We start from the raw sequence: 230,686 nt of genomic DNA, 5'->3' as shown, positions 1-230,686 counted from the left end.
GGCTTGCGGCTAACCTGCTAATAATTCCGCAACTGCTACAAGCCTTACCGTTATAAGCCATTTTAAAAAAACCGACATAGCTTGAATGACCAAACTTTTAAAGACTTTCTTTCCAACATTATTGGGAGTTTTAACAATTTGGGGACTGCTGAAAATTGAATCTATTTTTCATACACGACAATTCGGACCCGACGAAGATGTCCAAATAGATAGCGACCTAATATTAATTCTGCCTGTGACAATAATTGCACTGATTATTCAATATATTTTGACCATTCCCGTCTGGAATAAATTCAAAAGGAACAAGGTAGTTCTTGGCTTAGCAATACGACCATTTTTTATAGTGCTATGCATTGTCGGCGGACTAATTTTTGGCTTGCTATTTTGGCATCAGCAATTGGGAATTAAGGATTTAGTCATATCGAGCTTTTTAGGAATAATAGCACTTGCAATTTATTGGACAATTAACTTATTGACCCTAAAGAAAATCGACATATGGTTGACGAAATAAGAAAAACGGCTTATAACATCAGGTTTGCATTATGCCCTGGTGACGTAGTTCTTGTTCTGTTCTGCTATTTAATTACTTTAGTACTCGGGCGACAAAGAAGTGCTTTCTATTCGGGCACAACGCAAACTCTAACCGTTAGCTGTAATTCTCCCTATTAGAAATTCCAATTAATTTCCTGAGCTAACGTGGAAGCGTACTAAATTCAATCGGCCTTTAGGAAGACCGGTTTTTAAAATGGTATCTCTGTTAGTCTTGTGCTGACAAGTCCCAGTGTCATTCGGGTATGGGATGTAAAAAGCCTCAAGTTTCGGGCTTGAGGCAGTTGAAAATTTCAATGGTGGTCGTCTGGCGGACGAACCCCGATCAGAATAATATTCAAAGGTAAATATACATCCTCTTAAGGCCTTTTTTTATCATCAAATCTAAAATGAAAAAGAAGGAAGTATCTATGAAGATCATCAATGCCCATTGCGCAGGTATTGATGTCGGAAGCCGTTCTCACTATGTTGCAATTGGTCAGCAAGACAAAGATGTCCGGGAGTTTGGTGTATATGCTGAAGATTTAAAGGAGCTCTGCAAGTGGCTTAAGGACCACGGTATTACCTCTGCAGCTCTTGAATCAACCGGCACATACTGGCAAAACCTGTATGTTGAACTAATTAACTCAGACATTGAGGTGGTACTGACCAGCGGCAGGTTCACCAAGAGCATGAACCGGAAAAAGACCGATGTAAGAGACTGCCAGTGGATACAGAAACTACATTCACTAGGCTTATTGCCCTCAAGCTTTCTACCGGATGATACGACCGAAAAATTAAGGACGCTTTGCCGTCACCGGGCTAATATGATTGATCAGAAAGCAGATGCCTGCCACAAGATGCAAAAGTTCCTCAAGCTGCTGAATTTCAGGCTGGATATAGTAGTCCGGGACGTAACAGGACTTACCGGCCTTAAGATCATTGAAAAGATATGCAAGGGCGTAACTGATCCAAAAGAGCTGGCTCGTCACCGTCATTATAATTGCCGGAAGTCGGAGGAGGAAATAGCTAAAGCACTAGTGTCCAATCAGCGGGAGGATTACCTGTTCGGCTTGCAGCAGGAATATGAGCGGCATGTCTTTTATCTGAGCCAAATCCAGAAATGTGATGCCCGAAAAGCCCCAGTTCCTGCAGGAGTTAGTAAAGACATCACAGGTAGCAGAACCGGCAGCTAAACCTTTTAAACGAGTTAATAAAAATTCGATAGAAGGCGTTGATTTAAACCGTATCTCCTATCAGTATTTTCACGGTGTAGACATTTATGAGATCCCCGGAGTAAGCCATTCGAGGGTATTAATTCTGATGAGTGAAATGGACCCGAAGGGTTAAAAAGTTTCCTACAGCTAAGCATTTCTCCTCCTGGCTCAGGCTGGCTCCAAACAATAAGATAAGTGGCGGTAAAACGCTCTCCAATCATATCCACAAAGGAAGCAACAGGTTAAAAATAGTCTTACGAAATGCCGCCAATGCAGTTGGAAACCTTAAAGAATCAGACCTGGGAAGATTCTTCAAACGGATAGCTTTCAAAAAGGAAGGCAAGCAGCAATTACGGCTACCGCAAGAAAGATTGCAGTTATACTCTATCATATGATCACCAAAGGAGAAGCTTACAAACCAAAGAACGCCTATGTTTTTCTTGACGAAAGGCGGAAGCACCTGGCAGCAATCCGAAAGAAAATTGCTAAACTTGGAATAGATCCCAATGAACTTGGTATATTTTCCGAGAAAAGATACCGGCAAAAGTGGGAAGAAAAACAGCTTAATAGTCAAATGATTAAGTAAGGTTAGTCAGAATTGTAAAATGAACCGACTTCTAACAATCATCATTCTTGTCTTAACTTTTAACAACGTTCTATACGGTCAGACTCATTTTTGCGATGCCAAGAAAATCAATTACAAGAAAATTGCCTTGACTATTGGACAGGATGAAAAAGACTCAACGTTTACAGCAAAATTACACCTACCCGCTTTCAATGGAATTGAGGACCTTCAGGTTACATTCACTGAGAGAAAATCATCTGAGTCGTCTGTTATCAATGTTTATCGAAACGGCAAGTTAGCGAAGAGCCGCGAATTGTCAATTAGAATGTGGACTATGGACGACAGGGTTAAAATGGCTGATATCGATGGAAATGGACTGCATGACTTAAAATTTTTGGTCTATAATTTCGGTAGCGGTCTTGCTGGGAGCCAATCGACCAAGGTCTATCTTTTTACTTTTAAAGATGAAATGAAAATCGTTTCATTCTTTGACTTTGCTTATGAAGATGAATATGACATAGACTCGGATGGAGAGTTCGAAATTTTAAGTTTGAATCATAAATTTAGAAACAATCACAGCTATTGGGTTTATAATGCTTATAACCTTACTGGAACAGCGTTGAGAAACGTTTCAAAGAAATTCAAATATCCATTATGGACAAGACATCTATATCGAACAGACCGTGTAATTGCGAAGGATATCACTTACCTTGAAAGACTCAAAGAGTACCGAGAGCAACCTGATGAATGTGTTGTAGAATAAAAACAACCTTTATGATACTAAGAAGTCTAACCATTTTTATATTGACTTTTGTTTCCATTTCCGTTTTCGGCCAAGAGAACAAGTCAGAAGCAGGCGGGCCACCTACACTTTCTGAATTGATCGGCTTTTGGAAAAAAGTAGAATTACCTAATGAGGAAACGATAAACAAGACAAATCCTTGGCCCCAAAAACACCAATGGTTTGCGTTCTACGAAAATGGCAAAGTATATTCAATGATGTCTGATAAAGATTATGATTATCTGGCTAAGGAATTAAAAGAAATTTTCGGTGCTTTATCTGCCGACAGAACGCCCGATTACAAGTTAAGTGGACAATTTGTTTCTATTGTCAATAAAGACATTAAAGGTTATCAAGAAATATGGGGCGTAAATCTATTTGCAATTGATGTTAATGAACTTTTAAAAAAGGGGAATTTAATGATGACATTGGACGATGGAAAAGGAAATATTATTTATTACAGATTATTAAAACGAATAGATTAAAAAAACTGAAACGGCAATTGCAAACGACTAGGCGAACTAAAGAACATCCGCAACTAACACAGGCTATTGCAAAAATGGCGGGTGATGTTATTCTCGAAAACTTATACATTTAACTAGTTTTTTCCTGGGCGACAATGAAGTGCTTTCTATTCGCCATCTTCGCAAACACTTAACGTTACCTGCAATTTTAGATGCCAGAAACTACTGCCACAAACGAGCCCGACAATTATCCACGAACCCATGCTGCACTGCATATGACGAAACACTATACTTTTATTTTCTTGACACTGCTTCTTTCGGCATGCGGTATGAATAGGTATTACCTTGACGATACCAAGCAAGACCGAACATTCCTCTTTCAAAAAATCCAAGAACTTTCAAAAAAAGGATTGATTTCTGAACGACCAATTTTGGTGATTGATGGAATTGAATATGTGAATCCGAAAAAGATTAATTTGAAGAGCATGAAGCTCTCCAAGAGCGACATAAAAAATATCGAACTTCTAAAAAAGGAAAAAGGGGTGAAGATTTTTGGAAATGCTGGAGAACGGGGCGTCTTATTGATTACGACAAAGGCCAACAGCAAAAGTAATAGTAACTGAGATGAACCTCCGATAATTAATTCGATGGGAGAAAAATTGCAGGTAACATTGGGCATCAGTTATGCCCGGGTGATGTGAATCTCGTTCCTTTCTTCTTTTTAATTATTCTAGTACAGGGGTGACAGGTGGCCACCTTTCAATTGGGCACAACTCAAACCCTTAACCGTTATTAGCAACCTTAAAAAGACATAGCAATTGACGACCCGACTAGGACTTTATATAATTCTGCTACCCTTTTTACTATTGGCCTTTGCTTGCAAACCGAGCATGAGTAGTAAGTTATCTTGCTTCAAGTCTTCGCTAGAGTCGTTAAAAGGACAGGAAATTTATAGCGAGATCCAAACTGCTGCATTCAAGGTTATACCGAGTTTAAAAAATGCCGACAACCGCTCCGTTATCGCAGATACTTCCTTCATTAAAAAATGGAAAATTGATGATGCCGTTTTTCTAAACTCTAAGAGAGACAAATGCTTATTACTCTTGTTGGAACAAACAAGTTCGGATATGAAATTGGACCGAATTGAAATAATCCAAGGCACTTTGATAAACATAGCCTGGTGTTTCTCTTTTGGCCGACTTCCTGAGATTCCGGAAATCACCTATACAGTGACCAAAGAAATCAAGGATGGAAAGAATCTTAACAATTCATTCGACGCTTTGTCGGAGAAAGGAAGAGCATTCGTACTCTCAGCTGGAACCATCAAAACGACTGGATGTTTTTTAGACGATAATTACTGGTTCAATAATGAGAAAGGCAGCTTATAACATGAGCTTTGCAAAAATGGCGGGTGACGTTGTTCAGAAAATTTTCTACATTTAACTAAGTTTTGTGCCGCATAGCAATGAAGTACTTTCTATCCGCCATCTTCGCAAAGCCCAAACCGACATAAGCCATTTGACAAAACCCGACATGGAGCCAAGCTTAGACCAACTACGAAAAAACTACGAAAGATTTGACGACAATAAGTTAACCCGAATTGCGACTGAAGAGGCAGCGGGACTTAGACCTGAAGCAGTCGACCTTCTTAAGCAAGTTATTAAGGAACGCGGGCTTTCGGGATCGATTATCAAAGGAATCGATGCACAGCTTCAAGAAGTTGACGACCGGATATTATCAGAATATGCTGAACTTCTAAGAGGGCTTCCATGTCCACTCTGTAAATCGACTGACGAGAAGTTAAATGCCACTATGACTGGAAGCGTGATTAGTTTCATCATAATGACTAATTATCAAAAAGAATTAAAAGTTGCTTGCCCTAATTGTCTGGACAAAGCCAATGATAGGGCGATGATTAAGTCTGCATTGTTTGGTTGGTGGGGTTTTCCGTGGGGCATTATAAGAACTCCGCAAGCTTTGCTTTTGAATAATAAAATGAAAAAACAAAACCGGCTTTCAGAACCCAATGACCTATTTAACGCTTTTGTACTTGGAAAAATTGGTCGTTTAGAGGCGAATAGAAACAATCCGACTGAACTTCAAGAAATTATCGAACATATTCGCTAAAAAGAAAAACAGCTTATAACAAATGGTTTGCGCTATCGTCCTGCTTACATGGGCGTCACTCACAGCGTAAACTATAATCGTTACTTGCTATTTCAAAAGACAGTTCTAATCAAACTATCAGAAATGTATATATCCAACCTGAACTTAATGACAGACAAGACTGAGATTATTGATTTTATGAAAAGATTCAGTTTTGCGACCATCATAAGTGCCAAAGATAATTTTCCCATTGCGACTCATTTGCCTTTCATTGTTTCCGCAAGAAATGAGAACATAGTATTGACTTCTCATTTTGCCCAAGCAAATGAACAATGGAAAGACTTGGAAAACAACATTGTTTTAGTGATTTTTAGTGAACCTCATGCTTACATATCACCCAAACATTATGAAAAAGAGTTAAATGTTCCAACATGGAATTATATATCTATTCATGCTTACGGACAGGCGACCTTGATAACTCAAACAGAAGATGTCTTTGATGTCCTTGCGAATACAATTGACAATTATGAAAGCTCATATATGAGGCAATGGAATAGTTTACCTCAAGATTTTAAATCAAAAATGATAAAAGGCATTGTAAGCTTTGAGATTGTTGTTACTGATCTTCAGGCAAAAAAGAAGTTAAGTCAAAACCGGACGGAGAATGAGAGAAGAAAAATTATTAATGCACTTTCAAATAGCGCGGACACAAATGAAAAGCTTATCTCGGACTTTATGAAAAAAGAACTATAAAAACGGCAAGTAACATCGGCTCTGTTGCAATTGCGGGCGACTTGGCTTATGTTATTTCAGTGCTTGCTACTACACTAGTGCTTGCTTGAAAGTGACGTGCAATCAATGCCGCAACAGTGGCAATACAACGACAAATGAACAATGAGTACAAAATTCTATGTATCGACTGACAAAAGTAAGTTAGATCTTGACTTAATAACCGACTTTCTCAATAATAAATCATACTGGGCCAAAACTAGGAACAAATCAACTGTAGAAAAATCAATAGCAAATTCATTTTGCTTTGGCGTATTTAACAAAGAGAACCAGCAAATTGGCTTTGCACGGGTCATCACTGATTTTGCTGTCTTTGCCTGGTTACTCGATGTATTCATACTAGAAGAGTATCAAGGTAAAGGTATCGGGAAAATGCTAATGCAGGAAATAATGTCTAACGAAGAATTACAGGGAATACGTAGATGGGGATTAGGGACTAATGATGCACATGGCTTATATAAGAAGTTTGGCTTTTTACCTTTATCAAGTCCTAATGACATGATGGAGAAAATAAACAAATAAAAATGTACTGCCACTAACATCGGGTCTAAATTATGCTCGGCCGAGCGAGTATTTCACGTTCCTTTTCTACATTTATAATTACTTCAGTGCGAGGAAATAGGTGACTGCCATTTAATCGGACACAACTCAAACCCTTAACCGTTACACAAAAGCGCAAAAAAAACCGACCAAATGCTTTTAGTCAGCAACGCTCTATGCTTTTATTTACTCCAGTGCTGGTAACGGTGGTTGTGCAATTAATTCGGCGCTGTTCGACATGTTTTGGAAGGCATGTCGAATTATGAGATAAAGAGGGATTTGCAATCCCGATAATGATCCTGGACATACAGGTTAGCAAGCAAAAGGATGAGAAGTAGGAGATTTGAAATCTCCTTCATCTGAGAGTTCGACATGCCCTTTGGAACATATCGAACAGCAAAGGTCTCGAATGAATGAGATCGTTATTTTTTTTTACTTTCTTCGTTGAATATTAAGTCTGCTAAAGCCAACACTATATTCTTTGGATATGCATTATGAGTGTTAGTTAAAATGATAATAGCTGACTTACTATCTATAAACCGAAAGTAACTACTAGTAAAACCAGGGAGTGTACCGTCATGGTGGACGGTCCGCAAATTCTTATATTCATTGACATCCCAACCATATCCATAATATTCGTATGGACCTAGGTTAGAGTTGGAAGTCTTTACCTTGTCATTCCACATTGTATCCCAGTTTTTCTTGTGCAGTATCTGGTTGTTTTGAATTAACATTTCCCATTTAACTAAGTCGCTTACTGAAGACAAAAAAGCCCCGCTTGGACGCAAGGACAGGTAATCTTTCGCATTATAAATACTATCAGAACTCTTATAAATGTAGCCTGAAGCTCGATTTTTAACGATTTCTGCAAATGATGTTGTTCTTGTACTATAGAGATTATATTTCTTAAAAATCTCTTTGTGCATAAAATCCTCGAAAGATTGACGAGACAATTGACGAATTATATCCGCTAACATGAAATATCCGAGATTGCAATACCTCCAATTCGTCCCAGGCTCAAATAATAACTTGCTTTTATACGAACCTTCGATTAACACGGAATCTGGCTGTTGTTTTATATTATCCAAAAGCGGAGAATCGCGAGGTAAGCCAGAAGTATGGTTTAGCAGATGGCGTATAGTGATTTTATTCCAAGATTCAGGTGCGTTTTTAAAAAACTTTGGCAAAGAATCAGATAATTCTAGTTTACCCTCCTGCATTAATAGCATAATAGCGGCTGCAACCATCTGCTTACTTACCGAACCTATTTTATATACAGTCTCCTCAGAGGCGGAAATATTATTTTCGATATCTGCTAACCCATAACCTTTTGCCATTAACAACTTGCCGTTCTTTACAATCGCTAAGGATAGTCCAAATATATGCTGCTTATCCATCTCTTTTTTGACCAAGTTGTCGATATGAATGGTGCTTTTTAAAGCTTTACCATCGTCAATGCTAGCCTGAGAATAAGCTGTCGAGAAGCAGCAGAAAAGCGGAAGAATCAGCGGTAATAAGTATAGGTTTTTCATGACCGGGGTAGGATTATGATCTATAAACGATTTATTTCCTAAATATAAAAGTAAAAATCTACTGTCAAAGATATGGCGACCTTTCTTAGGCTTGTCGCTAATTTCGGCCCTGCTTCCTAGCATTAAATAGACTTGTCTATTGGTTGCCCCCTTTCTGGTCTAAGAGTTCAGCGCAGCGCTCTTAACTCATGGAGAACACTTAGGGCTCTGTCCGGCTTTAAGAGCAGAAAAATAAAAAGACAATATCCACAAAAAAAAGCGCTCCAAGGCGCCTTTTTTATTCGTATTCAGATTCTACCAGGACTATTTTTACCGTCACTTCTCCTCCCGGTCGATTAATTACAGTTGTACCGTCGGAACTCTGCAATTCTATCACTAGTTGGCCGGGTCTGGTTACGTAGCTATAGGACACCCCATTATACACCTGAGGTAATTGCTCATAGGTGCGGTCGCCAAATGAAACGTACGCGAGGACTCCTCCTCTTTCATTAAAATCATCAGTAATTTCAGGCATGTCGATCTCGGCTGTATAATTCCTTCCTCCATTCGAGGCTATCCAGCGGTTAGGTCCCAAGTCGACGATTATAGTTCTATTTGGTATGATGTATTGATTCTTCTGACAAGAAGCCAGCAACACCATTAATGGTAGCAGCAGTGCAAAAATTTTCTTCATGATTGTTCGGTTTCTAATAATGACGTTCTAAGCAAAGGATAGGTAACAGATTAATTAAAATCTTGGAAGCTTTCCCGGGTGTATACGCCAGGCATAGCATGATCGCCTTCCTCAAATTTAAATGCTACTGCCTTGACACCTCTCGCCTCCGTTAACGAAAAAGTTGCTTCTGCCAGGTAAGCTTCTGCCCCTGCTGAGCCCATCTCGCGAGATAAAGCCGTTGCATCTGTGATCGTAACAGCCAGCGTATCCCCGTGCATTCCCAGCATCTGCAAGGGAATTTGAGGGTACTTTTTATTTAAAGAGGACACAATGTCTTCTACAGGAATATCCTCCCTATCCGGATAATGCTGCCGTAGCTCAAGTTCCTGCTTTTGTTCATTGAACTCCGCCGTCCAGGGAGGCGAAGCCAAAGGCGCTGTTTGCTCCTCCGTTTTGCTGGGCTGAGCTTCTGTTTCCCTGCTTGCACCGGTGTTTTTGTTATCACCCTGGCAAGCCGCAAACAAGAGCGCAAGAACGAGTACGAAAATCGATTGTCTTTCCATAATTAAGGAGTTGTGACGGCCACGGGAAGCACTTTACCATTGAAAAACTTATGGCCGGTTAACGCAAAGTCGGCAATATATTTTCCCATTTCAAACGCCATAACGGGAGACTGATATCCCGGGAAGGCCTGTTCCAGCATCTCGGTCTGTGCCGAGCCCAGGGCCAGGCAGTTAAATTTTATATTTTCTGAAGCGTATTCCTGTGCCAGGCATTCCGTCAAGGTATGCAAAGCTGCTTTACTAGCGGAATACGCCGCCAGGCCTGCAAATTTTGCACTCCCATTGAAGCCACCCATACTTCCTATATTAACGACATGAGCTCCTTCATTCAGTAATGGCAACATATGCTGAATCATTTTTACATGTCCCAGCAAATTACTTTGCAGCATTTCTGCAAAGTCTAGTTGCGATGTCTCTGCAAAGGGTTTGTTGATGAGTGCTCCCGCATTGTTGATTAACACATCTACTCCCCCAATCCGATCCTTGACAAAAGATACAAGGGAAGAATAATCATCGTGAACGATATCAAATTTTGCGGGGTACAACTTACATTCAGGGTTTAGACCCGTTGCAATCTCATAGAGTTTTCTTAACTTATCTTCAGATCGAGCAAGAGCGATAACTTCATGTTTGTTGCTTAATATCAAATCAAGCACCGCTTCAAAACCAACACCGCTGCTTGCACCCGTTATTATAATCTTCATATTTGGAACTTTAGGGAGCGCAAATTAAAAAATTAATACCTGACGCGATTTACCTACTACATTTAAAAGATCAAAGTTTACGCCATATTTTACGGTTTGGTGAACTTGAGCCTGATGGATCAAAAATTAAAACTGTAATTTTACGCCCTTATTCAATTTTCAATGAAACACGTTCTGGTTACAGGAGGCGCGGGATTTATCGGCAGCAATTTAGTTAAGGCCCTTTTGGCAAAAGATTACAAAGTAACTGTCATCGATAATTTCGACACTTTTTACCCGAGGCAACAAAAGGAGTCAAACTTATCCGAATTTAGGGGGCGGGCAGAATTTGCACTGATAGAGGGAGACATCCGGCAAATGGCCGACCTTGAAAAAGCCGAGGGCGTAGACGTGATCATCCATCTGGCGGCAAAAGCGGGCGTCAGACCAAGTATCAAAAATCCCATTTTATACCAGGACGTAAACGTAAGCGGAACACAGAACTTGCTGGAGTTTGCCAGAACAAGAGGGATCAAGCAGTTTGTTTTCGCGTCTTCGAGCAGTGTGTACGGAGTAAACGAAAACGTGCCCTGGCATGAAGAGGAAAAACTGCTTCCCATTAGTCCCTATGCATCCACCAAGCTGTCGGGGGAAATGCTGGGACATGTGTACAGCCACCTTTACGGGATTCGTTTTTTAGCACTACGCTTTTTTACTGTTTACGGTCCCGGACAACGGCCCGACCTCGCGATCCATAAATTCTTCAAGTCCATACTCCGCAATGAAGCGATCCCTGTTTATGGCGATGGCTCTACTAGTCGTGACTATACCTTTGTGCAGGATACCGTAAAAGGAATTTTAGCAGCTGTAGAATACGAAGAAACGAATTTCGAAATCATTAATCTGGGAAATCACAAAACGGTGACGCTGGCGGAGCTGATTAGTGCAATAGAGCAGACCTGTAACAAGTCGGCTATCATTGACCGCCAACATGAGCAGCCGGGGGACGTTCCCCGCACTTATGCCAATATTTCGAAAGCGCAAAGACTTTTGGGATATAACCCATCCACAGAATTGATGGAAGGACTGGACGCTTTTTATCAGTGGTTTAAGGAGAAGGAGACTGTTCTTCTATAGCCTTATCCGCCTCTTCCTCAAATTGCTCTGCTTCTTCTTCGGTTGGCGCCGGTTCAAACTCTTTGGATTGGTACACAAAGTATACGCCTGAGAGAGAAATGAAGGTGGAGATAAAAGAAAAGGTGAGCGTGACATAAACAGCCAAAGCTTGCCGCATCTCAAAAACGCTGGAAGCGTGTGTCATCACATATTCTCTCGTTCCAAAACCGAAGGCCCCTATCGGGATAATTGCCGCTACTGAAGAGACCAAAAAACTAAACAGGTACGGAGAGAACTTGCCCGTGAAATCCTGCGAAAGCAGTATAAAAATAACGCTTAACAGCTGTAATGACTGAACTGCTACTGCTTTGGCATGTGCTTTTAAAAAGTTGTTATTATAGATGCTGAAGAACTTTTGCAGCACAAAATAGTAGGCCGCTGTACCTGCCAGAAGCACAAATAACACCAGCGGGATCGGAATATTCAGTCGTGGGATTAGAAGGATCAGAATAACGGATATAAAACCGAGGGCCCATAGGCCGCTTACCCTGTCGAGCAAAAGTGCGAAGAAAATGCGCTTGGTAGGTTGTTGGAAGCGCTTCCGAAGAAGGTAAATTTTGTACCCATCGCCTCCTATTCCTCCATAGATGTTATAGAACATACCCAGCATGTACAGTCTGAAGTTGTACCAAAAGCTGACGTTGATGCCGATCGACTTTAAGAAACTTAACAAGCGCCAGGACGAGATGAACTGGGAAGATAAGAAGGAAAGCAGCGCCAGGAAAATGAAAAACAGGTTACTGGTAAGGTAGAGTCTTTTCAGATCCCTTACATCGATTTTCTGGAACACGTAATAAATAAGAGCGCAGGTGACCCCGATTTTAAGAGGGGTTTTAATAGTGTTCCAGAGTTTTTTCTTCCTGTCCATTAAAAATTCTTCTAACCTGATACGTTTTACGGTTGGTTCCCTCGAAGTAGGTCCGAATGCTTATTTCTGCTAAAATCCCGATGGTGATTAGTTGTATTCCTCCAAGTAACAAAATAAGTCCCAAAATCAAAAGCGGTTTCCCCCAGATATCCTGTCCAAGTACTTTCAGAACCAGTAAGTAAAAGTTGATCAGTATGCCGATTGCCAATGAGATAAAACCTAGTGTTCCGAAAAGGTGCATTGGTTTTTGAATGTACTTCCGGAAGAACACCATCGTGATCAGGTCGGCCATTACTTTGAAGGTACGGTTTAATCCATATTTGGATTTACCGAACATCCGGGCATGATGTTTTACATCTACCTGAGTGATATTAGCGCCTTGTAACTTGGCAAGCACGGGAATAAAACGGTGAAGTTCTCCGTAAATACCCAAATCCTCCGCAATCTCTTTTTTGAAAACTTTCAGCGTACAGCCATAATCTTTGATGTATACACCGGTCATGCGCCGGATAATTGCATTGGCAATTTTAGAAGGAATTTTCCGCAGGAACATCCCGTCCTGGCGATTTTTACGATTGCCGGCCACCACATCCCAATCCTCATCTTTCAGTTTTTGAAGCATGAAGGGAATGTCAGAAGGATCGTTCTGCAGATCGCCGTCGAGCAGGGCCACATATTTACCACTTGCATGATCAATACCAGCGGTCATTGCCGTACTCTGACCGTAGTTTTTCCTTAACTCAACCAGTACTATCCTATCGGTTGCGTGTTTACGTATTTCCTTTTGCGTACCGTCAGAAGAACCGTCATCCACAAAAATCACTTCGTAATCAATATTTAGCAAAGCTTTCCCCAAAGCTTCAATCATCGGAGCAATGTTCTCCCGCTCGTTTAGGACTGTAATAACTACTGAAAGTTCCCTCATTCTACTTTAAATAATTTCAGATTGCTTTCATAGGTCTTCAGCAATACTGCTTTAGGATTTTTCAAATCGCGGTCAAAGGTAAGATAATAACCTGGCATAGCATCACTTTCAGTGAATTTTACCTTCGTCATGCGTGTCCGTTCGATATAAAAAATCAGCCGATCATGAAAAGGAATATTCAACACTGCCGGATGGTACTGATAAAAATAAAAGCTGGCGTTTTGACTCATTTTTCCCATTTCCATAGCCGCCGACTTATAGTAATTCCCCGTATCATGGGTAGCACGGTGAGGCAATACAAACCAACTAAAGCCGAGACGTACGATGAGTAAAAAAGCGATAAAGGGAATTAACTTATGCTGTTTGAAACGCCAGATGAACCAGGTGAACAGGGCACATCCGAAAAAGACGAGCGCAATCTTTAAAGGCAAATACGCTACGTAGCCCTGCAGGTCCGATAAGAAGGCCAGAGGTACAGAAAGCGTCACTAAAATTCCCAGTACGAGCAGCACCACATTGAAGATTTTATTCATGACGGGGAGCGATTCCCGATAAGTATAATAGGCATGCGCCCAGATGATAAACAACAAGGGGTATAACATCAAGAGATACCGCGGTCTGGTTTCAGGCGAAAGCCAGTACACCCAGATATTTGCGAGAAAGATCAAAGCGATGTACTTCAAAAAGGCATTCCGTTTCAGTCCCTGAATAAAGCCTTTATGCAGACAAAAGAGAACGAGCAGACTGGCAGGGAAAAGATGTCCCAGATGCTCGAACGGAAATGAAAGAACGTGCAGTAGGCTTTTACCCAGTCCTACCCTTCCGGCTGTCCGCTGGCTACTTTGATCCCAAATCGTACTTAAATAGCCATCCAGATTGGGATTGAACCTCGAATAGTTATAGAAATAAGCCCCTATAATAGTAAGACAGATCAAGCCCGACAAAATGTGCTGCCAGCTGAAAAACCTTTTGAAGTTACGCGTATAAATTAACAGGGTAAGAATGGTAAATCCCTGGAAGACAATGGAGGGCATTCCCTTGCTTAGAAAGGTGACCGCCGTAATGAGGTAGGACGTTAGAAAAAGCCAAAACCACTGTTGCCTTTCGTAGAAGTAGAAAGTGCACATGAACGAAATGAAGGTGAGCCAGGAGTAGAAGATGTCGATATGCCCGAGCATCGAGTCGTAGATCAACATCCGGCCATTGACCATAAAAAAAATCGCACTGACCAGCGCAATCCTTCTATCCTTTAGGAAATGATTGACAGCAATATAAATGGTGATGGCGAAGCCGAACATCGGGATGATGGCCGGTAAGCGGGTCACAAACTCGGAATAACTGCCAAGCGACAAATAAAAAAAGGCTAAAATCCAATTGTAGACCGGTGGCTTGTTGTAGTAGTACTCCCCCCCGATTGTTGGAACTGAATAATTGCCGCTAAGAATCATCTCGAGGGCGACATTCGCCCGGGTAGGCTCGTCCGCGAATAAAGGTAAGAGACCGAGATTCACAAAGAAACAGGGGATAGCCAGCAGTAACAGGAAGCAGAAAGCGTATCCCGGGTTTCTCTCAATAAAGTTTTCGATTTGCCGCATAGAGCCGCAAAGATAGGAAAGGAATTCTTAACGAGTCGGCTCTGTTAATAGCGATAGCTTAGCCCGCCATAAACGTTCAGTGGAGCCGCAGCATTAAAATATCTTCCGCCAAAAGCATTGAGATCATTACCCAAACTGTACCGCTGGTTCAGCAAATTATTTATCCCAAGGAAAAATTCAACCTTGCTTCTCCTGATATTTCTCCCATAGCTAGCTTTGAGATCGATGAGATGATAAGCCTCGGCGTAAACGGAATTCGCATCGTTAAGAGGCAGTTTCGAAGTATAATTATGTTGCGCAAAGAGGCTAATAGCCGACGGCAGCCCAAGCTCGACGGAAGTCACTATTACATGCCTGGGAACTCCTGTTAACCAGTTGCGGGAAAAATCATCGGTGCCCTGCTGGTAGTTGTCAAACTTAAAATGACTATACGTATAGCTGTTGCGAAGCTGGACATCCTGAATAAAGGACGTGGGGCGAAAGGGTAAGAGGCTCCAGACCAGTTCAGACTCAAGTCCCCGCTGCTTAGTACCGCCGGCATTCCGATAAAAGGTGTTATCATTAGCTTCCACTCCACGAACGATAGCATCCTGCAAGTTGTAGTAAAAGACAACCGCATCCCAGTAAAGCCGATTGTTGAAGAGCGACAAGCGATAGCCGAGCTCCCGGTTCCAGCCCTTCTCTGCCTGTAAGTCTGTGTTAACGGTTGTTGGAGATGGATTGATTTCTTCCAAAGTAGGAGCCGAATATCCCCGGCTTATGGATGCTCGTAGAGCGAAAGCACTGTTGACGAGGTAAGACAGGGCGAAACGTGGCATCCATTCCAGGTCGAAGCGCCTTTCCGTCGCAGCTAACACCGCTGGAAAAGAACTGGAAAACCGGTACTGATACTTGTTAACACTGAGTGCCGATTCCAGAAGTAAGTTTTTTACGGGCGATAGCGACAGGTGCGTAAAGAGGAAGCCCTGGCTAGCTTTCAGGTCATCCGCTTTTTGCATTGATCCCCGCTCGCCCCCATTATTATCAAACCTGTTGATGCCGGTATAAGAACTTTGCAGCTCCCCTCCCACCTGAATACTTAATTGAGATGCCCTGGTATTTTTATACTCCACATAGCTTCTTACTCCTGCACTTCCTTCGTCGCGTACCTCAAAGTTGGTAATAAAGGGATTTTTAAAATCGGTTCGGGAAGTGGTGAGCGCAATCACGTGACGGAAGTTTTCAGAGAAATTGTATTGATGTGATAGTCCGCCAAGGAGCGTTTGATTAAAGATCTGTGCTTGTTGTTCAATGGCTCCCGGAGAGTTTCCAGCCCTGGGGCGTGCCCGTTCGGGATTTTGTTCGTACTGCTGCAGTGTTAGACCACCTGGAGTTTGATAGTTAAGGTCGGAAAATAAGGCCAGCGCCCTTACTCTCCCTTTTGCTGAATAATGCCATTCTGGTGCAACTTGCACATATTTGCGATTTAAGGCACTATTTTCCCGATAGCCTTCGGCCCTTTGAAAAGCCTGATGCACGTTCCAACTCAGCTTTTCATTACCGGCGGTCAAACTAAGGCTTTCCCGAAACATTCCGTAGGAGCCGCCCATAAGGCTTGCCGAAAGGGAACCTGAATCAATTCGCCCGGCATTTGTATTGATCACAATCACTCCTCCTGAATTGGCGCCAAAAACACTGCCTTCGGGACCTTTCAGCACTTCAATGCGAGCGGCAGCGGCAGCATCCAACACATTCAAATACGTATTTCCGCCAGCATCCGTAAGGAGAAAATCATTAAGATAAGTCTTTACGTTCCTGATGCCGAAGGGTGAACGAAGCAAACTACCCCGAAGCGACAGTCGGTAGCTTCCGGGAGAGCGTTCTTCCATCCTCAGCCCCGGGACTGTATTAAGTGCCGGCACCAGTGAGCCAGGAGCGTGGTTGGCTAAAGTCGCGGAAGAAACTACACTAATACTGGAAGGAGCTCTTAAAAGGGGCTGATCTGTGAAATAGGCTTTTATAACAACTTCCTTTAGAGAGGAGCTGTCGTGCTTTACTTGCGCTTGGCCGGTGATCGAAAGGAGGAGAGACGATAGAAGGATTGTCCAATAAAATTTCACAGTAAACGATTTCTGCAAAGGTAAATTTTCAAGCACTAAAAGACTGATAGCAGAAAGAATCTTTTCTAAAAATCAAACCCCTTAGCTTCTTAGGCGTTTTGATTTTAAAAACCTGGAAAAACATGGCAATAATTTATCCTGATATGTACAAGAATACGGGTAAAGATCATACCCGTATGCCAAAAAAGAGCACTTATATCAATGTAAAAACTACCGAGAGGATTCTTTCCGTGGCAGGCGGCGCATTTCTGCTGTACAGCGGATTGCGTTCCGTAGGCCGAAATCCCGTCACAGCCATTTCGAAAGCAGTAGGAGGTTTTGCCTTAATTGCGAGAGGGGTGAGCGGACATTGTCCGGTGTACGAACAAATCGGCACAGATGGAGCAAAATCAGAAGCGGTAAATATTAAGCAGTACTTTACAGTCAACAAGCCAAGAGCAGAAGTCTACCAGTTCTGGCGTAAACTGGAGAATCTTCCCTTGTTTATGCGGCACCTGGAATCGGTGGAACAAAAAGACGAGAAATACTCTCATTGGAAAGCAAAGTTCTCGAAGAATACGCCGGCCCTTAGCTGGAACGCCGCAATTGTAAAAGAGCGCGAAAACGAGTTTATCGGTTGGTCATCTGTAGAGGGATCAACTATTAACAATGCCGGGAAGGTAGAGTTCAGAGATGCGCCGGGGGGCCGGGGGACAGAAGTACAGGTGGTATTCAGCTACAATATGGGTGGTGGCGGCCTGGGTTCGGGAGTGGCGAAGCTTTTTACACCCCTGGTAGAAAACATCATCCGCGAAGACGTCAGGAACTTCAAACAATACATCGAAGCAGGTGAAGTCCCTACCATTGCAGGCCAGCCTTCAGGCAGGGACTGACGGGCATCTTAAAGAACCGGAAATCGACATAATTACCCACGTAACCTAAAAACTACCGTATGAAAGCTTTATGCTGGAATGGAATAAAAGATCTGAGAGTAGAAACCGTACCAGACCCGACGATACTAAATCCCCGGGACGCAATCGTGAAGGTGACAATGAGTTCCGTATGCGGCTCAGACCTCCATCTGTATAATGGATTCGTCCCCACCATGCGCGAAGGAGACATCATCGGCCATGAGTTTATGGGCGAAATTGTGGAGACTGGAAAAGATGTCCAAAAGTTAAAAAAGGGCGACAGGGTAGTGATCGTATCTGTGATAGGATGTGGAGAATGCCATTATTGCAACAGCGGAACCTGGTCATTATGCGATAACAGTAACCCGCACGCGATCATGCAGGAGAAAGTATACAACTATTCTACTGCCGGCATCTTCGGTTACTCTCATCTGTTTGGAGGATACGCGGGAAGCCATGCTCAATATATAAGGGTACCTTTTGCGGATAACGGAGCTTTTGTTATTCCGGAAGACATCCCTGATGAAAAAGCAGTCTTTCTATCCGATGCCCTGCCAACGGGTTACATGGCGGCGGAAATGGGCAATATAAAGCCTGGAGACGTAGTGGCTGTCTGGGGAGCTGGCGGCGTTGGACAAATGGCAATGCAAACCGCCTATCTGATGGGTGCCGACAAGGTTATCGCAATCGATAGATTTGATTATCGCCTTCAGGCAGCAGCGAAATATAGCGGCGCTGAGGCACTCGACTATGAAAAAACTGATATCTTGGAAGCGTTGAAAGAGGCGACAGGAGGCCGCGGACCAGATGTTTGTATCGATGCCGTAGGAATGGAAGCTCGCAGCACTGGGATAGAGCAATATTACGACAAAACGAAGCAGGTCCTGCGGATGGAATCTGACCGGCCCGCGGTGCTTAGGCAGGCCATTATGGCTTGCAGAAAGGGAGGAACGATATCTGTAGTTGGGGTGTATGCAGGCCTGATCGACAAATTTCCTATGGGCGTGCTAATGAACAAAGGCCTGAGCATGCGGGGCGGACAAATGCATGGCCAGCGGTATGTCCCGATTTTGATGAACCTGGTACAGGAAGGCAGGCTAGATCCGTCCTTCCTCCTTACCCACCCCATGCCTCTTGAAGCAGGGCCTGATGCTTATGCGATGTTCAACGACAAAGCTGACAGTTGCATGCGAGCGGTCTTTATGCCAAATATGTAAAGCAAGAGAGCCATCGCGCAAAGGATGGCTCTCTTTTCTGTAAAAAGAACCTGACTAGGCGTGCTGGCCCGCATGTACGCCCTCTGCAAATTCCTCACACATCTTTTTATTGAAGGCAGGAAGATCCGCCGGCGTTCTGCTTGTTACCAGGCCCTGATCTGTTACTACTTCGGCATCTGTCCATTGAGCACCGGCATTGGTCAGATCAACGGCAATTGACGGATACGATGTCATTTTTCTGCCGCGAACGACATCCGCTGTGATCAGGGATTGCGGTCCGTGACAAATAGCAGCTACAGGTTTTCCAGCCTCAAAAAAAGCTTTGATGAAGCTGATCGCCTGCTCATCCATACGAAGCTGATCGGGGTTGAAAACGCCGCCAGGTAATACCAATCCATCAAACTGATCCACGCTAACCTCGGAAATGTGGCGGTCTACCGGTAGTTCTATCGACCAATCGTGTTGCTTCATTGCCCGCACGGTAGTTCTCTGAGGTGAAACAATCTGGACTGTTGCACCTGCCTCCTGCAGGGCCTGCATCGGGCTTGTTAGTTCTTCCTCTTCAAAGCCATTTTCAGTGAGAATGGCAATGTTTCGATTACTTAAATTAGGCATAACTCTACATTTTAGTTTCTCAATAGGTAGTTTCAAACCTTAGTACATCCTCAAATTCAATTTGTTTAGAGAGATTTTAAATGTAATATTGGCCTCTTTCAAGAAAATAATATCTTTGGTTGTAAGAAAAAAATATGCACTTAAAGAAACGTATAGCAATTTTCGCCTCTGGATCCGGTTCTAATGCCCAGAAGATTATGGAGCACTTCAAAAAGCATAATGAAGCAGAAGTTGCTCTTGTTTTGACAAACAATCCAGATGCATACGTGCTGCAACGTGCAGATAATTTTGAAATCCCCACCCATATTTTCGACAGGTACGAATTTTACAAAACGGAGTCTGTAGTGAATCTGTTGAAAAGCCTGGAGGTCGACTTAATTGTACTTGCGGGGTTTTTATGGTTAGTCCCAGAAAACCTTCTCAAAGCTTTTCCTAATAAAATCATTAATATCCACCCTGCTTTGCTACCCAAGTATGGGGGCAAAGGCATGTACGGCGACTTTGTTCATAACGCTGTCCTTGCAAATAAAGAAGAAGAATCGGGAATTACCATCCATTTCGTAAACGAGCACTTTGACGAGGGCGAGGTAATACACCAGGCCAAGTTCAGGATAGAAGATGGGGACGATCTGGAGATGATCAAATTTAAAGGCCAGCAGCTGGAGCACCAATACTATCCCAAAGTGATAGAACAACTCCTTAAAAAAATGAAGACGATATAAAAAAAGCTCCTTTCGGAGCTTTTTTTATGAAGAATAGCTATTATTAAAACCCAAAGCCGATAAGAATCCCGGTTCTTATGCCAAAACCATCAATTGACCCTTTCACTTCCGGCTCTTCGCTACCTGCCTCGGCTTTTATTTTCCCTGCATTATAGGCAGGACCAAAGAACAGGTCAAGAGTGAATCCGCTATTGTATACCCACTGTCTTCCTACCAAAAGCCCGCCTCCTATCGAAGAATACGATCCTTTTGCCTCTTCATCCTTCACCGAAAAATTCTGGTAGCGGGCGTAAGGAGCGACATATAGTCCACTTAATGCGTTTCCTTTAGGATAGATACGGTATTCTGGCGTAATAGAAAACCCTGAAAAGCGAGTATCGTCTATCTTTAAGCCGGTAAAAGCCGCGCCAAGCTGAACTGAAGCCTTTTCAGAAACCTTGTGTTCATAAAAAACAGACCCCGTGCGAAAAAGGGCACTCAACGGGTTAATTTTGATCGTGTTGCTAGCTCCCTGAGCAAAGGTTCTTGCTGTTGTAAGGCTGGCCAGGAGAATTGTTAAGAGAAACAATTTTTTCATCATTTTAATTTGTTAATTGTGATTAATACCAGGCTTGACGCTGAATCATTCGGATAAGTGACAATTTCCAACAAAAAAAATATTTTCATTCGAAATTTCTATCTTTGCGCCTTCAAAAAATCACTCAATGAGCCATCCTGTTAAAATAAAAAACGCTTTAATTTCAGTCTATTACAAAGACAATCTGGAACCATTAATCAAACAACTGAATGAGTTTGGAGTAACTTTTTACTCTACAGGGGGAACAGAAAAGTTCATCCGGGATTTAGGTTGTGAGGTTGTTCCGGTAGAAGATTTAACAGGATATCCCTCAATTTTGGGTGGTCGGGTGAAAACGTTACACCCAAAAGTGTTTGGCGGAATTTTGTCCAGAAGAGATCTGGCAGAAGACAAAGCACAGGCGGAGCAATACGAGATCCCGGAAATTGACCTGGTGATTGTAGACTTGTATCCATTTGAAGAGACTGTTAAGGCCGGCCTTGGCGAACAGGAGATCATTGAGAAGATTGACATTGGCGGTATTTCACTAATCAGAGCTGCTGCAAAAAACTTTAAAGACGTTGTAATCATCGCATCTAAGAATGATTACACTGCCCTTTACGAGATTCTGGCGGAAAACCAGGGATCTACCAGTCTTGAACAGCGGAAGGAGTTTGCGAAAAAAGCTTTCAACGTTTCTTCACATTACGACACGGCCATCTTCAACTACTTCAATCAGGAAAGTCCGTTGCATATATTCAAGCAGAGTGAGCAACAATCGCGTGCTTTACGTTACGGAGAAAACCCGCATCAAAAGGGCTATTTCTACGGTGATTTGGAAGCCATGTTTACTCAATTGAACGGAAAAGAGCTATCTTACAACAATTTAGTGGACATTGATGCAGCGGTTGCTTTAATCGACGAATTTGAGGAACCAACCTTCGCGATCCTGAAGCATACCAATGCTTGTGGTGTTGCATCCCGGCCAGATCTTACTCAAGCCTGGAAAGATGCCTTAGCCTGCGATCCGGTATCTGCGTTTGGTGGTGTAATTATCTGCAATGGTGAAGTGAACGGTGCGACAGCTAAAGAAATAAACAATCTGTTTTTTGAGGTCCTAATAGCACCTTCATTCAGCGAAGAAGCTTTACAGACACTTACTGAAAAGAAAAACCGCATCTTGTTGCAGAGAAAGCCGGTTGAGCTTCCGAAAAAATTATTCAAGACCTTACTTAATGGAGTGATTGAGCAAGATAAGGACGCTCAAATTGAGGGTCCTGAGCAAATGAATCCGGTAACAGAGAAAAAACCAACGGAGCAAGAACTAAAAGATCTGTTCTTTGCCAACAAACTGGTTAAACACACTAAATCCAACACCATTATTTTAGCCAAAGACGGACAGTTGCTGGCTAGTGGCGTTGGACAAACATCACGGGTTGACGCACTGAGACAAGCGCTTGAAAAAGCTAAGACATTTGGCTTTGACGTTACCGGAGCTGTTATGACTTCGGACGCTTTCTTCCCCTTCCCTGACTGTGTCGAAATTGCGGCAGAGGCTGGCATTACAGCGGTTCTACAACCTGGAGGCTCTATCAAAGATCAGCTTTCCATTGACAAGGCAAACGAAAAAGGCATTGCCATGGTAATGACCGGAGTACGTCACTTCAAACATTAGAAATAAAAGACAAAAACAAAACATCTTGCGGCAGAAACCGTAAGATGTTTTTGTATTACACCCCTATTGCCAGAGCGCTTTTGGGAAAATAAGCAACATGTAATAGTATTAGAAAAAAGACGTTAACTTTGCGTACTTTTTCAGAACTTATAACATCTCTTAAATGGGTTTATTCAACTGGTTTACACAGGAAATTGCTATTGACCTCGGTACTGCAAATACCTTAATTATACATAACGATAAAGTAGTAGTAGACGAACCTTCAATTGTAGCCTTTGATCGTACCACCAACAAAGTGATTGCGATTGGCAGGCAGGCAATGCAAATGGAAGGAAAAACCCACGAAAATATAAGAACCGTTCGTCCCTTAAAAGATGGTGTTATCGCTGATTTCAATGCTGCCGAGCACATGATCCGTGGGATGATCAAAATGATCAACAACGGAAAAGGATGGTTCTTCCCTTCGCTTCGAATGGTGATCTGTATTCCTTCAGGGATCACTGAAGTGGAAAAACGCGCCGTACGCGACTCTGCGGAGATTGCCGGAGCTAAAGAAGTTTATTTGATACATGAGCCAATGGCAGCCGCGGTTGGTATCGGCATTGACGTGGAAGAGCCGATGGGAAATATGATCATCGACATCGGTGGTGGTACGACGGAGATTGCGGTAATTGCGCTGTCAGGTATTGTATGCGATCAGTCTATCCGTGTTGCCGGAGACAATTTCGACAGCGACATTGTACAATACATCCGTCGTCAGCATAACATTATGATCGGTGAGCGTACTGCTGAAAAAATCAAAATTGAAGTAGGGGCTGCACTTCCTGAACTACAAGATCCGCCCGCAGATTTTGCGGTACAGGGAAGAGATTTGATGACGGGCGTGCCCAAGCAGATCACCGTATCATACACAGAAATTGCACACTGCCTGGATAAGTCAATTTCCAAAATTGAGGAAGCGATATTGAAAGCGCTGGAAATTACTCCTCCGGAGCTTTCAGCCGATATATACCAAACCGGTATTTATTTAACAGGCGGAGGGGCACTTCTCAGAGGCCTTGACAAACGGGTAGCTGCTAAAACGAAACTTCCGGTCCATGTAGCAGAAGACCCTCTTCGTGCTGTTGTTCGCGGAACTGGAACAGCACTAAAAAATATCGGGAACTTCAAATTTTTAATGCAATAACATCGATGCACAGCAGGAGAAGATCTATTAAAGCTCTCCTCCTGCTCACATCCAACCCTAAAAAACATGCGTAACCTATGGCTTTTTATAAGTAAGTACAACGCATTTTTTCTCTTTGTAATCTTCTTTGTTACTTCGTTAGGTCTTTTCGTCACTTACAACTCTTTTCAACGCGCGAGTGTATTAAACTCCTCCAATCAACTAATTGGACAAGCGTACGAAACGATGCATTACCTGCGTAGTTATCTGCACCTGGCGGTGGTGAATGACAGCTTAGCGGCCGAGAACGCCCGCCTGAAAAGTCAGCTACCTAATGCTTTCTACAGCGATAGTGTAGATGTGCGAACAAAGCAGGATACCGTCCTGAAGCAACAATACATCTACATTGTAGCCCAAGTGGTTAATAATTCTATTCACCTCGGGGACAACTTCATTACCATCAACCGAGGCAAAAGACATGGGATAGAAAAAGGGATGGGAGTAATTTCAGCATCAGGAGTTGTGGGGATCGTAAAGGATGTTTCGGCGAACTATGCTACGATACAGTCGCTGCTGCACAGCAATACCAGGATAAGTGCTTCGATTGCTGAGAACAATGCTTTTGGCTCTCTGGTGTGGGGAGAAGAGAATCATGATCCCCGAATGGCTATTCTGAAGGACATCCCGAACCATGTGAAGGTGAAAAGAGGACAACATGTTGTAACTTCCGGTTTTTCTACACTTTTCCCTCGCGGACTTCCCATTGGCAGGATCATGCGTACGGGCGTAAAAGGCGGTGAGAGCTTTCTGGACATCGAAGTACTGTTAAGTACAGACTTTTCTACCTTACAGTACGTATATGTTGTGAAGAATTTTTCGGCTCTGGAGAAACTTCAGTTAGAGGCCCCAAAACCAAGTAAATGATCAGGATACTTTTTACCAATTTAATACGCTTTGTTTTGCTGGTATTTATCCAGGTTTTCCTGTTAAAGAACATCGGGTATTACAACCTGGCAAATCCATTTCTTTACATTCTTTTCATTCTTTTATTGCCTTTTGAAACACCCAACTGGCTGCTGTTTCCGCTTGCGTTTTTAACCGGATTAACTGTTGATGCCTTCTACAACACGTTGGGCGTTAACGCCGCTGCCTGCACTATGCTGGCTTTCGTAAGGACCATCTTTATAGCGCTAACGGTGCAAAAGCAGGGACTGGAAACTGAACCCGAACCAAAATTGGGGATAATGGGTTTCAGGTGGTTTTTCTTTTATGCATCCATTCTTACCCTGTTTCACCATACGACGTTATTCCTGCTCGAGTCTTTTAGTTTTTCCGACATCCGTTATACACTAATTCGGATTATTTTAAGTTCTCTGTTTACAGTACTTTTAATAATCATATCGGAGTTTATCTTCTTCCGTAAGAGAGAACGCTAATGAATAGTTTTTTTCAACGCCGGTTTGTCATCCAGGGAATATTTATAGTAGTTGCTCTGGTACTTCTGCTGCGTCTTTTCTATATCCAGGTAATTGATAAAAGCTATTTTTTATCTGCCAATAACAACGTACTCCGTAAGGTAATTATCTATCCTGCCAGAGGTATCATCCTGGACAGGGAAGGTAAAATACTGGTTCAGAACGAGCCGGTTTACGACCTTCTTGTCACCCCTAATGAAGTAAAGCCTTTTGATACTTTAGAGTTTTGTCGCTTGATAGGAATAGACAAAGCCGGGTTTCACAAGCGATTTGATAAAGCCCGCAACTACTCACCATACAGGTCCTCGGTTTTTGAAAAGCAGATTTCAGCAAGAACCTTTGCAACCTTTCAGGAGCGGCTGTTCGAGTTCCCCGGGTTCTATGTGCAGAACCGTTCTGTACGCAGGTATCCGGATAGCATTGCAGCACAGTTTCTCGGCTATATCGGCGAGGTGAATGATAAGGATATAGAGAAATCCAAGGGTTTTTATCGCCCGGGCGATTATATTGGAAAAACCGGTGTAGAAAAATCATACGAGGAGTTATTGAGGGGACAGCGTGGCGTGCTAAACCTGATGGTTGACGCCTTCAACAGGCCAAAAGGCCACTATGCGGATGGCAAGTACGACACGCTTGCCGTTGCAGGAGATAAACTGATTTCCTCCCTTGACCGAGATCTCCAGAAATTCGGTGAGAAGCTGATGAATAACAAAATCGGCAGCATTGTGGCGATCGAACCAGCTACGGGAGAAATTCTTGCGTTCGTCAGCAGCCCGACTTACGATCCGAATATGATGGTAGGGCGACAACGTTCTAAAAACTCTGTTCAGCTCTACAAAGATCCTCTCAAGCCGATGTTCATCCGGCCTATCCAGGCGGAATACCCTCCCGGGTCTATCTTCAAAGTAATAAATGCATTAATTGCGCAACAATTTGGGCAGGCAAAACCCGAGACGCGCTATTTCTGTGGAGGCGGTTATCGTTTCGGAAGAAGAGGTTTAATGCGCTGTACCCACGTGCACGGTTCGGTGGATTTGGCGCAATCGCTCCAGTACTCCTGTAATACCTATTATGGCTATGTCTATAGCAATATGATCGATCGTTCGGGAATGCGTCCCGTTAATGGATATAAGCGATGGAGAGAAGCGGTAGCTAAATTTAATGTGGGATCAAGGCTCGACATTGACTTACCGAATGAGCGTAAGGGCTTGTTGCCAACCGATGAATTGTACACCAAACGCTGGAAAAGTGACAAATGGGGCTCCGGCTTCAATATCTCCCTTTCGATAGGTCAGGGCGAGCTGGGTATTACCCCGCTTCAGATGGCAAATGTAGCGGCAACCGTAGCTAACCGGGGATTTTTTTACAAGCCGCATCTTATCAAGGCCATCGGTGAGAAAAAGGTTATCAAAAAAGAGTATACCCAGAAGAATCATACGGGGATTGATGCGAAATACTACGACATAGTTGTGGAAGGTATGAGCCGGGCTGTGAATCAACCTGGCGGAACCGCGAATTTTGCAGTCAACATGATACCAGGTATCGAGCTTTGCGGTAAAACGGGAACGGTGCAGAACCCACATGGAAAAGACCATTCTGTATTTTTCGGCTTCGCCCCACGTAATAATCCAAAAATTGCGATCGCGGTGGTGGTGGAAAATGCTGGTTTCGGGTCATCATGGGCGGCACCGATTGCAAGTTTCATGGCCGAGAAATACATCCGGGATACGGTAACAAGACCGCGGGCCGTGGTGGATTACTTCTTAACAAAAAATCTTCTTCCCGGCCAGGATAAGCCCAAGATCAAGATCTCTGCAAAAGCCGATAGTGCAGGAAGTAAAAAGAAGGATACGGTAAGCTCTGCTAATACAAAAGCTAATTAAACTGATGAACAATCAAAGAAGTTTATTCTTCAACGTTGACTGGATAACAATCCTCTTATACCTTCTGCTTTGTATTATTGGTTGGTTTAATATCCATGCAGCTGTTTACGATCCGGCTAATCCAAGTATCCTCGACATGGATACCAACTACGGTAAGCAATTTTTCTTCATACTCAGCGCACTCGTTCTTGGCATTGTTATCCTGCTTATGGATAGCAAGTTTTTCAGTGCTGTATCTCCCGTATTTTACGGCGTTACCCTACTACTACTCATTCTCGTACTGATTGTTGGGCGAAATGTAGGTGGAAATCAGGCCTGGATACCGATAGGGAGTTTCCGGCTGCAGCCCTCTGAATTCGCCAAGTTCTCCACTTGTTTGCTGCTGGCGAAATATCTCAGCTCTATCAACATGAAGCTAAATGATCTGCAAACGCTGGTAGTTTGTGCAATCATTCTGTTAATACCAATGGGACTGATCATGCTGCAACCAGATACCGGTTCGGCGCTTACCTTCACCTCTCTGGTTTTTGTATTATACCGTGAGGGACTTTCAGGCTACTTCCTGGTAATTGGGGCACTGATGATAATCCTGTTTATCTTGTCGCTGTTAATAAACCAGGCTTTGCTGATTGGGCTCGTTCTACTTGTAGCGGGTCTGATATTGTATTTTTCGCGCCGCACAAAAGCACTGATTACCACTCTTGCCATCGGCGTGCTTGTTTCCATTGCATTTATTTTCAGCGTGGATTTTGCCTACAACAGTGTGCTGCAATCGCATCAGCGAAACCGGATCGATGTGATTTTGGGCAAAATTGATGATCCGCGGGGACAGGGGTACAATCTCAACCAGTCAAAAATCGCGATTGGCTCCGGGGGACTTTGGGGTAAAGGATACCTGCAGGGAACGCAGACGAAGTATGATTTCGTTCCCGAACAAAGCACTGACTTTATTTTTTGCACTGTGGGCGAAGAGTGGGGATTTATAGGAAGTTTAGTAGTGATAGGTCTATACTTAACGCTCCTGATCCGGATTGTCAACATCGCCGAAAGGCAACGTTCGCCCTTTTCGAGGATCTATGGGTACGGCGTCGCCTCCATCATCTTCTTTCACTTCTTCATTAATATTGGGATGACGATAGGACTTGTTCCGGTAATTGGTATTCCGCTGCCCTTTTTAAGTTATGGGGGATCTTCATTGTGGAGCTTTACGATTTTGTTGTTCATCCTGCTAAAGTTAGACTCCAACAGGATGGGGATTATTTAGCAAACCTCCGCTGTAACAATTCATAAAACTTGTCGACTGTTTCCTGCTTTGCCGACCAATTATTTTTTACCGCATAATTAGTTTTCAGAAAACTATCGGCCGCAGCAAACGAATCAAAGCGATTTAATAGCTCAAGAGCCTCGCTATAGGCTAGGCTGTAGCCGTTGAACAGGTCCTTTATGAACAACAGCTTGTCGTTTAAACTGATAATAGACTTCAGATCTTTAACCGGTTGCGTATTGAAATTTAAAGCAGAAGAAGACTGTTGGGACCTTTGAGCAGAGATGATGTCATTGAGCGTCGGTGCTGCCGCCTGCGGTGAGGCTGCCACTGGCTTCGGTTCCTCCACCACAATATTGGTTACCTTTTCAGGGATCACCACCTCGTTCACTATAGGTGCTGGAGCAACTGGTTCTGGCTTTTGTTCTGCAACAACCGGCTCGGGTGCCACTTCGATTGGCGCCGACGAACCAGGTTCCGGCTTCTCTTCGTGCTGCACGGGCGAAGACTGCTCCTGTATCTCGGGCAACACTTCCTCCACATACTCTTCAACCCTCTCCGGCTCGGCCAGCGGCCTTGAAATTACCGGCTCTTCTTTAGCTTCCGGGGCAGCTTTATCTACTTGTACCTCCGCTGGTTTCGGGCGTGCTTCCGTCTCCGGTTGAGATGAACTACCTGCCGATGGTGTATCAGCGACAGTACCACGAACCGGCTCCGGAGCCCTTGAAGCCGTTTCAACCGACTGGTTTGAATTCAGCTTTTTCAACACCTTCACATGTTCTGCAAGAAAATCAGAATTAGCAGAGAACAGCTCTAGCTCCAGATCGTTTATCTGATCCAAATTCTCAGACAAGTATTGATACTGCTCTGTAAGCTCTGCTATAATTCCGCCGATTTTTTTAAAAATTTCTTTCTTGTTCATCATGAAATATATAACGGTTAAACCGGGTGTGTGTTGGTAAAAGTGTTATCAAAAGTAGTATTAAATTCTGATATTCGTCCCGAGAAATTGGGGGAGCATGCTATTCAGCGAATTACATTTTCGGTCGTATAATGGCCCGCGGGGCAGTATTGAGGTGGTATGTGGTTCTATGTTTTCGGGGAAAACAGAAGAATTGATCAGACGGTTAAGAAGGGCTCAAATAGCGAAGCTGAACGTAGAAATATTTAAACCTAAAACAGACACCCGTTACGATGAAGTAGCAGTAGTTTCTCACGATGCTAACTCTATCCCCTCTACCCCCATTGAAAATTCGTCAGCTATCTTGTTACTAAGTGGAAATGCCCAGGTAGTTGGAATTGACGAAGCGCAGTTCTTCGATGATGAATTGCCGGAAGTCTGCATTAAATTGGCCAACAAAGGGATCCGGGTAATTGTCGCGGGGCTGGACATGGATTTTAAAGGTCAGCCTTTCGGCCCGATGCCAGCGCTTATGGCAATTGCAGAAGACATCACGAAAGTACATGCCGTATGTGTTCAATGTGGAGCCCCTGCCAGTTTTTCCTATCGCACGGTAGCTACCGATACCAGAGTCTTATTGGGAGAAAAAGAAAGTTACGAGCCTCGCTGCCGTCCCTGTTTCAACAATAAAACTCCTATCTGAAAACACTCACCTTGTGGGTTTTAATTGTATTATTATAGCGCAGGCGAAGAAAGTACATCCCACTGGCAACATCTTTAAGCACAAATGAAGAAGCATATACCCCTTTTGGGAACCGTTCGTCCTTGATCAGATTCTGCACCTTCATCCCTAAAACATTATACAGATCCAGCGAAACTGTCCCCTCTTCCGGAAGCGATAGTACTACCCGCGTGTAGTTGTCGCTTATTGGATTGGGATAACTGCTTATTGCAAGTTCCTTCACATCGGGCATAGGCTGGCCGGGATTTAAGGCATTGTAGACCTGCTGCGCAGTTGTCGCACTTGCCTGCAAATCTTCCAGGTTGTCACCCCCGATAAGGGCAAAAGCGACTTTAACTGAGCCTTTCGCAGGGATGAAGTACGGGCCGTTACCTGACACAAATGAAACGTCAAGGCCGTTCGTAGTGGTATGTCCCAGTCCCGTGGACTCCACACCGCTGGATAGCGTAAGGTATTTTTCTGTTATTGTAAAGTCTTCTTTCAGCGGATCATTAGCCAGCATGTAAGATAGTGGGTAATAAACGGGCGGCCGCTCTTCTGTTAGGATCTTCACGCCAGCGTATGGAAGGCCGCTATCCTTCTTGTCATAGACATAAGCCAGACGCGATGCCGGAATGTATTGAGTGGCATTCGTGGCACCGCCTTCAATATCCCAGTCGGTATACAGGCCCGCAAAGACATTGTTCAGATTGGTATTGTTAGTATTAATAATCTCGTATTCTGTAATCAGGAACTTTTGCTTATCGATGTCGGAAAAAACGTAGGAGCGCTGGCGCACATCTATGTTAAGGGGATTGGGACTTCCGCTATCATTAAAAAGGGACACCGTTTCAAGTCTTCCGTCGACCGAAGTAGCCTGCACCTTTATTTCTTTCACAAAATGATCATCATAACTTTCATCCTCAGAACGGGCATTATTGGAAACACGGGATGCTGAAGTGCCGATCATCAAAGCCCCCTCGTACAATAGTTGGCTGTCCTGATATCTGAAACCCAAAGTTCCATCATCAATTCCTGGGATTAAAAATCCAATCCTGCCGATGCTGGTTATTGTAGACGCGATTTGAGGTGTCCTCAAATTGATAAAATCACGAGCGACGACGAGCAGGAAACTCTCGAAGTCTGTATAGGTGCCGTTATTGGCCAAATACTCCAAGCGAAATTCCACAGTGGTATTGTCCGGCGTCTCAGGTTTGATATAGACTCTAAAGGGGCCTACGTCATCCACAGTCTGCAACTGCCCCAGAGAAGGCACAATGAATTGACTATGGGTAATTTCTACGTAAGGACTTGTGCTGACGAGGCGAACCTGCAGATTAGTAACAGGGTGCAAAAAGTTTTTCAAATCCGCAAGGATGCGTACTGTATCGCCCGCGGGATAAGTCCCATTCCCCTTATCAACGAAGGTCAGGTCCTGACGCCGGATAGAGGGCGGGCTCTCCGTTAAGGCCCGATATACGTTTAGCCGGCCTTTGCCCAAACGACCTGCGTAAAGCTCATTCCGATCATCGATATTGTCAGCCGTACTTCTGAGTTGCTCCCCCACCTGCTGCATTGACAGATGAGGCATGTACGCTTTCACCAGGGCAGCAGCACCGGCAACCAGAGGCGAAGCCATAGAGGTTCCAGTTTTCTGCGTATAGCTATTGTTCACGGTGGTGCTGTAGATATTTGCTCCCGGAGCCGAAATGGAGACGTAATGTCCATAGTTGGAACTGGCCGAACGCTGATCGTTAAGCTCCACGTTAGCAACAGCCAATACTCCTTCGTATCCCGCGGGATATTGTGGTGTTTCTCCTCCGCTGTTTCCGGCCGCAGCTACTATCAAACAGCCCTTGTTAATGGTATAATTCACCACATCCTGCTCATACTGACTCCTGTTTTCGCCCCCCCATGAACAATTGATGATACTCGCACCATGATCGGCAGCGTACTTAATCCCCTCATACCCCCGGTAAATATCAGTTCCCGCATCGTCTGGCGCTACTTTAACAATAAGCAGCCGTGCCGTGTTGAAAGAAACACTTGCCATTCCCCTTGCATTATCAGTGACAGCACCGGCGATACCGCTCACATGCACTCCGTGATCGTTAGCAGCATTGGTCACGTTCGGGTTGTTATCCTCCCTCAAATTTGTGGCGGTAGCTCCCACAAAATCCCATCCCCAGTAGTTATCTGTATAACCATCTGCATCATCGTCTACTCCATTGACAGGGTCGTTAACGTTGTAATAGATATTAGCGGAGAGATCAGGGTGATTTAAATCGGATCCCGAATCAACGATGGCGAGGATCACCGGGGCGGCATTTCTGATCAAATCCCAGGCACGCGGCGCATTAATCCTGGTTAGGGAGTTTTGAAGATTATTAAGAAAGGCGGGGTCATTCGGCGTGTAATAGGTGCGGCGAATGAAGCTGGGTTCAGCGTACTCCACGTTAGGATCCGATAAGAGCTCCTCTATTACCTGCTCTACCGTTGCTCCGGTGAATTTCAACTCATATATCCGACTGAGGCCACTCTTGTCTTCGCGCTGCAGGGTTCGCTTGTCGGATTTTTGACCCTCCGGAAATTTCTGCTCCACTTTTTCTACGCTAGCAGATTTAAGCTGAATATCAGGACCAAGGGATAAGGTTTTAGAGCGCTGGGCTGGACTAGTCTTAAATTTTACGATAACAGTGTTTGGAAGATAATTATCACGACCTAGTGAAGAACTTGCTGTAGAGGACTTTGGCGTAACCGTTTGCGAGAAAACGCTAAAAGCCTGCAATAGAAACAAGGCCGCTAGTAAAATTTCCTTCATTCGTTAATTTAGATAATTTTACTAAAGGTAATCGACTTACTTTAAACTATCTAACACTTTAAAAATCTTTTGCTTGATGGCAGATGTGCTTCCCTCGTAATTGTTGGTAATTATGCTGAAGGTGAGTGGTATTCCCGCCGAACTTTTTTCATAACCGGCGTAGCAGAGGGCATTTCTGATACTGCCGCTCTTCATCTTCATGTTATTATTGGATGGAAGGCTCTCATAAAAGCTGTTGTACCAGGGTTCGTTTCTCGCTGATCGCAAAATCCTCGCAAGCGTCATGGTGGTGATACGATTTTCAGGAGAAAGACCACTGCCGTCGAGGATAGACATACTGGCCTCATCCACGCCTGTTTTTTTGCTGAGATATAACTTCACGGCCTCTACCCCTTCCTGAAAAGAGGCTTTGCGCCCTTGTTTTAAAGCGATAGTTTTTAAAATGTTCTCCGCATACAAGTTTAAACTCTTCTGATTTAGCCAGTAGATCACCTGCGAAAGTGTCGGAGAGGAATACGTGTTCAGGATCTTCGAGGGGGCGGGAATCGCTTTCCCCTCAGCGCTCAGCTTTCTCGTGGTAGTGGCAACACCCGCAACTGTTACCCCCGCCGCCGTCAATTTTCCCTTCAGCTCTTCTGCTAACAGGCTGGCCGGATCAGGAATAGAAAGCATGATGGTTTTGTTCAGGTCGATACCATAGGTACCGCGAACATATATAATATCAGAATAAGGAGAAGAATAAGCGTACACATTGTCGCCGCTACCCGGCCTCCCGGTGCTCACTTCGTTTAAGATCTTCACATTCGAAATGTTTGGCTGAGTGCTGGTCAATTGTGTCGGCTCGCCCACTTTCGCTCCGGCCTTAAAACGTACACCGAATTCATTTTCCCGCCAGCTTGCAGAGGTTGCGCCGGCGCCGTAATAATTACCGATATCCTGCCATATCCAGCCCTGAGGGATCGTTTGTGTCCCAAATAAGAGGTCTTCAACCACCACACGTCCCTCAACTCTTTTGATACCTGCCTGTGTTATTGCCGTCACCCAACGCGTCAACAGCACCTCCGCCTTCGATTGGGCATAACGATCGCTTCCGAGGGTGGGGTCGCCGCCGCCTGTAAGAATGAGGTCACCTTTTAAGGTACCGTTTTCAACAGCTCCGTTGTAGCCGAGAGTAGTTTCCCAAACGTAATCCTTACCCAAAATATTAAAAGCCGCAATGGACGTGACTGTCTTTAATGTAGATGCAGGAGCCAATCCTACCGATCCACTTTTGGAAAAAATAACCTCACCCGTTTCGGCATTAAGTACGGTGAGTGAACTTAGACCGTATTTCAATTGTGGATCGTTTTCAAGAACGGAGTAGGCAACCGCTATTTTTTTCTGAAGCGTTTGCGCCACCAACAGCTGTGAAAATGCGACAAATAGAAGTAGAAGGGTGTGTTTCATTATACCAAGTATAACAGTTTAATAAGGATTTTAGTCTGTGAAGTGACCGTCGGGCAGCGATAAGGCGGAACTTTCCTTCTTGCATTTAAGGGGACATCCTGCTGCTTACACCGGGCTAAACAGGCGTTTCAAAACAAAAAAAGCGACAGATCCTGGAACCTGTCGCTTTTGGTTATTTTTTTAGGACTAACCTAATAGTCCTTGTTTTTGCAAATACTCTGCGATCTGTACTGCGTTGGTAGCAGCTCCTTTGCGCAGATTATCTGCTACGATCCACAAGTTTAATGTGTTTGGCTGAGACTCGTCGCGACGAATACGTCCTACAAATACTTCGTCTTTCTCGTGCGCATCTTTAGGCATTGGATACTTTGCATTTGCAGGGTCGTCTACTACGATCACCCCCTCCTGCTGCTCCAGCAGACTGCGTACCTCAGCAAGGTCAAAGTCGTTTTCAAATTCAATGTTCACTGCTTCCGAGTGACCTCCCATTACCGGGATACGTACAGTGGTAGCTGTAACACGGATAGAATCGTCGCCCATGATCTTGTTAGTTTCCTTGATCATCTTCATCTCCTCTTTGGTGTAGCCATTATCCTGAAATACATCAATTTGAGGGATAACGTTCAGGTCGATAGGGTACGCATAAGCCATTGGCCCTTCGATTCCCTGACGCTCGTTCATCAACTGATCTACCGCTTTTACACCGGTACCAGTTACAGATTGATACGTCGACACGACAACCCTTTTGATTTTGTATTTCTTATGAAGAGGTTTCAAAACCACTACCATTTGAATGGTCGAGCAATTTGGGTTTGCAATAATTTTATCTTCCGCCGTTAGTACATTGGCGTTTACTTCCGGAACTACCAGTTTCTTGGTAGGATCCATACGCCATGCCGAAGAGTTATCAATTACTGTTACACCTGCCTCTGCGAAACGGGGTGCCTGTTCAAGAGATGTACCGCCACCTGCAGAAAACAATGCTACGTCTGGTTTCATTGCAATTGCATCGTCCACGGTAACCACCTTGTACTTCTTTCCCTTGAATTCAACTTCCTTGCCAGCACTTTTTGCTGATGCTACTGGAATCAATTCACTTACCGGGAAATTGCGCTCTGCTAAAACTTTTAACATCACCGAACCTACAAGGCCCGTAGCGCCTACAACTGCGACTTTCATGTTTTCTTTTTGTTCTTAAATATTTGTAATTTAAATTTTTAAATTCCGCAAAGATGAAAAAATGTTTAATTTTTTCCCTCATCTTTTTTGCGAAAGTTGCCTTATCACAAGTAAATGACAATTTTTCAGATGGAGATTTTAAAAGCAACCCGCAATGGTCAGGGAGCAACTCAGAAAACGATTTTACCGTTGTTAACAATCAGCTGCGATCCAATTCCACAAATGCCAACAGCAGCTTTTACCTAAGTACCCCTAACACTCTGGCGAGTGCCTGCGTCTGGGAGTTTTATTGTAATCTTCAATTTGCTACCTCTGGCTCCAACTATGTAGACGTCTACCTGATTGCTGACCAGGGAAATCTGCAATCCGCCAGCATCAATGGTTATTTTGTGAGAATTGGGAATACCAGCGATGAGATAAGCTTGTACAAACGCAGCGGCGCCGCAAGTACAAATGTCAAACTAATTGACGGAACTGACGGAATAGTTGCCAGTACCAGCAACAACCGGATCCGGGTGAGGGTTAGCAGAACCGCATCCAACATGTTTACACTCGAACGCGATGTCACAGGCACAAGCAGTACTTTTGTTTCGGAAGGAACCGCTACAGATGCAAGCTTCACCAGCTCTAAATACTTCGGTCTTTTAGTTCAGCAATCCACCTCAGGCTTCTTTCAGAAGCATTTTTTTGATGATTTTAAAGTCGAGCCACTCCTTACTGATACCGCTCCTCCCAAACTCCTTTCTGCTCTGGTAACCGGAGAAAATACGATCGAAATGCTGTTTGATGAGCCGCTATTGGAAGCCACGGCAAACCTTGCGTCTAGCTACCACCTCGATAAGGGTTACGGCCACCCTGCTTCCGTAACGATAATCGGAGCAGAACGGTACTTGCTTACCTACGCCACCCCGTTTAAGACGGACAATTACACAATTACTGCAACTAACCTATCCGATAAAAACGGCAATGTAATTGCGGGAAATAACCGCATCCAGTTCACCTACGTTCAACCCTACCAGGCTCAAAAAGGAGACCTGGTGATCAATGAACTATTGGCAGATCCTTCCCCTCAGGTGGATTTGCCGGCCCTGGAGTTTGTCGAGCTTTGGAACCACTCCGTACAGGTAATTTCCTTGAAGAACTGGAAGTTTAGTGATGCAACGACCGCTGCCACGCTGCCCGACTACCGGGTGCAGCCGGATGAGTATTTGATTCTCTGTGCAAAGGCTGACACCGCTGAATTCAAAAAATTTGGCAAAGTACTGGGAATAAGTCCCTGGCCCTCGCTGAATAACGCTAGCGATGTGCTCAAGATAGTCAGTTCAGCCGGTAGGACTATCGACTCTCTAGCGTATCGGGATAGCTGGTATCAACACCCGGAAAAGAAGGCAGGTGGTTGGAGCCTGGAGCAAATTGATCCGGAAGGAATTTGCAAAGGAATCCAAAATTGGAGCGCCAGCACTGATGCTACAGGAGGTACGCCGGGCAAGCGAAATTCGATCTATAAAAAAGCGAGCAGTACGGATCCACTGACTTTAGTAGAAGTGGCGATGAAAGATAGTACTACTTTGACAGTCCTCTTTAACCGGACTGTAGACAGCTTACTGAGCACCAGAATAGAAAACTTTCAGGTTAACAACGGACTTGGCTCGCCGGTCGCCCTGCGGATGATTGCTCCCGAGTTCGTAAAAGCCGAGTTAAGCTTTAGCCAAATAGCCAGAGGAAAAACTTATTTGCTTACTACCAGAAACATCAGTGATTGCGCCGGAATACAAATCCAGCCTGGCGAAAACGCCCTGGAGTTCTTCATCCCAAACAAAATTCAGAAAAACGATCTGCAGATCAGCGAGATCCTGTTTAACCCCAGGGCTGAAGGAGTAGATTTTCTGGAGATTTACAACAACTCGGAGGGAGCGTTGGACTTAAAGGAATTATCAATTGCGACCATCAGAAAGGACACCCTGAACAGTATCAGGCCGGTGAGCTCGTCTACCCTCCTGCTAGAACCAGGGAGCTACATTGTGTTAACGACTGATCCCGAAAAGATCCGTACCGAATACCCGGGTGCTAAAGCCGATGCTCTGCTAAAGATGTCCTCGATGCCAGCATTCAATGATGATGCAGGGACAGCGATACTGCTGTCAGGAAAAACGGTGGTTGACCAGCTGAGCTATCACGACAAGATGCATTTCCCCTTAATCAAGGAGCCGGAAGGGGTTTCACTGGAACGGGTAAGCTTCCGAATAGCAGCAAATGAACCAGGAAACTTCCGGTCCGCAGCGGCAAGTGTGGGCTTCGCTACCCCTGGTTATAAAAACTCCCAGGCTGTTCCGGCTACCGCAGCGGATGCTGAGGTATCGCTCCAATCCGAAACCTTCTCCCCAGACAATGATGGGTTTGAAGATGCGCTCCTGATCAACTATAAATTCCCGGAGTCGGGCAAGGTAGCCAATGCGAGCATCTTTAATGACCGGGGAGTATTGGTAAAAAGGCTTGCGAAAAACTCAACCTTGGCACTTGAAGGTTCTCTAATCTGGGATGGAATCAATGAGTCGAATTCAAGAGCAGAGCTAGGAATTTACACCCTTTATCTCGAGGTCTTTGACCTGAACGGCTTTTCGAAAAAGTACCGGAAGAGCTTCGTTCTGGCGGGCAAAATGCAGTAAGAAGCCCGGAGCCTGAAGAAATAAAAAAAGCCCGGCGTTTATGAGAAACATCCGGGCAACCTAAACCTTATCACAATTTCCATCATAAACGGAGACTCACAAGCTCTAGTATGCCCATTTTTTAAAAATTTAAAATTCTTGATTTCCCATCCCGGGATGAACGACGGTTGTGATCAGAACAAAAAAGCCCGGCGTTTATGGGAAACATCCGGGCAACCTAAACCTTATCACAATTTCCATCCTAAACGGTGACTCACAAGCTCTAGTATGCCCGTTTTTAGAAAATATTAAATTCTTGATTTCCCTTCCGGGGGATGAACGACGGTCGCGATCAAAACAAAAAAGCCCGGCGTTTATGAGAAACATCCGGGCAACCTAAACCTTATCACAATTTCCATCCTAAACGGTGACTCACAAGCTCTAGTATGCCCGTTTTTAAAAAATATTAAATCCTTGATTTCCCTTCCGGGGATGAACGACGGTCGCGATCAAAACAAAAAAGCCCGGCGTTTATGAGAAACATCCGGGCAACCTAAACCTTATCACAATTTCTATCATAAACGGCGTGCAGTAAGCTCTAGTATGCCCGTTTTTAAAAAATATTAAATCCTTGATTTCCCTTCTAGGGGATAAACGACAGCGACACGATCAGAACAAAAAAGCCCGGCGTTTATGAGAAACATCCGGGCAACCTAAACCTTATCACAATTTCCATTATTAACGAGGTCGACCAGGCTTTATTATCTCCCAATGGTCGCTCCCGATGCAATGTTTTTGATTCGCCGCTCTTTTAAACACAATCCCAAATTTCCCGTTAGATGTGTATACGATCATTATGCAGGAGAAAATATTGGTTTTTGGAGCCAACGGCCAAATAGGCACTGAACTCGTTGAACAACTTCGGACTATTCATGGAGGAAGTGCCATCATAGCCTGCGATATAAAGGACCCGGATTTCGCCCATCGGCACGATGGCCCTTTCGAACATGGTGACGTACTCCAGGAGGCATCCCTACAAGCACTGTTTAAAAAGCACAAGCCCACACAGGTATTTCATCTCGCTGCCCTGCTATCTGCAGTTGGTGAACAACGGCCGCAAGTAGCCTGGGAACTCAACATGAATGGGCTGCTTCATGTACTGGAGTTAGCTGTCGAATTTAAGACAGCGAAGGTCTTTTGGCCGAGCTCCATTGCGGTATTTGGCCCTGGATCACCCAAGCACAACACCCCTCAGTTTTGTGTTATGGATCCATCTACCGTCTATGGCATCAGCAAGCTGGCGGGAGAACGCTGGTGCGAGTACTACTATTTAAAACACGGTTTGGACGTTCGAAGCATCAGGTATCCCGGATTGATGGGTTGGAAGGCAGAACCGGGGGGCGGAACCACCGACTATGCTGTTCATATTTTTCGCGAAGCAATTAAACGGCGGGAATACGAATGCTTTCTGCGGGCCGACACGCAGATCCCAATGATGTATATGCCGGATGCCATCCGTGCGAGTTTGGAACTGATGGAAGCACCTGCTGAAAAACTGACTACAAGATCAGCGTACAACATTGCCGGCCTCAGCTTTAGTCCCGCCATGCTTGCCCGTGAAATCAGAAAACACATCCCGCAGCTAACAGTCACCTATTTAAAAAACGACCATCGCCAGGCTATTGCGAATAGCTGGCCCAATTCGATAGACGACTCTGTAGCCCGGGAAGACTGGAACTGGCAGGCTCGGTTCAATCTGGAAGACATCTGTGAAGACATGCTTGATAACCTGAGGAAAATAGCGCTTAGATAGAATTATCTCCTTTACTCTTCCTTTTAATTTTTAATTTTGACAAATCATTTTTTTTGATCTTGTTTAACCTTTGTCTTTTGACTGTACTATAAAATATGGGAAGAGCATTCGAATTCCGTAAAGAAAGAAAATTTAAACGCTGGGCTAAAATGGCGGTCCAGTTTACCCGCCTGGGAAAAGAGATCGTGATTGCGGTAAAAGCGGGAGGTCCAAATCCTGAAACAAATTCGCAGCTGCGAACTGCTATACAAAATGCGAAAGCTGTAAACATGCCGAAGGATCGGGTGGATGCAGCGATCAAAAGAGCTTCAAGCAAAGACCAATCAAACTACGAAGAGATTGTCTATGAGGGCTATGCCCCTCATGGTGTTGCCGTCCTTGTCGAGACTGCTACTGACAACACCAACCGTACCGTAGCAAACGTCCGCAGCTATTTCAATAAGGTGGGCGGAACGCTTGGAAAAACCGGTTCCCTGGACTTTATCTTCCAAAGAAAAGCGGTATTCCGCTTTGCTCCCGGAGAGACTGACCTGGAAGAGCTGGAACTGGAACTTATTGATGCCGGCCTGGAAGATCTATTTGTGGAGGAAGATGAGGAAGGAAACGATGTAGCCGTTATTCACACCGCATTTGAGGACTTTGGTAAGATGCAAAAAACACTGGAAGACAAAGGAATCGAATTAAAGAGTGCAAAACTGGAACGCGTCACGTTGTCGACCACTGAAGTTTCTGAAGAGCAAGCTGCAGACGTATTAAAGTTGATCGATAAGCTGGAGGAAGACGACGACGTGCAGGCGGTATATCACAACATGGCTTAAAAATTTAACGTCGGCTAAGACGCCCCATTAAAAAAATAGTTAAAATGACTTTTGAAGAATTTTTCGCAAAAAAAAAGATAGACCTGGTTCAGCTTGAAAAAGCGGAGCCCTCTCTTTTCAGTGAATTCAAGAGTCATTTTAACCTGATGGGAGAAAAAAGCTTTGATCACACAAAGAAGTTTTGGTTCAATAAACTACGGCGCCTGTATCACTTGAGTACTCCGGAAAAGGCGATAACCCAGATGGAAACCAAGATTGCTTCGCAGGCTAAGACCTTGAGCTCTCCCACTATTGATCAAATCACGCAGATTACTTCCGCGGAGACGACGACCGGCTCAGAAGCTCCTCCTGCAACTAATAAGCCTCGATTTACTCCCAGAAATATCCCTGCGAAGAAAGCGGCAGAAACAGAAGCCAAACTTCCGGAGGTGGCCGAAAGTCAAAACAAAGAGGTTAAGAAACCAGGATTTAAACCCCGTAATATCCCAAGTCCTGCATCTGAACATGCAAGTGACGCAGACAACCCAGAAAGCAGGCCTGGTCAATATTCCGCATCTGACACTCCTATCACCAATCCCGGTGCAGTAGAGGAAGCAGAAAAGCAAGGAAACAAGCCAAGGTTTAAAATGAGGAATGTCCCGCGTAATCCGGGAGGAGCCGAAGAACAAACGGGGCACACTACGGAGGAGAAGATAGTTGGAGAGCCGGGGGCAGTCAAACCTGATACTGAAAAGTCTTCCGTTGAAGCCGCGCCCCCTGTGGATGAAACTCCGGCAAAGCCTGCGTACAAACCGAGGTTCAACATGAAAAACGTTCCCAAGCCGGCTCCTGACCAAGGGGAAGAGGAAAAAGGCGCAGGAAAGGAAAGCCAGGACTCTGAGACACCGAAGCCTGCTTACAAACCAAGGTTTAACATGAAGAATCTTCCGGGAAAGAAGGAAGAAAAATCCGCAGAAGAACAAAAATCGCAAGAGCTTTCTGCTGAGAACCCAGCCGAGGAAGAGCCGAATGCCGCGACAAAACCTGCTTATAAGCCGCGCTTCAACATGAAGAATCTACCAAAGCAGGCAGAACAAGAAAGACCGGTTGAGCAGGAAAAAGAAGCTGCGAAAGATCCTGAGCAAACCGATCAAGCAGCCCAGAACCCCGAAAGCCAGCCAAAGCCAGCTTACAAGCCCCGGTTCAACATGAAGAATATTAAACCAAAATCAGAAGAATAAAAAAAGGGATAAACTATTGTCCATCCCTTTCAAATTCATCATTGCGCCGTTACCGGTCGCAGTTCCTCTATAAAATCTGCCCGTCCTTTTTTGTTCACGTTTATCTGCTGCGGCACTTTCACATAGTACCCGGTTCCATCATATTGACGCTTCCGCGGATGCTCCTTACAAACCTCCGAACAGCAACCGTCCATTGCCCAGCCGCAGTCGTCGCACTGGGTAAAATGCTCGTTGCATTCGGGGTTAGCACAGTTAATCATCTTAGCGGTAGTTTTACCGCAGTTGAAGCATTTGGAAATCACGACAGGATTCACCGTATTTACCTCGACAGCCACGCGGTTGTCAAATACGTAGCATTTCCCTTCAAAGTCTTTTCCGCCCGCTTCTTTTCCGTATTTGATAATCCCGCCGTGTAGCTGGTATACTTCTTTAAACCCTTCGTGCAATAAGAGGGCAGAAGCCTTTTCGCACTTAATACCGCCGGTGCAGTAGGTTAGAATTTTCTTATCCTTATACTGCTCCAATTCACTGATTTTTTCCGGGAAATCCCGAAAGTTCTCAATATCCAGCGTCACGGCGTTTTTGAACTTCCCTAATGAATGCTCGTAATTCGACCGAACATCCAGAATCACCACGTCTTCCCGGTCCTTCATCTCCAGGAACTCTTTCGGCTCGAGGTGAATACCGGTACGCTTGGTTGGATCAATGATGTGCGGATCTCTGAGACCGGAATGCACAATTTCGGCTTTGTAGCGACAGTGCATTTTGATAAAAGACGGCTCCTCTACATCATCGATTTTAAACTCTGTCTTGGCAAACCGAGGATCGGCATGAATCGTATCCATATAGGTTTTACATGCTTCTACCGTACCAGAAACAGTTCCGTTTAGACCTTCATCCGCAACAATGATCCGTCCTACCAGCCCTAATGATTTACAGAATTCGAGGTGTGTTGTGGCAAATAGCTCCGCATTCTCTATTGTGGAGTAACAATAGTAAAGTAGTGTTTGATATTTAGTCATAATTCATCGATACTGCTTCAAACAGCGTTAAATGGACCGCAAAGATAATCATAAATTATTTCCTCTGGTATTCAAATATTTAGATGAACACCACTTCTTTAGGAGCTAAGTAGCTCAAACTAAGTAGATCAATTTGACAGGTAATTTTTTTTTTCTATGTTTATAAAAATTATAAATCTCCAATTTTCCATTCATGAATCAGGTCCAACAGAACAAATTGCTAGTTTTAAAAGCAGTAACCAGCTTGTTCCATTCCTTCGATGATGTCTGGAAAACCATCACACCGGTTGTACTTACCTTCGAGGAGTTAAGCAGTTTAATTGCGACGATTGAGAATACGCAGTTTTATGAGGAGCAGCGATTCGATAAAGGACTTGAACTCAAAGAGAGTGTAGAGCGTTACAATGTAATTAACAACGCTTACACGCTGGCCCTGAAACTGGTTGCTTTTGGAAAAGCAGGTGGCCATAAGCAATTGCTAAAGGAGGTAGATTACAGCTTCTCCGAGTTGAAAGCAAGTTCTGAGGCGGTATTGATTCAACGAAGTTCTACCATTCTTGATCGCGCAAAAAAATACAGACCTTTAGGATTTTCTGTCTCTGAAGACACGTTGATAGACCTGGATCTTCTTATTGAGATTTATAAACTGGTTTGCATTAAGCACAATCCGGAGGTCGAGGAACTGAACAGCCTCGACAATAAACTGGATGCACTTTTTAAAGAGGCCGAGCGGTTGTTAGAAGCACTTGACAAAAATGTGTCAGAACTTATTTCAAATAAAGCCTTCCTTAACAAGTACAAGCAGCTGAAAAAAACAAAACAAAGGAAGAACGAACTGGACCAGGTTTAACGCGCACCACGTTCATCGGGAAAACAAAAATAAGAAAGCCCGCTCTCTTTTGAGGCGGGCTTTCTCTTTACAATCAGTCGCTTTAAAAATTCAGCTGCGCCTGCAATCTCAGTAAATTTCCACGCTGAAAATTAACTGGCTTTAACCCATCTTCAAACCTCCGCTGTGACATGGTATACATCGCCACAAATTCGAAGTTTCGAAAGGGCTGCCATTCTGTGCCTATCTCCCACTCCCTTACCAGGTAACTCCTGGCGTCGCGTTCGAACTTCTTACCGCCATCATAATAATGATACCTGCTAAAAGGGAAGAAAAGGTGATTGCCAAATTTCAACTGGTACGTTGCTGTCACGTATCCGCCTGTTAATCCCTGTACCTGAATTGTGTTTGTGGAAGGATTAAACTTTGGCCCTCTTCCAACGTTATACTCCGCCTGGATACCAAAAGGTTGAGGGTATAGAACAAAAGTTGCTGCCACTCGCTCATCAATAAACTCGTTATTAGGCCTATCCGACTTTACCCCGGCGCTTACCGTTTGAATCACGTGTTTTCCTGTATATGCTTGTATAGACGGTTCTATAATTTGCTTTGCTCCCACTTTAACGGGATAGGTTAAACGTGCAACGAAATGCGGCTGCTCATTCGCCTCGTTACGGTTGGCCGTTTGACCGTTAAATACACCCAGTCCGAGAACTCCATAATCTCCCGAGCCCTTTAAGCCTGAACTAACCAGATAGGAGAAAAGCTTCCTTGTTTCTTTGGGCGCCCAGTAAAAGAACACGCCCAGGTCACGTTCATTGCTTAGCGAACTGTTCAAAGCATCATTTCTATCTAAAGGCAAGCGGTTCTGGCTCGACTGCATGTTCTCAAACCCGTATGGAACTTTACTCTGCCCGATGCGGAAGCGGAACTCGTTATTTTTATCCAAACCCAGATCAAAATAAGCATCACGGATCTGGGCAAACTGAAGGTTAGTGCCGTCAGGAGAAGAAGCAAAATCGGGCTGAACGTAGAAATACATTCTTTCACTCAATTGGCCGGAGAAGATGACCCGAATCCGCCGGAGGAAAAAACCACCGTTACCACCCATGGATCGATCACACTGGTCACAGGTTAAATTAGGGTTGGTTTCTAATAATTGATTGTACCGCACCTGTACGTAGCCACGAATGCTAATTTTCTCGTACCATTCAGACTTTTTTTCGGCACTCTTAACGGCATCCGGCTTTTGTAGGGTGTCTCTCTTTGTGGAATCCGGCTGAACTTCCTCCGCGTAAGAGAAAGTAGCTATTGAACTGAGGATCAGTATAGCTACGAATCTAATTTTTGCTCTCATCAACATAATTTGAAGCCGCGAAATTACTATTCGTATTAACTTAAAATAAATTTGAGATGAACAAAAACATAGTTTTAACGAAAGGATCACCTTGGCTTAACAAATTCTTAACATCAAGACAATTTCAGGATAACTTTCAGTACTTTCAGGGTAATTCAGAAAAGGAATCAGACAAAATAGCTATAGAAAATGTCAAAAACCGTAGAACAGGCGATAGGTATGGGTCACCCTGTTTCCCGGTTGCCAGGAAAATCCATAGTCGAACCTGAAAACCAAACGTTGGAAGCCGATATAAGCCTCCTTGTAATCTATTTGTGGCTGGGTAAGATAAGCTCCACCGATAATCTCTTCCAGTTTCAGTTTTCGGATCAAAGGAATCCGCTTCAAAAACATGCCTGAAAAATTATGCTCGTAATGAGCTTCGTAATACCGCTGATCCGTAGCATAAGAGTAATAATCAAGGAAGTGGAAGTTGGGAAAGATGGGGTTATAAACGGCTGTTTGATTTCCGGAGAAGTGTCTGATATCGGGATAGAACAAAGACCTTGTATTTAAAAATTTGCCGGTGGATAAATAAAAGGAGCTATAACCCAACAAACCGGTCTTAATCTTATCCTGATATAAATCCGCAGAAACGAAATCGTAATTCACTACTGACCTGAACGGTCCGGGAATTCCTTTTCGATAGGTTACTTTAAGGGTTGGGAAACGGGGCGCTTCGTAGATCTTGCCATCCGGCCGGCGGGTGTATCGTTGACCGTAGGTATAGGAAAGCTTTGTCTCTACACTGAAAGCGTTGTTCACCGGAAACAACTCGTTGGCAAGGTCTGAGGCAAGGTCCTCATTATACAAATTCCGAATAGCGTTAGCGAATATGGGATTATTGGCACTGTTTCGAAGTGGAAACCGCCGGGCAGCTTCTACTCCGCCCGTAATTAGAAAGCCATCCCACAATTCGGTTTGAGCGCTGAAGGAAGCAAAGTTGGATTTATAGAGCATCAAATAGTTTTTACCCTCAAACAGGGACGTTAGGGTATTGTAAAACAAGTTGATGGTGCCCCGATTATTCAAGTTCAGGAAGTCACTTCCTCCACGTAAAGTAAAACTTTGATGGCGTAACGTGTCGGTACGATAAGTCAGTTCGGCATTCATATTAAGCGATTTCTTCCCGGAACTGTAACGGATATTGGGCTCAAATTCCAACGATCTCTTGTAGCCGTACTGCTTATTGTAATAGGTGCGAAAGTCGAAGCCCCACTTATCATTCGGGTTATAGAAGAGCGTATTGTTAAGGGGATAAAAATACCAGTAACTCTTCTTAGCAAAATTATTAAGCGTATAACCGGTGGTGGCAAATCTGACGGGTTTAAACTTATTCCGCTCTTTCTGCACCGAGTCGAGATAAACTTTCGACTGCGTTTTTTGCTCCAGACTGTCCTTCACCCGGTAGTTCCACTCCTCCTCATCGGTAAGGGGGATTGGACGATTAAGCGACCACCATTCGCTGTCTTTTTGATTTACATCCCGGGGAATTTCCATGATCGCCTGATTAAACAAGCCCTCGGGAAATTTTGGATTTGTATTATAATTACTGTAAAGACCCGTATAGTAACCCGCAAACTCGAATCCTAACACTTTCCCCTTAAACCGAAAGGTGATATCCGAAGGCAGCCAGTGTGTGCTGTCCACTAAACTGAATTGCTGACTTATCTGTAAGGTATCTACAAAATTAATCCGGGCATCTTTCGTCAGGGTGAGATCGACACTGTAAATGCGCCAGTCGTCCCCCACTAAATAAATATAGCCTGTAAAAGCCGGATCAAATCTGGACTTAGGGGTGATTTTGATCTTGTGGATAAGATGGCCGCTAATCGTACTCGAGCCGATGAGTTGGTAAGTATAAAAGCTGAAAGCATTGTCGGCTACCGGCGAAACGAAACTTTGATTGCCCCAGGCCTTCCACTGGATGAGGTTGTGATACAAATTAACCTGCAGATCAAGGGCGCGGTTGAAACTAAACCCCTCCCTGTCGCCCGCCACTTTTGAGGCGAGCATAATCTCCTTCAGCTCGGGGTATTGGAAGTAGAACTGCGATTTTGTTTCTGACTGATAGATAATGCCCCGCCGGTTAGAGTCCAGTTTCAAGGTGCTGGCAACATCTTGTCCTAACATCTTTTTAGGTGCCTTGATCAGCTTTTGCACCCCCTTTGTGTATACATCGCAGGTGTAAGATGGAAACTCTCTCAAATATTTGCGGTTCGTAATAACGTTTCTTATCATCTTGTAAGAAGGGTCTCCCTTCTTCCCGATGTTCACCTCCTTAAGTTCATAGACATCCGGAGCCATTCTGACATCCAGTACGGCACTGGTATCTAGTTGAACCAGTCGCTCCTCCTGCTTATACCCAACGTAACGAAAAGCCAGCGTATGTGTACCTTTGGGCAGCCGGAGGTAATAATACCCGTGTTCATTTGCCATGGTACTTAGGGAACTGTACTTAACATATACAGACGCAAAGGGCACAGCATCCCCCTTCATATCAGAAATTCTCCCTGATACTTCGAAACTCTCCTGCGAAAAAGCGTAAGAAATGGTTAGTAAAAAAACAATTAGGTGTTTGACCATCAAATGCAGTTACCCTAAAAAAGTATTTCTCTATAAAATGTTTTAACGTCAAACAACTATAATGTGTTATAAAGAGTTTTCTATCGAAGCGAGGAAAGTCTGTGGATTCGATAAAAAAGCTTACAGACATCGAAGAAGCTGGATCAATTGAGTGATAACCAACTAATCAGCTTTGGGGGATGATTGTGGTGGGTGGGGAAGAATAGTTCAAAATATTGCAGCGTTCTTGAAGCAGCTTAAAGCATTAGAATAGCCGTAAGTACGGGCAGCATTCCGATCAGGCCCTTAGAACCTCTTGAATGATTGGGTGGAAAGTGGGAGTAATTTAAAGAAGAGGCCAATAATTTTATTAATTGTTCCTAATTTCGCGGAATATTGTCGCGACCTTGACAAGGGATCTAGAAACACAAATATCCATGCAAGAAAAATTATCTCAGTATACTTCAGAAATAAATGCTTTTGAACCTAAAAGTGCTGATGAGCTAGAGGCATTCAGGATTAAGTTCCTGGGCACGAAGGGCATTATTAAAGATCTTTTTGACGAATTCAAAACAGTATCTCCTGAAGAAAAACGGGTATTGGGGAAAGTGCTGAACGAGTTTAAAAAGCTTGCAGAGGAGAAGCATCAATCCTACAAAGAACAATTTGAATCAGGGGCGCAGAACAGCGGTCCGCAGCTGGATCTTACCCTTCCCGGGGAAGGCTTTGAGATCGGTTCAAGACATCCGCTGTCGTTAGTGAGGAAAGAGATTATCGAGATCTTTAAAAAACTGGGCTTTACCGTAGCCGAAGGACCCGAGATCGAAGACGACTGGCATAACTTCTCTGCCCTTAACTTTCCGGAAGAGCATCCGGCAAGAGACATGCAGGATACCTTCTTCATCAAGAAGGATGCAGAAAACGGCGATATCGCTTTACGTACGCACACTTCCTCTGTTCAGGTGCGGATGATGGAAAATGGTAAGCCACCGTTCCGTGCAATTATGCCAGGACGGGTTTACCGGAACGAGGCGATCTCTGCAAGGGCGCATTGCTTCTTCCACCAGGTGGAAGGCTTGTATGTAGATGAAAACGTTTCTTTCGCGGATCTGAAGCAGACCTTATTTTATTTCGTGCAGGAACTCTACGGCGAGGGGACAAAAGTAAGATTCCGTCCTTCCTACTTCCCATTTACAGAACCTTCTGCTGAAATGGATATTTCCTGTTCTATTTGCAAAGGCGCAGGTTGCCAGATGTGTAAAGGTAGCGGTTGGGTGGAGATCTTAGGCTGTGGCATGGTGGATCCGAATGTGTTGGAAAACTGCGGCATCGATAGTAAGAAATACACCGGTTTCGCTTTCGGAATGGGAATAGAACGAATCACCAACTTAAAATATCAGATCAAGGATTTACGTTTATTTTCAGAGAACGACATTCGCTTCTTGAAGCAATTCCAATCTGAATTAATCTGATAATGAAATATATCACACTGCTCTTATTCTCGGTACTCGTATTTTCCGCCTGTAGCAAAGATGACGAGGGAAGAATCCCCGATGTTCCGGTTAATTTCAGCGCTTTTTTGCAGAATCCGAGCCTTAGTGCCCTCAACAGCGCGGGTGGAGCAGTAGTAATTAACGGATATGGGGTAGCAGGTCTCATCCTTTACAAGAGGGCAGACGGAGCCATCGTGGCCTACGACCGTTGCAGCTCTGTAAATCCCGAACAGCGTTGTGCAGTCACCCTGGACAATCCTAACCTGACAGTCACCGATCCATGCAGTGGTGCAAAATTTTCCCTGTTTGACGGAGCACCGGTTAAGGCACCAGCAAAACGACCTTTGAAGCAGTACAGTGTCAGCATCAGTAATAACTCTCAATTGCACGTAACAAACTAGCCTATGGAAGTGGATAAAATAAGAGAGAGTATTATCCGGGCAGCACAGGAGCTTTTCAGAAAGTACGGCTACCATAAAACAAGTGTGAATGAAATCGCCAAAAAAGCGAAAATTGCCAAGGCGACCATTTACAAGTATTTTGATAGCAAGGAGGTACTGCTTCATACAATCCTGATGGATTATATTCGCATCAGTGTTAATGAAATTATCGAAAACACCAACGAGGAAACCAATAAAGAGATTTATCTGAGTAACCTCATCCTGAAAACGAGCCGTCTCTCTTACGCCGTTTGTAATGAGTTCATCGGCTGGGACTTCATCCGCGAAAACACCAATTCGCAGGAGTTCCTTAAGATTCTATCCGACGATCTTGAGGCCTTGCTGATTCAATCCTTTCTGGAGACGCACTTGTACAAGGTCGAGGCTATAAGTATCGACAAGCTAAGCTTCCTCATTAAAGCCAGCAAAAGCATCGTCTTTTCTTTTGCCTTTACTTCCGTGAGCGAATCCGACGTGCGGAAGAACTTCGTGAGCTTCCATAAAGATATCCTACCCTACCTGGTAAAGGCAGCCATCTAGCGTTTTTCTCCTTAAACCCTTATACCAAATAAGTTTTTGGTATAAAATCTGTTATTAAGAGATAAGGAGGAAACCATCATGAACAGAGAACTAGCAGACTTTTCAGACAAAATCGAAGAAACATTCGATTGTATGAACTTCCATATCACTGGTTTTCTTTCTGCCATCCTGCGTTTCTTTTGCTAGCGGAGTGCTCAAGAAAAAGCGGTGGAGAGCAGATTAATCAGACAAAAAACAAAGAATTCTCATTAAAATTTACCTTAATTTTGCCGGCAAATGAAGAGAATTCCGGCAGATAAAAAGCATTTACAGAATATTAGCGTTATCGATATAGCAGAAGAGGGAAAAGGAGTAGGAAAATCAGAAGAGCTGGTGCTTTTCATCGAGAAAGCCGTTCCCGGTGATGTGGTAAATGTTGAACTGCTGCGTAAGAAAAAGAATTTTGCGGAGGCGAAGGTTACGGAGCTGCTGAAGCCTTCGGAGCACCGGACAGAGCCCTTTTGTCCTCATTTTGGTGTTTGTGGTGGCTGTAAGTGGCAGCACATGACTTATGATGCGCAAATGCTTTATAAACAAAAGAGTGTTACTAATGCGCTGGAACGACTGGGGAAAGTAGATACCTCCGGTATAGAGCCGATCTTACCTTCATTTGAAACCAGATATTACCGCAACAAACTTGAATATACATTCTCGAATAAGCGCTGGTTAACCGATCAGGACATGCAGTCTACTGAAGATCATCAGATGAATGCGCTGGGCTTCCACGTGCCACTTCGTTTCGATAAAATCCTGAATATTGAAACCTGCTACCTCCAAAGCAATCCTTCCAACGAGATAAGGAATAGTGTGAGGGATTTTGCCCTCGAGCAAAACATTTCTTTTTACGACCTGCGCGCTCACGAAGGTGCTTTACGAAATCTCATTATTCGGACCAGCACTACCGGCGAACTGATGGTGATCGTCGTGTTTGCTTATCCTGAAGAAGGACAGGTGGAGAAAGTGATGAGATTTATCCAGGAACGCTTCCCGGCGGTTACTTCCCTCCTGTACATTATTAACCAAAAAAAGAACGACACCATTTTTGATCAGGAGATTGAAGTATTTGCGGGCAGGGATTACATCTTTGAAGAGATGGAAGGCCTTACTTTCAAAATTGGTCCCAAATCTTTTTACCAAACGAACTCGCTACAAGCACATGAGTTATACATGATCACCCGGCAGTTTGCAGACTTCAAAGGTGACGAATTGGTCTACGACTTATATACGGGCGCTGGCACCATCGCCAACTTTGTTGCAAAACACGTAAAAGAAGTTGTAGGGGTTGAATACGTGCCGACAGCAATTGAAGATGCTAAAATCAACTCGGGCATAAATAATATTGACAATACGAAGTTTTATGCGGGAGATATGAAAGATATTCTGACTGCCGATTTCGTAAAAGAGCATGGCAAGCCAGATGTGGTGATAACCGATCCGCCGAGGGCAGGTATGCATGCCGATGTGGTAGCCCGTCTGCTGGAGATAGAAGCTCCAAAAATTGTGTACGTAAGTTGTAATGCGGCTACGCAGGCGCGGGATATTGCTCTGCTAAACGAAAAGTACGAGGTAAAAAGAATAAGGCCTGTTGATATGTTCCCGCATACTCAGCACGTTGAGAATGTAGTGTTGCTGGAACTGAAGGATCAAACAGGAACATTAGACGGCGAATAGGGATTTATGGAATTACAAGATCTAATTAATCAATCGGAAGACGGGCAGGATCCTAAAAAAGAGAGCCCGCTTAAGAGTCTTGAAAGAGACCTTAAACTGTACTCGGAGTCTATAAAAGAGGTAGCTACTGAAATTATGGTGGAAGGTTTGTCTGCTTACCCCATTTTCATTGCCCATCAACATCAGGTGGCAATTGGGGAAGTAATCCTGGATCATAAAGACCTCAATACTTCCTGGACAATTCAAGCATCCACTTTCGAGGAATTTGTAGAACGGGGGATTATCCACCAGGAAAAGAAAGAGCGCTTTATCAAGCACTTCAAAAGTCCTGACGACTTTATGTGCCTTTTTGTGGTTGTTCCCCAGGGAGCCAATTTTGTTTTCTTCCCGTATCAATAGATTTTGTATTTCAACTGAAATATCTATTTTCAACCAAAATTAGTTTTAAGGATGCCTGACAGAAAGATACTGATTCTTGATAGAGTGCAAATTCAACAGAAAATAACCCGGATCGCTTATCAGATCTGGGAAGATAATCTCGATGAAGAAAGTATTGTGCTGGCAGGTATCGCCGATTACGGTTTTATATTAGCTGAAAGGTTGAAGCGGGAGATAGAGCAAATCTCAGGAATAAATGTGCTTTTGATGAAGATTGAAATCAACAAGCACGTGTCAAGCTTTCAGGCAAAAACCGACATCAACGTAGATGAATGTACCGGCAAAGTAGTGGTACTGGTAGATGATGTCCTAAACAGCGGGAGAACTTTAGCCTATGGCCTTGGGGTATTTCTTGATATTCCGCTTAAAAAGCTCAGAACGGCGGTGTTGGTAAACCGCAGCCATCGCATCTTCCCCCTCACGCCCGACTTTACCGGCTTGGAGCTGGCCACGGTGATCAAGGAGCATGTAGACGTGTTGCTTGACGGCAACGAAACGGAAGACGCAGTTTATTTGAGATAAGGTTCGACAATCTGCGCCACCTTCTCAGGCGTTTGATTTAGTCCGGCAATCACCAGTTCTGCTTTGTTATAGTAGGCCTCTCGTTCAGCCAGTTTTCCTGCTATGAAATCTTCCAGTTGTTGTCCTTTAAGGCCTTTGATCAGCGGACGCTCTTCTGCTGCTCCTTCCAATCGGCTTGCCAATGCTTTCGGGCTCAGCGAAAGATAGAGGGTTAACCCGTTTTTATTCATCCAATCCATATTGTCAAAGAAACAGGGAGCTCCTCCCCCAGTGGCAATTATAGACTTTTCCGGATAGTCTGTTTGTTGCAGCACTTCACTTTCTTTCCTTCTGAATCCGTCTTCGCCATGAGCGGCAAAATACGCTGCTATTGTTGTCCCCGTCTGGTTCTCAAACTCTTTGTCCACGTCAATAAACGCGTAGTCCATTTTAGATGCTAACTTCTTTCCCAGGGTTGTCTTACCGCAACCCATAAAGCCAATTAAAAATATCTTCAAAGCAGGCCTGTTCTTTTAAAAAATATATAGTCTGTAGTTGGCGGCACTAACCCATTCAAGCGAAATTGAGTGGCTATTTGTCCCCTGTGATAGGTACTATGATTCAAGGCCTGGATCAGCATGTCTTCGACGGTATTAAAAAATGCCTCTCCTTTCGTGTTCCGATATTCGACCTCTCGTGACAGATCCTGATTCATCATTTGGATCAGTCCCTCGGAATTTTCGAGGTGCAGACTTTCAAAGTCGCTTTTTTGCTGCGGCGAGAATGGCTCGTACCTTGGCTGCTGTCCATTTATCCTTGCCAGCCATACATGCTGAGCATTCAAAATGTGCCCGAATAAACATTCAGCCTCGGGAAGAGAGAGTTCAGTTTGCAAAAACGTATCAAGTATTGCTCTGTCGGCAATCCGAGTATAGTTAATCAGCTCTTTTACCATTATTTATCTTTACTAAAATAAGTCTCTTCCAAGTCCTTATAAGTAGGCAATGCCCTTGCCGGCCATTTTCCAACCACCACTCCATCCTTCAACAGCAATAGTCCCGGATTAGATCTCACCATACTTTTCAGGGGAACTGCATCTGCATAAAAAATCTCCATTACCAGACGATTCGCCTTCTGGAACTGACTGGCATTGGCAGGAGAATCTGAAGTGAGCAGCGCAGTACGAATGTTATAGTTTTCGGCAGCATTAATTGCCAGCGCGTTTAAATCGCCTAAAGCGTTTATATTTGTATCCTCCAGACGATAAGCGACAATTAAAAGATTGTAATAGGGATTTTCCATCAGCTCTGCTGTGTAATCTGTACCCTGACTGTCCGCTATTCTAAGGTCTTTTATCTTCGGCTGATAACCTTCCTTAATCAACTTCTTCTCGGGTTCTCCTGTCACCTCCCAGTTTTCATCTTTCCAGATACCGCTGTCGATATATTCCTTATCTGTCATGGTTTTACTTTCACCCGACTTCTTATGTTTTAACACATATACTATCTCATACTCGTCCAGCGGGGCCCCTTCCGGAATTTTCATAGAGACTGGAATATTGGCGCCAACGTGGTAGGGAAGAAAATCAACGACCGGCTGATAGCTGTAGGTATACCAGCCAAATCCAAACGCGAGCACACTGATTACAGTTAGTGCAGCCTTTTGAGCCCCCGGAGATTTGAACAGGGGATGAATACTCTGTCGATTGAAAAAGATAACGAGGATAAGAATTAAGAGTACAATATCTTTCGCAAAGGACTGCCACGGGGTAAGTGGAATGGCATCGCCAAAACAACCGCAAGATTTGACCACATCAAAGGCAGCAGAGTAGAACGTTAAAAACGTAAAGAAGACGATCGTTAGCAGTAATCCCCAGCTTACCTGCACCGCCCGTATTCCAAGTAGTAATGCAGCTCCGAAAATAATTTCTAAAGCACAGATGACAATCGACATCCCCGTAGCAAAGTCATTTAAAAAGCTGATGTGAAAGACCTCAAAATATTCCTGAAGCTTGTAACCAAAACCGAGTGGGTCGTTGGCTTTAATTAGCCCCGAAAAGATAAAGAGTACGCCTACAACCAGGCGGCAAATAAGAATTAGTGCTTTCTTCATGTTATTTAAGACCTAACTTAATTAAGGCAAAAACAGAATAGTTTAGCATATCCTGGTAGTTTGCTTTCACTCCCTCAGAAGCAAGCGTCTTCCCCTGGTTGTCTTCTATCTGCTTTACGCGAAGTATTTTCATCAGGATCAAGTCTGTCAGGGAACTCACCCGCATATCCCTCCAGGCTTCACCGTAGTCGTGGTTTTTTGCAAACATCAGCTCTTTTGTCTCCTTAGCCTTCTCATCGTACCATGCAGCTATTTGTTCTACTGGAATTTCAGCAGGGGCATCCTCTTCGAGTTCCAATTGAATCATTGCGATGATGCAGTAATTAATAATCCCGATGTATTCTGAACTAATGTCCTCTCCCACTAGTGAGACCCCTTTCTCCTCAAGGGTACGAATGCGTTGCGCCTTTATAAAAATCTGATCAGTAATGGAGCTCGGTCTCAATATTCTCCAGGCAGTACCGTAGTCTTTGGTTTTCTTTATGAACAGGTCTCTGCAGACCTTAATTACCGCATCATATTCTTCAGAAGTGTTCGCAGCCAAAACGTATTATTTATTTGATTAAACGATGAATAAACCGGTATTTTGAGGTTTATGACGGATAAAAATACACTTTTTAACGTAAAGAGAACGATTAACTTCAGAGGACGACTTTTGGACTTAGGCACGCCAAGGGTGATGGGCATTCTCAATATAACTCCCGACTCTTTCTATGCAGGCAGCAGAGTCAGCTCGGTAGAACAGGGCTTGAAAACAGCGGAACAAATGCTTCAGGATGGAGCCACGTTCATCGATATTGGCGCCTACTCCTCCCGCCCCGGTGCAGCGGATATCACCGAAGAGGAAGAGCTGGAGCGATTGCTACCGGTAGTTAAGGCTATTGTTAAAGAGTTTCCGGAAAGTATTTTATCAATTGACACATTTCGGTCAGCAGTTGCCAGGGCGGCCATCCTTGAAGGCGCTCATATGGTGAACGATATTTCGGGAGGAGAGCTTGACGCGAAGATGTTTGAGACAGTAGCAGAGCTGCACGTACCTTACATCCTTATGCACATGAAAGGCACACCTCGAACCATGAAGAATCTTTGCCAATATGACGATCTAATCAAAGAGATTCTTATTTATTTTGGCGAAAAGTTGAACCGCTTAAAAGAGCTGGGTGTAACTGATGTGATTGCCGACCCCGGCTTTGGTTTCGCTAAAACGATCGACCAAAACTTTGAACTACTGAATCAGTTCCACTCTCTGAAAATCTTGGGCATTCCCATTCTGGCTGGCCTCTCCAGGAAGTCGATGATCTGGAAAACCTTGAATATACAAAGCGACGAAGCCCTGAATGGCACCACCGTTTTGAACACCGTCGCTCTGCAAAAAGGGGCGAGTATTCTGAGAGTGCACGACGTAAGGGAAGCAGTACAAACGATACGTCTATTTCAAGCTTTGAACGACAGAGGCTAGTTTACCCTGGCAACGCTACTTCCGCAAAAAATTGTTATTTTCAGCGCAATGGAAGGACTCGATCTAAGCTTTCTTGATATACGCTTTCTCGACTTTATAGATATAGTGCTGGTTGCTATCATCATCTACTACGTCTACAATCTGATCCGGGGAACTATTGCTCTGAACATTTTACTGGGTCTGGTCATCATCTACCTGGTATACGTAGTTACCAAGGAACTGCAGATGCGATTGCTTAGCCAGATTTTAGGCGGCTTCGTAAGCGTGGGCGTGCTTGCCCTCATTATCGTTTTCCAGCAGGAAATCAGAAGATTCCTCCTTCTTATCGGCAAAAATGCATCCCTACACAGAAATAGATTGTGGAAGACAGTGTTTGCAAGTAAGAAAGAGGTAGAAAAAAGTGCGGTCATCTCCTTAAAGCCCATCATCGATGCCTGTAAGTATATGCAGGTAACCAGAACCGGCGCCCTGATTGTCTTTGCCAAATACTTTGACGAACAATATTATCAAAACAGCGGGGAACAGATGGACGCTATCATCTCTAAAAGATTATTAGAGAGTATCTTTCAGAAAAACAGTCCGCTGCATGATGGAGCGGTGGTGATTTCAGAGGGGAAAATAAGATGTGCAAGCTGTATTCTGCCCTTGACGGACAATGAAAAACTTCCGCCTCATTTTGGGTTGAGACATCGGGCAGGAATTGGGATTTCAGAAATGAGCGACGCGGTGGCTGTTATCGTTTCGGAAGAAACCGGGAAAATCTCCTATGCAAAACAAGGACGGGTAAAAATGAATGTAAATCCGGACGATTTAGAGCGCCTTCTTGCCTCGCATATCTAGACAGAACTTTTATGAGAGTAGTTTGGGAGTCCTCTGTGAGGTTTGAAAAATTAGACATAAAAAAGTCCGGCCTCTCTGGCCAGACTTAAACATTATTATTTAATCCTGCTTTATTCCAACTAACAGTACTGATCAAAGGCGCCTACCAGATTATCAGCGATCATTTGAGCCGGGCGACCCTCGATTTGGTGACGTTCAATCATATGAACAAGCTTACCATCTTTAAAGAGTGCCATTGACGGTGATGATGGAGGAAAAGGAAGCATATAACTCCTTGCCTTATCAACCGCATCTTTTTCCATTCCTGCGAAAACAGTAACAAGTTTGTCGGGGCGCTTTCCTCCCTGAACTGCAGCACGTGCAGCGGGACGAGCATTTGCAGCCGCACAACCACAAACTGAATTTACAACAACGAACACCGTGCCTTCAGTATTAATAGCTGAATCTACTTCCTCCGGAGTTTTCAACTCCACGAATCCCTCTTTGGTAAGCTCTTCCCGCATTGGGGCAACTAAATATTCTGGATACATATCTTATTTTAATTTAAAGTTCAATTTCAAACCTTCTGCAAAATTAGGCGTATAACGCGAAAGCTGAAAGTAAAGGGCATCAATGATTTGTCACATTTCTCATTGCTAACAGATAATGGAGCTATTGAGTTGATATTCATTTACCAATCAGGTAATTTTGCAGACAAATTTTAAAACAATAACTATGTCATCAGTAGAGACAACTTATGTTCCTTATAAAGTTAAGGACATCTCACTAGCAGAGTGGGGTCGTAAAGAAATTGAACTTGCAGAGGCAGAGATGCCGGGCCTTATGGCTCTTCGTGCTGAATTTGGCGCTTCAAAGCCGCTGAAAGGTGCACGTATTGCAGGCTGTTTACACATGACCATCCAAACTGCGGTATTAATCGAAACCTTAGTAGAACTTGGTGCGGAAGTTACCTGGTCTTCTTGTAACATCTTTTCCACTCAAGATCATGCCGCTGCTGCAATTGCGGCTGCCGGTATTTCTGTTTATGCCTGGAAAGGTATGAATGCAGAAGAGTTCGACTGGTGTATTGAACAAACTTTATACTTCGGTGAGGATCGCAAACCATTAAACATGATTTTGGACGATGGTGGCGACTTAACCAACATGGTATTTGATAAATATCCTGAACTGATCGCGGGTATCAAAGGTTTATCGGAAGAAACAACTACAGGTGTTCACCGCTTGTACGAGCGTATGAAAAATGGCACGCTTCACTTGCCGGCTATCAACGTAAACGATTCTGTAACCAAGTCTAAGTTTGACAACAAATACGGCTGCCGCGAGTCATTAGTAGATGCAATTCGTCGTGCTACTGACGTAATGATGGCGGGTAAAGTAGCTGTGGTTGCAGGTTATGGCGATGTTGGTAAAGGCTCTGCCGATTCACTTCGTAATGCAGGCGTTCGTGTTATCGTGACTGAAATTGACCCGATCTGTGCGTTACAAGCAGCCATGGAAGGTTATGAAGTAAAGAAATTCTCGAATGCAGTTAAGGAAGCGGATATTATTGTGACTGCTACCGGAAATTGTGACATCGTTCGTGGTGAGCACTTCCAATCGATGAAAGACAAAGCTATCGTTTGTAACATTGGTCACTTCGATAACGAGATCGACATGGCCTGGTTAAACGAAAACTACGGTAACACGAAAATTGAGATCAAACCTCAGGTGGATAAATATACTATCAATGGTAAAGATGTGATCGTGTTAGCGGAAGGCCGTCTGGTGAATCTTGGTTGTGCAACTGGTCACCCATCTTTCGTAATGTCAAACTCATTCACTAACCAGACCCTTGCTCAATTGGAGCTTTGGATGAACCCTGGCAAGTATGAGAACAAAGTGTATACGCTTCCAAAACATCTGGATGAGAAAGTAGCTCGTCTGCACCTTGCAAAAATTGGTGTCGAGTTGGATGCACTTGATCCTCACCAGGCCGAATATATCGGTGTAAATGTGGAAGGTCCATTTAAGCCAGAAGCTTACAGATATTAAGAATACCAATCTTATATTGAAAACCTCGACCATCCGTCGGGGTTTTCTTATTTTTGGGCTATGACTAAGCTTTCAGTAAACATCAACAAAATTGCCACTCTTCGTAACTCCCGGGGAGGCAACAATCCAGACTTGGTGAAAGCCGCGCTTGCGTGCGAACACTTTGGAGCCGAAGGGATCACTGTTCACCCCCGTCCCGATGAACGGCATATCCGCTATCAGGATGTATACGACTTAAAAGCCGTTATCAAAACCGAGCTGAACATCGAAGGTAACTGTCAGGAGCAGAAGTTTATTGAGCTGGTATTGGCAAACAAACCGGCTCAGGTTACACTCGTTCCAGACGTGCTGGGACAAATAACTTCAAACCATGGATGGGATACCATCGCTAATCAAGAGTACTTGAAGGATGTGATTCCCCAGTTTAAGGAAGCCGGAATCCGGGTATCGATTTTTGTAGATCCTAACCCGAAAATGGTAGAAGCAGCGGCAACAACAGGCACCGACCGAATTGAGCTCTACACCGAAGCCTATGCGCGGGGGTACCATACAAATAAGGAACAAGCTATCGCCCCGTACATAGAAGCCGCAAAAGTAGCGCAGGAAGTTGGCTTAGGCTTAAATGCAGGTCATGACCTGGATCTTCATAACCTGAAATACTTTGCTGATCATATCCCCGGCCTGCTTGAAATGAGCATTGGACACGCTTTAATTTCGGATGCACTTTACAGTGGTTTGCAGAACACTATTCAGATGTACCTGCGACGCCTGGGCAAATTATAATACTGCCTTAATTTTTTCTGGGATTGTTAAAATAATGACCGCTGTCAATTGAAAATGGGCCGCAAAATAAGTACTTTTGCGGCTTCTTTTTATACCTCATTTTCATGACATTAAACATTGATTTCCAGGAGAAATTTGAAGCAAGACACATTGCTCCAAGTGCAAAAGAGACGGTAGAGATGTTAAAGACAGTTGGAGCAGACTCGCTGGATCAACTGATTGACCAAACCGTACCTCAACAAATACGACTTAAAGCTCCTTTAAATCTTCCGACGCCGAAAAGCGAGTACGATTACCTGAAGTATCTTAAACAGGTTTCCTTAAAAAACAAAGTCTACAAATCCTTCATCGGACAAGGATATTACGATACCATAACACCACCCGTTATTCTGCGGAACATCTTCGAGAATCCGGGATGGTATACCCAGTACACCCCTTATCAGGCAGAGATCTCGCAGGGAAGACTTCAGGCCTTGCTGAACTTCCAGACGATGGTGATTGATCTGACAGGGATGGAGATCGCCAATGCTTCTTTGCTGGATGAAGGAACTGCAGCAGCAGAGGCGATGTTCATGCAGTATTCTCTGCGGAAGAACAAGGAGTCAAATGTGTTCTTCGTTTCCCAGGAGCTATTCCCGCAAACCATCGACATCCTTAAAACCCGTTCAGCCCCTTACGGGATTGAAGTGCAGGTGGGGGATCATCAAACAGTAGCGCTTACAGAGAGGATGTTTGGTGCTATCGTACAGTACCCGGCAGGAAATGGAGTAGTTTACAACTACAAAGATTTTGCCTTAGCAGCACATGAAAAAGGCATCAAGCTAACCGTGGTAGCGGACATCCTCAGCCTTGCTCTGCTTACTCCTCCGGGAGAATGGGGTGCAGACATTGTGGTGGGAAACACGCAGCGGTTTGGTGTGCCGATGGGATTTGGTGGTCCTCATGCCGCTTACTTTGCTACCAAGGAAGAGTACAAGCGCTCCATCCCCGGAAGGATTATCGGGGTAACTATTGATTCTGCCGGCAACTATGCCCTTCGCATGGCACTTCAAACCCGCGAGCAGCATATCCGCAGGGATAAGGCGACTTCCAATATCTGTACAGCCCAGGCACTGCTGGCCATCATGGCTGGTATGTATGCTGCTTACCATGGGCAGGACGGCTTGAAGAAAATTGCAGAGCGGGTGCACGGACTGGCAGTAGTGCTTTCCGATGCGCTGGAAGCTTTAGGCTACAAACAGGAAAACGAACAGTATTTTGATACACTGCGGTTGGATGTGGGCCATCTTGCCGGTCCTATCCATGCCGAAGCGCTAAACAACGACATCAACCTTCATTATCAGGGTTCGGTAGTCACGATCTCACTTGATGAGACAACCAGCCTGGAAGATATCACTACCATCGTTCGCTTTTTTGCAAAAGTAAAGGCTAAAAGCATCAATGATGTAGATTTTGATAGAATCAAAACAGGATTGGCAGCAAGAATTCCTGCAGAGCTGATCAGAACCAGCGACTTTCTCACTCACCCGGTTTTCAACACGCACCACTCTGAGCATGAGATGCTCCGTTATATCAAATCACTGGAGGCGAAAGACCTTTCGCTTTGTCACTCCATGATTCCTTTGGGTTCCTGTACAATGAAGTTGAACGCCACTTCCGAGATGATACCGGTTACCTGGAACCATTTTTCTAAGATCCACCCTTTTGCTCCAACCGACCAGGTGGGAGGCTATATGCAGGTGATCGACGAGCTGAATAACTGGCTGAGCGAAATCACCGGCTTTGCATCCATGAGCTTCCAGCCTAATTCTGGTGCTCAGGGAGAGTACGCGGGGCTGATGGTGATCCGTGCTTACCACATCGACAGGGGTGAAGGACATCGCAACGTAGCGCTGATCCCCTCTTCTGCTCACGGAACCAATCCCGCTTCAGCGGCCATGGCAGGAATGAAGATCGTCGTAGTAAAATGCGACATCAACGGAAACATTGATGTAGCAGATCTGCGGGCAAGAGCTGAAGAACACAAAGAGGATCTTTCCTGTCTGATGGTGACTTATCCTTCCACACACGGAGTTTTTGAAGAGTCAATCATTGAGATCTGCAACATTATCCATGAAAATGGCGGACAGGTTTATATGGACGGCGCGAATATGAACGCACAGGTGGGACTTACCAGTCCTGCAAATATCGGTGCAGACGTTTGTCACCTGAACCTGCACAAAACCTTCTGTATCCCTCACGGAGGAGGCGGTCCAGGTATGGGTCCGATCGGAGTGGCTAAACACCTGGTTCCCTACCTTCCCGGTCACCCGGTGGTAGATATTGAAAGAGGAAAATCCATTCATGCTGTATCAGCAGCGCCTTGGGGATCGGCTTCGATCCTGCTTATCTCCCATGCTTACATCGCTATGATGGGAGCCGAAGGCCTAACAAATGCTACCAAGTACGCTATCCTGAACGCGAACTACATTAAAGCGCGACTGGAGCAACACTATCCAGTGCTTTATGCAGGAGCAAACGGCCGCTGCGCACACGAAATGATCCTGGACTGCCGGGCTTTCAAAAACGCTGATATTGAAGTAACAGATATTGCCAAACGACTGATGGACTATGGCTTCCATGCACCTACCGTCTCTTTCCCGGTAGCCGGAACGTTGATGGTAGAGCCTACAGAGTCAGAGCCCAAACATGAGCTAGACCGCTTCTGTGACGCCATGATTGCTATCCGCCAGGAAATAAGCGAAGTGGAAAGCGGAGGGATGGACAAGGCTAACAATCCTCTTAAAAATGCACCACATACCGTTACTGTTGCTACAGACAGCAACTGGGACAGACCTTACTCAAGAGAGCAGGCGGTATTCCCGCTTCCTTACGTGAGAGAGCACAAATTCTGGCCTTCTATCGGCCGCGTGAATGATACCTACGGGGATCGAACACTTATCTGCTCTTGTCCGCCGCTGGAAGCGTATGAGGAAGAAACAGTATAAAACAAAAAGGGGCGAATAATTCGCCCCCTTTTGTTTTATACCATTATTTTCTCCCGGTTAGTCTAATGTAAATACCTTTCCAAGATTTGCTGTACCACTGCAAGACACTTTCAAATCCTTTACATAACCGGTACCGATATCAACCACCCATCCGTGGATTTCTAAATCCGGCCGTTCTTTCCAGGCATTTTGAACGATAGTGGTTTTACATAAGTTGTAAACCTGTTCGATTACATTCAATTCTACCAAACGGTTTGCCCGGGCTTTCTCGTCTGTTATCAAGTCAAGCTCATGCGCATGAAGACGATACACGTCTTTAATATGACGAAGCCAGTTATCAATAATACCGTATTGTTTACTTCCCATCGCAGCCATAACTCCACCACAGCCATAATGTCCGGCCACAATTACGTGTTTAACTTTCAATACGTTTACGGCGTAGTCGAGCACGCTTAGCATGTTCATATCAGTATGGACACAAACATTCGCGATATTTCTATGCACGAACACCTCACCCGGTTTAGTGCCCGTCAGTTCGTTAGCAGGAACACGGCTATCTGCGCAGCCGATCCATAGTACTTCCGGGCTCTGGCCAGCAGCAAGCTTCTTGAAAAAATCGGGATCATTCTCCAGCTCCGACTCTACAAACCTGCGATTGCCCTCAAGCAACAGCTCATAGGTTGTTTTGGCGATTTCTTCGATTTCCGCGTTCATTGTTGTGATATAGTTTAATTGTTCGCTGGCGCAGCCTCTGTCTCGCGGATTTTCTCGGGCTTAAAAATCAAGTCCTTCAATTGAGGGACGTCATACTTGTGTTTTATGTTAACCAACTGAACTATAATCCCCCGGCTGTAAGCGTTGTGTTTGAAATTGTGAATAATCTCAAGAACATCAGAATCTATATACCGGGAATTTGTACCATCAATAACCACATCTGACTCATCAGGTAAGTGGTTCAGAGTATACTGAATCGCAGCTTTATTAAGAAATGAAACTTCTTCTGCCAGCTTGATATGAATTACTTTTTTATCTCCGTTTCTACCAATTGTATAGAAATATGGGTTGCGCAGATTGTTACGTAATATATAGAATATACCTACAGCCATACCAATACCAACTCCTTTTAACAAGTCAGTAAATACGACAGCTAGCACAGTCACTACGAACGGAATAAACTGGTCTTTCCCTTCTCTCCACATTTTCTGGAACAAAGCAATTCTCGCAAGCTTGTATCCTGTCATTAAGAGTATCGCTGCAAGACAAGCCAGAGGAATACTGTTAATCACTCCCGGGATAAGAAGCAATGAAAGTGTTAGCCAAATGCCGTGAAATATAGCACTTAGCTTCGTTCTTGCTCCTGAGTTCACGTTAGCAGAAGAACGAACGATAACCGCAGTCATCGGAAGTCCCCCTAGTAAACCGCTCGTCATATTTCCAATTCCCTGTGCAAAAAGCTCACGATTTGTAGGGGAAACCCGTTTCAAGGGATCAATCTTATCAACAGCCTCTACACTCAGAAGGGTTTCAAGACTTGCAACAATAGCTAGTGTACCAGCTACTATCCATACATCCGAACGCATTATTTGAGAGAAGTCGGGCGTGATGAAGAGATTGAAAAACTCTTCCGTGCTACCTACTACAGGAACCGTTACAAGGTGGTCCGCCTGGATTTCTAACTCAGAACCTTTAAATACATAGTTAAGAACAACACCAATCACCACAACTACCAGAGCCGCTGGCACACCGGCCAACTTCTTTACTTTCGGCCAGTAGATCAACACAAGAATCGACAATGCGCTGATGATGACCGCGCCATAGCTAAGTCTGCTGAAGGCTGTCGCAATAGCAGTAAAAGTATTTTCATTGTTTCCTGATTTAAAGCTTTCATCCCCTTCGTAGTCAGCGTCATAGCCAACGGCGTGTGGAATCTGCTTTAGAATAAGAATAATACCGATCGCTGCAAGCATCCCCTCAATTACTGCTGAAGGGAAGTAATTAGCGATGGTTCCAGCTTTTATCATCCCCAACACAATCTGCATAATACCTGCAAGAAACACAGCCAGGATAAATGTTTCATAACTTCCCAACTGGCTGATTGCTCCTAAAACAATTACCGTCAATCCGGCGGCAGGACCGCTCACACTTAATTGAGACCCACTAAAAGAAGCGGTGACAATACCGCCAATAATACCTGTTAAAATCCCTGCAAAAAGCGGGGCGCCTGAGGCTAAAGCAATACCTAAACATAACGGTAAAGCCACCAGAAATACCACAATACTTGCTGGTAGGTCTTTCTTTAAATTCTGAGCAGAAAATAGGTTTCTTGGATTTGTTGATGCAGACATACGATTCGCTGCCATAATAAAATAGGTTTTAATTAAAATTTCAATAAAATACTACTGCCCCAATAAAATAGGCAGCTGAGAACACATGAAAAAGTTAATTAAACGTTAGGAGGGGGCGTGGGAACCGACGGATAAAAGGATTGAATGTGCTTTTTGTGATCGGAAGAGATATCCTCGGCTTTTAAAATAAAGGTGAGACTGGGAGAAAACAGCACATGGGCCGCATTAGTAAAATACTCTTTGACTGAAACTTCCTTACTATCGCTCGCCTTTGGGCTATGCTCAATTTCTAGCTGCATAATTACCGCATTTGCAGATTCCCTATCAAAATGCGCGATAACTATTGGTGCGACCGAAATGACCATCTTCACAAAGAAGACAGAAAGAAATACTATGCTGAGTATATGGCTAGCAGCTTCTTTTTTCATAACAGTCGGAGACCTAACACAAAGTTAATTAATTTGAAAGAGCATTCACTCTATATCATTCTTTTTACAGTTTGCAGTCAATTCCTATCTTTTCCAAACCAAGGCTTTAAAATTATATTATAATTTTGATCCTTTCAAACTAAAATGGCGAAAGTAGCAGGAAAAGCTTACGATATTAATCTGTTAAAAAGAATCTTTCATTATGTTAAGCCCTACAAGGCAACGTTTAAATGGTCAATCTTTTTAACAATTGCCCTTGCAGTACTTGCTCCGCTAAGGCCGATTTTAATAGAATATACGTTAGATAAACATATTCTAGGAGGCGACCGCAATGGACTTACTTTGATGGTGGCAGTGATGGTTATTTTATTGCTTGTACAAACCGGGGTACAATACTACCACACCTATCTTACCAACTTTTTAGGGCAGTCCACCATTCGCGATCTTCGGATTGATGTATTTAACCACCTTACCAGGCTGCGGCTTAAATACTTCGACCGAACTCCTATAGGACAATTAATCACCCGAACAGTTTCCGATCTCGAAACGATTGCGAATATATTTTCCGAAGGGCTCATCGTCATCATCGGTGATATCCTGCAGTTGGCGGTGCTGCTCGGCGTGATGTTATACATAGACTGGGAATTAACGCTGGTCGTGTTACTTCCTATGCCGCTTCTGATGCTTGCCACATACGTATTTAAGGAGGCAATAAAATCAGCCTTTCAGGAAGTGCGAACCCAGGTGGGACATCTCAATACTTTTCTCCAGGAGCACATAAGTGGCATGAGCATCATTAAATACTTTGCCCGAGAGAACCAGGAGATGCAAAAATTCGAAGAAATTAATCGTAAGCATCGGGACGCAAATATTAGATCAAACTGGCATTATTCAATTTTTTTTCCTGTTGTCGAAATTATTTCCGCCTTATCCCTGGGATTACTGGTATGGTATGGGTCAAAGCTAATTATTCAACATCAGGTAACGCCAGGTGTTGTTGTCGCCTTTATCATGTACATCAATATGATGTTCCGACCCATCCGCGAGCTGGCGGATAAATTCAATACGCTGCAGATGGGCATGGTTGGAGCTGAGCGTATTTTTGCAGTTTTAGACACGAAGGAAGAAGAAGAAAATACCGGATTTCTAAAGCCTGAGCGGTTAAAAGGCCACATACGGTTTGAGAATGTGTGGTTTGCGTATAACGAAGATAACTGGGTACTGAAAGGTATTAACTTTGAAATAAAAGCTGGAGAAACCCTCGCCCTTGTTGGAGCGACTGGTGCAGGAAAGTCCTCAGTTATCAATATCCTCAACAGATTTTATGCCATTGGCAAGGGAAGCGTAACAATCGACGGCAAGGATATCCAGGAGTACGACCTTGCCTTCCTCCGCTCCAGAATAGCTACGGTGATTCAGGATGTATTTTTATTTTCTGATTCTATCGGCAACAATATATCACTCAACAATCCAGAAATAAAGCGCGAACAACTGGTAGCGGCCGCCAAAGAAGTAGGTGCGCACGAATTTATAGAGCGGTTACCAGGCGGGTATGAATATGACGTGATGGAGCGCGGCTCTACCCTTTCCTCGGGCCAGGCGCAGCTGATTTCCTTCATTCGGGCACTCGTATACAATCCGACCATTCTCGTGCTTGACGAGGCTACCTCTTCGGTTGATACTGAAACGGAGATTTTGATCCAAAAAGCAATTACGAAATTGATGCAGGGTCGAACCTCCATTGTCATTGCCCACCGGCTTTCCACCATCCAAAACGCCGACAAGATTATTGTGCTGGACAAAGGCGAAATTAAAGAGGCCGGATCGCATCAGGAATTACTTAAATTGAACGGCTACTACAAAAGGCTGTACGATTTGCAGTTTAATTCAGCCGGCATTGAAAAAACTTCGGCTACATAGACAAAACAGTTTGGCTTTTTCCCCTATTCTCTTAGTTTTGCAGAACTTAAAATCCGACCAATGAGTGTATTAGTAAACAAAGATTCAAAAGTTATAGTTCAAGGCTTTACCGGCAATGAAGGTACTTATCATGCCTCTCAGATGATTGAGTATGGAACTCAGGTAGTTGGTGGAGTAACTCCAGGAAAAGGCGGGCAAACTCACCTTGATAGACCTGTATTCAACACTGTGAAGGACGCCGTTGAGCAAACTGGTGCTGACGTATCTATCATATTCGTACCTCCTGCATTTGCTGCCGATGCAATCATGGAAGCTGCAGAAGCTGGTATCAAAGTTATTGTTTGTATCACTGAAGGTATCCCAACTAAGGATATGATTCAGGTTAAAGAATATATTCAGGATAAAGACTGCCGCCTGATTGGCCCTAACTGTCCTGGTATTATCACTGCTGACGAAGCAAAGATTGGCATCATGCCTGGCTTCATTTTCAGGAAAGGTAACGTTGGCGTAGTTTCTAAATCAGGAACCCTAACTTACGAAGCTGTTGATCAGGTGGTAAAAGCAGGCTTAGGTATCACTACCGCTATCGGTATCGGTGGAGACCCTATCATTGGAACACCAACTGTTGAAGCTGTAAAATTGTTAATGAACGATCCTGAAACTGCAGGTATCATCATGATCGGCGAGATTGGTGGTGGCATGGAAGCAGAAGCTGCTCGTTGGATTAAAGAAAACGGAACAAAGCCGGTAGTTGGATTCATCGCAGGACAAACAGCGCCTCCGGGACGTCGTATGGGTCATGCTGGTGCGATCGTTGGTGGAGCCGACGACACAGCAGCTGCTAAAATGCGGATCATGCGCGAATGTGGCATTCGTGTAGTAGAGTCTCCTGCTGAAATCGGAGCGGCAATGGCTGAAGAGCTGGCTAAAGTAACTGCCTAGTCTTCCCCATTCAAATAAAAAATCCCGATCTTTAAGAAGGTCGGGATTTTTTATTACCTTCTATTTCCGTCTCTGTCTCTGAAAGCCCGCTTTCTTTTTGCTTACAAGCTGGCGGAGGCATTAGCATCAGGGCCGAAACCGAATCGCCCTTTCCAAGGACGTTTATCTCAGCTTCAAGTCGTGACACTCATTCCTCTTTTAACTCAACTATGACCATCAGACTCGAACAGTCATTAAATAAATAGCCCCGCCTGGTTCTCAGGCGGGGCTATATCTACTAAAGCTGATTAGGCTTGTTGCTTCATCCTGATAATATTTAAAGCAGCCCCTGCTTTAAACCACTCGATCTGTTGCTCATTGTACGTATGATTCACCTGGAAGGAATCCTGAGAACCGTCCGCATGGTGAAGGACCACTGTCAATTGTTTGCCGGGAGCAAAGTCTGTTAGTCCTTTTACGTCAATTGTATCATCCTCCTGAACCTTGTTGTAGTCTGCAGGATCAGCAAAAGTGATCGCCAGCATCCCTTGCTTTTTGAGGTTTGTTTCATGGATACGAGCAAAAGACTTGACGAGTATCACTCTAACACCTAAATGACGAGGTTCCATTGCTGCATGCTCACGGGACGAACCTTCACCGTAATTCTCATCACCAACTACAACCGTTCCGATACCAGCAGCTTTATAAGCTCTTTGGGTAGCTGGAACAGGACCATATTCGCCGGTTAATTGATTCTTAACATTATCCGTCTTATCATTGAAGAAGTTAACAGCTCCGATAAGCATGTTATTAGAGATGTTATCCAAGTGACCGCGGAACTTTAACCATGGACCAGCCATAGAGATGTGGTCTGTAGTACACTTACCTTTCGCTTTAATTAAAAGACGTAATCCGTGAAGATCAGTTCCTTCCCAGGCCGGAAAAGCATCTAATAACTGAAGGCGGCTTGATTGTGGATCTACAAGTACTTGTACCTTGCTTCCATCTTCTGCCGGCGCCTGATATCCTGCATCTTCAACAGCGTAACCTCTGGTTGGTCCTTCTAAACCTTGTGGTTCATCCAATTTTACAGCTTCGCCATTTTCGTTGATTAGCGTATCTGTTAATGGGTTGAAAGTAAGATCTCCCGCAATCGCAAAAGCAGTAACAATCTCCGGCGACGCTACGAACGCGTGCGTATTAGGGTTACCGTCGTTACGCTTAGCAAAGTTCCTGTTGAAAGAAGTAATGATAGAGTTTGGACGAGTAGGATCATCTGTGTGACGAGCCCACTGCCCAATACATGGGCCGCAAGCATTCGCTAATACCACACCCCCTATTTGATCGAAAGTATTCAGAAAGCCGTCACGCTCTACCGTGTAACGAACCAGCTCAGATCCTGGAGTAACAGTATATTCGGATTTAACTTTTAGTTTCTTATCCACGGCCTGCTGAGCAAGGGAAGCCGCACGTGATATATCTTCATATGAAGAGTTAGTACAAGAACCAATCAGCCCCACATCCAGTTTTGCAGGCCAGTTATGCTCCTTCACTGCAGTGGCGAATTTTGACAAAGGCCATGCAAGATCCGGAGTGAAAGGACCGTTGATGTGTGGCTCCAGTTCGGAAAGGTTGATTTCAATCACCTGATCAAAATACTGCTCAGGGTTAGCGTAAACTTCCTCATCACCTGTTAAATGTTCTTTTACCTGATTAGCTAAATCTGCGATATCTTCTCTGGCAGTACCGCGAAGATATGCTTCTGCTTTCTCATCGTACCCAAAAATTGATGTAGTTGCACCAATCTCGGCACCCATATTACAGATAGTAGCTTTACCAGTTGCAGAAAGCGAACGAGCACCTTCACCAAAATATTCAACGATTGCTCCGGTTCCTCCTTTAACGGTTAAGATGCCGGCAACTTTAAGGATAACGTCTTTCGCAGCGGTCCATCCTGAAAGTTTACCTGTTAGTTTCACGCCGATCAGCTTAGGAAACTTTAACTCCCATGCAAAACCAGCCATTACATCACAGGCATCAGCACCACCAACACCAATAGCGATCATACCCAAACCACCTGCGTTTGGAGTGTGTGAATCAGTTCCGATCATCATCCCACCTGGAAATGCATAATTTTCCAAAACAACCTGGTGAATGATACCAGCCCCCGGTTTCCAAAAGCCAATACCGTATTTGTTAGATACAGACGAAAGGAAATCGTACACTTCCTTATTAGTAGTGTTAGCGTGATCCAAATCCTCTTTCGCCCCAACTTTCGCCTGAATCAAGTGGTCACAATGCACTGTCGAAGGAACTGCTACCTGCGGGCGTCCGGCTTGCATAAACTGCAAAAGCGCCATCTGCGCCGTCGCGTCCTGCATCGCTACACGATCTGGTGCGAAGTCGACATACGAAGCTCCCCGCTTATAAGCCTGAGTAGCGTCCCCTTCCCATAAATGAGAATAAAGAATCTTTTCAGTTAGTGTTAGAGGTTTTCCTACAGCTTTTCTAGCAGCTTCGATGCGACCTGCTAAATTACTGTAGACCTTTTGGATCATTTCTATATCAAAAGCCATAAGATACTTGAATATTTAACAAAAGTATTAACTAGTGAGCAAACTTTAAAGCTGCCTTGCCAGAATAGAACGGTATGAGAACAGCATTACTACCGCCCTATTTCCGAAGAAAGGAACAAACAAAAAACCATCCTGTTTTGCAGGATGGTTTCTCAAATCTAAATATCTCTATTTATTTACGCGTCTACCGGCTAACTAATTCATTAGCAGCTTATGAGGAGGAGCAAATTTAGTCAGACTAATGCCGTCCACTGCGGTTTTATATTCAGCTATGGTAGGAGTTCTACCAAGAATTGTAGACAGAACCACAACCGGAGTAGATGAAAGCAAGGATTCTCCCTTCTTACCCTCGGCATCTTCTACAACACGTCCCTGGAAAAGACGAGTAGAAGTCGCCATCACCGTATCTCCTTTTGCTGCTTTTTCCTGGTTACCCATGCACAGGTTACAGCCTGGGCGCTCCAAATACAACATATTCTCGTACTCAGTACGCGGCGCCGACTTTGGTGCATTATCGTCAAACTCGAAGCCAGCGTATTTCTGCAACACATCCCAGTCGCCTTCTGCCTTCAATTCATCTACGATATTATAAGTTGGAGGTGCAACTACAAGCGGAGCCTTAAATTCAACCTTTCCTTGCTGCGCTTCTATGTTCTTAAGCATTTGAGCAAGGATTTTCATATCTCCCTTGTGGACCATACATGAGCCAACAAATCCAAGATCTACCTTTTTCTCTCCACCATAAAAAGAAAGCGGTCTGATGGTGTCGTGGGTATAGCGCTTAGAAACGTCAGCGTTATTTACATCTGGGTCGGCAATCATCGGCTCCGCGATAAGGTCAAGATCAACAACTACTTCAGCGTAATATTTTGCATTTGCATCCGGAGCAAGAGCCGGTTTTTCTCCTGATTTAATCTCGGCAATTCTCTTATCCGCTTTATTAATCAATCCCTGCAGCACCTGTTTCTCGTTGTCCATGCCCTTGTCGATCATGATCTGGATTCTTCCTTTGGCAATCTCTAATGATTCAATCAAGGTATCATCTTCAGAAATACAGATGGAAGCTTTAGCCTTCATCTCTGCAGTCCAGTCAGTAAAGGTGAATGCCTGGTCAGCCGTAAGCGTTCCGATATGCACCTCGATAACTCTGCCCTGGAACACGTTCTCACCACCGAACTTCTGAAGCATCTGCGCCTGCGTAGCGTGAACAACATCGCGGAAATCCATGTAATCCTTCATCTCACCCTTAAAGGTCACTTTCACTGATTCAGGGATTGGCATGGAAGCTTCACCCGTAGCTAGTGCAAGTGCAACTGTTCCTGAGTCGGCACCAAAAGCAACACCTTTAGACATTCTTGTATGAGAGTCACCTCCAATGATGATGGCCCACTCGTCTACAGTGATATCGTTAAGAACCTTGTGGATAACGTCCGTCATTGAATGATATTGGCCTTTCGGGTCACGAGCAGTGATCAGACCAAAGTCGTTCATGAACTTCATCAGCTTTGGAATATTTGCCTGAGCCTTTTTATCCCATACTGATGCAGTGTGACAGCCCGACTGATAGGCACCGTCAACGATAGGAGAAATAACTGTAGCAGCCATCGACTCCAATTCCTGAGCAGTCATAAGCCCTGTCGTGTCCTGCGAACCGACAATGTTAACCTGCACACGAACATCCGAACCAGCGTGTAACACTTTTCCTGAAGTGGTACCCACTGCATTTTTGTTGAATATTTTTTCTACCGCAGTAAGTCCTTGTCCTTCGTGAGAAATCTCTTTCGATGGTGCATATACAAGAGGAATTTCGATTTCAAGAAGTTTCGCTGCAAACGTTTGAAGCTTTTTACCAAATACTACTGCGTATGATCCGCCAGCTTTTATAAATTCCAGCTTTTGCGGAGTGAACGACCTGGAAATATCAATTAACTCCTGGTCGCCTTTATAAAGTTTCTTCGTCTTGGTGTTTATGGTAAGAACAGTGCCAGAAGCAACAGAATATACTTGTTCCAGGACAGGCTCACCATTTTCATCCCGAACAATATTACCGTTGGCATCTAATTTCTTCACCCAATTTTTAAGGTCGATTCCAATACCACCAGTAACATCAACAGTTGTAAGGAAAATTGGAGAAATACCATTTGTACCACCCACAATTGGAGCAATATTTACAAATGGAATGTATGGACTTGCGGGCTTACCAGTCCACAGCGCTACGTTATTTACTCCTGACATTCTTGATGAACCTACGCCCATCGTCCCTTTCTCGGCAATTAACATTACCTGCTTATCAGGATGCAATGCTTGCAAGGCCTTGATTTCCGCCTGAGCCTGCAGAGAGATCATACATTTACCATGAAGTTCACGGTCTGATCTTGAATGTGCCTGGTTACCAGGAGAAAGCAAATCGGTTGAAATATCTCCCTCGCCAGCAATATAGGTCACTACCTTAATTTCTTCAGGAACCTCTGGTAGCTTAGTAAAGAATTCAGCCTGGGCGTAGCTCTCAATAATTTCTTTCGCTATTGAATTGCCATTCTTGAAAGCTTCCTTCAATCGGTCTGTATCCGCATCATAGAGAAAAACTTGTGTTTTAAGGACGTTCGCCGCCTCTTTGGCGATTTCTATATTATCCCCCAGGGCCAAGTCAAGTAGCACTTGAATAGAAGGTCCACCCTTCATGTGTGATAAAAGTTCAAATGCGAAGGCAGGAGTAATCTCTTGGACAACAGATTGGCCAAGAATGATTTCCTTTAAAAACTTAGCCTTTACAGCAGCAGCCGGCGTGGTGCCTGGTAAAGTATTGTAAATAAAAAAATTAAGAGAATCTTCCCGATGTGAATTATTCTCGTCTTTGATTTGAGCAATAATTTCAGTCAGTAATTCCGCACCATCAATTGGCTTAGGATGAAGTCCCTGACTTTTCCGTTCTTCGATCTCGTTAATGTATTCGTAATACGTGTTCATAACAGAAGTGTTTTAACTATTGAAAGCATTATTGTAAAACGAGTCTTGAGTAAGACCACCCTTCTTTACATGCCTGCACACACTCCAAAGGCCCTATGTAAGCTAAACATCCTGACTTGCGACACGGTCAGGGGCACGTCGACATAAGAAGCACACTCAGGTGGGTTGTTTGGCATTTCTTCACCACAGATGATATAAAGAATTATCAGTAAAGCAGTGGCTTACCTCCAGTTTTGCCTGCCGCTACTTGACGACGAACAAGATTACTGTTGGCTTTCTAGACCTTTTCTACATCAAATGCCAATAGTATTGATTTTTATTTGTTAAAACTCCAAAAATCAACCTAATACGGCTGAGTTCAGGCGAAATTACAAAAAAAGCTTAAATGCGCAGACATAGAGTAATGTCATTTTTTATTTTGGACAATTTTAACCCGAAACACCGAGCGCTCAGCTCTATTTTTTATCTAAAGTGTCTCAAACCGATACCCGAGCTTGTGCCAGACAGCCAATGCCCTTGGAAGTACATATTCGAGGCGCTCAAAAGCTTTGATACTATCGTGAAAAACAATAATTGATCCCGGGCAGGCATGTTTAAGAACATTTTTAAGGCATTTTTCCGGAGAGAGATTGACGTCAAAATCCCCGCTTAAAACATCCCACATGATGATCTTTATCCCTGGCTGCTCCTCCTGCAGTTTAGAAACCTGACTTTTTTTTATTCTACCATAGGGTGGGCGAAAGTAATTAGTTTGTACAAGCTCCTGGCAACGTTGAAAATTCTCCAGGTACACATCATCATCTGTATCCCAGCCCCGGAGATGATTGAAGGTGTGATTTCCAATCAAATGACCTCCATCTATAACCGCCTGAAACACTTCAGGATGTTTGCGAATATTGTCGCCGATACAAAAAAAGGTGGCCTTTGCCTGATACTTTTCCAAGGCCTCGAGCACAAACGGCGTCACTTCAGGAATTGGCCCGTCGTCAAAAGTGAGGTAGATAACTTTTGATTCGGTTTTCTTTCTCCAAACCAACGAAGGGTAAATCCATCTTAAAACAAAAGGGGTTTTGACGAGGTACATATATTGAGAGCACAAAAATAAAGGACCAATACTAGGGCTAAACATATCAATATTATTCCTGTTTCCAGCCAGTATAGTAATTCTTTATAAGGCAAATCCGCTCCTGATAAATTTTTGTAAACTTGTGGATATTTTAATATCCGATCGATTTAATGGAGCAAACAGCTAAAATAGGAGTTATTGGTGGAGGCAGTTGGGCTACTGCAATCGTGAAAATGCTTTCCGATAACTTCCAGTCCAAAGACATTTATTGGTGGATGAGAAATAGCGAGACGGTTGAGCACCTGCAGCGATACAAGCACAACCCAAACTACCTCAGCTCGGTTGAAATTAAGGTTGCTCCTGAAAACATCACCAACGACCTTACCTCTGTTCTGGAAAAAGCTGACATGCTCCTTCTGAGCGTTCCGGCCGCATTCTTGAAAGGGGTTTTACAAGAGGTTGACCCGGCCTTATTCAAGGGCAAGAAAATAATTTCGGCGATAAAGGGGATCGTTCCCGATGAGAATATGATCATTGGAGAATTTATGAACGTGAGGTATGGCATTCCGTTGGACGACATTATTGTAATCAGTGGACCTTGTCATGCAGAAGAAGTGGCGCTCGAGAAACTTTCTTACCTGACCATCGCGTCACCCGACCTCGGATTAGCGGACATCTTCGCTAACCTTATCAGCACCCGATATATCAAAACCAACGTGTCGGATGACATCTATGGCACAGAATACGGAGCGGTACTGAAAAACATTTACGCGGTAGCCAGCGGAATCTGTCACGGCGTAGGCTACGGCGACAATTTTCAGGCTGTTCTTATCTCAAATGCAATTCGGGAAATCGAAGCCTTTGTCGCTGCCGTCCATCCTATCGACCGAGACATTAAAGAATCTGCTTATCTCGGGGATTTACTGGTGACAGCTTACTCGCAGTTTAGTAGAAACCGGACCTTTGGAAACATGATTGGAAAGGGTTACACTGTGAAGTCTGCGCAGTTGGAAATGAACATGATTGCAGAAGGCTACTATGCCGTGAACAGCCTGCATCAAATCAACAAGAATTACAAGGTGCACATGCCAATTTGCAGAGCCGTATACGCCATTCTGTATGAGAAGCATTCTCCGCATATCGAAATGCGCCTCCTCTCTGAACAGCTATCTTAATTTGCGAAAACTTCCTTCCAGTGATCTTGTTATTAATTGAAGGATGTAAATACTCTGTTCCTAAGAGCTTTACACCAGAAGCAAAAAGATCAGCTTATGAAGAAAGTAACGATATTAGGTTTAGTTGCCGGAGCAGCTGCGGCAACAGCCATTTTAGCTTATAGAAGAAAGGACGGAACAAGAGTTTCAGACGGACTAATGAGTTCAGCCAGAAATCTTGGAGGCCGATTATCCCAGTACGGGAACCAGTTGAAAGACCGTTTGCTGGGTAATGTGCATGGACCTCACGGGGAGGCGGTATATCTTGACATGTATGATCGTCAGTTCTACGAGGACGAAACCGGAAAGAGAGTGTACCTCGATAATGATTAGTTATACTGAACACCATAAACAAAAATGCCCCGGAAGTTCCGGGGCATTTTTTGTATAGTTCGTAAGATCGGTTACCAGCGCTTCCGGCGTTCGCCGCTTCCATTTCCACTTCTGGAGCTTCCGCTACGCTCTTCACGACGTTTTCCCGAAAAGTCCCGAAATCCTCCGCCACGGTTGCCGTCGCGTCTTCCTCCGCTTCTTTCACGGCTTCCTCCGCTGCGGCCACCACCATCGCGGTCACCTGCTAGCTCAACCCGAACACTTCTACCGTTGAAATCAACATCTTTAAAGTTCTGTTGTATCTGATCGGCTGAAGAATTCTCCACTTCGAAGAACGTATAAACACCCTTCAAATCAATCTTTCCGATAGCCTTGCCGCTGATCTTTCCATTGTTACAGATAAATCCTAACATGTCTCCACGAGTGAAATCGTCTACAGAACCAAGGTTGATGAAGAAACGGGTATAATCGCTTCTCATTCCACCTCTGGCAAACTTGTCAGATCTGTCGCCTCTTTCCTCATGAGCAGGAGCGTTCAAATCTGGTGCATCCTTATAGTATTCGAGGAACCTGTTGAACTCAAGCGAAGCAAAGCGTTTGATCACTTCCTCTTTACTTAAGTCCTTAAACTCATCCATAATACGAGGAATGTACTGCTCGATCTGCTCTTCGTTTACATCCACGTTATGAACTTTGTGAATCAATGCAAAAAGCTGCTTTTCACACACATCAAAGCCGTTAGGAATTTCAGCTTTAACAAACTTCTTACCGATCACCCGCTCAATCTGACGGATCTTTCCAAGCTCTTTTGAGTTTATGATAGAGATAGATACCCCGGTTTTACCAGCCCGTGCAGTACGACCGCTACGGTGGGTATAGTTCTCAATCTCATCAGGAAGGGAATAGTTAATTACGTGCGTAACGTCGTTTACGTCAATACCTCTTGCCGCTACGTCTGTTGCAATAAGAAGCTGTAAACTGCGCTCACGATAACGCTTCATTACCTTATCACGCTGTTGCTGAGACAAGTCGCCGTGCAACGAATCCGCATTGTATCCGTCTTTAATTAAGGCTTCTGCAATTTCCTGTGTTTCGATTTTTGTACGACAAAAAACGATACCGAAAATTTCAGGGTTGAAGTCTACAATACGTTTGAATGCAGCATATTTCTCGCGTGCACGCACCACATAGTACTCGTGGTCGATATTAGCGTTACCAGTATTCTTGGTTCCCACCGTTAATTCAAACGGGTTCTCCATGTATTTTTTGGCTATCCTGCGGACTTCAGCCGGCATCGTAGCAGAAAACAACCAGGTTTTCTTTTCTTCTGGAGTGGTAGAAAGAATCTGATCGATGTCTTCCTGAAAACCCATATTCAGCATCTCATCAGCTTCATCCAATACTACATACTGAACCTTACTAAAGTCGATTGCTTTACGGCCGATGATATCAATCATACGACCAGGAGTAGCCACTACAATTTGCACCCCTCTTTTTATCTGACGCAATTGGTCAGAAATACTTGCGCCGCCATACACGGCTACAATGTTTACATTTTTGATGTTCTTAGAGAAGTTCTTCAGATCGTTGGTAATCTGTAAACACAATTCTCTTGTTGGGCACAATACAAGTGCCTGTGGATAATTTTCTTCAAAGTCTAGTAATTCCAACAAAGGCAGGCCGAATGCTGCCGTTTTACCAGTTCCTGTTTGAGCTAATCCGACAAAATCGTTGCTGCCTGAAAGTAAAACCGGGATTGCTTGTTCCTGGATTGGTGTGGGATTTTCAAATCCCAGATCAGAGATGGCATTAACAATATCATGACGGATACCCAAGTTACTAAATGGGTTCATGATAATAATAAATCGCTTGGCTGTATTGCCGAGCCGGCGCAAAGGTACGCTTTATTTTTTGAATAAAAGTTTCAGCTAAACTATCTGTGCTTTAAAAACACTGATCTGACAATTAGCGTAGCCGATCAGCAGACTTTATCAACCGTTCGTCGTGGCGAATTCCTCTAAGAGCCAGAATTACAAAGAGAATTGCCAGAGAGGGTAAGATAACTCCTATACCATAATTCTGAAACTCTAGTTGCATATCTCCAATCACCGACTTCGCTGTTTGAACCATCCAAAAGCTAAAACCAATAATAGCTACGATCGCAATATAACAAATAGCAATCTGGCGTTTACGCTCTCGGTACATTGCAATAGCTGCCAGGGGAATCAAACCAAGGATCACAGTTGTAATCGTAAGCGCGGTAAAGCCTTGGGTCTGGACTACCTGTCCACCTATATTTTCATACACGCCGGTAACCTTAATGGCTTTTGGCGTTCCTGACGCATTTAATATTTGCAGAAAAGGGAACAGGAATAAACCGAAAATTATTAAGGATGCCAGGAATAGCCAAACAGTTTGTATACGTTGTATCATAATAGCTTGTTAAACATCGCAAATATAGAAAAGTGTTTTACAGCTGCTAAAATTTGCTGTCGATACCTAACTTTGAGCGTGCAACAACAACAAAGGCTTTTTCTGGAACTATCTTACAACGGAACCAACTATCACGGCTGGCAGATCCAACCGAACGCTGTAACAGTTCAGGAAGTGCTAGACAAAGCGCTGTCCACACTTTTCAGGGCAAAAGTAGAAACGGTAGGATGCGGAAGAACGGATACCGGTGTTCATGCTTCTCAATTTTTTGCTCATTTTGACCTTGAAGCAGAAGACTTGCTTGACCAACGCTTTCCGCAATATCTAAATAGTTTAAATGCCTTACTTCCTTTTGACATTGCAGTAAAACGCCTTTTCCGGGTCGCCTCTAATGCTCACGCCCGTTTTGATGCAACTCAGCGGAGCTATGAATATCATATTCATCATCAGAAAAACCCCTTCAAGCACAACTTTTCGTGGTTGATGAAAGACGACCTGGATACTGACGCTATGAACCTTGCCGCTTCCTTACTCTTCCAGTATACGGATTTCAGCTGCTTCAGTAAATCCCATACACAAGTATTCACCAACAATTGTAAGATCACAAGGGCTGAGTGGGTTGTAACTAATGACGGTCTTATTTTTCATGTTTCCGCCGATCGTTTCCTTCGTAATATGGTGCGGGCCATTGTTGGGACTTTAGTGGAGATTGGCAGGGGAAAAGCGGCGGTAGAATCTATCCACCAAATTATCGAAAGCAAAGACCGATCAAATGCAGGTACTTCAGTTCCTGCCTGCGGTTTATATCTTACCAAAATTGAATACCCCTACTTATGATTACGATAAGAATTGTAGAAGCTAGGGAGGTGTGGCCCCTGCGCCATATAGTGATGTATCCAGACATGGAGTTCGAGAGCATTAAGCTTCCTGAGGATGAGAAAGGTTATCACCTTGGTCTGTTTGAACATGAAACGCTGACCTCCGTTGTCTCTCTATTTAGTGATGGAACTGACTTGCAATTCCGGAAATTCGCTACCTATCAGGATTACCAGGGAAAAGGTTATGGCAGCAGCCTTCTTAACTATGTCATCGAGTATGCACAAAAGCAAAACTATTCAAAGATCTGGTGTAATGCTAGGGTAAACGCATCAGCTTTTTATCTGAAGTTCGGGTTTAAAATGACTGACAAAACCTTTTTTAAAGATGGGTTTGATTTCGTCATCATGGAAAAACTGCTTTAATTTATTGCGGGAACTAGGAGTTGAGCAGCCGGAACAGGAATACCACTTAGAGGAAACATTTTTGATTTTTTCGATTTATTGATAGAGGAATTATTACATTTCCCAATTATTAGACTTTATACAAACATTTTTTATGGCTGAAGATAAAGAAGTAAAGCACGTACCGGTAGTGACTCCGGATTCGCTTAAGTTTCTGGAAACTTATATTAACAATCCGTCTCCCACCGGCTACGAATGGGAAGGTCAAAAACTGTGGCTCGACTATATCAAGCCCTATATAGACGAGCACTATGTAGACAACTATGGAACTGCGGTGGGGGTAATAAATCCTGAAGCAGATTACAAGGTAGTGATTGAAGCGCACTCTGATGAGATCTCGTGGTTTGTAAATTACATCACGAAAGACGGTCTGATTTATGTAGTCAGAAATGGGGGATCAGACCATCAGATTGCTCCATCAAAACGAGTAAATATCCACACCGATAAAGGGATTGTAAAAGCAGTGTTTGGCTGGCCGGCGATTCATACCAGAAACGGGGAAAAGGAAGAAGCGCCGACGCTTAAAAACATTTTTCTCGACTGCGGATGTACATCAAAAGAAGAAGTTGAAGCTTTGGGCATTCACGTGGGATGCGTCATCACGTACGAGGACGAATTTATGGTACTAAACGACCGCTATTACGTAGGAAGAGCATTAGATAACCGTGTAGGTGGCTTTATGATTGCGGAAGTCGCACGTTTATTGAAAGAAAACAACAAAACACTTCCCTTCGGTTTGTACATCGTGAATGCGGTGCAGGAAGAGGTGGGTCTTCGGGGAGCAGAAATGATCGCTAATCGTATCAAGCCAAATGTAGCTATCATTACCGACGTGACTCACGATACGCAAACCCCCATGATCAACAAAGTGGTTCAAGGGGATTTGGCTAGTGGAAAAGGACCTGTTGTTTCTTATGCACCTTCCGTCCATACCGCTCTTAACAAACTCCTGATACAAGCAGCAGAGCAGGCAGAGATCCCGTTCCAGCGCCAGGCCTCTTCGCGCTGGACTGGCACCGATACCGATGCCTTTGCCTACTCGAATGATGGCGTAGTATCTGCACTTATTTCACTTCCGCTGCGTTATATGCATACCACTGTCGAAATGGTTCATAAAGAGGATGTGGATAACGTAATTCGTCTTATCTACGAATCACTGCTGAAGATTGAGGCGGGGCAGGACTTCCGATATATCAAATAAAAATTCCATTACAAGGAAATAAAGAGGAGAGCCTCTCGTTTTAATACCATAGGACTCTTAAAAATAAAAAGGCAGCGACATTCCCCTTCCGCTGCCTTTTTGCTTTTTTCAACCTGTTTCCTCCTTGCGCGGACTTCCATTTCTCTACTATCGTTGCCTCGTACTGAAAAGGCAATTTTTGGAACAAAAAATACCTATTCCTTCAAACAATCCCCTGCGTTAATTATTTATAACTAAGTTTATCTTTCATAATTAATAATTAACAATCAGTTTTTTAATTTTACTGCATGAAACCCACCTTACTTATTTTAGCAGCAGGCATGGCTAGCCGTTATGGCAGCATGAAGCAAGTTGATGGCTTCGGTCCCAACGGAGAAACCATTATTGATTACTCAATTTACGACGCAATTCGTGCAGGATTCGGTAAAGTAACATTTATAATCCGCGAGGAATTCCTGGAAAGCTTCAAAGGCATCTTCGCTCCCAAGTTAGAGGGTAAAGTAGAAATCGACTTCGTTTTTCAAAGCTACGACCTGTCGAAATATGGTATCGATAAACAAATCGAGCGCCAAAAACCATGGGGAACCGGGCACGCAGTGCTCGAGGCAGGCAAGCAAGTGAATGAGCCGTTCTGCGTAATTAATGCTGACGACTTCTATGGATATGAGGCATTCCAGAAGATGCACGACTTCCTTACCTCCGAAGTGAGAGACGATTACTACTCGTTGATGGGATATCAAGTAGACAAAACTCTATCAGAGCACGGTTCTGTTTCACGCGGTATCTGTAAGGTGTCCCCTGAAGGGAACTTAGAACAAATCAACGAACGCACAAAAGTATATGAGAAAGACGGCGTAATTGTATATGAGGATGAGGATGGCACCACTACTCCTTTGCATGACGACGCGCGCGCTTCTATGAACTTTTGGGGATTCACTCCAGCTATTTTCAAGCAGGCTGAACCAATGTTTAAGCGCTTTGTGGAAGCAAACGAGAACAACCCAAAAGCCGAGTTCTTCATCCCACTAATGGCAGAAGAGCTGGTACGTACAGGAGAGGCGAATTTCAAAGTGATTCCAACATCATCTAAATGGTTTGGGGTGACTTACAAAGAGGATAAGCCGATCGTACAGCAAAGTCTTTCTGAACTAATCGAAAACGGTACCTACCCAAATAAGCTTTGGTAAAAAAAAACCTGTAGCAGCTTTAACAGCGCTACAGGCTTTTTTATGTAAACCAACTTTCATCTCCAAACCCCTCCTGTCCCGTCATCCGCTCATACTCCACTGGCATTATCCACAGGCCGATATCCGCTTCTACCGGGTTTGTTACAGTACCTTTCTTCCGCTGATTAACCGCTTTAAAAGCGCGTCTCAACGTAAAGTAATTATGCTTCTTATCACACAATCTAGAATCGACCTGTTAGAAACTACAGTCGGAGTACTAAAGCGTCCCGAGAACGAATACAACAGAATCATCAGAAACAAAAAAAGCCCTGCGATTGCAAGGCTCTTTTTTATATACGTTGTAATAATAACTATTACTCTGCTTTATCTTCTGCAGCATCTGCAGCTGGAGCTTCCGGAGCAGCTTCTTCTGCAGCCGCTGGAGCAGCTTCAGCTTTCTTTGCTTTTCCAGAACCACGGCGACGAGTTGCTTTTTTCTCTGGTTGAGCAGTTGCGTCAGCTTTATAAGTAGCATTGTAATCAACAAGTTCAATTAGCGCCATCTCAGCGTTATCGCCTAAACGATTAGGTAACTTGATGATACGAGTATAACCACCTGGGCGATTAGCTACTTTCTCAGCAATGTCGCGGAATAATTCAGCTACAACTTCTTTATTTTGAAGATAGCTGAATACTATACGACGAGAGTGAGTAGTATCGCTTTTTGACTTAGTAATTAAAGGCTCAACGTAAGTACGTAGTGCTTTTGCCTTAGCCAATGTAGTGGTGATACGCTTGTGTTGGATAAGCGAAGAGGCCATGTTAGCCATCATAGCTTTACGGTGGCTATCCGTACGGCCTAAGTGATTAATTTTCTTTCCGTGTCTCATTTTTCTGTTGTTTTACATGCTCATACCGTCTCTTAACGAGGGAATTATGAACATGTCGCTTATTTAAATTCGAATAAGCAACGCCTATTCTTCGTCTAATTTGTATTTTGAAAGGTTCATACCAAAAGACAATCCTTTTGATTTAACCAAATCCTGAATCTCTGTTAATGACTTCTTACCGAAGTTTCTGAACTTCAACATGTCAGCAACGTCATAAGAAACAAGATCAGCAAGCGTGCGGATATCGGCTGCTTTCAAGCAGTTTAGTGCACGTACTGACAGATCCAAATCAACCAGCTCGGTTTTCAAGATCTTACGCATATGTAAGATTTCCTCATCAACCTCTTTAGTCTCTTCTTTCGCCTGTGCTTCTAACATGATGTTTTCGTCAGAGAACAACAAGAAGTGGTGAATAAGGATCTTTGCTGCCTCTTTCAGCGCGTCTTCAGGATGAATTGAGCCATCAGTAGAAATATCTAAAACCAACTTCTCATAGTCAGTCTTTTGCTCTACACGATAGTTCTCAATTGTGTATTTTACGTTTTTAATAGGTGTGTAAATCGAATCGATCGCGATTACACCTACAGGAGCATCGGCATTTTTATTCTCCTCTGCAGGAATATACCCACGACCCTTGCTCACAGTCAGCTCTACTTCAAGAGTAACTGAAGTTTCCATGTTACAAAGAACAAGGTCAGGGTTTAAAACAGTAAAGTTATTAGAAAACTTACTGATGTCACCCGCTTTAAACTGCTCTTGTCCGTTGATGATCACAAATATTTTTTCTGAATCACCTGACTCGCCAGTCTTTTTGAAGCGAACCTGTTTTAGGTTTAGGATGATCTCAGTAACATCTTCTGCTACCCCTTTGATAGTAGAAAACTCATGAGAAACACCTGAAATACGCACCGACGTAATTGCATAACCCTCCAATGAAGACAACAAAATACGACGTAAAGCATTACCTATGGTAACACCGAAACCTGGCTCCAACGGACGAAATTCAAATGTACCGTCGAAATCCGTAGATTTCTGCATGATAACTTTATCAGGTTTCTGGAATGCTAATATTGCCATTTATATTCAGTTAATGTTTTTAAACTGTAATAGCTGCCCCGATAGGAGCAGCTTTATAATCTTACTTAGAGTATAACTCGACGATAAGGTTTTCCTTAATGTTTTCAGGAATCTCGTCGCGGTTAGGATAGTTCAGGAATTTTCCTGTTAAACTGTTAGCATCCCACTCTAACCATGTATGTTTGTTTATTCTTCTGCCGGCAACTGAAGTAGATACAGCTTCAAGAGTCTTAGAACGCTCTCTCACTGCTATCACATCTCCAGCGCGCAGAGAATAAGAAGGAATATTTACAACCTGGCCATTTACAGTAATGTGCTTGTGACCTACCAGCTGACGAGCAGCAGAACGGGTAGGAGCAATACCTAAACGATATACTGTGTTATCCAAACGAGCCTCTAATAATTTCAAAAGGTTCTCACCAGTGATACCTTCTTTAGAAGAAGCAGTATGGAATAAGTTCTCGAACTGACGCTCTAAAACTCCATAAGTATATTTAACTTTTTGTTTCTCCATCAACTGAACAGCATATTCTGACTGCTTTCCACGACGCTTCGAAGCACCGTGCATTCCTGGAGGATAATTTTTTCTTTCTAATGCCTTATCAGGACCAAAAATTGGTTCTCTGAACTTACGGGCAATTTTGCTTTTTGGGCCGGTATATCTTGCCATTTTTGTTCGTTTAAAGTATCTGGTAACCTATAGCTACCGAATCTTATCTTTAATTACTTAATTTCTTTTTTGAAAACTATCAGAAAGCTTCTGGCCTTCTTGAATCTTTTCCAGAGTTATACTCTTCTTCTTTTAGGAGGACGACAACCGTTGTGAGGAAGTGGAGTAATATCTCTGATAGTAGTTACTTCAATTCCTGCTGTCTGTAACGTACGGATTGCTGACTCACGACCAGCACCTGGACCTTTTACAAACACCTCAACTTTACGAAGACCTAAATCAAACGCTACCTTACCGCAGTCTGCAGCGGCTTGAGAAGCAGCATATGGTGTATTCTTTTTAGACCCCTTGAAACCCATCTTTCCAGCAGAAGACCAGGAAATTGCCTGACCTTGGCTGTTTGTTAGAGTTACAATGATATTATTGAAAGTAGCGTTAATATGTGCTTGCCCAACTGGCTCAACAACAACTATGCGCTTTTTGGTTACTTTTTTAGTCTTAGCCATTACTTATCGGGTATTATTTAGTAGCCTTTTTCTTGTTAGCAACTGTTTTACGTTTTCCTTTACGTGTACGTGAATTGTTTTTAGTTCTTTGTCCACGCACTGGCAAGCCTTTACGATGACGTAATCCACGATAACATCCGATATCCATCAAACGCTTAATGTTCAATTGAATTTCTGAACGTAAAGCACCCTCAACCTTAATACGATCATTAATGATTGTACGGATGGCTGCTAACTGATCATCGGTCCAGTCTTGTACTTTCACATCATAACCAATGCCGGCTTCGTCTAATATGCCCTGAGCAGTAGCTCTGCCAACACCGAAGATGTAAGTAAGTCCGATCTCTCCTCTTTTGTTTCTTGGTAAATCAATACCTGCTATCCTTGCCATTTATTATTTCTTGATAGTTTTTACAATAAATATTAACCCTGGCGCTGTTTGTACTTAGGGTTTTTCTTGTTAATTACGTAAAGCTTACCCTTACGGCGGATAATTTTACAATCAGCGCTACGCTTTTTTATGGATGCTCTAACTTTCATCTTATTTATATCTATAAGTAATCCTGCCTTTTGTTAAATCGTAAGGAGACATTTCCAGCTTCACTTTATCACCGGGTAAGATCTTGATGTAGTGCATCCGCATCTTCCCTGAAATGTGAGCGATAATCTCGTGTCCGTTCTCTAACTCAACACGAAACATAGCATTGGACAATGCTTCCTTAATGATACCGTCTTGTTCAATAGAGGCTTGTTTAGCCATATTTTATTGATTTCTATTTATTTAGCTTCCTTATTACGGGGACGCAAAATTAAATAAAAAATTTTAATTTTTATTTTTTTTGTTGTAAAACTTCTTCGATATACTCGAAGGTCGATAAAACGTCTGCTTTTCCTTTTTTAATCGCCACTGTATGTTCAAAGTGAGCCGAGGGTTTCCCATCTACCGAACTTACCGTCCAGCCATCTTTCCAAAACTTTACGCCTGCTCGTCCAAGGTTAATCATCGGTTCAATAGCCAACACAACACCTTCTTCAAGCTTTATTCCGGAACCTCGTTTCCCGTAATTAGGCACTTCGGGCTTTTCGTGAAGCTTGAAGCCAACGCCGTGTCCTACCAGCTCTTTAACCACCCCGTAACCATGGGCTTCGGCGTGTTCCTGCACTGCAAAACTAATATCACCCACCCTGTGTCCAACTACTGCTTTTTCTATAGCCCTTTGCAGGCATTCTTTAGTCACGTCAAGTAGCTCAAGCGTTTCCGACGCCACGTTCCCCACCGCAAAGGTATAGGCGGAATCGCCATAAAACTTATTTAGTACTACACCGCAGTCCACGGAAATAATATCCCCATCTTTCAATTCATACTCCCCGGGGAAGCCATGAACGACTTGATCATTTGGGGAAATACATAAAGAATAGGGGAATCCGTTATAGTTTAGGAAAGCTGGCACTCCCCCATTATCTCTAATAAAGGATTCTGCCAGCTTATCAAGCTCTATAGTCTTAACGCCAGGCTTTATTACTTTGGCAACCTCAGCAAGAGTTTTGGATACCAACAAGGAGCTTTGCCTTATCAGCTCAATCTCTTCAGAAGTCTTATAATAAACTTTGGACATTATTAAAATTAAATTGCAGGACCAGCTGCACCCGCGCCAGTTGTCACAGGCGTACGACCTCTTAACCTACCAGTCTTCATCAATCCATCATAGTGACGCATCAATAAATGACTTTCAATCTGCTGCAGCGTATCTAATACAACACCCACAAGGATCAATAACGAAGTTCCCCCATAGAAGTGTGCAAAGTTACTGTTAACGCCTAGAAGACTTGCGATAGCTGGCAAAATAGCGATGATAGCTAGAAAAACTGCACCCGGTAAAGTAATTTTTGATATTACGTCATCAATATAATTACCAGTAGTTTCTCCTGGCTTAACACCTGGAATAAAGCCGCCATTCTTCTTCATATCGTCAGACATTTGAACAGGGTTAACTGTGATAGCTGTATAGAAGAAGGTAAACGCAATGATCAAAAACGCAAATAGAAGGTTGTACTGCCAGGAAGTGTAATTACTTAACGCTGTAAGGAATGAACCCTGAGCATTAGGGAAGAACTGAACGATTGACAGTGGGATGAACATAATCGCCTGGGCGAAAATGATTGGCATTACACCAGCTGCATTCACCTTCAGAGGTATGTACTGCCTCACCCCGCCATACTGCTTATTTCCCACTATCTTCTTTGCATACTGAACCGGGATTCTACGAACGCCTTGTACAATGAGAATAGTAAATACAACGACAAAGAACAAGGCAATTAACTCTGCTACAATTGCGATAATACCACCGTTTCCACCCATTCTTGCCTGAAACTCTGCAACCAAGCCACCCGGCAACTGTGCGATAATCCCAACCATGATGATCAGGGAAATCCCGTTTCCGATACCTTTATCGGTAATTTTCTCACCTAACCACATTACAAATAAGGTTCCGGCGGTTAGAATTACCATAGAAGAAATTGAGAACAACGGCTCGGCCATGATTCTTGCTTCTGCCGGGATCTGAGTCCGAGCATACGCAGTAGCCTGCAAAAAGGTGATAGCAACAGTAAGGTACCTTGTAATTTGGTTTAATTTCTTCCTTCCACTTTCACCTTCCTTTTGCATCTTCTGAAAATATGGAACTGCAATACCTAATAACTGCACCACAATAGAAGCAGAGATATAAGGCATCACGCCTAATGCAAAAATGGAAGCGCGAGAGAAAGATCCCCCAGCAAACATATTCAATAAACCAAGAAGGCCTTCTCTTTCCTGATTCTCAAGGGCTACAGGATTGACGCCCGGAAGAACAACAAAAGAGCCTATACGGTAAATTAAAAGAAATAAGAGTGTGTTTAAAATACGCACTCTTAAATCTTCTATCTTCCAAATATTTGAAAGGGTAGTGAAAAGCTTCTTCATTAATTATAATTTTACAATTGCACCACCGGCTGCTTCAATTGCTTTTTGTGCAGTAGCTGTGAAAGCATGAGCTGTAACTTCTAATTTAGCTTTTAATTCGCCCCTGCCTAGAATTTTAACAAGGTCGTTTTTTGATACTAATCCATGCTCTTTAAGCGTGGAAAAATCAACAGCTGTCAAATTGAACTTTTCAACAAGCCCTTGCAGAACGTCAAGGTTGATACCTACATACTCTACACGGTTGATGTTCTTGAATCCTACTTTTGGAATACGACGTTGCAAAGGCATCTGACCACCTTCGAAACCTACCTTAGTAGAAGTACCTGAACGAGAACCAGCTCCCTTATGACCACGGGTTGAAGTACCACCACGGCCAGAACCTGTACCACGTCCGATACGTTTTCTATTTTTAGTTGAACCTGCTGCAGGTTTTAAATTACTTAAGTTCATGATTAAATACTTTCTACTGCTACTAAATGATTAACTTTTCTTACCATCCCGATAATCGCCGGGGTAGCTTCAACTTCTACAGACTGGTTGATCTTTTTTAAACCTAAAGCCTGCATGGTTCTTTTCTGGCGCTCGCTTCTGTCGATAACGCTTTTAATTTGAGTTACTTTGATCTTCGCCATGACTCTTATCCGTTAAAAACTTTATTAAGATCAACACCACGTTGTTGAGCTACAGTATAAGCGTCGCGCATCTGAGATAGTGCAGAAACTGTTGCTTTAACCACGTTGTGAGGGTTAGATGAACCTTTTGATTTTGCCAATACGTTGTGAACGCCGGCACTTTCTAATACTGCACGCATCGCACCACCTGCGATTACACCAGTACCGTTTGCTGCTGGTTTAATAAACACAAAACCACCAGAGAATTTACCGTATTGTTCATGAGGTACTGTTCCATTGATTACCGGAACTTTTACCAGGTTCTTTTTGGCATCATCGATACCTTTTGCGATCGCTTCAGTTACCTCTTTAGCCTTACCTAACCCGTAACCTACAACCCCGTTCTCATCGCCTACCACTACGATAGCTGAGAAAGAGAAAGTACGTCCTCCTTTGGTAACTTTTGCAACACGCTGGATGCTAACTAAGCGGTCTTTTAGTTCGATCTCGCTTGATTTTACTCTTTTTATATTGATTGTTGACATCTCCGATTTTATTAAAAGTTAAGACCAGCTTCGCGTGCACCTTCAGCCAGAGACTTAACACGTCCATGGTACAAATAACCATTTCTGTCAAATACTACTGAACTGATACCTGCTGCTAATGCTTTTTCTGCTACAGCTTTACCGACAGCCTTTGATTGTTCCGATTTATTTCCGTTTGCTACAAACTCCTTAGATAAAGAAGATGAAGAAACTAGAGTTTTACCGGTTGTATCATCAATGATTTGAGCGTAAATACCTTTGTTACTTCTGTAAACAGATAAACGTGGACGCTCAGCAGAACCGGTTAATCTTTTTCTGATTCCTTTTTTAATTCGCTCTCTGCGAGATAATTTAATTCCTGCCATGATGATTATTTTTTAGATGCCGATTTACCTGCTTTTCTTCTTAACTCTTCACCAACAAACTTGATACCTTTACCTTTGTAAGGCTCTGGAGCACGTAATGAACGAATCTTCGCTGCTACTTGTCCTAATAATTGTTTGTCGATACTCTCTAAAATGATGGTTGGGTTCTTACCTTTTTCTGCTGTAGTAGCAACCTTAATTTCTTTAGGAAGCTCGAATACATAGTGGTGAGAATAACCAAGCACCAAGTCTAAAGTATTACCAGTATTAGTAGCACGGTAACCTACCCCTACTAATTCCTGCTCTACTTTATAACCCTCAGTAACACCTTTAACCATGTTATTGATTAAAGCACGGTATAATCCATGTAATGCTTTATGGCGTTTTTGTTCTGATGGACGCTGTACTAGAACTTGTCCGTCTTCTTGTGCGATTGTTATATCAGAATCAACTAACTGAGTTAATTCTCCTTTTGGTCCCTTAACAGTTACTAAGTTTTCAGCTGACACTGTAACTGTAACACCTGCAGGGATTGCGATTGGGGCTTTTCCTACTCTTGACATCGTTAATCTCCTTGATTAATAAACGTAACATAAAACTTCGCCACCGATGTTCAAGTTCCGGGCTTCCTTATCAGTCATTACACCTTTAGAAGTGGACAGGATAGCGATCCCTAAACCATTTAATACACGTGGCATACTGTCTACACCTGCATACTTTCTCAAACCAGGCTTACTCACACGTGAAATGGTGCGAATAGCAGGAACTTTAGTTATCGGATGATATTTCAAAGCAATTTTGATAGTGCCTTGAACATTGTTATCGTCAAACTTGTAGTTCGCGATGTAACCTTTGTCAAAAAGAACTTTTGTGATTTCTTTTTTGAGGTTTGATGCAGGAATTTCTACAACCCTATGGTTGGCCTTGATGGCATTCCTTACTCTTGTAAGATAATCTGCTATTGGATCTGTATTCATTATTGTTTGTTATGATGGTGGTTTCCTTCCCTGTCACAGGGACGACCTTCCATCGGTTAAATTTTTTAAAAACGGGATTGCAAAAGTAAAAAAAATTCAAAAACTATCTATTAGACAATTTTTGAATTTTATATTATGACTTTTGACTTAGGGAATGTTACCAGCTCGCTTTCTTTACTCCCGGGATCTTACCAGCAAGAGCCATCTCACGGAAAGTTACACGTGAAATACCAAACTGACGCATATATCCGCGAGGACGACCAGTCAACTTACAACGATTGTGTAAACGAACCGGAGAAGCATTTTTAGGTAATTTATCTAATGCCTCATAATCACCAGCAGCTTTCAAAGCTTCTCTTTTGGCAGCATATTTGGCAACTAATCTTGCACGTTTAACTTCACGCGCTTTTACACCTTCTTTAGCCATTGTTTACTGTTTGATTTTTAAATGGTAAACCAAATTGTTTTAGTAATTCAAGCGCCTCAACATCGTTAGTCGCTGAAGTTACAAAGGTAATATCCATACCCATGATCTTATTGATTTTGTCAATGTTGATCTCAGGGAAAATGATTTGCTCGGAGATACCTAATGTATAGTTTCCATTTCCGTCAAAACCTTTATCGTTGATACCTTTGAAGTCACGAATACGTGGTAAAGCCACAGCGATTAAACGATCTAGAAACTCATACATTGTGTTATCGCGTAAAGTTACACGAACACCAATTGGCATTCCTTTACGTAATTTAAAGTTTGAGATATCTTTCTTTGATTTGGAAGCAACCGCTTGCTGACCTGTAATAGTAGTCAACTCATTAATTGCAGTCTCGATCAATTTTTTATCTGTAGTTGCAGAACCAACACCCTGGTTGATCGCAATTTTCTCCAGTTTAGGAACCTGCATCACACTCTTATATTGGAATTTCTCCTTAAGAGCAGTGCGGATCTCTTCTCTGTATTTAGTTTTTAACCTTGGTACGTAAGTCATTACTTAATTTCCTCCCCAGATTTTTTTGCTACACGAACTGATTTTCCTTCAGCATTCTTTGTTTTACCAACGCGGGTTGGTTTGCCTGTTTTAGCATCAACAACCATAAGGTTAGAAACATGGATAGGAGCTTCCTTTTTAATGATACCACCATTAGGGTTAGCAGCATTAGGTTTAGTATGACGAGATACCTGGTTTGCGCCTTCAACAACAGCTCTGTTTTCCTTTAAAAGTACTTCCAAAACTTTGCCTTGTTTGCCTTTAGAGTCGCCGGCAATTACCTGAACTAAATCTCCTTTACGGATCTTCAATTTAGGTTGAGATTTCTTATTCTTTTCCATGTTACAATACCTCCGGTGCTAATGATACAATTTTCATGAATTGTTTCTCACGCAGTTCTCTTGCAACCGGGCCAAAGATACGAGTACCGCGTGGTTCGTCCTGGTTATTTAATAATACTGCTGCGTTGTCGTCGAAACGAATGTAAGAACCGTCTTTACGTCTTACTTCCTTTTTAGTTCTAACAACTACTGCTTTTGAAACAGTACCTTTTTTTACGTTACCTGATGGAAGTGCACTCTTCACGGTAACAACGATTTTGTCACCCAATGAAGCGTATCTTTTTGCAGTACCGCCAAGGACACGGATCACTAAAACTTCTTTAGCTCCGCTGTTGTCAGCAACATTCAGTCTTGATTCCTGTTGTACCATGTTACTTAGCCCTTTCTAAAATTTCAACTAATCTCCAGTTTTTAGTTTTACTCAGAGGACGAGTTTCCATGATTAACACTGTGTCGCCGATACCGCAAGTGTTAGCCTCGTCGTGAGCCATGAATTTGGTAGTCTTCTTCACGAATTTTCCGTAGATAGGGTGCTTAACCTTCCTCTCTACTGCAACTACGACAGACTTGTCCATCTTGTTGCTTACTACCAACCCGATACGGGTCTTTCTTAATTTTCTTTCCATTTCGACTCTAAAGTTATTCAGTTTCAGAAGCGGACTTTATCTCTGCAGCACTCGCCGCTTTGCGCTTAGTCAATTCTGTGTTTAAACGAGCAATATCTTTTCTAATTTTACTGATGCGTGAAGGGTTTTCTATAGCAGAAACCGCGTGAGCAAACTTTAATTTAGTAAGGCTTGCTTTCTCTTCGCTTATCCTCGCAACGATCTCCTCAGTTGATAGCTCTAATATTTCTGAATTTTTCATTTTTCTTGTATTTGTAAGTCTACGTTCTAAGTTGCGAGTTTCACAACCCACAACTTAAAACTGATAACTCAATTATGCTTCTACGTAATCTCTACGTACTACAAATTTTGTTTGTACTGGTAATTTTTGAGCGGCTAGACGTAGTGCTTCTTTAGCAATTTCTAAAGGCACACCTTCAGCTTCAAAAATCATTCTTCCCGGACGTACAACAGCTACCCAATATTCAGGAGCACCTTTACCTTTACCCATACGTACTTCCGCAGGCTTTTTGGTAACGGGTTTGTCTGGGAATATACGAATCCACACCTGACCTTCACGTTTCATATAACGTGTAACGGCAATACGTGCAGCTTCGATCTGACGACTGGTAATCCAGGCTGGTTCAAGAGATTTGATACCGAAAGATCCGAATGAAAGCTCAGCACCGCGGGATGCTAACCCTTTCATTTTGCCTTTCTGCATCTTTCTGAACTTCGTTCTTTTTGGCTGTAACATGTTCGTATTTTTTTATCGTTAAACGATGTTCTAAAAAATCAATTATTTCTTTCCTCTGAAGCCGCCACCAGCGTTTCCGCCACGGTTCTGGCCACCTTGTCCACCACGGTTCTGACCGCCTTGTCCGCCACGGTTATTTCCACCACGGTTTCCACCACGATCTCCGCCTCTTCTATCTCCGCCTCTTCTGTCGTTTCCACCTCTTTCGTTACCACCGAATGAAGCAGCACCTTCGTTTCTTCCTCTGGTGTTAGACGTTTGTCCGATGTTTGGAGACAAATCACGTTTACCGTAAACTTCGCCTTTACAGATCCATACTTTGATACCTATCTTACCGTAAGTAGTCAAGGCCTCACCCAAAGCATAATCAATATCAGCACGGAAAGTGTGCAAAGGAATTCTTCCTTCTTTGTACTGTTCAGTACGTGCCATTTCAGCACCTCCTAAACGACCAGAGCACATAATTTTGATCCCTTCAGCACCCATGCGCATTGTTGAAGCAATTGAAGTCTTCATTGCACGACGGAAAGAAATACGAGCTTCTAATTGTTTAGCGATACCTTCAGCTACCAACTGTGCGTCAAGCTCAGGACGTTTGATCTCGAAGATGTTAATTTGAACATCCTTTTTAGTAAGTTTTTTTAACTCTTCTTTGATCTTATCAACTTCCTGACCTCCTTTACCGATAACGATACCTGGACGAGCAGTGTGAATAGTTACTGTGATACGCTTCAAGGTACGTTCAATCACTAATTTAGCGATACCGCCTTTAGAGATACGTACTGATAAATATTTCCGAATCTTTTCGTCTTCAACTAATTTATCGGAGTAGTTGTTGCCACCGAACCAGTTAGAATCCCAACCTTTGATGATTCCTAACCTGTTACCTATTGGATGTGCTTTTTGTCCCATTTCCTAAAATTAGTTTTGTTCAAGATTCTTACTATCAACTACCAATGTTACGTGGTTAGAACGTTTACGAATTCTGTATCCACGTCCCTGAGGAGCTGGTCTTAAACGTTTTAACTGACGGCCTCCGTCAACGAAAGCTGTTTTCACAAACAGTTCGCTTTCTTCAGGGCGTTGACCTTCGTTCTTAGCTTCCCAGTTTTTAATTGCTGACAATAACAGTTTCTCAACTCTTTGTGCAGCCTCTTTATTTGTATACTTTAAGATGTATAACGCCTTTTCTACACGCTCACCACGGATCAGGTCAACAACCAGTCTCATTTTACGAGGTGAGGTAGGGCAATTATTTAATTTTGCTACTGCTTCCATGGCTTATTTTTTCTTTTCAGCGTGACCTCTAAATGTTCTGGTTGGGGCAAACTCTCCCAGCTTGTGTCCAACCATATTCTCAGTTACATAAACTGGAATAAATTTATTTCCGTTGTGAACAGCGAATGTATGTCCTACGAAATCCGGAGAAATCATTGATCTGCGAGACCAAGTCTTAATCACAGTTTTCTTGTTGCTTTCATTCATAACAACCACTTTCTTCTCAAGATTGTGGTCAATATAAGGGCCTTTTTTAATTGAACGAGCCATTATTTCTTCCTCCCTTCGATAATGTAACGACTAGAAGCTTTTTTCTTGTTACGGGTTTTATATCCTTTAGCAAGTAATCCTTTTCTTGAACGTGGGTGACCTCCTGAAGCTCTACCTTCACCACCACCCATTGGGTGATCTACCGGGTTCATAGCTACACCACGAACGCGAGGACGGATACCTAACCAACGTTTACGACCAGCCTTACCTAAAACTTCATTTGATTTCTCTGCATTTGACACAGAACCAATTGTAGCCATGCAAGTAGCTAGGATCATACGAGTTTCACCTGAAGGCAATTTGATAATGGCATACTTACCGTCACGAGCTGAAAGCTGTGCGTAAGTACCGGCACTACGAGCGATAGAAGCTCCCTGTCCAGGGTTTAATTCGATGTTGTGGATGATAGATCCAAGAGGAATGCTTTTTAATTGAAGCGCATTTCCTACTTCTGGCGCTGCACCTTCTCCAGAGATTACAGTCTGTCCAACTGTTAGTCCTTCAGGAGCAATGATGTAGCGCTTCTCACCATCAGCATAGTGTAGCAGGGCTATACGGGCTGTACGGTTTGGATCGTACTCAATTGTGGCAACTGTTGCGGGGATGTTGTTTTTATCGCGTTTAAAATCAATCAATCGGTATGACTTTTTATGTCCCCCACCGAGATAACGCATAGTCATTTTACCGGTATTATTTCTACCGCCTGACTTCTTGATAGAAACTACTAACGATTTTTCTGGAACGTTTGTAGTAACATCTGAATAGTCGCCTCCTACGCGGAAACGAGTACCAGGGGTAACCGGTTTAAATCTTCTAACTGCCATGTTTAATTATATAGTGCCGTAAAAGTCTATAGTTTCACCATCTTTCAACGTTACAATAGCTTTCTTGTATTTAGCTGTTTTACCAGATACAAATCCTGCTTTAGTGTAACGATTTTTTGCTTTTCCAGATACCACGATAGTGTTTACAGCTTCGATGTTAACACCATACATTTGCTCAATTGCGGTTTTGATCTGCAATTTATTGGCTCTGTGATCTACTTTAAATGCATAACGATTCAGCTTCTCAGTTAGAATCGATGCTTTTTCTGTTAAAATAGGTTTCTTTAAAATTTCCATATTACTTGGCCAGTGCCTCCTCCAATGTTTTAACAGAACCAGTAGTTAACAACAGTTTTCCTGCATTCAACACGTCATAAGTGTTTAATTGGTCAGCAGTGATCACTTTTGCTTTTTTAATGTTTCTGCTTGATAAATACACATTATTATTAGCAGCTGGTAAAACCAATAAAGTTTTCTCGTCAGCAACGTTTAAGTCAGATACTAGCTTAGCGTAGCTCTTAGTCTTGATTGCATCAAAAGTGAAATCTTCAAGAATTACGATGTTGTTATCCTTCGCTTTGTAAGATAAAGCCGACTTACGAGCCAGTTGCTTTAATTTTTTATTTAACTTAAAGCTATAGTCACGTGGCTGAGGACCGAAAACACGACCTCCACCGTTAAATAAAGGTGATTTGATGTTACCAGCACGAGCTCCACCAGTTCCTTTTTGCTTGTATAGTTTACGGGTTGATCCAGCAATTTCGTTACGTTGCTTAGACTTGTGAGTACCCTGGCGTTGGTTTGCAAGGTATTGTTTAACGTCTAAGTAGATTGCGTGATCGTTTGGTTCTACACCGAAAATCGCTTCAGGAAGTTGCACCTTGGCACCTGTTTCTTTACCTGAAATGTTTAATACACTAACTTCCATCTTATTTATCAACGATTACGTAAGAACCTTTAGCTCCCGGGATTGAACCGCTAACTACTAATAAATTTTGCTCAGGATACACTTTCAAAATCTGAAGATTCTGAACTTTTACACGAGCGCCACCTGTACGACCAGCCATGCGCATTCCTTTGAATACACGTGAAGGCCATGAAGAAGCACCTAATGAACCCGGAGCACGCATCCTGTTGTGCTGTCCGTGAGTTTGACCACCAACACCACCGAAGCCGTGACGCTTAACAACACCCTGGAAACCTTTACCTTTTGAAGTTCCAACAACATCAACGAAGTCGCCTTCAGCAAAAATTTCTACAGTAATAGTGTCGCCCAAACTTTTCTCGTCTTCGAAGGTTTTAAACTCTACAAGCTTGCGCTTTGGAGTTGTTCCTGCCTTAGCGAAATGGCCTTTTAATTGTTCAGTGGTGTTTTTCTCTTTCTTTTCTCCGAAAGCCAACTGAACCGCTTCGTAGCCGTCTTTCTCAGCGGTACGAACTTGCGTAACTACGCATGGGCCAGCCTCGATCACCGTACATGGGATGTTCTTCCCGTCGGCATCGAAAATGCTGGTCATTCCTACTTTTTTTCCAATAATTCCTGACATTTTCTTTTTTTATCTTTTTCGCCCATCGAAGCAGTAGGGCTTCGTTCAAGGCATAACAATCCCTCGAAAGGGACGGCAAAGATAGACACAATACTTTAAATATCAAATAGTGAGGAAGTTATTTTTTTAGAAATAAAAAAGAAACTAATATGTCTTTGGCAAAAGCAAAGAATCAGAAACCGAGCGAATTGGAATTTCTCAATTCTTTGGCGACAGAACTGGAAGTTCCACAGAGCTTAGAGACTGTTGCCGCCTTCATCTAGAAAACCTTTCACAACTGGGAGGTGTTATCAAAAAACAACTAAACTTAGATTTTATGAAAGGTTCCTATTTTAAAATAATTGCGGCAATTATCCTTCCTGCATTCATCGCATGCAGTAGCAGTAATAATAACAATCAGGCAAGCACCGATTCTACCATGATTGAAACAGAAGAAACGGCACAAGCTCAAGGCTCTTATGTAAATTTGAACACTGGTGAACCGGTTGCCATAGTAATGAATTCAGAAAACCAGGGCGGAGTATCCAGTGCTGGTTCTGCTTCCGGATCTGGATCGACCTCAGGATCGGGCTCGGCTACTGCAGGTGGTTCTGTTTCAGGCTCGGGGTCTGCGGGCAGCCTGTATGTCTATGCTGATACTCGTCAGCCAATTGAGGCCGACATGCTTTTTGTAGACGTTAGCACCGGGGATACCTTGTATGGTCCAAGCGGAATAAAGGTAAATAATGCAATTCGCAGAAATGGTGAAAGATGGGAATTGGATAACGCCAAGATCGAGCGTCGCGGAGACGAAATAAAAATCAAAAGCGGTAACGAGAAAATAAAAATTGATGGGGACGACATGAAATATAAATCCGGCGACAGCAAACTGAAGGTTGACGACGGTGAAGAGTTTAAATCGAAAACGCCGACCACGAAGGAAAAAGTAGAGGAAGACGGCGAAACAACTGTAAAACCTCGCTAATAAAAAAAGCGGTTCTGCCAGAACCGCTTTTTTTATTGACTTAATTTCTCGATCAGCCGGGCACTTTGCCGCGCTCCTTCCTGCAAACGGTCGGCAAAAAAATCTTTCACCTGATTAAAATGCGAAAGATAGCCTTCCATATCTCCATATTCTATTATAGATGCCCACTCCCGCACAGCGGAGTGAAACTCCAGGTCATCCGCCCGAATACTTTTATCGTACAATGCTGTCCGAATAGTTTCCTCCAGCAACTCTTCGTTCTTAAACAAATACTCAGCAATACCCAGTCTTAGCCTAAACGGTGGCGTTTGACAAATAAGGTTATCATAGGGATTCACCTTAAGTTGATGCCATGCATCTACCATCGCCAGCAAACTGAGATGAGAGTTAGGCCGGTAGCTGCCCGATTCTTCAGCCATTTTAAAGTCCTTCATCGCTTCATCTTCAAGGGTGATAAACTCACGTTCGCCATGAAACACAAATGCTTTAGCCGCCAAAATCCTCTTTCGGAAGTTAGATTCCTGCTCGCAGATCATCATCTTAAACAATTCCGATTCTGACTTTGCATACTGTCGCACCTGCTTACGGGCAAATGGATTAAGTATAGCCAAACCGGCGTAGACGTGCGCCTTGTAGCTAAAAATCCGAAGGGTTGTCAAAATTTTAACGTTATCAATACCGGTAGAATACGCTCCATGGTCCCAGGGGTAAACACCGGCATTTTTCCACGCGGTGCCCATACTTTCAAACCCCATATGAGTGACGGCTTGAGTATCCGCCATGATTTGATCATGTTGATGGTAGCTGTCTACTTCAATAATTTCTGACTCTAACGCCTCGTAGATCTCAAGCCCTTTTTTATAATTTTCCCTGTCGATGCGATGGGGGACGATGACCAGCTTTTGTCCCGTTGTAGAAAAGGCAGGACCATGCAGTGAATGGCATGTAAAAATATGAACGTCATCCGGAAGATACTCTTCAAAAGCCTCAATTTCCGGATACTTCACCGAGGTTTGGCCTGAGATGATCGCACCATATTTCACAGAAGCTGCTGTAGCTGCAACTACTTCCCTAATCCGAGCAGCTTCTACGGCATACATCAAAAAGTCCGCCTTCCGCGCTACAGATTTAGCATCGGGTAGAATCGTAACTGAAGTACCTTGAAAAGCGTTCTTAAGAATTTCGAATCGTTCCGGAAGGTCGCAACCGTAGATCGAGTATCCCTTCTCCGCCCACTTTCGGGCATAGAGACTACCCATGTCACCCAATCCTATGATACCAATATTCATTGGGTAAATATAAGAAGAAAGTATTCGAACCGTGCGGCTGGCCGTTTATTTGACGGGGCCGGTGGCGATGATGTTTTCTGAGGAACCGGAATTGGGGTAATTTAAGTCGAGATAGGAGGCGATGGTATGCGCTAATTGTTTTGTATAATAATGTCCTTTTGCCTTGACTTCTCCCAAGGGTTTTGTGTCCGGTCCCATCACAGCAAACCAAGTGTGATTGGAACCGATCTTATCAATGCCATGACCTCTCCAGGATCTTCTTCCGGCACCTCTTCCATGGTCGGTAGTAATTAGCAGAGTGGTTTTATCTTTATAATGTTCGTTTGATTGAATAAACTCCCAAAGGTCTTTGATATATGCATCCGTTTTAGTTGCCGACTCCAAATAATCGTCGTATCGTCCTTCATGGGCATACTCGTCTGTTTCACCATAAGCAATTAGTACCAGTTTTGGAAAATTCTTCTTCATGTACTCTTTGGCGTACTGGTGAGTGAACTCGTCAAGGCGGGTAGAACGCCAGGGACTGGGCGTGTGCTGCTGCAAATGATTGAGGTATTTTTCCCTGAAAGTGAGCTTGACTTTCGCCGTATCATGCCCGGCATTAATGTAAATTCCTGACCGACGCTTAGCTAAGATGTAATGAAATACATCCCAGGAAGCGAAGGCAGCGACCTTGTCCTGAAAGCCTCGTTGTTGATTAGCGAATTCGAGGATGGTTTGATTAGGATTATCGACCCGGGCGTTACTCCTGATCCGCCTATCGGTATTTCCGGTTAACAGCTCATTATATCCGGGATAGGAAAACCAATATCGGTTCGCAACATTAACCTTATTACCCAATTCCCGATTACCGTATATCTGGCCATTTTGCACCAGGGTTGACCACATAAAAGGAAACAAGGCCTTCCTTCGTTTAACGGGACTATCATTCCAATACTTATCCTTCAGGCCAGGAACATCCTTTACATATTTTTTATTACTGACGATCTTGGGGTCCGCTCCCGAAAAGAGCTCTTTCCAACGCAATCCGTCAAGCGTAACTAGAACTACATTTTCAGTTTTAGTTTGCGCGGGCAGTTGAACATACAGCAGCGCAAATAGGAAAGTAAACACAATTGTTTTTGACCGCATAGGATAAATTTCTTTCTAGCTCCTGTTGTAACAATTGCTATTGAAGTCAGGTTTAGTTTTTTGTAATTTGGCATTATTTCCTATTTTCACGATGCTCAAACATCTTACATTTTACTTTATGAAAAAGACAACTTTGTCATTCCTTTTGGCCATCTCGCTTTTTTTAATTAGCCTTACCTCAACCGCGCAGGATTCTCTACGCACGGCTGATCGTTCCCTAAACGGCCAGTATCAGGAGATGTTGAGACGCTCTTGGACACAGCAAGGGTACAAGGTAGTGCATCCCTCCCGGCTCAGCGCCTTGTGGAAGAGTGTGCAGGACAGTCTCCGTGCCGAACGAAAAAAATCGCCACAGCTGAGACAACAGGTAGATGAACAAAGACAAACTATCGAAGAATTAAAAAAGCAAGTAGCCACCCATCAGGCTAACCTTGAAAAGTCGGAAGCTGCTGTTAACGAAGTACAGCTGTTGGGAATGTCGGTAGATAAAGTGACGTACAATTCCATCATGTGGGGAATTGTAGCGGTGTTAGCACTGGCGCTGGCAATTGTGGTATTTACTGCAGGTAAAAGCGTAAGAGAAGCACGGTACAGAAGACAGCTTTATGATGAACTATCTACCGAGTATCAAGCGTATAAGGTAAAAGCTAACGATAAAGAGAAAAAACTCGCTCGTGAGCTCCAAACCGAAAGAAACAAAATAGAAGAATTATTAAATAAAGGATAAATCAGTCAAGTTATCCCGAAAACAAAAGCCCGTCCAGAAATCTCTGAACGGGCTTTATCTTTTTAAAATCTCAGCTAGTTACACTTTGATCTCAACTTCAACACCGCTAGGTAATTCAAGTTTCATAAGCGCGTCTACAGTTTTAGAGTTAGAGCTGTAGATGTCCAACAGTCTTTTGTAAGAGCAAAGTTGGAACTGCTCACGAGCTTTCTTGTTTACGTGCGGTGAACGCAATACTGTAAAGATTTTTTTCTCAGTTGGAAGAGGAATAGGACCACTAACAACAGCACCTGTAGGTTTTACAGTTTTAACGATTTTCTCAGCTGATTTGTCAACCAGGTTGTAATCGTAAGATTTTAATTTGATTCTGATTCTTTGGCTCATTTTGTTTTTTTAATTAAATCAGCTGTAAGAGCTATTTATTACACCTGATGTTATCTTTTGAAAGGTAAAAAGCATTCACCTTTTACCTTTCTGATTTTACCTTAATTAGGCGTTTACAGACTTACCTTTTGCTTTCGCAACAACTTCGTCCTGAACGTTCTTAGGAGCTGGTTCGTAGTGATCAAACTCCATGGTAGAAGTAGCACGGCCTGAAGTGATAGTACGCAACTGAGTTACATAACCAAACATTTCAGAAAGTGGCACCAACGCTTTGATAACCTGCGCACCGTTACGAGTGTCCATACCTTGCAGTTGGCCACGACGACGGTTCAAGTCTCCCATTACATCACCCATGTTTTCTTCTGGTGTAAGAACCTCAATTTTCATAATTGGCTCCATTAACACAGGTTTACATTTTGGTAATGCCTCACGGAAAGCAGAACGAGCTGCAATTTCGAAAGATAATGAGTCTGAATCGACTGCGTGGAATGATCCGTCGATCAAGCGAACTTTCATGTCTGTAACAGGGTATCCTGCAAGCACACCGTTCGACATGGAAGCAGCAAATCCTTTCTCAACAGAAGGAATGTATTCACGAGGGATAGCACCACCCACGATTTCATTTACAAACTGAAGACCAGTTTTACCTTCATCAACAGGAGAAATGATTACCTGGATATCAGCGAACTTACCACGACCACCAGTTTGTTTCTTGTAAGTTTCACGGTGTTGAACAGTACCAGTGATAGCCTCTTTATAGGCAACCTGAGGAGCTCCCTGGTTAACTTCTACTTTGAACTCACGTTTCAAACGGTCCATGATAATATCTAAGTGAAGCTCACCCATTCCGGAAATAACTGTCTGACCAGTATCTTCGTCTGTTTTTACAACGAACGTTGGATCCTCTTCAGCCAATTTACCAAGAGCCAAACCTAACTTATCCATGTCGGCCTGAGTTTTAGGCTCGATCGCTAAACCGATAACCGGCTCAGGGAACTGCATAGACTCAAGAACGATAGGTGCTTTCTCATCACAAAGAGTATCTCCTGTTTTGATATCCTTAAATCCAACTACCGCAGCAATATCACCAGCACCTACGTTAGGGATAGGATTTTGCTTGTTGGCGTGCATTTGGAAAATACGAGAGATCCGCTCCTTGTTATCAGAACGAGTATTGTATACGTAAGAACCTGCTTCCAGATTTCCGGAATAAACACGGATGAAACATAGACGACCAACGAATGGGTCAGTTGCAATCTTAAATGCAAGAGCAGCAAAGGGCTCATTTACATCTGGTTTACGAGAAACTTCTTCTCCTGTGTTAGGGTTTGTTCCTGTGATTGCTTCCTGATCCATTGGTGAAGGAAGTAATTCCATCACATAGTCAAGCATAGTTTGAACACCTTTATTTTTGAAAGATGAACCGCAAGTCATCGGAACGATTTTACCAGCAAGTGTAGCCTGACGTAATGCATCAAGAACTTCACGCTCAGTAATGGTAGAAGGATCATCGAAGAATTTCTCCATTAATGACTCATCATACTCAGCAACTGCTTCAAGAAGTTTTTCTCTCCACTCGTTTGCTTCATCGATCAAATCGTCAGGAATTGGCACCTCGGTAAAGGTCATCCCTTTATCATGCTCATTCCAAACAATACCACGGAAGTTAATCAGGTCAACCACACCTTTAAACTGGTCTTCAGCACCGATAGGTATTTGAAGAGGCACAGCGTGACTTCCTAACATTTCACGTACTTGTTTAACAACCTTCAAAAAGTCAGCACCAGAACGGTCCATTTTGTTAACGAAACCGATACGAGGTACGTTGTAGTTGTTAGCAAGGCGCCAGTTAGTCTCAGACTGAGGCTCAACACCATCAACTGCCGAAAATAAGAATACAAGTCCGTCCAATACACGAAGAGAGCGGTTCACCTCAACGGTAAAGTCCACGTGCCCCGGAGTATCGATTACGTTCACTTGATATTTATTTCCTCTGTAGTTCCAGAATACAGTGGTAGCAGCAGAAGTAATGGTTATTCCCCGCTCTGCTTCCTGAACCATCCAGTCCATTGTTGATGCACCTTCATGCACCTCTCCAATTTTGTGGTTCACACCTGCGTAATAAAGGATACGCTCAGTTGTGGTAGTCTTACCAGCATCGATGTGAGCAGCGATACCAATATTTCTAGTAAATTTTAGATCTCTTGCCATTTTATATGATTTCTTTGATTTTTAAACGATTACACCGATTCTCGTTAAACGCGTAATCGGTGTAGTCATTATCAATCGATGTAATCCTTTTTTATTAGAAGCGGAAGTGTGAAAACGCCTTGTTCGCCTCAGCCATTTTGTGAGTATCTTCTTTCTTCTTCACTGCAGCACCTTCGCCTTTAGAAGCAGAGATAATTTCACCGGCTAATTTTTCCATCATAGTTTTTTCACCACGACGACGAGCGTAAAGGATCAACCATTTCATACCTAGAGCAATTTTACGCTCAGGACGAACTTCAGTTGGAACCTGAAAGTTAGCACCACCTACACGACGAGATTTAACCTCAACAGCAGGCATTACGTTGTTTAATGCTTTTTTCCATGCCTCTAAACCGCTTTCACTAGTTCTTTTTTCTACCAGCTCAACTGCGTCATAGAAAATAGAGTAAGCAACAGATTTTTTTCCGTCGTACATCATGTTGTTCACAAAACGTGTAACCATCACGTCATTGAACTTAGGATCAGGAAGGATAATGCGTTTTTTTGGTTTTGACTTTCTCATTTCTTAATCCTCCTTATTTCTTTTTACCTTTTGCAGGAGCCGCCGCTGGCTGTCCTGGTTTAGGGCGTTTAGTACCATATTTTGAACGACGTTGATTTCTTCCGTTAACACCAGAAGTATCTAGTGCACCGCGGATGATGTGATAACGTACACCTGGTAAGTCTTTCACACGACCGCCACGAATCAACACGATAGAGTGCTCTTGTAAGTTGTGTCCTTCACCAGGGATGTAAGCGTTCACCTCTTTTCCGTTGGTTAAACGAACACGGGCCACTTTACGCATTGCTGAGTTTGGTTTCTTAGGGGTAGTGGTGTATACACGGGTACACACGCCTCTTCGCTGTGGACAGCTGTCCAACGCTGGGGATTTACTCTTATCCTCCAGAGCTACTCTACCTTTCCTAACTAATTGTTGAATAGTAGGCATTTACTGTTTTTTAGTTTTTAAAATTGCTTTAAATATTCTTTTCCCAAAATGGGACTGCAAAAGTAGGGAAGTTAATTTTGATTATCAATAGGTTAATGAAAAAATAATCTTTCCCGGAAAGGAGTCTTTTTAGCTGCTTATCGGAAACACCTGGTAGTAAAGTACCCTCAAAATTTGTTAGCAATCAGCGATTAATCCCTCAAACAAATTCCTCAACGAGCAGAGCGTAGCACCGAACCGTTCTCTAAAGAGGCGTATAAAGGGAACCAGGACACTTGAACACTATGCGGTAAGCAAGCTTTTTTCCTCCCCCACCTCCTACGCAACAAAGCTCAACATGAATTATAAACACTGAAAGCCGCTCCCCTGCAAATGCAATTCAGCAGCTTCTTTTTTCTTCGAAGCCTTACTAATCTAACAACGTTCTTTCGCTCTTCTTGCAACCTAGAAGCACTTTCCCTAGGAGTATCGAAAATTAAAAATTACTAAAATTCATAGCATTCCTGAAGAAGATTACTAACTTTGGTTTCGGTAGCGACATGACAATTTCTATTTTTTACAACCTAACCTAGCACTATGCCGAAGAACATCGAATTAGAACTGGCTTACAATTTCGTTCAATACACTGATAGGAATGTGTTTTTAACAGGGAAGGCCGGAACAGGAAAAACTACCTTTTTACATCATCTCAAAAAAACAACTGCTAAAAGAATGGCAGTAGTAGCTCCAACCGGTGTTGCCGCCATCAATGCAGGTGGTGTTACCATCCACTCTTTTTTCCAAATGCCCTTTGGGCCTTTTATTGCTAAAAGCCTGAATGCGAATAATGGCATCAACAACGAGCATCAGAAAAGATTTACCAAGGATAAGATCAATTTAATCCAAAGCCTGGATCTTTTGGTGATTGATGAGATCAGTATGGTGCGGGCAGATATGCTGGATGGAATTGACGAAATATTGAGAAGATTCAAGAACAGACATAAGCCTTTTGGAGGAGTACAATTATTAATGATCGGAGACCTCCATCAGCTATCGCCTGTAGTAAAGGAGGATGACTGGAAAGTACTCCGTCCTTATTATCCTAACTTATACTTCTTCAATAGCAAAGCCTTGCAGGCTGCACAGCCCATTTCTATTGAGTTAAAGCATATCTACCGCCAGTCAGATCAACACTTTATTGATCTCTTGAATAATGTAAGGGAAAACAGAATTGATCAGACCGTTTTAAATGAGCTGAATCAGCGATTCATCCCCGGGTTTACGCATACAGACGAAGAAGGATATATCACGCTAACTACCCACAATGCTACCGCGAATGATATTAATCAAGGAAAACTACGCGAGCTGAAAGAAGCGGCACGAGTTTTCACCGCAACAGTGAACAACGAATTCCCGGAATATAGTTTCCCAACGGTGGTCGACTTAGAGATTAAGGTGGGAGCCCAAGTCATGTTTGTTAAGAATGATTCCTCTCGGGAGAAATTATTCTACAATGGCAAGATTGGAAAAGTTAGCAGCATCACAGAAGAGAGCATTTATGTAAAATGCCCGGGAGACCATCATGAAATTGAAGTGACGCGGGCCGAATGGCAAAACATCAAGTATGAGCTCAACCCGGAAACAAAAGTAATTGAAGAAAAAGTAATCGGGAGTTTTATACAGTACCCTTTGAAACTGGCTTGGGCTATCACCATCCACAAGAGTCAGGGACTCACTTTTGAACGGGCGATCATTGATGCAAGTTCTTCCTTCGCTCACGGTCAGGTGTATGTTGCATTGAGTCGCTGCAAGAGTTTTGAGGGCATGGTACTCAGTTCACCCATCACTTTACATAGTGTAAAAACAGATACGACTGTAGCCGAATATAACCGGAAAGCTGACGAAAACCGCCCGGGGGAAGAAACGCTCCTGACATCCAAAATCAGCTTCCAACAGTCTTTACTATACGAGCTGTTCAGCTTTAAGCCCGTCCAAAGCCGCTTCTTCTATCTCAAAAAGCAGGTTGAAGAGAACGATCATCTGCTCACCGGCTCGCTGAATGAGGACTTAAATCAAATAAAAACGCAGGCAGATAAAGAGATTTACCAGGTCGCCGAGACATTTGAGCGGGAACTTAAGCGGATTCTGACAGAACAGGAGCTCCCCGAAGATAATTTATCACTTCAGGATCGCGTGAAGAAGGCTTCAGGCTATTTCTCCGCCAAGGTGGAACAATTACTTTTGGAGCCCATAAAACAACTATCAGTTGAAACCGATAATAAAGCTGTAAAAAAGGCTATCGCGGAAGCGACTGAACATTTAGCAAAAGAAGTTATAGTTAAACTGGAATGCCATAAGCTCTGCATTAACGGTTTTGACACCCTCTCCTACCTCAAGACCAAAGCTAATGCAGAAATCGACTTTTCAGCAAAGCCCATAAAAGCAGCAAATACGGCTGTTGCTCCACCCTCAACTATCGCACATCCTGATCTGTACACAGCCCTTAAAAGTTGGAGAGACAATTTAGCACGGGAAAGGAAGGTACCGGTCTACCTCGTACTGCCTTCAAAAGTACTGGCCGATCTAACCGCTATCCTGCCGATAAGCCTTTCAGAACTAGAGCAGGTAAAAGGTTTTGGAAAACAAAAAATCAAACAGCTAGGAGCAGAAATTCTTGAACTTATCAGCTCCTATTGCAGGGAGAACGGAGTTGAGAGAAAGTCTTCAACCCTGGGCATCCCGAGAGAAGAAAAGCCAAAGACTGACACAAAAAAAATGAGCCTGGAACTGTTTAAGGCTGGCAAAACAGTTGAGCAGATAGCGCAAGAACGAGGGTTGACCACTTCTACGATCGAGGGGCATCTCAGCCATTTTATTGCCAGTGGAGATGTTCAACTCTATGATCTTATACCTGAAGAGAAAGCGAAGCGGATTATACAGTTTTTTCAGGAGAATCAAACAATCTCTCTGAATGAAGCTAAAGCTGCTTTAGGAGAAGAAGTAACATATAGCGAATTAAGGGCGGCGGGGAAGTATATTCAACTGATGGAAACCCAATAGCCAAGAGTGCTGTTAAACAGGCTAAACCGTAACCATGAAAAATGCGTCTCTTAGCCTCCTTGCACTGTTAGCCGGCGTCCCCACCTATGCCTGCACTACGTGTAGCCGGCGATTACAACAAGCCATCTTTAACAGCTCCTTTCTTCCAAATCTCTTTTTCATGATCTCACCTTTTTTGGTGTTAGGATTGATCGTTGCAATGCTTGCATTCGTTGCAGGCAAAAGAGAGTTGTCTAACAAGAGGGACGAGAACATGACAATAAGGACCGCTCCACTCATTGCCGCGACCTGTACCATAGGTATTGGCTTAGGCGGGTTTGTAGACGGGATCGTGTTCCATCAGATTCTTCAGTGGCATCAAATGTTGTCTAACTCACTTCCGCCAGTAACGTTGGAAGCAAAGAATGTAAATATGTTTTGGGATGGGATCTTTCATGCATTCTGTTTTCTGGCTACCGTGATTGGAATTGTGTTGCTATGGAAAATCGCAAAAAGGCAGGATACCTTAATTTCAGACCGCCTATTTGCTGGCGGCTTACTGTTGGGATGGGCTATATTTAATATAGTGGAAGGAGTGGCGGATCACTATCTGCTGAAACTACATAACGTTCGTGAAATCACAGAGTACGTCGATGGCTGGAATTTTGGATTTCTAGCTTTTTCAATCCTGATGCTGGTGGTGGCACTATTGATAATTAAAAAAGGCAGGCTCCGAAACTCATTTAAATGAGAAAGCCGGCTGATACACCGGCTTTACTGTCAATCTTTTCCTTTCCAAACATTATTTGATGTGTCGCTATCAGGCAACACGTGATCAGGGTCGAGCGTTACGGAAACTATATCTTCAGTAGTGGGAGCCTGGAACGTCCAAACTTGATTTCGAGCCCAAACCTCTACAGGCAACCTTACCCTGCTAGTCTTTCCACTTTTAGTTTTGATCTCTACAACAGTTGGCATAGGCATCTTCTGTAGATTAGCCACTGTGATGAGAACGCCATTCTTTGAATTATTCTTGGCGTAATTTACTGCTACAATCGCCTGATCGAAGCTCCAGTTGTTAAGGAACCAGCCCCGCCAAAACCAATCGAGCTTCTCGCCAGCCACATTTTCTATTGTGCGGAAGAAATCATCCGGTGTGGGATGTTTGTACGCCCAACGTTCTATATACTCCTTCAGCGCTCGGTCAAACCTTTCCGGCCCTAGGATTTCGTTCCTCAAGATGGTCAACCCCATAGCGGGTTTATAATAAGCCAATAAACCTATGTTCGCCTCTTTCATATTATCCGGACTAGTAGCAATGGGTTCTAGATGAGGTGCTGTTATCACCTTAGCCCACTGGTGCATATCCATTTTCGGTTCTTTGTACTCGCCTTTGTTGAAGGCTTCGCTGGTGAGTGTATTGATAAAGGTGTTAAAGCCCTCGTCCATCCAAGCGTGCATTCGTTCGTTTGAGCCAACAATCATTGGAAACCAGATGTGGCCAAACTCATGATCTGTAACCCGCCAAAGAGAAGCATTTTTATCTTTCCAATTACAAAAAACGATAGCTGGGTATTCCATGCCTCCAACGTTAGATGCTACGTTTACAGCCACTGAATATGGGTATTCCATCCATTTTTGCGAGTTAAGTTCGATAGAAGCTTTTACATACTCAGTAGATCTTCCCCATCCCGCGTTTCCACTACTTTCTACTGGGTAAGCAGATATCGCTAAAGATTTTTTACCACTTGGAAGGTTAATACGGGCCGCATCAATGATGAAAGCAGACGATGCCCCCCAGGCAAAATCCCTCGAATTCTCGATCCGAAAACGCCATGTAAGTTCATTTTTCCCTTTTGGTCGCGACTCTGCACTCCCTACTTCTTTAGCTGTGCGAATAAACACAGTGCTTTCGCTTGTCGCAGCTTGCTGCCAGCGTTGTATCTGCTCTGGCGTGTATACCTCCCGCTGATTTAGCAGTTCCCCCGAAGCTACCACCAGGTGATTGGCCGGCACTGTAATATCTACGTCGAAGTTCCCATATTCAAGGTAAAACTCGCCTGGACCTGTATAGGGATGAACGTTCCAGCCCCGCACATCGTCATACACGAACATTCTGGGATACCACTGTGCTACGCTAAAAATCTTCCCATTCTTGGTCTCCAACACCCCCATCCTGTCTGAGCCGTAGGTTGGAGCAATAAAGGAAAAGTCGACCCTAAATCTTAGTTGTCCCCCTTGTGCCTTTAAACTCTGGGGAAGGATAATTTGCATCCGCGTGTCGTTTATGGAGTACTCCATATCTTTTTCCGCGCCGCTAGTCACAAGCTTTACTGCTTTAATTTTGAACCCGGCGTCAAACTGCTGGCCCCGAGCACCATTTCGGCTGCCGGATAAAGGTACTATAGCAGATCCAATGGATTCTTGCTTAAATAGGTTTTGATCCAATTGCAGCCACAGAAAATCGAGTTCGTCCGGACTGTTGTTCGTATAGGTGATAATTTCTGACCCGGAAATCTCGTTGGTGGTTTCATTCAAGCGCACCGAAATTTTGTAGTCAGCACGGTTTTGCCAGTAGGCAGGCCCTGGCTTACCACTTGCCGATCGGTATTGATTACCACTGGTCGTATAAAAACCAGCGCCGAATGCTGCATTATAATCGTAGTTAGAAGAAATCTGTAATTTTTGCGGATCAACCTGTTGGGCATGAGAAAGGCTGGCATAACAAAGAACCAGCACCATGCCGAAGAAATATCTAAATGTATTCATACTGTGCTTTTGAGTACTATAAAAGTCTTCCCGCGGAGAATTGTTTATAAACGGCGGGAACACGTTGTAATTAAACTATTGGAAGGAAGTTTTAGTACTATCGAACCAGGTTTTCCAAGGCATCAGGATTAAAACCCAGAACGAGCGCCTCTCCTTTTTCTACTACCGGACGTTTAATAACGCTCGTTTTATCCATCATTAGCTGATATGCTGACCTTGCGTCTACCACACTGTTTTGGGCCTCTGGGTCTAACTTTTTCCAGGTAGTTCCTTTTTTATTCAAAAGGCTTTCCCAACCCAGTTTAGCATTCCACTCTTCCAACTTTTCCTCCGAAATGCCTAACTTTTTAAAATCGTGAAACTCGTATTCCACCTTATTTTCATTGAGCCAGTTTAAAACTTTTTTTACAGTGTCGCAGTTTTTGATTCCGTAAACTTTCATCCATCAAATTTAACAGAAATTATTGGCACAGGCAGCTACCACGGTTTTGTAACAGAAAAACTAGAGATCCAACTCTTGAAAATTAGATTAAATTTGCTCGACAAAAGCTTAAGAATTAACAACAAAAAATGAATTCAGCGAAAAAAGTAATGGTAACGGGCTGCTTCGACTTATTACACAGTGGGCACGTTGCATTTTTAAAAGAGGCTTCCAAGCTGGGAGAAGTTTACGTTTGCATCGGCAACGACGAAAATGTTTATCAACTTAAAGGAAGATATCCCGTTAATCCGGAAGCTGAACGAAGATACATGATCGAAGCACTGGCTGGTATTAAGGCATGTAGAGTGAACAAGGGTTTTGGCATTATCGATTTCATCGAGGAACTAGAGGAAATTAAACCGGACATCTTTTTGGTAAATGAAGATGGCGCAACGCCCGCAAAAGAAGAAATATGTAGGGAGAAGAAGATCGAATACCGCATTATGCAGCGAATTCCACACGAAAACCTGCCACCTCGGTCTACGACAAGTTTACGTACAGAATGTCTGATTCCCTTCCGTATAGACCTTGCCGGAGGTTGGTTAGATCAGCCTTTCGTGTCCAAATATTACCCGGGCCCTGTTCTAACGATCTCCATAGAACCTACAATCGAATTTAATAACCGGAGTGGAATGTCTTCCAGTACAAGAAATAAAGCTATTGAGCTTTGGAGAACAGAAATCCCTACCGGTGACCGGGAAAAGCTGGCAAAAATACTTTTCACGTATGAAAACCCGCCAGGAACGAAGGAAGTTGCAGGCTCTCAAGATGCTTTAGGAATTGTTTTGCCGGGACTGAATCGCTTATACTACACCGGTTCCTACTGGCCAGACCAGATTGAGTCAATCTGCGATGAAGAAACACTTACGTGGATTGAGTCTCATCTGAACCTGGTAACGCTCGGACCTCGCACCTCTGAATATTCGGTACTTGACAACACCAATATCACCGAAGAAGGAGCAAAAGCACTATCGGAAGCAGCAGAGAATTGCTGGAAAGCTATTCAGGCCAGAGACGTCATCGCTTTTGGAAAATACTTTACCGACTCGTTCGAAGCTCAGATCGCTATGTTTCCTAATATGGTGAATGACGATATCTTAAGACAAATTGAAGCTTACAAGGATAAAGTAGCGGGTTGGAAACTGAGTGGAGCCGGAGGTGGAGGATACTTAATCTTCGTATCAGAAAAACCTTTGGAAAACTCTATAAAAATCAAAATCCGAAGAAAAGATAATACTTAAAAAGTCAAGGGCCCTCAGTGAGGGCCCTTGACTTTTTTAAAGTTTTAATTCCCCCCGCCTTTACCGCCGGAGACGTCGTCGTTATTTATTCCTCTTTTTCCTTTCTTAATCTGATCCTTCAATTGCCCGAACTTATAATTAACGCTAAATTTAAAGCTCCTGTAGTAATTCTGAAACAATTCCGACTGGGTAAACAACGTCCCATAAGTTTCATTTCTCCAGGTCCTGAACTTTTGGAAAGGATTGCTGACCGAGCCTGACAGCGTCAACTTTTTATTCAGGAGCTCCTTGGAAAGACTTGCAGAAGTATAGTAGTAAGGGTTCGACTGCCCCTGCAGAGTTATCCAGGCGCTATAGAAACCACCGTTCAGCCCAGCTCTCCAGTCATTTTTAAACTTGTAACCGGCATATCCGTAGATATTTCCCTGCATCCCGTCGTTCTTAAGTAACGCTCCATCAATAACTCCTTCCATAAACACATAAGACAGTCGACCGTTCACATTAAAATTGAAGCTTTTTATCTGCTGATTCGTACTTAGGTTAAAGCCGAAATCCTTGTTTTCACCGATATTTTCAAAGGTGGCCCTGCTCACCTTTCCATCTAATCGGTTCACATACTGAATGGTGTTATTGGCGAAGGAATAACTTAAACCGGAATTGATGGATGCTTTTTTGAAGATGCTGTAGCTAAGTTCAAAGCTATGATTTAAAACCGGCTTCAACTGTGTATTTCCCCTTTGGGTAAAATTCTCGTTAAACTGCGCTTCAAACGGATTCAATTGCCAAATGCTGGGCCGTTGTATTCTTTGGGTGTACCCTAAATTTATACTGCTGTTGTTTTTAAACTTGCGCTGCAGGGAAACGGAAGGGATGAGGTTATTATAATCTGTTTTGAAGAAGGATTTAGAAGAGACAAAGTCTGCATCTACTAGGGTTCGCTCCAGACGAAGCCCCGCCTTTACTCCCCAATCTTTCAGCTTTAGCTGATAAGAGTTGTAGAAGCTGTAAACGTTTTGACGATAATCGAAGTTGTTCGACATCGCTTCATTAACCACAAAATCATTTTCATCATTATAAATGCCGTATTCGTAATCGCTGAAATTATTACGTAAGATGAGCTTCAAACCTGCTTCGGCATTTACTTTCTTCACAGGGTGCAGGTAATCCAGCTGAATAGTCTGCTCCTTCGCTCCCGAAGTATTATTACGACCATTATTCGGTGTCTTTTCTGATGGCTGGTAGCCGTAGTAATTAGTCGAAAAGAAGTCACTGATACTTTCCTCTTTTTCACTGTTAAACTTATACGAGCCTGTCAGCAGCTGTTCCTTATTTCGCTTAAAGCCCAATTGATAGTTCAGTCCCAGCTCATAGCCTCTCCAGTCATAGCCACTGGTGTTATCAATACGATATCCCCTGGCACCTGTCCCGGCACTCTCTTCAATGCGCTGCAGGCTATTATTATTACCGTTCCCTCCGTTATAACCAAGCTCCGCCGTGATCAGATTGAGCGTATCAATTTCATAGCTTAGCTCCGCGTTAGAATAACGGTAGCTATTTCTGTTCTCCCGCTCGCCGGAAGTAATAAGGCTGCCGGTTGGGGTGGCGTTCGCGGAAAGTGAGGTTCTCAGAAGTGAAAAGTTGGTATTGGGTGTGTTCCTCCAATTTCCTCCTGAGTAGGAAGATACTCCAAACTTTTCTCCTTTTGCGGTTATCTGTCCGTTTAATCCAGGACCGTAGGGGGCGTTATACGAAGTCGATACAGACGCATTATAGCCCTTATCAACCTTTTTATTGGTGATGATATTAATAATTCCTGCTATTCCCTCTCCATCATATTTAGCCGGAGGAGTAGTAATTACCTCTATTTTCTGGATATTACTGGCCGGCATACTTTTAAAAACATCTTTTGGACTTCGGGCAACCATCGAAGACGGTCTGCCATTGATCAACACCTTGAAGCTGCCACTTCCTTTCACCTGGATATTATCGTCTGCATCAATTGACACCAATGGCATTTTTCGAAGCATATCAAGGACGTTATTTACCTTATTCTCCGGATCCGCCTGCACATCGTAGGCTATTCTATCAATTTCCTGTTTCACGAGAGGCCGGTCTGCGGTGATGCTTACCTCGTTAAGTTGATTTTGCTGGGCGGCCAGGCGTAAACTACCAGCATCGTAACTAGTGCTGCTACCATCGAGGCTAACTTCTTTCGATATCCCCCTATAGCCTACTGAAATAATATTTAACTTGTAAGTACCCTTCTGGAGATTAGCGAAGCTAAAAGTACCCTTCGTTGAGGTGAGGGCGGTCTTCACAGGCTTATTATCTGCGGACTTTAAGGCAACAGTAACGTATTCAAGTGCTTTCCCCGAGGCGGAATCAACTACCGCTCCCTTAATTTGATAGGTGGGATTTGAGCTTTGGGAGTAGGCTGGGACGATAAACAAGAAGCTGAAAAAAACGGTCAAGCTTCTAACTACATTTAGGTTCATATAGGTACAGTTCTATTGTTACAATACTGTTGGCTAAATTCCTAGCTTGCTTACTGAACCGACCCGACCCAACTAAAAACTTAGTTCATAAATCTAAGGTTTCTTTTTCCTCTTAAATGTTAAATAATGTTATTTCTGATTATAAGACGCACGATTTTTTCAAGAGTTACAGGCAATCAAAAAAGTAGATGAGTTTAGGTTTAGAAATCCATAAATTATTTATTAAATCGAGTCATCGTTAGCTCCACGCCTACGCTAACAAAGCTTTCGATCATTTCTATAGATCGATCAATTAATTGTGGGAGTTCCGGAACTTCATCTGTATCGAAACTACTCAGTACGTAGTCAACCTGTCTTCCTTTAGGATAATTATCACCAATACCGAACCGCAGCCTCGGGTAATTCTGCCCACCTACCAATGCTTCGATGCTTTTTAATCCGTTATGGCCGGCATTGCCTCCTTTTGGTTTTAAGCGAATGGTTCCAAACGGTAAGGCTAGGTCGTCCACCAACACAAGAATATTTTCAACCGGAACCTTTAGTTCATGCATCCAATAATTAACAGCCTTGCCACTAAGGTTCATATAGGTAGTAGGCTTGATAAGATGCAGCGACCTACCTTTAAAACTGTAGTCAGTATAATACGCTAATCGGAGGTTTGCAAAACTTGTTCCCGCCTTTTTTGCTAAAGCATCGAGAATCATAAAACCTATATTATGCCGGGTATCTGCATATTCAGAACCAATATTGCCCAAACCGACGATCAGATATTTCATGAGACAAAAGTAAAACGATCCTGCAAATTGAAAAAGCTATTCCAAATATACAGGCAACGAAGGGGTAAAAAAAAAGCAGCACCGAAGTACTGCTTTAAACTCTTGTGAACTTTAAGTTTATTTATTTCTTGCTGCTTCCTGCTCAGCCTGACGAAGAGCACGAGATGTAGTAACAGATACGATTGTATCCTCAGGGGTGTTAGTAATATCGAAGTTTTCGAATTTCAAATCACGTACACGTACTGATTTACCTACTTCTAATGGCTCGATGCTTACTTCTACAAATTGAGGCATATCTTTAGGAAGTGCTTTAACACGTAGTTTACGTAATTTCTGAACAAGCTTACCCCCCATTTTAACGCCAGGTGAAGTTCCGGTTAATTTAACAGGGATCTGCATTACTACTGGCTTATTCTCATCTAACTGATAAAAATCAACGTGTAATACTTGTTCTGTTAATGGATGAAACTGAGCATCCTGAACAATGGCTTTAGTTGCTACACCATCTACATTGATTTCCACAAAGTGAACATCAGCACTGTAGATTAATGGTTTCAAATCACTTGCAAGAACTGCAAAATGAGTTTGTTCTTTTCCACCATATAAAACTGCTGGTACTTTTCCTTCGTAACGCAGTTCCTTAGCGTCGCGTTTCCCTACGTTCTCTCTGCGAGAACCGCTAATAGCGATAGTATTCATGTTATTAAAAATTATAATTTAAAAATTAAATTCACTGGTTGTATTAATGACCTTCTAATCTACCTTAAACAATTCGCTGATAGACCCATGCTCGTTCACATTCGCTATTGCTTTTGAAAATAACTCAGCTGTAGAAAGCACTCTGATCTTTGGCGATTGCTGCTTCAACGGGATTGTGTCGGTAACGATTAGCTCAGTTAATACCGAGTTCTCCACGGTTTCATACGCCTTTCCAGACAATACCGGATGCGTACATACCGCTCTTACACTGCTTGCTCCGTTCTGCATAATTAAATCGGCAGCCTTCGCAAGTGTACCCGCCGTGTCGCAAATGTCATCGATTAAGACGATATCTTTTCCGGTTACATCCCCGATAATCGACATCGACTCAATTTCGTTTGCTCTTTTTCTCCTCTTATCACAAATCACTACCTCTGCGTTGAAAAACTTAGCAAAAGTACGTGCCCGATATGATCCCCCCATATCCGGAGATGCTACGGTGAGATTTGGAAGATTTAAACTCTTGATATATGGAACGAAGATCACGGCAGCATCAAGGTGATCCACAGGAATATCGAAAAACCCCTGAATCTGCGCTGCATGCAAATCCATCGTCATAATCCTGTTTGCACCAGCAGCTGTTATCAGATTAGCAAAAAGTTTTGCACCGATAGCAACCCGGGGTTTATCCTTCCGATCCTGCCTTGCCATTCCGAAATAAGGTACCACTACTGTAATATAATGTGCTGAAGCCCTTTTTGCAGCATCAGTTAACAATAGTAGCTCTATTAAATTATCATATGGCTGATTGGTAGACTGGATTAGAAAAACATCGCACCCTCGAACTGTCTCATTGAAAGATGGCTGAAACTCTCCGTCACTAAATCGGGAGATTACTACATCTCCTAATTCTTTACCATAACACTCAGCTATTTTAGCGGCTAAAGCAGTTGAGCCAGAACCGGCAAACAATTTTACAGGATTAAACTGCTGTGGCATTTGATATAGAGTTTAAAAAAAATTCGGATTGTGGCTATCACAATCCGAGCTTTCTTTTAGTTGCCCGACCAGGATTCGAACCTAGACAAACTGAACCAAAATCAGTTGTACTACCTTTATACTATCGGGCAATTCACCGTGGTTAACTATGTCTCCCAAACGGAATGCAAATATAGAGGCATAAATTAAAAAGTGCAAATGAAATTTATTTTTTTTCTGATGCCCATTTTCTGGCCGGTATTAAAATATGTTAAAGCCTTACCTTCGCGGTTGCTAATTGATTTAGATTCACTATTTTCGGCTTCCATATCGTTTGAGGTATACTTTTATGAATTACACAAGACTAAATAATTTACTTGGATGGGTTTGCTTTCTGATAGCTACTATAACCTATACATTAACGCTGGAAACAACTACCAGCTTTTGGGATACAGGGGAATTTATAGCATCAGCATATAAGCTTCAAATTGTTCACCAACCAGGTGCTCCACTGTTTATCATGATTGCAAAAGTTTTCTCTCTGCTGGCCGGAGGAGATAATACTAAGGTTGCTTTCTGGATGAATATGAGTTCTGCATTAGCCAGTGCAGCTACCATTCTATTTCTTTTTTGGACCATTACCGCTCTGGCAAGAAAAGTATTATGGAAAAAAGGAGAAGATTTAACGACAGCTAAACTGATTGCAATTATGGGCTCTGGTTTAGTAGGAGCCCTGGCTTACACCTTCTCCGACACATTCTGGTTTTCTGCAGTAGAAGCAGAGGTATACGCCTTGTCTTCACTCTGTACTGCTATTGTTTTCTGGGCAATTTTAAAGTGGGACCACCATGCGGATGAACCGGGGGCAGACAAATGGCTGATCTTCATCGCTTATATTATGGGCTTGTCCATTGGTGTGCACCTTCTTAACCTGCTTGTTATTCCAGCAATTGCTTTAATATATTACTTCAGAAGAAGCAAAAAGATCAGCACCAATGGGACGGTGATAGCCTTACTTGTAGGTGTGCTAATTCTGGGAGTTATCCAGTACGGTATCATCCAGTACATCGTTAAGTCCGCTGCTTATTTTGATCTCTTTTTCGTCAATTCTCTTGGCTTAGGATTTGGAAGCGGGGTGATTGTGTTCGCGCTTCTTGTTATTGGAGGATTAACCTATGGAATCTTGTATTCAATCAAAAGATCAAAGCCGATTCTTAATCTTGCACTGGTATGTGTTACGTTTATTCTTATCGGATATAGCTCTTTTGCACTTATCGTTATCCGCGCCCAAGCTGATCCTACCTTAAATAATAGCGACCCGGATAACGTATTTGCGTTGCTAAGCTATCTTAACCGTGAGCAGTACGGCGACCGCCCTTTGATGTATGGAGAATATTTTGATTCAGAACCGATTGATTATAAAGAGGGAGCAAATATCTACCGCCAGGGAGAAGAAAAATATGAGGTTGCCGGAAAAAAATTCGAGACCGTATACGACCGAAATACCCTACTCCCGAGAATTTACAGTCAGGACCCACAGCACGTCAGTTTCTATCGCGACTGGTTAAGAATCCCTGAAGGAACACAGTCTACCTTCGGCAAAAATCTTGAGTTCTTTTTCACCTACCAGGTAGGACACATGTACGCCCGGTACTTCTTCTGGAACTTTGTAGGCAGACAAAACGACGATCAGGGTCACGGTAATTTCACTTCAGGAAACTGGCTGAGCGGTATTAAACCTCTGGACGCCTTACGCTTAGGATCGCAGGATAATTTACCTCCAAGTATCGCTGAAAATGATGCGTATAACCGTTTCTATTTTCTCCCCCTTATTATTGGAATATTTGGAGCGATTTGGCATTTCCGCAGAAATCAAAAAGATGCTGGGGTTGTTGCCTTGCTATTCTTCTTCACAGGACTCGCTATTGTATTATACCTTAATCAGAATCCATTGCAGCCGCGGGAAAGGGACTATGCCTATGCAGGGTCATTTTATGCGTTTGCAATATGGATAGGCCTCGGCGTAGCGGCGCTTTCAGAATGGGCTTCAAAGAAAACCAGCGGCGTAACCGCTGCATCCCTTGCTACTGTCCTCTGTCTTGTAGCAGCACCGGTGTTACTTGCGAAAGGCGGCTGGGATGACCATGACCGGTCAGACAAACGAACTGCACGTGATTTTGCCATCGATTATTTGGAGTCATGTGCGCCTAATGCTATTCTGTTTACTTATGGAGATAATGACACTTATCCCCTATGGTATGCGCAGGAAGTAGAAAACATTCGGCCAGATGTTCGGATTGTAAATCTGAGTCTGTTAGGAACCGACTGGTATATCCGTCAGATGAAAGAAAAAGTTAACCAGGCCGCAGCGCTTCCGATAACAATGCCTAATGAAAAGTTTGTTCAGGGTGTGCGGGATGTGATCAGGTACTACGACTATAAAATTGAGGGAGCGGTTGAGTTAAAGACGCTATTTGAGGTGATCACCTCAGATAACGACAACGATAAGGTGCCGATGCAGGATGGCAGCAAAGAGAACATTCTTCCAACAAAGAATTTCAAACTTACGGTAAATCCACAGCGCGTGCTTGCAACTAATACAGTACGACCAGAATTAAGAGATAGCATCGCCGCTAGTCTCGAGTGGACCTACAACAAAAACTATATCACCAAATCTGAGCTGGCTATGCTCGATATCTTAGCTCATAACAACTGGGAAAGGCCTATTTACTTTGCGGTAACTGTCCCATCTGATAATTATATCGGTCTTCAAAAGTATCTGTACAATGAAGGGTTCGCATATCGCCTGTTACCATTAAAGCCAGCTAATCAAGTAGCTGATTCAACAAATGCAAGACAAGAACAGCAGGAGCTGATCAATACCCCCGCCATGTACAACAACGTGATGAACAAGTTTGTATGGGGTAACATGAAGAATGCAAGCTATCTGGATCCCGAGAGTACCCGGATGATTGCTACTATCATTAAAAGCTTTAACATTCTTGCCGAGAAGCTCTTAGCCGAAGGTAAGACTGAAGAAGCTAAAAAGGTGTTGCAAAAAGCACAGGAGGTGATACCAGAACAAAACTACCTGTTCTATTACATATTACACAAATATTACACGGCGGATCTATTGTATAAGGTCAACGAGCCAGCGAAGGCCAATAAGCTGATGGAAAGCTTGGCTTCTTATATCGAAAGAGAACTAAACTATGTCCACCAGATCTCAACGGGGATAAGACCAAACTTGTCTACCAACGACGTTCAACTGGGAATATCGGTATTGAACGAGATGATCAAGACAGCCGAAGCTAATAAACAGCCTGCAGTAGCTAGTTCATTGCGAAACAAGTTCCAGGCACTCGAGAGCAAGTTTTTGACAGGGTACTAAACAAAAAACCGGGAGCTTTCCCGGTTTTTTTTTGCTTTATTAGACTGCCTGTTTATTGTTCTACCACAACTCCCATCGAGCAGAATTTTTCAATTCGGTCATTTACCACCTTGCTAATGTCCTCACTTTTTAAGGCCTGGATATCTTCAAGTATTTTAGCTTTAAGTGTTTCAGCCATTTGCTGTGGGTCCTGATGAGCACCGCCCAGAGGTTCCGGGATAATGCCGTCAATCAGTTTATTCTTATACATGTCTTCAGCGGTCAGCTTCAATACCTCTGCGGCCCTTTCTTTGTAATCCCAGCTTCTCCATAGGATAGAAGAGCAGGATTCAGGAGAAATTACGGAATACCAGGTGTGTTCCAGCATGTAGACTTTATCACCGATCCCTATACCCAAGGCACCTCCAGAAGCACCCTCACCAACAATGAAGCATACGATAGGCACGTTCAATACTGACATTTCTAACAGGTTACGTGCTATCGCCTCCCCTTGTCCGCGTTCCTCGGCCTCGAGCCCTGGGAAAGCGCCCGGAGTATCAATGAAAGTAATCACAGGCTTATTGAATTTCTCTGCCAACTTCATAAGGCGGAGTGCTTTCCGATATCCTTCTGGATTGGCCATACCAAAATTACGATATTGTCGAAGTTTGGTGTTAGTACCCTTCTGATGACCTATCACCATTACGGTTTGCCCGTTTATCGTAGCAAAGCCACCAACAATCGCTTTGTCATCTTTCACTGTTCTGTCTCCATGAAGTTCTATGAAATCGTCACATATCATTTCAATATACTGGAGCGTGTATGGCCTTTCGGGATGGCGGGAAATCTGGACTTGCTGCCAGCCTGTAAGGTTGCTATATATTTCTTTTTTAGCTGCCTCAAGTTTTGCTTCCAGTTCAGCAAGGGTAGCAGACATGTCCACTTTTGTCTTTTCCGCCACTTGCTTTACCTTGTCAATCTGGTGCTGAAGGTCAGCTATCGGTTTTTCAAAATCAAAGGATGTTTTCATTCGCAATCTCTAACAAATTGGGCTAAGTTAGGAAATTTAACGCCGTAATGGAAAACGGTTTTTAAGAAGAGCTCCCCAGGCAAGATCAAGCATGCCCGTAAATCTTAATATAATGGCTAGTTCGTCCCCTCCCAAGGGCAACCTTTACTCTAGTTAATCACAGGTAGAGTCAAGACCTGAGGATGTCAGCCCTCCGAGGAAGTCGTACTGGTGTTCATAGAGGCAATCTTTTTAAGAGTTTCCGGAGAAATAGGCTTCGAGAAAAATCCCTTTACTACAGCATACTCCTGGGAACGAAACGAATCATTCGGATCAATTGAAGAGGTTACAATATAAACAGGCACTTCCTTCTGTGCAGCTTCTTCTACCTTAACAAATCGCTCGAGAAATTGCCAGCCGTTGAAACCAGGCATATTCAGATCTAGTAGAATTGCGTCCGGAAGCCCTTCTGATCTTTTGGATGCTTCAATCAAATCTACCATCGCCCTCTCCGGGTTGGTATAGCTGATGAAGTTCTCAAAAATACCATACTTCTTAATTAGGACCTCGGTTAAGCGATGATGACTGAGGTCATCGTCTATGATAAAGATTTTCGACATTGTTGAGATAATTGGTTAGGTAAAAAAATACCTGTTTGAACATTTATTAAACGGCCGGGAAGCTGGTGGAGTTACAAAATCCTCCTCCTTTTTTAATTTATTTTCCTTCTAGCTTAAAATTCTACTTCTGAAGGCGTCCCCCCCCGACAAGTAAAATGCTCCCTTCAGTAAAAGTGTCAGGCCCACACCTATTGGTTAATGTATCAAATGTAACAAAAAATAGATACGTTCAAATAAATTAACGGAAAAGAGAAAAACGACGACGGGTATAAGAAAAGCCGCTGACGCGGCTTGTGATTTTGCTCCTGAGGCTGGGCTCGAACCAGCGACCCTCTGATTAACAGTCAGATGCTCTAACCGGCTGAGCTACTCAGGAGTATCCGGTTGTAATATGTCTTCTTTTGCTCCTGAGGCTGGGCTCGAACCAGCGACCCTCTGATTAACAGTCAGATGCTCTAACCGGCTGAGCTACTCAGGAATCTTTTCCGGTTTTGGGACTGCAATATTCGGGATTTAAAATTATTAATCCAATATTTGTGAGCACTTTTTTTAAAAAATATGAGTCTAGTAATTATCGGTACAGTAGCATTTGACGCTATTGAAACTCCTTTCGGCAAAACAGATAAAATTGTAGGTGGAGCTGCTACTTACGCAAGTCTTTCAGCTTCATACTTTTATGATAAGGTAAAGATTGTTGGAGTGGTTGGCGATGACTTCCACCAGGAAGAAATTCAAGATTTTAAAAATCACGGAATAGATGTGGAAGGCCTGCAAATTAAGCAGGGTGAGAAGTCGTTTTTCTGGGCTGGAAAGTATCACAACGACATGAACAGTCGCGATACCCTTGCCACAGAACTCAATGTTCTGGCGGATTTTGATCCGATTATTCCAGAGTCGTACCAGGATTGTGAATACCTTCTATTAGGAAATCTTACTCCTCAAATTCAAAAAACCACTATCGAGCGATTGAAAAAGCGTCCGAAACTAATTGTGCTAGACACCATGAATTTTTGGATGGACGTAGCCCTGAATGATTTGCTCGAGACTCTAAAACTGGTAGACGTTTTAACCATCAATGACGCAGAGGCGAGACAACTTTCGGGCGAGTATTCCCTGGTAAAAGCAGCTAAAAAAATCCTGGAAATGGGACCAAAATACCTGATCATCAAAAAAGGTGAACATGGTGCCTTACTGTTTAATGAAGAGAAAATCTTCTCAGCTCCGGCCCTGCCTTTAGCTGAAGTTTTTGACCCAACTGGAGCTGGTGATACCTTTGCGGGTGGATTTATCGGATACCTTGCAAAAGTGGGAACTATCAATTTCAATAACATGAAGAACGCGATTATCTACGGATCTGCGTTAGCTTCATTTTGCGTGGAAAAGTTCGGAACGGATAGAATTAAGAATCTGACACAGGAAGAAGTTTCAGAGCGGATTCAGGATTTCGTTCAGTTAAGTAGTTTTGAAATAGAACAACTTTAGTTTGATTAAGCGGAGACTGCGGCCGGAAAACAGCTGCAGTCTCTTCCTCCCCCCGCTAGACCAAACGCCCTACCGCCTTAAATCGTTGAAAAACGGCTTCACTGTGGGGTGCATCCATCAACTCCTCAGTCAAATCTTGTCCCGCCCAATGCTCATAGTGCTTGCCATTACTCCATAACCGACTCTCCGTGACATCATAAATTACTCCTAGATAAGCAATCCAAATAGCAGGCTTATCTTGTCCGTTCCGCAAAGCGAGTTGCGACCGGGTATAAACAGGTAATTGATCTACCAAGCTGCATCCTTTCTTCTGAAGTATTCAAAAAACAAAACATTCATTAAAAGCATTGCCAGCGAATAAAAATGATCTTCAAGAGGAATAGTACCTACTCTGACACCGAGGTTCTCCATATCGTTATAAAGCACCACTGGCAAAGCAGTAAGCACTCCGTTCACGATGTAAAATGGCAAAAGTGAAACCAGGTAAGCCAGATAAAATCTTCCCAAATAGGGCGGCTTTTTTACCAGCAGAAAAATGGCGAGTGCTGACAGTAAGCCAAATGTTATAAGAGTATAGACTTTTTCATAGTTGAAGACTAGAAGCCCTACAGAAAGGAGCAATAAGCCTATTGTTATCAGTTGCTGATAGGGATTCAACAAATCTCGCTTAATGTAATAGTTAAGACACTCGTATATAAACAGGCAAGCAAAAGGAACGGTGATAAAAAAAAGGATTTCCTCTAACGGGAGATTCAAAAAATAGAGCCCCAGCACATAAGAATCATTGAACGACCAGACATCATATATGGTAAAAAGGTAATCCCAAAAAAGAAATAGGAGCCCACTGATGAAGAGGCCTGGGAAAATAAACTTCCACTTACTAAAGAAACGAACTCTGCTATCAAAGGACAGGAGTATTGGAAAGATAATAGTCAGGAAGTTTATAAGCAGATATGTGTATTGATTATCCATTTGAGATAGCTCTGTTTAAAACAGCCAATTCCTCTGCTGTGCATCGTTTTGTTTCTTTCATGAAGGATATGATATTCTTTAAAAGAGTCGCATCAATAGCACCGAACTCTCGTCTTTTGATCAAATCAACCATTTTCTTTCTATCGGCAGTCAGGTTTTTACTCATACCAAGAAAGGAAGGCAAATAATGTTCGAGACTAAATCTCAGGAAGCGGATTTCCAGGTTCTCGGGACTACGTGATACAGCCGTTTGCAAGGTCCTTAAACCGCTTTTTAAGAATGAAACCTTATTATAGGGATTGATGGCATGTTTTGCTCTTACAGATTGAGTCGCTCCAAAATAAGCAAGCAGTACCGGATCCGTCAGCTTTTGCTGTTTAAGCTCGCTATGTAGCCTATCCGCCACCTCTTCGCTAGTTACGGCTTGATAGTACTGCTGCCGTACTTGTTTCAAACTGGGTGTCTGCCCTAAAAAAGCAGAAATAGCGATTATGACGAGTGCCAGTATTTGCATTTAATTTTCTACCTAAAACGCCGCAAGTATAAGTTTTTGTTTTCCCGCTACTAAAAACTATTTTCAGTCCCGCAACTTTAAGGTTGAACATCACCCTCATGAGTAAATCGAAAATTGCAGTTATAGGTGCGGGATTTGCCGGTCTGACGACCGCAGCATTGTTAGCAAAAGAAGGACATTCAGTTACCATATTTGAGAAAAACGACCAGCCAGGCGGTCGGGCAAGGATTTGGGAACAAGATGGGTTCAGGTTTGATATGGGGCCGAGCTGGTACTGGATGCCAGAGGTTTTCGAGAACTATTTTAAGCTTTTTAACAAAACTACTGCTGACTTCTATCAGCTTATAAGGCTTTCACCATCTTACCGAGTATATTGGGGGCGGGATTATTATACGGACGTACCCGCCGAACTGGAAGCCTTGAAAGCTTTGTTCGAAGAAATAGAGCCGGGGGCATCTGCAAAACTCGAACAGTTCCTTGAACAGGCAAAGTACAAGTATGATAAGGGGATGAACGACTATGTTTACCGTCCTTCCCACTCAATCACAGAATACCTCGATCCAAAACTTCTTGTTGAAAGTTTCAAGATTCAGATGTTTACTACCATCCGATCGCATATCAGAAAGTATTTTAAGAATGAAAAGCTTATCAAGATCCTTGAGTTTCCGGTGTTATTTCTTGGTGGGACTGCTCAAAACACACCTGCTCTTTATAGTTTGATGAACTACGCTGATCTGGTTCTCGGCACCTGGTACCCCGTAAACGGGATGAATGAAATTGTAAAAGCGATGGTCGCTGTTGCGCAGTCTCAGGGGGTGACAATCCTGTTGAATCAGGAGGTAAAGGAAATTTTGATTGAGGGCGACAAAGCAAGGTCCATAGTGACCCAGCATGGAGCCTTTCCTACAGATTTCATCATTTCTAATGCCGACTATCAGCATACAGATCAAAAGCTGCTGCCCAAAGACGCACGAAACTACTCTCCTGAATATTGGGAAAAACGAACCATGTCTCCATCTTCCCTTCTATTCTATATCGGCACTAACAAGAAGATCCCCAGCATCAAGCATCACAACCTGTTTTTTCATGAATCCTTAGATAACCATGCTGATACTATTTATGGAAATCCAAGATGGCCAGAAAAACCCCTATTCTACGTTTCCTGCACCTCAAAGACAGATAACACCGTTGCTCCTGAGGGCGGGGAAAACCTGTTTTTTCTGATTCCCCTGGCACCGGGACTACAAGATGACGCCAATTTACGGGAGAAATACTTTGAACTGCTGATGGAGAAGTTTAGTGAGATAACCGGTGAAGATATCAGAGATGCCATTGTAGTGAAAAGAAGCTATGCCCTCGACGACTTTATAAAAGATTATCATTCGTTTAAGGGGAATGCTTATGGCTTAGCAAATACCCTTCTTCAAACAGCTTTCTTGAAACCCAAGATGCGATCTTCCAAAATAAAAAATCTTCTGTTTACCGGTCAACTTACTATTCCGGGCCCAGGGGTGCCACCCGCTATTATTTCCGGACAGGTAGCGGCCAGGGAAGCGCTGAAAACTCTTAGCAATTTTTAAATTAGGTGTTGCAACAGCTTTGTTGCAAACATATCTTCCGTCGTGGAGAAAAAATGTGAATATTTATAATTTCGGATGCGTTTAGATGCAAGAGAGTTTACTTGAACAGTTTAATCAGGAAGATCTACCACAGGAGATTGTTGAAAAAATAAAGGGAATAGATGCGGTGGCCAATGACTTTCCCGGCGTGATTATTATTCACAATATAATTACGCTGCAGGTAGTCTACATGTCCGAGCGAGGACAGAAAATGTTAGGCTTCTCTTTAAAACAGCTTCAGGAATTGGGTCCAGAATACCACAATAAATTCTTCAACCCTGAAGATGCAAAAGATTATATTCCCCAAATTATGGGACTTCTCCAACGCAACAATACGGACGAAGTAATCTCATTCTTCCAGCAAGTACGCGCCTCGGAAGCCGATGAGTGGAGTTGGTATATGAGCACGATCAGAATCTTAGCGAGAAACAAAAATGGCGAACCGCTGCTCACGATCAATTTTGCAGCTCCTATTGACCCCGAAAATCACAACACCCCGAAAGTGCAGCGTTTGCTGGATGAAAATGACTTCCTAAAAAAACATTACCACGAATTTTCACAGCTGAGTGAGCGCGAACAAGCCGTTCTTAAACTGCTCGCGGTAGGGAAAAGCTCACACGAAATAGCGCGTGAACTGTTTATCTCTACCGCCACTGCTGACACCCACCGCAGAAATATCCGGCAAAAATTAAAAGCAAACACATCTTACGAGCTGGCTCAATACGCAAGAGCATTCAATTTAATCTGAGTTTTTCAAAAAGTTTTGCTTCTTCATCCAATTTTCATCTTGCCAAAATAGTTTCGTTCCATCAAACATTAATTCACACAAATAAAGCAAGATGAAAACACTTAGATTTTTTACCAAATTATTTATGGGTGCTGCGGTACTCAGCGTTACCGCCACCTCTTGCCAGAAAGATGCAACTGATCCGGCAAATGATGTAGAAGATAGCCAGGCGATACTCGTTTCCGAATCCTCCGCATCTGCCGATGCCGTTTATATTGTCAATACCGGTTCTGTAGCAACTACACGTGACTCAATCACTGCAGATCAGCTGCCGTCTGCTATCGGCACTTACCTTTCTACCTATTACAGCGGCTATACCCTCAAAAAAGCATTCCGGCTCAACGCGAGCTCGCAAAACAACTTTATCGTAGTAATCAACTATCAGGATAAACCTGTTGGTTTACTGTTTGATGCTGACGGTAATTTTATTAAAGTATTTGAGCAACGCGAGCGGGGTAGTCTGAGAGGAAAAGGCTGGAAACACGGCGGCCGCTTTGACGGGCGTGATGGCAAGCACCGCGATACCATCGCCTTGACTTCCCTTTCTACCGCTATTAAAGCATACTTCCAATTAAGCTACCCTACAGACACCCTTCTGCATGCGCACGGAAACAAAGATGGAAGCGTAGTAGTAATCAGCACGAACAATGGTCTATATGCGACCGCCTTTAGCTCGACAAGTTTATTCATAAAGAGGGCACAGATTATTGCGCACAAGGGTAAAAAGACTGCTATCGCACAAGCACAACTTCCGGCCACCATTGCAGCTTACCTTACTACTACATTTCCTGGCTATGTCTTCAACAGGGCATTCGCTATACGATCTAATACTACAGTACAATCATACGTAGTATTTATAGATGCAAGCGGAACAAAGTATGGACTTCAATTCGATGCCAGCGGCCAGCTCGCGAAAAGCGTCGTGATCAGATAACAGCAAACTTTTTACACTTTTAACAGAAAGAACGGCCTTGGCCGTTCTTTTTCGCATTTAAAAGAGTTAGCTCGCTCCTTTTTAACTGGCTTTCCTGTAGGTTAAAAAATAGAACTAGGCGTAACCATGAAAACTATCAGCCGTATACAGGCGGATATAAATGAAACGCTTCATTATGGGAAATTTTTACTCGAGAGCACAGTTTACTACATTTTTTGTCCTCTTTTTGATATCGAAAATTGGCTTTTCTCAAAACGTAGGAATAAATTCTACGGGAACTAGCCCAAAAGCATCGGCGGGTTTAGATATCGATTTTTCTAACAAAGGACTGCTCATTCCCCGGGTAGAACTGACCGGAACTACAGATGTTACTACCATCCCATCCCCCGAAAAATCGCTGCTGGTGTTTAACTCCATTGTAAGAAGTGACGTAACGGAAGGGTACTACTACTGGGACGGAGCGAAATGGGTGAAGTTAACCACGGGTTCGAACAGTCAGTGGACTACCAATGGGAACGATGTGAGCTACTCCACTGGAAACGTCAACTTAGGTACTTCCACTTCTGTACCTTCTGCTCTATTCAATGCAAGCTCTACCAGTAAAGGTATTTTGATTCCACAAGTAGCTCTAACAAGGACAACCTTGGCTTCCCCCATTACCAGCCCGGCAACTTCTCTCCTTGTTTTCAATACGGCGTCAGCTAACGACGTCACCCCTGGATATTACTACTGGTATAATAACGCGTGGAACAGGTTCACATCTTCGGGCACCTCCTCCAGTAGCCAGTGGACAACTTCCGGATCTAATATTTATAGCAACAATACAGGTAGTGTCGGCGTCGGTTCTTCCAATTTCACGACTACCCCAGTCGATGGGGTAGTACCTACTGAAAAGCTACTTGTTGATGCGGGTACGACAACGTCCTTCAATGTTATTAGTGGAAAAGGGTCTATAAACAATTACCTGCAATTGAATGTACAGAACCGAAGCAGTGAAGCGAAAGCGAGCTCGGACTTAGTTGCTTCTTCTAACAATGCGACTGAAACCGCGAACTTTGTTAATCTCGGTATCAACTCCTCTGGCTACTCAACAATAAGTCCTACTACCAATCCTACTACTGACTTTGGTATTACTTCTGCTCCCAACACCGGCTATCTGTACTCCACCGGTAGCGACTTTGTAATTGGCAACGCCACTGCATCCCGAAATCTGAAACTCTTTACAGGTGGCACTACTCACAATAATGAGAGGATGCGTATAACAGGGACAGGACAGGTAGGTATCGGTGTTACCGATCCAGCTAACAACTTGGTGGTGAAAGACATTATAGAAGTAAGACGTACAGGAACTACTCCTGCTCAACTACTTTTCTCAAATACCGCGGGTAGTGGAGACTTCAGGATTGGTGGAGATGGAGGAGATATATTCTGGCAGGGCGGTGGAGGAAGATCACTCCAAATGGGATCTTATCACACTACAATTTTAGCCGGTGACCGCCAAAGCGACGTCCTTCCAGCGTATGCGGCACCAGTAGCAAACGTTGGAGTGTTGATCAAATCACAAAGAGACGCAAGCAACGCCCTGGTAGTTCAAGGTAATTCCGCCTCGCAGACAGCCAATTTAACAGAATGGAGAAATTCGGCAAACACTACCCTTGCGTCGATTAACAGGCTTGGTAATTTGGGTCTGGGCGTGTCCAATGCTGCTACGAAGCTTCACGTAGTAGGAAATGACGCGGTGAGACTCGATGGAGTGCAGACTGGAGCCAGCACGGATAGTATCCTTACTATCAAAAATGGCATTATAAAGCGTCTGGCTGCTTCTGCCTTAACCCCCTCGACTAATAGCTGGGCTTGGGGAGGTAATGCGGTAACCGCGGAGCAAAAGATTGGAACCACCTCAAATTTCGCATTACCCTTCATTACTAACAATACTGAGAAAATGCGTATTGACGTTGCCGGGAATGTTGGTATAGGAAATACTACCCCTGGAAACAAGCTTCACGTGACCGGAATAAACCCCCTAAAACTTGATGGAGTACAAACGGGCTCAACAACCGACAGCGTCCTTACAATGAGTAATGGTGTAATCAAGCGGGTAGCCCCGTCGTCTGTAACTGTAGGCTCCAGCAATGCCTGGGGGTTAGGCGGAACTAACATGGGAATTAACAATTACTTCCTCGGCACACTAGATGCAAAACCTCTAGTGTTTAAAACGGGTAATGTGGAAAGAATGAGAGTGCCTGAAACGGGAGGCCTAAATATAGATGCAGGCACCGAGACGATAGACGCTATAAAGATTGTAGGAAACAACCCGGACTACCTCCAGATAAATATTCAAAATCAAAACGGCGGCGCTGAGGCCAGTTCTGATATTGTTGCTACGGCTAATAACGGAAATGAAGATGTAAACTACATTAACATGGGGATTAATAGCGGCACTAACGCGGAGGCGGGTACGCTTGGAGGTCCCAATAAGGCCTACTTGTTTAGTACAGGCGACGATTTTGTGATTGGTAATGGAACCCCAGATAAAAACCTCACACTCTACTCCACTAACGGTGCAGGCGAAACGACTGAAAAATTTCGACTTAATTCAACAGGTGTTACCTTCTCTCAATCTCTAAAAAAAGTTACTACCAACTATACTATTACAATCGACGATTACACGGTACTTGCTGACCCTCCAAACACCACAATAAGTATCTATCTACCTGACGCAGCTACATTTCCAGGTCGAGTCTTTTTTATAAAGAAAATTGATAGTTCGACCGCGAATGTAACGGTTAGAACTAGTGTGAGTACTCAGCGAATAGACGGAGCAACTTCTCATAACCTAGAAAGGCAATATGGAAGCATTATGGTCCAGTCCGACGGGACTACTTGGTATAAAATTATGGAGAGTACGGCTCTTTAATGAGGCGGAAGATGTATTTACAAGAGAGATAGAAAAAACATGAGCAAGTCTAATTCAAAAAGCGTAAATGTCTATTTGACATTAGATCAGCCCTCTATTGACGGGTACTTCAACAAGCACGACCCTTCGCCTATTTACAAACGTCAGCTGAGTCATCAGTTTGAGCAATATATTTTGGCGTCGGTGTCAAGTGCTAAAAGGTACGACCCTATCTTCTACAAAATAAAATGCACTAACGAGATCGATAAACAGTATGCGGAGCCGGTGATGTATGCTATCCGCACTCACTTCAACGAGAAGAAAGCAGAAAGTCTGCGGCAGTTTACGAAGTTCAAGCGTCGTAATTGGGGAGTACTACTGGTGAGTCTGATCATTGTAATCATTCTTAACGTAGTATTACCAAATATGGTGGATGAGAAATACTTGTACAGCTCTGGGGTTCGTCACTTGCTGGACGTATTCTCGTGGGTGATCTTCTTTCATCCTATTGATGAGCTGATTTTCAACTGGAATTCCCATCTCAAAGAAATATTATTATTGAACAAGTTAGCTACTGCCGAACTAATCCTAATCCAAAATGAGAAAAAGTCAGTTATTTCTGATAATCTTAGGGTTGTGGCAGCTTAGCCTTCAGGCACAGAGCACAGCTACCTTTCAGCAATATTATACTGGAACGGGCAGCGCTTTTGTAGTAGCACCCATCTGGAGTTATGAGTTGAAAAATGGTAGATATGTGGAGGCCCGATACAACTATGAGGATCTGAACAGTTTGTCGGTTTACACGGGGCAAAGCTTCGAGAGAGAGGGAAAACTAAGCTGGAACTTTACTCCCATTGCCGGGGTTGTCCTCGGCAGATACACGGGCGGCTCTGTCGGTGCAAATCTGTCTGTTGACTATGGCAGACTATCCCTCTATTCTCAACCGCAGTATACTTTGTCCATGCACCGAGTGAAAGACAACTTCTTTTATCACTGGAGCGACCTTTCTTTTAGACTCACCAACTGGCTATCCGCCGGGATTTCTGCGCAACAGACGCAGAATTATAAGACGAAATCGGTTATTGAAAAAGGAGCCGTGGTTGAACTGAGCTATAAAAAGTTTTCCTTTCCATTTTATGTCTACAACCCTTCCGGAAAAAATAAATACTTTGTATTCGGCCTGAATTTCGAATTAAACACCCGTGGTAAAAAGACGAAAGCGGCCCCGGAAGTGAAACCGCTGCTTCCCCTACCAGAGGCTCCTAAAATTGTGGCGGCGGTAAAACCTCCGCAAACTGCTGAGGTAAAACACATAAAGGTAGCGACGTATTCAGCCTATGCAGAAAAAACGCCCCCGAGCAGAAGAAGCAATAGCAATGAGCAGCAGTACGCGGTAGCTCTCGGTCCGTTTAAAAACCATGAGGGGACCCTCGAGATGCAGGCAAAGCTAGCCACTGCCTTTGGGGCGAAAAACATGACTGTCGGTAAACATCAACTTTGGCTTACCGGCTTTGACACTAAAAAAGACGCCGAATCTTTTACAGAAAATAATACGTTTAAAGACTTTAGCACACCGTATTCCATCGTCTCCTACCGCGTCCGAAATGTACCGGTAGTAACATCGAAGGAGTAAGGTCGGTCATCCTGAAGAGGCTGGCAAAATTTATAGCTTATGTATACAAGTAGCATTCTGGTAATTGAAAAGGGAAATATCTTCCTTTCATGGTTTGGATTTACATGGTGGATTGAACTGCTTATTGTAGTAGTACTGATTATTGGCGCGTATTTCTTCCATCGCTCCAAAATCAAAAATCTTCAGCATGACATATCCGACTTGAAAAGACAGCTGCTCGAGCGGACGGAGATGCTTACCTATTCCAGGCAGAACGAGCAAAATGCCCGTGACGAGGCCGACCTGGCGAACAAAAATAAAAGCGCGCTCATTTCAAAGATCAGCCATGACATTCGCACTCCGATGAACACCGTGATGGGTATGGCATCGCTGCTAAAAGAGACTCCGCTCACCGCAGAGCAGATGGAATACAGTTCTACCATCCTCGAGTCGGGCGAATCCCTGCTAAAGCTTACCAATGATATTTTGATGAATGACATCCTGGAGTACTCCAAGGTAGAGTCTGGCAAAGAGTTGGAGGTAAAGGAATTTAACCTAAGAATCGCTGTTGAGGAAGTACTGGACATCTTTGCAGCCCGGGCCGCTCAAGCAGACCTGGATTTGGTCTACAGTATTGACAGCGACGTACCCTCACTGATTGTGGGAGACACTATGCGTCTGCATCAGATTCTAATGAACCTGATTGAAAACTCTATCAAGTTTACGCACCAGGGGGAGATTTTCGTAGGAGTTCATCTTGCAGAGGCCGATGACGAAAATCAGATAAAATTGCAATTTGAAGTTAGGGATACTGGTTCTGGGATGAACCTCATAAAGGAAAGCCAGATTGCGAAACAACTAGCCGATAGTCATTATCACGATGAGTCGCAAGGCTATGGCTTGATCATCTGCAAAAACCTGGTACACCTGATGGGCGGAAGTATTTCTGTTGAGAGCCAGGAAGGGCGCGGTTCTATGTTCCGGTTTACAATTGTAACCAGGACGAGTCCTCAGGTGGTCCGTTCGGTACAAGCTGATATGGCAGGACTGGACGACAAAAAGATTCTTATTGTAGATGACAATGCAAGCGTACGGCACCTGCTCTCAAGACAGTTGGCGAAATGGAGTTTAAACACCTCGACAACGGAATCCGGAAAGAAGGCGCTCGAGCATCTTGCTTCCGATAAAGCCTTTGATCTTCTGTTAATCGACTTAGTAATGCCGGAAATGGACGGAATTCAGTTGGCCAAACTGGTGAATGAACAGCATCCTAACCTTCCGATTATCCTATTGAATAAAACGGGAGATACCCAACATAAAAAGCATCCGGGCCTATTCAGCTCAATTTTGAACAAGCCGATCAGGCAGCATAGATTGAAAGAACAGGTGATTGCTGCGCTTCGGAATAAAAACAAAACTACCTTATCTGCGGATCAATCTAAGCTATCGGTGGACTTCGCCAAACAGTATCCACTCAATATTCTGGTGGCCGAAGACGATGTGATGAACCAAAAGGTAGTTATCCGGGTACTTGGCAAACTTGGATATGAGCCGATGATCGTGAACAATGGAAAGGAAGTATTGGAGGAGGTAAGCCAAAAGACTTACGATGTAATTCTGATGGACGTACAGATGCCTGAGATGGATGGACTAGAAGCTTCCCGAATGATCCGATTATGTCTAAATGTGCAACCAGTAATTATAGCAATGACAGCTAATACATTACAAGGGGATAGAGATGAGTGTTTAAGGTCCGGAATGGACGATTATATAAGCAAGCCGGTAAAACTGGAAGAGCTGGTAAACCTGCTCGAAAAATGGGCTATGCATAGCAAACTAAAACATTAACGTCATGAATTTCTTTACGATTAACCGGGGAGCTATAAGAAGAATTGGATTGCTAGCGTTGGTTGCAATGCCTTATGTTTCTTTTACCCAGGGGCTGTTTAATAATGGCGCAAATGTGGTAGTTAAAGATAACGCCACTATAAATATTAATGGTACTTCCGGCAATTACAGAAGTGAAGCTAGTGGAGTTATCAAAAACGAAAGTAGTAACGGCACAATTAGTCTTGGCGGCAACTGGATAAACAATGCAACTAACTCGGGATTTACCAATAGTGGAGCCACCGTTGTGTTAAACGGTTCAGGGGCTCAAAGTCTACAGGGTTCTACCCCCTCCTACTTCTACAACCTTACTGCCAACGGAACAGGAACGAAAACTGTGAATACCTCGGCTTCGGTTCAAAACATTGTTACTGTAGGTAGCAGTACCACTTTAAACGCTAACGGACTGCTAACTCTTTTGGCCACTGAAACTTCCAACGCTAATATCGGGCCGCTTCTTGATGGTGCGTCTGTATCAGGAATTGTAAATGTGCAAGCTCATTTTAGTGGAGGCACTGCACGGCATCGCATTTCAAGACCTATTTCTACCCCAATAGACGATGCTGCGGCCGCCGTTAATACCTATAAGCAACTGCAATCTCACATGATAATTACAGGCCCGGGCGGTACGAATAAAGGATTCGATCTTGGTGGAAGCGCGGCACCTCAAAGTGCCAGCTTAAACAAATACAACGAGACAGTCAAACGGGGAGTAAATCAATTTACTGCTATAGAAAACATCACCGACCGGCTTAACCCGGGCACCGGAGTATTTGTCTTCTATCGGGGCAATCGCACCAATTATAGCGCTAAAGTAAATGCGCCATTTGCTATCCCGGAAGCACAGGTAGTAACCTACCGGGGCCCGGTAAATCAAGGTAATAAAACTGTAAATCTTTCTTATACTTTCCACAGTGATGATATTGACTATAATGGGTTTAATCTGGTAGGAAATCCCTACCCATGCGTAATCGACTGGACCCTGGTGACTAAAGATTTGGATCTTGTGCACGACGAGCTCGTAATTCCAACTCAAACGGGAAGTTATGTTACTTACAAAGAGGGCATAGTAATAAATGGAACCCCCAACGCCAGTTACATCATGCCGGGTAAGGGTTTTTACGTACGTGCTAAAGGTACCGGCGCATCACTCACTTTCACCGAAAATTGTAAGGTTCCTACTATGACTCCGGAAAGATTAATGTCTGCTTCCTTTCAGGAGTCGCTTGCTCTAAACGCTGAGTCGTACTCCAACAGAACCTCGTTCAGTTCTCCCAGGATCATCAAGCAGTTAAGAATGAGCCTGCAAGATGATTTAAATACAGAAGAAACTGTATCGGTGTTTAAACCGGGCAATAGCGCGAAGTCAGGTATGGAAGATGCTATTTTTTGGGCGGGTAGCACTGTATCCATCTCTACACTATCTGCTGACGATAAGAAGCTTTCTATTAACGGAATGCCACAATTGGAGGAGGTACAGGAGTTGAAATTGTCAGTGACCGGTCCTGCAGGACAGACCTTACGCCTAAAATTTACTGATCTATCTGCAATTGAAGGTGCTCAAATATTCCTTAAGGATAACTATCTGAACAAGGTGACAGCTGTGAACTTGGGCGATGAATATACTTTCACAATAGACAAGTCAGTTGCTGCCAGCTCCGGCAACGATCGTTTTGTGCTCCTGTTCAACAAGCCGACGGTTTTGTCTGAAAGTCTTCTTTCTGTATCAGCCAAAAAAGAAGTTCGTGGCGCAGAAGTAAAATGGACAGTAGCCACGTCAAATAGGGCGGATCGTTTTGAGGTAGAGAAAGCAGTGAATGGTGATAGTTTCACGCCTGTGTCTACCGTGAGAGCAATTGCAAACAACGAGGGCTACACTTTTGTGGATGAAAACCCAGTAAATGGGACGAACTCCTACCGGATCAAACAGTTTGATGAGATTGGACGGTACAACTATTCACAGACAGTGAGCCTAAAATATTCGTTTGAGAACACCGCTTCCTATACGGTTTATCCAAATCCAGCAACGGACAAGATAGTTGTACAAACCGCAGACCGGAAATCTCCAACTATTTTAAGATTTCTAAACCTCCAGGGACAAGAAGTAAAAACGACAAAAATAGCTGCGATGCAAGCGCTCGAAGCCGATGTTTCGGCATTGCCAACAGGGGTATATATTTTACAGATAATCGATGCTAGTACCAACTCGCTTTTGGCCAGTACAAAATTGGTAAAACATTAATACTAAATTATCCAAAAGAAAAGGCCTTCTTACTTGCAAGAAGGCCTTTTCTTTTGGATTTGCTATTGAAGTAGAAAGCTAATCTTATACAAAAAATGCCACCCGCTGGGTAGCATTTGATTTTGCGGAGAGAGAGGGATTCGAACCCTCGATACCCTTTTGAGGTATACACACTTTCCAGGCGTGCTCCTTCAACCACTCGGACACCTCTCCGTGAGGAGGTGCAAAAATAAGAAAATAACCTTATCGTGAACAATAATCTTCACAAAAGATCTAACTCCTTGAAAATAGTATTCATTATTAAAAAACAGACTTTGCAGGCACTGCAAGCGGCGTCTTACTGAGCTCGCCCCTCAAGTTTGTTTCCAACAGACGCGCAAGCCGGTCCAGTGTGTAGCCTCTGCCCAGCAAGAACATTAGTTTGGTAACCGCGGCTTCATAGGTCATATCGAAGCCGCTCACAACTCCCATATTCTTCAGGTCGCGGCTCGTTTCGTAGCGCCCAAGCTCTACTGTTCCTACCTTACATTGTGAAATATCGAGGATAACTTTTCCTCCTTTAATGGCACTCTCAAGACAGTCAAGAAACCACTTCTCTGTCATTGTATTTCCGGCACCAAAAGTTTCAAGGATGATTGCCTCCGTCTTGGAATTCACAATGGCCGAGACTGTTTCCTTACTGATGCCCGGATAAAGCTTTAAAACAGTAATAGAATTAACAAGCCGCTTATGCACTTTAAATATACAGTCGTCACATTTGCGGATGCTGGCATCATTGTATCTAAGGTGCACACCTGCCTCTGCCAAAACAGGATAATTCGGAGAACGAAAAGCTTCGAACTTCGCGGAATTATACTTGAAAGCTCTATTCCCTCTGAAAAGTTGAAAATCAAAGTAAATACAAACCTCAGGTACACGGGCTTTTCCATTCAGTTTGGCTGATGCAATTTCAAGGGCCGTAATCAGGTTTTCCTTTGCATCAGTTCTGATTTCACCTATGGGAAGCTGAGAGCCCGTAAAAATTACCGGCTTGTTCAGTCCCTCGAGCATAAAGCTTAAAGCAGAAGCAGTGAAAGCCATTGTATCTGAGCCGTGGAGAATTACAAACCCGTCATACAAGTCATAGTTTTCCTCAACCAGGGTGGCAAGTTCTACCCAGATAGCCGGTGACATATTCGACGAGTCAATAATCTCGTTGAATGAGTGTACGGTAATTTGGTAAGGCAGACGCTTCAGCTCGGGAACATTCTCGTGAATATGAGCAAAGTCTAAAGGACGCAGAACCCCGGTTGCCTTATCGTTAACCATCCCAATGGTTCCACCTGTATAAATGATCAGCACCTTTGTCATTAAGCTCTATTCGTAAATTTTCCCCCTAAATATAGGAAAGGAATTGCTTTGTTAAACCTTAAATATGTTTTTTGAATTTTGCGTGGTAATGTCAGCAACCTCTTGTAAACTCATGCCCTTTAGCTCTGCTACTTTATTAGCAATATAGGTTATATAACTACTTTCGTTCGGCTTACCTCTAAAAGGGACGGGAGTTAAATAAGGAGCATCCGTCTCTAATACGATATTTTCCAGAGATAGTTGCGCAACTACTTTATCTAATCCTGCATTCTTATACGTTACTACTCCGCCAATTCCCAGATAAAAACCAAGCGCAATTATCTTTTGGGCCTGCTCAAGAGTACCGGTAAAGCAGTGGAATATTCCACGCAAATCCTCTCCCTTCTCTGAGACCAACACCTCATACACTTCGTCAAAAGCGTCTCTGCAGTGAATCACTATTGGTAGGTTAAGCTCCTTTGCCCAGGCAATCTGCTCTTTAAAAGCCTCCACCTGGTAGGGTAAGGTGCTTTTATCCCAATAGAGGTCAATTCCTATCTCACCCACTGCCACGATCTGCAAATCTTTAGAAGCGGACTTTATGACAGCTAACTCCTCTCTAAACCCCTCTTTCACGTCGCAGGGATGCAAGCCTAACATCGGAAAACAATTATCAGGATAAGCATGAACCAAATCTGCGATTTTTCCAATGGACTCAACATCTACATTCGGCAGAAAAAGACGAGTGATATCGCCGCTTAGGCATCTGTCCATCAACAGCTTTCGCTTCTCAGGATCTGATTCGTAGTAAAGGTGTGTGTGGGTATCTGTTAAAACCATTCAGGCAAAAATATTAATCTCTAAACCCTATTTTACCGCTTTTATTATAGGCATTTCTACAAAAAAAGCCGCTTCTTCCGAAGCGGCTTGATCTATAGTTAATTATTTTTATTTAACTTCTTCGAAATCAACGTCAGTTACGGTATCGCCTGCGTTGTTAGAACCGCCGTTGGCTGCTGCGCCAGGATTAGCTCCTGCCTGAGCATTCGGATCTCCGTTAGTTGCTTTGTACATCTCTTCAGAAGCCGCATTCCATGCATTTTGTAGCTCAGCTTGTGCTGCATCGATATCGGCAAAGTTTTTGGCTGCATGTGCAGTTTTCAGTTTGCCTAAAGCGCTTTCAATAGGATCCTTTTTCTCTGCAGAAATCTTGTCTCCGTATTCTTTCAACTGCTTTTCAGTGGAGAAGATCAGCGCATCAGCTGCATTTAACTTGTCGATCTCTTCCTTCGCTTTCTTGTCAGCTTCAGCGTTTGCTTCCGCTTCACGCTTCATTTTTTGGATTTCCTCATCGGATAAACCGGAAGAAGCTTCGATACGGATTTTTTGCTCTTTACCTGTTGCTTTATCTTTTGCAGATACATGCAGGATTCCGTTTGCATCAATATCAAAAGTTACTTCAATTTGAGGCACACCACGAGGTGCTGGTGGAATTCCATCTAAGTGGAAACGACCAATTGTACGGTTTTGGTTTGCCATTGGACGCTCACCTTGCAGGATGTGGATTTCTACAGAAGGCTGATTGTCTGAAGCAGTAGAGAACGTTTCTGATTTCTTGGTTGGGATAGTAGTATTAGCTTCAATCAACCGTGTCATTACACCACCCATAGTTTCAATACCTAATGAAAGCGGAGTAACGTCAAGAAGCAGTACATCTTTCACTTCACCGGTTAATACACCACCCTGGATAGCAGCACCAATTGCAACTACCTCGTCTGGGTTAACACCTTTTGATGGCTCTTTTCCGAAGAATGATTTAACAGCATCCTGGATAGCAGGGATACGTGTAGAACCACCCACTAAGATAATTTCATCAATATCGGAAGTAGACAAACCTGCATTTTTTAACGCTGAACGACATGGCTCGATAGTACGTTTGATTAAGCTGTCTGCCAATTGCTCGAACTTAGCACGACTAAGTGTACGAACCAAGTGCTTCGGACCAGTCTGATCAGCAGTGATGTATGGCAGGTTGATCTCCGTTTGAGTAGAGCTTGAAAGCTCAATTTTAGCTTTTTCAGCGGCCTCTTTCAAGCGCTGAAGCGCCATTGCATCTTTCTTAAGGTCCATTCCATTTTCAACCTGGAACTCAGATGCCAACCAATCGATAATTACCTGATCAAAGTCATCACCACCTAAGTGGGTGTCACCGTCTGTAGATTTTACTTCGAATACGCCATCTCCTAATTCAAGAACTGACACGTCGTGTGTACCACCACCGCAGTCGAACACCACGATTTTCATATCCTTGTGAGCCTTGTCCAAACCGTAAGCAAGTGCCGCTGCTGTTGGCTCATTGATGATTCGTTTCACATTTAAACCGGCGATTTCGCCTGCCTCTTTAGTAGCCTGACGTTGTGCGTCATTAAAATAAGCAGGAACTGTAATTACGGCCTCGGTAACTTCTTGTCCTAAGAAATCTTCTGCGGTCTTCTTCATTTTCTGAAGGATCATGGCAGATATTTCTTGTGGTGTATATTTCCTATCATCGATTTCAACACGTGGGGTGTTGTTATCGCCTTTTACTACTGTATATGGTACGCGCTCAATTTCACGGCTAACCTCATTGTAGCTGTTACCCATAAAACGCTTGATAGAGTAAATTGTCTTTGTAGGGTTAGTAATAGCTTGGCGTTTGGCAGGATCACCAACTTTCCGTTCGCCATTTTCCACAAACGCTACAATAGACGGCGTTGTGCGCTTTCCCTCACTGTTAGCTATAACTACAGGCTCATTACCCTCCATCACGGCTACGCAGGAGTTAGTTGTTCCTAAGTCGATACCAATAATTTTTGACATGATATATTTCCTTTTTAAGATTGTTCAACAATAATGTTACCCAACCTTAACAAGGGTTATGCCAAGAGCAGCGTGACATCAATTTGACAGGAATTGCAAAATAAAACCGACAAGATGAGAAGAAAGTAAAATGACAGCGTGACAGAATTTCAGTAACCAGCGAAGGAGAAGGTCAGAAAAAGCTATAGGTTGAAAGTGATTAACAGGGGAACGAGGCATAAAAAAAACCTCCCGAAGGAGGTTTCTCTCTATTTTTTCACCGGAGCTTTAGTTGTACTCGTCGGTTTCTTAACTGTTGTGGATGCGGGCTTCTTTACTGGTGTTTTAGAAACCGGCTTCTTAACAGTAGTGGCAGGTTTTGCTGGAGTAGCGGCCCTCTTCACACGTTTAACCTTTACAATTTCTACGTCGAATAACAAGGGGGAGAAAGGCGCAATATCCTCTCCTGCTCCGCGGGCTCCATAAGCGAGATCAGAGGGAATCAGCAAACTTCCTTTAGCTCCCTCATTAAAGAGCAGTAGTCCTTCATCCCAACCTGGAATGACCTGACCCTGACCAACTACTACGCTGATCGGCTCATAGTTTCTTCCCGGCTGCTCCAGACCTGCTTTTTTAGCTTCTGCCTCAATACTGGTATCGAACAGCTTTCCATTCAAGGTTCTGCCAATATAATTCACCAGCACAGTATCTCCCTTCATCGGCTTTGCTTTTACTGAAGGCCTTGCAATAGCATAGCGAAGGCCAGAATTTGTTGCGGTAAATTTGGTTGACGAACCGGCTGCGTATTTTGCTAAAGCAGCGGCTTCCTGAGATTTCATCTCATTCATGACTTTCTGCTGCTCAGCCATTGCCTCCTCAAGCGATTGTACTTTCTCGATTTTTAATACAAAGGAGAGATAACTGCCTTTTGGAAAAAACGGAGGGCGTTGATCTTCGGCACCCTTGAATAAAGAATCTGTTGGAACCTTGATTAGAGCGCTGTCAGTGGCAGCTAAAAGAGGAAATACCGTCATCAGGTCAGCTATATTTTTAGATTCCTGAACCTGGATCTGAGCTGGCCTTCCTGCTTCGAAGCTGCTGAAAAGCACGGAATCCTTATCGGTCTTCTGAACGAAATTGAAGGTGATAACATCGTTCAACTTGATCTTTGGATTATCATTCTTGGTGTAAATCCTATAAAGAACGCCATTTGTCATCCGTTGCATCCCTGCATTGCTTTGACCGAACGCCTGCACCGATGCAACCAGCAACAATACGGCAATAATATTTTTTAACTTCATAAATGTTACTAAAACTCTTCCCCTTATCTTTTAGTATTTCGGGGCATTATTAAAAAAGCCTTCTTGCGAAGGCTTTCAGATTTTATCTTGTTGCTGGCATCTGTGGAACTGCCGGCGGTGTAGCCGGTGTACTGCCAGGTTTTGCCTTGATGATATCCAAAATTTCAATATCAAAAACTAACGGCGTGTACGGCGGGATTGCTTGATTTCCCTGCTCTCCATAAGCTAGTTTTGAAGGAATAATCACTGTTGCTTTCGTGCCTTTAGGGAAAAGTAACAAGGCTTCATCAAAACCTGGAATAGTGCTATTAACACCAGCAGGAACCTTTAACGGCTCGTACGGACGCATTGGATCAAATGTATTGTTCTTCTTTGCCACTGCAGGATCACTTGTGTCGAAAACCTTTCCGGTTAAGAACATTCCTGTATAGTTCAATCTTACGGTATCACCTACAGATGCTTTCGGTCCGTTTCCTTGTTTATTGATCACATAGTTAAGTCCAGATACCGTCACTGTTGGCTTTAAATCTTTAGATGAGATATAACCGGTAATTTTTCCAGCTTCTTTGTTTTTAGCCTGAGCAACTTCAGCTTTCATAAACTGCTCTACTTTTCCCTGGAACTGCTGATCGTTCATTTTTCCCTTAGGAATCACTTTATCGATCTTCACATTAAATACCATGTACTTGCCTTTGGTATTTTGAGGCTTAGGCATTCCCATTTTGGCCTGCATAGAATCAAGATTAATCTTGAAAGTAGCGCTGTCTCCCTCACTAAGCATTGCCAAGCCAGCATATAAGTCTCCCTTGAAAGCAGATTTCTGCTGAACAAGAAATGCCGGACGGTCAAAATCGAAAGAACTGTATAAAACAGAATCTTCTTCTGTTTTTTGAATTGCCTTAAGGGCAATAAAATCGCCTTCTTTTATAGTAGCACCATCTTTATCCTCATGGATAATGTACTGCAAATCCCCTTCCCCTTTTTTAAATTGCTTACAACTTGCAAACGCAAGCACTGCAAATCCTAAAACAATTAAGTTTTTTTTCATTTCAATAATTTGTTGTTAAATAAATAGTCCCTTCTACAAGGGTTCATTCTTTTGGTTAATTTTTATACTAGTAATAGACTCTTATACTCTGGCAAAATAGCTTTAAAATCCGAAACTACCTCTAAAAGCTTTCTATCGGATTGTCCACCGGCCGCGTTTCTGTGCCCGCCGCCATTAAAGTATTTCTTACAAATCTCATTAGCCGGAAAATCTCCTGTTGACCGTAACGATAATTTCACCTTGTCGGTCCGTTCAATAATTAGCGCCGCCAGCCGGATACCGTTGATAGTAAGCGCGTAATTGACAAGACCTTCGGTATCGCCGGTTGAAATTCCATACTCCTGCAGCTCCCGCTGAGATACAACGATAATTGCAGTATTAAATTCCGCATGCACCTCTAATTTATTTAAAAGGCAGTGACCAAGAAACCTAAGACGATTCTCCGAGAAATTATCGTATACCAACTGATGAATCTTCCAGTTTTCGGCACCTCTGGAAATAAGATCTGCAACGATATGATGCACTTCCGGTGTCGTAGTTGGAAAGCGGAACGAACCAGAATCTGTCATGATCCCTGTATAAAGACAGGTGGCCACATCCTTATTAATTAGTTGGGGCTCCTGTAAAACATTGGCAATAAAGTCATATACCAGCTGAGCAGTAGCACAGGCATTTATCGTCCAATGCCTGAAATCATCAAAATCTTCCGGCTCCAGGTGATGATCGATCATTACTTTTTTCGCCTTTGCCTCCCTGACAATCTCTCCCAGTTCATTGATCCTGCTAAGCGTATTGAAGTCGAGACAAAAAATAAGGTCAGCCTCCTGAACCAACTTTTTACTTTCTTCTCCTTTTTCAGTGAAGATGATCACTTCAGGATTATTAGGAAGCCAATGTAGAAAAATCGGGTAATCAGTAGGAGTAATAACCTTCACATGGTGTCCCTTCTGAATCAGAAAATTATACAAGCCAAGCGAAGAACCCATCGCATCTCCATCTGGTTTATGATGGGTGGTAATTACTATATGCCGCGGATGCGCTAATAGTTCCTTTAACGTAGTTAACTCCTGCATCTTTTTTCGAAGAATGCAAAGCTATTAAAAACCTTTGGCTTACAAAATCAGATAACGGAATAGTAATATTAGGGATACGTTCAGCTGGTTTCGGTCTATCGTACGCTAACCTACGGCATGAACACATTAATTAATTAACATCAGGCTTTAAAAAAAATCTCTACTTTTGCACCGATTTTAAGAAAAACGATGGCAACTAACAGAACTTTTACAATGATTAAACCAGATGCTGTTCAAAACGGACACACTGGCGCTATTTTAAATGATATTATCAAAGGTGGTTTCAAAATCATCGCAATGAAATATATCCACCTTACAGCAGAAACAGCAGGAGCTTTCTACGCGGTTCACAAAGAGCGTCCTTTCTACGCTGATCTGGTTTCTTTCATGACTTCCGGCCCAATCGTGGCTGCAATTCTTGAGAAAGAAAACGCTGTGGAAGACTTCCGTAAGCTAATTGGTGCGACAGACCCTAAAAAAGCTGAAGAAGGTACTATCCGTAACAAATATGCGGAGTCTATCGAAGCAAATGCTGTTCACGGATCTGACTCTGATGAGAATGCTGAGATCGAAGGCAACTTCTTCTTCTCTGCTTTCGAAAGATTTTAATTTTCCACCGCTGTCAGTGTTTCGATGCTGACAGCGGTTCTTCCGAAGGTAATTAGGGCGTTGCCCTGCTTCCCTTTCCGAACCTTCGCACGCAGCGCCGGGCTTTTCGTTGCAAGTCCTCATACCGCCCACATGCTTACCCTTCATTCCGGGCTTTCCACTTCAATCCCTAACGCAACCCCAGATCAACATGCTAATGTCTCGACTGCTGGCAGCCCAGCACTACATAAATACGATTTCGTCAAGTATTTTTGAACCAGCCCGTTCATTCAACTTATCAAGGATCTGAGAACGGATCATCACCAACTCATTTTTCAACACAGCAGAGTCAAGCCGAATATATAATCTACGGTCGCGTATATAAAGCTGAGAAGTTCGATTAGCTACCGCTTTTCCCATCAACTCGGGCCAGGCCGAAACCAGGGAAGTCTCATCAAAGCGGCGCTTTAATTTATATACCTGCAGCATCTGTTCGATTGCTTCCTTCAAGGTCTTGTCATTGGTTCTGCTGCGACTCATTTTATCGTTCCTTTTTGAACTTCAAAGATACTCACCTCTACTCCTATTCCTTCAAAAATTCGCTGAATTCTGCTCCTGCTGGTATCAGTAATAAAAATTTGGCCAAAATCATCTGCGGAAACCATCTGCATTAGCTTCTGGATCCGCTTATCATCCAGCTTGTCGAAAATATCGTCCAGCAATAGTAGTGGCTTGAAACCCTTTTTCAATTGCAGAAACGAATACTGAGCTAACTTCAAGGCAATCAGAAAAGATTTTTGCTGCCCCTGCGAACCAAACTTCTTCATCGGCATCCCGTGTATGCTGAAAGTAAGGTCATCCTTATGAATACCGGCAGTAGTACGTTCCAGCACTCGGTCCCGCTCCACTGAACGCTTGAGCAGGCTTCCAAAATTTTCCGTTAGCAGCAGGGAATCGTATACCAATTCTACCTGTTCTGCCTCCTCGCTTAGGTATTGATAATGCTTATTGAAAACCGGAAGGAATGCATCCATAAACAATTTGCGCTTCTCAAAGATCCTCGTGCCGGAAGCAATCAGTTGCTCATCGTATATATCCAGCAGATCCGGATCGTACTTCCCCGTCTCGGAAATCTTCTTGAGCAAGGCATTCCGGTTTTGTAAAGACTTATTATAGGCGATCAGCTCATCGAGGTAATGATTATCCGTTTGCGAAATCACATTATCGATGAACCGTCTTCTCTCCTCGCTTCCCTCGATAATAATACTGATATCGTAAGGGGAGATCATCACCAGCGGAAATAAACCGATGTGGTCTGCAAGCCGTTGATACTCCTTTTTATTCCTCCTGAACTGTTTCTTTTGATTCTTTTTAAGGGAGCAGGAGATCACCTCCTCCACCGTATCCTTATCGAACACTCCCTGCAGCATAAAAAACTCTTCCCCTTGTCTTATCTGCTGAGAATCAATGGGATTAAAATAGCTTTTACAAAGAGAAAGGTAGTGGATAGCGTCTAGTAAATTAGTTTTACCCGCACCATTATCGCCGGTAAAAGCGTTTACAGTTGGAGAGAAAACGAGTTCAGCTTCGGGATAATTTTTGAAATTAAGTACGGATAACTTCTGCAGCCACATATAGCTTTGCAAAGGTAAAGCTCATTTTCCGTTTTTCAGGATTTTTATTTAAAGCTAGGGGGTTGACAGAAACTCTGAAAACTGTATTTTTGCAGACTTTAATAAACGCAAATGGCGACAAATCAAAACGATACCATTACTAACCCAGAGCCTGCACCAGGCAAATCAGGAAATTTTGTACAGGAAAACAGTAAAAGTCTAACAATAATCGGAGGCGCTATCATTGCCCTGATACTGTTGTACTTCGGGTATCAGAAATTCTATTTAGCACCGCGGGCTGAGAAAGCGCAAAATGCAATGTACAAAGCAGAAGAGTACGTTGGCGTTGACTCTTTGGCTGACAGAGCTATTAAAGGGGACGGTTCTTTCCCGGGTTTTGAAACCATTGCTGAAGAATATTCGAGCACAAAATCTGCAAATCTTGCTAACGCATATCTTGGAGGACTTTATCTTCAAAAAGGCGAATTCAAAAAAGCACTGGAAGCTCTGGGTAACTACAGCAGCACCGGCAGCCCGGTAATCGACCCGCTGGTATTAGGCATGCAGGGTGATGCTTACGTGGAATTAAAGCAATACGGCGACGCAATCAACTTTTATAAAAAAGCAGCAGACAAAGCATCTAATTCATTTACAACTCCTTTGTACCTAAAGAAATTAGGACTTGTGTACGAGGAGCAAAAGGATTTCAAAGCCGCTGCTGATACTTATGAGAAAATCAAGAAAGAGTATCCTCAAAGCCAGGAAGCTGCTTTGGTAGATGCTTACATTGCTCGTGCAAAAGCACGCCAATAATTTTTACTTTGCAATTACCCTTCCTCGATAATGGTTACCAATATTTTAGGTAACCATTTTTATTTTTGACCCATGGCAACTCACTTAAAGAACCTTTCTGACTTTTCTCATACTACTATCCCTTCTGCTGCTTCCTATCGTTTCGGCATTGTAATGGCCCAATGGAATTACGAGGTAACGGGAGCCCTCTACCAGGGAGCTTACGATTTACTTTTAAAGCAAGGGGCTAATCCAGATAACATTATTTCTGTTACCGTTCCAGGCAGCTTCGAGCTTACTGCCGGTGCTGACATTTTATTAAGCAAGCAAAATCTGGATGCTGTTATTTGCCTGGGATGTGTTATTAAGGGAGAAACTCCTCACTTTGACTATATCTGCGCGGCAGTAGCAAACGGCATCACCAATGTGGGTATAAAGCACAATAAACCAGTAGTTTTCGGTGTGCTTACTACCAATGACTTGTTGCAAGCACAGGAGCGCGCTGGAGGCAAACATGGAAACAAAGGCGAAGAAGCTGCGGCAACCGCCATCCTGATGTCAGAACTTCAACATAACCTGTAACTTATTACACAGGCTTAACGTATTCAATTAGAATTTTTTAATAATTTTATTCTCGTTATGAAAAGAGTTGCAATAGCGTTACTTCTTCTAATTTCTGTAGCGACCGTTTTTGAGTCTTGTTCATCAAAAATGTGTCCCGCCTACAATTCTTACCCAAAGCCAAGAAGAGCGTAATTTTTTAATACCTGCTATGAAAAACCGGGCTGGCAGCAAAATGTGCAGGTGATTTTGGAATAGTATTGGCTGTCGGTCTCATCAATAAAATTATGAATTGGATATCATTAGAAAGTATCGAGCAACTTAACGAGATTAAATCGGCTGCTGGCTTCAGCATCATTTTTAAGCATAGTACTCGTTGCTCTATTAGCTTTATGGCAAAGAAAAAGTTTGAGTTTGAGTGGGATAGTTTGCCTGAAGAAACTCCAGTATACTTCCTGGATCTGCTTAACCACAGGAACATTTCCAACTCAATTGCCGACATTTTTCAAGTACCTCATGAGTCGCCGCAACTGCTGCTGATCAAAGACGGGGAGTGCATTTTTGAATCCTCCCACGGAGAGATCTCTGCAGAAGAAGCTGCAGAACAAATGACGGTAAACTCCTAAAAATTCAACTATCCGGTTGTTAGGCGACCGGATAGTTAAATTTGATTTCCTTTTTGATCTCGGGATGCAGACTATAAAAAACGGGACAGGTTCTGGCAGCATGCTCGAGGATGCTTCGCTCCTTTTCCGAATAGTTGGCTGAAAAGTCGATCTCTGCGTGAATTTCGCTTACCCGACGCGGGTCAGCTGCCATAATCTTGGTAATAGAACAGGTTGTACCGTCAATATTAATTCCACGTTCCCTTGCTGCAATACCCATGATTGTCAGCATGCAATTACCCAATGACGTTGCAAGTAAGTCAGTTGGTGAAAAAGCTTCGCCCCGGCCCTTGTTGTCGACAGGAGCGTCCGTGATAATCCTTTCGCCCGACTGCAGATGCGTTGCTTCCGTCCGCAGGTCTCCTAAATAAGTTACTTGTGAAGTTGCCATTCAAAATCAGATTTTCTTTCAAAAGTAGAAAAGTAAGCAATTATCGCGATCAAAATGGATGAAAAGACTATAAGTGGGAATCCGGAGCGCCTCTTCGCTGGCTCCTTCAGGTTCCAAAACACCTAGATGTCAAATTATCCCCGCAATACTCCCACATCTCACAACTAAACTATATTTTTGTACTATGATTGAATTGCCGGTTATCCCTGCTAACCAGACACAACGCCGACCCAACTGGTTACGGGTTAAACTACCTGTCGGGAAAGAATATGCACATGTTAGAGGCTTGGTAGACGAGCATAAGCTGCACACCATCTGCGAAAGCGGAAACTGCCCGAACATGGGGGAATGCTGGGGCGCAGGTACTGCTACCTTCATGATTCTTGGAAACATTTGTACCCGTTCATGTTCTTTCTGTGCGGTTGCCACCGGCCGACCACTGGCGGTGGATTTGGACGAGCCGAATCGTGTAGCCAATTCAATCAAATTGATGAATGTAAAACATGCGGTAATCACCTCGGTAGACAGAGACGATCTGAAAGACGGGGGCTCCACCATTTGGGCCGAAACAATTAAAGCAGTAAGACGGGAGAGCCCAGGCACTACGATGGAAACCCTAATCCCCGACTTTAAAGGAATTTGGGAAAACTTGTACCGCGTTTGCGAGGAACGGCCTGAAGTAGTTTCGCACAATATCGAGACCGTAAAAAGGCTTACCCGCGAGGTAAGAATTCAGGCGAAGTACGACAGGAGCTTGGAAGCGTTGAAACGAATTTCGGAATTTGGTTTACGTACTAAGTCAGGAATAATGCTAGGTCTTGGTGAAACCGAAGCAGATGTCGTAGAAACAATGCAGGACCTGGCAAATGCCGGCGTCCATATCCTGACCTTGGGCCAGTATCTCCAACCAACAAAGAACCATCATCCGGTAATTGACTGGATTCACCCGGATCAGTTTGCTAAATATCAGGAGATAGGCTTGAAAATGGGCTTTAAGTATGTAGAAAGCGGACCGCTGGTTCGTTCTTCTTACCATGCAGAAAAGCATCTTTTCGACATGCAATAACTTGTTTTTTAAGATCGTCTGAGCGCCCGCAAGTCAGCCTCTTCGAATCATGCTCAGCTTCTGCTATATTTTTTAATGGTCTTACCGATGCTAGTCGCTACTAATGCGGCTGGCGTCACCCCCATAGTTGTTGCCAAGTCCTCCCCGGTCTTTCCGTGCAAAAATACGCCAAGTAAAGCAGCGTCTTCCGGCGAATATCCTTGCGCCAGGAAGGCCGTTATTATGCCCGTCAACACATCCCCCATTCCCCCTGTCGCCATTGCCGGGCTTCCTGAAAGGTTGAAAATACATCTACCTTCAGGTGTGAAGACTATTGTGTACCGGTTCTTTAGTACGATGGTGCATCTAAGGGTAGTAGCACGATCTATACCGGTTTGCAATCGCTCCCACCAGGTTTCGTGCTTTCCGAACAGCCGGTCGAATTCCTTTACATGGGGGGTTAGCACTGCGCCTTCAGGTAAAAGCGCCATCAGTTCATAGTTGTAGGATAAGAGGTTTAAGGCGTCAGCATCAAGTACCACCGGCCCCTGATACTCTTTCAAGAGACGCTCGAAAAGAGATTTACTTTGACTGTTGGTGCCCAGACCCGGCCCTACTCCCAAAGCATCGTATTTTTGTAAATCAAGATCTTCAGGCAGCATCCCATTCATCCTGATTGCGGCCATAACTTCCGGCACTCTAACATTCAATGCAGTCAATCCCTCAGCAGGGATACAGGCAGTGGTTAAGCCAGAGCCGGCATGAAGGCAGGCCTCGGCGGAAAGCAAAGCAGCACCCATTGTTTCAGCCGAACCGGCAACAACAAGGGAATGTCCAAACGTCCCTTTGTGACTAAAAGAAGAGCGTGTTTTGAGTCGGCTCTTGCAATCGTCGTCGGTAAAAATCGCATAAGGAGTATCGAGCGATTGGATGAATGCCTCATCAAGGCCAATATCGACTACTTCGAACTGTTTGACAAATCGTTCAGATTCAGGAAGGAGAAAATTTATCTTGGGTCGCTGAAAGGTAATCACGAGGTCTGCAGAGATGGCTACATCCTTTTCTCCGATGGTTCCATCGCTACGCAGTCCGGTAGGAACATCTACTGCAACAACCGTTCTGTTGAGACTTCTTAGCCAAATTACCAACTCCTTCCAGGCACCTCCTAATTCTTTATTCAGTCCTGAGCCAAGTAAAGCATCAATGATTATAGGGCTGTTTTCCACAGGGAGAGTGTCATCCTCAGTAAGTTCCAAAATGGGGATACCCGCAGCTTGTAATCTGTGATAATTCTCGTCAAAGTCTGCGGTTGTCCTGGACGAAAATCTTGCGATCTTCACATTCAGGTTTGAAAATCTCTGGCGCTGTAGCAGCCTCGCGATAGCCAATCCATCACCTCCATTATTACCCGTTCCGCAATAGATGGAAATGGCCGCATCCGTGTCGGGGTAGCGAGAGCAGAAAACCTTTACAAACGCAGCAGAAGCGCGTTCCATTAAATCAATAGAACCGATTGGCTCGTTGTGGATCGTCTGTTCGTCAACTTGACGAATCTGTGCTGCTGTAAGGAGGTTTTTCATAGGCCATGGTTTACCGTTCCATCTCTATTTTAAGGAATTTGCCTGTATGGCTTTCCGATACGTTTACCAGATCATCAGGGGTTCCTGAAAACAGGATTTGACCGCCCCCTGCTCCTCCTTCCGGGCCGAGATCAATCACCCAATCAGCCACCTTTACTACATCCAGGTTGTGTTCAATAACAAGAATCGTATTTCCATGATCTACCAGCCGGTTAAGCACACCCAGCAAGACATTGATATCCTCAAAGTGAAGCCCGGTAGTAGGCTCATCCAGAATATAGAAAGTTTTCCCCGTATCCTTCTTAGACAGCTCCGTTGCCAGCTTTACCCGTTGCGCTTCTCCACCCGACAAGGTAGTAGACGACTGCCCCAGCTTAATGTAGCCCAACCCAACGTCAAACAAGGTTTTGATCTTCCTGTAGATTGCAGGAATGGGTTCAAAAAACTCAACCGCTTCCTCGATACTCATGTCAAGCACGTCACTGATCGATTTTCCACGGTAGCGTACTTCTAGAGTTTCCCGATTGTAGCGCTTACCCTGACATTCCTCACAAGGCACCTGAACATCCGGCAGAAAGTTCATTTCAATCACTTTCATCCCGGCTCCCTGACAGGTTTCGCAGCGGCCTCCCTTTACGTTGAAAGAGAACCTTCCCGGCTTATAGCCCCTGATCTTTGCCTCAGGAAGCTGAACAAACAGGGCACGTATATCCGAAAAAACGCCTGTATACGTAGATGGATTCGACCGCGGAGTTCTTCCAATCGGTGTTTGGTCTATTTCAATTACTTTATCAATATGCTCCAGTCCAACAATCTCTTTGTATGGAAGGGGCTGTTTCTTGGCACGGAAAAAATGATGGTTAAGAATGGGATATAAGGTCTCGGCAATTAAGCTCGATTTTCCACTTCCGGAAACTCCGGTAATGCAAATAAACTTGCCCAGCGGGAATTCTACCGAAACGTTTTTTAAGTTATTGCCCGTCGCATTTTTCAATACCAAGGACTTGCCATTCCCTTTTCTTCGCTCTGCCGGAACCGCTATATCTTTTTCTCCACTCAGATAGGCCGTTGTCAACGTGGAGGCCTTAGAAATATTTTCCGGCGATCCTTCAGCTACCACTTCTCCGCCATGAACACCGGCTGCAGGCCCCATGTCGATTACATGGTCTGCCTCGAGGATCATGTCTTTATCGTGCTCCACAACCAACACCGAATTGCCTATATCCCGCAGATTCTTCAAAGCACTGATCAGCTTGGCGTTGTCCCGTTGATGCAGTCCGATGCTTGGCTCATCCAATATGTACAACACGTTTACCAGCTGCGAACCAATTTGTGTTGCGAGGCGTATCCGCTGTGCTTCACCTCCCGAAAGTGTTTTCGCGGTGCGATCTAGTGTAAGGTAATTCAAGCCTACATCAAGTAGAAATCCTATCCTGGCTCTGATTTCCTTCAGAATCTCCCTTGCAATTACATTTTGCCGCTCAGAGAGCCTATCCTCAATTCCTTCAAACCACTCGGCGAGTCTGGATATGTCCATACTTGCCAGCTCGAATATATTTTTACCGTCAAACTTAAAATGTAGCGACTCACGTTTTAGTCTTGCCCCTTCACAAACAGGACAACGCTTTACAACACGAAACCCCTCCATATCTTCAACCGCTCCATCGCCCTTGCGATCAGCCTGCTCCTCCAGCATCTTGATGATGCCATCAAAGTTGATCTGGTAATTTTGAACATTCCACTTGTTGTACTCCACCGGGACGGTGATAATATCCTCTGTACCGTTCAAAATAATGTTCAAAGTTTCTTTTGGAAGCTTTTCGAGCGGAGCCGACAGTGAGAAATCATACTTCTTACCCAGCGCCTTCAACACCTGGAACATCCATGTTTCCCGGTACTCACCAAGTGGCGCTAATCCTCCCTGAATGATACTAAGCTTTGGGTTGGGAATGACGGAACTTTCATCAACTTCAAAGATATAACCGAGCCCATCACACTTTTCGCAGGCTCCATAGGGTGAATTGAACGAGAAGGTATTCGGCTGTGGTTCGTCATACGAAATCCCGGAAACGGGATCCATGAGGTATTTACTGAAGAAAAACTCTTTATTATCCTGATCGACGATTTTGATAATCCCCTTTGCGGTTTTCAATGCGGTCTGAATAGAGCTATGAAGACGTTTTCTATCTTTTTCACTCACCACCAATCGATCAACCACCATTTCGATGTCGTGGATTTTGTATCGGTCTACCTGCATTTTAGGTACCAGATCGAGGATTTCGCCATCTACCCGTACCTTCAGATAACCCTGTTTCCTGATTTGCTCAAATAACTCCCGGTAGTGGCCCTTTCTTCCTTTTACTACTGGCGCCAACACATTTATGGCTTTCCCATCAAACTGCTCTAAAATAGTGCGCTGCATCTGATCTTCAGACATGCGTTGCATTTTCTCACCAGTGACGTAAGAATAGGCCTCTCCCACCCTGGCGTATAAAAGGCGCATGAAGTCGTAAATTTCGGTAATGGTACCGACCGTAGACCTCGGATTTTTGGACGTCGTTTTTTGTTCGATAGCGATCACGGGACTAAGCCCCGATATCTTGTCTACGTCAGGCCGTTCCATCCCCCCCAAAAATTGACGGGAATAGGCACTGAACGTTTCCATGTAGCGACGCTGCCCCTCGGCATAGATGGTATCGAAAGCCAGGGAAGACTTTCCACTTCCACTCAGACCAGTTATTACCACCAGTTTATTCCGTGGAAACGATACGTCAATATTTTTTAGATTATGTACCCGCGCACCATAAACCTCCACCTCACTTTGCTCACCTAAATCGGGAGTATTTGTATTCATATCAGACACGTAGAAAAATAAGGGATAAAGATTACAATTTGTTTGGAAAACTGCATCTTCACAAAGTAAAAAGGCTGATCAAAATCAGCCTTTTTAGTGTTTTAGTTGCTTAGGACAGATAGCGCTTCGATTGCCGCTTTTTCCACCTGCGGATTAATGTATTTTTCCTGCGTCAGGTTAGGATCTTCCCGACGGGCAAGCAGACTCTTGCTCCTGCTTACATAGCCATATTTCGTTGGATTCTCAATAATCTCTTTCATCGAAATGAGCTTGTAAACGTAGGTAGCTGTTTCCCTATTCAGCCTCATCTTGTAATAACTGGACTTTTTCTGGCGATACATCTCCCTCTTGATCGTATTCTCGCCAACATTGTACGCAGCAGCCACCAGCGTCCAGTTGTTAAATTCCTTGTACAAAGCTCTCAAATACTTGCACGCTGCTATCGTCGACTTACGAATATTAAGACGTTCGTCAATACTCCCGTTCACTGTCAGTCCGTACGTACGCGCCGTACCTGGCATGAACTGCCAATATCCTGCAGCTCCTTTATGTGAAGTACCGCTGGCAAAGCCACTCTCAACAAGCGGCACATACTTGAAGTCGGACGGAATACCATAAACCTTGAGGATAGGCTCAATTACCGGAAACCACCTCGATGCTTTTTTATGCAACTCGTTAGTATGGGTTTTGTGATAACTGTGCGCCTTCAGAAAGTATTGCATCTTCCACGCTACTTTGGCGTCCTTATGCGGCAGACTTTCATTAGCAAATTCAAGGGATGAGAGGCGGGACTTTGAGGGAGAGGGCTCTTCTGTTTCTTCTTCTTTTGAAGGGATATCCACCGTTTGTGGAAACGAATTTACGCGGGATTCGGGAGACTTATAGATCAACAGCTTAGCTGAAATCATTATTAAAAGCATCCCCGAACACGCGATTAAATGTTTCTTAATCATGCGTTCTCTTCTTTAAGTTAAACAAAAAAAGATTTCAAAGATAATGAATATATACTTAACAACCAAACACTTACACATTACACACTCATTATTAGCGCTTTAGATCTTTCCTTTATTCTTCAATAGGCCGAAATAAACTCAAAACACATTCAGTATTTATGATGTTAAATCGCTAACTTTGCACCCCATTTTAGAGAGGTTACCAAACGAATCATGTCAGATAAAAACAACAGGAACAGTCGCGAAGACAAATCCTTTAAACACAATCGTTTTCAGGGCCGTTCAAATAACGAACAACCGGAAAGATCAAACAGCGAAAAGAAGAAAATGTTTGGGGAACGCCCAGGCAACTCCTTCAAAAGCCGCTCAAACAAACCGGGAAGCGGGAATAAATCTGAAAGAAATTTCGGAGGCCAACCTGGAAACGATCGTCCGTTTGGAAAGAAAAAATTTGAGAACAGAGAGAGAGGATCAGAATTCGGATCAGCGGAAAGAAAACCGTACAGCTCGGACAGAGACAGAAGCAATGATCGATCCGGAAGCGACCGGCCTTATGGCAAAAAGCCGTTTGAGGGGAAAGAAAGAGGGTTTGAAAAACGTTCAGACCGTCCTTTCGAGAAGAAAGGGTTCAGACCTGACAGAGATAAGGATGCCGGAGACAGACCAGCGAGAAGACGTACATCCGAAGATAGAAACGAAAGAGCGCCCGGTGAGAAAAGGTATGGAAACAGACCAGAAAACCGGAAACGGATTCAGGGAGACAGACCAAGAACGGACAACAGGGAGAAAGCAGCGAGTCCGGCAGCTAAAGATGATGGCCTGATTCGTTTAAACAGATATATTGCTAACGCCGGCATCTGCTCCAGAAGGAAGGCAGACGAACTTATCGAAGCAGGTGTAGTATCGGTAAATGGGGAAGTAGTTTCAGAGTTAGGCTATAAGGTTGATCCAGCGAAAGATGTAATCCGATACAACGGAGAAACGCTGAAGCGGGAGAAAATGGTTTACGTTCTGCTAAACAAGCCGAAGGATTATATCACAACTACCGATGATCCCCAGGAACGTAGGACAGTTATGCATTTAGTGGAAAAAGCTTCCCGCGAACGTATTTATCCTGTGGGAAGACTGGACCGGAATACAACCGGGCTCCTGCTAATGACCAATGATGGCGATTTGGCAGAAAAGCTGTCACACCCCAGAAACAATGTGACCAAAATTTACAACGTAGAGTTGAATAAAAACCTGACTCAGGGCGATTTCAATAAAATTGAGTATGGATTAGAATTAGAAGATGGTTTAATTAAACCAGACGCTCTAAGCTATGTCCAGGGAGGCAGTAAGCGGGAAGTAGGCATCCAGATCCATAGCGGAAAGAACCGGATTGTACGCCGGATTTTTGAACACCTGGGTTATGACGTAGTAAAACTGGATCGTGTGGTATACGGCAATCTTACCAAAAAAGACCTGGGAAGAGGCCGTTGGAGATATCTCGAGGAAAAAGAAATCATTCAGTTAAAGCACTTGATCAAGTAAAATATAAAGCTCCTTTCGGAGCTTTTTTCATTCCTGCCCTTTACATAATTCAACATAAGCGATTTTAATGCTTATCTTGCTACTCCTATTTAGACCAACCGCATGAAACCTATAAATAGACTTTTCTGTTTATCCGCTATACTATTTACAATGGCAGAAGCACAGGCACAAAAACTCAATTTACTTATTGGCACCTATACGAAGAGCGGCAAAAGTGAAGGAATCTATGTGTACGAATTTGATGAGAGGACAGGAAAGGCAAGCTATAAAAACAAAGCCACCGGCATTGATAATCCCTCTTATCTCTGTGTAACGGACAATAACAAACATGTTTACGCAGTGAATGAAGCCGGACCAGGACAAGGCGGCGTTACGGCTTTTTCTTTCGATCCTAAGTCAGGCGCACTACTACTGCTCAATAAAAAGCCCTCCAACGGCGACTCGCCCTGCTATGTCTCGGTAAACAAAAACAATAATCACGTTTTTGTTGGAAATTATATGGGAGGCAATTTTTCTGCGCTTCCAATTCTTGGGGATGGATCTTTAGGAGATGCCGTTCAGGTAATTCAGCACCAGGGAAACAGCGTAAATAAGGAGAGGCAAGAAAAACCGCATGTGCATTCAACTGTCCTCTCCCCAAAAGAAGATTTTTTACTTGTGAGTGATTTAGGTACGGATAAAATTAATATCTACAGCTACAATCCGAAAAGGAAGGAGCCTTTGTCAGAGGCTGATCCCGGTTTTTTTGCAGTGGAAGCGGGTAACGGACCGCGGCACTTCGACTTTCACCCCAATGGGAAGTTTGCCTACTCGGTACAAGAACTAACCTGCAATGTGACGGCCTTCAGTTACGACAAGGGTCGTCTGACTCAAATCCAGAATATTTCCGGCTTGTCTGAAGGTTACAATGGCAGACGCTGGGCGGCTGATATTCATGTTTCTCCTGACGGAAACTTCCTTTACAGCTCGAACAGAGATGACGCAAACGATATCGCTATATTCAAGATAAACCAGAAAGATGGAAAACTTACAGCAGTTGGGAGGCAGCCGACGCTGGGACGCGCTCCACGAAATTTTGCAATCAGCCCCGATGGAAATTACTTACTTGCCGCCAATCAAAATAGCGATACGATCGTAATCTTTAAGCGAGACAAAGCAACAGGACTATTGTCAGATACAGGAGAAAGAATTGAAGTAGGTTCGCCTGTTTGTTTGAAATTTACAAAGATCTAAACCAGAGTTGCGTCAAGTACTTCCTTATAGTACTGCTCGTACAATGGAAGTATCAAACTCAGGTCGAACTCCTTGGCCCTTGCAAGTGCATTTTCCTTAAATTTCTCCAACCGCTCTGCATCCTCCAGGATATAAATGGCGTTCTTGGCCATATCCTCTACGTCCCCTACCGTACTCAAGAATCCGGTTACACCCTGAACATTCAGTTCTGGTAGACCGCCGGCATTCGTGGAAATTACAGGTACTTTACAAGCCATGGCTTCCAGCGCCGCCAGACCGAAACTCTCCGTATTTGAAGGCATCAAGAACAGGTCGGCAACAGAAAGAATTTCTTCAACAGCTTCCTGCTTTCCCAAAAACCTGACATGGTCGCAGATCTGAAATTCACGGCACAGCTGTTCACAATTTCCCCGATCCTCGCCGTCTCCAACCATCAATAACTTGGATGGAACTTTCTCCTGCACTTTCTTAAATATCCGGATAACATCGGTAGATCGCTTTACCCTTCTAAAGTTAGAAGTATGAACCATGATAAGTTCATCATTTGGAGCTATTGCTTTCTTAAAGTGATCTTTTTTCTTTAGGCTGAAACGGGTCAGGTCGATGAAGTTGGGAATCACTTTGATGTCTTTATACACATCGAAATGTTCGTAAGTGGCTCTCTTTAAATCCTCAGAAACACAGGTTATCCCGTCCGATTGATTAATCGAAAAAGTAACAACAGGATTGAACGTGGCATCGCGGCCAACCAAAGTGATATCTGTGCCATGAAGCGTAGTAACCACCGGAATGTGGATGCCATAGGTAGCAAGAATCTGTTTGGCCATAAAGGCTGCAGAAGCATGCGGAATAGCGTAATGTACGTGAAGGATATCGAGTTTCTCATATCGAACCACATCTACCAGCTTACTAGCTAACACCACCTCGTACGGACTGTAGTCGAACAGGGGGTAGTTAGATACAGAAACTTCGTGATAAAACAGATTTTCAGAAAAGAAATCGAGGCGGGCGGGTTGGCTGTAAGTGATAAAATGTACCTGATGACCATTACTAGCGAGCGCTTTGCCCAGCTCTGTGGCAACCACGCCGCTTCCACCGAAAGTGGGATAGCAAACTATTCCTATCTTCATAGCACAAAGAAACACGATTTTTGTGAAGAGATTGTTTTCTTCCCGTCAATTCTTTTATAAGCAGAGGAACTCTCGACTGTTCATTTAAGCCAGTTAAAGCTTCTTCCCGCCCGCTTGTATCGCTTCATAGATAGCATCCTGGATACGAGGCCTTATCCTCATAGACGATAATTTATTTGTTACCGATGGATGAACTCTGTTACTTAAAAATATATAGATGAGCTGGTGTTTAGGATCCACCCAGACACAAGTGCCGGTATACCCCGTATGCCCGTAAGTCTCGGAAGACGCCAAATTAGATGGATAGTTGCCCGACTCAGGATTCCAGCGGTCAAAGCCCAGCCCCCGGTGGCTCGTTAACGATTGCCGTGAAGTAAAAAGCTGAATCGTCTGTGGAGAAAAGTACTTCTCCCCGCCATAGGTTCCCCCGTTCAAAAGCATCTGATAAAGAATAGCGAGGTCGTTAGCACTTGCAAAAAGACCGGCATGTCCAGCTACTCCCCCGGCCATGGCCGCCCCCTGATCATGAACGTACCCCTCCAACAATGTCTTTCGGAAAACAAGATCGTTCTCGGTAGGAACAATGCGTGCCTTGTCGAAACGATTTCGTGGGTTAAACCCCGCTGTTTGCATTCCCAGAGGGCGATAAAAATAATTCAGCACATATTGATCCAGCCTCTCTACCGCCTGACGCTCAATGGCTTCTTTTAAAAAGTACATGCTCAGGTCGCTGTAAACATATTTACCAGCAGGCTGGAGCTTAGTATTCAGCATCCGCGGAAGCATCACCTCTTCGTAATAGTTACGTTTCAAATAGTAACTGTCCGCCACTTTCACAGAATAAAGCTCAGATGAATCCCTCCTGAAATCTGCCGGCTTCAAGCTTTGATAAAAAGGGATAAATGGAGTGAGCCCTCCTTCATGTAACATCAACTGTCGGATGCTGAGACTATTTTTTGTAGTGGACCTCGCCAGGGGGAGATATGCACCCAGGTTGGTATCCAGCTTCAGCTTCTGCTCCTCATACAATTTCATTGCCGCAATAGTTGTAGCCGAAATTTTTGTTACGGAGGCCAAATCAAATATATCATCTGCTTTAGTGGCTACGGCTTTGTTATAGGTATGATGCCCGTAACCTTTGTTGAAAATTACCTTTCCATCCTTCACCACCATCACCGCAGCACCCGGAGTTGCTTTCCCAGTTATAGCCTCAGCCATTATTTTATCCACCGACGTTTCAAGCACTCTTCCATTGATCCCAACTTCCTCGGGTAGGGTGTACTTCAACCGGTTCGCAGCAGTAGTGAAGCCTGACCCGGTGGTATACCTCGGCGAGACAGAAGTTGCAAGGCGGGCAGTTGCGGAAACTCCTCCAAAAAGCACTTGCGCTGTAAACACAGCTGACACTGGCGAATTAATGGAGGTCCAGACTACCGGCGATCTTATGCCATCGAGGTGCTTTAAACTGCTAACGTTACCAAAAAGTACCAACAGCAACTGCCGGTTCTCGCTTTTATCCAAATCCCTGATAAAGTCTTGGGTGCGGTGATCGTTTACGGTAGCATCGGTGACCTGTACAATGATCGTATTATAGAGCTTCAAATCGGAGTTCAATCTATCCAACGATGGGGCATCCCCAAAGTCAGGTGCCTTCATTGACGCCACCGCAGTGTACTTATTCAATAAGCTGTCAAACTCGTTAGCATAGGCCGACCCAATATTGACGCTAGCTATTCTGTTATTCACGATATTTTGGACGGGGATGATGCCGGACTTGTTATTTAAGACAACAGTAGAAGCCTCCACCTGCTTCATTTGCTTTAACCAATCATCACCCGACGGAAAAACCGGATTGCTGGCAGAAGTAAGAAACAGTAAAGCAAAGAAAATGGCGCCGATTGTGAAAGAAAAAAAAATGCTCTTCAAAGTTTTTATCATAGACGTAGGCCAGAAATAGATCTAACGAAAATTTTAAGCGAGCAGGTATTTCAAGGCAGGTAAGGTTCAAATTTCCTAAGCTTAAAACGACCTACTTCACAAACATAAGAATCGAACAGAGCTTCCAAAACAGGTAAGAAGCTCTATCGTATCCTATACAATAAAAAAGCCCGGAGATTCTCCGGGCATGGTTAGTTTGAGCTCTTTGATATACCATCTTTTTGCTTAGTACTTGTAATAAATCGGGAGGGGGGAAGGCCGATCGGCTTAAACTTGTACTGTGTACAGAAGTAGGTTAATTCAGTATTAGTTTATAGTTAAGTGTTTGTGAATTTGAAATTGCTGAAAAAAAATCAATTATGCAAATTGTGTGTAAAATTTTCGGCAACAATTTTGTCCTTACCCGCCCAATTCCTAAGCAAAAACTGGCTTCCTGCTGCAACACCTGCGATTTGCTTATCAAAAAGGCAAGCCATTTTCTTTTTAAAGCGGACCTTTCCTTTTAGTAACAATCTTACTGTTCAGTATAAAATCCTCTTATCTTTGATACTTTATACCCCAGCCAGGGCTTAAATCTCTTTGTTTTATTTAAGATTTTTGATTTGTCAGATATAATTCAGCTTTTACCCGATTCAGTTGCCAACCAGATAGCAGCAGGAGAAGTAGTGCAAAGGCCAGCATCAGCGGTAAAAGAACTTGTGGAAAATGCAATAGATGCGGGTGCCGGGAAAATACAACTGATCGTCAAGGATGCTGGGAAGTCGTTGATACAAGTAATTGACGATGGTTGCGGGATGAGCATCACGGATGCCCGTATGTGCTTCGAGCGCCATGCCACTTCCAAGATCAGAAAAGCGGACGATCTTTTTGCTATTCGGACCATGGGTTTCCGTGGAGAAGCGATGGCTTCTATTGCTGCCATTGCCCAGGTAGAACTGCGTACCCGAAGACATGAAGATGAACTAGGCACACTCATCTGTATTGAAGGATCAGAAGTAATAAAACAGGAACCGGTTTCTTCGTCGGGAGGTACAAGCATATCTGTTAAAAACCTGTTCTACAATACACCAGCCAGAAGGAACTTTCTGAAAGGCAATTCAGTAGAATTAAGGCATATTATCGACGAGTTCCAACGCGTCGCGCTGGCTCATCCCGAGATATTTTTCACGTTTCATCACGACAACAATGAGGTGTTTCACCTGCCCAAGGCTACCCTGAAGCAACGCATTGTACACCTTTTCGGGAACGCTTACAACCAAAAGCTGGTCCCAGTTGAAGAAAACACAACCATTATCACCCTAAAAGGATATGTTGGCAAGCCGGAATTCGCAAAGAAAACCCGGGGCGAACAGTTCTTTTTCGTCAATAAACGCTTTATAAAAGACCCTTATCTTAACCATGCAGTATTAACAGCCTTCGAAGAGCTTCTTCCCGAAGACAGTTACCCGCTCTATGTGCTTTTTATAGATATCGATCCTGCAAAAATTGACATCAACGTTCATCCTACCAAAACGGAAATCAAGTATCAGGACGAAAAAGCCATCTATGCGATTATCCGCTCGGCGGTAAAGCGCTCCCTTGGACAGTACAACATCACTCCTACCCTGGATTTCGATCAGGAAAGTAGCTTCAGCCATATGCTTTCCCAAAAGGCCCCGGAGGAGATTGTTCCACCGCAAATAAACTTCAATCCCGATTTCAACCCCTTCCAAAGTGAAAAAAGAACCGGAGGCACCATGCCCTATTCCAAACACTTCGGCGACGATAAGACGGAGGTAAGTAAAAATTGGGGTTCTCTATACGAAATTGCAAAAACTCCGATTTTTGAACAGCAGCAGATGGAGATGCCTCATCTCTCGGCACTAGAGTCTACCTTGCCTCGCAAGTCAGGCGAACGGCAGATCTTTCAGCTACATAACCGATTCATCATATCGCAGATCAAATCAGGCTTCATGCTGATAGACCAGCAGGCAGCGCACGAACGGGTTTTGTATGAGCGCTTCCTTCAACAACTTGAAAACCACCAGGGCGCCAGTCAGCAAAGCCTGTTTCCGCAAACCGTTACGCTCTCGCCGGTCGACTTTGAACTGGTGAAAGAACTCTTGCCGGATATTCAGGCCCTGGGCTTTCAAATAAGGGAATTCGGTAAAAATACGCTTGTGGTAGAAGGAATTCCTGCTGATATTAGCGCTAATATCAGCGAAGTGGAAATGCTGGAGCATCTAATTGAGGGCTTTAAAAACAATTTCACTTTATTAAAATTAGATAAGAGGGACAATCTTGCCCGCACGCTGGCAAGAAACGCAGCCATAAAAGCAGGAACGCACTTATCGCAGGAAGAAATGAACAACCTCATTGATCAGTTGTTTGCCTGTGAGATGCCCAACTCATCTATAAATGGTAAACCGGTAATTATTACATTTACCATGGACGAACTATTGCAGAAATTCGATAAATAACGCCTCAACGGGGAACAAATAGTTAAATGAACGGATACGGATCACCCTTTGCAAACATACCGCCGGTCGTAAAAAACCTGCTTATCATAAATGTTATCTTCTACATCGCTACTTTATCCTTCAACAAGGGGGATGACAGTAACTGGATGATTGAAACTTTTGGAGTCTATTATTTTCATTCTCCTAATTTCCGAGTTTGGCAGGTAGTAAGCTACATGTTCATGCATAGCAGCTCCAATTTTATGCACATCCTATTTAACATGTTTGCCCTCTTCAGCTTTGGTCCGGCTCTGGAATACACCTTGGGTTCCAAAAGGTTTTTCAACTTTTATTTACTAACGGGACTAGGTGCGCTGGTCCTCCAAATGCTGGTGCAGGCGATAGAAGTTCATTCAATCACAGGACAATTTATGCCCGACGCCTATGCCCTTACTGGCATAACAGATCCTGAAGAGTATTATACACTCCAGGGAATTTATAGGATGCCCATGGTTGGAGCATCGGGAGCAATCTTTGGGATACTTACCGGATTCGGTCTACTTTTCCCCAACGCAGAGCTGATGTTACTATTCCTACCAGTGCCAATAAAGGCGAAGTACCTGATCCCAATTTATATTGTACTGGAACTCTTCCTGGGAGTGAAGCAAATTGCGGGAGATTCAGTAGCGCATTTCGCTCATCTAGGGGGGGCTCTATTTGGTTTCCTATTAATAAAACTTTGGCGAATAAGACGTCCGGGAGGATTTTTATGAGTAGATCAATGGTTGACGAGTTGAAGGCAAAAATGCTTCATTCGGGAAGCAGGCTAAACCTTTTTATTGGTATAAATATCATTGTATTTCTGGTTATTGGCATCCTAAAGCTTGTTTCTTTTCTTGGAATTTCTCCTGCACTTGCTGCCATCGCTGTAGAGAACCTGCGACTCCCGGCTTACCTGCCCGCATTGCTAGTTAAGCCTTGGACACTGCTAACGTACATGTTTACCCACCTAGAGTTCTTCCATTTCCTGTTCAATATGCTCTGGCTATATTGGATGGGAAGAATTTTTGAAGAGTTCTTAAATAACCGTCAATTTACGTTTACCTACCTCGCAGGAGGATTTGCAGGTGCCTTCCTTTATATCCTGTTTTATAACGTTTTTCCTGTCTACCAGGACGATCTCCCTCTGGCCAGGATGCACGGCGCTTCCGCAGGTGTAATGGCTATCATCGTCGCTACAGCTACGCTGCTGCCCGATTACGAAATACGCTTGTTGCTTATAGGTGGGGTAAGATTAAAATACCTGGCCCTTGTCTATATAGTCTTAGACGTTATCGGTATCGCTGGTGCAAATTCAGGGGGTTCATTAGCGCATCTGGGAGGCGCCCTACTTGGCTTTGTGTTTATCAAGCGCTTACAGGCAGGTAGCGACTGGAGTAAGCTATTTAACAGGGAAAAACGATTTAAAGTGATCAGAAACGAGCCGGCAAAATCTTCTACTAGTTACAGTGCACTACCGGATCAGGAAGTAATCGACCGGATTCTTGACAAGATTTCTAAATCAGGATACGATAGTTTAAGTAAGCAGGAAAAAGAGCAGCTGTTCAGAGCCAGCAATAAAAAATGAGGCCCAGGAAGAAAAAAAGATCCATTGGTTTTTTTAGCAGAAGTATACTGGCATTCAATGTCGCCGCCATTGTGTGCTTGTTACTTGCTTATTCTGCATCATTTATCGACCCTTCCACTTTTTGGCCAATCGCATTCTTTGGGCTGGCCTACCCTATCTTTTTCCTCATAAATATCGTCTTTCTGATCTATTGGCTGGTAAGAAAGCCGGTGCTAGCGCTGCTCTCGCTGGCAGCTATCCTACTGGGCTGGAAGTTTTTAGCCAGCACTATCGGTTTTCGGGGAGAAACTGCCATAAGAGTACCAAAATCGTCTAATACCTTTTTAAGGGTCATGACCTGGAATGTGCATTATTTCCGGAAGTTCAATGAGCAGCCGGGAAACCCTGTAGACCGGGATCAGATGCTGGAAGTGATTCGGAACGAACAGCCGGATATTATCTGTATTCAGGAATATTACACTCGGCGCAAAGGGGAGTTCGTGATGCGTAAGCATCTGACCGAGGCGCTGAATAGCAATCATTACTACATTCAGGAAACTGACGGTAACGATTATGAAACCAATGGAATGGCCATCTTCTCGAAGCTAAAAATTAAAAACAGGGGAAGGGTTTTGTTCTCCGACTCGAAAGCCGCAAATCAAGCAATTTACACCGATTTCGAATTCAAAAAACAGCGCTTTCGGGTATACAATGTACACCTTCAATCCATCAGTTTTCAGCCGGAAGATTACAAGTACCTCGAAAATGTAAAAGAGATCAATACGGATATTCAATCGTCAAAAAGAATCGGTAGCCGTTTAAAGAACGCGTTCATAAAAAGAGCCGAACAGGCTGAATTACTCAAACACCATGCAGACAGCACCGGCTTGCCCTACATCATTGCAGGTGATTTCAATGATACACCTGTTTCTTATGCAGTAAATACTATTGCAAAAGGATTGTCAAATAGCTTCAGAAAGAAAGGAAGCGGCTTCGGTATCACCTACAATGGCGACTTCCCCAATTTCCAGATCGACTATATTTTCCTGACTCCCCATTTTGACGTAAAAAATTATATCATTATCGCTGAAAAGCTTTCAGATCATTATCCCGTTAGGACAGATGTTGAATTAAAGTAACGATTTCCTGAACGGAGGGTAAATCAGCGTATTTTAGTAAGTTTGCAGCATGAGTAACAAGCTGGTTATTTATAACACTCTCACAAGAAAGAAAGAATTATTCGAGCCCCTAAATCCTCCCTTTGTGGGGATGTATGTTTGCGGACCGACCGTATATAGTGATGTGCATCTCGGCAATTGCAGGACCTTCGTTTCCTTCGACCTCATTTACCGATACCTCTTGCACCTAAAATACAAAGTGCGGTACGTAAGAAATATTACCGATGCAGGCCATTTGGAAGGAGACCGGGACGAGGGAGACGACAAATTTTCTAAAAAAGCAAGGCTGGAACAGGTGGAGCCGATGGAAATTGTTCAGCGGTACACCATCGGATTTCATGATGTAATGAACCTGTTTAATACGCTGCCGCCAAGTATTGAACCTACCGCCACCGGACATATTGCTGAGCAAATTGAAATGATCAAAGAGATCATCGAGAACGGCTTTGCTTATGAGAAAAACGGCACGGTGTATTTTGATGTAGAGAAATACAGTAAAGACCACAACTACACTATTCTTACCAACCGGAACCTCGAAGAACTGCTGGCGAACACGCGCGATCTGGGTGGACAGGATGAGAAACACGGGCGCCTTGACTTTGCGCTGTGGATAAAAGCAAAATCAGAGCATATTATGCGCTGGCCGTCACCATGGGGCTGGGGTTTTCCAGGTTGGCACATTGAATGCTCCGCCATGAGCAGTAAATACCTTGGTGAAACCTTCGACATTCATGGAGGAGGTATGGACCTCGCAGCTACCCATCATACTAATGAAATAGCGCAATCGCAGGCATGCAATCATTCACAGCCAGCCAAGTACTGGATGCATACCAATATGCTTACTGTAAATGGTGCCCGAATGTCAAAATCAGCAGGAAACGGATTTCTTCCGCACGAGCTCTTCACTGGAAGCCATCCATTGCTTAGCCGCGGGTTCTCGCCAATGACCGTTCGGTTTTTTATGCTGCAGGCACATTACCGCAGCACACTCGACTTCTCAAATGAAGCACTGGAGGCGTCGGACAAAGGATTTAAGCGACTAATGGCGGCTTACGGGCTACTGGGCAAGTTGAAGACATCAGAGCGGTCGGAGGTAGACGTTGCTGCAATCAGAGAACGTTGCTATGACGCCATGAATGATGACTTTAACAGTCCGATAGCGATAGCAGAATTGTTCGAAGCAGTACGAATCATCAATAGTATTTATGATGGGAAAACAGCAGCTACGGCGCAGGATGTAGCAGCTCTGAAATCCCTGATGGATGATTTTGTCTTTGACATTCTGGGGCTGAAAGAAGAGCACGCCCAAACAGAAGACATCAGTCACATCATGGACTTCATCATCCAGCTAAGACACGAAGCTAAACTGAGCAAGGACTATGTGACTTCAGACAAAATAAGAAACGGCCTACAGGCCCTGGGAATCCAGCTGAAAGACGGCAAGGAAGGAACTACCTGGACTAAGGCTTGATAAATATTCGCAGGAGGGCCTACCCTTCTGCATGCTGAAAGCAGCGTAAACAATTCGTCTTTATTGCTCTTTATACTTATCGCCTGATTCAGTAGTTTTAATAGATGAACAGATAATCGTACAGGCATTAAAAAGAAGAATGCTCCCCATATCCTCCATGAAAGTTTCCATTCAAGTATTCTTGCTACTTATCCTGGCCAATGCAGGATACGGGCAAGCACCGGATAAAGTCAGTCAGATAGTGGCTGCTGAAAATTATTTCGCTGCTCTGGCAAAAGAAAAGGGGCTTAAAAAAGCGTTCCTGAAAGTGGCAGATAACAGCACGATCGTCTTTAGACCCAATCCTGTTTCGGCCGTGGAATACTATAAGAAGCAGTCGGACAGCCTTGGGATTCTAAATTGGGAACCGGTATGGGCAAAGATTTCTAAGAGCGGTGACTGGGGTTTTACCACAGGACCTTTCAACTACCGAAAAGATCTTGATAGCGAAATATCCAGTTATGGTCAGTATGTATCCGTTTGGAAAAAAAATAGCAAAGGAGTATGGAAGCTGGCGGTAGACCTGGGCATCCCACATAAAAAACCCACTTCGAAACCTGTTCTAAACTTCCCAAATCCTCCGAATGAGATCTATCTTAAACAGCGCTCGCAAGAACGATTGCAACAGCGTGAGGATATTGTTCTAAGCTCCGACAAACTATTTGCAACGGTTCAGAAGGCGGATAATAAGATTGCACATACCGAATTTCTGGCAGAAGATGCGCGGCTTTTATTTCCAGGCTCAGAGCCTATCATCGGAAAAAAGGCGATTGCAGCGTTCTGGCAAAAACAGGGGTTGAGAGCCTCTTCCAAACCTCTTAGAGCAGACAGATCCTATAGCGGAGAGCTTGCTTATACTACCGGAGAAGCGTCCATTGTAAAAGGAAGAGAAATAACGCCTTACAATTACCTTCGCGTTTGGGAGGTTCAGCCAGGATATAAATGGAGTGTTATCCTTGAAATCTACGTTGCTGCTGTAGACGAGAACCCATAAAAAAATCCTGCAGAACTTTTCAATCAACGGCATGCTTAACAACTTTGCCATAACGAACCAAGATTAGCCGCCCCTACCAAAAGTAAGCCGCTACATTAACAGAAATGATCTTAACTCCTTCGCAGAAATCTCTAAAGAAAACAAGCGACAGCGGTTGAATCTGATCTGCGCGAAACACAAGTAAGAAAGGCTGTTAAAGGAGACGTCGGATAAGGTCTTCGGTAGAGATTCCTTCAGCTTCCGCTTTGTAGTTGCGAACAATCCGGTGACGCAAAATGGGCTCTGCTACTGCCTGCACGTCTTCGATATCTGGTGAGTATTTACCAGAAATAGCTGCATGACACTTAGCACCAAGCACCAAAAACTGGGAGGCTCTGGGGCCCGCACCCCAACTCAAAAACCGGTTGACCTCATCGGTTGCTGTGGGAGTACCGGGACGGGTTTTGGCTGCAATAGAAACTGCATATTCTAAAACATTATCCGTGATAGGAACATTCCTCACCAGCTTTTGAAAGAACTTGATCTCCTCTGCATTCAATACTTTCTGAAGCTCAATCTTCCTGTTGGCAGTGGTATTTTTCACTACCTGCAACTCGTCTTTAAAACTCGGATATGACAGGAAAACGTTGAACATAAAGCGATCGAGCTGCGCTTCTGGTAGCGGATAAGTACCCTCCTGCTCGATAGGATTCTGAGTGGCCAACACAAAGAACGGTTGCGGAAGCGGGTATTCCTGACCACCTACCGTAACTATTTTCTCCTGCATTGCTTCAAGAAGAGCTGCCTGTGTTTTTGGGGGAGTACGGTTGATCTCGTCGGCAAGAATAATATTGGAGAAAACAGGACCTTTGATGAACTTAAAAGCCCTGTCTTCTCCCAGGATTTCAGATCCTAATATATCAGAAGGCATCAAATCCGGAGTAAACTGGACTCTATTATAACTCAGGTCGAGCACCTGGGACACTGTTTGTACCAGCAGCGTTTTCGCTAAGCCCGGCACTCCTACAAGTAAGCAATGGCCATTGCTGAAAATTGAAATAAGAACTGATTTAACAACTTCGTCCTGCCCAATAATGACATTTCCAATTTCCTGACGGATCTTTTGATAAGACGCACTTAGTGCATCTATTGCTTCTTTGTCTGAGTTATATGCCATTCTACTTTGATTACCTAGATACCCACATTTTTAACCCTGAACAATTTTGAAACTCAGGATCAATCTTGATGTAAGTGGATTTCCGTTTGTCTTCAAACCATTCGCTCACCCGGCGATTCAATTTATCTGCATAAGCCATCTCCTTGATCTTTGGAAAGTCCTTCTCCAGACTGGCCTGATGAGGCTCGGTTTTAGACTTTAAATACAGAAAGCGGTAACCTTGTTTGCCTTCTCTGCTGGTGAAAATTTCAGGACGGGAATATGAACCTACTTTCATGGTGTCAATAGAAAGGAAAACAACCGGATCCAGCTTATCGGTAGGGATATAAGTTGTACGGTTTTGCACCCCTTCGGTATGCAGCAGCATTCCTCCTGTGAACTTCGTGTCGTTATTATCCGAGAACAAAGAAGCTGCAGTAGAGAATGGAATTTTATTAGCAACTACGTCGTTGTAAACACTGTCAATTTTAGCTTTGGTACGCTCAAGACTAGCGCTGGTTGGCTCTATTTTAATCAGGATATGCCTTACCCGTACTTGCTCACCTCTGCGCTCCATCACCTGTAATACGTGAAAACCATGCTCAGTCTCGAATACAGGTGAAAGCTCACCAGGCTTAAGTTTAAATGCCATTGCACTGAATTCTTTCACCATCACTGTGCGGTCGAAAAATCCTAAATCTCCTCCTTCTGAAGCAGAACCAGGATCCTGGGAATACAGACGCGCTAATGTAGCAAAGTCTTCTCCAGCCTTAATGCGGGCACGTAAAGCCTCAGCTTTGTCCCGATAGCTTTCCTTTTCCTTTTTAGTGAGCTTTGGATAAATAACAACTTCTCCAACTTCCACCTCCGTATTATAATAAGGCAAGCTATCTTTTGGAATAGCTTCAAAATAACGTTTTACCTCAAGCGGTGTTACGTTTATATTCTCGGTGATCTTTCCGCGCATCCTGTCTGAGATAAGTTGCTCGCGCACGTCAGGGCGAATCTCATCTTTATATTGCAATACGGATCGATTCAGGAATTGCTCTAAACGCTCTTGTCCTCCTGCACGTTGAATGAAAGAACGCATCCTTCTGTCAATTTCATTTGAAACTTCGTCATCAGAAACAGTGACAGAGTCAATCACTGCTTGTTGTGATAATAACTTTTGTGTGAGCATTTGCTGCACCAGGTAGCACTTCACCTCCTGATTTTCAGGATTACCCTGCAACAAGTAGTTAGCGTAGTCACGCTCTATATCCGACTGTAAAATGATATTATCTCCTACCACAGCTACAATTTTATTTATGGTATTGGGCTGCTGCGCCAGGAGTGTTTGAAAGCTTACCAGTAATAGTACAACTCCGAAAATTCTTTTCATGTATTCTTATTTAGCGCCTTACAGGCTTAATTTAAATGTTTCAGATCTTTGAAATCTCGCAAAATTATCAGATATAATCTATTATTTGTTGATTTTCTGAAATTAGGGACTTTTGAGCTTTCTAAGATAACGTGATTTACAACTCTACCTGTTAACGGAATTTTGATTTAACTATTTTTAACAGAAAGCAGATTCTTATTTTTGGGAGGAATGAGCGAGTTAAAGGCAGATCATCCCTTGGCACTACAGCTGCTAATGTCAGATGATCTTTATTATGTAGATGAGATTGAAATATCTAGGCCCCCTGAGTCCTTAGCTCAGCCGGAAGAAAAGCCGGTAGAACAGGAATTTACAGGCTTCGAGTATTTGGGAGAGAATAACAAGTACTTTGTGCTGGTGGTGGACGAGCCGGGACATAAATTTATGGCTCCTAAAGAAATGGAGGCACTACAAAGCATTTTAGGTGCGAAAAAACTCGAGCTAAAAGACATTGCACTCGTCAATCTGCATAAATATCCCGGAAGCAGCTTCAGCCAGTTGAAAAGCTTCTTCGCCCTTAGTAAACTAGTCATTTTCGGTATTAACCCGCAGCACCTGCAACTGCCGCCGCTTACACTTAATAAGGTTACTGATATGGACGGAGCTAAGGTACTGGTATCCTACAGTTTTACCGAGATGATGAACGACGTTGAGAAGAAAAAAGCGTTTTGGGCGGAGATGAAGGGAATGTAAACCTACCGTTTCATTACCTAAAAATATTAACACATATGAAGACTTTAGTATTCGCAACAAATAACAAGCATAAACTGGAAGAAGTTCAGGCACTGATTGGAGACGGATTTCAATTGAAGACGCTGGAAGAAATAGGATGTTTCGACGACATCCCGGAAACGGGAGCGACGTTTGAAGCAAATGCTTCTCAGAAAAGTCGGTATATCTATGAGCGATTCCAGCTGGACTGTTTCTCAGACGATTCAGGATTAGAAGTAGATGCGTTGAGCGGTGAACCGGGTGTTTACTCTGCAAGATATTCGGGCAGCAGGGATTCTGACGAGAACCTGCAACTGGTCCTTGATAAAATGGCGGGCAAAACGGATCGGAAAGCCCGCTTTCGTTGTGTGATCTCGCTAATTCTTAACGGTGAGGAACAATTCTTCGAGGGAAGTGTAGAAGGATCCATTACCGAAGTACGGGCGGGAGCAGCAGGATTTGGTTATGATCCTATTTTTATCCCCGAAGGGCACGCTATTACCTTCGCAGAAATGGCCGCTGAAGAAAAAAATGCAATCAGTCACCGCGGACGAGCAGTGGCCAAGCTGGTAGCCTTTTTGCAAGAGCAACAATAAGCGGATAGGAGCCCTAATTACTACCTCCTGACCGAGGGATAGTACTGGCCGTCCCTATTTGACCAGTAGTACTATTTAGCCTTTCCGTTTTCGCTAATTTCCCGGAACAGCTCTTCCATTCGCGGATTCTTCTTGAAAGGACCTTGCTTAGCTGCTGCTTCCCTCGCCTTTTGCATCCGCTCTTTTGTCAGCGGGTGCGTGCTTAAAAACTTCAAATAATCGGTATCCTCTCCTGCTTCCTTATTGAGGATTTCAAACAAGCCAACTAAGCCTTTTTGATCGAGATTGTTCCTGTCTAATGTCTCTACTGCCCGGGCGTCAGCATCTGCTTCCAAACTTCGCGAGTAGCTGAGATTATTGAGCGTGTTGGCGTTGTCTACCAAAACAGCGCTTAAACCATTGATATCGTTTAGAATTAAGGAGACAAAAATATAGCCGGATAAACTTCTGCTAATGGATTTCAAGGAATGCCGGTGTTCTATGTGGCCTACTTCGTGGGACAAAAGTGCGGCCAGCTCCTCCGCACTGCGCATCTTTTTCAATAATCCGTCATAAATCACAACCTTCCCTCCCGGCAATGCAAAGGCATTTACCTGCGGGCTTTTCACTACCGTAACGTCAATCGGATAAGAGGTATTGAAATCTATTTCTCGGGAGAAGCTATTCGTCAACTTCGTTAGTTTCTCATTCTTCTCATATTCCGAAACAAAACCCTCGTACAAAGAATTTCCCAACTGAACCTCCATCGTCTGCGGGATCTGACCAGCAAGCAACTCGGCAACCGGAGGTAAGACCAGGAAGTAAACGGAGGCCATGATGGCAATAAAACCGAGAGTGATAGCTACAACATTCCAGCCCTTTACCCGATCTGCAAAGCTTATCTTCAAAAAAGCAGCTCCGGGATATCGGTCGGCAAGTGCTTTATAAAAGTGGTGGTCTTTGCAATCAATCTGCTGTAAAGGAAAATCTCCATATCTGAGGATATGAAGATTTCCTGAAATTTCTATCGGCTGGATCTGATCGAGCTCCCACACCACCCTTTTCTCTTCGTCATCCTGCAAGTACACGATGGTAAGATGTCGAAGCTCCAGGGAGACCACGGCCTCCTTCGGCAGGGAAGTTTGCCCGTCAAAATACAGAACGTTAAACCTATCCATCTTACATGATACCAATGTCGAGCATATCCGCCACGTCTTCACCTGTTGCATCTGTGTATGGACGCTCGGTTTGTTCCAGATCGTTTAAATCCAGCTCTCCTTCAATAAACACATTCGACAATAGGATGCGCATCGCTCTTACTGTTGCCCAGGGAGCAGCCAAACCCAGCGAGAAAATAATGATAAACATATTCACAATGGCAAGCCGAAAATAGGTTCCACCAGTGAGGTAAGATTGTAAACGGATCTCCCGGCCATTTTGCTTCAATTGGATATTATCGATAAAGTAGTTGATCAAGTCTTTTGCGAACCAAAATGAATAGATACCCAAGGTAATGATGGTGAGGAAGTAACCGGAAATGTATAGCACAAGCAGGTCGGACCCTTCACCTGTATATTCAAATTCAACATTTCCAAAACGGGTGTTACCGATGAGGTATTTCCGAAGACTGACAGTAAACCAGGGACCATAGATTCCGAACGTAAAGATGGTAAATACGAAGCCTTTGATAAAAAGCATCATCAGGTCCGACAATTTGCCGCGGTACCCGAAGTGAATCCCTCTCCAGGATGTACGGGACATCCGGTATTTCATCGAGCCATGAACTGCGAGGGGGATAAGGATAAGTAACCCGGCCAGATAAACCAGGGCGCCGGCTAATATCAGACTTGAATCGCCCGACAATTGAGCAGCGACCAGAATTCCATAAAGTACGCCAAACACTGCCACCGCCTTGATAAAGCCTTTGAACATTTCTTTACCCGTTCCATGGAACATGAAGCGGCTTCCCTCCAGTTCGGTTTCCTGATACAAGTATTTCAAAACTGAAGCCTTTGCCCACGGATAATAAAAACCGAGGGTGACAGCGGTGAGTAGTAGGTTAACAATGTAGATGCTGAATAACTTGCTTCCATTGCCTAAAAAAGCAAGTTGCTTTACTGGAGTTTCTTGGGTTTCCATTCTAAAATTGTGATAAGTGAATCTGAACTAAATATAGTAATTTTTAGATGCCGATGTCAAGAGGTATAAGATGCCTGCAAAAGAAGGAAACAAAGTGTGAAAAAGGCCGCAGCTCTCTTCTTTGAGTTAGTCCCGGTTAGAAAAGAAAAGAGCCGCAGGATCAACCTGCAGCTCTATTGTTGAACTTATCTTGTATATCAGGTTTTCTTTTGCGCTGTGGCTTTGGCTGCAGCGATAGGCTTTTTAGGGGTCGCTGGTGGTCTTTTTGCCGGCACCCTCCTTCTTGCTGAAGGAATAATTTCTTCTTTTGATTTCGGTCGTTCGTTCGGCTTCCACACAAAGCCTTCGAGAATCTCCGTGTCTTTTGGAATTTTGTTTATAGGATAGTACTTTCCTTCCGGCTTTCGCACCAGCATTACGTCCTTCAGCTTATTTTCGCTAAACTCCAGTCGCATCCTGCTACTCAGCGCCCGGTTCATCCCCGAATAGGCACTATCCTCTACCGTATAATAGATGCTTTCCGCGTTCCCATCCACGAACATCTGGCTTAGCTGGTTGTTCCGGAATAGACCTGTCAACAGCTTTCCTTTCACCTGGTTAAACTTAGAAGAATCCAGCTCAGTGCTCACAATAAGCCCGTTATTCTTCAGCAACATATTGTCCAGCTTCTTATTTTTTAATTGCAGGAATACGGTGTCCCCTGAAAGCTGTGAACCTTGGGTCCACATCATCGGCTTGTAATAGCAGCGTATCGTTGAATCTGCGTAAGCATAAAAAGCAGAATCAGACTTCGCCTGCAAGTCGGACTTAAAGATTTTGACCTTTCTATAGGCAAGAACGATACGCGTTCTTGTGGTATCGAGCGGCAGACTCTTCAGCGAGTCCCTTCGGGCCAGGTCAACAGAGTCCTTCTTCAGGCTGTCCGCCGCCGCTGTCTCAGTGCCAGCCTTCCGATTCCTATCCCTCGACTCTGCACTAGCCGGTTTTACCTGTGCGTTTGCGTCCCTCGTCTCCTTCGACTTCTTCTTAAACAAGCCGAACAAGCCTTTTTTCTTTTTTTGCGGTTCTTCCTGCGCCAGCGCTTCCTTCTGCAAAGTATCTGCGACGGCCACGGATGCTATTGAATCCGGAAGAGCTGCCGCCACTGAATCAGTTCGTACAATGGCTGTATTTGTGGGAACAGCCGCTGTGTCTGCCGGAGCTAGGCGCCGGTTTACAATAATCGGATTCTCCTCGCTCTCAATGTCCCGGGCCTCGTCAACAATATCATCTACTTCCTGATCTGATTTCAAGTCTTCTTTATTTACGGGCGGCAGGTTACGCAGAAAGATCATTTTAGTAAGCAACGTATCTGCAGCCATATATACTGAGTCCACCTTCGCGGAGTCCTGTTCCGTCTGCAAGATAACGTAGGCATTCCGTGTTACCAGTGCACTTTCGTCCTTTTTACGATAAATCCCCTGATCGCCCTTGAGCGTAATTTTTTGCTCAGTATCGATAAAAGTGATGTTATTGATAGCTTTACCAAAGCCGACCTTCCCATCGTAATACAAACTATCGCCCCGCAATGATTTGGTGCCTTCCGTGTATAGGTTCTTCTTACCGAACCAGGCCTGATCAGTCAGTGTGTTGTATCGTCCGTTTTCAGTATAGAGATTTGTTTGATCCCTCTTTCCCTTAATATTTGTCGGACCGTAGAAGTTGGCTACCCGCGTTCCGGAGTTGTACTTCAGGGTATCGGTGGTGATCAGCGCATCAGGAGTATTGACCTTTACATCATAGCGGAAGTATGCATCACGGCTGTTGGCGAAATAATAGCCATTTCTGCTGGTCAGCACATCCGGACCGTTCACTATCTGGCCCCCACCGACATAAGTTCCGATTTTTGTCCCCATGTTGTAGGTGAGATAATTAGTGGTAAGCACTGCTTCCTTGTCAACCAGCCGAACATTTCCTGTTAGCAGTGCTAACCGGGTATTTCCAAAGTAATTCAACAAGTCGGCATACACGGTAGTACCTCCGGGCTGCGTAATCACTACATTCCCAAAAGCATCAAATGTATTGGCGTTTTGATTATAGTAGGCACTATCAGCAGCAAGAGTTGAACCCTCCTGAGTAAAAATAGGCCGCATTACTTTGATCAGCCCACCCTTAGTAAAACTTAGTGACTGAGAATTAGTTAGCTCGACTTTCTTCCCTTGTTGAGCGAAGGTAGCTGCTGCATTTATTATCAGAACTAAAAGAAAAAATAATTTCTTCACGCTACAAAAATAACCTTTTTAATTGTGTAAATTTAGTCGGTCTGATCGGGTCGCCCTGTGTTCAGGAATAATTCGATATTTTTGACCGATGTTGCCTCTCAACCAATTTTTAAACTTTATTCAACAACACCGTCTCTTCTCGGGTTCTGATGCTGTTTTGCTGGCTGTTAGCGGAGGTCGCGACTCCGTTCTTTTGGCACATTTGTTTAACGCCGCCAATTTCACTTTTGGTATTGCACACTGCAACTTCGGTCTACGGGGCCAGGAATCTGACGATGACGAAACATTCGTTCGGGATTTAGCCGAAGACATCCAAAAACCCTTCTACAGCACCCGCTTCAATACGAGGGAGTACGCGGCAGTCCACAAAGTCTCTATCCAGATGGCAGCGAGAGAGCTACGTTATTCCTGGTTGGAGGAGCTGAGACAAAAAGAAAACTTCCGATACATTGCTTTAGCCCATCATGCCAGTGATACCACAGAAACCGTTTTACTCAACCTGGTAAGGGGGACAGGGATCTCGGGCCTGCATGGCATTTTACCGAAGCGGGACAAGCTAATCCGGCCCTTACTTTTCCTCACTCGCGAGGAAATTGATGAGGTGGTGGAACAGGAAAAACTTTCGTACCGGGAAGACAGCTCCAACAGCTCAACTAAATACGCAAGGAACAAAATCAGACTCGAAGTGATCCCGACGCTCAAAGAATTAAATCCTTTGCTGGATGAGACGTTCAAAGAAAACGCCCGCCGCTTTCTGGAACTCGAAGCCTTTTTAGATAGGCAGGTAGAGCAACTTAGACAGGAGCTGTTTATCCCTCAAAGAGATGGCAAGACCCTCATCCCTTTGCCTGCCTTGCGCCAATTAGAACCAAAGAACCTTTTACTTTATCATCTTTTTAAACCTTATGGATTTAGTGAATCAGTACTCCGTGATTTCTCAGAAGGCTGGAAGGGCCAGCCGGGCAAAAAGTTTTTGTCAGCCACCCACCAACTTTTAATTGACCGTGAAAAAGCTTATTTGATGAAATCACAAGATACAGCTCAGGAAGTTACTTTAGTCCATAAGGACGAAGCAGCTTTACGCCATCCGCAGTTTTCACTGATTTATCACTGTAAAAGTGCTGATAAGATCAGTCTTAGTAAAAACCCGCACATCGCCATGCTCGATGCAGACCTGTTACAATTTCCATTAAAATTACGTTATTGGAATAGGGGAGATTATTTTTACCCTTTCGGGATGAAAGGAAAGAAAAAGCTCAGCGACTTTTTCATTGGCCAGAAGGTGGCTCTCAGTGATAAAAATACGATCCCGATTTTAGAAAATGGGAATGGAGATATTGTTTGGATTGTAGGCTGGAGGATTGATGACCGATATAAGATCACTCCGAAAACCAGGAAAGTTTATATCTTCGAAAAGCATAAACCATATGGCAACTAAAGCAGCATATCATGAAACCCAGTATCTGGGGCGAGACTACTACCGAATAAGCATCCGGGCAGTGATGATACTGTTTTGTATTGCAGCCTATTATATTACGGAAGGTCGTGAGCGAAACGGCGACTTATTTCTCCTGGTGGGCGCTTTGATTTTTGTTGCATCTATCCTCATGTTGTTTATGGTCCACTACAGAACCATCGTACAAAATAAAAGCGTCGTCCTGAACGGATTGTGGACAACCAAATTGGTAAAGATTGATCTGAACAGCATTGTCAAAGTAACACAGAAGCCATACAGTCCCTTCCTGATCAATAATCCCGTTTACAATCTCCATCAAAAAGGGAAAATACGCTTTTATGCCAGCGGGAAAGATGCAGTATCCTTGATTGATCGTGATGGACTGGAGTACATCATTGGCACGCAGCACCCCAGGGAACTGGAAGCCGCTATCAAAAAAGAGATGGCTTCTTAGCAGGACTCGTTCTGCTCTGCTACTCTCACCTCAAACATTTACAAGTTTTAGCTGTTCTTTATTGCTAACACTGTACACTTTTTTTACAGCCCTCCGCCCTTTTTTATATCCAGTAGCACCTCCTGCCTTTCCTGTTAAGACTCAGCGATTTACAGTTTTTGTCAAAACGGACTACTTCTTGAATTTTTTTGAGGCCTTTTGTAAAATTTGATAGTGACTGGCCTATGTTTTGCAGCTTAGCCGGTAATTAAAACATCTACCTATGCTTTTAAAATACTATCCCACTACTAACTTTCGCTCAAAATTAAGCCGCAACCAAAATAGAAGGTTCGACAAGATCACTTACGCTGTTTTAATTGCGGTTACACTGCTCATCTCCATATTAACCTCTCTCTATTAATACTCATGGGAACTCTTGAAGTGAAGACACAGGTATCAGGCTACCTCGAAGAGAATAAAAATAAAAGAGGGAACAGGTTTATCCAGTACATTAAGCGTGCTTATTTTGAAGGCAAGCTGGATCACAACCATATCAGAAAGGCGGTAATTGATTGCTTTAAAAGGCATGACAAGCACGCGATTTTGATGGGATCGATGCTATTGCAGCTGGATAACGACGAAATAAACGAGCTTCTAAACGACAAAATGAGCTAGACTACCAGCTCAAGCACCGTTCATCAGTTCAGCGTTTTCATTGGACTCCAGGCAGGCCCTTATCTTTTTATCGAGCTCCATCAGGTCGAATGGCTTTTTTATAAACTCGTTGCAGCCCGACTTCTGCGAAAGTTCATTTACGTCATTGTATCCTGACATCATGATCACCGGAAGGTTATGAAAGGTGGGAGCAGTTTTTATCTGGTGACAAATTGCGCCTCCATTGCTGTTGGAAAGCATAAAGTCAAGTAACAGCAGGTGTGGTTTGTAGGCCTCCAGCAAAGGGAACAAGCTTTTCACTTCTTTTACCGTTTTCACCTCGTAGTTCAGACAAGTTAGTGCATCTTCCAAGGCTTCCAGAATTGTCTCGTCGTCGTCGAGCACCAAAATCTTTTTCATACCATTTCTCCTTTCATTTACACTGGCAATTAGCTAGTTAATTAAGCTTTTTTACCGACAAATAGTTTTCAAAAAGCCTGAAAAGTTGAAGGAAATAGTCTGACAAATTTTTAGGAGAGCAGTCCAAACATTTGAATCTTAAAATCATTTTAATGCAGTATGAACATAACTATCTACCCAGGAAACCCCTACCCCCTCGGCGCCACTTGGGACGGCCAGGGCGTAAATTTCGCTTTATATGCTGAAAATGCTACCGCTGTAGAACTTTGCCTTTTTGACAAGAACAGCGACGCCACAGAGAATATTAGAATTAAACTAATTGAGAGAACCCACCATGTATGGCATGCCTATATTCCGGACCTGAAACCTGGTCAACTTTATGGCTATCGCGTACATGGGCCTTATGAGCCTGAGAACGGACATCGGTTCAACCCAAACAAATTGCTTTTCGACCCCTACGCAAAGGCAATTGCTGGTTCGATAAAATGGCATGAGTCACTCTTTGGATACAAAATCGGTGACCCGGACGAGGATCTAAGCTTCAATGATGCTGATAGCGCCCCTTACCTGCCTAAATGCGTGGTGATTGATGATAACTTCGACTGGAGCGGCGACCGTCCTCCTAAGATTCCCTATCATAAATCGATTATCTACGAAACTCATGTAAAGGGATTTACAAAATTACACCCGGACATTCCGGAGGAAATTCGTGGTTCGTATGCAGCCATAGCTCATCCGGTTACCATCGAATATCTAAAGAAACTGGGCATTACTGCTGTTGAGCTGATGCCGGTACACCACTTTGTAAATGACAGCTATCTGCAGGATAAAGGGCTCTCAAATTATTGGGGCTATAGCACCATTGGTTTCTTTGCTCCGGATATTCGCTATTCCAGCAGTGGTACACATGGTGGTCAGGTGGTTGAGTTTAAGAATATGGTAAAGGAGCTTCACAAGGCCGGAATTGAGGTGATCCTCGACGTGGTGTACAACCACACAGCAGAGGGAAACCATAATGGGCCTACCCTTTGTTTCAGAGGAATCGATAACGCTTCCTATTACCGCCTCACCGATGAGAACAAACGGTACTACATGGATTATACCGGGTGTGGAAATACGCTAAATGCGAATCTTCCAAGCGTTCTCCGGCTAATTATGGACAGCTTACGATACTGGATCCAGGAAATGCACGTAGACGGCTTCCGTTTTGACCTTGCTGCTACTCTCGCCCGCGAGCTCCACGAAGTAGACCGTTTGAGTTCATTCTTTGACATCATTCATCAAGATCCGATTATCTCTCAGGTTAAGCTGATTGCGGAGCCATGGGATATTGGAGAGGGCGGCTATCAGGTAGGAAACTTTCCTCCCGGATGGGCCGAATGGAATGGTAAATACCGGGATTGTATCCGCGACTATTGGAGAGGTGCCGACAGCATACTGGGAGAATTTGCTGAGCGCTTTACCGGAAGTGCTGACCTTTATCGGGATGACTATCGCCGTCCAACCGCCAGTATCAATTTCATCACCGCGCACGACGGCTTCACCCTGAACGACCTCGTATCCTACAATGAAAAACACAATGAGGCTAACGGCGAAGACAATAATGATGGCGACAGTCACAACCGCTCCTGGAATTGCGGCGTGGAAGGCCTGACAGATGATCCCGAAATAATAGAGCTGCGAAATAAGCAGAAACGGAATTTCCTTGCTACGCTTTTCCTTTCGCAGGGAGTTCCAATGTTGCTTGCAGGCGACGAGGGAGCCAGGTCTCAGGGCGGAAATAACAACGCCTACTGTCAGGACAACGAGATCTCCTGGTTCGATTGGGAGAAAGCAGATAACGAGTTGACAGAATTTACGCAGAAACTGATTCACCTCCGGAAATGGCACCCCATCTTTAGAAGAAGAAGGTGGTTTAAGGGACAACCCATAAAAGGTATCGGACTCGAAGACATCGCCTGGTTTTTACCTGAGGGCATAGAGATGCCGGAGGAGAACTGGAACCACGATTTTGCCAAATCCCTGGCCGTATTCCTGAATGGAAAAGGTATCCGTACCGTAGGACCAAAGGGAGAGCAAATTGTAGACGACAGTTTTTATGTGATCTTCAACGCCCACTACGAGCCTCTTAAATACGTTTTACCGGAAGCAAAATACGGTATGCAATGGATCAAAATCCTTGATACACATACTGGATTTATTGCTGACAGCAATGATGGTCCGGTATTCAAAGCAGGAGATTCACTAATGGTGGAGAGCCGCTCTGTGATCGTATTAAAAAATCCACTTCACGTAGATAATGTTAATGAACCAGCTTAATATAACTAAACGGTCGCTCGGAGTAAACTTTACATCGGGCGGCCAGGCTGAGATACTAGTTTGGGCACCTAAAGCAAAGCAGGTAGAGCTGCTGCTGACAGATAGCCAGCAGAAAATCAGCCTCGAAGAACAGGAATTCGGATACTGGACAGCAAAAACTGCCACAATAAAGCCGGGCGATAAATATTCCTTTCTCCTTGACGGCGAAAAAGAGCGCCCCGATCCTGCATCTCTGCAGCAGGAGGAAACGGTACACGGACCCTCCATTGCCTTTGACCTTAAGGCCTTCAAATGGGATGACCAGGACTGGAACAATCAGGACCTCGAGGACTATATTTTGTACGAGTTACATACCGGGACATTCACCGAAGAAGGAACCTTTGCGGGTATCGAGCAAAAGCTAGACTATTTGAAAGAGCTCGGTGTTAATGCCATCGAGATCATGCCGGTGGCTCAATTCCCAGGAGGACGAAACTGGGGCTACGATGGCGTACTCCCCTATGCTACTCAAAACACCTATGGCGGTCCCGAAGCACTACAACGGCTTGTGCAGGCCTGCCACAAGGCAGGAATTGCAGTAGTACTGGACGTGGTGTACAATCACATGGGCCCGGAAGGTAACTACCTTGGCGACTTCGGGCACTACTTCACTGAAAAGTACAACACCCCTTGGGGAAATGCTTTGAACTTTGACGATGCTTGGTGTGATGGAGTGAGACAATACTTCATTGAGAATGTGCTCATGTGGTTTCGGGACTTTCATATAGATGCCTTGCGTATGGACGCCGTACACGCCATTAAGGATTTTAGTCCGGTTCATATTTTACGTGAGATAAAACTGCGTGTCGACGAATTGATGAAGGAAACAGGTCGCCGCCATTACCTGATCGTGGAGCTCGACCTGAATGATACCCGCTTCATTAACCCGCTCAGCGAACAGGGCTTCGGCATGGATGCACAATGGATCGACGAGTTTCACCACGCACTCCGTGTGACAGCTGGCGAGGAGCGCAATGGCTATTACTCCGACTTCACGGGCATCACCCATCTGGCAAAATCATATCAGGATGCCTACGTTTACGACGGTCAGTTCTCACCACATCGGCAAAAAACGTTTGGTATTAAGGCGGAGAGCAATCCTGGAAAGCAATTCATCGTGTTCTCTCAGAACCATGACCAGGTGGGAAACCGGATGCTCGGAGAGCGAACCAGTCAGCTGGTAAGTTTTGACATGCAGAAGCTGATGGCAGGAGCCGTTTTAGTAAGTCCCTACTTGCCCATGCTCTTCATGGGTGAAGAATATGCTGAAACACATCCCTTCCTCTACTTTGTGAGTCATACCGATACTGAACTGGCCGAAGCGGTACGCAAAGGACGAAAAGCAGAATTCGCGGCTTTCCATGCAGAAGGTGAAGCACCCGACCCTGTCTCTGAAGAGACGTTCAATGAGTCCAAGCTTCAATGGCAGCTGCTGACGAAAGACCCGCACGCAACTATGTTCAGTTTCTATAAAAAACTAATTCAGTTGAGGAAAGAGCTACCCGCTCTCCACCGCCTTAACAGGAAACTGCTGCAGGTTGAGGCAGATGAAGCGAGTCAAACCCTCTCTCTTCTGCGTTCGTATGAAAATCAGCACGTTTTTGTCGCCATGAACTTTTCCCAACAGGAGCAGGATCTGAAGACACCGAACGGGTATAAATGGAAGAATGTGCTTAACTCTGCAGCTCCTGAATGGGGTGGAACAGCAACTGCTCCGGCGGAAATAGAGGGCGGAGCAACATTGAGCGTTCCTCCGGAAAGCATTTTAATATATACCTATTAAGAAGACAATAAAGACATCTATAACTTGAAATACACCACTTCACATGCACAACCCTGTTGCCACATACCGATTACAGTTTCATAAAGAATTCACTTTCGATGAGTTCGAGTCTATCGTCCCTTATTTAAAGAAATTAGGAGTAAGCACCATTTATGCCTCGCCAATATTTCAATCAACTCCTGGCAGTACGCATGGCTACGATGCGCTGAACCCGCATCTTATCAATCCTGAAATCGGTTCAGAAGAGCAACTGAAACGCCTACGCACCGAGCTGGACGAGGACAATATAGGCTGGCTGCAGGATATTGTACCCAATCATATGGCTTTCCATTCGCAAAATCCCTGGCTAATGGATGTGCTGGAGAAAGGCCGCCAGTCAACTTTTGCCGAATTCTTTGACATTGGATGGGAAAGTCCGTTGCACGGTGGCCGGGTAATGGTCCCTTTCCTGGGTTCGTCGCTTGAGGAGGTGGTGAATAACGGGGAGCTAAAGATCGAATACCAGGGGCAGCGCTTTGTACTGAAGTACTACGATAGCGCTTATCCCTTAAATCCCAAAACGTACCAAAAAATTTTTGCTGGCGGACAAGCACCCGTTCAGGCACTTGAGCAGCTCCTCCAGCAAATGCACCGGGCGCACCAGGTGGAAGATCCGAAGATCTATAAGGAACGCTGGGATGAAGTGCTACTGCAACTGACTTCCCTGATGAAAAACGACGCTGTAAGAAGCGCTATCGATAGAAACGTAGAGCAGTTGAATAGCAGCAAGGAAGACCTGCTGGAAATAGCCCGGGAGCAAAACTACCAGCTTTGTCACTGGCAGGAGACCGATAAGCAAATTAACTTCCGCCGCTTCTTCACCGTGAACAGCCTGATCTGCCTCAACATTCAAAACGAGGATGTCTTCAAATACTTCCATACTTACATTAAGGAGCTGGTGGACCAGGGGATCTTCCAGGGCTTGCGGATAGACCATGTGGATGGGCTTTATGATCCCACCCGATACCTGCAGGATTTACGGAAACTGGTAGGTGAAGATACCTACGTGGTGGTTGAGAAGATATTAGAACCCGGAGAAGACATCCCTAAACGCTGGCCGATTCAGGGCAACACCGGGTACGACTTCCTGTCGGTTGTAAATAACCTGCTCACCAATAACGAGAATGAGAAGTTGTTTACGAAGTTCTATCAGAAGCTTGTTGACGAAAAGAATTCGGTACACCAGCAGATCCACGACAAAAAAGCACACATCCTGAACGAGCACATGCAGGGTGAACTCGACAATCTGTATCAGCTCTTTGTAAAGCAACAACTGGTAGAGGAGCTCGATGTGGATACCGCAACCTTTAAACAAGCTATCGGCGAGGTGTTGATACAATGCCCTGTGTACCGCTATTATGGTAACAGTTTACCGCTAGACAAGGAAGAGGAAGAAGCATTGCTTGATATTTTCAAGCGCATTAGAAAAAGCAAGACCGGGTTATCGGCAGCTATTGACACGCTTGAAGATGTAATAGTTCGTAAGACTAAAGAAGGCAACGAGGAATACAACCAAAAAGCGCTGCACTTTTATCAGCGATTGATGCAGTTCAGCGGACCCCTGATGGCCAAGGGAGTTGAGGATACCTTGATGTACACGTACAACCGCTTCGTGGGCCATAATGAGGTCGGAGATTCTCCGGAGGCATTCGGGCACACCATCGAAGAGTTTCACCAGCGGATGATCGACAGGCAGGAAAACTGGCCGCTATCCATCAACGCCACATCCACACATGATACAAAACGCGGAGAAGATGTGCGGGCAAGACTGAATGTTCTTACCGACATTGCTGACGAATGGTTAGAAGCTGTGAAGCTCTGGCAATACCTGAACGCATCGCAGAAGCAGGAGAACGCCCCCGACGCAAACGACGAATACCTTATTTATCAGAACCTGATCGGGGCATGGCCGATGCCCGGCCAGGATGAGGATAACTTTAAAAACCGTATTCAGGACTATATTGAAAAGGCCCTGCGGGAAGCAAAACAACACTCCAACTGGACAAGCCCGGATCAGCAATACGAAGAAGCAGCCAAAAATTTCGCGGCAGGTTTGCTTGATCCCGACAAGCAGTTTTGGAAGCACTTCCGGCCGCTGCATAAAAAGGTAGCCGACTTTGGCATCGTCAACTCGCTCATCCAGGTCCTACTTAAATTTACCAGCCCCGGCGTGCCGGATGTTTATCAGGGCTGTGAACTATACGACCTGAGCCTCGTAGATCCGGACAACCGCAGACCTGTAGACTATCAGAAACGGGAGCAGTGGCTGACTGAACTGGAGGCCTTCCGTCAAGACCGGCGAGCATTGCTGGAGAACCTTTGGGAGAACAGGTATGATGGAAAAATAAAGCTCTGGCTTACCAATTTATTGTTTAACGAGCGGAAAGCAGAAAAAGATGTATTCGAAAAAGCGGCCTACATCCCGCTGAAGGTAAAAGGAAAGTACAAGGACCAGATCCTGGCCTTCGCCCGCCACCACCAGCAAACCTGGTATGTGGTTATTGTGCCCTTGCACCTGGCCTCCATCTCCAAAGAACAGAAAAAGGATATTCTGGATTTGAAATGGAAGGAAACTCGGGTGGTGCTACCAGAGAACGTACCTGTTGTCTTCGAGAACGTTCTAACCAAAGAGCGTGGCAAGGTTGAGGGGGAAATTCTGGTAAAAGACCTGTTCGATAAGGCCCCTCTGGCACTATTGAAACTGAAACAGCCGGTAAACGAGCGTGGAGCGGGAATCCTGCTGCACATTACTTCGCTTCCATCGGCCTTTGGCATCGGCGACATGGGGCCTGAGGCGAAACGCTTTGCCGACTTCCTCGTCTCTATGAAACAGAAATACTGGCAGATCCTACCCTTAAGCCCCACCGAAGCGGGGCAGGGATACTCTCCCTACAGCGCTATTTCCAGTATGGCCGGCAATACTTTGCTAATCAGTCCGGAGCTATTGGTAGATGAAGGCTTGCTCGAGAAGAAGGATCTGAAAGACTTTCGCCTTCCGGTAAAAGATAAGGCTAATTTTAAAGCAGCAGAAAAACAAAAGGACATTCTCTTCGAGGTTGCTTTTAACACTTTTAAGAAAGGTGCCTTCTCCTCCCTCGCTACAGAATTTGAAGCTTTCTGCGCTAAAGAAGCTTCCTGGCTGAATAACTACGCGCTTTACATCGGCCTGAAATTGCAGCACGGGGGACGACCCTGGTATGAATGGCCCGAACATTTTCGATTGCGGGATAAGACGGAACTTGAGCGCTTTAGTTCGCAGCATGCGGCAACGCTGGAAAAGACTATGTTTTTACAGTTTCTTTTCATGAAGCAGTGGAAAGCTCTAAGATCTTATTGCAATAAGCTTGGTATCAAGATCTTTGGGGACCTCCCCTTCTATGTCAGCTATGATTCTGCAGACGTGTGGTCGCGCCCCGAGCTGTTTAAACTGGATGAAAATGGCAAACAGATCGGCACTTCAGGAGTTCCACCTGATTATTTCAACGAGAACGGCCAACTGTGGGGTATGCCCGTATTCAGGTGGGATGTATTGAAAGAGCAGGGGTATGAATGGTGGATCAACCGCATTCAAAAGAACATGGAGCTTTTCGATGTGCTGCGATTGGATCACTTCCGCGCCTTCTCTACTTATTGGGAAGTTCCGGCCGGCGAAGAAACGGCTAAAAACGGACAATGGATCCAGGGACCGGCTTCTGAATTTTTCCAGGCCCTGGAAGCGAAACTAGGTAAACTGCCTTTTGTCGCAGAGGACCTGGGGGATATAGATCAGCCCGTATACGATCTCCGGGACGAGTTTGAGTTTCCGGGCATGAAAGTCCTGCAGTTTGCATTCGGCGATAACATGCCGGAATCTATTGATATCCCACACAACTACAATCCCAACTTTTTCTGCTATACCGGCACACACGATAATAATACGACCGTAGGCTGGTTTCATACCGAAGCCGGAAAAACCGAGCGGAAAAACCTGGAGGAATACACCGGCGAAAGCGTAGACGATAAGAACGTCCACAAGTTGCTCGCGAAACTGGGCTATGCGTCCGTCGCTAAAACCGTTATCCTGCCTATGCAAGATCTGTTGGGACTGGATGAAAGCGCCCGCATGAACACCCCTTCATCAGCAGAAAACAACTGGGCATGGCGCCTTGATCCTCAGTTGTTAAAGGATGCCAACCTCAAATGGATCCCAAAATGGGTTAAACTATATAACAGGGAGTAACCTTACTTCCTCAACAAGAACGCGGAGTATTTCTTTCCGTCGTTCTTGTTTTATCACAATCGGCCCTCCTACTGTCCAAATTTCTTAATTTCTTTCCCGTCAAAACCTTTCTCCATTTCGGTTGTTTAAGAGTGGTTTATAAAGGATGATATACCGGCTTCTTCGCCGGATCCTGCGGTAAAGGAACCCGATGATGAGTTTTTCCCTTTTTTATTTTCGTTTCTTTGTTCACACAAACGACTCAATTAACTTAATTGATGATAAATAACTTAACGTTTTTGCAGGGTGGTGGCAAAATGGGTGAACTTATTCGTTCTACCAATTGGGAAGAAACAGCACTTGGCAGGCCCGACACCTGGCCGGAAAGTTTGAAATCAGCAGTCAGTATCAGCTTAAATTCCGGCTTCCCGATAGCAATTTATTGGGGCGAAGATTTTACTCTGCTTTATAACGATGCCTGGAGCAGTATCCCCGGCGGTAAGCACCCTTGGGCACTGGGGAAACCCGGAAAAATAGTGTGGCCCGAAATCTGGGAAGGACTGGATGCGGAATTCAGGAGCGTATTGGAGCGGGGAGAATCTATACGGCGCCCCGACGCCCTTTTGCTGATGAAGCGCTTCGGATATACGGAAGAGTGCTACTTCGACTATACCTTGTCGCCTATTGTAGCGACCGATGGAAGCGTTGGAGGAGTTTTCAATGCGGTTATAGAAACGTCTTATAAGGTAATCAGTGAGCGACGAAACGATATTCTGGTGACTTTTCTTAGACAGCTGAATAACGCCAGATCTGTGCCTTTCTCCCTTACAATCATTCAGAAAATTTTAGACAATGCCAGGTCTGATATTTCTTTTTTCCTGCTTCATGTCGTCGGCAACGAAAACAAGGAAAAAAATTATACGAATCTCAAAACACCTGCGGCTATATATGCATCCTGGCCAATTGGAAAAGCGATAAGCGAAGGACGTTCGCAGCATATACAAGACCTGAGCAGTATTCTCTCAGAACCTATTTTGAATGAGGCAGGAGAACCTTGTGTAGAAGCATTGCTTGTCCCGATGCAGGAGCCGGGGAGCTACATAGTTTTGGGTGCATCGCCGAGAAAAAGAATTGATGCCGACTATAAGCATTTCTTCGAGTCTGTAAGCTTCCATATCGACTCATTCCTCAAAAGTGCTCAGTCATCAGAGCAAGAGATTGTCTTGCAACGCGAGCAGGCCTTAAATGAAGAGCTAGCCGCAGCAAATGAGGAGCTAAATGCCGTGAATGACGAGCTGCACTGTGCACAGGAGAATCTCCAAAAATTGAATGATGAACTGGAGGAACGCGTTGAGCAGCGAACAATTGCGCTTGCAGAAAGCCAGTCGCGATTCCGCAATATGCTGCAGCAATCACCGGTTGCCATGCTGGTATTTCAGGGCGAAGAATTGGTCGTTTCGCTGGCCAATCCCGAAATGTTATCGCTGATAGGAAAAAATGAAAACGTAATCGGACACCCACTCGCCGAGGTACTCCCTGAACTAAAGGAACAATCCATCTTCGAAATCCTGTGTCAGGTTTATCAGTCTGGCGAATCTTATACCGGATATGAACACCCGGTGGCTTTTCAAAAAAGCAATGGAGAAACGGAAGTACGCTATTTCAACTTTACTTTCTCCCCACTGCGGGAAGACGGGAAGATTACCGGGGTTCTGGATGTGGCAGTAGAGGTGACGCCCCAGGTGGCAGCCCGTAGAATAGTAGAAGAAAAAGAGTTGAGTCTTCGCACCCTGGTGATGACCTCCCACAACGCCTTAATGATCCTAAAAGGCCCCGAGTGGACGATTGAGATAGCAAACAACGGAATAGCCGAACTCTGGGGTAAACATCTTCAAGATATCATTGGAAAGACGCTTTTGGAAGTACTTCCCGAACTGGAAGGACAACCCTTCCCTGATCTCTTACGTGAAGTGTACAAGACCGGTACTCCATATGGGCAGGAAGAGGAGGTTTTCTACTTAAACACACCAAAAGGGCCGGTGAAAAAATACGTTAGTTTTTATTACGACCCCTTGCGTGATCCGGATGGAAACATCTGTGGAATCATTGTATCTGCCAATGATATCACCAATTTAGTAGAAGGCAGACTAATGCTGGAAGAAAGTTACGAACGGCAACAGGCTTTGAACGAGGAAGTAGCTGCTACCAACGAAGAACTGGCAGCAGCAAACGAAGAGCTGCTTTCTACTAACGAGGAGCTTGCCATAATTCAGGATAACCTCCACGATGCCATTTCAAAACTAACAGCCAGTGAGGCCAGGCTACGGTACATGCTGGCCGACGCACCTGTGGCCATCGCCGTGCTGGTGGGGCCTGAACTAAAAATCGAATCCGCTAACAAAAAGACGCTCGAACTATGGGGTAAAAATGATTCCGTCATTGGAAAAAGGCTTGACGTAGCGCTTCCAGAACTGGAGGGCCAACCTTTCATCGGCATTTTGCAGGATGTATTGAAAACAGGCGAATCATTTTACGGCACGGAGGTACCAGCCTTTATTGAGCGTAATGGTAAACTTGTACAAGCTTATTTCAACTTTGTGTACCAGGCTATAAGGGAGGACGATGGTACTATCAGCAGCATTATGGCGGTGGGGATTGAAGTGACAGACCAGGTAAAGGCCCGAAAAAATATAGAGGAAAATGAAAAACGAGTAAGACTGTTATTTAACGCCATCCCTCAGCAGGTTTGGACAGCAACACCTGATGGTTCACTTTCGTACGTTAATAATGTAGTCTCCGGGGATCTGGGCTATGAATCTGAAGTTGTTGTAGGACATAGCTGGCAAACATTTATCCATCCAGACGACCTGCCGGGCAGTTTGGAAAAGTGGCAGAACGCCCTGATAAGTGGACAGGAATACCTGGCAGAGTTTCGTCTTTTGATGAAAAGCGGCGACTATCAGTGGCACCTTAGTCGCGCAGTGCCACTGGTTGAAGAAGGCGAAATTAAATTTTGGATAGGCATTAACACCAATATCCAGTTCCAGAAAGATAATGAGCAGAAGAAGGATGAGTTTTTATCCATCGCCAGCCATGAGCTGAAAACGCCATTAACCAGCATCAAGGCATTCAACCAATTGATGCAAAGAACAACCGAGCCTGAAAAACTCGTTAACTTCATCCGTAAGTCCGCGGAACACATCTTCAGACTGGAGAAGCTGATTAACGATTTGCTGGATGTAACGAAGATCAATGCCGGCAAGATGAGCTACAACATGGAGGCTTTCAACTTCGGCAAAACCCTCATGCATTCAGTTGAAAGTGTACAGCATGTCTCGCCACGACACAAGATAATTGTAGAGAATTGTGCCGACGTCACCCTGGTGGGAGACCATTTGCGACTGGAGCAGGTTATGCATAATTTCCTGACTAATGCTGTGAAGTATTCCCCGGAATCGAACAAAGTGATCGTGAACAGCGTGATCGAAAATGAGAGCCTGGTAGTTTCGGTTCAGGATTTTGGGATCGGGATTGCAAAAGACCACCTGGACCGATTATTCGACCGCTACTACCGTGTAGACAACACTGCCATGCGCTTCGAAGGCCTTGGTTTAGGACTCTTCATTTCTTCCGAGATATTAAAAAGACACGGTGGAAGTTTCTGGATCGAAAGCGAGCAAGGGCAAGGGTCCACCTTTTTCTTCCGCCTCCCCCTGAAAGACGATTCCGCTATTCACCCCACAGTGAAGTCAGATACCTTTTACGAGGATGAATCCATTACCATCTCTTACAGAGAGGAATATGGCCGGATCGATACCGATTGGAAGGGCTTTCAGACGCTGGAGTCGGTTAAGCGGGGCTGCCTGCTAATGCTGGATATGCTTAAGAAGAACAAATGCACCAAAGTACTGAATGACAACACGAATGTACTAGGGACATGGTCCGAAGCCGCTGATTGGGTAGGCGGAGAATGGTTCGCGATGATGGAAGAAGCAGGCTTAAAGTATTTTGCCTGGGTGTTTTCGCACAGTTCCTTCAGTCAGTTGTCGGCACGAAAAAGCGTAGATATTATGACTGGCAATGTGGTAACTCAGTTCTTTACAGACATTGAAGCAGCAGCAAATTGGATCAACGAAAAGGATATAAGCGCCACTAGTACCGATAACGGCGCAGGGATTAAAAACGCTGACTAAGAAGATCCTTAAGCAGACAGCCTCAACCAGGGGCTGTCTGCCCTATTCCCAGCTCGCCCGAATTCTGCTTCCGCTGAAGGGATCGTTACTTACCCGAAGAAACACATCTATTTCCTGCTGCAGGTCTTCCACATGCGAGATGATTCCCACTTTCCGGTTTTCCTTTCTCAGCGACTTCAGGGTTTCAAAAGCGACCTGTAAAGATTCCTTATCCAGCGAACCAAAGCCTTCGTCCAGGAAAAAGAAATTCTGTTTCGACTTATTCTGCTGCTGCACACTTTCCGCCAAGGCTAGCGCCAGGGACAGCGAGGCCTGGAAGGTTTGTCCGCCGGAAAGGGTTTTCACATTTCGCACTTTCCCATTATTCAAGAAATCCCGCACCTGGAACTCGTTTTTTTCAGTCACCTCCAGCCGGAGCGACTGCCGCGTCAATTTATAAAAACGTTCATTAGCGGCCTCGCAAAGATGATGCAGGTAGACGGAAGAAACATAGTTGACAAATCCGCTGCCTTTAAACAACTGCTTCATCGTGCCGAGGTTAGCAGCCCGCTTTTCCAGCTTCCCGAGTTGATGCTGAAGAGCCTGCTTTTGTTCCAGATCTTTCTTCTGCTTTTCCAGAGCGGCCTTTTCCTGTACGTAGCGATCATTTAAATCCTGTACGTTATCACGCAGCATTGCGACCTGCTCCACTAATTCCCGGAAATGAACCTCGTTAAATGCTTTTCCCGCCGTTTGGCGCTCCAGCTGGGCCAGCATTTCTTTGGCCGTATGAAGCCGCTGTTTAAAGTCTGATACCCGTACTTTCAGCGCATCGATATCCAGCTCATCATTCAACAGCAGTTCAATCTCCTCCCAGCTGCTAAACTCCGACTTCTCGAAACATTCCTGAAGGTTGCTCTTGATCTGCTGGATGAGCGTTTCATCCTGCAAAAGCACATCCTGATTCGTCCTGATTCGCTCCAGCAGCGAGATCTGCTTCGATTTATGCTCATCGATCTGCTGGCTCAGCAGCTCAAACTCCCGGGCAACTGTATCAAGCTTCTGTCGCAGTTCGTCCATTTTAGATTCCAGATCAGCTACGGAAAGAGTACCGAATTCATCGGCCCGGAGCACCTTCAACTGCCTGATGATCGTAGCCTCCTCTGCCCTTTTTCCCGTCAGCTGGGTTTGAATATCCTCAATCGCCTTGCGAAATTTCTCATAAGCCTCTGAACCCTTGCGGCAGCGGGTGTCTGTATCGTCCAGCTCACGTTCCAGCTCCTGCAGTTTCCTGTTTTCCATCTCAAACTTTCTGAAGGCGTCTTCTACCTTCAGCGCATCGTCCGGATCGAAACTATCCCACACAAACTTTTGCAGATGTTGGTCAAGATGCGATTTTTCTGTTTTCAGCTTGTTTTCCAGCACTTCCAACTGCTGCAAAAGGTTTTGTTCCCTTTGTTGTAATCCATGCAGCAGCACCAGGGCCTGCTCGCAGCTTTGATCGTACTTGCTGTACTCCTCTGCCTGCTTGCTGGCGTGCAGCAGGTGTTCGTTCACATCCTCCACCATCAGCAATTCAGGATGATGCTCTGATCCGCACAACAAACACGGCCCTCCGTTCTTCATCTGCTCCGCAAACTCCCCCAATTTCAACTGCAGTTGATAGTGTGCCAGCTGTTCGGTCAGCTCGTTCTGCTTCTTCCGGTTTAAAGCTCTGTAGTGTTGCACTTCCTGCGTATACTGAAGAAAGGTTTTTCCATCGTGGTGCTGCTCGAAGAAGAGAGGCTCCAAATGCGGCCTCACTTGCTGCGGAAGGGCTGCAAGAGCCTCTCCTACCGCTATCGACTCGCCCTTCAAATTCTCAATATGCTTCTCCAGATTCTTTCGCTCCAAGTGCCAGTTCCGCAGGGCGGAAAGAGTAGCGATATCCGGAAGATTAGCTTTTTGATCCCTGATCTGCTCTTTTAGCACTGCTATTTTCTGCTCGGCTGTCGTCTTTTCAACCAAAGCGTTTTCTAAATGGGGCTTTCCCGCCGTTAGTCGTTGATCCAGCTTCCCGATATCAGACTGCAAATTTTTCAACACCACCAGGCATTGATAGTCGTCCAATACTGCCCGCCTTTCGTCCTGCTTCTGTTGCTCCTGCTTTATGGTTTCGTAACGACTGCTCAGTTCCTCCAGCTCAACAGACGAGCGGCTCAGCTGACTGTTGCTCTCGGCTATAAGGCGACTGCGTTTATCTATGTCTTCCTGCAACTGTTTCTTACGGTTCAGGCCTTCCTTGAAATTACGCAGACAGTATTCGTAGTCGTTTATTTTTTTTGCGTGGCGCCGGTACTCTTCATCGTGAGCCAGCAGCTCATTCACCTGTTCTTTCTGAGCGGCCAGGGCTTCGAAAAGTTTCTTCAAGCCTTCCTGCTCTTTCAGCTCCTGCTCCTGCTTCTCCAGCCTCTGCCGTTCGTTTTCAAGACTTTGCAACAAAGCGGAAACATAGATTTCCTTTTCGGCGATCGCCTCGCTATGAACCTGGTCGAAGTGAAGCAATTGCCCCTTCAACTCCTGCATGGCCTCATTATTTTTCTTCTCCAGGGAAGTGGTCTGATAGAAAAATTCGTATTTATCCAGCTGAAAGATTTCCTTCAGCATGTTGGTTCGCTCTTTGTCGCCGAGCTGCAAAAATTCCTGAAACTTCCCTTGCGGGATAATGATGGTCCTTCGGAAGTTATCATAACTTAAGCCTAGAACTCCGTCAGCCAGACTGCTTTCCAAGGGCAGCCAGTCATTGCCAGTCTTTTTATAGGCTGTCCGCTCAAAGGTATTCACCTTATCAAAGTCCTTCCCATTCCGTTTACCCTTTACGGTGAACCGATATTCCTGCTCATCAAAATTCCGGAACATGAAATCGATCAGTAACTCATCCGATTTCAGGTTCATCATGTTGTAGTTCCGGTTATCGTTCCGGTCAAGGCGTTCGGATTGTCCGTACAGAGCAAAGGTCATGGCCTCTAGAATCGACGATTTTCCGGATCCTACAGATCCAAAGATTCCGAACAACTGTCCGTCCAGCAAGCGGTCAAACTCGATAGTTTGGGCTTCCTGATAGGAGTAAAGCCCTTTTATAGTAAGTGAAAGAGGTATCATTCTTCGCCCTGCTCCGCTCTTATTTCTTTAAATAAATCTGTCAACTCGTCGTTGGGTTCCTGGCCGTACTTATGCCGAAAAAACTGCTGGAACAGTTTATCCATATCCTGATTCAAATCAATAGCTGCTGTGCTCTGGTGCAGTAACTCCTTATTTTTCACCTCGGGGATAATCGTTACAATGCCTTCGTGTGCCTGCAACAGGCGTTTTCTGTCTTCGGCGGTCAGATAGCTATCGGTCACCAAGGTGAGCTCAACCAACACATTCGGGTTTTCCTCCAACCACTGCAAGGCTTCCTCCACGTCGTTAAAGCGTTTTCGCTGCAGCGATTTCCCTTTACTGAGCGTAATACCAGAAAAATTGACCTTTCTACCCGGCTCCGCCTCCACTATTACCACATGCTTTTGTTGTCCTGCTTCGCCGAAGCTATAGCTTAGAGGACTGCTGCTATAAACCACGGGACAAGGAAGCTTGTCGATAAGCCGGAAGCGGTGCAAGTGCCCCAAGGCAACGTACTGCATTTGTACCGGTATATTTTCAGAGAATACGGCCTGAGCGCCGCCAACATGGAGGATGGGCTTCTCGTCCTCCGGCTCTTCCGGCGGCTCCTCCCCTTTTTTCATGAGATACAGGTGCGCCACGAGCATATTCACTCCCAGCTCATTGCAGTAGCGGTCGGCCAGCTCCTTCCAGCGGCGACCGAGGACCTGGCGTAGTTCCTCCTCATTATCCTCCAGTCCCAGGAAGGTCTTGAGGCGGTACTCGTTAGCGTAGGGGGTGAGTAGCAAACGTAGCGGGTAATCGAAACGGGGTAGTTTTATTTCAATAAAGCCCGGTTCAGCCTTTAGTACACATACGCCCGAGTCCAGCTGACAGGTGGAAATATGAGAATCGGGATACCCGGCGAAGATAATCCCGCATTCACGGGCAAGCGGATCTGGTGCTTCTATCCGGTCAGGTGAATCATGATTGCCGGCAATAGCGACGACGGCCCGCCTTCCGTTGTTAGTTAGCTGCTTTAATGTCTTATATAATAATTCAACAGCCTCTGTCGAGGGATTGAAGTTATCGAACAGATCACCGGCTACGAGTACAGCATCCACATCTTGTTCGTCTGCAATTGCTACTATTTCAGCTAACACCTCCCGCTGCTCTTCCAGACGGGAGAACTTTTCAAGGCGCTTGCCCAAATGCCAGTCGGCTGTGTGAAGAATTTTCATGTTTGATTGATACTGATCTTAGCCCCTTACTAACCCTTTACGTCCTTATCCCTCAAGGCAATTTACAATTATTTCAGCGCCTGCGCAGGAAGCAGGGCATTGATCCAGCAAAAATCAGCGCCTGGATCAGGAGACCCAAATATAAGGCTTTATGAATTCTCGGGGAGTGATAGCTGGAATTTTAACAGATAGACAGGCTACTTTTGTAGCATTTGCCAAAACAGGTTGGATAGGAAAATTGCTCCGATACAGGTGCTTGTGCAGGTAAAGGTACTGCCCTGCCCTTTCAGGCAATGCCAATACCTTTACTAACCTTTGGCGCCAGGTGTAGTTCTATGCGTTTGTTGCAGCGCGAACATTTTTTTCTGCTCAGGTCATTTCTTACAAGCCACTTGTGAAATCCCATTTTGCAGAGAACGGAGTAGAGAAATTTGTTCATAATGTTAATTTTATATAAATACACTCCAAGTAGGCCTAGGTTTGAACATTCTGCAATTCGTCAAAAAATTATTACAGAACGACTCGGCAAGGTAGTGATCGGACGGCTTCCAGCCATCCGACCACTAAGTCCAATCCAAAAACAAAAAAGCCCCTTACATTGCTGTAAGAGGCTCCATCTATCTAACCTTTAAATCTGGTTCTTTTTGACTTTGATTGGACGACTCCCGGTCATCCGACCACTCTCTTCTTAAAATGCTTTCCTATGAGTGATCCGATGACGAATGCGAAACGGCCTTACTCATCGGATCACAGCTTCGACAAGTTCAGCTTCAGATTCAGCTCAAAGTTACCGTTGGTATTACCAGCTAGATCTGCGGTGCCTGAAGTGTACATCCCGTGAATGCGGATAGCTGGTGTAGCTTTCACACCCATTCCTACTGACATGCTTTGAGTTGTGTGGTATAGCATCAGCACGTTCACCTGCTCTTTGGCAAGCGTGATGTTGGTACCGATATCCATGATGTTATCCAATCCTCTGATATCCCGGTAGCGGAAGGTCGGTTCCAGTCCCAAGCCGTCTACTGCATTCGGGAAGCTGAACTTATAGCTTAACGAAGCAAAATAGCCGGAACGGTCTACCAGCTGACTACCCTGTGCTTCTTCCTGCTGGAAGAACGACTTCAGGTTAGGAAGGGCAAACTGAGCGGTTAGTCTGCTACCAACGTACGCTGCTCCAAAATCTCCGTCAAGGAAAGTTTCCCGTTGCTGAAAGCGGCTTACTGATAGGTCATTCTGATCTCCGTCCATCTGGTCGTTCATAATGCGTTCGTACATCAGTCCTAAAGAGACGCCGAAGCTCAGGTGCTGGCCTTCGCTATTCAGCGGCAAGTGGTAAGCATAGCTGGCTGACACGCGGGTGTTTTTGATCAGACCGGCCTCGTCATTATAAAGGTTCAGTCCTAATCCTGTTTTCTTACCGGATCCGTACACTGCCGTGATCGACTGTGTTTTGGGTGCTCCCGGTAATACGCTCCACTGTTGTCTTGCTGCCAGATCCAGTTGTACGCCTTGCTCTGTTCCTGCCATTGCAGGGTTAAGGATGTAAGGGTTCTGGTAGTAAGTAGCGCCCAAAGGGTTGAGCTGAGCGTTCGCTTCGTTTGCTGTTAAGGCAGTGATCAGAAGCAGGGAGAGGCTCCCTGCTTTGCTGATGATATTTTTTAATGTTTTCATTCTTGTATGATATCTGTTCATTAGGGAGATTACTGTCGTTCTATCAGCAGGCTGCTTTATTAGGGTCAAGCGTGCTCTTAACTGACCTACTCCAACTTTTTCTTGATAAAAAGTTGAGCAAAACTTAGCGAAGCGATCTCACGAAGTCCTTTTAATTATTACTATCTGAGTAAATTAAGAAAAGAACGAAGCTTCAGCCCGCAAGGCTCACTCGGCCTCCCGAAATAAATTCGGGACAGGCTGCCGTTCTTTTCGGCCCAACCCGCAGTTCACTGATCAACATCCTGCTGGATAAAAACTGCATCTCCTTTAGCTCCTTTTTATTGGTCGGAAGGGAAATTCGTTTTATGGGATAGCGGGAGGAGGAGTTCACCTCCCCCCTTTTCCCTTTAACCTTTTACCTTTCTAGTCCCTCACTATTGTGATAAATCCTTTGATCTTCTCAGCACCCGGACCGAAGTCTACAATGTAGTAGTAAGTGTCTTCGGCTAGTGGTGAGCCCTCGAAGGTTCCATTGAACTCAGAAGTATAGTTCGTTTTGCTGTAAAGCAGACGACCAGCTCTGTCGAAGATTTTTACCACGTTGTTCGGATACATGTCGATGTTGCGGATCACGAAGTTGTCGTTCACCCCATCACCGTTTGGTGTAACAATGTTCGTTCCGTCTACTACCTTAAAGTCGGCCAGTACTTCAATAGTAATGCTTTGGGTGCTTACGCAGCCGTTGGCATTGGTAACCGTTACCGTATAAGTAGTAGTTTCTGATGGACGAACATTCAGAGTTGCCAGGTTTTTCGCTACGCTTACGATACCATTGGCATCTGCCCAGCTGTAAGTCAGACCTGTATTTCCTCCTGTTACTTCCGCTTTCAGCATTGCTACTTCTCCTTTGGAAAGCGTAGTGCCTTTGTCGGAACTGATCGCAATTACCGGAAGCTGATTCACTGTCAGCGTAAAGCTTTGAATTTTGAAATCTATTCCTCCGTTGGCAGTGCCTCCGTTATCCTGTACCAGTACCGTTACTGTTGCTGTTCCGCTGGCGTTTGGAGCCAGCTTGTAGCGTACTTGTGCGGCTCTATTATGGTCTGCCTGTGTTACTGTTAAGCTTTCGAACAAACTGTTGTTGCTGGAGCTTACCGATACGGCTGTAGTTTCATTTGCATCCGGTCCCGCCGTAATATTGCTCAAAGCAACGGTTTGTTGTGCTTCTGTATAGCAGATCGTCGAGTTGGCAATAGCATCAATAGTTGGCTGCTCGTTCACATTTTGGATTGAGATGGTAAATTCTCTCTCTAATGGAAGATCGTACTGGGTGATGGACCTTAGTCGTACCTTATAGCTTACCTGCTCTTCAAAGTTCAAAGTCTTTGAAGTCTTGATCTGGTTGCGCTCAATCACAAACTTGCCGTTATCAGTGTCTCCTGCTCCTGCTACCAATTCATACCGGAAGGTTGCATTCGGGTCATCAGATGTTGAACTTAGCGTTCCTGCCAGTGTTCCTGCTGCCGCATTCTCAAACAGAGTAGCTGCTGCTAAACTGATGCTGGTTGGGTAACCTGGTTTTACGGTTAACACGCCGTCAACATGAGTGATCTCGTAGTTGGCTGCTGTGGCACCGGAAATGATTATCGGATACGGACCTTGAGGCGAAGTTACAGTTGCCCCGGTATTCATGGCCGGAAGGCTGATTAAAGCTGCACTTGTCTCTCCGTTTACAAAACCACCATAGCTTGCTGTAAACTGAGGCATTGGTAAGCCCTGGATCTTCTCCTTGTTATCTGCAGTGATGGTAAGGACAGCTTTTGTGATATTTCCAAAAGTACCTGTACTAAGCGTAGTTAGATTGTAATTGGCCTTATCTTCTCCAGCCAGCACAAGATTATCTACTGTCACCGCTTTGCTTATACCTGCATTTTTATCTGCATAGCTTGCTGTTCCGCTTACGGTCACATTATCGTTTATTTCTACTCCGTGAAGACTTAAATTCGCGGGGGCCAATACGGCAGATATCTTGCCATCATACACTTTGGTAATTGCTGGCATTGCACCTGCAGTAGCAGTTATTGCTTTAACGTTAATGACACCAACAGCAGCCTGAGCAGAAGAACTTGTAAGGATATAATTACCTGCATCAGCACCAGTCAAAGCGATTCCATTTACCGTTACTGTTTTACTAGTGCCCTTATTTTTACTATCGTAAGTACCTGCTGATGGATTGTTTAAACCAACCTGATCACTAGATATCGTACCATCAAGAGTGTAATTACCCGCCTTCAGGGTGGCAGTCAAAGTTCCGTCGTAAGTTTTAGCAACAACACCAGCTAAGCCGGCACTTACTTCTTTGCCTTTTACCTCACCTATCAAACCTTTAGCTTCTGTTGAAGAAAGCGTATAGTTTGAGGCATCTTTACCATCGATAGACAACTGACCTACAGTTACTTCTTTCTCCCTTCCAACATTTTTGCTGTCGTATTTTCCGCTGGTTGGATTGTTCAGCACTACAGTTTCTCCCTTTAATACTCCGGATAACTGATAGTTCTCTTCAGTTAAAGTAGCAGAAGAAGTACCGTCATACACTTTGCTAGTGGTACCTACTAAGGCAGCTGTAAGCTCTTTGGCCTTAATTTCTCCTACCGGCCCGTGCACAGAACCAGATACAAGTGTATAGTTAAATTTATCTGTACCTGAGATGGAAAGACCATCGGTATAAACTAATTTTTCTGCACCAGTGTCCTTGCTATCATAGGTTCCGCTTGTTACTGGTACCAGCACAACGCTTTCATTTTCCAATACACCTGAGAGGTGGAAGTTTTCAGGCGCCAAGGTAGCATCTATTAAACCATCATAAGTTTTGCTTACTGTACCAATCAAACTCGCTGTAACTTCTTTCGCTTTAATTTCACCTACTTCGCCATGAATACTAGTTGATTCAAGTACATAATTTTTAGCTCCATCTCCGGAAAGTGCAAGATCGCCTACCGTTACCTTTTTACTTGTGCCTGAATCTTTATTTTCAAAGGTTCCCACTTCCGGATAATCTAAGGTTACTGCGTCTGTAGAAAGTATCCCGTCCAGCTTGTAATTATCAGAAGTCAGATTTGCAGATACACCGCCATCGTACGTTTTGCTAACCGACCCTTTTAAGCTTACAAAAGCTGTCTTCGGTTTAATTTCTCCAATCAGTGCTTTGGTAGAGGTAGCAGCAAGCGTATAGTTAGCGGCATCATCTCCTAAAAGCTCCAGACCATCCACATACACTAATATTTCTACTCCTTTATTTGCACTTTCATACATTGCGGTAGTTGGATTATTAAGCACAACGTTTTCTCCCTCCAGCACATCTGATAAGTGGTAATTATTACTTATTAGAGGTGCAGACTTGCTTCCGTCGTAAATTTTTTCAACTACACCCACTAAGGTCGCTGTCAATTCTTTCGGTTGGATTTCTCCTACCTCTGCCTCGGTATAGTCTGAAGACAATACATAATTTTTAGCAGATGCTCCTGAAAGAGTAAGACCAGTTATCGTCACCAATTTACTTTTTCCGACATTTTTATCTTTGAAGCTTACTGCTGTTCCATTTGCACTAACAAGATCCTGAGGAAGCAAACCTTCCAGCACATAGCCAGCAAAGTCGTCTTTTAATTCTGCTGACAATTTGCCATCATATACTTTGCTTACAAGAACATCAGTTTTAAACTGGTAAGTGAGCACTTTGGGATCAACAACCAATAAACGGGTAACAGACTCTGCATCTTCATACACATCGTCTCCTTGCTGAGAAGCTTTTATGTTAACCGACCCTGCCTTTTTAATATAAACTTGGTCATCAATTATTTCTGCAACGGCCGGATCTTCCGACTCATAAGAGACTTTTAAGCCAGAGTTTGAGGTAGCGCCTAAATTAAAGGGGCCGTCGCCATAAACTCTGTTTGCTAATTGCTCGAAAGTAATTGCCTGCGCCTTCAACCTCGTAACATTCAGCTTATACTGCTTTGTTGTTTCCTCATCCTGGGCTGTAACCAGAACCACTATTTCATTAGAGCCATCTTTTAAGATGACAGTAGTTTCACTGCCGTTTACAACAGCATCGCCATTCAAAGAAATTTTTGCTAGGGGATCTGCTGCCGTCAGGCCAACTTTAATGGAAGACAGGCTATGACCAACGGTCGCGCTGTAATCGGTAATGTCAGATGTAAAACCAGGGCTTAATTGTCCTTCACTTAATGTCAGGCTCAACAAATTTGCGTTGTTGGGAGATACCTGCTGGAAGCCCTGCGATAAGCTTAAACCTTCTGTTTCAAGAAATATACTGAAAGGCTGGCCAAATGTAAAGCTGATGTCAACCTCTCCTGACCTGCTATGCCCGCCCTGCGGTACAATCGCCTCCGGGCTGAGACTCTGTGCTTTCAGTGCTCCCGTAATAAATAACAGCAGCATGCACAGTATTATGGAATAAATTTTTCTCATCTAATTGTGATTTAACGCCAATACTTTGAATGCTAATTATCTTCCTGACAATTCGTACCATACATTTCTTCCAAAATCGAAATAAAGCATAGAAGTAGGCGATACAGTGACGCGAGAAGCCGAATTTCCTTTCATTGGGTAAATAGGCGCCCAGTTAGTACCTTCTGTAGTACATTCAACAATAAGATTTACATGGTCGTGCAAGCCGAGATATCCTATCTTCAAGGTATTACGCTGCATTTCCTTGCTCTCAAAGTCACTGGTACTGAATGAGTTAATTGCAACATTTGGATTACCAAGACCAGGAAGTTTAATTCTTATTTTGGTAGTCATCATGTTTGGATCAGTGAAATTTGACTCGGTAGAATTAGAACTTGACGTGCTTCCCAGCTCGGCTATATTAAACAATAGCGTCCTTCCTAGTTGCTCTGGGTGAACTGTATACTCATAGGCATCGCCCACATGCTGCAAGTTATAAGGCTCCACTGCTTCTACATAATAAGCAACTTGCTCTTGTCTGATAGCTCCTCTTATCTGTTGGGCATCTATGAAATTAATGTTTTCTGGAGTTATGGTATGAAATCCAATTTTTTCAGATGTAACTGCCCTGTCTGATATTTTTTCGGGGGTAACTGCCCTGTCTGATATTTTATCGGAAGTAACAGCGCTATAATCAAGGTGATTGCTGGTGATGGTATTAGAATTCAAATGATAACCATGAATAGAAGAAGGAGAAATTTTTTGTGCAGTAACAGCGTTCCCGGATATGTGGAATTCGCTGATTGCGCTATAAGCAACTTTACTTCCGTCTACTGATCCATAGGCAATTTTGGGAGCTGTAATTGACCCGTCTGCAACCTCTGCGTTTCCGCTTCTTTCTGCATATAAGGCGTAAGGAACGCTCATCATTTGATTCGTTCCCATATCAACATAGTTGTTTCCACCATTTGGATCGATCTCTACCTGGACAAACTTTGGCCCGTCTCCCCAGTTTATTCCTGGAAAAAACCCGTAAGCTGCGTTACCTGATCCAACGTTTACCGTGAATAAGCCTAACTTATTTGTCATTGCACTTTGAACTTCCTGATATAGGGGTGCATCAAATGAATTAGGCCCGGTTTTAATAGTAAACCTAACCGAAACCATTTGATTCGCCAGGAGGCCTCCATTACCATTCCGGGCTACCGCTTGATAGGTGATCCCTTGCGGAGCTTTAACTGTGTTAGTAGGTGGATAGTCGGTGCTGGGCGCCTGCGCGTAAGCGGCACCTGTTAATAAACATGCAATTGATAAAGTTTGTAAAAAGTGTTTCATGCTTTGTTTTTAATGTGTTTACTTAGTTAATGTGTTTGTTTATCTGATATCGCATCTTTCATTTGCTAGCCTTTCAGAAACGACATTGCAGTTGAATTAAGAGACGAAGCCGGTCCTTCCGGTCGTCTTTAAAATGCTCGTATTACGATGGAAAAACGGCTTTGTTAAGGTCGGGATGTCCGAAAATCAGAAGTTCGGACAGAAAAATGGTCTACTTTCTCATCGAAACACACCTATGCGGCTTCGCTATTTCCACAACCTTCCCACGTTCATTCCCAACGGAAGGAACAAGCACTTTTTAATGGAATGAAATATGAAGGAGAGTTCTAATTGTACCGGTTCTATGCAGAAACAAAGGACTTTCTTTTTTCCAAATATTCGGAGGGACTAGCATTTGTTGACTTCTTGAAAGCCGCGAAAAAAGTGCTTCTTGAAGAAAAACCGGCTTCAGAGGCAAGGCCCTCTAAAGTCAAACCCTTCCAGCTATCATCGGAAAAGCGTTTCAGAATATAATTCACGCGATGATGGTTAACAAAATCAGTGAAACGCTGCTGGTAGTGCTGGTTAAGTATGTAAGAAAGGATGCGGGGAGGAATTTCCACTTTGGCAGCAAAAGTTCCTATGTTGATTCTTTTTTCCCGGAATAGCTCCTCATTCTGAATTTTCTGTTCAAGTACCGCTATATAATACCTTACGGTTTCTTCGTCAAATGAAGCTGCTCCGTCTTCGCTTAGTTCTGTCAGCTTCTCCTCCGTCACCTTGCCACCTCCACTCATAAGCTGAGAGGAACCAGCAGATATCCGGGCAGCAAATTCTTGTTCTGTATAGCTTCTTAGTCCATAAAGGATTTCTGGTTTGTAGAACAGACTTAATACAATCCCCAGAAAGGAAAAAGAAACCAGAGTGATAGGTAAGGAGTCGAGCTCTTTTAATGGCCTTCCCGCTACAATGTGCGCATCTACCTGTACAGTCAAAACAAGAAGATTAAAATAAATTAGAGAAAGCAAAACAGTGAAGGACACAAGCCATTGAAAAGCAGGCTTCCCAAGCTTTGGGTAAGCTCCTCCTCCCTCCGCATACTTCCAAAGAAACCCCGCCTGCAACCCCAAGTAAATGAACGCTTGCAACAACCGAAGATGAAAATGACTATAGGACGGCAAAAAACCCATTTTTACCAGATGCGCCATCCGTACATCTTCAAGCATGGCCTTAATATTTCCCTCCCACAGGGTGGCACCCGCAAGATAAAACGGCATAAGATCGACAACAGCGAACGCTGCCAATACAAAATGTAACAGATCGCTCTTTTTAAACTTGCTGTCGTTTCTGATCTTTCCTTTTACGTATAGAAAAGAAATAGGTGGTATCAGATAATAAAATGGAATGCAGATACCGTGAAGTGGGGGCACCTGAAGGATTAGACGAGTAACAAATAGCTCATATACCAGAAAATAGGTCGATAGTAGAAGTAAGGCCGCGCCTAAGAGCTTGCTGAGATATGGATTGCTAACTTTCTTAAAAAAGAGGATGCTGCTGATTATCAGACTTCCTCCTAATCCCCCTAACAGTAAAATATCGTAAAATTTAATCATTCTCCTCAGCTTCCCCGCAGTAAGTACAATGTGAAAGATACTACGCAAAGAGAAACGAAGGGTTACATTTGGTTTACATTCGATTTCGTAAATAATCAAAAAAGCCCCTTACATTGCTATAAGAGGCTCCATCTATCTAACCTTTAAATCTGGTTCAGTTTTTATTTCTTCAGCTTCGACAGGTTCAGCTTCAGATTCAACTCAAAGTTACCGTTGGTGTTACCGGCAAGGTCTGCAGTACCTGAAGTGTACATCCCGTGGATACGGATAGCTGGTGTTGCTTTAACGCCCATCCCTACCGACATGCTTTGAGTAGTGTGGTATAGCATCAGCACGTTCACCTGCTCTTTGGCTAGCGTAATGTTGGTACCGATATCCATGATGTTATCCAGTCCTTTGATATCCCGGTAGCGGAAGGTTGGTTCCAGTCCCAAGCCGTCTACTGCATTCGGGAAGCTGAACTTATAGCTTAGCGAAGCAAAGTAGCCGGAACGGTCTACCAGTTGACTACCTTGTGCTTCTTCCTGCTGAAAGAACGACTTCAGGTTGGGAAGGGCAAACTGAGCTGTTAACCTGCTGCCTACGTACGCTGCTCCGAAATCTCCGTCAAGGAAAGTTTCCCGTTGCTGAAAGCGGCTTACTGATAGGTCATTCTGATCTCCGTCCATCTGGTCGTTCATAATGCGTTCGTACATCAGTCCTAAAGAGACGCCGAAGCTCAGGTGCTGACCTTCGCTGTTTAGTGGAAGGTGGTAAGCATAGCTGGCTGACACCCGGGTATTCTTGATCAGTCCTGCCTCGTCGTTGTAGAGGTTCAGTCCTAAACCTGTCTTTTTACCGGATCCGTACACTGCCGTGATCGACTGTGTTTTGGGTGCTCCTGGTAATACGCTCCACTGTTGTCTTGCTGCCAGATCTAGTTGTACGCCCTGCTCTGTTCCTGCCATTGCAGGGTTAAGGATGTAAGGGTTCTGGTAGTAAGTGGCGCCAAGCGGGTTAAGTTGAGCGTTCGCTTCGTTTGCCGTGAGCCCGGCTAGCAGCAGCAGGGAGAGACTCCCTGCTTTGCTGATTAGTTTTTGTATAGTATTTAATGTTTTCATTCTTGTATGATATCTGCTTTTGCTTTGCCAGAGGTCATTCTCTGATACTTTTTCTTGATAAAAAGTATCCAAAAATCAAGGACTTCCCAAGGTGCCTTTTCGCTCAAGGCTTTCCCGCATTTTGACATCAGCGCTCAGGGCTGCGTCTGCTTTTCCCCTTCGCTATGCCCGGACTTCGGAAAACTAGCCAATGCCCTTTTCCTCGCTCCGGGCCTGCTGATCTCAAAATCTTTCCGGCACTGAGGGAAGTCCTCCCCTCCGATCAACTTTTGTTTGTAAACGACCTTTTCTCCTCTTAGTCCCTCACTATCGTGATAAATCCTTTGATCTTCTCCGCACCCGGACCGAAGTCTACAATGTAGTAGTAGGTATCTTCAGCCAACGGGGATCCCTGGAAGGTTCCGTTGAACTCGTTGCTGTAGTTCGTTTTGCTGTAAAGCAGACGACCAGCTCTGTCGAAGATTTTTACCACATTGTTCGGGTACATATCGATGTTGCGAATCACGAAGTTATCGTTCACCCCGTCACCGTTTGGTGTTACGATGTTGGTTCCGTCTACTACCTTAAAGTCGGCCAGTACTTCGATAGTAATGCTTTGGGTGCTTACGCAGCCGTTGGCATTGGTAACCGTTACCGTATAAGTAGTAGTTTCACTTGGACGAACATTCAGAGTACTTAGGTTCTTCGCTACGCTCACAATGCCGTTTGCATCTGCCCAGCTGTAAGTCAGACCTGTATTGCCTCCTGTTACTTCTGCTTTCAGCATTGCTGTCTCTCCTTTTGACAAGCTTAAGCCTTTGTCGGAACCGATGGCAATTACCGGAAGTGGGTTAACGTTTAGCGTAAAGCTTTTTAAAATTGTATTGACACCGCCGTTCTCAGTCCCGCCGTTATCTTCAACCATTACATTAACTACCGCTAAACCAATAGAACCTTCATTCAAACTATACCGAACAGAAGCCTTTCCATCTACCGCTTGAATAACAGCAAGGGATCTAAACATCGCATTGTTAGAAGTACTTACTGAAACTACGGTTCCCTGACTTGCATCTTGCCCTGGAGTAATTCCGCTTAATGCTACTGTTTGCTCTGTAGTGGTGTAACAGATAGTCGAATTAGCGATGTTATCTAAAGTAGGCTGTTCGTTGACATCGCCCAGAGAAATCACAAACTCTCTCTCCAGATAGAACCCGAACTGAGTTGTGGAACGTACCCTTACAGAATAGCTTGCTTTTTCTTCAAAGTTCAGAACTTCCTTCGTTTTCAACCGGTCTCCTTCTATAATGAATCTGGAGTTATCAGTGTCTCCTGCTCCATCCACCAATGAAAAACCGAAAGTCACATTAGGATCTTCGGCTGTAGATACCAAATCCCCTGCTAGCTGACCTGCTGCTTGATTTTCCCAGATTGAACGAGGATTAAAGCTGACGGCGTTCGGCGTAGCAGTTGCCTCCGGTAATCGAAGAACTTTCAAATCGAATGTTCTTATTGTGGACGCATTGTTTTTTGAAACTGTTGCTGTTAAAGTTACTGCTGCATCCCCTAGCGAATAATATGGCCGGGTTACATTTCCAGCTGCATCTATTACTCCTGCCTTGTTCGAAATCCAGCTAATCTCTGTTCCATAAAGACCTGCACTTTTGAGCACAATATTCTTTGTGATCGTTGTAGAATTGTCTCCAGTTTGGAACAATAGAGCCAGATCCTCCTTCGCTAATAGCACTGCTTCTGCATCAGTTATCGCATTTTTAAGCACAGTAATCTCGAAGTCCTTCGTCTCTGTTGCTGCGCCACGGGTGATCGTTGCTGTAAGTTCTACCTCCGTATCACCTGTGATAAACGATGGACGTGTTACCGTTCCGTCAGCTGCAATTACTGCAGGGTTGTTGGATGACCAGCTGATTGTTGATCCATGAAGACCCGCTGTTTCCAATGTTACGTTCTGAGTTACCGAACCAGCAAGATCGCCCGGCTGGTACTTTACTTTCAGGTCCTCTTTAGTAAGCATTACTGCTTCTGCATCTGTTGCTGCATTTTTAAGCACAGTAATCTCAAAGTCCTTCGTCTCTGTTGCTGCGCCACGGGTGATCGTCGCTGTAAGCTTCAACTCAGTATCACCTGTGATAAACGATGGACGTGTTACCGTTCCGTCAGCTGCAATTACTGCAGAGTTGTTGGATGACCAGCTGATTGTTGATCCATGAAGACCTGCTGTTTCCAGTGTTACGTTTTGCGTTACCGAACCAGCAAGATCACCTGGCTGGTACTTTACTTTCAGGTCCTCTTTAGTCAGCGTTACTGCCTCTGCATCGGTGGCTGCATTTTTAAGCACAGTAATCTTGAAGTCTTTTGTCTCTGTTGCTGCACCACGGGTGATCGTTGCTGTAAGTTCTACCTCCGTATCACCTGTGATAAACGACGGACGTGTTACCGTTCCATCCGCTGCAATTACTGCTGGGTTGGTGGATGACCAGCTGATCGTTGATCCATAAAGACCTGCTGTTTCCAGTGTTACGTTTTGCGTTACCGAACCAGCAAGATCACCTGGCTGGTACTTTACTTTCAGGTCCTCTTTTGCAAGCATTACTACTTCTGCATCAGTAGCTGAATTTTTAAGCACAGTTAGATCAAAATCTTTCGTCTCTGTTGCTGCGCCACGAGTAATTGTTGCTGTAAGTTTTACCTCCGTATCACCGGTGATAAATGATGGACGTGTTACCGTTCCATCCGCTGCAATTACTGCTGGGTTATTGGATGACCAGCTAATAGATGATCCGTAAAGACCTGCTGTTTCCAGGTTTACATTCTGTGTTACAGAAGTAGCATTATCGCCAAGTTGGTAGGTTACTTTCAGATCCTCTTTTGCAAGTGTTACAGCTTCTGCATCAGTAGCTGAATTTTTAAGCACAGTTAGATCAAAATCTTTCGTCTCTGTTGCTGCGCCACGAGTAATTGTTGCTGTAAGTTTCACCTCGGTATCACCGGTAGTAAACGATGGACGTGTTACGGTTCCATCCGCTGCAATTACCGCTGAGTTATTAGATGACCAAATGATAGTTGATTCGTGAAGACCTGCTGTTGCCAGGTTTACATTCTGTGTTACAGAAGTAGCATTATCGCCAAGTTGGTAGGTTACTTTCAGATCCTCTTTTGCAAGTGTTACAGCTTCTGCATCTGTTGGTTCCGAGTACTTTTTAATTGCCAAGTCTAGGGCATTTTGAATAGAAGAATAGTCAGCATAACCATCATTCGGACGCTGCGAAATAAGGTCTGCGCAAGCAGCATCTTTTGATGCTTCATTTAAGGACTGATATTCTGAAAGGTCAAGACCATAGGTAGCATCCTCGATTGCGGATCGCATATCTGCATTAGAGAGCGCAGCGTTTATCTTAGCCACAGGAACCCGTTGTTCCATAGCAACCACGAAACTTCCCTCTATATCCGATTTCTTTGCATAGCCATCTACAGGGCGGTTTTCTAAAACCAGAGCAGCAACCGAATTTCTGTCAGCTATCTGCCAGGAAAAATATTTATCGAGGAAAAGAGCGAGCGCCGGACTTTCTAAAGCCACCTGTGCCTCTGCAACAGTTGCAGAACTATTTACAGCTGCAATTGCACTACGGGTTTTAACTTGTTGATTGAACAGGTATTGCAGCGCACTGAAATCTTCAAATCCTTCAACAGGCCGGTTATTCAGTACCCCTGTTGCCACTGCAGAACGATCTGCCACTGCCCAGCTGGCGTATGAGCCTAGAGTAAGACCGAGACTGCCATCCTCCAAAGCTAGCTCCATGCTTGTACCGGTTGCGGCCGTATTAACTGCAGCCAAAGCTGCCCGGGCATCAAGCGCAGCATTGAAAGCATTTTGAACTTCGGATTGATTGGAAAAGCCTCCGGCAGGGCGGGATGCGAATACTTCAGACACCACCGCTAACCTATCTGCAACTGCCCAGTTTGGATACGCTCCTAAATTTAGTTCTAAAGCACTATCTTCCAGAGCTGACTTAAGCTCCTCGAGGGAAGCAGCGGCATTAACATTAGCGACGGGTGAATGTGCCACCATGGCGACATCAAAAGCCATTTGCAGGGCTGCAACGTCGGCGTATCCTGACGCCGGCCGACTTGATAGCACCAGCAATGCGACGGCAGCCCGATCAGCTGTTGTCCATGTTGGATACGATCCTAAAGTCAATCCCAACATGGAATCTTCTAGTGCTTGCTCCATTGTTGGGGCGTCATTTGCTATATTAACTACCACCATCGGCATGCGCATAGCTAGTACTCCGTCGAACACGGTTTGTAATGATGCTAAATCTTCATATCCATCGTTGGGACGTTGTTCTAGCATACCGGATGCAACCGCTGTCTGCTCTGCGGCTGGCCAATTAACGTAAGCACCAAGCGACAAGTTAAGCTTTGGATCCTTTAAAGCTGCCTCCATGCTACTTGCATCCCCGGCATTGTTAACAGCGTCAAGGAGGGAACCTTTTGCTATTGCCTCGTCCAGAGCAGATTGAATATCATCAAAGGTGGCAAAACCACTTTCAGGACGGTTATTTAATAGATTAGAACATGCTAATTCCTGATCGCCAGTCGGCAAAGAATTATAAGTTGTTAAATCTAAACCTAATCCCGGGTTTTCAATGGCCACCTTTATCTCCGCTGTAGAAGTTGCACTATTGATCGCAGCCACAGATTTACGCGCCTCCATGTAATCAGAAAAAGAGTTATAAACAGATGCAAGATCAGAATAACCCGCTCCTCTTCCGAAAAACATTTGTTCGGCAATGAATAACCTATCAGCTAGTCGCCATTTAAAGTACTGAGACAGGTCAAGACCAAGCTCAGGACTTTCTATTGCTTCCTGCATCGCCTTCGTCGAGAATGCTTCATTTACCATAAACAAGGGATCTTCAACTTGGGCTGCACGGGTTAAATGATATTGCTTATACCATACCCTGCCGTTTTCCGCTGTTGCATGAAGTTCTCCTTTTTCATTCAACTTCATCAACTTCGATGATTCCCAGTTTTTAGATAAAACCGGGTGGGAACTACTGACCAATAAAAGGGAAAATACGGTAGTTTTTACTACCGAAGTAAGTACACGTTCTGCCATTCAGAATAATTAGTGTGTTTAGAAATGTGTTAAATAGGACCTAATACTTTTGAAAAAAAGCAACAAACAAGAGAGGTTAATTGCACGCAGGCGTTCTACGAGGCTCTTTTACTTAGGTTGCATTTTTTCTTTAGAGAAGATAAAAGGCATTGATTGCGAGGATAAAAACTTTTAAACAGAGTTGTTTCTCCTCAATTTGCTGGCGCAAAAAAAGCAAAAAAGCCCCTTACATTGCTGTAAGAGGCCCCATCTATTAACCTTTAAATCTGGTTCTTTCTCTGTGATCGGACGGCTTTCAGCCATCCGACCACTCTTCTCTCAGAACAGAATAGCTTTCCTAAGAATGGTCCGATGATGAGCGCGCCTGTGATCGGACGGCTTCCAGCCATCCGACCACTCTCTTCACATTGCCTCCCCGCCATCCGACTCTCTTCTATTTCTTTAGCTTCGACAAATTCAATTTAAGATTCAGCTCAAAGTTCCCGTTGGTATTGCCGGCAAGATCTGCAGTACCTGAAGTGTACATCCCGTGAATACGAATAGCTGGTGTAGCTTTAACACCCATCCCTACTGACATGCTTTGAGTTGTGTGGTACATCATCAGTACATTCACCTGCTCTTTGGCCAGGGTAATGTTGGTACCGATATCCATGATGTTATCCAGTCCTTTGATATCCCGGTAGCGGAAGGTTGGTTCCAGTCCCAAGCCGTCTACTGCATTCGGGAAGCTGAACTTATAGCTTAGCGAAGCAAAGTAGCCGGAACGGTCTACCAGTTGACTACCTTGTGCTTCTTCCTGCTGAAAGAACGACTTCAGGTTGGGAAGGGCAAACTGAGCGGTTAGTCTCCTGCCTACGTACGCTGCTCCAAAATCTCCGTCAAGGAAAGTTTCCCGTTGCTGGAAGCGGCTTACGGATAGGTCATTCTGATCTCCGTCCATCTGGTCGTTCATAATGCGTTCGTACATCAGTCCTAAAGAGACGCCAAAGCTCAGGTGCTGACCTTCGCTGTTTAGCGGAAGGTGGTAAGCATAGCTGGCTGACACCCGGGTGTTTTTGATCAGACCGGCCTCGTCATTATAAAGGTTCAGTCCTAATCCTGTTTTCTTACCTGATCCGTACACTGCCGTAATTGATTGTGTTTTGGGTGCTCCTGGTAATACGCTCCACTGTTGTCTTGCTGCCAGATCTAGTTGTACGCCCTGCTCTGTTCCTGCCATTGCAGGGTTGAGGATGTAAGGGTTCTGGTAGTAAGTGGCGCCCAGCGGGTTAAGCTGAGCGTTTGCTTCGTTTGCTGTTAAGGCAGTGATCAGAAGCAGGGAGAGACTCCCTGCTTTACTGATGATATTTTTTAATGTTTTCATTCTTGTGTGATACCTATTTGTTGCTTCTGTTCCTTTTGTCTTGAAACAAAAGGAACCAAAAATTCAAGGACTTCCCAAGGTGCCTTTTCGCTCAGGGCGCTCGCGCATTTTGACATCAGCGCTCAGGGCTGCGTCTGCTTTTCCCCTTCGCTATGCCCGGACTTCGGAAAACCAGCCAATGCCCTTTTCCTCGCTCCGGGCCTGCTGATCTCAAAATCTTTCCGGCACTGAGGGAAGTCCTCCCCTCCGATCAACTTTTGTTTGTAAACGACCTTTTCTCCTCTTAATCCCTCACTATTGTGATAAATCCTTTGATCTTCTCAGCACCCGGACCGAAGTCTACAATGTAGTAGTAGGTATCTTCAGCCAACGGGGATCCCTGGAAGGTTCCGTTGAACTCGTTGCTGTAGTTCGTTTTGCTGTAAAGCAGACGACCAGCTCTGTCGAAGATTTTTACCACGTTGTTCGGGTACATGTCGATGTTGCGGATCACGAAGTTGTCGTTCACCCCGTCACCGTTTGGTGTAACGATGTTGGTCCCGTCTACTACCTTAAAGTCGGCCAGTACTTCGATAGTAATGCTTTGGGTGCTTACGCAGCCGTTGGCATTGGTAACCGTTACTGTGTAAGTAGTAGTTTCTGATGGACGAACATTCAGAGTAGCCAGGTTTTTCGCTACGCTTACGATACCGTTAGCATCTGACCAGCTGTAGGTTAGACCTGTGTTTCCGCCTGTTACTTCCGCTGTCAGCATCGCTACTTCTCCTTTTGACAAGCTTAAGCCTTTGTCGGAACTGATCGCAATCACCGGAAGCGGGTTAACGTTAAGAACGAAGCTTTTCAGGATCGTATTGACTCCCCCGTTTTCAGTACCTCCGTTGTCAGTTACCTGGATGTTAATCACTGCTGACCCGGTTGCACCCTGGTTTAAAGTGTAGTTCAATACAGCAGTACTATTTACTGCTTGTGTTACAGCAATCGTCTTAAACATCCGGTTGTTGCTAGTACTTACTGATACTACTGTTCCCTGCCAGGTCTCTGGTCCTGCTGTAATTCCACTTAAAGCTACGGTCTGCTGTGCTTCAGTGTAGCAAATAGCAGAGTTGGCAATGTTGCTCAGAGTCGGCTGCTCGTTTACATCAGTGATACTTATTACAAACTCCTTTTCCAATCCGAACCCGTACTGAGTAGTCGATTTAACACGAACGCTATAGCTCGCCTTTTCTTCGAAGTTCAGTATTTCGTTTGTTTTGATTTGGTTGCCAACGATGGTAAACTTACCATTGTCTGTACTTCCTGTTCCTGGCACTAACTGGTAAGAGAAAGTAGCACCCGGATCGTCTGAAGTTGAACTTAATGTACCGGCAAGGGTAGCAATTGCTGAATTTTCGTACACAGTACTTGTCGCAAGACTTACACTTGTCGGCGCCTCAGGAAGATCCTTTACATTGACCTTCACTGTTTCCTGCGTCGAGGTATTTAAGCCATCGCTCACTGTAACTATCACGTTAAACGTGGCCTTGTTCTCGTAATTGAAATCATCGCGGTCGTTCACGCTCAATACCCCTGTTTGGGCATTAATGCTTACTGCCTGTACTCCGTCATTGTCGAAGTCGTTCTGATTAACAATTGTATAAGCTTGTAAGGTGCTTACATTTCCTGCGTCAGATGCAGAAACTACACCGATACGTGTTCCCGTAGCACTATTCTCATCCACTTGGAGGACTTGCAGAGGTGTAACTACCGGTTTCACAGCATCCACCCTTACTAATGAAGGTGATGCGATGTTATTTAAGCTAATATTTGCATTATTACCAAGCGCATCTGTGATTTTTGAACTTTCGCGAACAAGACCTTGTACTTGTACGCCATCTACATCCAATTCTTCAGCCTGTACTGTATAGGCATAGCTGATGCTGGTCGCCGTTTTTGACTTATACGCGGCGCTTCTCGAATTCAAGCCAATTTGGATGTTCAATTTTGAATCAGAACCGATTACAGTTAACTCCTCGTCAAAGTTCACAGTAAAGCTTAATTCTTCACCTGCTTTGTACGTTTTGTTCGCAGGCACAGAAACTGAAACTACAGCGGGGCCGGTTTGGTCAATGATATAAGCTTCTCCTCCATTGAAATTTTTAGTTGAAGCATTTTGTAAATAATCGACAACCTGTGAATTAGCCACATAGCTCAGCTTCAGCTCGCCGTCACCAGTGATCTGCTCAACCGTTACTTCGTATTCTGAAGCTGCAGGTATTGAAGGTACCGGTGTTGGATCCGTTGGTGTTGGTGTTGGATCTGTTGGTGTTGGTATTATTGTTGGAACATAGGTAGAGAAAACTGCTATCGAAGAGTTTGTACCTGCATTTATAGCATGAACTGAAGTAATAACTCCGTCAACTGTTCCTGTCTTGCCAAGCTGGAATGCTTGAGTATTCAGTCCGGTCACTTTCTCTGAAAATTTCACGCGATATATAACAGCTCCTACTTTTGTCTTCTCAACAGTTGGCATTGAACGCGTAATACTCTCTACCTCAGGACCTGTTTGGTCAATGGTATAAACTTCGCCGTTAACAAAACCACCATCTGCAATCAAATTACCTGCTTCGTCAGAAACAGCAGTATTGGCAGCATTCAGATCAAGACGAAGGTCTCCGTCGCCTTTCACGTCAATTACCTCTACGTCGTAAACGTTCGGCTCTTTTAGTTTTCCTAAGGTTGCAAAACCATATTGCATTCCAGGAGAGACTGAAGAAATTGTTCCGTCGGCGTTTCCTGTTTTAGTAAGCGTGAAATCGTTAACATCAACACCGCTTACACTTTCAGAAAAAGTTACACGATAAGTTACCGACTTAGCATTCGTCAACTGTTCCCGGTTTTCGGCACGCGTTATGCTTTCTACCTGTGGCAACGTTTGATCGATCAGGTAGTAATCTCCGTTATTATAGCCCGAAATGTTTTCATTACCCACGTAATCTACAATACCGTTTCCTGTCTTTTTAAGACTAACGGACAGACTACCATTTCCTTTAATATTGCCCACTACTACCTCAAATGCAGTTGTAAATGGTGTAGTAACGGCAGAAGGAAGACTTACCGGAGTAACTGAAAGAATTTCAGCAGTTAGCTCTGCAGAAAGGTTTAACTCGAAATCTTCTTTATCTACACCTGTTACGGCTTCATCAAACTCTACGCGGAAACTTACTTCCTTGGCGTTAGTAGTAGATCTTTCAGGCTTTGCTCCTGAAATCATTTGAACTTCAGGGGCCTTTTTATCGTAATCTACTGTTGAGTTGTCAGACGTAAAACTAACTGGGTCGCTGGTATTTCCAACCTTATCAGATGCTACAATTTCGAATTGAATGAATCCTCCTTCGTCATCACTTTTCAACTGATAGGAAGCTGTATATTCATCCGAATCAGGAATACGGTCAGCACTAACGGTGTTACCTGCAATTTTAACTTTAGCCTCAGCAGTCTCGTTTATATTAAATGTTAGCGTAACCTTATTACCGGCTTTTGCAACAGATGGGTATTCGTTATCGGAAGCAATTTTCACGTTGCTTATTACCGGTGCTGACTTATCGAAGTGTACAAAGCTTAGATCAGTAGTTGAAGTAACAGCGACTCCAGGGTTACCTGCCTTGTCTTTGAATTCAATTGTGAATGGAACGGAACCTTCTGTAGTAGTAGACACTAAAGTCACGCGAGCGGTCCAGGCACCTAAGAGGTTCATTATCGTCGCGTTTTCTCCAGCGATGTTTACGGCCGTAGGCTGAATCTCCTCATTTCCTGTAAAGCTTAAAGTTACCTTATCACCTACTTTTGCTAACTTATTATCTTCATTGTTGGATACAATCCCAACCGTAACCAAGATAGGAGCTGTATTATCTATTGTATACTCCTCCCCACTTTTGTAAGTGCTTATTGCTTCCGGACTAACACCAGAGACACCTGTAAAGTCAAGCCTTACAGAACCCTCTCCTGTCCCTGTATTTACAGTAACAGTATAGTTTTTTCCGGATCCGGTTAGATTCGTAATTTCGGCGTCACTAACAGCGCCTGTTGTAAAAACTAAGAAGTCAGATGCATCTACCCCGCTTACTTCATTTTCAAATGTCACTTTGAAATCCACTAAGCCTGATTTAACCCTGGGGGCGAATGAACGCTTTATAGATACCACTTTAGAATTAACCGGTTGGGTGATGGTAAACTTTTCTTCTTTTATACAGCCATTGTCGTCAGTAATAAGAACAGACCATTCACCGGCAGTTAGTCCGGAAACACTGGAAGTACCGTCGCCTGTAGGGGTACCAGGGGTCCACTCATATGAATAGCCACCAGTGCCTCCACTAACAGAAACGGAAGCAGTTCCATCAGAACCACCGAAGGTGCTAACTTCTGTTTGATTAGGAGTTACAACTATAGCACTTGGTTCTGATATTGTAACGAATTCCTCGTCAGTGCATCCGTTTTCGTCAGTAATTGTAACTGTATACATTCCCGCACTTAGACCGGTAGCAGTTGCCGATGTTCCACCCCTAGGCGCCCAGGAATAGGAAAGCTGGCCTGTTCCCCCACTTGCCGTTACAGTAGCGGCCCCATTTGTTGCTCCATGACAAGATACATTAGTAACGGATGTGATCGAAGCTGTAATTTTAGAAGGCTCAGCAATGGTTGCCTCCACTACTTTTGAGCATCCGGTTGCATCCTTAATTGTAACCTTATAAGTACCCGGGCCCAAATCTTTCCTATCTTCTGTAGTTATTCCGTCTTCCCACAGAAAGGAGTATGGCTCTGTTCCGCCTGAGGGGCTTAGATCTATAGATCCGTCGGACTTACCATTGCACGATATATTTTTCACAATCGCGTTACCACTAATCGCGGGGGCGTTTACAGTTATTGAAGGAAAAGTAGTTGGGTAAATATTTAATGCCTGAAGCGAGAAATAATACACACCTGCCTCTGCTTTATCCGTAACTTTTATTGCCCATTCATGCTCCGTTACCGTCGATACACCAGACTTAGTTGAGAACACAATATTGGATGCATGACTCATATCGATAAACTGGCCTGAAGCATATTCCCCTGTTGCCGAATGAACGAGCTGCTTAGTTGTCAAAGTTTCATCGGATACATGAGCACTTCCCGCCTGAACAAAAGCGTTAGCGGAGTTCGTGTTAATAAGTGTCCATGGCCCGCTTGGACTCCTCGAATATGAAATTTGGTAACCAACTGTTTTTGAAGATGGGTTGGTGGTGGAGGGATCAGGATTTACCTGAAAAGCCATTCTTAATCGAATAACTTCGTCAGCGTGACAAACTGACTGACTCACAGCCTCGTCCTGTCCTGCACGCCAGGCAGCTGTAGCTTCCGAACCATTATCCTTCCGCCATCGCCATTCCTTCTGCGCCACATTGGCGTTAGAATAGGCCAGATAACTGGTAAAGGTTAAAATACATAAGAGTAGAATTCTCTTCATACTTGCTTTTTTTGTTTGTTTAACTATTTGGATTTATTTAATAAGCGCTTGAATAAATTAAAAACCGGAAATAATAGAATCCCAGCAAGGAATAGTTTGAAAATGCTACTACTTACAGGAGCAAGGTTATTGGGATAAATATTAGCTGTGAGAGTCCCGGCGTTTTTTCCATCTGTCTCACTTACAATTTCACCATTCGCCCGAATCACCCCGCAGAAACCCATATTGTTATTCACTATTAGATCCTTCCTGTTTTCTACCGCCCTCAGCCGGTTGTTGTAGAAGTGCTGGCGGGTGATGAAGCAATCGGAAAACCAACCATCATTTCCAACATTTATCAGGTACTTCGCACCTTCGCTAACTAAACCAAAGGCGAGAAATGGATTTGTGGACTCGTTGCAAAGCATTATTCCCGCTTTACCCCATGGCATTTGTATTGGTCCTTTGTTTGCTCCAGCGGCCATCTTTAAGTCGTAACTACTTAGGAAGGGAAGGATAATTCCACCTTCTTCCGTCAAAAGCGGCTTTTCAACTACGCCAAGCAAGTCTTGTTTATCATATCGCGCTTCACTACTTCCCGAAGGATTTAGGAAATACACAGAGTTTGCTATCGTACCCTGAGACGGATGTTGTGCGGTATTCATTCCTATAAGAGTGAAGCATTTTTCTTTCGCAGTTGTCTGCGCCAGCTCGTTTATGAAATCATCCTGGGGAGCATAGGTCCAGGGTACAACTGTTTCTGTCCATACGATCAAATCCGGCTTAGTAGCTGCCGCCTTTTGGTTTAAGGCAAACAAATGCGAGACGAGGTTATTTGCCGAACCCTCATCCCACACGGTAGAAGGATTAAGCCCCGGCATTGCAAGGGTTACCGAAAAGCTGTCTTTGTAGAAACCGGCTGTTTGTGCAGATACACTATTATATAGCAAATAGCCTAGGCAGAGTTGAAAAGCGATTAAGCCTGCTGACACCGTGGCGAACACCCATCGTTTCAAAAGAAAAGCGGATGCTAAATAATAGGCAATCACTACAGTCATAAAAGACAGTATAAATACCTGGCCGAATGCAGCTAGCTGGATTAAATAGAGACTCCTTCCATATGTTACACCTACTGTAAAACCTAGCCAGGGTAATGCACTAAACAAAGAAGACCTTAGAATCTCAAATCCAACCCATACGGCTGCGGTTGTGAGTGCATTTATTAGCTGAGAAAGTCTTCCGGCTTCTGCCGACGTCAGCATGACACTTAAATAAAATTGCAGCCCGAAAAACAGACCCAATATTAGGGACGATCCAAAGTAACACAGCAGGGCTAGCAGAACGCTCCCCTTAGCGTAGTTCGTTACAACCGCAATCATCCAATAATTAAGAATCAGTGATGATACTGTGCCATAAAGCAGGCCCGTGCGGAAGCTTTCCTTCCCCGAGGACAATTTTATTTCCAGAAAAAGGAGGAGTGCAATAGCTGGCACTATAGGTACGAAACTCACATAAATCAAAGAAACCGATGTTAAAACAGCGGCTGCAAGTATTATCAGAGTTTTGGAATACTTCTTAAAACCAGATGAGGAAATGGACAAAGAGGACTTAGGGCCTGTCAGGCTTGCTACTCCCCCTTGGTGAGTTGAATTCGGCCGACCAGACAGCGCTTCCCCGGAATTCCCCGACCTTATAAATGTTATTAAATTCTCCACGTTAAGAGTCAAAATTCAACAAATCAAAACCGCACCGTGCGAACAGGACACAGATCTGTCAGACTGGAAAGAAATTAATCCTCCTCAGTCAAAATGCTTTACGTTAAAAAGAATGGGAAAAAGTAGAGCCACTTCCACACATTCATCATACCTTCACAACAAACAGGACGTCTGTTAACAATGCTGTCTTTTACGGAGACCCTTATTGTATGTTACAACAAATAATACTTTTTTATGACCTACTTCTCGCTAGAATAATCGTCATATCGAGTCCCCCCGATAATTGTTTATCGTATTAAAAAGCTTCAATCTCTAAGAGCCTCAAGTTTCTTTTTCATAGGTGGTTCAAAGATGAGAGCATTAGTGATCGGACGGCTCCAAGCCATCCTGCCACTATCTCCTGCTTAAAATCAAAAAAGCCCCTTACATTGCTGTAAAAGGCTCATTTTTTTAACCACTAAACCTTATCGGTCTTACTTTTTTAACTTCGACAGGTTCAGCTTCAGATTCAGCTCAAAGTTACCGTTGGTGTTACCGGCAAGGTCTGCAGTTCCTGAAGTGTACATCCCGTGGATACGGATAGCTGGTGTAGCTTTAACGCCCATCCCTACTGAAAAGCTTTCGGTAGTGTGATACATCATCAGTACATTCACCTGCTCTTTAGCCAGGGTGATGTTGGTACCGATATCCATGATATTATCCAGTCCTTTAATATCCCGGTAGCGGAAGGTAGGTTCCAGTCCCAAGCCGTCTACTGCATTCGGGAAGCTGAACTTATAGCTTAACGAAGCAAAATAGCCGGAACGGTCTACCAGCTGACTGCCCTGTGCTTCTTCCTGCTGAAAGAACGACTTGAGGTTAGGAAGGGCAAACTGAGCGGTTAACCTGTTGCCAACATAAGCTGCTCCGAAATCTCCGTCGATAAAGGTTTCCCGTTGCTGAAAGCGGCTTATCGATAGGTCGTTCTGATCTCCGTCCATCTGGTCGTTCATAATGCGTTCGTACATCAGTCCTAAAGATACGCCGAAGCTCAGGTGCTGGCCTTCGCTGTTTAGCGGCAAATGGTAAGCATAGCTGGCCGAAACCCGGGTGTTTTTAATTAGTCCGGCCTCGTCATTATAAAGGTTCAGTCCTAATCCAGTTTTCTTACCTGATCCGTACACTGCCGTGATCGACTGTGTTTTGGGTGCTCCCGGCAATACGCTCCATTGTTGTCTTGCTGCCAGATCCAGTTGTACGCCCTGCTCTGTTCCTGCCATTGCAGGGTTGAGGATGTAAGGGTTCTGGTAGTAAGTAGCGCCAAGCGGGTTAAGTTGAGCGTTCGCTTCGTTTGCTGTTAAGGTAGTGATCAGGAGCAGGGAGAGGCTCCCTGCTTTGCTGATGATATTTTTTAATGTTTTCATTCTTGTGTGATACCTATTTGTTGCTTCTGTTCCTTTTGTCTTGAAACAAAAGGAACCAAAAATTCAAGGACTTCCCAAGGTGCCTTTTCGCTCAGGGCGCTCCCGCATTTTGACATCAGCGCTCAGGGCTGCGCCTGCTTTTCCCCTTCGCTATGCCGGGGCTTCGGAAACCGACCGAAGGGAGTTCATTGAGGCAATTTGAAATAATACGATCGCTCAATAAACCAGCCAAGGCCCTTTTCCTTGCTCCCGGGCCTGCTGATCTCAAAATCTTTCCGGCACTGAGGGAAGTCCTCCCCTCCGATCAGCTTTTGTGTGTAACTCGATCTTTTCTCCTTTTAATCCCTTTTTATTGTTAGGTCAAGGAAGTTTATTGGCCCGGATATTGGGAGGGCCGTCTGGCGCCCCTCCCTTTTACCTTTTCCCTTTAACCTTCCTCTTAATCTCTCACTATCGTGATAAATCCTTTGATCTTCTCAGCACCCGGACCGAAGTCTACAATGTAGTAGTAGGTGTCTTCGGCTAATGGGGAGCCGTTAAAGGTTCCGCCCCAGTCGTTGCCGTAGCTGGACTTACTGTACATTAGTCTACCTGCTCTGTCGAAGATCTTCACCACGTTGTTCGGGTACATATCGATGTTGCGGATCACGAAGTTGTCGTTCACCCCGTCACCGTTTGGTGTCAGGATGTTGGTTCCGTTTACAACTTTGTAGTCGGCCAGTACTTCGATGGTAATGCTTTGGGTGCTTACGCAGCCGTTGGCATTGGTTACCGTTACTGTGTACGTAGTTGTCTCGCTTGGACGAACTGTCAAGTTCTGCGTATTCTGTCCGCTCAGGATGCCGTTTGCATTGCTCCAGCTATACGTTAAGCCATTGTTTGCTACCGACACATCTGCTTTCAGTACCGCTACTTCTCCCTTTGAAAGACTGGTGCCTTTGTTAGAAGTAATAGCTATTACCGGAAGCGGATTCACGCTTAGGGTAAAGCTTACTGCCTTGAAGTCTACTCCTCCGTTAGCTATACCGCCGTTATCCTGCACCAGCACTGTTATTACTGCTGTTCCGCTGGCATTTGCTGCCAGTTTATAGCGCAACTGTGCTGTTCCGTTTGCAGTAGCTTGAGTCACCGAAAGTACTTCAAACAAGCTGTTGTTGCTCGAACTTACCGAGACTGCTGTAGTTTCATTCGCATCCGGTCCCGGCGTAATGTTGCTCAGAGGCACAATTTGCTGTGCTGAAGTGTAACAGATCGTCGAGTTAGCCAGGGCATCGATAGTAGGTGCTTCGTTCACGTTATTGATAGCAATCGTGAACTCCCTGTCTAAATGCAACATACTGTTCTGAGCAATTGAGCGTACTCGCACTTTATAGTTTGCTTTGTTCTCGAAGTTCAACGGTGCTTTCGTTCTGATCTGGTTGCTTCCGCTCGCGATCTCAAACAAACCATTATCTGTATCTCCAGCTCCCGCTACCAGTTCGTATTTGAAGCTAGTGCTCGGATCATCAGAAGTCGAGCTTAGTGTTCCGGCCAATGTTCCTGCTGCAGCATTTTCAAATACTGTAGCTGCTGCCAGTGTAATGCTGGTTGGGAAACCTGGTGTAACCGTTAGCACTCCGTTTACATGAGTGATAGTGTAGTTGGCAGCTGTTGCTCCGCTTACTACAATCGGGTATGTTCCCTGAGGAGACATTGGATCTGCCGTAGTTGAGAAAGATGGCTGAGTTGTCAGTACCGCACTGGTTTCCCCATTTACAAAGCCGCTGTAGCTGGCTGAGAAAGCCGGCAGTGGCAAGCCCTGGAACTTCGTCTTGTTATCTGCAGTGATGGTTAACAGTTTCCGATCTACCGTCAAGGTCGCATTTGCATTGCTAACGTTATAGTTGGCAATTCTGCTTCCCGGATCGTTAATAGTAGCAACAATCGGATAAGTGTTTCCTGCAGCAGCTGTTGGCGCAGCACCTATACTGTTTCTAGTAATCGTGATGTTGTCGCCACTAACAATACCTGTAACTGTTCCTGCAAAATCACCGTTAGTTAATTCTTCTCCATAGGTTTTGCTGCGATCCGTATTCGTAACTGTCAGGTTTTTCCTGTTAACGGTCAACGTTCCATCCAGGTTGGTAACCGTGTAGTTTGCAACACGATTATCCGGGTCATTAATGGATGCGACAATTGGGTAAGTAGCGTTCGCATTCGCCTGCACGTCCGCACCCGTACTGCTTCGTGTAATGGTAATATCATCACCTGCAACCACCCCCGATAGACTACCTGCAAAATCGGCATCTGTTAAAACGTCGCCGTACACCTTTGAACGGTCCGTATTTACAATCACCAGGGAAGCCTTGTTAATTGTAAGTACTCCGTTTGTATTGGTCACAGTATAATTTGCCAGTTTGTTTCCGGGATCACTGATGGTAGCCACGATCGGATAAGTAGTACCCACAACTGCAGTTGCTGTTGCTCCTGTACTATTTCGGGCGACGGTGATATTATCTCCGCTTACTACCCCGGTAATACTACCTGCAAAGTCGCCATCCGTCAAAGTCTCTCCATACGTTTTTGAACGGTCGGTATTCACAATGACCAGCCCTTTTTGATTTACTGTCAAGGTCTGCACTACGTCCGGCGCAGCATTATAACTGCCGCTTCCTGGCTGACTTGCGGTGATCTGCGTACTTCCCGCCTTCAGGATTGTTGCTGTATTTCCACTGATAGCTACTACCGACGGATCAGCTGCCGTATACGTTACGGTTAAGCCTGCGGAGCTATTTGCATTACCGAGTGTAAACGCTAAGTCACCGTAAGTTTTGGTAGCTATCGTGTTGAATGTAATAGTTTGGTTCGCCTTCGGCACGGAACTGACGTCTGTGCTCACACTGCTTTCATTTCCCGCATGATCAACGGCGCGGATATTATAATAATACACGGTGCCATTAGTTAAGCTTGTATGAGTATACGAAGTAGTTCCTGCAGCAATTTCTGTCAACAGACTGGCTGGAGCCGGACTCGTTCCTGCATAGATCCTGTATCTGCTGAGATCAGATTCTGTATTTGCATTCCAGCTTAAATCAATCTCTGTATCCTTAGAGGCAGCAGCTAGCCCGGTTGGAGTAAGTGGCGCCGTCTTGTCGAAAGTTACCGATCCTGTTGCACTGGTCACCGCTGTTCCTGCATTACCTGCCAGATCAGAGTAGCTGATGTTGAATAACACAGTTCCTTCTGCATCTGTGGATGCCATGGTGTAGGTAGCCTTCCAGTCGTTGCCTCCAACATTTGTTACCGTTGCCGCTTGTCCTGCGATACTAACTGAAGGGGTGGCAACTGTTTCACTCGATGTGAAGCTTACTGTTACCGCATCTCCTACTTTAGCAAGTGCATTGTTCGCATTATTTGATGCGATCGTCACCCCACTTAGTGTTGGCGTAGTTTTATCAAACGTTACTGATCCTGTTCCGCTGCTTACCGTAGTTCCTGCATTACCTGAAAGATCCGAGAAGCTGATGCTGAACGGAACGCTTCCTTCTGCATCCGTAGATGTCATCGTATACGTAGCTTTCCAGTCGTTACCGGAAACATTCGTTACGCTTGCTGTTTGTGTTGCGATCGTCACTGAAGGAGTAGCGATGGTTTCACTCGATGTGAAGCTCACTGTTACCACATCTCCCACTTTTGCAAGTGAAGTATTGGTATTATTTGATGCTATTGTTACTCCGCTTAGCGTTGGTACAGCTCTGTCGAAAGTTACTGAGCCTGTTCCACTGTTTACTGCAGTTCCTGCATTACCTGCAAGATCTGAGAAACTGATATTGAATGCCACTGTACCTTCTGCATCCGTGGAAGTCATTGTATAGGTCGCCTTCCAGTCGTTACCCGAAATATTCGTCACGCTTGCGGTTTGACCTGCGATACTAACGGATGGGGTAGCGACAGTTTCACTGGAGCTGAAAGTTACTGTTACTACATCTCCTACTTTAGCTAGTGAAGTATTGGTATTGCTTGATGCTATGGTTACCCCGCTTAGCGTCGGTAAGGTTCTGTCAAAAGTTACCGATCCTGTTCCGCTGTTAACTGTTGTTCCTGGGTTACCTGCAAGATCTGAGTAACTGATGCTGAACGGAACGTTTCCTTCTGCATCTGTGAGTGCCATTGTATAGCTAGCCTTCCAGTCGTTACCTGAAACATTTGTTACCGTTGCTGTCTGTCCTGCGATACTAACTGAAGGGGTGGCAACTGTTTCACTCGATGTGAAGCTTACTGTTACGACATCTCCTACTTTAGCCAGTTCATTGTTCGCATTATTTGATGCGATCGTCACCCCACTTAGTGTTGGCGTAGTTTTATCAAACGTTACGGATCCTGTTCCACTGCTTACCGTAGTTCCTGCATTACCTGAAAGATCCGAGAAGCTGATGCTGAATGGAACATTACCTTCTGCATCCGTAGATGTCATCGTATACGTAGCTTTCCAGTCGTTACCGGAAACATTCGTTACGCTTGCTGTTTGTGTTGCGATCGTCACTGAAGGAGTAGCGATGGTTTCACTGGAAGTGAAGCTTACCGTTACCACATCTCCCACTTTCGCTAATGAAGTATTGGTATTATTTGATGCTATTGTTACTCCGCTTAGCGTTGGTACAGCTCTGTCGAAAGTTACTGATCCTGTTCCACTGTTTACTGCAGTTCCTGCATTACCTGCAAGATCTGAGAAGCTGATATTGAATGGCACATTCCCTTCTGCATCCGCGGAAGTCATTGTATAGGTAGCCTTCCAGTCGTTACCAGAAATATTCGTCACGCTTGCGGTTTGACCTGCGATACTAACTGAAGGAGTAGCAAGAGTTTCACTCGATGTGAAGCTAACTGTTACTACATCTCCTACTTTAGCTAATGAAGTATTGGTATTGCTTGATGCTATGGTTACCCCGCTTAGGGTTGGTAAGGTTCTGTCAAAAGTTACCGATCCTGTTCCGCTGTTAACTGTTGTTCCAGCATTGCCTGCCAGATCCGAGTAACTGATGCTGAATGGAACGTTTCCTTCTGCATCTGTGAGTGCCATTGTATAGCTAGCCTTCCAGTCGTTACCTGAAACATTTGTTACCGTTGCTGTCTGTCCTGCGATACTAACTGAAGGGGTGGCAACTGTTTCACTCGATGTGAAGCTTACTGTTACCACATCTCCTACTTTAGCAAGCTCATTGTTCGCATTATTTGATGCGATCGTCACCCCACTTAGCGTCGGTGTAGTTTTATCAAACGTTACTGATCCTGTTCCGCTGCTTACCGTAGTTCCTGCATTACCTGAAAGATCCGAGAAGCTGATGCTGAACGGAACGCTTCCTTCTGCATCCGTAGATGTCATCGTATACGTAGCCTTCCAGTCGTTACCCGAAACGTTTGTTACGGTTGCTGCATTTGTGGCAATACTAACTGAAGGGCTTGCGATCGTTTCACTGGAAGTGAAGCTTACTGTTACCACATCTCCCTCTTTTGCCAGTGAAGTATTGGTGTTATTTGATGCGATTGTTACTCCGCTTAGCGTTGGTACAGCTCTGTCGAAAGTTACTGATCCTGTTCCACTGTTTACTGCAGTTCCTGCATTACCTGCAAGATCTGAGAAGCTGATATTGAATGGCACTGTACCTTCTGCATCCGTGGAAGTCATTGTATAGGTAGCCTTCCAGTCGTTACCCGAAATATTCGTCACGCTTGCGGTTTGACCTGCGATACTAACGGATGGGGTAGCGACAGTTTCACTGGAGCTGAAAGTTACTGTTACTACATCTCCTACTTTAGCTAGTGAAGTATTGGTATTGCTTGATGCTATCGTTACCCCGCTTAGCGTCGGTAAAGTTCTGTCAAAAGTTACCGATCCTGTTCCGCTGTTAACTGTTGTTCCAACGTTACCTGCAAGATCTGAGTAACTGATGCTGAACGGAACGTTTCCTTCTGCATCGGTTGATGTCATTGTATAGCTAGCCTTCCAGTCGTTACCTGAAACATTAGTTACCGTTGCTGTCTGTCCTGCGATACTAACTGAAGGAGTAGCAAGAGTTTCACTCGATGTGAAGCTTACTGTTACCACATCTCCCACTTTAGCCAATGAGGTATTGGTATTGTTAGATGAAATAGCTACTGCTGTTAGAACAGGCGCCGTGTTGTCAATTGTATAAACCTCACCGCTTGTGTATGCGGAACTCATATTAGGAGTTACGCCTGTAAGGCCGGTAAAATCAAGACGCAATGTTCCGTTTCCACTAATTGAAGTTACCGGAACGGCCCAGGTTGTTCCTGAACCAGTAGGTGTACCAATAGTTCCTGTCACATCACCTGTTACACTTAAAGTAAAGTCTGTTGCGTCGACTCCCGTTACACTGGTCCCAAAGGTTACTGTAAAATCAGCTACCGTATTGGTAGAATTTCCAGAAGTCCGCACAATTGATGATACGGAAGGAGAAGGTTGAGTTACAGATGCTGTTACTGTTCCTGTGCAACCATTGTTGTCAGTTATTATAACAGTATAAGATCCCGCCGCAAGTCCGGTACGATCTTCAGTGGTAACGCTACTTCCCCAATTATATGTGTATGGAGGTGTTCCTCCATTAGGCGTGAGGTTAATAGCCCCATTTGCACCACCATAGGTAGAAACACTCGTCACTACGGTACTGCCTGAGACTGGTGCAGTCGGCTGCGTTACCGCTACCGTTACTGTACCTGTACAACTATTGGCATCCGTAATCACTACTGTGTAAGTTCCCGCTGC

Annotated in this window: 193 protein-coding genes and 4 tRNA genes; 83 read left to right on the top strand and 114 right to left on the bottom strand. The window is 44.1% G+C overall.

From position 1 onward, the window contains the following. Nucleotides 1–85 precede the first annotated feature (85 nt). The 11 genes from J4N23_RS14490 to J4N23_RS14440 all read left to right on the top strand — a co-directional run bounded on the left by J4N23_RS14490 (nt 86) and on the right by J4N23_RS14440 (nt 6,972). A complete protein-coding gene (locus J4N23_RS14490) occupies nt 86–511 on the top strand; it encodes a hypothetical protein (RefSeq protein WP_207428320.1) in 426 nt (141 codons plus the stop codon). Nucleotides 512–938: 427 nt separating this feature from the next. Beyond that, nucleotides 939–1,724: a transposase gene (locus tag J4N23_RS14485; protein ID WP_207428319.1), complete on the top strand. Its 786-nt coding sequence runs from the start codon at nt 939–941 to the stop codon at nt 1,722–1,724. Between the two features lie 131 nt (nt 1,725–1,855). Further along, entirely contained in the window at nt 1,856–2,140 is a 285-nt protein-coding gene (locus J4N23_RS21270) for a transposase (RefSeq protein WP_207428318.1), read from the top strand. Continuing rightward, entirely contained in the window at nt 2,137–2,331 is a 195-nt protein-coding gene (locus J4N23_RS14475) for a hypothetical protein (RefSeq protein WP_207428316.1), read from the top strand. The genes J4N23_RS21270 and J4N23_RS14475 overlap by 4 nt, the downstream gene beginning before the upstream one ends. Nucleotides 2,332–2,350: 19 nt before the next feature. Further along, entirely contained in the window at nt 2,351–3,073 is a 723-nt protein-coding gene (locus J4N23_RS14470) for a hypothetical protein (protein WP_207428315.1), read from the top strand. 11 nt (nt 3,074–3,084) lie between these two features. After that, the gene (locus tag J4N23_RS14465; RefSeq protein WP_207428314.1) at nt 3,085–3,576 is read left to right on the top strand and encodes a hypothetical protein; all 492 of its coding nucleotides are present in this window, start codon (nt 3,085–3,087) and stop codon (nt 3,574–3,576) included. A gap of 191 nt (nt 3,577–3,767) precedes the next feature. After that, a complete protein-coding gene (locus J4N23_RS14460) occupies nt 3,768–4,178 on the top strand; it encodes a hypothetical protein (protein ID WP_207428313.1) in 411 nt (136 codons plus the stop codon). A 267-nt stretch (nt 4,179–4,445) separates the two neighbouring features. After that, nucleotides 4,446–4,943, top strand: a complete 498-nt coding sequence (locus J4N23_RS14455; RefSeq protein WP_207428312.1) for a hypothetical protein — start codon at nt 4,446–4,448, stop codon at nt 4,941–4,943. A 145-nt stretch (nt 4,944–5,088) separates the two neighbouring features. Continuing rightward, entirely contained in the window at nt 5,089–5,682 is a 594-nt protein-coding gene (locus J4N23_RS14450; protein ID WP_207428311.1) for a hypothetical protein, read from the top strand. 48 nt (nt 5,683–5,730) lie between these two features. Beyond that, nucleotides 5,731–6,414 carry an FMN-binding negative transcriptional regulator gene (locus J4N23_RS14445; RefSeq protein ID WP_370527275.1) on the top strand — a complete coding sequence of 228 codons (684 nt, stop codon included), beginning with the start codon at nt 5,731–5,733 and terminating at the stop codon, nt 6,412–6,414. A gap of 141 nt (nt 6,415–6,555) precedes the next feature. Further along, nucleotides 6,556–6,972 (top strand): GNAT family N-acetyltransferase, encoded by a 417-nt coding sequence (locus J4N23_RS14440; RefSeq protein WP_207428309.1) that lies wholly within the window; start codon nt 6,556–6,558, stop codon nt 6,970–6,972. Between the two features lie 440 nt (nt 6,973–7,412). Here the strand turns inward: J4N23_RS14440 and J4N23_RS14435 are convergent, their stop codons facing one another. The 4 genes from J4N23_RS14435 to J4N23_RS14420 form a co-directional block, all read right to left on the bottom strand. Then, nucleotides 7,413–8,522 carry a serine hydrolase gene (locus J4N23_RS14435; protein ID WP_207428308.1) on the bottom strand — a complete coding sequence of 370 codons (1,110 nt, stop codon included), beginning with the start codon at nt 8,520–8,522 and terminating at the stop codon, nt 7,413–7,415. Between the two features lie 277 nt (nt 8,523–8,799). Further along, nucleotides 8,800–9,195 carry a hypothetical protein gene (locus J4N23_RS14430; RefSeq protein ID WP_207428306.1) on the bottom strand — a complete coding sequence of 132 codons (396 nt, stop codon included), beginning with the start codon at nt 9,193–9,195 and terminating at the stop codon, nt 8,800–8,802. 50 nt (nt 9,196–9,245) lie between these two features. After that, nucleotides 9,246–9,740, bottom strand: a complete 495-nt coding sequence (locus J4N23_RS14425) for a hypothetical protein (protein WP_207428304.1) — start codon at nt 9,738–9,740, stop codon at nt 9,246–9,248. A 2-nt stretch (nt 9,741–9,742) separates the two neighbouring features. Continuing rightward, on the bottom strand, nt 9,743–10,444 hold the full coding sequence (locus J4N23_RS14420) for an SDR family oxidoreductase (RefSeq protein ID WP_207428302.1): 702 nt from the start codon (nt 10,442–10,444) through the stop codon (nt 9,743–9,745). Between the two features lie 162 nt (nt 10,445–10,606). Between J4N23_RS14420 and J4N23_RS14415 the strand changes: the two genes are divergently transcribed. Then, nucleotides 10,607–11,560, top strand: coding sequence for a GDP-mannose 4,6-dehydratase (locus J4N23_RS14415; protein WP_207428300.1), 954 nt, complete (start codon nt 10,607–10,609; stop codon nt 11,558–11,560). Here the strand turns inward: J4N23_RS14415 and J4N23_RS14410 are convergent. From J4N23_RS14410 to J4N23_RS14395, 4 genes are read right to left on the bottom strand one after another with little or no spacing between them, the layout of a single operon-like run. Next, a complete protein-coding gene (locus J4N23_RS14410) occupies nt 11,532–12,467 on the bottom strand; it encodes a lysylphosphatidylglycerol synthase transmembrane domain-containing protein (protein WP_207428299.1) in 936 nt (311 codons plus the stop codon). The two genes, J4N23_RS14415 and J4N23_RS14410, sit on opposite strands and share 29 nt — an antisense overlap. After that, entirely contained in the window at nt 12,433–13,392 is a 960-nt protein-coding gene (locus J4N23_RS14405) for a glycosyltransferase family 2 protein (protein ID WP_207428297.1), read from the bottom strand. The genes J4N23_RS14410 and J4N23_RS14405 overlap by 35 nt, the downstream gene beginning before the upstream one ends. Next, the gene (locus J4N23_RS14400; protein ID WP_207428295.1) at nt 13,389–14,987 is read right to left on the bottom strand and encodes a glycosyltransferase family 39 protein; all 1,599 of its coding nucleotides are present in this window, start codon (nt 14,985–14,987) and stop codon (nt 13,389–13,391) included. Before J4N23_RS14400 ends, J4N23_RS14405 begins: the two co-directional genes overlap by 4 nt. Before the next feature lie 44 nt (nt 14,988–15,031). Then, entirely contained in the window at nt 15,032–17,086 is a 2,055-nt protein-coding gene (locus J4N23_RS14395) for a TonB-dependent receptor domain-containing protein (protein WP_207428293.1), read from the bottom strand. A 122-nt stretch (nt 17,087–17,208) separates the two neighbouring features. Here J4N23_RS14395 and J4N23_RS14390 point away from each other — a divergent pair, with 122 nt between their 5' ends. Further along, entirely contained in the window at nt 17,209–17,958 is a 750-nt protein-coding gene (locus tag J4N23_RS14390; protein WP_207428290.1) for an SRPBCC family protein, read from the top strand. Between the two features lie 59 nt (nt 17,959–18,017). Continuing rightward, nucleotides 18,018–19,193, top strand: coding sequence for a zinc-dependent alcohol dehydrogenase (locus J4N23_RS14385; protein ID WP_207428288.1), 1,176 nt, complete (start codon nt 18,018–18,020; stop codon nt 19,191–19,193). A 54-nt stretch (nt 19,194–19,247) separates the two neighbouring features. Here the strand turns inward: J4N23_RS14385 and J4N23_RS14380 are convergent, their stop codons facing one another. Beyond that, on the bottom strand, nt 19,248–19,808 hold the full coding sequence (locus tag J4N23_RS14380) for a type 1 glutamine amidotransferase domain-containing protein (RefSeq protein WP_207428286.1): 561 nt from the start codon (nt 19,806–19,808) through the stop codon (nt 19,248–19,250). A gap of 134 nt (nt 19,809–19,942) precedes the next feature. Between J4N23_RS14380 and purN the strand changes: the two genes are divergently transcribed. Next, on the top strand, nt 19,943–20,530 hold the full coding sequence (gene purN, locus J4N23_RS14375) for a phosphoribosylglycinamide formyltransferase (RefSeq protein ID WP_207428285.1): 588 nt from the start codon (nt 19,943–19,945) through the stop codon (nt 20,528–20,530). A gap of 43 nt (nt 20,531–20,573) precedes the next feature. On the opposite strand, the gene J4N23_RS14370 is transcribed toward purN, so the two are convergent. Next, on the bottom strand, nt 20,574–21,110 hold the full coding sequence (locus tag J4N23_RS14370; protein WP_242689241.1) for a DUF3575 domain-containing protein: 537 nt from the start codon (nt 21,108–21,110) through the stop codon (nt 20,574–20,576). Nucleotides 21,111–21,234: 124 nt separating this feature from the next. Here J4N23_RS14370 and purH point away from each other — a divergent pair, with 124 nt between their 5' ends. The 6 genes from purH to rodA all read left to right on the top strand — a co-directional run bounded on the left by purH (nt 21,235) and on the right by rodA (nt 28,548). Continuing rightward, entirely contained in the window at nt 21,235–22,761 is a 1,527-nt protein-coding gene (gene purH, locus J4N23_RS14365) for a bifunctional phosphoribosylaminoimidazolecarboxamide formyltransferase/IMP cyclohydrolase (protein WP_207428284.1), read from the top strand. A 163-nt stretch (nt 22,762–22,924) separates the two neighbouring features. Next, a complete protein-coding gene (locus tag J4N23_RS14360; RefSeq protein ID WP_207428283.1) occupies nt 22,925–23,947 on the top strand; it encodes a rod shape-determining protein in 1,023 nt (340 codons plus the stop codon). A 66-nt stretch (nt 23,948–24,013) separates the two neighbouring features. Continuing rightward, nucleotides 24,014–24,850, top strand: a complete 837-nt coding sequence (mreC, locus tag J4N23_RS14355) for a rod shape-determining protein MreC (RefSeq protein ID WP_207428282.1) — start codon at nt 24,014–24,016, stop codon at nt 24,848–24,850. After that, complete coding sequence (locus J4N23_RS14350) at nt 24,847–25,362, top strand: rod shape-determining protein MreD (RefSeq protein ID WP_207428281.1); 516 nt, start codon at nt 24,847–24,849, stop codon at nt 25,360–25,362. The genes mreC and J4N23_RS14350 overlap by 4 nt, the downstream gene beginning before the upstream one ends. After that, nucleotides 25,362–27,284, top strand: coding sequence for a penicillin-binding protein 2 (mrdA, locus tag J4N23_RS14345; protein WP_207428280.1), 1,923 nt, complete (start codon nt 25,362–25,364; stop codon nt 27,282–27,284). Before J4N23_RS14350 ends, mrdA begins: the two co-directional genes overlap by 1 nt. A gap of 4 nt (nt 27,285–27,288) precedes the next feature. Beyond that, nucleotides 27,289–28,548, top strand: a complete 1,260-nt coding sequence (gene rodA / locus J4N23_RS14340; RefSeq protein WP_207428279.1) for a rod shape-determining protein RodA — start codon at nt 27,289–27,291, stop codon at nt 28,546–28,548. Here the strand turns inward: rodA and J4N23_RS14335 are convergent. Further along, complete coding sequence (locus tag J4N23_RS14335; protein WP_207428276.1) at nt 28,541–29,473, bottom strand: hypothetical protein; 933 nt, start codon at nt 29,471–29,473, stop codon at nt 28,541–28,543. The two genes, rodA and J4N23_RS14335, sit on opposite strands and share 8 nt — an antisense overlap. Nucleotides 29,474–29,567: 94 nt before the next feature. Here J4N23_RS14335 and J4N23_RS14330 point away from each other — a divergent pair, with 94 nt between their 5' ends. Further along, nucleotides 29,568–30,152, top strand: coding sequence for a thymidine kinase (locus tag J4N23_RS14330; RefSeq protein WP_207428274.1), 585 nt, complete (start codon nt 29,568–29,570; stop codon nt 30,150–30,152). Here J4N23_RS14330 and J4N23_RS14325 read toward each other — a convergent pair. From J4N23_RS14325 to J4N23_RS14315, 3 genes are all read right to left on the bottom strand, one after another. Continuing rightward, complete coding sequence (locus J4N23_RS14325) at nt 30,145–32,991, bottom strand: S8 family serine peptidase (RefSeq protein WP_207428272.1); 2,847 nt, start codon at nt 32,989–32,991, stop codon at nt 30,145–30,147. The two genes, J4N23_RS14330 and J4N23_RS14325, sit on opposite strands and share 8 nt — an antisense overlap. A gap of 36 nt (nt 32,992–33,027) precedes the next feature. Beyond that, the gene (dacB, locus tag J4N23_RS14320; RefSeq protein WP_207428270.1) at nt 33,028–34,437 is read right to left on the bottom strand and encodes a D-alanyl-D-alanine carboxypeptidase/D-alanyl-D-alanine-endopeptidase; all 1,410 of its coding nucleotides are present in this window, start codon (nt 34,435–34,437) and stop codon (nt 33,028–33,030) included. Nucleotides 34,438–34,623: 186 nt separating this feature from the next. Further along, complete coding sequence (locus J4N23_RS14315; RefSeq protein WP_207428268.1) at nt 34,624–35,616, bottom strand: aspartate-semialdehyde dehydrogenase; 993 nt, start codon at nt 35,614–35,616, stop codon at nt 34,624–34,626. A 53-nt stretch (nt 35,617–35,669) separates the two neighbouring features. On the opposite strand from J4N23_RS14315, the gene J4N23_RS14310 reads away from it, so the two are divergent. The 4 genes from J4N23_RS14310 to J4N23_RS14295 all read left to right on the top strand — a co-directional run bounded on the left by J4N23_RS14310 (nt 35,670) and on the right by J4N23_RS14295 (nt 42,112). Continuing rightward, on the top strand, nt 35,670–38,282 hold the full coding sequence (locus J4N23_RS14310; RefSeq protein WP_207428266.1) for a lamin tail domain-containing protein: 2,613 nt from the start codon (nt 35,670–35,672) through the stop codon (nt 38,280–38,282). Between the two features lie 835 nt (nt 38,283–39,117). Beyond that, nucleotides 39,118–40,074, top strand: a complete 957-nt coding sequence (locus tag J4N23_RS14305; protein ID WP_207428325.1) for an NAD-dependent epimerase/dehydratase family protein — start codon at nt 39,118–39,120, stop codon at nt 40,072–40,074. Nucleotides 40,075–40,169: 95 nt separating this feature from the next. After that, nucleotides 40,170–40,892, top strand: a complete 723-nt coding sequence (locus J4N23_RS14300) for a YebC/PmpR family DNA-binding transcriptional regulator (protein ID WP_207428264.1) — start codon at nt 40,170–40,172, stop codon at nt 40,890–40,892. Nucleotides 40,893–40,936: 44 nt separating this feature from the next. Further along, on the top strand, nt 40,937–42,112 hold the full coding sequence (locus J4N23_RS14295; protein WP_207428262.1) for a hypothetical protein: 1,176 nt from the start codon (nt 40,937–40,939) through the stop codon (nt 42,110–42,112). A 38-nt stretch (nt 42,113–42,150) separates the two neighbouring features. Here J4N23_RS14295 and J4N23_RS14290 read toward each other — a convergent pair whose 3' ends face one another. Beyond that, entirely contained in the window at nt 42,151–43,134 is a 984-nt protein-coding gene (locus J4N23_RS14290) for a rhodanese-related sulfurtransferase (RefSeq protein WP_207428261.1), read from the bottom strand. Between the two features lie 193 nt (nt 43,135–43,327). On the opposite strand from J4N23_RS14290, the gene J4N23_RS14285 reads away from it, so the two are divergent. After that, nucleotides 43,328–43,984: a hypothetical protein gene (locus J4N23_RS14285; protein ID WP_207428260.1), complete on the top strand. Its 657-nt coding sequence runs from the start codon at nt 43,328–43,330 to the stop codon at nt 43,982–43,984. An 82-nt stretch (nt 43,985–44,066) separates the two neighbouring features. Here J4N23_RS14285 and J4N23_RS14280 read toward each other — a convergent pair whose 3' ends face one another. Together J4N23_RS14280 and J4N23_RS14275 are read right to left on the bottom strand one after the other, a co-directional pair. Beyond that, complete coding sequence (locus J4N23_RS14280) at nt 44,067–45,320, bottom strand: porin (RefSeq protein ID WP_207428259.1); 1,254 nt, start codon at nt 45,318–45,320, stop codon at nt 44,067–44,069. Between the two features lie 192 nt (nt 45,321–45,512). Next, nucleotides 45,513–47,945 (bottom strand): DUF5686 and carboxypeptidase regulatory-like domain-containing protein, encoded by a 2,433-nt coding sequence (locus tag J4N23_RS14275; protein WP_207428258.1) that lies wholly within the window; start codon nt 47,943–47,945, stop codon nt 45,513–45,515. A gap of 416 nt (nt 47,946–48,361) precedes the next feature. On the opposite strand from J4N23_RS14275, the gene pheS reads away from it, so the two are divergent. The 6 genes from pheS to J4N23_RS14245 all read left to right on the top strand — a co-directional run bounded on the left by pheS (nt 48,362) and on the right by J4N23_RS14245 (nt 53,067). Continuing rightward, nucleotides 48,362–49,396, top strand: a complete 1,035-nt coding sequence (pheS, locus tag J4N23_RS14270; RefSeq protein WP_207428257.1) for a phenylalanine--tRNA ligase subunit alpha — start codon at nt 48,362–48,364, stop codon at nt 49,394–49,396. A gap of 2 nt (nt 49,397–49,398) precedes the next feature. Further along, nucleotides 49,399–49,818, top strand: a complete 420-nt coding sequence (locus J4N23_RS14265) for a hypothetical protein (protein WP_207428254.1) — start codon at nt 49,399–49,401, stop codon at nt 49,816–49,818. Between the two features lie 3 nt (nt 49,819–49,821). Then, nucleotides 49,822–50,397, top strand: coding sequence for a TetR/AcrR family transcriptional regulator (locus J4N23_RS14260; protein ID WP_207428252.1), 576 nt, complete (start codon nt 49,822–49,824; stop codon nt 50,395–50,397). Nucleotides 50,398–50,673: 276 nt separating this feature from the next. Continuing rightward, a complete protein-coding gene (gene rlmD / locus J4N23_RS14255; RefSeq protein WP_207428250.1) occupies nt 50,674–52,107 on the top strand; it encodes a 23S rRNA (uracil(1939)-C(5))-methyltransferase RlmD in 1,434 nt (477 codons plus the stop codon). A gap of 6 nt (nt 52,108–52,113) precedes the next feature. Then, a complete protein-coding gene (locus J4N23_RS14250) occupies nt 52,114–52,506 on the top strand; it encodes a hypothetical protein (protein WP_207428248.1) in 393 nt (130 codons plus the stop codon). Nucleotides 52,507–52,557: 51 nt separating this feature from the next. Next, on the top strand, nt 52,558–53,067 hold the full coding sequence (locus tag J4N23_RS14245) for a phosphoribosyltransferase family protein (protein ID WP_207428247.1): 510 nt from the start codon (nt 52,558–52,560) through the stop codon (nt 53,065–53,067). On the opposite strand, the gene J4N23_RS14240 is transcribed toward J4N23_RS14245, so the two are convergent. Genes J4N23_RS14240 through J4N23_RS14225 form a run of 4 tightly spaced genes read right to left on the bottom strand, consistent with a single transcriptional unit; the run spans nt 53,055 to nt 55,702 of the window. Next, on the bottom strand, nt 53,055–53,564 hold the full coding sequence (locus J4N23_RS14240) for a shikimate kinase (RefSeq protein ID WP_207428246.1): 510 nt from the start codon (nt 53,562–53,564) through the stop codon (nt 53,055–53,057). The genes J4N23_RS14245 and J4N23_RS14240 overlap by 13 nt on opposite strands. Beyond that, complete coding sequence (locus tag J4N23_RS14235) at nt 53,561–54,001, bottom strand: DinB family protein (protein ID WP_207428245.1); 441 nt, start codon at nt 53,999–54,001, stop codon at nt 53,561–53,563. Before J4N23_RS14235 ends, J4N23_RS14240 begins: the two co-directional genes overlap by 4 nt. Continuing rightward, complete coding sequence (locus J4N23_RS14230) at nt 54,001–55,158, bottom strand: BT_3928 family protein (protein ID WP_207428244.1); 1,158 nt, start codon at nt 55,156–55,158, stop codon at nt 54,001–54,003. The genes J4N23_RS14235 and J4N23_RS14230 overlap by 1 nt, the downstream gene beginning before the upstream one ends. A 1-nt stretch (nt 55,159) precedes the next feature. Further along, entirely contained in the window at nt 55,160–55,702 is a 543-nt protein-coding gene (locus J4N23_RS14225) for a DUF1599 domain-containing protein (RefSeq protein ID WP_207428243.1), read from the bottom strand. Between the two features lie 51 nt (nt 55,703–55,753). Between J4N23_RS14225 and folP the strand changes: the two genes are divergently transcribed. Together folP and cdaA are read left to right on the top strand one after the other, a co-directional pair. Further along, nucleotides 55,754–56,617, top strand: a complete 864-nt coding sequence (folP, locus tag J4N23_RS14220; protein ID WP_207428242.1) for a dihydropteroate synthase — start codon at nt 55,754–55,756, stop codon at nt 56,615–56,617. A gap of 48 nt (nt 56,618–56,665) precedes the next feature. Further along, the gene (gene cdaA / locus J4N23_RS14215; protein ID WP_207428241.1) at nt 56,666–57,457 is read left to right on the top strand and encodes a diadenylate cyclase CdaA; all 792 of its coding nucleotides are present in this window, start codon (nt 56,666–56,668) and stop codon (nt 57,455–57,457) included. 119 nt (nt 57,458–57,576) lie between these two features. On the opposite strand, the gene J4N23_RS14210 is transcribed toward cdaA, so the two are convergent. Next, nucleotides 57,577–57,987 (bottom strand): BrxA/BrxB family bacilliredoxin, encoded by a 411-nt coding sequence (locus tag J4N23_RS14210; protein WP_207428239.1) that lies wholly within the window; start codon nt 57,985–57,987, stop codon nt 57,577–57,579. Nucleotides 57,988–58,171: 184 nt separating this feature from the next. Here J4N23_RS14210 and ahcY point away from each other — a divergent pair, with 184 nt between their 5' ends. From ahcY to gcvP, 3 genes are all read left to right on the top strand, one after another. Continuing rightward, nucleotides 58,172–59,488, top strand: a complete 1,317-nt coding sequence (gene ahcY, locus J4N23_RS14205) for an adenosylhomocysteinase (RefSeq protein WP_207428237.1) — start codon at nt 58,172–58,174, stop codon at nt 59,486–59,488. Between the two features lie 60 nt (nt 59,489–59,548). Continuing rightward, nucleotides 59,549–60,271, top strand: a complete 723-nt coding sequence (locus J4N23_RS14200) for a pyridoxine 5'-phosphate synthase (RefSeq protein WP_207428235.1) — start codon at nt 59,549–59,551, stop codon at nt 60,269–60,271. Between the two features lie 104 nt (nt 60,272–60,375). Further along, the gene (gene gcvP / locus J4N23_RS14195) at nt 60,376–63,258 is read left to right on the top strand and encodes an aminomethyl-transferring glycine dehydrogenase (RefSeq protein WP_207428234.1); all 2,883 of its coding nucleotides are present in this window, start codon (nt 60,376–60,378) and stop codon (nt 63,256–63,258) included. Between the two features lie 57 nt (nt 63,259–63,315). Here gcvP and J4N23_RS14190 read toward each other — a convergent pair whose 3' ends face one another. The 3 genes from J4N23_RS14190 to J4N23_RS14180 all read right to left on the bottom strand — a co-directional run bounded on the left by J4N23_RS14190 (nt 63,316) and on the right by J4N23_RS14180 (nt 66,031). After that, nucleotides 63,316–63,972, bottom strand: coding sequence for a carbonic anhydrase (locus J4N23_RS14190; RefSeq protein WP_207428233.1), 657 nt, complete (start codon nt 63,970–63,972; stop codon nt 63,316–63,318). Between the two features lie 14 nt (nt 63,973–63,986). Beyond that, the gene (locus J4N23_RS14185) at nt 63,987–65,618 is read right to left on the bottom strand and encodes a SulP family inorganic anion transporter (RefSeq protein ID WP_242689240.1); all 1,632 of its coding nucleotides are present in this window, start codon (nt 65,616–65,618) and stop codon (nt 63,987–63,989) included. 83 nt (nt 65,619–65,701) lie between these two features. Then, entirely contained in the window at nt 65,702–66,031 is a 330-nt protein-coding gene (locus tag J4N23_RS14180; protein WP_207428232.1) for a hypothetical protein, read from the bottom strand. 144 nt (nt 66,032–66,175) lie between these two features. Here J4N23_RS14180 and J4N23_RS14175 point away from each other — a divergent pair, with 144 nt between their 5' ends. Beyond that, nucleotides 66,176–67,951 (top strand): ABC transporter ATP-binding protein, encoded by a 1,776-nt coding sequence (locus tag J4N23_RS14175; RefSeq protein ID WP_207428231.1) that lies wholly within the window; start codon nt 66,176–66,178, stop codon nt 67,949–67,951. Nucleotides 67,952–68,011: 60 nt separating this feature from the next. Beyond that, the gene (sucD, locus tag J4N23_RS14170) at nt 68,012–68,893 is read left to right on the top strand and encodes a succinate--CoA ligase subunit alpha (RefSeq protein WP_207428230.1); all 882 of its coding nucleotides are present in this window, start codon (nt 68,012–68,014) and stop codon (nt 68,891–68,893) included. A gap of 287 nt (nt 68,894–69,180) precedes the next feature. On the opposite strand, the gene J4N23_RS14165 is transcribed toward sucD, so the two are convergent. The 3 genes from J4N23_RS14165 to J4N23_RS14155 form a co-directional block, all read right to left on the bottom strand. Beyond that, nucleotides 69,181–71,448, bottom strand: a complete 2,268-nt coding sequence (locus J4N23_RS14165; RefSeq protein WP_207428229.1) for an aconitate hydratase — start codon at nt 71,446–71,448, stop codon at nt 69,181–69,183. Nucleotides 71,449–71,643: 195 nt separating this feature from the next. Next, nucleotides 71,644–74,415 carry a bifunctional aconitate hydratase 2/2-methylisocitrate dehydratase gene (locus J4N23_RS14160; RefSeq protein ID WP_207428227.1) on the bottom strand — a complete coding sequence of 924 codons (2,772 nt, stop codon included), beginning with the start codon at nt 74,413–74,415 and terminating at the stop codon, nt 71,644–71,646. 466 nt (nt 74,416–74,881) lie between these two features. Beyond that, complete coding sequence (locus J4N23_RS14155) at nt 74,882–75,499, bottom strand: polysaccharide deacetylase family protein (protein WP_207428226.1); 618 nt, start codon at nt 75,497–75,499, stop codon at nt 74,882–74,884. 152 nt (nt 75,500–75,651) lie between these two features. On the opposite strand from J4N23_RS14155, the gene J4N23_RS14150 reads away from it, so the two are divergent. Continuing rightward, a complete protein-coding gene (locus tag J4N23_RS14150; RefSeq protein WP_207428225.1) occupies nt 75,652–76,656 on the top strand; it encodes an NAD(P)H-dependent glycerol-3-phosphate dehydrogenase in 1,005 nt (334 codons plus the stop codon). 96 nt (nt 76,657–76,752) lie between these two features. Beyond that, nucleotides 76,753–77,028 (top strand): hypothetical protein, encoded by a 276-nt coding sequence (locus J4N23_RS14145; RefSeq protein ID WP_207428224.1) that lies wholly within the window; start codon nt 76,753–76,755, stop codon nt 77,026–77,028. Nucleotides 77,029–77,099: 71 nt separating this feature from the next. On the opposite strand, the gene J4N23_RS14140 is transcribed toward J4N23_RS14145, so the two are convergent. Both J4N23_RS14140 and J4N23_RS14135 read right to left on the bottom strand, forming a co-directional pair. After that, nucleotides 77,100–78,881: a DEAD/DEAH box helicase gene (locus J4N23_RS14140; RefSeq protein ID WP_207428223.1), complete on the bottom strand. Its 1,782-nt coding sequence runs from the start codon at nt 78,879–78,881 to the stop codon at nt 77,100–77,102. 112 nt (nt 78,882–78,993) lie between these two features. Further along, nucleotides 78,994–79,461, bottom strand: a complete 468-nt coding sequence (locus J4N23_RS14135; protein WP_207428222.1) for a DUF4293 domain-containing protein — start codon at nt 79,459–79,461, stop codon at nt 78,994–78,996. 78 nt (nt 79,462–79,539) lie between these two features. Between J4N23_RS14135 and truA the strand changes: the two genes are divergently transcribed. The 4 genes from truA to J4N23_RS14115 all read left to right on the top strand — a co-directional run bounded on the left by truA (nt 79,540) and on the right by J4N23_RS14115 (nt 83,129). Beyond that, nucleotides 79,540–80,298 (top strand): tRNA pseudouridine(38-40) synthase TruA, encoded by a 759-nt coding sequence (truA, locus tag J4N23_RS14130; protein ID WP_207428221.1) that lies wholly within the window; start codon nt 79,540–79,542, stop codon nt 80,296–80,298. Beyond that, nucleotides 80,295–80,702, top strand: coding sequence for a GNAT family N-acetyltransferase (locus tag J4N23_RS14125; protein WP_207428220.1), 408 nt, complete (start codon nt 80,295–80,297; stop codon nt 80,700–80,702). The genes truA and J4N23_RS14125 overlap by 4 nt, the downstream gene beginning before the upstream one ends. Before the next feature lie 133 nt (nt 80,703–80,835). Beyond that, nucleotides 80,836–81,942, top strand: coding sequence for a M42 family metallopeptidase (locus J4N23_RS14120; protein WP_207428219.1), 1,107 nt, complete (start codon nt 80,836–80,838; stop codon nt 81,940–81,942). A 287-nt stretch (nt 81,943–82,229) separates the two neighbouring features. Then, nucleotides 82,230–83,129 (top strand): nucleotidyltransferase, encoded by a 900-nt coding sequence (locus J4N23_RS14115; protein WP_207428218.1) that lies wholly within the window; start codon nt 82,230–82,232, stop codon nt 83,127–83,129. A gap of 40 nt (nt 83,130–83,169) precedes the next feature. Here J4N23_RS14115 and J4N23_RS14110 read toward each other — a convergent pair whose 3' ends face one another. The 30 genes from J4N23_RS14110 to rplC all read right to left on the bottom strand — a co-directional run bounded on the left by J4N23_RS14110 (nt 83,170) and on the right by rplC (nt 98,319). Next, a complete protein-coding gene (locus J4N23_RS14110; protein WP_207428217.1) occupies nt 83,170–83,319 on the bottom strand; it encodes a hypothetical protein in 150 nt (49 codons plus the stop codon). Between the two features lie 163 nt (nt 83,320–83,482). Next, nucleotides 83,483–83,998: a 50S ribosomal protein L17 gene (gene rplQ / locus J4N23_RS14105; protein ID WP_207428216.1), complete on the bottom strand. Its 516-nt coding sequence runs from the start codon at nt 83,996–83,998 to the stop codon at nt 83,483–83,485. An 84-nt stretch (nt 83,999–84,082) separates the two neighbouring features. Next, on the bottom strand, nt 84,083–85,075 hold the full coding sequence (locus tag J4N23_RS14100; protein WP_207428215.1) for a DNA-directed RNA polymerase subunit alpha: 993 nt from the start codon (nt 85,073–85,075) through the stop codon (nt 84,083–84,085). 61 nt (nt 85,076–85,136) lie between these two features. Next, nucleotides 85,137–85,745, bottom strand: coding sequence for a 30S ribosomal protein S4 (gene rpsD, locus J4N23_RS14095; RefSeq protein WP_207428214.1), 609 nt, complete (start codon nt 85,743–85,745; stop codon nt 85,137–85,139). 116 nt (nt 85,746–85,861) lie between these two features. Beyond that, the gene (rpsK, locus tag J4N23_RS14090) at nt 85,862–86,251 is read right to left on the bottom strand and encodes a 30S ribosomal protein S11 (RefSeq protein WP_207428212.1); all 390 of its coding nucleotides are present in this window, start codon (nt 86,249–86,251) and stop codon (nt 85,862–85,864) included. A 13-nt stretch (nt 86,252–86,264) separates the two neighbouring features. Then, nucleotides 86,265–86,642 carry a 30S ribosomal protein S13 gene (rpsM, locus tag J4N23_RS14085; protein WP_207428211.1) on the bottom strand — a complete coding sequence of 126 codons (378 nt, stop codon included), beginning with the start codon at nt 86,640–86,642 and terminating at the stop codon, nt 86,265–86,267. A gap of 32 nt (nt 86,643–86,674) precedes the next feature. Next, nucleotides 86,675–86,791, bottom strand: coding sequence for a 50S ribosomal protein L36 (gene rpmJ, locus J4N23_RS14080; RefSeq protein ID WP_008506259.1), 117 nt, complete (start codon nt 86,789–86,791; stop codon nt 86,675–86,677). A 1-nt stretch (nt 86,792) separates the two neighbouring features. Further along, nucleotides 86,793–87,011 (bottom strand): translation initiation factor IF-1, encoded by a 219-nt coding sequence (infA, locus tag J4N23_RS14075; RefSeq protein ID WP_021071231.1) that lies wholly within the window; start codon nt 87,009–87,011, stop codon nt 86,793–86,795. Between the two features lie 70 nt (nt 87,012–87,081). Next, a complete protein-coding gene (gene map / locus J4N23_RS14070; RefSeq protein ID WP_207428209.1) occupies nt 87,082–87,867 on the bottom strand; it encodes a type I methionyl aminopeptidase in 786 nt (261 codons plus the stop codon). Between the two features lie 8 nt (nt 87,868–87,875). Further along, on the bottom strand, nt 87,876–89,213 hold the full coding sequence (gene secY / locus J4N23_RS14065) for a preprotein translocase subunit SecY (RefSeq protein ID WP_207428207.1): 1,338 nt from the start codon (nt 89,211–89,213) through the stop codon (nt 87,876–87,878). A 3-nt stretch (nt 89,214–89,216) separates the two neighbouring features. After that, the gene (gene rplO / locus J4N23_RS14060) at nt 89,217–89,663 is read right to left on the bottom strand and encodes a 50S ribosomal protein L15 (protein ID WP_207428206.1); all 447 of its coding nucleotides are present in this window, start codon (nt 89,661–89,663) and stop codon (nt 89,217–89,219) included. A gap of 2 nt (nt 89,664–89,665) precedes the next feature. Beyond that, a complete protein-coding gene (gene rpmD / locus J4N23_RS14055) occupies nt 89,666–89,845 on the bottom strand; it encodes a 50S ribosomal protein L30 (protein WP_207428205.1) in 180 nt (59 codons plus the stop codon). A gap of 5 nt (nt 89,846–89,850) precedes the next feature. Continuing rightward, the gene (rpsE, locus tag J4N23_RS14050; RefSeq protein WP_207428204.1) at nt 89,851–90,369 is read right to left on the bottom strand and encodes a 30S ribosomal protein S5; all 519 of its coding nucleotides are present in this window, start codon (nt 90,367–90,369) and stop codon (nt 89,851–89,853) included. A gap of 11 nt (nt 90,370–90,380) precedes the next feature. Further along, the gene (gene rplR / locus J4N23_RS14045) at nt 90,381–90,734 is read right to left on the bottom strand and encodes a 50S ribosomal protein L18 (protein WP_207428203.1); all 354 of its coding nucleotides are present in this window, start codon (nt 90,732–90,734) and stop codon (nt 90,381–90,383) included. Nucleotides 90,735–90,739: 5 nt separating this feature from the next. Beyond that, nucleotides 90,740–91,297: a 50S ribosomal protein L6 gene (gene rplF, locus J4N23_RS14040; protein ID WP_207428202.1), complete on the bottom strand. Its 558-nt coding sequence runs from the start codon at nt 91,295–91,297 to the stop codon at nt 90,740–90,742. Nucleotides 91,298–91,312: 15 nt separating this feature from the next. Then, nucleotides 91,313–91,714 carry a 30S ribosomal protein S8 gene (gene rpsH / locus J4N23_RS14035; RefSeq protein WP_370527278.1) on the bottom strand — a complete coding sequence of 134 codons (402 nt, stop codon included), beginning with the start codon at nt 91,712–91,714 and terminating at the stop codon, nt 91,313–91,315. 154 nt (nt 91,715–91,868) lie between these two features. After that, nucleotides 91,869–92,138, bottom strand: a complete 270-nt coding sequence (gene rpsN, locus J4N23_RS14030) for a 30S ribosomal protein S14 (RefSeq protein ID WP_207428198.1) — start codon at nt 92,136–92,138, stop codon at nt 91,869–91,871. After that, nucleotides 92,131–92,697 carry a 50S ribosomal protein L5 gene (gene rplE / locus J4N23_RS14025; RefSeq protein WP_207428197.1) on the bottom strand — a complete coding sequence of 189 codons (567 nt, stop codon included), beginning with the start codon at nt 92,695–92,697 and terminating at the stop codon, nt 92,131–92,133. The genes rpsN and rplE overlap by 8 nt, the downstream gene beginning before the upstream one ends. After that, nucleotides 92,697–93,038 (bottom strand): 50S ribosomal protein L24, encoded by a 342-nt coding sequence (rplX, locus tag J4N23_RS14020; RefSeq protein WP_304622449.1) that lies wholly within the window; start codon nt 93,036–93,038, stop codon nt 92,697–92,699. The genes rplE and rplX overlap by 1 nt, the downstream gene beginning before the upstream one ends. A 1-nt stretch (nt 93,039) precedes the next feature. After that, a complete protein-coding gene (gene rplN / locus J4N23_RS14015) occupies nt 93,040–93,408 on the bottom strand; it encodes a 50S ribosomal protein L14 (protein WP_207428196.1) in 369 nt (122 codons plus the stop codon). A gap of 1 nt (nt 93,409) precedes the next feature. Further along, nucleotides 93,410–93,664: a 30S ribosomal protein S17 gene (gene rpsQ / locus J4N23_RS14010; protein WP_207428195.1), complete on the bottom strand. Its 255-nt coding sequence runs from the start codon at nt 93,662–93,664 to the stop codon at nt 93,410–93,412. A 13-nt stretch (nt 93,665–93,677) separates the two neighbouring features. Next, a complete protein-coding gene (gene rpmC, locus J4N23_RS14005) occupies nt 93,678–93,905 on the bottom strand; it encodes a 50S ribosomal protein L29 (RefSeq protein ID WP_207428194.1) in 228 nt (75 codons plus the stop codon). A gap of 72 nt (nt 93,906–93,977) precedes the next feature. Further along, nucleotides 93,978–94,400, bottom strand: coding sequence for a 50S ribosomal protein L16 (gene rplP / locus J4N23_RS14000; RefSeq protein ID WP_207428193.1), 423 nt, complete (start codon nt 94,398–94,400; stop codon nt 93,978–93,980). A 42-nt stretch (nt 94,401–94,442) separates the two neighbouring features. Beyond that, a complete protein-coding gene (gene rpsC / locus J4N23_RS13995; RefSeq protein WP_207428192.1) occupies nt 94,443–95,312 on the bottom strand; it encodes a 30S ribosomal protein S3 in 870 nt (289 codons plus the stop codon). 9 nt (nt 95,313–95,321) lie between these two features. Beyond that, nucleotides 95,322–95,678: a 50S ribosomal protein L22 gene (gene rplV / locus J4N23_RS13990; protein ID WP_207428191.1), complete on the bottom strand. Its 357-nt coding sequence runs from the start codon at nt 95,676–95,678 to the stop codon at nt 95,322–95,324. A 3-nt stretch (nt 95,679–95,681) separates the two neighbouring features. After that, complete coding sequence (gene rpsS, locus J4N23_RS13985) at nt 95,682–95,948, bottom strand: 30S ribosomal protein S19 (RefSeq protein ID WP_207428189.1); 267 nt, start codon at nt 95,946–95,948, stop codon at nt 95,682–95,684. After that, the gene (rplB, locus tag J4N23_RS13980; RefSeq protein ID WP_207428187.1) at nt 95,948–96,772 is read right to left on the bottom strand and encodes a 50S ribosomal protein L2; all 825 of its coding nucleotides are present in this window, start codon (nt 96,770–96,772) and stop codon (nt 95,948–95,950) included. The genes rpsS and rplB overlap by 1 nt, the downstream gene beginning before the upstream one ends. A gap of 6 nt (nt 96,773–96,778) precedes the next feature. Continuing rightward, nucleotides 96,779–97,069 (bottom strand): 50S ribosomal protein L23, encoded by a 291-nt coding sequence (gene rplW / locus J4N23_RS13975; protein WP_207428186.1) that lies wholly within the window; start codon nt 97,067–97,069, stop codon nt 96,779–96,781. Nucleotide 97,070: 1 nt separating this feature from the next. Beyond that, nucleotides 97,071–97,700 carry a 50S ribosomal protein L4 gene (gene rplD / locus J4N23_RS13970; RefSeq protein WP_207428185.1) on the bottom strand — a complete coding sequence of 210 codons (630 nt, stop codon included), beginning with the start codon at nt 97,698–97,700 and terminating at the stop codon, nt 97,071–97,073. Nucleotide 97,701: 1 nt separating this feature from the next. Beyond that, on the bottom strand, nt 97,702–98,319 hold the full coding sequence (gene rplC / locus J4N23_RS13965; protein WP_207428184.1) for a 50S ribosomal protein L3: 618 nt from the start codon (nt 98,317–98,319) through the stop codon (nt 97,702–97,704). Between the two features lie 316 nt (nt 98,320–98,635). Between rplC and J4N23_RS13960 the strand changes: the two genes are divergently transcribed. Beyond that, nucleotides 98,636–99,283 carry a hypothetical protein gene (locus J4N23_RS13960; protein ID WP_207428183.1) on the top strand — a complete coding sequence of 216 codons (648 nt, stop codon included), beginning with the start codon at nt 98,636–98,638 and terminating at the stop codon, nt 99,281–99,283. 32 nt (nt 99,284–99,315) lie between these two features. Here J4N23_RS13960 and J4N23_RS13955 read toward each other — a convergent pair whose 3' ends face one another. Then, nucleotides 99,316–100,572 (bottom strand): prephenate dehydrogenase, encoded by a 1,257-nt coding sequence (locus J4N23_RS13955; protein ID WP_207428182.1) that lies wholly within the window; start codon nt 100,570–100,572, stop codon nt 99,316–99,318. A gap of 45 nt (nt 100,573–100,617) precedes the next feature. Then, entirely contained in the window at nt 100,618–101,703 is a 1,086-nt protein-coding gene (locus tag J4N23_RS13950) for a phosphoglyceromutase (RefSeq protein WP_207428180.1), read from the bottom strand. A gap of 118 nt (nt 101,704–101,821) precedes the next feature. On the opposite strand from J4N23_RS13950, the gene J4N23_RS13945 reads away from it, so the two are divergent. Then, complete coding sequence (locus J4N23_RS13945; RefSeq protein ID WP_207428178.1) at nt 101,822–102,430, top strand: hypothetical protein; 609 nt, start codon at nt 101,822–101,824, stop codon at nt 102,428–102,430. 78 nt (nt 102,431–102,508) lie between these two features. On the opposite strand, the gene rpsJ is transcribed toward J4N23_RS13945, so the two are convergent. The 4 genes from rpsJ to rpsL form a co-directional block, all read right to left on the bottom strand. Then, on the bottom strand, nt 102,509–102,814 hold the full coding sequence (rpsJ, locus tag J4N23_RS13940) for a 30S ribosomal protein S10 (RefSeq protein WP_040627320.1): 306 nt from the start codon (nt 102,812–102,814) through the stop codon (nt 102,509–102,511). Nucleotides 102,815–102,919: 105 nt separating this feature from the next. Beyond that, nucleotides 102,920–105,025: an elongation factor G gene (gene fusA, locus J4N23_RS13935; RefSeq protein WP_207428177.1), complete on the bottom strand. Its 2,106-nt coding sequence runs from the start codon at nt 105,023–105,025 to the stop codon at nt 102,920–102,922. Nucleotides 105,026–105,119: 94 nt separating this feature from the next. Beyond that, the gene (gene rpsG, locus J4N23_RS13930; protein WP_207428176.1) at nt 105,120–105,587 is read right to left on the bottom strand and encodes a 30S ribosomal protein S7; all 468 of its coding nucleotides are present in this window, start codon (nt 105,585–105,587) and stop codon (nt 105,120–105,122) included. A gap of 13 nt (nt 105,588–105,600) precedes the next feature. After that, on the bottom strand, nt 105,601–106,014 hold the full coding sequence (gene rpsL, locus J4N23_RS13925; RefSeq protein WP_207424095.1) for a 30S ribosomal protein S12: 414 nt from the start codon (nt 106,012–106,014) through the stop codon (nt 105,601–105,603). A gap of 576 nt (nt 106,015–106,590) precedes the next feature. On the opposite strand from rpsL, the gene J4N23_RS13920 reads away from it, so the two are divergent. Together J4N23_RS13920 and J4N23_RS13915 are read left to right on the top strand one after the other, a co-directional pair. Then, nucleotides 106,591–109,053: a helix-turn-helix domain-containing protein gene (locus J4N23_RS13920; protein WP_207428175.1), complete on the top strand. Its 2,463-nt coding sequence runs from the start codon at nt 106,591–106,593 to the stop codon at nt 109,051–109,053. Nucleotides 109,054–109,087: 34 nt separating this feature from the next. After that, nucleotides 109,088–109,783 carry a DUF2243 domain-containing protein gene (locus J4N23_RS13915; RefSeq protein ID WP_207428174.1) on the top strand — a complete coding sequence of 232 codons (696 nt, stop codon included), beginning with the start codon at nt 109,088–109,090 and terminating at the stop codon, nt 109,781–109,783. 29 nt (nt 109,784–109,812) lie between these two features. Here J4N23_RS13915 and J4N23_RS13910 read toward each other — a convergent pair whose 3' ends face one another. Beyond that, on the bottom strand, nt 109,813–111,801 hold the full coding sequence (locus tag J4N23_RS13910; RefSeq protein WP_242689238.1) for a M1 family metallopeptidase: 1,989 nt from the start codon (nt 111,799–111,801) through the stop codon (nt 109,813–109,815). A gap of 97 nt (nt 111,802–111,898) precedes the next feature. Beyond that, nucleotides 111,899–112,243 (bottom strand): ArsC family reductase, encoded by a 345-nt coding sequence (locus tag J4N23_RS13905; protein WP_207428173.1) that lies wholly within the window; start codon nt 112,241–112,243, stop codon nt 111,899–111,901. A 128-nt stretch (nt 112,244–112,371) separates the two neighbouring features. On the opposite strand from J4N23_RS13905, the gene J4N23_RS13900 reads away from it, so the two are divergent. Continuing rightward, on the top strand, nt 112,372–113,523 hold the full coding sequence (locus J4N23_RS13900) for an adenylyltransferase/cytidyltransferase family protein (protein ID WP_207428172.1): 1,152 nt from the start codon (nt 112,372–112,374) through the stop codon (nt 113,521–113,523). Between the two features lie 44 nt (nt 113,524–113,567). On the opposite strand, the gene J4N23_RS13895 is transcribed toward J4N23_RS13900, so the two are convergent. The 5 genes from J4N23_RS13895 to J4N23_RS13875 form a co-directional block, all read right to left on the bottom strand. Continuing rightward, nucleotides 113,568–116,018: an outer membrane beta-barrel protein gene (locus tag J4N23_RS13895; RefSeq protein WP_207428170.1), complete on the bottom strand. Its 2,451-nt coding sequence runs from the start codon at nt 116,016–116,018 to the stop codon at nt 113,568–113,570. A 215-nt stretch (nt 116,019–116,233) separates the two neighbouring features. Further along, nucleotides 116,234–116,794: an aminoacyl-tRNA hydrolase gene (pth, locus tag J4N23_RS13890; protein WP_207428168.1), complete on the bottom strand. Its 561-nt coding sequence runs from the start codon at nt 116,792–116,794 to the stop codon at nt 116,234–116,236. 117 nt (nt 116,795–116,911) lie between these two features. Then, entirely contained in the window at nt 116,912–117,493 is a 582-nt protein-coding gene (locus J4N23_RS13885; protein ID WP_207428166.1) for a 50S ribosomal protein L25/general stress protein Ctc, read from the bottom strand. Between the two features lie 54 nt (nt 117,494–117,547). Next, nucleotides 117,548–118,492 carry a ribose-phosphate pyrophosphokinase gene (locus J4N23_RS13880; protein ID WP_207428164.1) on the bottom strand — a complete coding sequence of 315 codons (945 nt, stop codon included), beginning with the start codon at nt 118,490–118,492 and terminating at the stop codon, nt 117,548–117,550. 60 nt (nt 118,493–118,552) lie between these two features. Continuing rightward, nucleotides 118,553–118,623 (bottom strand) — tRNA-Gln (locus J4N23_RS13875). Between the two features lie 197 nt (nt 118,624–118,820). Between J4N23_RS13875 and J4N23_RS13870 the strand changes: the two genes are divergently transcribed. Next, complete coding sequence (locus J4N23_RS13870; protein WP_207428162.1) at nt 118,821–121,862, top strand: DUF2723 domain-containing protein; 3,042 nt, start codon at nt 118,821–118,823, stop codon at nt 121,860–121,862. A gap of 52 nt (nt 121,863–121,914) precedes the next feature. On the opposite strand, the gene J4N23_RS13865 is transcribed toward J4N23_RS13870, so the two are convergent. The 4 genes from J4N23_RS13865 to J4N23_RS13850 all read right to left on the bottom strand — a co-directional run bounded on the left by J4N23_RS13865 (nt 121,915) and on the right by J4N23_RS13850 (nt 123,948). Then, the gene (locus J4N23_RS13865) at nt 121,915–122,871 is read right to left on the bottom strand and encodes an acetyl-CoA carboxylase carboxyltransferase subunit alpha (protein WP_207428160.1); all 957 of its coding nucleotides are present in this window, start codon (nt 122,869–122,871) and stop codon (nt 121,915–121,917) included. A gap of 185 nt (nt 122,872–123,056) precedes the next feature. Then, nucleotides 123,057–123,470 (bottom strand): two-component system response regulator, encoded by a 414-nt coding sequence (locus tag J4N23_RS13860; protein WP_207428158.1) that lies wholly within the window; start codon nt 123,468–123,470, stop codon nt 123,057–123,059. 302 nt (nt 123,471–123,772) lie between these two features. Next, nucleotides 123,773–123,846, bottom strand: a tRNA-Asn gene (locus J4N23_RS13855). Nucleotides 123,847–123,874: 28 nt separating this feature from the next. After that, a tRNA-Asn gene (locus J4N23_RS13850) sits at nt 123,875–123,948 on the bottom strand. 80 nt (nt 123,949–124,028) lie between these two features. Here J4N23_RS13850 and J4N23_RS13845 point away from each other — a divergent pair. After that, a complete protein-coding gene (locus J4N23_RS13845) occupies nt 124,029–124,952 on the top strand; it encodes a PfkB family carbohydrate kinase (protein WP_207428156.1) in 924 nt (307 codons plus the stop codon). A 55-nt stretch (nt 124,953–125,007) separates the two neighbouring features. Here J4N23_RS13845 and J4N23_RS13840 read toward each other — a convergent pair whose 3' ends face one another. The 3 genes from J4N23_RS13840 to J4N23_RS13830 are packed head-to-tail and all read right to left on the bottom strand — an operon-like array spanning nt 125,008 to nt 126,438. After that, nucleotides 125,008–125,247, bottom strand: a complete 240-nt coding sequence (locus J4N23_RS13840; RefSeq protein WP_207428154.1) for a cytochrome b5 domain-containing protein — start codon at nt 125,245–125,247, stop codon at nt 125,008–125,010. Then, a complete protein-coding gene (locus J4N23_RS13835) occupies nt 125,241–125,924 on the bottom strand; it encodes a lycopene cyclase domain-containing protein (protein ID WP_207428153.1) in 684 nt (227 codons plus the stop codon). Before J4N23_RS13835 ends, J4N23_RS13840 begins: the two co-directional genes overlap by 7 nt. Continuing rightward, a complete protein-coding gene (locus J4N23_RS13830) occupies nt 125,917–126,438 on the bottom strand; it encodes a hypothetical protein (protein ID WP_207428152.1) in 522 nt (173 codons plus the stop codon). The genes J4N23_RS13835 and J4N23_RS13830 overlap by 8 nt, the downstream gene beginning before the upstream one ends. A 98-nt stretch (nt 126,439–126,536) precedes the next feature. Here J4N23_RS13830 and J4N23_RS13825 point away from each other — a divergent pair, with 98 nt between their 5' ends. The 8 genes from J4N23_RS13825 to J4N23_RS13790 all read left to right on the top strand — a co-directional run bounded on the left by J4N23_RS13825 (nt 126,537) and on the right by J4N23_RS13790 (nt 138,415). After that, nucleotides 126,537–128,018, top strand: a complete 1,482-nt coding sequence (locus J4N23_RS13825) for an NAD(P)/FAD-dependent oxidoreductase (RefSeq protein ID WP_207428151.1) — start codon at nt 126,537–126,539, stop codon at nt 128,016–128,018. Between the two features lie 85 nt (nt 128,019–128,103). After that, nucleotides 128,104–128,805 (top strand): LuxR C-terminal-related transcriptional regulator, encoded by a 702-nt coding sequence (locus tag J4N23_RS13820; RefSeq protein WP_207428150.1) that lies wholly within the window; start codon nt 128,104–128,106, stop codon nt 128,803–128,805. Between the two features lie 91 nt (nt 128,806–128,896). Continuing rightward, on the top strand, nt 128,897–129,778 hold the full coding sequence (locus tag J4N23_RS13815) for a PepSY-like domain-containing protein (protein ID WP_207428149.1): 882 nt from the start codon (nt 128,897–128,899) through the stop codon (nt 129,776–129,778). Nucleotides 129,779–129,938: 160 nt separating this feature from the next. Continuing rightward, nucleotides 129,939–132,695 carry a hypothetical protein gene (locus tag J4N23_RS13810; RefSeq protein WP_207428148.1) on the top strand — a complete coding sequence of 919 codons (2,757 nt, stop codon included), beginning with the start codon at nt 129,939–129,941 and terminating at the stop codon, nt 132,693–132,695. Between the two features lie 39 nt (nt 132,696–132,734). Then, nucleotides 132,735–133,322, top strand: a complete 588-nt coding sequence (locus tag J4N23_RS13805; RefSeq protein ID WP_207428146.1) for a hypothetical protein — start codon at nt 132,735–132,737, stop codon at nt 133,320–133,322. Next, nucleotides 133,273–134,307 carry a hypothetical protein gene (locus J4N23_RS13800; RefSeq protein WP_207428144.1) on the top strand — a complete coding sequence of 345 codons (1,035 nt, stop codon included), beginning with the start codon at nt 133,273–133,275 and terminating at the stop codon, nt 134,305–134,307. Before J4N23_RS13805 ends, J4N23_RS13800 begins: the two co-directional genes overlap by 50 nt. A 39-nt stretch (nt 134,308–134,346) precedes the next feature. Beyond that, nucleotides 134,347–136,134 carry a response regulator gene (locus tag J4N23_RS13795; protein WP_207428143.1) on the top strand — a complete coding sequence of 596 codons (1,788 nt, stop codon included), beginning with the start codon at nt 134,347–134,349 and terminating at the stop codon, nt 136,132–136,134. Nucleotides 136,135–136,138: 4 nt separating this feature from the next. After that, nucleotides 136,139–138,415 carry a T9SS type A sorting domain-containing protein gene (locus tag J4N23_RS13790; protein WP_207428142.1) on the top strand — a complete coding sequence of 759 codons (2,277 nt, stop codon included), beginning with the start codon at nt 136,139–136,141 and terminating at the stop codon, nt 138,413–138,415. Nucleotides 138,416–138,540: 125 nt separating this feature from the next. Here J4N23_RS13790 and J4N23_RS13785 read toward each other — a convergent pair. The 7 genes from J4N23_RS13785 to J4N23_RS13755 form a co-directional block, all read right to left on the bottom strand. Beyond that, nucleotides 138,541–138,628: transfer RNA gene (locus tag J4N23_RS13785), tRNA-Ser, on the bottom strand. A gap of 87 nt (nt 138,629–138,715) precedes the next feature. Beyond that, a complete protein-coding gene (locus J4N23_RS13780; RefSeq protein ID WP_207428141.1) occupies nt 138,716–139,765 on the bottom strand; it encodes an asparaginase in 1,050 nt (349 codons plus the stop codon). Nucleotides 139,766–139,816: 51 nt separating this feature from the next. Continuing rightward, on the bottom strand, nt 139,817–140,584 hold the full coding sequence (locus J4N23_RS13775; protein WP_207428140.1) for a TatD family hydrolase: 768 nt from the start codon (nt 140,582–140,584) through the stop codon (nt 139,817–139,819). A gap of 108 nt (nt 140,585–140,692) precedes the next feature. After that, entirely contained in the window at nt 140,693–142,603 is a 1,911-nt protein-coding gene (gene dnaK, locus J4N23_RS13770; protein WP_207428139.1) for a molecular chaperone DnaK, read from the bottom strand. 248 nt (nt 142,604–142,851) lie between these two features. Continuing rightward, nucleotides 142,852–143,883 (bottom strand): FKBP-type peptidyl-prolyl cis-trans isomerase, encoded by a 1,032-nt coding sequence (locus tag J4N23_RS13765; RefSeq protein ID WP_207428138.1) that lies wholly within the window; start codon nt 143,881–143,883, stop codon nt 142,852–142,854. An 82-nt stretch (nt 143,884–143,965) separates the two neighbouring features. Beyond that, entirely contained in the window at nt 143,966–144,931 is a 966-nt protein-coding gene (locus tag J4N23_RS13760; protein WP_207428136.1) for an FKBP-type peptidyl-prolyl cis-trans isomerase, read from the bottom strand. A gap of 62 nt (nt 144,932–144,993) precedes the next feature. Further along, nucleotides 144,994–146,004, bottom strand: coding sequence for a bifunctional oligoribonuclease/PAP phosphatase NrnA (locus tag J4N23_RS13755; protein ID WP_207428134.1), 1,011 nt, complete (start codon nt 146,002–146,004; stop codon nt 144,994–144,996). Nucleotides 146,005–146,193: 189 nt separating this feature from the next. On the opposite strand from J4N23_RS13755, the gene J4N23_RS13750 reads away from it, so the two are divergent. Next, entirely contained in the window at nt 146,194–146,613 is a 420-nt protein-coding gene (locus J4N23_RS13750; RefSeq protein WP_207428132.1) for a nucleoside-diphosphate kinase, read from the top strand. A 222-nt stretch (nt 146,614–146,835) separates the two neighbouring features. Here J4N23_RS13750 and J4N23_RS13745 read toward each other — a convergent pair whose 3' ends face one another. Next, the gene (locus J4N23_RS13745; protein ID WP_207428131.1) at nt 146,836–147,132 is read right to left on the bottom strand and encodes a DUF721 domain-containing protein; all 297 of its coding nucleotides are present in this window, start codon (nt 147,130–147,132) and stop codon (nt 146,836–146,838) included. Beyond that, the gene (locus tag J4N23_RS13740) at nt 147,129–148,226 is read right to left on the bottom strand and encodes a DNA replication/repair protein RecF (protein WP_207428130.1); all 1,098 of its coding nucleotides are present in this window, start codon (nt 148,224–148,226) and stop codon (nt 147,129–147,131) included. Before J4N23_RS13740 ends, J4N23_RS13745 begins: the two co-directional genes overlap by 4 nt. Before the next feature lie 111 nt (nt 148,227–148,337). On the opposite strand from J4N23_RS13740, the gene J4N23_RS13735 reads away from it, so the two are divergent. The 3 genes from J4N23_RS13735 to ytxJ all read left to right on the top strand — a co-directional run bounded on the left by J4N23_RS13735 (nt 148,338) and on the right by ytxJ (nt 150,184). Then, nucleotides 148,338–149,018, top strand: coding sequence for a tol-pal system YbgF family protein (locus tag J4N23_RS13735; protein ID WP_207428129.1), 681 nt, complete (start codon nt 148,338–148,340; stop codon nt 149,016–149,018). A 72-nt stretch (nt 149,019–149,090) separates the two neighbouring features. Next, a complete protein-coding gene (ribH, locus tag J4N23_RS13730; protein WP_207428128.1) occupies nt 149,091–149,579 on the top strand; it encodes a 6,7-dimethyl-8-ribityllumazine synthase in 489 nt (162 codons plus the stop codon). Between the two features lie 266 nt (nt 149,580–149,845). Next, nucleotides 149,846–150,184, top strand: a complete 339-nt coding sequence (ytxJ, locus tag J4N23_RS13725) for a bacillithiol system redox-active protein YtxJ (protein ID WP_207428127.1) — start codon at nt 149,846–149,848, stop codon at nt 150,182–150,184. A gap of 19 nt (nt 150,185–150,203) precedes the next feature. Here the strand turns inward: ytxJ and J4N23_RS13720 are convergent, their stop codons facing one another. Next, nucleotides 150,204–150,614 (bottom strand): OsmC family protein, encoded by a 411-nt coding sequence (locus J4N23_RS13720; protein ID WP_207428125.1) that lies wholly within the window; start codon nt 150,612–150,614, stop codon nt 150,204–150,206. 184 nt (nt 150,615–150,798) lie between these two features. On the opposite strand from J4N23_RS13720, the gene lipA reads away from it, so the two are divergent. Beyond that, nucleotides 150,799–151,680 (top strand): lipoyl synthase, encoded by an 882-nt coding sequence (lipA, locus tag J4N23_RS13715; protein WP_207428124.1) that lies wholly within the window; start codon nt 150,799–150,801, stop codon nt 151,678–151,680. A 53-nt stretch (nt 151,681–151,733) separates the two neighbouring features. Here lipA and J4N23_RS13710 read toward each other — a convergent pair whose 3' ends face one another. The 3 genes from J4N23_RS13710 to J4N23_RS13700 form a co-directional block, all read right to left on the bottom strand. Beyond that, nucleotides 151,734–153,239 carry an NAD(P)H-hydrate dehydratase gene (locus J4N23_RS13710; RefSeq protein ID WP_207428123.1) on the bottom strand — a complete coding sequence of 502 codons (1,506 nt, stop codon included), beginning with the start codon at nt 153,237–153,239 and terminating at the stop codon, nt 151,734–151,736. Between the two features lie 10 nt (nt 153,240–153,249). Beyond that, nucleotides 153,250–156,093 (bottom strand): excinuclease ABC subunit UvrA, encoded by a 2,844-nt coding sequence (uvrA, locus tag J4N23_RS13705; RefSeq protein WP_207428122.1) that lies wholly within the window; start codon nt 156,091–156,093, stop codon nt 153,250–153,252. A 101-nt stretch (nt 156,094–156,194) separates the two neighbouring features. Then, nucleotides 156,195–157,001 carry a lytic transglycosylase domain-containing protein gene (locus J4N23_RS13700; RefSeq protein WP_242689237.1) on the bottom strand — a complete coding sequence of 269 codons (807 nt, stop codon included), beginning with the start codon at nt 156,999–157,001 and terminating at the stop codon, nt 156,195–156,197. A 258-nt stretch (nt 157,002–157,259) separates the two neighbouring features. Between J4N23_RS13700 and J4N23_RS13695 the strand changes: the two genes are divergently transcribed. Next, a complete protein-coding gene (locus J4N23_RS13695; protein WP_207428120.1) occupies nt 157,260–158,579 on the top strand; it encodes a pseudouridine synthase in 1,320 nt (439 codons plus the stop codon). Between the two features lie 150 nt (nt 158,580–158,729). Next, the gene (locus J4N23_RS13690; protein WP_242689236.1) at nt 158,730–159,812 is read left to right on the top strand and encodes a lactonase family protein; all 1,083 of its coding nucleotides are present in this window, start codon (nt 158,730–158,732) and stop codon (nt 159,810–159,812) included. Here the strand turns inward: J4N23_RS13690 and bshA are convergent. Beyond that, nucleotides 159,809–160,942 (bottom strand): N-acetyl-alpha-D-glucosaminyl L-malate synthase BshA, encoded by a 1,134-nt coding sequence (gene bshA, locus J4N23_RS13685; protein ID WP_207428117.1) that lies wholly within the window; start codon nt 160,940–160,942, stop codon nt 159,809–159,811. The two genes, J4N23_RS13690 and bshA, sit on opposite strands and share 4 nt — an antisense overlap. Nucleotides 160,943–161,035: 93 nt before the next feature. After that, nucleotides 161,036–162,868 (bottom strand): serine hydrolase, encoded by a 1,833-nt coding sequence (locus tag J4N23_RS13680; protein ID WP_207428115.1) that lies wholly within the window; start codon nt 162,866–162,868, stop codon nt 161,036–161,038. A 614-nt stretch (nt 162,869–163,482) separates the two neighbouring features. On the opposite strand from J4N23_RS13680, the gene mutL reads away from it, so the two are divergent. The 6 genes from mutL to J4N23_RS13650 all read left to right on the top strand — a co-directional run bounded on the left by mutL (nt 163,483) and on the right by J4N23_RS13650 (nt 170,606). Further along, nucleotides 163,483–165,339 carry a DNA mismatch repair endonuclease MutL gene (gene mutL / locus J4N23_RS13675; RefSeq protein WP_207428113.1) on the top strand — a complete coding sequence of 619 codons (1,857 nt, stop codon included), beginning with the start codon at nt 163,483–163,485 and terminating at the stop codon, nt 165,337–165,339. A 26-nt stretch (nt 165,340–165,365) separates the two neighbouring features. Beyond that, nucleotides 165,366–166,091, top strand: a complete 726-nt coding sequence (locus tag J4N23_RS13670; protein ID WP_207428111.1) for a rhomboid family intramembrane serine protease — start codon at nt 165,366–165,368, stop codon at nt 166,089–166,091. Continuing rightward, nucleotides 166,088–166,945, top strand: a complete 858-nt coding sequence (locus J4N23_RS13665) for a rhomboid family intramembrane serine protease (RefSeq protein WP_207428109.1) — start codon at nt 166,088–166,090, stop codon at nt 166,943–166,945. The genes J4N23_RS13670 and J4N23_RS13665 overlap by 4 nt, the downstream gene beginning before the upstream one ends. Beyond that, entirely contained in the window at nt 166,942–168,063 is a 1,122-nt protein-coding gene (locus tag J4N23_RS13660; RefSeq protein ID WP_207428108.1) for an endonuclease/exonuclease/phosphatase family protein, read from the top strand. Before J4N23_RS13665 ends, J4N23_RS13660 begins: the two co-directional genes overlap by 4 nt. 49 nt (nt 168,064–168,112) lie before the next feature. Next, nucleotides 168,113–169,573: a cysteine--tRNA ligase gene (gene cysS, locus J4N23_RS13655; RefSeq protein ID WP_207428107.1), complete on the top strand. Its 1,461-nt coding sequence runs from the start codon at nt 168,113–168,115 to the stop codon at nt 169,571–169,573. A gap of 139 nt (nt 169,574–169,712) precedes the next feature. Further along, entirely contained in the window at nt 169,713–170,606 is an 894-nt protein-coding gene (locus J4N23_RS13650; RefSeq protein WP_207428106.1) for a hypothetical protein, read from the top strand. A 193-nt stretch (nt 170,607–170,799) separates the two neighbouring features. Here J4N23_RS13650 and J4N23_RS13645 read toward each other — a convergent pair whose 3' ends face one another. Next, nucleotides 170,800–171,762, bottom strand: a complete 963-nt coding sequence (locus tag J4N23_RS13645; RefSeq protein WP_207428105.1) for a MoxR family ATPase — start codon at nt 171,760–171,762, stop codon at nt 170,800–170,802. A gap of 10 nt (nt 171,763–171,772) precedes the next feature. After that, on the bottom strand, nt 171,773–173,122 hold the full coding sequence (locus J4N23_RS13640) for a peptidylprolyl isomerase (RefSeq protein WP_207428104.1): 1,350 nt from the start codon (nt 173,120–173,122) through the stop codon (nt 171,773–171,775). A 210-nt stretch (nt 173,123–173,332) separates the two neighbouring features. Here J4N23_RS13640 and J4N23_RS13635 point away from each other — a divergent pair, with 210 nt between their 5' ends. Both J4N23_RS13635 and rdgB read left to right on the top strand, forming a co-directional pair. Then, complete coding sequence (locus J4N23_RS13635) at nt 173,333–173,854, top strand: hypothetical protein (protein WP_207428103.1); 522 nt, start codon at nt 173,333–173,335, stop codon at nt 173,852–173,854. Between the two features lie 35 nt (nt 173,855–173,889). Next, entirely contained in the window at nt 173,890–174,468 is a 579-nt protein-coding gene (gene rdgB / locus J4N23_RS13630; RefSeq protein WP_207428101.1) for an RdgB/HAM1 family non-canonical purine NTP pyrophosphatase, read from the top strand. A gap of 71 nt (nt 174,469–174,539) precedes the next feature. Here rdgB and J4N23_RS13625 read toward each other — a convergent pair whose 3' ends face one another. From J4N23_RS13625 to J4N23_RS13615, 3 genes are all read right to left on the bottom strand, one after another. Then, entirely contained in the window at nt 174,540–175,625 is a 1,086-nt protein-coding gene (locus J4N23_RS13625; protein WP_207428078.1) for a M48 family metallopeptidase, read from the bottom strand. 1 nt (nt 175,626) lies between these two features. After that, the gene (locus J4N23_RS13620) at nt 175,627–176,586 is read right to left on the bottom strand and encodes a YjgN family protein (protein ID WP_207428076.1); all 960 of its coding nucleotides are present in this window, start codon (nt 176,584–176,586) and stop codon (nt 175,627–175,629) included. A 197-nt stretch (nt 176,587–176,783) separates the two neighbouring features. After that, a complete protein-coding gene (locus J4N23_RS13615) occupies nt 176,784–178,847 on the bottom strand; it encodes an OstA-like protein (RefSeq protein ID WP_207428074.1) in 2,064 nt (687 codons plus the stop codon). A gap of 88 nt (nt 178,848–178,935) precedes the next feature. On the opposite strand from J4N23_RS13615, the gene tilS reads away from it, so the two are divergent. The 3 genes from tilS to J4N23_RS13600 all read left to right on the top strand — a co-directional run bounded on the left by tilS (nt 178,936) and on the right by J4N23_RS13600 (nt 181,411). After that, entirely contained in the window at nt 178,936–180,285 is a 1,350-nt protein-coding gene (tilS, locus tag J4N23_RS13610) for a tRNA lysidine(34) synthetase TilS (protein ID WP_207428072.1), read from the top strand. Beyond that, complete coding sequence (locus tag J4N23_RS13605) at nt 180,275–180,757, top strand: hypothetical protein (RefSeq protein ID WP_207428070.1); 483 nt, start codon at nt 180,275–180,277, stop codon at nt 180,755–180,757. The genes tilS and J4N23_RS13605 overlap by 11 nt, the downstream gene beginning before the upstream one ends. A 405-nt stretch (nt 180,758–181,162) precedes the next feature. Further along, nucleotides 181,163–181,411 carry a hypothetical protein gene (locus J4N23_RS13600; protein ID WP_207428068.1) on the top strand — a complete coding sequence of 83 codons (249 nt, stop codon included), beginning with the start codon at nt 181,163–181,165 and terminating at the stop codon, nt 181,409–181,411. 9 nt (nt 181,412–181,420) lie between these two features. On the opposite strand, the gene J4N23_RS13595 is transcribed toward J4N23_RS13600, so the two are convergent. Then, a complete protein-coding gene (locus J4N23_RS13595) occupies nt 181,421–181,810 on the bottom strand; it encodes a PleD family two-component system response regulator (protein ID WP_207428066.1) in 390 nt (129 codons plus the stop codon). Between the two features lie 159 nt (nt 181,811–181,969). Here J4N23_RS13595 and glgX point away from each other — a divergent pair, with 159 nt between their 5' ends. The 4 genes from glgX to J4N23_RS13575 all read left to right on the top strand — a co-directional run bounded on the left by glgX (nt 181,970) and on the right by J4N23_RS13575 (nt 194,381). After that, entirely contained in the window at nt 181,970–184,129 is a 2,160-nt protein-coding gene (gene glgX, locus J4N23_RS13590) for a glycogen debranching protein GlgX (RefSeq protein ID WP_207428063.1), read from the top strand. After that, the gene (gene treZ, locus J4N23_RS13585) at nt 184,116–185,951 is read left to right on the top strand and encodes a malto-oligosyltrehalose trehalohydrolase (RefSeq protein ID WP_207428062.1); all 1,836 of its coding nucleotides are present in this window, start codon (nt 184,116–184,118) and stop codon (nt 185,949–185,951) included. Before glgX ends, treZ begins: the two co-directional genes overlap by 14 nt. 43 nt (nt 185,952–185,994) lie before the next feature. Then, nucleotides 185,995–190,209 carry a malto-oligosyltrehalose synthase gene (gene treY, locus J4N23_RS13580; protein ID WP_207428060.1) on the top strand — a complete coding sequence of 1,405 codons (4,215 nt, stop codon included), beginning with the start codon at nt 185,995–185,997 and terminating at the stop codon, nt 190,207–190,209. A 257-nt stretch (nt 190,210–190,466) separates the two neighbouring features. Continuing rightward, entirely contained in the window at nt 190,467–194,381 is a 3,915-nt protein-coding gene (locus J4N23_RS13575) for a PAS domain-containing protein (protein ID WP_207428058.1), read from the top strand. A 42-nt stretch (nt 194,382–194,423) separates the two neighbouring features. On the opposite strand, the gene J4N23_RS13570 is transcribed toward J4N23_RS13575, so the two are convergent. From J4N23_RS13570 to J4N23_RS21265, 13 genes are all read right to left on the bottom strand, one after another. Continuing rightward, nucleotides 194,424–197,501 carry an SbcC/MukB-like Walker B domain-containing protein gene (locus tag J4N23_RS13570; RefSeq protein ID WP_207428057.1) on the bottom strand — a complete coding sequence of 1,026 codons (3,078 nt, stop codon included), beginning with the start codon at nt 197,499–197,501 and terminating at the stop codon, nt 194,424–194,426. Beyond that, nucleotides 197,498–198,721, bottom strand: a complete 1,224-nt coding sequence (locus tag J4N23_RS13565; protein WP_207428056.1) for an exonuclease subunit SbcD — start codon at nt 198,719–198,721, stop codon at nt 197,498–197,500. Before J4N23_RS13565 ends, J4N23_RS13570 begins: the two co-directional genes overlap by 4 nt. Before the next feature lie 747 nt (nt 198,722–199,468). Further along, the gene (locus tag J4N23_RS13560) at nt 199,469–200,392 is read right to left on the bottom strand and encodes a PorP/SprF family type IX secretion system membrane protein (RefSeq protein WP_207428055.1); all 924 of its coding nucleotides are present in this window, start codon (nt 200,390–200,392) and stop codon (nt 199,469–199,471) included. 405 nt (nt 200,393–200,797) lie between these two features. Continuing rightward, nucleotides 200,798–204,862, bottom strand: a complete 4,065-nt coding sequence (locus J4N23_RS13555) for a YDG domain-containing protein (protein WP_207428054.1) — start codon at nt 204,860–204,862, stop codon at nt 200,798–200,800. A 36-nt stretch (nt 204,863–204,898) separates the two neighbouring features. Next, nucleotides 204,899–206,176, bottom strand: a complete 1,278-nt coding sequence (locus tag J4N23_RS13550) for a hypothetical protein (RefSeq protein ID WP_207428053.1) — start codon at nt 206,174–206,176, stop codon at nt 204,899–204,901. Nucleotides 206,177–206,517: 341 nt separating this feature from the next. Further along, nucleotides 206,518–207,768, bottom strand: a complete 1,251-nt coding sequence (locus J4N23_RS13545) for a helix-turn-helix domain-containing protein (protein WP_207428052.1) — start codon at nt 207,766–207,768, stop codon at nt 206,518–206,520. Between the two features lie 161 nt (nt 207,769–207,929). Beyond that, nucleotides 207,930–208,868 (bottom strand): PorP/SprF family type IX secretion system membrane protein, encoded by a 939-nt coding sequence (locus J4N23_RS13540; RefSeq protein ID WP_207428049.1) that lies wholly within the window; start codon nt 208,866–208,868, stop codon nt 207,930–207,932. 295 nt (nt 208,869–209,163) lie between these two features. Beyond that, complete coding sequence (locus J4N23_RS13535; protein ID WP_207428047.1) at nt 209,164–213,984, bottom strand: gliding motility-associated C-terminal domain-containing protein; 4,821 nt, start codon at nt 213,982–213,984, stop codon at nt 209,164–209,166. A 433-nt stretch (nt 213,985–214,417) separates the two neighbouring features. Beyond that, complete coding sequence (locus J4N23_RS13530; protein ID WP_207428045.1) at nt 214,418–215,347, bottom strand: PorP/SprF family type IX secretion system membrane protein; 930 nt, start codon at nt 215,345–215,347, stop codon at nt 214,418–214,420. A 283-nt stretch (nt 215,348–215,630) separates the two neighbouring features. Then, nucleotides 215,631–220,826, bottom strand: a complete 5,196-nt coding sequence (locus J4N23_RS13525) for a gliding motility-associated C-terminal domain-containing protein (RefSeq protein ID WP_207428043.1) — start codon at nt 220,824–220,826, stop codon at nt 215,631–215,633. Nucleotides 220,827–220,849: 23 nt separating this feature from the next. Beyond that, a complete protein-coding gene (gene lnt / locus J4N23_RS13520) occupies nt 220,850–222,520 on the bottom strand; it encodes an apolipoprotein N-acyltransferase (RefSeq protein WP_370527271.1) in 1,671 nt (556 codons plus the stop codon). A 473-nt stretch (nt 222,521–222,993) separates the two neighbouring features. Beyond that, nucleotides 222,994–223,923, bottom strand: a complete 930-nt coding sequence (locus tag J4N23_RS13515; RefSeq protein ID WP_207428038.1) for a PorP/SprF family type IX secretion system membrane protein — start codon at nt 223,921–223,923, stop codon at nt 222,994–222,996. Nucleotides 223,924–224,362: 439 nt separating this feature from the next. Then, entirely contained in the window at nt 224,363–230,665 is a 6,303-nt protein-coding gene (locus J4N23_RS21265; RefSeq protein WP_207428036.1) for an MBG domain-containing protein, read from the bottom strand. Nucleotides 230,666–230,686: the final 21 nt, after the last annotated feature.

The organism is Pedobacter sp. SYSU D00535 (genome assembly GCF_017355855.1).
Taxonomy (GTDB): domain Bacteria; phylum Bacteroidota; class Bacteroidia; order Sphingobacteriales; family Sphingobacteriaceae; genus Desertivirga.
The sequence above is the reverse complement of the archived record's forward strand: the minus strand, read 5'-3'. Positions and strand labels throughout refer to the sequence as shown.

Excerpts from the sequence above, each read along its gene's own strand:
- J4N23_RS14490 (WP_207428320.1), top strand. The coding sequence starts at position 86 with ATGACCAAACTTTTAAAGACTTTCTTTCCAACATTATTGGGAGTTTTA.
- J4N23_RS14485 (WP_207428319.1), top strand. The coding sequence starts at position 939 with ATGAAAAAGAAGGAAGTATCTATGAAGATCATCAATGCCCATTGCGCA.
- J4N23_RS14475 (WP_207428316.1), top strand. The coding sequence starts at position 2,137 with ATGATCACCAAAGGAGAAGCTTACAAACCAAAGAACGCCTATGTTTTT.
- J4N23_RS14470 (WP_207428315.1), top strand. The coding sequence starts at position 2,351 with ATGAACCGACTTCTAACAATCATCATTCTTGTCTTAACTTTTAACAAC.
- J4N23_RS14465 (WP_207428314.1), top strand. The coding sequence starts at position 3,085 with ATGATACTAAGAAGTCTAACCATTTTTATATTGACTTTTGTTTCCATT.
- J4N23_RS14460 (WP_207428313.1), top strand. The coding sequence starts at position 3,768 with ATGCCAGAAACTACTGCCACAAACGAGCCCGACAATTATCCACGAACC.
- J4N23_RS14455 (WP_207428312.1), top strand. The coding sequence starts at position 4,446 with ATGAGTAGTAAGTTATCTTGCTTCAAGTCTTCGCTAGAGTCGTTAAAA.
- J4N23_RS14450 (WP_207428311.1), top strand. The coding sequence starts at position 5,089 with ATGGAGCCAAGCTTAGACCAACTACGAAAAAACTACGAAAGATTTGAC.
- J4N23_RS14445 (WP_370527275.1), top strand. The coding sequence starts at position 5,731 with ATGGGCGTCACTCACAGCGTAAACTATAATCGTTACTTGCTATTTCAA.
- J4N23_RS14440 (WP_207428309.1), top strand. The coding sequence starts at position 6,556 with ATGAGTACAAAATTCTATGTATCGACTGACAAAAGTAAGTTAGATCTT.
- J4N23_RS14435 (WP_207428308.1), bottom strand. The coding sequence starts at position 8,522 with ATGAAAAACCTATACTTATTACCGCTGATTCTTCCGCTTTTCTGCTGC.
- J4N23_RS14430 (WP_207428306.1), bottom strand. The coding sequence starts at position 9,195 with ATGAAGAAAATTTTTGCACTGCTGCTACCATTAATGGTGTTGCTGGCT.
- J4N23_RS14425 (WP_207428304.1), bottom strand. The coding sequence starts at position 9,740 with ATGGAAAGACAATCGATTTTCGTACTCGTTCTTGCGCTCTTGTTTGCG.
- J4N23_RS14420 (WP_207428302.1), bottom strand. The coding sequence starts at position 10,444 with ATGAAGATTATAATAACGGGTGCAAGCAGCGGTGTTGGTTTTGAAGCG.
- J4N23_RS14415 (WP_207428300.1), top strand. The coding sequence starts at position 10,607 with ATGAAACACGTTCTGGTTACAGGAGGCGCGGGATTTATCGGCAGCAAT.
- J4N23_RS14410 (WP_207428299.1), bottom strand. The coding sequence starts at position 12,467 with ATGGACAGGAAGAAAAAACTCTGGAACACTATTAAAACCCCTCTTAAA.
- J4N23_RS14405 (WP_207428297.1), bottom strand. The coding sequence starts at position 13,392 with ATGAGGGAACTTTCAGTAGTTATTACAGTCCTAAACGAGCGGGAGAAC.
- J4N23_RS14400 (WP_207428295.1), bottom strand. The coding sequence starts at position 14,987 with ATGCGGCAAATCGAAAACTTTATTGAGAGAAACCCGGGATACGCTTTC.
- J4N23_RS14390 (WP_207428290.1), top strand. The coding sequence starts at position 17,209 with ATGGCAATAATTTATCCTGATATGTACAAGAATACGGGTAAAGATCAT.
- J4N23_RS14385 (WP_207428288.1), top strand. The coding sequence starts at position 18,018 with ATGAAAGCTTTATGCTGGAATGGAATAAAAGATCTGAGAGTAGAAACC.
- J4N23_RS14380 (WP_207428286.1), bottom strand. The coding sequence starts at position 19,808 with ATGCCTAATTTAAGTAATCGAAACATTGCCATTCTCACTGAAAATGGC.
- purN (WP_207428285.1), top strand. The coding sequence starts at position 19,943 with ATGCACTTAAAGAAACGTATAGCAATTTTCGCCTCTGGATCCGGTTCT.
- J4N23_RS14370 (WP_242689241.1), bottom strand. The coding sequence starts at position 21,110 with ATGATGAAAAAATTGTTTCTCTTAACAATTCTCCTGGCCAGCCTTACA.
- purH (WP_207428284.1), top strand. The coding sequence starts at position 21,235 with ATGAGCCATCCTGTTAAAATAAAAAACGCTTTAATTTCAGTCTATTAC.
- J4N23_RS14360 (WP_207428283.1), top strand. The coding sequence starts at position 22,925 with ATGGGTTTATTCAACTGGTTTACACAGGAAATTGCTATTGACCTCGGT.
- mreC (WP_207428282.1), top strand. The coding sequence starts at position 24,014 with ATGCGTAACCTATGGCTTTTTATAAGTAAGTACAACGCATTTTTTCTC.
- J4N23_RS14350 (WP_207428281.1), top strand. The coding sequence starts at position 24,847 with ATGATCAGGATACTTTTTACCAATTTAATACGCTTTGTTTTGCTGGTA.
- mrdA (WP_207428280.1), top strand. The coding sequence starts at position 25,362 with ATGAATAGTTTTTTTCAACGCCGGTTTGTCATCCAGGGAATATTTATA.
- rodA (WP_207428279.1), top strand. The coding sequence starts at position 27,289 with ATGAACAATCAAAGAAGTTTATTCTTCAACGTTGACTGGATAACAATC.
- J4N23_RS14335 (WP_207428276.1), bottom strand. The coding sequence starts at position 29,473 with ATGATGAACAAGAAAGAAATTTTTAAAAAAATCGGCGGAATTATAGCA.
- J4N23_RS14330 (WP_207428274.1), top strand. The coding sequence starts at position 29,568 with ATGCTATTCAGCGAATTACATTTTCGGTCGTATAATGGCCCGCGGGGC.
- J4N23_RS14325 (WP_207428272.1), bottom strand. The coding sequence starts at position 32,991 with ATGAAGGAAATTTTACTAGCGGCCTTGTTTCTATTGCAGGCTTTTAGC.
- dacB (WP_207428270.1), bottom strand. The coding sequence starts at position 34,437 with ATGAAACACACCCTTCTACTTCTATTTGTCGCATTTTCACAGCTGTTG.
- J4N23_RS14315 (WP_207428268.1), bottom strand. The coding sequence starts at position 35,616 with ATGAAAGTCGCAGTTGTAGGCGCTACGGGCCTTGTAGGTTCGGTGATG.
- J4N23_RS14310 (WP_207428266.1), top strand. The coding sequence starts at position 35,670 with ATGAAAAAATGTTTAATTTTTTCCCTCATCTTTTTTGCGAAAGTTGCC.
- J4N23_RS14305 (WP_207428325.1), top strand. The coding sequence starts at position 39,118 with ATGCAGGAGAAAATATTGGTTTTTGGAGCCAACGGCCAAATAGGCACT.
- J4N23_RS14300 (WP_207428264.1), top strand. The coding sequence starts at position 40,170 with ATGGGAAGAGCATTCGAATTCCGTAAAGAAAGAAAATTTAAACGCTGG.
- J4N23_RS14295 (WP_207428262.1), top strand. The coding sequence starts at position 40,937 with ATGACTTTTGAAGAATTTTTCGCAAAAAAAAAGATAGACCTGGTTCAG.
- J4N23_RS14290 (WP_207428261.1), bottom strand. The coding sequence starts at position 43,134 with ATGACTAAATATCAAACACTACTTTACTATTGTTACTCCACAATAGAG.
- J4N23_RS14285 (WP_207428260.1), top strand. The coding sequence starts at position 43,328 with ATGAATCAGGTCCAACAGAACAAATTGCTAGTTTTAAAAGCAGTAACC.
- J4N23_RS14280 (WP_207428259.1), bottom strand. The coding sequence starts at position 45,320 with ATGAGAGCAAAAATTAGATTCGTAGCTATACTGATCCTCAGTTCAATA.
- J4N23_RS14275 (WP_207428258.1), bottom strand. The coding sequence starts at position 47,945 with ATGGTCAAACACCTAATTGTTTTTTTACTAACCATTTCTTACGCTTTT.
- pheS (WP_207428257.1), top strand. The coding sequence starts at position 48,362 with ATGCAAGAAAAATTATCTCAGTATACTTCAGAAATAAATGCTTTTGAA.
- J4N23_RS14265 (WP_207428254.1), top strand. The coding sequence starts at position 49,399 with ATGAAATATATCACACTGCTCTTATTCTCGGTACTCGTATTTTCCGCC.
- J4N23_RS14260 (WP_207428252.1), top strand. The coding sequence starts at position 49,822 with ATGGAAGTGGATAAAATAAGAGAGAGTATTATCCGGGCAGCACAGGAG.
- rlmD (WP_207428250.1), top strand. The coding sequence starts at position 50,674 with ATGAAGAGAATTCCGGCAGATAAAAAGCATTTACAGAATATTAGCGTT.
- J4N23_RS14250 (WP_207428248.1), top strand. The coding sequence starts at position 52,114 with ATGGAATTACAAGATCTAATTAATCAATCGGAAGACGGGCAGGATCCT.
- J4N23_RS14245 (WP_207428247.1), top strand. The coding sequence starts at position 52,558 with ATGCCTGACAGAAAGATACTGATTCTTGATAGAGTGCAAATTCAACAG.
- J4N23_RS14235 (WP_207428245.1), bottom strand. The coding sequence starts at position 54,001 with ATGGTAAAAGAGCTGATTAACTATACTCGGATTGCCGACAGAGCAATA.
- J4N23_RS14230 (WP_207428244.1), bottom strand. The coding sequence starts at position 55,158 with ATGAAGAAAGCACTAATTCTTATTTGCCGCCTGGTTGTAGGCGTACTC.
- folP (WP_207428242.1), top strand. The coding sequence starts at position 55,754 with ATGACGGATAAAAATACACTTTTTAACGTAAAGAGAACGATTAACTTC.
- cdaA (WP_207428241.1), top strand. The coding sequence starts at position 56,666 with ATGGAAGGACTCGATCTAAGCTTTCTTGATATACGCTTTCTCGACTTT.
- J4N23_RS14210 (WP_207428239.1), bottom strand. The coding sequence starts at position 57,987 with ATGTATCCAGAATATTTAGTTGCCCCAATGCGGGAAGAGCTTACCAAA.
- ahcY (WP_207428237.1), top strand. The coding sequence starts at position 58,172 with ATGTCATCAGTAGAGACAACTTATGTTCCTTATAAAGTTAAGGACATC.
- J4N23_RS14200 (WP_207428235.1), top strand. The coding sequence starts at position 59,549 with ATGACTAAGCTTTCAGTAAACATCAACAAAATTGCCACTCTTCGTAAC.
- gcvP (WP_207428234.1), top strand. The coding sequence starts at position 60,376 with ATGACATTAAACATTGATTTCCAGGAGAAATTTGAAGCAAGACACATT.
- J4N23_RS14190 (WP_207428233.1), bottom strand. The coding sequence starts at position 63,972 with ATGAACGCGGAAATCGAAGAAATCGCCAAAACAACCTATGAGCTGTTG.
- J4N23_RS14185 (WP_242689240.1), bottom strand. The coding sequence starts at position 65,618 with ATGGCAGCGAATCGTATGTCTGCATCAACAAATCCAAGAAACCTATTT.
- J4N23_RS14180 (WP_207428232.1), bottom strand. The coding sequence starts at position 66,031 with ATGAAAAAAGAAGCTGCTAGCCATATACTCAGCATAGTATTTCTTTCT.
- J4N23_RS14175 (WP_207428231.1), top strand. The coding sequence starts at position 66,176 with ATGGCGAAAGTAGCAGGAAAAGCTTACGATATTAATCTGTTAAAAAGA.
- sucD (WP_207428230.1), top strand. The coding sequence starts at position 68,012 with ATGAGTGTATTAGTAAACAAAGATTCAAAAGTTATAGTTCAAGGCTTT.
- J4N23_RS14165 (WP_207428229.1), bottom strand. The coding sequence starts at position 71,448 with ATGGCTTTTGATATAGAAATGATCCAAAAGGTCTACAGTAATTTAGCA.
- J4N23_RS14160 (WP_207428227.1), bottom strand. The coding sequence starts at position 74,415 with ATGAACACGTATTACGAATACATTAACGAGATCGAAGAACGGAAAAGT.
- J4N23_RS14155 (WP_207428226.1), bottom strand. The coding sequence starts at position 75,499 with ATGTACCTCGTCAAAACCCCTTTTGTTTTAAGATGGATTTACCCTTCG.
- J4N23_RS14150 (WP_207428225.1), top strand. The coding sequence starts at position 75,652 with ATGGAGCAAACAGCTAAAATAGGAGTTATTGGTGGAGGCAGTTGGGCT.
- J4N23_RS14145 (WP_207428224.1), top strand. The coding sequence starts at position 76,753 with ATGAAGAAAGTAACGATATTAGGTTTAGTTGCCGGAGCAGCTGCGGCA.
- J4N23_RS14140 (WP_207428223.1), bottom strand. The coding sequence starts at position 78,881 with ATGAACCCATTTAGTAACTTGGGTATCCGTCATGATATTGTTAATGCC.
- J4N23_RS14135 (WP_207428222.1), bottom strand. The coding sequence starts at position 79,461 with ATGATACAACGTATACAAACTGTTTGGCTATTCCTGGCATCCTTAATA.
- J4N23_RS14125 (WP_207428220.1), top strand. The coding sequence starts at position 80,295 with ATGATTACGATAAGAATTGTAGAAGCTAGGGAGGTGTGGCCCCTGCGC.
- J4N23_RS14120 (WP_207428219.1), top strand. The coding sequence starts at position 80,836 with ATGGCTGAAGATAAAGAAGTAAAGCACGTACCGGTAGTGACTCCGGAT.
- J4N23_RS14115 (WP_207428218.1), top strand. The coding sequence starts at position 82,230 with ATGAAACCCACCTTACTTATTTTAGCAGCAGGCATGGCTAGCCGTTAT.
- rplQ (WP_207428216.1), bottom strand. The coding sequence starts at position 83,998 with ATGAGACACGGAAAGAAAATTAATCACTTAGGCCGTACGGATAGCCAC.
- J4N23_RS14100 (WP_207428215.1), bottom strand. The coding sequence starts at position 85,075 with ATGGCAATATTAGCATTCCAGAAACCTGATAAAGTTATCATGCAGAAA.
- rpsD (WP_207428214.1), bottom strand. The coding sequence starts at position 85,745 with ATGGCAAGATATACCGGCCCAAAAAGCAAAATTGCCCGTAAGTTCAGA.
- rpsK (WP_207428212.1), bottom strand. The coding sequence starts at position 86,251 with ATGGCTAAGACTAAAAAAGTAACCAAAAAGCGCATAGTTGTTGTTGAG.
- rpsM (WP_207428211.1), bottom strand. The coding sequence starts at position 86,642 with ATGGCAAGGATAGCAGGTATTGATTTACCAAGAAACAAAAGAGGAGAG.
- rpmJ (WP_008506259.1), bottom strand. The coding sequence starts at position 86,791 with ATGAAAGTTAGAGCATCCATAAAAAAGCGTAGCGCTGATTGTAAAATT.
- infA (WP_021071231.1), bottom strand. The coding sequence starts at position 87,011 with ATGGCTAAACAAGCCTCTATTGAACAAGACGGTATCATTAAGGAAGCA.
- map (WP_207428209.1), bottom strand. The coding sequence starts at position 87,867 with ATGTCCAAAGTTTATTATAAGACTTCTGAAGAGATTGAGCTGATAAGG.
- secY (WP_207428207.1), bottom strand. The coding sequence starts at position 89,213 with ATGAAGAAGCTTTTCACTACCCTTTCAAATATTTGGAAGATAGAAGAT.
- rplO (WP_207428206.1), bottom strand. The coding sequence starts at position 89,663 with ATGAACTTAAGTAATTTAAAACCTGCAGCAGGTTCAACTAAAAATAGA.
- rpmD (WP_207428205.1), bottom strand. The coding sequence starts at position 89,845 with ATGGCGAAGATCAAAGTAACTCAAATTAAAAGCGTTATCGACAGAAGC.
- rpsE (WP_207428204.1), bottom strand. The coding sequence starts at position 90,369 with ATGTCAACAATCAATATAAAAAGAGTAAAATCAAGCGAGATCGAACTA.
- rplR (WP_207428203.1), bottom strand. The coding sequence starts at position 90,734 with ATGGCAGGAATTAAATTATCTCGCAGAGAGCGAATTAAAAAAGGAATC.
- rplF (WP_207428202.1), bottom strand. The coding sequence starts at position 91,297 with ATGTCAAGAGTAGGAAAAGCCCCAATCGCAATCCCTGCAGGTGTTACA.
- rpsN (WP_207428198.1), bottom strand. The coding sequence starts at position 92,138 with ATGGCTAAAGAAGGTGTAAAAGCGCGTGAAGTTAAACGTGCAAGATTA.
- rplE (WP_207428197.1), bottom strand. The coding sequence starts at position 92,697 with ATGACTTACGTACCAAGGTTAAAAACTAAATACAGAGAAGAGATCCGC.
- rplX (WP_304622449.1), bottom strand. The coding sequence starts at position 93,038 with ATGGAAAAGAATAAGAAATCTCAACCTAAATTGAAGATCCGTAAAGGA.
- rplN (WP_207428196.1), bottom strand. The coding sequence starts at position 93,408 with ATGGTACAACAGGAATCAAGACTGAATGTTGCTGACAACAGCGGAGCT.
- rpsQ (WP_207428195.1), bottom strand. The coding sequence starts at position 93,664 with ATGGAAAGAAAATTAAGAAAGACCCGTATCGGGTTGGTAGTAAGCAAC.
- rpmC (WP_207428194.1), bottom strand. The coding sequence starts at position 93,905 with ATGAAAAATTCAGAAATATTAGAGCTATCAACTGAGGAGATCGTTGCG.
- rplP (WP_207428193.1), bottom strand. The coding sequence starts at position 94,400 with ATGTTACAGCCAAAAAGAACGAAGTTCAGAAAGATGCAGAAAGGCAAA.
- rpsC (WP_207428192.1), bottom strand. The coding sequence starts at position 95,312 with ATGGGACAAAAAGCACATCCAATAGGTAACAGGTTAGGAATCATCAAA.
- rplV (WP_207428191.1), bottom strand. The coding sequence starts at position 95,678 with ATGGAAGCAGTAGCAAAATTAAATAATTGCCCTACCTCACCTCGTAAA.
- rpsS (WP_207428189.1), bottom strand. The coding sequence starts at position 95,948 with ATGGCTCGTTCAATTAAAAAAGGCCCTTATATTGACCACAATCTTGAG.
- rplB (WP_207428187.1), bottom strand. The coding sequence starts at position 96,772 with ATGGCAGTTAGAAGATTTAAACCGGTTACCCCTGGTACTCGTTTCCGC.
- rplW (WP_207428186.1), bottom strand. The coding sequence starts at position 97,069 with ATGGAAATTTTAAAGAAACCTATTTTAACAGAAAAAGCATCGATTCTA.
- rplD (WP_207428185.1), bottom strand. The coding sequence starts at position 97,700 with ATGGAAGTTAGTGTATTAAACATTTCAGGTAAAGAAACAGGTGCCAAG.
- rplC (WP_207428184.1), bottom strand. The coding sequence starts at position 98,319 with ATGTCAGGAATTATTGGAAAAAAAGTAGGAATGACCAGCATTTTCGAT.
- J4N23_RS13960 (WP_207428183.1), top strand. The coding sequence starts at position 98,636 with ATGAAAGGTTCCTATTTTAAAATAATTGCGGCAATTATCCTTCCTGCA.
- J4N23_RS13955 (WP_207428182.1), bottom strand. The coding sequence starts at position 100,572 with ATGAATATTGGTATCATAGGATTGGGTGACATGGGTAGTCTCTATGCC.
- J4N23_RS13950 (WP_207428180.1), bottom strand. The coding sequence starts at position 101,703 with ATGCGGTCAAAAACAATTGTGTTTACTTTCCTATTTGCGCTGCTGTAT.
- J4N23_RS13945 (WP_207428178.1), top strand. The coding sequence starts at position 101,822 with ATGAAAAAGACAACTTTGTCATTCCTTTTGGCCATCTCGCTTTTTTTA.
- rpsJ (WP_040627320.1), bottom strand. The coding sequence starts at position 102,814 with ATGAGCCAAAGAATCAGAATCAAATTAAAATCTTACGATTACAACCTG.
- fusA (WP_207428177.1), bottom strand. The coding sequence starts at position 105,025 with ATGGCAAGAGATCTAAAATTTACTAGAAATATTGGTATCGCTGCTCAC.
- rpsG (WP_207428176.1), bottom strand. The coding sequence starts at position 105,587 with ATGAGAAAGTCAAAACCAAAAAAACGCATTATCCTTCCTGATCCTAAG.
- rpsL (WP_207424095.1), bottom strand. The coding sequence starts at position 106,014 with ATGCCTACTATTCAACAATTAGTTAGGAAAGGTAGAGTAGCTCTGGAG.
- J4N23_RS13920 (WP_207428175.1), top strand. The coding sequence starts at position 106,591 with ATGCCGAAGAACATCGAATTAGAACTGGCTTACAATTTCGTTCAATAC.
- J4N23_RS13915 (WP_207428174.1), top strand. The coding sequence starts at position 109,088 with ATGAAAAATGCGTCTCTTAGCCTCCTTGCACTGTTAGCCGGCGTCCCC.
- J4N23_RS13910 (WP_242689238.1), bottom strand. The coding sequence starts at position 111,801 with ATGAATACATTTAGATATTTCTTCGGCATGGTGCTGGTTCTTTGTTAT.
- J4N23_RS13905 (WP_207428173.1), bottom strand. The coding sequence starts at position 112,243 with ATGAAAGTTTACGGAATCAAAAACTGCGACACTGTAAAAAAAGTTTTA.
- J4N23_RS13900 (WP_207428172.1), top strand. The coding sequence starts at position 112,372 with ATGAATTCAGCGAAAAAAGTAATGGTAACGGGCTGCTTCGACTTATTA.
- J4N23_RS13895 (WP_207428170.1), bottom strand. The coding sequence starts at position 116,018 with ATGAACCTAAATGTAGTTAGAAGCTTGACCGTTTTTTTCAGCTTCTTG.
- pth (WP_207428168.1), bottom strand. The coding sequence starts at position 116,794 with ATGAAATATCTGATCGTCGGTTTGGGCAATATTGGTTCTGAATATGCA.
- J4N23_RS13885 (WP_207428166.1), bottom strand. The coding sequence starts at position 117,493 with ATGAATACTATCGCTATTAGCGGTTCTCGCAGAGAGAACGTAGGGAAA.
- J4N23_RS13880 (WP_207428164.1), bottom strand. The coding sequence starts at position 118,492 with ATGCCACAGCAGTTTAATCCTGTAAAATTGTTTGCCGGTTCTGGCTCA.
- J4N23_RS13870 (WP_207428162.1), top strand. The coding sequence starts at position 118,821 with ATGAATTACACAAGACTAAATAATTTACTTGGATGGGTTTGCTTTCTG.
- J4N23_RS13865 (WP_207428160.1), bottom strand. The coding sequence starts at position 122,871 with ATGAAAACATCCTTTGATTTTGAAAAACCGATAGCTGACCTTCAGCAC.
- J4N23_RS13860 (WP_207428158.1), bottom strand. The coding sequence starts at position 123,470 with ATGTCGAAAATCTTTATCATAGACGATGACCTCAGTCATCATCGCTTA.
- J4N23_RS13845 (WP_207428156.1), top strand. The coding sequence starts at position 124,029 with ATGAGTCTAGTAATTATCGGTACAGTAGCATTTGACGCTATTGAAACT.
- J4N23_RS13835 (WP_207428153.1), bottom strand. The coding sequence starts at position 125,924 with ATGGATAATCAATACACATATCTGCTTATAAACTTCCTGACTATTATC.
- J4N23_RS13830 (WP_207428152.1), bottom strand. The coding sequence starts at position 126,438 with ATGCAAATACTGGCACTCGTCATAATCGCTATTTCTGCTTTTTTAGGG.
- J4N23_RS13825 (WP_207428151.1), top strand. The coding sequence starts at position 126,537 with ATGAGTAAATCGAAAATTGCAGTTATAGGTGCGGGATTTGCCGGTCTG.
- J4N23_RS13820 (WP_207428150.1), top strand. The coding sequence starts at position 128,104 with ATGCAAGAGAGTTTACTTGAACAGTTTAATCAGGAAGATCTACCACAG.
- J4N23_RS13815 (WP_207428149.1), top strand. The coding sequence starts at position 128,897 with ATGAAAACACTTAGATTTTTTACCAAATTATTTATGGGTGCTGCGGTA.
- J4N23_RS13810 (WP_207428148.1), top strand. The coding sequence starts at position 129,939 with ATGAAACGCTTCATTATGGGAAATTTTTACTCGAGAGCACAGTTTACT.
- J4N23_RS13805 (WP_207428146.1), top strand. The coding sequence starts at position 132,735 with ATGAGCAAGTCTAATTCAAAAAGCGTAAATGTCTATTTGACATTAGAT.
- J4N23_RS13800 (WP_207428144.1), top strand. The coding sequence starts at position 133,273 with ATGAGAAAAAGTCAGTTATTTCTGATAATCTTAGGGTTGTGGCAGCTT.
- J4N23_RS13795 (WP_207428143.1), top strand. The coding sequence starts at position 134,347 with ATGTATACAAGTAGCATTCTGGTAATTGAAAAGGGAAATATCTTCCTT.
- J4N23_RS13790 (WP_207428142.1), top strand. The coding sequence starts at position 136,139 with ATGAATTTCTTTACGATTAACCGGGGAGCTATAAGAAGAATTGGATTG.
- J4N23_RS13780 (WP_207428141.1), bottom strand. The coding sequence starts at position 139,765 with ATGACAAAGGTGCTGATCATTTATACAGGTGGAACCATTGGGATGGTT.
- J4N23_RS13775 (WP_207428140.1), bottom strand. The coding sequence starts at position 140,584 with ATGGTTTTAACAGATACCCACACACACCTTTACTACGAATCAGATCCT.
- dnaK (WP_207428139.1), bottom strand. The coding sequence starts at position 142,603 with ATGTCAAAAATTATTGGTATCGACTTAGGAACAACTAACTCCTGCGTA.
- J4N23_RS13765 (WP_207428138.1), bottom strand. The coding sequence starts at position 143,883 with ATGAAGTTAAAAAATATTATTGCCGTATTGTTGCTGGTTGCATCGGTG.
- J4N23_RS13760 (WP_207428136.1), bottom strand. The coding sequence starts at position 144,931 with ATGAAAAAAAACTTAATTGTTTTAGGATTTGCAGTGCTTGCGTTTGCA.
- J4N23_RS13755 (WP_207428134.1), bottom strand. The coding sequence starts at position 146,004 with ATGCAGGAGTTAACTACGTTAAAGGAACTATTAGCGCATCCGCGGCAT.
- J4N23_RS13750 (WP_207428132.1), top strand. The coding sequence starts at position 146,194 with ATGGCAACTAACAGAACTTTTACAATGATTAAACCAGATGCTGTTCAA.
- J4N23_RS13745 (WP_207428131.1), bottom strand. The coding sequence starts at position 147,132 with ATGAGTCGCAGCAGAACCAATGACAAGACCTTGAAGGAAGCAATCGAA.
- J4N23_RS13740 (WP_207428130.1), bottom strand. The coding sequence starts at position 148,226 with ATGTGGCTGCAGAAGTTATCCGTACTTAATTTCAAAAATTATCCCGAA.
- J4N23_RS13735 (WP_207428129.1), top strand. The coding sequence starts at position 148,338 with ATGGCGACAAATCAAAACGATACCATTACTAACCCAGAGCCTGCACCA.
- ribH (WP_207428128.1), top strand. The coding sequence starts at position 149,091 with ATGGCAACTCACTTAAAGAACCTTTCTGACTTTTCTCATACTACTATC.
- ytxJ (WP_207428127.1), top strand. The coding sequence starts at position 149,846 with ATGAATTGGATATCATTAGAAAGTATCGAGCAACTTAACGAGATTAAA.
- J4N23_RS13720 (WP_207428125.1), bottom strand. The coding sequence starts at position 150,614 with ATGGCAACTTCACAAGTAACTTATTTAGGAGACCTGCGGACGGAAGCA.
- lipA (WP_207428124.1), top strand. The coding sequence starts at position 150,799 with ATGATTGAATTGCCGGTTATCCCTGCTAACCAGACACAACGCCGACCC.
- J4N23_RS13710 (WP_207428123.1), bottom strand. The coding sequence starts at position 153,239 with ATGAAAAACCTCCTTACAGCAGCACAGATTCGTCAAGTTGACGAACAG.
- uvrA (WP_207428122.1), bottom strand. The coding sequence starts at position 156,093 with ATGAATACAAATACTCCCGATTTAGGTGAGCAAAGTGAGGTGGAGGTT.
- J4N23_RS13700 (WP_242689237.1), bottom strand. The coding sequence starts at position 157,001 with ATGATTTCAGCTAAGCTGTTGATCTATAAGTCTCCCGAATCCCGCGTA.
- J4N23_RS13695 (WP_207428120.1), top strand. The coding sequence starts at position 157,260 with ATGTCAGATAAAAACAACAGGAACAGTCGCGAAGACAAATCCTTTAAA.
- J4N23_RS13690 (WP_242689236.1), top strand. The coding sequence starts at position 158,730 with ATGGCAGAAGCACAGGCACAAAAACTCAATTTACTTATTGGCACCTAT.
- bshA (WP_207428117.1), bottom strand. The coding sequence starts at position 160,942 with ATGAAGATAGGAATAGTTTGCTATCCCACTTTCGGTGGAAGCGGCGTG.
- J4N23_RS13670 (WP_207428111.1), top strand. The coding sequence starts at position 165,366 with ATGAACGGATACGGATCACCCTTTGCAAACATACCGCCGGTCGTAAAA.
- J4N23_RS13665 (WP_207428109.1), top strand. The coding sequence starts at position 166,088 with ATGAGTAGATCAATGGTTGACGAGTTGAAGGCAAAAATGCTTCATTCG.
- J4N23_RS13660 (WP_207428108.1), top strand. The coding sequence starts at position 166,942 with ATGAGGCCCAGGAAGAAAAAAAGATCCATTGGTTTTTTTAGCAGAAGT.
- cysS (WP_207428107.1), top strand. The coding sequence starts at position 168,113 with ATGAGTAACAAGCTGGTTATTTATAACACTCTCACAAGAAAGAAAGAA.
- J4N23_RS13650 (WP_207428106.1), top strand. The coding sequence starts at position 169,713 with ATGCTCCCCATATCCTCCATGAAAGTTTCCATTCAAGTATTCTTGCTA.
- J4N23_RS13645 (WP_207428105.1), bottom strand. The coding sequence starts at position 171,762 with ATGGCATATAACTCAGACAAAGAAGCAATAGATGCACTAAGTGCGTCT.
- J4N23_RS13640 (WP_207428104.1), bottom strand. The coding sequence starts at position 173,122 with ATGAAAAGAATTTTCGGAGTTGTACTATTACTGGTAAGCTTTCAAACA.
- J4N23_RS13635 (WP_207428103.1), top strand. The coding sequence starts at position 173,333 with ATGAGCGAGTTAAAGGCAGATCATCCCTTGGCACTACAGCTGCTAATG.
- rdgB (WP_207428101.1), top strand. The coding sequence starts at position 173,890 with ATGAAGACTTTAGTATTCGCAACAAATAACAAGCATAAACTGGAAGAA.
- J4N23_RS13625 (WP_207428078.1), bottom strand. The coding sequence starts at position 175,625 with ATGGATAGGTTTAACGTTCTGTATTTTGACGGGCAAACTTCCCTGCCG.
- J4N23_RS13620 (WP_207428076.1), bottom strand. The coding sequence starts at position 176,586 with ATGGAAACCCAAGAAACTCCAGTAAAGCAACTTGCTTTTTTAGGCAAT.
- tilS (WP_207428072.1), top strand. The coding sequence starts at position 178,936 with ATGTTGCCTCTCAACCAATTTTTAAACTTTATTCAACAACACCGTCTC.
- J4N23_RS13605 (WP_207428070.1), top strand. The coding sequence starts at position 180,275 with ATGGCAACTAAAGCAGCATATCATGAAACCCAGTATCTGGGGCGAGAC.
- J4N23_RS13600 (WP_207428068.1), top strand. The coding sequence starts at position 181,163 with ATGGGAACTCTTGAAGTGAAGACACAGGTATCAGGCTACCTCGAAGAG.
- J4N23_RS13595 (WP_207428066.1), bottom strand. The coding sequence starts at position 181,810 with ATGAAAAAGATTTTGGTGCTCGACGACGACGAGACAATTCTGGAAGCC.
- glgX (WP_207428063.1), top strand. The coding sequence starts at position 181,970 with ATGAACATAACTATCTACCCAGGAAACCCCTACCCCCTCGGCGCCACT.
- treZ (WP_207428062.1), top strand. The coding sequence starts at position 184,116 with ATGAACCAGCTTAATATAACTAAACGGTCGCTCGGAGTAAACTTTACA.
- treY (WP_207428060.1), top strand. The coding sequence starts at position 185,995 with ATGCACAACCCTGTTGCCACATACCGATTACAGTTTCATAAAGAATTC.
- J4N23_RS13575 (WP_207428058.1), top strand. The coding sequence starts at position 190,467 with ATGATAAATAACTTAACGTTTTTGCAGGGTGGTGGCAAAATGGGTGAA.
- J4N23_RS13570 (WP_207428057.1), bottom strand. The coding sequence starts at position 197,501 with ATGATACCTCTTTCACTTACTATAAAAGGGCTTTACTCCTATCAGGAA.
- J4N23_RS13565 (WP_207428056.1), bottom strand. The coding sequence starts at position 198,721 with ATGAAAATTCTTCACACAGCCGACTGGCATTTGGGCAAGCGCCTTGAA.
- J4N23_RS13560 (WP_207428055.1), bottom strand. The coding sequence starts at position 200,392 with ATGAAAACATTAAAAAATATCATCAGCAAAGCAGGGAGCCTCTCCCTG.
- J4N23_RS13555 (WP_207428054.1), bottom strand. The coding sequence starts at position 204,862 with ATGAGAAAAATTTATTCCATAATACTGTGCATGCTGCTGTTATTTATT.
- J4N23_RS13550 (WP_207428053.1), bottom strand. The coding sequence starts at position 206,176 with ATGAAACACTTTTTACAAACTTTATCAATTGCATGTTTATTAACAGGT.
- J4N23_RS13545 (WP_207428052.1), bottom strand. The coding sequence starts at position 207,768 with ATGATTAAATTTTACGATATTTTACTGTTAGGGGGATTAGGAGGAAGT.
- J4N23_RS13540 (WP_207428049.1), bottom strand. The coding sequence starts at position 208,868 with ATGAAAACATTAAATACTATACAAAAACTAATCAGCAAAGCAGGGAGT.
- J4N23_RS13535 (WP_207428047.1), bottom strand. The coding sequence starts at position 213,984 with ATGGCAGAACGTGTACTTACTTCGGTAGTAAAAACTACCGTATTTTCC.
- J4N23_RS13530 (WP_207428045.1), bottom strand. The coding sequence starts at position 215,347 with ATGAAAACATTAAAAAATATCATCAGTAAAGCAGGGAGTCTCTCCCTG.
- J4N23_RS13525 (WP_207428043.1), bottom strand. The coding sequence starts at position 220,826 with ATGAAGAGAATTCTACTCTTATGTATTTTAACCTTTACCAGTTATCTG.
- J4N23_RS13515 (WP_207428038.1), bottom strand. The coding sequence starts at position 223,923 with ATGAAAACATTAAAAAATATCATCAGCAAAGCAGGGAGCCTCTCCCTG.